We start from the raw sequence: 193,927 nt of genomic DNA on the forward strand, positions 1-193,927 counted from the left end.
TATGATAGAAATAATAATGATGATAAAGCTCAAGCAATCAAATATGCAACAATTGACTCAAACATCCAATTATCAATTGCATTTGTAATTAACTGCTTATTATTAACTTTGGGCGCTGCTTTATTCTTTGGCTCAAATGCAGATGAATTAGGTGGATTTTATGATTTATATCATGCATTAAAAACTCAACCATTACTTGGTGCAACATTAGGTGGTGTTATGAGCACATTATTCGCGGTAGCACTCCTTGCTTCAGGGCAAAATTCAACAATCACTGGTACTTTAGCAGGTCAAATAGTAATGGAAGGTTTCTTAAGATTCCGATTACCAAATTGGCTTCGTCGATTAATTACAAGATCACTAGCAATTATTCCAGTTATTATTTGCTTAATTATTTTTAATGGCAATGAAGCTAAAATTGAACAATTACTAGTATTTTCACAAGTATTCTTAAGTATTGCATTACCATTTACATTAATACCATTACAATTAGCGACAAGTAATGAAAAATTAATGGGTCCATTTATTAATAAAAGATGGGTAAATGTGATTTCTTGGTCACTTATTATTATCTTAAGTATTTTGAATGTTTATCTTATTATTCAAACATTCCAAGAATTGTAAATGAAGCTAACAATATTCACTGAGATTAAATATAAACAAAACAACCTTTTGAGATTATTTGAAAATCCCAAAAGGTTGTTTTACTTTACGATATTTTATGAAGTTGCTCCATATTTTAATTCATTCAATCAATAGTTATTACAATATATTTTGTCTAATAAGTATATGGTTTTTTGCTTTGTTGACGTTCTTTTAATTCTTCTTCTGGATTCCACTCTTGTCTCTTGGTTGAATCATCATAAGAATTATTATTTTGGAATTGATTAGTTGGTCCTTGTTTATCTGATTTCGCAAGTAGCATGATACCAGAAATTAACCATAATACCATCGCAATAATATTAGTTGCCATAATACCAACAATTGCAGCTGCAATTAATAAACTAGCGCCTAATTTACGTCTTCCTTTAACAGTTAGCGCACCAACAATTCCTAATATAGTAGAGAAAGCTAACACACCCATTGATAAAGCAATTGATGTTGCAAGCATGTCCATAGACATATCTTGATTACTTCCCATCATTTTGCTTACCATTTCTTCATTTTGAGATGCACCGCTTCCTGACTTCATAGCGAAATAACCTACGATTACTAATAATAAATATAAACTACTCAATCCATTAGCAATCCAAGCTAAAATAAGTTCTGTTTTTCTTTTCATTTCGGTACCTCCTTAAATCCTTACCTTAATAATACTAAAAACTGTCTTTTCTTGCTAATTAATACACTAAAATTTTAATACTCTAGAAAAAAAGACCAAAAATGAATACTAAACTTTCATTTTTGGTCTTTAAATTATTATTTAGAGTTGTTTTCTTCATCAATATTTTGATTATCTTGCTTAACGTTATCTCTCATTTTTTGTTCAGTTTCACCGAACATTTGACGACGTTCTTCGTAATTCATTCTACGTTGATTTACAGCACTTGGTTGATTTTTACGTTTTTCTTTCATGCGTTGATTATATGCTTTACGCTTTTCTTTTTTCTTAGCACGAATTTCTGCTTTTTCTCTCTTTTGTTGAGCTTTTAGTTCTTTTGGATCAATCTGAGGTTCATCATTATAATTATTTTGTGCTTCATCATATGCACTATCATTATAAGCCTCTGGATTAACTTGTGCTTCGTTATTAGAATTAGATTTCTTATTATACTTAGCTTGTCTAGATAATACTGTAGGTTCTTCTTCTTGTTCATCATCATCTGAACGATATTCACTTTCAACAGCACGCTTAGGAAATTGTTCATATTTATCATCATATGTTTCATTATTTTCTTCATTTTGTGCTGTAGCATCTTGAGTTGGTTCATATGCTTGTTCTTTACGTTCCATACTACGACGTGATGGTCGTCTACGTTGACTTGTTTTTTCAATTTTTTCTTCTTGTTCAGGTTCGTAATGGTGTGTATCTTGCTCTGGAACTTCATTATAAGGTTGATAACCATAACCATTATTATAATTTGGTACAACTTCTACCTTGTTCTTTCTGACAAACATCATTATTGCTATGATGAAGAATAAAATTGGAATAATTAAAGTTACAACAAGTAACACTAATGGTATCGTAATGATTGCTGATAATAAGAATAAAAATCCAGATAAAATTCTAATATTCATAGATATTAATGCTAAAAATGAAATCAGTAAACAAACAATGAAATACACTATAATAGCCCACACACCATTTTGTAACCAAATTACAAATTGTGTAGTACTTAAACTATTATTTGCCAACATTTGTTGAATAAGGTTATTATTATTTAATGTATTCTCTAAGTTAGCAATTGATGTATCATTACTAAATGACACTAAAGCTATAAACATCGTGACAATTGTCAACACTAGTAAGAATACCCAACTAAGCCAACCTAATACTTTTTCTGTTAGTCGACTGACTGGACGTTTGATTTGAGTATATTGCTCTCCTGTCATTCGTTACAACTCCTTACTTTACTTATCAAGTTATTATATCGAAAATAACAAAAAATAACTACCATTTTCATTCTACTTTAACGACATTTTAAAATTTAAAAAACTTTCGTTATATTCACTTAATGTATCTTGACCTAAATCTTGATAAACTTCTAAGCGTTGTTGTTCCTTTTTATTAGGGTAAAATCTATGATCATTTTTAATATCATTTGGTAACATATTTCTTGCAGCTTTATTTGGTGTCGCATAGCCTACCCATTCGGTATTTTGTTTGTTGTTTTTTGCATCTAATAAGAAGTTCATAAATTTATATGCGCCCTCTTTATTTTGCGCTGTTTTTGGTATAACCATATTATCAAACCATAAATTAGACCCTTCTTTAGGAATAACGTAATTATATTTGTCACTTTCTTGTACTAATGGAGCAGCAACCCCACTCCAAACAACGGCCACATTACCTTCATTCTGTTGAAGCATCATTGTAATTTCATCACCTACGACACCTCTTACTTGTGGTGCTAAATTCTGTAAATCTGATTCAGTTTTTTTAATATGTTGTGGATTTTTATCATTCAAACTATATCCCAATTTATTGAGACCCAAACCTATAATTTCTCGAGCACCATCTACTAAAAGTACTTCATTTTTATATTTTGGTTTATATAAATCTTCCCAACTATTAAAAGAATCATTTGGATACTTATCTTTATTATATAAAATGCCAACAGTACCAAAAAAATAAGGTAATGAATATTTATTATGGCGGTCATATGGCATGTTCATATAATCTGAATCTAAATTTTTAATATTAGGTATTTTTTTATGATCAAGTGGTTCTAAAAGATGTGCACGTTTTAATTTTTGTACTGTATATTCACTTGGAAATGCTACATCGTAATGCGTACCACCGTTACGAATTTTTGCTTCCATAGCTTCATTAGAATCAAATGTTTCATATACTACTTGTATACCTGTTTCTTTTTCAAACTTTTTAATTAAACTTGGGTCAATGTATTCTCCCCAGTTATATACATAAATTTTCTGATTGGTATCTGTATTCTCTTTTGATTTAAACCAATGACTGACTGCTAAACATAAAGCACCGATAATGATAGAGATTAAAATTAATTGTAAAAATCGCTTCATGTATTCACACCTCGTTTCGTATGTTTTTTACGTTGAACGATGTGCTGAATCGCGTAATAACCAATGACACCTATCATTATAACGACAAATAATATTGTTGATATAGCATTAATTTCCATACTTATACCTTTACGAGCCATGGCATAGACTTCTACAGAAAGCACACTAAATCCGTTACCAGTAACGAAAAAGCTCACTGTGAAATCATCTAAGGAATACGTTAATGCCATAAAAAAGCCACCGATGATTGCAGGCATTATATTAGGTATCACAATACTACTCAATAGTTGTGATTCTGTAGCTCCTAAATCTCTAGCAGCATTCAACATACTATCATTCATTTCATATAATTGAGGTAATACAACGATAACAACTATCGGTATACAGAATGCAATATGTGATGCTAAAACTGTCCAAAAACCAAGTCCTAATCCAGTAAAATGACCTATAGCAGTGAACATAATTAAAAAAGAAGCACCAATTACAACGTCAGATGATACCATCAATACATTGTTTAAAGTTAATAAGGTTACTTTAAATTGTTTATTTCTTAAATAATAAATAGCAATTGCACCTAAAGTACCTATTAAAGTTGAGACAGCAGCCGCAATTAATGCGACTGCGATCGTATTAAAAATGACAGACATTAATTTATCATTTTGGAACAAGGTTTGATAGTGTTCTAATGTGAAATGTTCAAAATGAATCATATTACCTGCTGAATTAAATGAATATACCATCAAAAACAAAATGGGTATATATAACACAGCAATTAAAATACTTATATAAAGCTTGCCATACCATTTCACATTTCTCACCCTTTCCTATGATTAGATTTAGATTTTGTCATAATTAATATAAATGCCATGAAGATGATTAAGAATAATGCAATCGTAGATCCCATTCCATAGTTTTGAATAGTTAAAAATTGTTCTTCAATTGCTGTACCAATATTAATAACTTTATTACCTGCGATAAGACGAGTAATCATAAATAATGATAATGCTGGTATAAAGGTAACTTGTACACCTGTCATTACACCTTCTCTTGTTAATGGTACAATCACTTTTCTAAATGTCGTTAATGGACTGGCACCTAAATCACTAGATGCTTGTAGTAAATTATTAGGTATAGCTTTCATACTATTAAATATAGGCAGTATCATAAATGGGATATAGATATAACTAGCCACCACAATAAACGCACCTGCTGTAAATAACATGTTTATTGGAGATAAATGAAATATATTTAATAATTGATTAATTAACCCATCATGACTTAATAAACCAATAAATGCATATGTTTTTAATAATAGGTTAATCCAAGTTGGTATAATCATAATCATTAATAGTAAATTTTGATATTTTGATTGTGCAATATAGTAAGCAGCTGGATAACTTATCACGAGCGTTACAATTGTTATAATAGCTGCAAAAAGGATTGAATCAGTAAACATTTTTAAATAACTAAATGTAAAGATATGTTCATAGTTAGTAAAGCTAAAATGTCCTTGATTATCGAGAAAAGAATAATAAACAAGAAGTACCACTGGGATGATAATAAAAAGAACCATCCAAATTAAATACGGGATGAGCAATAAACGATTTGTATTACGCATTATCAACTTCCTCATAACTTTCAATTCGTTTATCAAATTCTTCTTCCGTTTCTCCAGGTACCATAATATGAATAGCTTCTGGTTCAAAATATAAACCAACTTCACTACCAACTTCTGCTTTACGTGTCGACTGAATTACCCACTCATATCCTTTTCTATCAACTACACAAATTTCGTAATGTACCCCTCTAAAAAGCATTGAATCAACTTTTACTTGGAATAAGCCTTTATCTGCTTCGATTAAAGAAATATCTTCAGGACGAATCACTACATCTACATTTTTATTTTCAGGAATTCCCATATCTACACATTCAAAATCTTGACCATAAATATTAACAACGTAATCTTCGACCATTCTTCCTTTTACAATATTAGATTCACCAATAAAATCTGCCACAAATCGATTGACTGGCTCATCATATATATCATTAGGTGTACCAAATTGTTGAATTTTACCATCTTTCATTACAAATATGTAATCACTTAAAGCCAAAGCTTCTTCTTGATCATGGGTTACGAAAATAAATGTGATACCCAATCTTGATTGCAATTCACGTAGTTCATATTGCATTTCAGTTCGTAATTTTAAATCTAAAGCGGATAATGATTCATCTAATAAAAGTATTTCTGGTTCGTTAACAATCGCTCGTGCTATAGCAACACGTTGCTTTTGACCACCACTCATACCATTGATATTGCGTTCTTCATATCCTGAAAGTTTTACTAATCGTAAAGCTTCTTCTACTTTATCTTTTATTGCAGATTTACTCATTTTCTTAAGTCGTAATCCATATGCGATATTATCATATACATTTAAGTGTGGAAATAATGCATAATCTTGGAATACTGTATTCACTTTTCGCTTATTTGGAGGTAACTTACCGATTGGTTTATTTTGGTATACAACTTCACCTTTATCAGGATATTCGAATCCAGCTATTAATTTTAAAATCGTTGTTTTACCACATCCAGAAGGACCTAACAATGTATAAAAGTGTCCAGACTCTATATCAATATCAATTTCATTTAATATTTGAACGTCATCATATCCTTTACTTACTCCCTTAAATGATAATAATGGTGCCAATTTCTACAACTCCTTATAAATATGATGCTGTTGCAACAATTAATATTTTCACTTCTTCATGACTTTCATTAAATAGACGATGATCATCGTTCGCTTTAAAATAAAATACATCTTCTTTGTTAGCATGATAACAAGTATTACCTAATTGAAGTGTAACTTGACCTTGCAAGCAATAGATAAATGTATCAGATTCTGATGGATTAAATGTTTTATAAGACGCACCAGGTTTTAATGTTAATAAAAGTGGTTCCATTTCAAATTCATTAGATTTAGTTACTAACCAATTTAATATATAGCCCCTATCATATTCATCATAAATGACCTGATCTTCCTTTTTATAAATGACCTTTTGTTGTTCTGATTCCTTAAAGAAATCACTTGCTGAAGTACCCAAGACTTCTAAGATACTTAAAAATGTCTCCATACTTGGTGATGCATTTTGACTTTCTATTTGGGAAATATATCCTTTTGAAAGATCAGTTCTTTCTGCCAATTCTTCTTGAGTTAAATTTTTTATTTTCCTAAGATTCTTAAGTTTATAACCTATATCCATATTGAAACCACCTAAAAAAAGCTATATTAAGTTTACTTTTATCAAACATTTTGTTTAACGCTTAATAAAAATACCAAAATATAACTTTATAATCAATACTTTTTAAAATAAATGATTTGTATTATGGATTATGACTTTGCAGAAAAGACTTGTTGATCGGGATTTTTAGTCACTTCTTGAACAACTTTGTAGCTATTATATCCACTACTTTTTTCAAATTCTTTAAATATTTGTTTTTCTTCTGCTTTACCAGGGACTATTTGTTTAAAAGTTTTGTAAGCATTTTTGACATCTTCGCCTTTAACAGATGATTCGTAATAATTTTCAATTTGATTAAAGAAATGAATGACTGACATCATTTCCTCATTGTTCCAGTCTATATCTAAGGGATATTGATATTCCATGTTTTTTCACTCCAATATGTTTAATAGAATATATATTCAGTCTATCGAACAAGCATTTAACAAACAACTGATTTAATATTTTTAAACTAAGATTGTATATAGTTTTGACAACATAAAAAAACTGGCAACAATTATGTTGCCAGTCTCATTTAACTAATTCGTTAAATTACATTGTGTGGATTGGGTAACCAATCGCTTTTTCAGCTGCTTCCATTGACATTTCACCTAATGTTGGGTGAGCATGTACTGTTAAAGCAATATCTTCAGCGTTCATACCTGATTCAATTGCTAAACCTAATTCAGAAATAATATCTGATGCGCCAGTACCAACAACTTGAGCACCGATGATTGTGTCATCTTCTTTAAGTGTAATTAATTTAACAAAACCATTAGTATCATCTAAAGATAATGCACGGCCATTTGCAGCGTAAGGGAATTTAGAAGCTTTAATTGATAAACCTTCTTCTTTTGCTTGCGCTTCAGTATATCCAACTTGAGCTAATTCTGGCTCAGTGAAACATACTGCTGGCATACCAATGTAATCAACTTCTGCAGCTTGTCCATCAATAGCTTCTGCAGCAACTTTTGCTTCGTAGCTAGCTTTATGAGCAAGTGGTAAACCTGGAACGATATCTCCAATTGCGAAAATATTTTCGATTGAAGTACGGCTTTGTTTATCAACTTCTAATAAACCGCGTTCTCCGAATTTAAGACCTAATTCTTCTAAGCCTAATTCATCAGTGTTTGGACGACGTCCAACAGTTACTAATACATAATCAGCTTCGATTGTTTGTTCTTCACCTTTAGCTTCATAAGTAACTTTAACACCATTTTCAGTTTCTTCAGCTGATTTAGCCATAGCTTCAGTAACGATTTCGACACCTTTTTCTTTCATGCCTTTTTTAACTGGTTGTGTCATTTGTTTTTCAAAGCCGCCTAAAATATCTTTGGCACCTTCAAGAATTGTTACTTCTGAACCGAAGTTTGCAAATGCAGTACCAAGTTCTGAACCGATATAACCGCCACCAACTACAACTAATTTACCAGGTACTTCTTGTAAGTTTAACGCACCTGTTGAATCGATAACGCGTTTACCGAATTCAAAGTTAGGAATTTCAATTGGTCTAGAACCAGTTGCGATAATAGCATGTTTGAAATTGTAAGTTTGAGCACTTTTTTCATCCATAACACGTAAACTGTTATTATCTACAAAGTAAGCTTCGCCTTTAACGATTTCAACTTTATTACCTTTTAATAATCCTTCAACTCCACCAGTTAATTTGTTAACTACTGATGATTTGAATTCTTGAACTTTTTCATAGTTTAAAGAAACACTTTCAGCAATTACCCCTAAATTTTCTGAATGTTGTGCTTCAACAAAACGATGAGATGCGTGTAATAAAGCTTTAGAAGGAATACAACCAACGTTTAAGCAAACGCCGCCTAAATTACCTTTCTCAACGATTGTTACTTTTTGACCTAGTTGTGCTGCACGAATTGCTGCAACATAACCTCCGGGACCTGCTCCGATTACAATAGTATCTGTTTCAATTGGGAAATCTCCAACTACCATCTTTTTACCCCTCCATTAATAATAATTCTGGATTATTTAATAAACGTTTAATGTGATTCATAGCATTTTGTCCAGTTGCACCATCGATTTGTCTGTGGTCAAAGCTTAATGATAATGCAAGAACTGGAGCTGCTACAATTTCTCCATCTTTAACAATCGGTTTTTGAGCAATACGCCCAATTCCTAAGATAGCTACTTCTGGGTGATTAATAACTGGAGTGAACCATTGTCCACCAGCTGAACCGATATTACTGATTGTACATGTTGCACCTTTCATTTCATCAGAAGTTAATTTACCATCACGTGCTTTAACAGCTAGTTCATTAATTTCATCAGAAATTTGGAAAATAGATTTACGGTCAGCATGTTTAACAACAGGAACTAATAAACCTCTGTCTGTGTCTGCTGCAATACCAATATTCCAATAATGTTTGTGTACAATTTCGCCAGCTTCTTCATTAAATGAAGTATTAAGTGCTGGGTATTTTTTAAGTGCAGAAACAAGTGCTTTCACTACATATGGTAAGAAAGTAAGTTTTGTTCCTTGTTCAGCTGCAACTTCTTTGAATTTCTTACGGTGATCCCATAATTGTTGAACATCAATTTCATCCATTAATGTAACGTGTGGCGCTGTGTGTTTAGAATTAACCATAGCTTTGGCAATTGCTTTACGCATAGCTGGGATTTTTTCAGTTGTTTCTGGGAAATCGCCTTCTGGAACTGTTTGAGTTGCTGCAACATTACTATCTTCTGAAGTAGCATCTGATGCTGCACTTTCATTAGATGTAGTTTGAGTTGATCCACCATTTAAGTATGCATCAACATCTTCTTTTGTAATACGTCCATTTTTACCTGAACCTGCAACTGCTTTAATATTCACGCCATTTTCACGTGCATATTTACGTACTGAAGGCATTGCTTTAATAGTTCTATTTTCATCAACTTCAGCGTCTTGAGCATTAGTTGCTGCTGGTTGACTTTCTTGAGATGAAGCGTTGTCTTCTTGAGGAGCTTCTTCTTTAGGTGCATCACTTGATGATTCATCACTGTGATGACCTTTGAATGTCATTTCTTCAGCATCTGGTGCGTCAATTTTAACGATGATATCACCAACAACTGCTACTGTACCCTCATCAACTAATACTTCTTCAATTGTACCACTAACTGGTGATGGAATTTCTACAACAGATTTATCATTTTGAACTTCTGCTAAGACATCATCTTCTTCAATTGTATCTCCAGCTTTTACAAACCATTTTACAATTTCACCTTCGTGGATACCTTCCCCGATGTCGGGTAATCTAAATTCAAATGCCACGGTCTTTTTCCTCCTAAGATTTTATAATAAAAATCACTATTTAATATAAATTTTATTCAATTATTAAAATTCTAAAGTTGCTTTTGCTTTTTCAACAATATCATTTTTATTTGGTAACCAAACATTCTCAGCTTGAGTAAATGGATATACTGTGTCAGCTGCTGCAACACGAGCGATTGGAGCTTCTAATGATAAAATTGTACGTTCAGCTAATTCAGCTGCTACTTGTGCACCAACACCTGCTTGACGTTGTGCTTCTTGTACAACTACTGCTCTATTTGTTTTTTCAACTGAAGCTACTAAAGTATCAATATCAATTGGTTGTACTGTACGTAAATCAATTACTTCAACAGAATAACCTTCTTTTTCTAATTCTTCAGCTGCTTTTAATGATTCTTGAACCATTGCGCCATAAGCGATTAAAGTAATGTCGTTACCTTCTTTTTTAACATTAGCTTTTCCGATATCAATTGTATATTCTTCTTCAGGAACTTCTTCTCTGAATGAACGATATAATTTCATATGCTCTAAATATACTACTGGATCGTTACTTCTAATAGAAGAAAGTAATAAACCTTTAGCATCGTATGGACCTGAAGGGATAACAACTTTTAATCCAGGAGATTGAGCTAAAATACCTTCTAAGTTATCTGCGTGTAATTCAGGAGTATGCACACCGCCACCGAATGGGGTACGAATTGTTACAGGTGCAGTTTTAGAACCACCTGAACGGAAACGAGTACGTGCGATTTGTCCTGCTACAGAGTCAAATACTTCATATACGAATCCTAAGAATTGGATTTCCATTACTGGACGGAAACCTTCAATAGCTAAACCTAAAGCTAAACCGCCAATACCAGATTCTGCAAGTGGTGTATCGAATACACGATCTTCACCAAACTCTTTTTGTAAACCTTCAGTAACACGGAATACACCACCGTTAACACCAACGTCTTCACCGAAAACTAATACGTCTTCGTCTTTTTTAAGTTCAGTTTTAAGCGCATCATTAATCGCTTGAACCATTGTCATTTGTGCCATGGCTTACTTCGACTCCTTCTCTTTGTAAATTTCATATTGTTCTGCTAAGTTTTGAGGCATTTCTTCATACATGATTTCCATTAGAGAAGTAACAGTTTGTTTTTCTGTATTGTCAGCCTCTTTAATAGCTGCTTTGATGTCTGATTTAGCACGTTCAATAACTTCATTTTCTTTCTCTTCATTCCAAAGACCTTTGTTTTCCAAGAATTTTCTGAAACGTACTAATGGGTCTTTTTTCTCCCATTCTGCGTCTTCATCTGAAGTTCTGTAACGTGTAGGGTCGTCACCAGCCATAGTATGTGGACCATAACGATATGTCATAGTTTCGATTAATGTTGGACCTTCACCTGCAACTGCACGTTCACGAGCTTCTTTAGTAGCTTGATATACTGCTAACGCATCCATACCATCAACTTGGATACCAGGGATACCAACAGCAATAGCTTTTTGAGCTAATGAAGTTGCTGCAGTTTGTTTGCTACGTGGTGTTGAAATCGCGTAGTTATTGTTTTGAATAACAAAGATTGCTGGTGCTTTGTATGCTGAAGCAAAGTTAATACCTTCATAGAAGTCACCTTGAGATGAACCACCATCACCAGTATAAGTAATTGCAACTGCATTTTTTCCACGTTTTTTAAGACCGAATGCTACACCTGCTGTTTGAATATATTGAGCACCGATGATAATTTGTGGGCTTAATGCATTAACGCCTTCAGGGAATTGATTTCCTTTGAAGTGACCTCTTGAGAATAAGAAAGCTTCAGTTAAAGGTAAACCATGCCAAATAATTTGTGGCACATCACGATACCCTGGTAAAATAAAGTCTTCTTTTTCTAAAGCGTATTGAGAAGCTAATTGAGAAGCCTCTTGTCCTGCTGTAGGTGCATAGAAACCTAAACGACCTTGTCTATTTAAAGAAATAGAACGTTGGTCTAAAATACGTGTCCATACCATTCTTTCCATTAATTCTACTAATTCTTCGTCTGTTAAATCAGGTACTAAGTCTTCATTTACAACGTTACCATCTACGTCTAAAATTTGAACCATTTCAAATTTCGACTGTGTGTCATTTAGTACTTTTACCGCATCGAATTGGGCTTGTAACTTAGGAGCCATTCAATTCACCATACCTTTCCCATTTATAAATAGAAATTCATTTTATCCATAACAATTGTATCACAAATAAATAACCCTGTTAAACGATTTCATAAAGTTCTGTTTTATTATAAAAAGATACAGATGTGAGGACTGTACTAATACTTCCCCTACATCTGTATCAATCGTCAAATTATTTAAATTGATCTACGTCTTGTTTTTCCTTATTTACCTTGTTCATAGCTTTTGAATACGCTTTAAATTTCTTATTCATATCTTTGTAGGCTTTACTTAATTCTTTTGATTTTTCATCAACTTGTTCTTGTGTTGCACCATCTTTATTAATAAAACTAAACAGTGATTTTTCTTTACCTAAAGCTTTTTTGTAAGCCTTTGCATAGTCGCTATGTGTTTTATATTTATCTTTTATCGCTTTATCTAGTTCTTCAACTTCTTTTTTCTTATCTTTATTGTCTATATTATCAATGTGTGATTCTGCTTTTTTAAATTCTTTTTCAGACTCATTAAGCGCTTTTTCTTCTTTTTTAAATTCTTTTTCACGTTTTTCTGCATTTTCGACAATATCATCAGCAGCTTTCTCTCTAGTTTGCTGATCTTTATCATTAGCTTTTTTAAATAGCTTTTGTTTTTCTTCTTCTAACTTATTTATTTTTTTACTTACATCTGTAACTGGTTTTTCTTTATCAAAAGCATTTTGTACTTGATCGTCATATGCTTTAATTTCCTTTTTATCTGTAGTACATCCTGCTAACAAAACAGCCGATGTAGCTACTACTGCTATCGTTTTGTTAAATTTCATTTCTGTTTCCTCCTCAAAGTTGTACGCTTGTTATAATAAATAAATCTACATTATAAATCAACGAAATCGATATTATAAGCCGTCTAAACTATTCATGTATATAACGAGTATGCCTTTATTTATATTATAATATAAAATTATTATACTATATAGTATCAGTGAGTTTTGAATTTACACCTTCTACTTATAGAAGTTTGTCGACTATGATGTTATTCTAACTTTTATTTAGTATTTCTACTAATAATCTAATTTACATCAATGTACTTCTACCTATCTAATTTGGTATATTTATATTAAGGAAGGTGTCAAACATGTTAACAATGAAAGATATAATAAGAGATGGTCATCCTACACTACGTGAAAAAGCTCAAGAATTAAGTTTCCCTTTATCTAATGAAGATAAAGAAACATTAAAAGCTATGCGTGAGTTTTTAATTAATAGTCAAGATGATGACATCGCTAATAAATATGGTTTACGCTCAGGCGTTGGTTTAGCAGCACCACAAATTAATGTCTCAAAAAGAATGATTGCAGTTTATTTACCTGATGATGGTAATGGGAAATCTTATGATTATATGTTAGTGAATCCAAAGGTAATGAGTTATAGTGTCCAAGAAGCTTATTTACCAACTGGTGAAGGATGTTTAAGTGTTGACGAATCAATTCCTGGATTGGTACATCGTCATAATAGAGTAACAATAAAAGCTCAAGACATCGAAGGTAATGATATTAAATTACGTTTAAAAGGTTACCCTGCTATCGTTTTCCAACATGAAATTGATCATTTAAATGGTGTAATGTTTTACGATCATATCGACGAAGCTAATCCTTTAACACCACATAATGATGCAGTAGAAGTTTAATATGAAATTTTAAAACTCGTAAGTATTATTTACTTACGAGTTTTTATTTCTGAACTTCTGTAAATATTATTACGAGTCTTAACTCCACTACTCCTCATTTTATGTATTTCTTCATCGTATCTAAATACCTGTCTATTATAATTTAAACGAATATCTAATAGTAAAAGTGGAACAATTCCATTTGAAAACTAGTCATTATTTAAATATTCTCGCTTAAAACACTTCTTATCACTTTACTTAAAGATAAAACTGCTTTATTTCTTCTTATACATCATGTAAAATATATATTAACTGAAAACTTAGTGAACTAATGCTATTTTTCAAAATTTGAACGACAATATTTCCCTGGAAAACATACTCGGTAGTGAAATTAAATAGAATCATTGTATATCTATTTAGATTGAGCTGGTATGTATTTTATTTTAAATAAGGAAGCATGCTTTATTGAAGAGTTATATCAATTAGAATTTTATTGTTTCTATCTTTAATAACCCGAGTTGTAAACCAAGGGACTTGAATAAATATTTAAAACAACCCTTAGGAGGAATTATATCAATGTCAGTATTTAAAGTATTCTATCAACATAATAAAGATGAAGTAATCGTGCGTGAAAACACACAAACAATTTATGTTGAAGCACAAACTGAAGAACAAGTTAGACGTTATTTAAAAGACCGTAATTTTAATATCGAATTTATCACTAAATTAGAGGGCGCACATTTAGATTACGAAAAAGAAACTTCAGATCATTTCAGTGTGGAGAAAGCTGAATAATGAAACAATTACATCAAAATGAAGTAGGTGTATATGCACTTGGTGGCTTAGGTGAAGTTGGTAAAAACACTTATGCTATTGAGTACAAAAATGAAATCGTGATTATTGATGCTGGTATTAAATTTCCAGATGATAATCTTTTAGGAATTGACTATGTCATTCCTGATTACACTTACTTAGAACAGAACCAAGATAAAATTGTTGGTCTGTTCATAACACATGGACACGAAGATCATATAGGTGGTGTGCCCTTCCTATTAAAGCAAATTAATGTACCTATTTACGGTGGTCCATTAGCTTTAGGATTGATTAGAAACAAATTAGAAGAACATAACTTATTACGTACTGCTCAACTGAACGAAATTAATGAAGATAGTGTCATTAAATCAAAACACTTTGAAATTTCATTCTACCTTACTACTCATAGTATCCCAGAAGCATACGGTGTTGTTGTGGATACTCCAGAAGGTAAAATTGTTCATACTGGAGATTTTAAGTTTGATTTCACACCTGTTGGTGAACCAGCTAACATTGCAAAAATGGCTAAACTTGGTGAAGAAGGTGTGCTTTGTCTCCTATCTGACTCAACAAATGCTTTAGTACCAGATTTTACACTTAGTGAACGTGAAGTTGGTCAAAATGTCGATAAAATTTTCCGTAATTGCAAAGGTCGTATCATATTTGCTACCTTCGCTTCGAATATCTATCGTGTACAACAAGCAGTAGAAGCCGCTGTTAAACACAATAGAAAAATTGTCACATTCGGACGCTCAATGGAAAATAATATTAAAATTGGTATGGAATTAGGCTATATTAAAGCTCCACCTGAAACTTTTGTAGAACCAGGTAAAATTAATAGTATTCCTAAACATGAATTACTTATTTTATGTACAGGATCTCAAGGTGAACCAATGGCAGCATTATCTCGTATTGCTAATGGTACACACAAACAAATTAAAATTATCCCAGAAGATACAGTGGTATTTAGTTCATCACCTATTCCTGGTAATACAAAAAGTATTAACCGTACAATCAATGCACTTTACAAAGCTGGTGCAGATGTCATTCATAGTAAAATTTCTAATATTCATACATCTGGACACGGTTCACGTGGAGACCAGTCCCTTATGCTACGTTTAATTCAACCAAAATACTTCTTACCTATTCATGGTGAGTACCGTATGTTGAAAGCACATGGTGAAACTGGTGTTGATTGTGGTGTAGATGAAGATAATGTATTTATCTTTGATATAGGTGACGTACTTGCCTTAACATATGATTCGGCTCGTAAAGCAGGCAGAATCCCTTCAGGTAATGTCCTTGTCGATGGTAGCGGTATTGGTGATATAGGTAACGTTGTTATTAGAGATCGTAAATTATTATCTGAAGAAGGTTTAGTAATCGTTGTAGTTAGCATCGACTTTAATACTAACACGTTACTTTCAGGTCCAGATATCATATCAAGAGGTTTTGTTTATATGCGTGAATCTGGCCAATTAATATATGATGCACAACGTCGTATTAAAACAGATGTTATATCCAAATTAAATCAAAATAAAGATATACAGTGGCATCAAATTAAATCTTCAATTATTGAAACATTACAACCATATTTATTTGAAAAAACAGCTCGTAGACCAATGATTTTACCGGTTATTATGAAAGTTAATGAAAATAAAAATCAATAATTCTATAATAAACTCCCATAAGTAATAATTATCCTTCGATAATTTCACTTATGGGAGTTTTTGTATTGGAAAAATAAAATATTAGAACATAAAAATACACTCAGATGAATTGAAATTAATCTACTTCATCTGAGTGCTAGAATTGTAGGGTATATCCCTACTTATTACTAATATTATTTATTTAACGATATTCTTTTCAAAGCGACCTAAATCATTATCGTGTCCAATCATAATCAGTATATCCCCGATTTCAATACTTAAATATGGATCAGGTGAAACTATAAACTGCTTACCTCTTTTAATAGCAATAATATTAATTCCATATTGAGCACGGATATCTAAGTCTATGATAGTTTGTCCAGTCATTTTTTCTGTAGCTTTTAATTCAACGATTGAATGTTCATCTGCTAATTCTAAATAATCTAATACACTGGCACTTGCAACATTATGTGCAATACGTCTTCCCATATCACGTTCTGGATGTACAACAGTATCTGCCCCTATTTTATTTAATATTTTGGCATGATAATCATTTTGTGCTTTGGCTGTAACCTTTTTTACACCTAATTCTTTTAAAATAAGTGTTGTTAAAGTACTAGATTGAATATTTTCACCAATTGCCACAATAACATGATCAAAGTTTCTTATACCTAAACTTTTCATTACTGCTTCATCTGTTGTATCTGCAACAACTGCATGTGTTGCAATATCGCTATATTCATTGACTCTATTTTCATCACTATCAATAGCCATAACATCCATATCTAAGGCGTTAAGTTCACGAACAATACTGCCACCGAAACGACCTAAACCAATTACAACGTATTCCTTTTCCATAATTGTCCTCCGTAATATATACACATTTAAATAACAACGGCTAAATCAATCCTTACTAATGTAACACTTTAAAAATTGATTCAATACCGATGTTATATATTGATAAACTTTTATAAATTATTTTTTGCCCTCAACATAATCTTTATCGAAAACAAATAATCTCAATAATAATATTAACGATGGAACTAATAAAAGTAAACCTAAAATAAATGCTATTACAAGTGCTAGACCCATTTCATCATTGACATGGGAACTTGAAATTTTCACAAATGGTTGTAATAAATATGGCAATTTACTGATACCATATCCGAAAAAGGCAAATAACATCTGTAGAATAACCATAATAAATGCCAAGCCATGATTTTTCTTAAATATTGTTAATGCACCAGCAATTAAGAAAAATATAAAACTAATAACAAACATCCACCAATAGTTAAAGACAGCATTATTAAAATGATATGAATTTTGAACTCTTAGTGATAAAAAGACAAATAATGAAATAATCATCATTGGTGGTCCCCAAAATATATGCCAACGTCTCATTAAATCGTATGCTGGTTTATCATTCGCTTTATTAGCATAAAACGTTAGGAATCCTGAAGATATATAAAGTACAGATATAATGGCTAAAAATACTACGGACCATGCGAAAGGACTTAATAACAATTGAACCCATTCCAAATCAACATGATTACCAACTTCTTTTATATAGCCACCTTCTGAAATCGTTAATCCAGTCGCTAATGCAGCCGGAATCAACAAACCTGTTAAACCATATAAGACAATCCATGGTAATTTAGTATCTTGACCATAATTTTCAAATGCGTAAAAACTATTTCTAATTGAAATCAATATCGTTCCAAGTGAACCGGGAACAAGTAGCACTGTTCCTAAATACTTAACTGAATCCGGAAAGAAACCAACGAAACCGACAAAGAAAAATACAAAAAATACGTTGGTTACTTCCCAAACTGGACTTAAATATCTTTCAATAAGGTGATTAATTTTCTTTTCATCACCAGTAATTTTAGAGTGGAGTGCAAAGAATCCTGCACCAAAATCAATTGAGGCTACGATGATATAGCAAAATAAAAAAATCCATAACACTGTAATACCTATATATGAATACATCATTTGCTATCACCTCTTTCTTTAATTACTCGATCAACATCATTGATTGCCGGTTTATTTTTAAACATTCTTAGTAAAACATAAGCTGAAGTTACTAAAAGTACTAAATATAATAAACCAAATAGTATTGTTACTAACGTAATGCCTCCAGCTTGTGTTGCAGCTTGTGAAACTCTTAAATAACCTCTTACAATCCATGGTTGGCGTCCCATTTCAGTTAAGAACCAACCAAACTCTATAGCTAACATAGAAGCTGGTCCAGTTAATAAAATACCGTATAACATAGCTTTATGAGTTGTAAACTTACGTAATTTTTTAATGATTAAAAATAACATATATATTCCAGAAACAATAAAACAAAATACACCCATAGATACCATTAAATCAAAGAAATAATGAACGATTAATGGTGGTAATTCATTTTTAGGAAAATCATTAAGTCCTTTTACTGTTGTTTTCGTATTATTATCAGCTAAAAAACTTAACATTCCAGGTATTTCAATAGCACCAGATACTTCTTTTGTTTTGTCGTTTAATACACCAAAAAATACTAAATTGGCATGTGACTGCGTATCAAAATGCCATTCATAAGCTGCTAATTTTTCAGGTTGTACTTTGTGCAAGAATTTTGCAGACATGTCCCCTGCTAACATAGATAATAATGTTGATATAAAACCAACAATCATAGTCATTTTTAAAGATTTTAAATGATATGTTTTATCTTCTGGGTGACGATTTTTTAATAACTTAAACGCTGCAATTGCTGCAAGAACGAATGCCATTGTCATACCTGCTGTCGCAACGACGTGAAATGATCTTACAATAAATGATGAATTAAACATTGCTTCTAATGGTTGAACATTCACCATTCGACCATTCTTCATTTCAAAGCCAGCAGGTGTATTCATAAATGAGTTAACTGACGTTATAAAAAATGCTGAGAACGACCCACCGATAATCACAGGTAAACCAATGAAAAAGTGAATCCATTTATTTTTGAATCTATCCCATGTATAAAGATAAATACTTAGGAAAATTGCTTCAAAGAAGAAAGCAAATGTTTCCATAAATAATGGTAAGGCTATGACATGACCACCCATTTTCATAAATGTCGGCCAAACAAGCGACAGTTGTAAACCAATAATTGTACCCGTTACAACACCAACTGCAACAGTTATTGTATAACCTTTTGACCATCTTCTTGCTAATGCTATATAATTCGCATCATTATTACGTATACCAAGAAATTCTGCAATAACAAACATTAATGGCATACCAACACCGATTGTTGCAAATATGATATGTACTGCTAATGTCATACCTGTAAGCAATCGGCTTATTTCTACTGAATCCATATATAATCACCTTGTACTTATAATTTTAAATATTTTACAATGCTTAAAATTATAAATCTTCTGTATCACAAACAAAATACATCTGCTTACAATTTTGATATAAAATTTATTAAAAGACACACAATGTTCACACCATTGATATTTTAAGAATTTATCTATAAGATAAGTCTATACAAATTTAAGAGAAAGGAAATTTTCGATGTCACAGATAACATTATATACTCAAGACGATTGTCCACCTTGTACATTTGTTAAAAATCATCTAAAAGCAAATAATGTTGATTTTATAGAAAAAAACATTAAAAATAATCAATATCGTATTGAAATGATGGATTATGATGCGTTTGCTACCCCATTTATATTGTTAGATAACCAACCTATGTATCAAGTTGATATGGATAAAATTAATGATGCTTTTAATATTAAATAATCTTGAATGAACAAACAAAAAAGCAACTAGAGCAAAATTAATTGCCCTAGTTGCTTTTTAATATATATTATTTTGAAATGTTATTAACTAATTCGATAACTTCCTCTTGTGTAGCACAATCAATAGCACGATTTGCTAATTCTGACATTTCGTTTTGGCTTAAGCCATTAATTTGTCTTCTAGCTTTAAGAATAGATGTAGGACTCATTGAGAACTCGTCTAATCCTAAACCTAATAATAATGGCACTGCAGTTGCATCTCCTGCCATTTCACCACACATACCTGTCCATTTACCTTCTTTGTGAGAAGCTTCAATAACTTGTTTAACTAAACGTAAAATTGAAGGGTTGTATGGTTGGTATAAATAAGATACACGTTCTGACATACGGTCTGCAGCTAATGTGTATTGAATTAAATCATTTGTACCGATACTAAAGAAATCAACTTCTTTAGCAAATACATCAGCTAAAGCTGCAGTTGCTGGAATTTCAACCATGATACCAATTTCAATGTCATCAGATACATCATAACCTTCGTTTTGAAGATTTTCTTTTTCTTCTAATAACATAGCTTTAGCATCACGGAATTCTTTGATAGTTGCAACCATTGGGAACATAATATTTAATTTACCATAAACAGAGGCACGTAATAACGCGCGTAATTGTGGTCTGAAAATATCGGGTTGTGCTAAGCAAAGACGTATCGCTCTGTAACCTAAGAATGGATTCATTTCATCAGGTAAGTCTAAGTAAGGTAATTCTTTATCGCCACCAATATCTAATGTACGAACAACGACACGTTTACCTTCCATAGTTTCTAATACTTTTTTATAAGCTTCGAATTGTTCTTCTTCAGTAGGTAATTGATCTCTACCCATGTATAAGAACTCAGTACGATATAATCCAACACCTTGTGCACCATTTTCAATTACACCTGGTAAATCATTTGGTGTACCGATGTTAGCTGCTAATTCAGCATGAACACCATCTACAGATACAGTATCTGCATCACGTAATTTTTGTAATTCTTGTTTATCTTCAAAGAAACGTTCACGTTTATTTTGATAAGCAATTACTTCATCTTCTGTAGGGTCGATAATAACATCACCTGTTAAACCATCGACAATAATCATATCACCTTGTTTCACTTCTTTAGTGATTGATTTTGTACCTACAACAGCAGCGATTTCTAAAGAACGACTCATAATTGCTGAGTGGCTTGTTCTGCCACCAATATTCGTAACAAAACCTTGAACGAATTCTTTGTTTAATTGTGCTGTATCAGAAGGTGTTAAGTCATTACCAATAATAACAACACTTTCATCAATCATACTTGGGTTTGGTAATTCAACACCAAGAATATGTGCTAAAACACGTTTAGAAACGTCTCTAATATCAGCAGCACGTTCTTTCATATATTCATTATCCATAGATTCAAAAATAGTAATAAATTGAGTAGTAACCTCATTTAATGCTGTCGCAGCATTAACTTTATCATTTTTAATTTTATCTTGGATAGGTTGAATTAATTCTGGATCATCTAAAACAAGTAAATGTGCATCAAAAATAGCTGCTTTATCAGCGCCTAATTGAACTTCTGCATTATTTCTTATTTTAGTTAATTCAATTTTAGATGCTTCGATAGCGTTATTGAATTTGCTAGTTTCACCTTCAACATCAGTGATTGTTTCACTGCTGTCAAAAGTTAAGTCTGGCTCAACTATTAAGTATGCTTTAGCGATTGCTACACCGTCAGATGCCGCAATACCATTAATTAATTTAGACATATTACTTAGTTAAACCTTCTTTTGATAAGACATCACTGATTGATTCAATTGCTTCTGTTTCGTCGCTACCGTCAGCATAAATTGTAATTTCAGCATCTTTACCAACACCTAAACTCATAACACCCATAATTGATTTTAAGTTAACTTTTTTACCGTTGTATTCTAATTGAATATCTGAATCAAATTTTGAAGCTGTTTGTACCAACATTGTTGCTGGGCGAGCGTGAATTCCTGTTTCATCGATAATTACATATGATTTTTGTTCCATAAATTTATTTCTCCTTCTATAAGTTAGAATCTTCAATATACTTACAATCTAACATAATTTTTTATACTTTAACTTTACCAAAACCAATAGTTAAATTCAATTTCTTTAAAACCGGTTTCAGTATATTTCTACAAAATTATAACAATTTATAGTCTTTAAAGTAAATCTTTGACGACTTTTTCACATTTTTCAATGTGATCCTGGCCTAATTTTTTCATGAAATAATAACTAATTGATGCTGAAACTGCTTGTCCAACAAATGGGAACCATTTCGTTTGTTTAGCAGCTGTTCTTTTAGCAACATCTCTGATAACTACTTTCATCAAAGCATTTGTCAATTTTTTACCAATGAATTGACTACCTTGGATAGCTGCCGCTGACATAATACGTTCTCTAACATCATCACTTAATGAATTAACTTGTTTATGATCTAATCCATAGATTTTGTTTACATCGCTTATGATATCTCTCATTAATTTGATATCAACACCAAAATCTAAACCTGGAATAGGTACAACACTCATACCAGATGATAATATAGATTTCTTTTTAACGAGTTTTTCCGCTGATTCTCGTCTATCTTGTAATTCACTTTGAGTTACTGGTAAATTACTTTTTTCTTTAATTTCTTCAATATTTAAAACTCTGTTACCAACAGTATTAGTAACTTTGTTAGTCACTTTATTTCTAATACTCATCTTATTCCCCTTCCCAGATTCATATTTCATTAAGACTATATACCCAGTTTATAAATATTTAATGCTCAATATTAACGAAAATCGCTTTTAAATATTTTGAAGGTTTGTAGTGAGGATGTGTTTTAAAGTCTTTAGGTAATCCCATAACTTCTTTAATTTCATATTCAACTTCAGCATTATCTAAAGTCGTTTTAATTACATTTTTAAATGCTTTAAGTGAAAATACACTAGAATTCGTACATAACAATAATGTTCCCTTTTCAGATAAGATGTCTAAAGCACCGTCAATTAATTTATCGTAATCTTTTTGAACAGAAAATGTTTTTTTCTTGTTACGTGCAAAACTTGGTGGATCTATAACGATTGTGTCATATTGATGACCATGTCTTTTGGCATAATTGTAAAAATCAAATGTATCCATAACATAAATATATTCAGATTTAGGATCAATCGCATTTAGTCCAAAATTTTCCTCTGTTAATCCTCTTGAACGATTAGCTAAGTCTACACTTGTTGTTGATAAAGCATTTTGAGCAGCTACCACAGAAAATGCACCAGTGTAACTAAACACGTTTAAAATATGACGTCCCTCAGAAAATTGGTCACGTAATTTTTTCCTTACTTCTTTTTGATCTAGGAATATACCAGTCATTAATCCATCTTCTAAGTCAACATTATAAAATGTGAAATTTTCCTCTATAACAATTGGAAATGTCTGACGTTCCCCTTCAACAAATCCACCAGTATACTCTGTATCTTTGAAACGCATTTTTTCATAAATAGATTGATACTCAAATGTTGATTTTATTGCTTCTAAAATATAGTAACGATACTTATAAATTCCTTTTGAATACCATTGAATTAACAAGTTCCCATCATAATTATCAATTGTTAATCCTCCGACACCATCGCCTTCAGCATTAAATAATCTAAAAGCATTTGTTCCATCAATATGGTAATAATATTCTCTTTCAGTCAATGCCTGTTCGAATAGTCTTTTGAAAAAAGCAGTATTAATATCTTCAGAAGGATTATAACTTAACACCCATCCTAAACCTTTATGTTGTCGACCTACATAAGCGGTTGCGATATATTGCTCCCTACCATCTACTAATTTGAATAAATCCCCCTCTTTCAGGTGATCATGTGCATAAATATCATCTTCGTCTATTAGTGGATATTGATTATGGTATTTTGTTTCTTTTCCTCTATTTAAAGTTGCTATTTTCATATACTTAACTTACCTCTCTTTTAATATATTTCTACGGGAAATTAATTTAAATTCACAATTAAGCCTTATACTTTAATTTTTATAAGCTAACAAGTAAATATTTTAATTCAATCGCTATTTTAACAAATTTTTCATCTTACTCCTATTTTCTAACAAAAAAAGAGCGGTATCACAATTCAATCTTTAATAAGAAGGAACTGTAACCCGCTCAAAAATACGTATTATTATTGTTAACGATACATATCTATTTCATGCATAACTTCAATTGTATTATTTTGGTTTATCTCTTAATTGCAATGAGTATGCAATTATGATTGCAATTAACATTAGTAATAGCGTCGGTGTAATAAACACTGATAATAATAATCCATGAACCATAATATTCATAAATTCGGTTAATAATTTGAAGAATAAAATGCTTCCCATAAATAATTGAAGATAATAGAATTTACCTCTTAAGAAATAAGTTAATGTTGTCGCAATATATACAATGATAATAAATAACAGCAATAACAATGTTACCCATTCAATCACATATTGTGTTTGAGATAATTCCCATTCACCTGATAAGAATAAGGCGTTTCTGTTGTTAAATTCTAAAAATGTAAAGAAGAAAATAACTACACCGCAGAATATTTCAACATACATTGGTTTAATCCATTTAGGTTTTCTCATCCAATTTGGAATATCATCTTCCTGGATATCAACAATATTTTTAACTTTTTCTTTAAACTTATCTCTTTTAGTTCTAATTTTTTCTAAATCGACACTTCTTCTAGTATTACGTGCATATTCTGTTGTCTTATCTTGAAGTTGTTTTAAGTGAACTTTAGTTTGATTTGAAACGTTACCTTTACTTGTTCTTGATAATTCTGGTTCTTCTTCCCCTAATTCTTGTTTCGTTAGCGGTAAAGCTCGTCTTAAGAATAAGAAGTTCCAAATAGACATTTGTCCTAATAACCACATGATGATAAAGAATGTATTCACACTTAAAATATCAATAGATTCAATTTCATTAGAGTCAATACGACCATGCAATGCAATTTGTGTAATAAGATAGCTGATACCATATGATACGATTATCCACATATAGTGACTTTTTCGATTATTACTATTTAATTCATCTTTATAAACGATATAACCGATATGAATGATGAATGGAATAATAAATACGATACCGAAGAAACCATATACTTGCATCATTAGAATTAAAGTTATTAGGAAATACATAATCCCTATAACTAAGAAGAAAATAGAAATATCATAGTCATACTTAATTGTTCTAAATAATGTATGACCGAGTAACATAACTAAGATACCAAATAAAATAATGATAATGGCACTTATTATTGGGAAGCTCCCTATAAATCTACTCATCACTTTTATGATTTCAGCGAAAAATGCATTCAGGAATTCCCATATATTATGTACATGAGTATTTACCTTCTTATCACCATTTAATTGTTTAATAAGTGGTAAATTGATTAATATAATGAGTCCTGTGAAAAGTGAAACGATACCGATAATATAACTAAATATAATCTCGGTGTGTTTCTTAAGAAAAGACATACTATTCACCTCAAAAGTTATTATATATGAAGAACTTCTTCTTGTCTTTAATAAATCACTAAATACATCTATAGACCTAGAAAAGTTTAATATTAGCATAACTGGGTAAAAGTAGTATGTAAACAAATAAAACACAATTAGGGGTGGATTTATTATGAGTAACGAAGAATTAAATAAAAAATCAGCTGAAAAAGCAAAAGAAGCAGAAGAAAAATTAAAAGAGCAAAAAGAAAATAAATCTGATGATATTGAGCAAACTAAAAAAGATATCGACGATGCATTAAATTAATAGTTGACTAAATTTTAATTATACAGATAGGCACTTGTAATGAATTTAAGAATAAAGCTATGTAGATAGGTAATACTATTTACATAGCTTATTTGTATTTTGATAAATTAATTTGAGATACCCTTTCTTTTAAAATTATTGTTCTAAAATCTTCTTTTTCCATGAATTGTATTTGTTGTCTATAAGTATATTAAATTAACATCAATTTATACTTTTATATTCTATACCACCTTGACATTCTTCACGAAAAAACTTACATTAAAGACAAATTAAATTAATGAACGCACTAGGGGTGTTTTGAACTGAGATGAGGTTAACCCTCAAACCCTTTGAACCTGATCTAGCTAGATACTAGCGTAGGAAAGTGTAACTAACAGAAGATATAAACGTATGTTTAGACATATTCTTATGTTTTACGCACAACTTTCCTAGAGAAGGTTGTGCGTTTTTTAGGAGGATGTTTTTTATGTCAAAAGGTTTAAAACTTTCTGAGATACTAGTGACAGTGCTTATCTCTGTTATTTTTGCAATCATTTATAATTTATGGTGGTTGTTTTACAATGTTGCTCAAGTTGCTGGCTTACATCTTGAACAATTAACGTATGGCGTTTGGTTTATGGCTGCAGTAGTTTGTTATTTAATTATACCTAAACCAGGTATCGCCTTACTCGCTGAATTTGCAGCTGGTGCTGGTGAAACAATTGTTATGGGGAAATTTGATATTCCGACAATCGTATATGCACTTTTACAAGGTTTAGCATGCGAAATTGTATTCGCTATCTTTAAATATCAATCTCGTTCAGTTATGGTTGCTATTTTAGCTGGATTGGTTACAGCACTTATTTCATTCCCTGTCGATTACTATTACGGATATTTAAACGAAGTTGCCGGATGGAATTTAATTTTATTTATTGTTTTTCGTGCACTTAGTGGCATCATTATATCTGGTTTACTTTCTTACTTATTAGTAAAAGCATTGGATCAAACTGGTGTAACTAAATTATTTAGACCCGCATCTAAAGATGACTACGATTCATTATAAGGGGATTTTAAAGTGCTAAAAGTTACAAATTTACGTTTGAAGTACCCAAATGGTCACCGAAAAATATTCGATGATCTTAATTTAGAAATTAAAGACAAAGAAAAAGTATTATTGCTCGGCCCTTCTGGTTCTGGTAAAAGTACACTACTCCATGTATTAAGTGGCATCGTACCAAAATTAATTGAATTACCTATGAAATATGACACTTTAGAAATCAATGACCATAATGGCGTTATTTTTCAAGATCCAGATACACAATTTTGTATGCCTAAAGTTTATGAAGAATTAGCTTTTGTATTAGAGAATAGACAACTTCCTAGAAAAGATATGGATGAAGCTATTGAAAATGCATTAAACTCAGTAAACTTAAATGTAAATGAAACAACACAAATTAATCATCTAAGTGGCGGCATGAAACAAAAACTAGCAATTGTAGAAACAATTTTGCAACAAGCTGATACCCTATTTTTAGATGAACCTACTGCTATGTTAGATGTAGAAGCTACAGAAGATTTATGGCAGCGACTAATAGACCTATGGCAAGATCAAACGGTTCTGATTGTAGAACATAAAGTAGAACATATTTGGCAACATGTAGATAGAGTCCTATTGATGAACTATGAAGGTCAAATTATCGCTGATGGTAGTCCAGAACATATTTTACAACATTTTGAACATCTGCTAAGTGAATATGGAGTATGGCACCCTAAAGCATGGAATTATGCCCCAGAACCGAAAAAAATAACGCCATCTACACAACAACAATTATTTAAATTTAATGATGGAGAAATACTTCGTAGTAAGAAAACTTTATTTAAAGTAGACCAATTATCAATAAATTCTGGGGAATGGATTACAATTACTGGAAAAAATGGTACTGGTAAAACGTCTTTATTAGAGTCAATATTACAGTTAATTAAATACAAAGGTATAATGACATACCAAAATCAAGAATTACATAAAATCAAAGATGCATCCCAACATATGTATCTTGTATATCAAAATCCAGAACTACAATTTATTACTAATTCAGTATATGAAGAAATTTTTATTCATTATAATCATTTAGATTCAACTCATGCAGATGAGAAAACATTACAACTATTAGAATTGCTTAATTTAACTAATGTAAAAAATCAACACCCTTATGAAATTTCAATGGGACAAAAACGTCGATTAAGCGTTGCAACAGCGTTAAGTTCTGATGCAGACATCATCTTACTTGATGAGCCTACGTTTGGATTAGATAGCCATAATACTTTCCAATTAATCGAACTATTTCAAGAAAGAGTTTCTAAAGGACAAAGCATTATTATGGTAACGCACGACCCTGAAATCATTAAGCGCTATCCAACTAGGAGATGGGCGATTAATAATAAGCAATTAACAGAGATTGAAGGTGAACAACATGTTTGAACACTGGAAAATCCGACATACCTTCGTAGATGATGTTAATATTATTACCAAACTTATATTAGGTGTTCTGTTATTTTTCTTTATTATTTTTATTCATAACTTTGATTTCATGATATATATCGTAACACTTATGTTCATTTTTTTAATTATATTTAATGGAACTGAATTTAAAATAACTGGTACTTTTATATTAGTAACTACATTCTTTGCCTTACTATCATCATTATTTATGATTTTATACGGTGATGGAAATCACATATTGTTTAAATTTGGAATTATTCAAATTAGTACAGAAAGTATTGTTCGCGGTATTCATTTATCACTTCGTACGATTACAGTATCTATGTTTGGTATTCTAATTGCATTAACTTCACAAGTTGTTATGATTTTTTATAGTTTAATGCAACATTTAAAAGTCAAACCTAAAGTAGCATATGCATTTATGGCTGCAATAAGAATGATTCCATTAATTATTAGTTCATTAATTCAATTAAGACGTTCTTTAAAAATGAGATACCAAATTATCGATAAATCAAATTATCGAGGATTTAAACGATTAAAACATTTAATTATTCCATTATTAAGTCAGAATATTAGACGTGCCCATCAATTATCTGTTGCAATGGAATCTAAAGGATTTAAAGATGGGCCTAGAACATATTACTATAGAGCACCTTTCTCATATAAAGATCTTATATTTATATTGAGTTTATTAGTCATTATTGGGCTATCTTATTATTTATCTACTACATTTCCTATCACAGGCATTCATGATGTTCGTATAGGTAAATTAGAATAATTTATTTTATCCATTCAATTCACATAAAAAAGTAACTAGGCTGGGAAATAACTCCCAAAATAATAGCACTAAGGTGATCTATTTTAATCATCTTAGTGCTTTCTTTATATCCAATACTTCGTATTGTATGGCTACGCTATGCCCAACTTGCTTTGCTTGTAGAAACTGATTTAATCAGTTTCTCTGTGTTGGGTCCCTTCCGATGGTACAGTTTCAGCCAGAAATTCTACATAGATAAATCTGTGGGAATTTCTAAGGTCTTCAACTTGTACTGTTCCCTCAGGAGTCTTGCCATAAATACTACGTATTTATATGTAATTTTACGCTAATATACTCAAAAAAACTCTTTCGTATAATTTAGTAAACACAACTAAACTTAATTAACGAAGAGTCTTCTGTATAAAGACTAAAACAAGACTCAACTTACATTACCAATGGGAACTTCAATTATTATTCCCACACATGAGTCTAATTAATTGGTAATCATAGATGAATTTAATCAAACATCATTGATAACTTATGGCATGTTTATTAAAGGTAAAGCTAAAAATATAAAAGTTACATGTTTAATACTCAAAATTGGGACTATAACGAAAGTAATCTATAGTCAAAGGAAAATAGATGTAGAACCATTTTTTGGATTAATGTAGTAGCTCAACGAGCTGAAAATAATCAAAATAACAATGAAAAAGGTAATTTCTATATTATTTCAATAGAAATTACCTTTTTTCATTTGTCCAAGAACTTTATGTCCCGGACCTTTTTTGCATTTTATAAACTGTTAATCAGAGTACGGTGTCATTACTTTAGTGCTTTATTACCAATATCGTTTCTATAGAATAAATTATCACTATTAATTTTTTCAACATTTTTATAGGCTTCTTGTTGTGCTTTAGCTAAATTGTCTCCTTGTCCTATAGCTAATATGACACGACCTCCTGAATTAACGTATTGATTATTTTCTTTTTTCAAGCCACTTACATAATAGTTCTGATTCAATTCGAATCCACTTACTTTATGCCCTTTTTCATAATGACCTGGGTAGCCTTTAGAGGCTAACATCACACCAACTACAGATTCATCTTTCCATTCTAAATGAATCTCGTCACCTTTATCTAGAGCGATGATATGATCCATCAAATCACTTTTCATACGTGTTAATAATACTTGTGCTTCTGGATCGCCAAATCTTGCATTAAATTCAATGACTTTTGGTCCATCTTCGGTAAGAATAGCTCCGATATATAACAAACCGAAGAAATGATAACCTTCTTCAGCCATTGCATTAGCAATAGGTTGAGCTATTTCATCATTCGTTCTTTTTAGTATATCTTGGTTAATATGTGGTACTGGACAATATGCACCCATACCACCCGTATTAGGTCCTTCGTCATTATCATATGCACGCTTATGATCTTGCGCAATACAATCAAAAGGTATAGCTCTTTTACCATTAACAAAGGTCATGACTGAGAACTCTTCACCTTCTAAGAACTCCTCAAATACTACTGTACCAGAGTCCTCACTAAACATTTGATTCACAGCTTCTTTAGCATCATTTCGATTGGTAGCTATAACTACCCCTTTACCAGCTGCTAAACCATCTTTTTTTATCACAATTGGTAAATAGCAATGATTAACATATGTTAATGCCTCGTCTTTATTATCAATTTCTCTATATTGAGCTGTTGGAATATGATATTTATCCATAATTCTCTTTGCAAAAGACTTAGATCCTTCTATTTGAGCAGCATCACTATTAGGCCCAAATACTTTAATTTGATGTTCTCTTAATAAATCAGGCAGACCATCAATCAGTGGTTGTTCAGGCCCAATCACGACCCATTCAATTTGATGTTGAGTTACAAATTCTAAAATACCTTCATTATCATTTTCCTTAATATCTGTATGAATTTGTGCAACATTTACCATAGCTTCATTACCAGGTATAACATGCACCTGATCAACTAATGGAGATTGATTTAATTTATTTGCTAATACATGTTCACGACCACCAGCACCTATAACGAGTACGTTCATGAATTTACTCCCTTCATGTTTTAACTTTTAGTGTTTAAAATGACGCATACCTGTCATTACCATTGTAATTCCATATTTATTTGCCATATCAATCGACGCTTGATCTTTAATTGAACCACCAGGTTGAATAATCGCTTTAATGCCATTTTTAGCAGCTAATTCTACTGTATCGTCCATTGGGAAAAAGCCGTCAGATACTAAAGCTACATTATCATTAATTTCTATTGCTCTTTCTAATGCAATTTTAGCTGATCCAACTCGGTTCATTTGGCCTGCACCAATACCTACTGTTTGTTTTTCATTACTTAAGATGACAGCATTACTTTTAACAGCACTTACAACTTTCCAACCTAATAACATCGCATTCCATTGCTTTTCTGTAGGTTGAACTTCAGTTGCAACTGTCATTTCTTCACGACTAACTTCGTAATTATCTTTATCCTGTACTAAATATCCACCAGATACCGATACAAATTCTTCTTCTCTATTATCAATCGTAGTATCTATTTCTAATAATCGAATATTTTTCTTTTGAGTCAAAATTTCTAGCGCTTCATCTGTAAATTTTGGTGCGATAACTACTTCTAAAAAGATTGAATGTAACGTTTGAGCTAATTCTGCCGTTACTGCACGATTTAGCGCAATAATACCACCGAATATCGATTGATTGTCTGCATCAAATGCATTTTGAAAAGCAAATTCTATAGATTTTCCAATACCAACGCCACATGGATTCATATGTTTAACAGCTATTGTAGCTGGTTCTTCAAATTTCTTTACTAATGACAGTGCTGCATCTGCATCTTTAATATTGTTATAACTTAATTGCTTACCATGTAATTGTTTAGCACCTGCAATAGTATGTTTAGCATTAGATGTTCTTACAAAATAAGCTGATTGTTGTGGATTTTCTCCGTAACGTAATGTTTCTTTATTATCTTTGAAGAAATTAACAATTGCTTCATCATATTGAGTCGTATGTTCAAATACTTTAATCATTAGTGATTTACGGTATGCTTCATCCAATTGGTTGTTTTTTATTCTATTAATCACTTCATTATAGTCTGACGGATGAACAATTGTAGTGACATGTTTGAAATTCTTAGCTGCAGCTCTTAACATCGTCGGACCACCAATATCTATATTTTCGATTGCATCATCTTCCGTTACATCAGGATTTTCAACTGTTTTTTGAAATGGATAAAGATTAACAACAACTAAATCTATAAGATCAATATGTTGCTCTTTTAATTGATCTAAATGTTCTTGTTTATCTCTATCAGCTAATATGCCTCCGTGAACTGCAGGATGCAATGTTTTAACACGACCATCCATGATTTCAGGAAATTGTGTGAGTTCTGAAACAGATTTCACATCAACTTGAGCTTCTTCTAAAATTTGTTTTGTACCACCTGTTGAATAAAGTTCATAGCCTAAAGAGTGTAATGATTTTGCAAATTCAAAAATACCGCTTTTATTTGAAACACTTAAAATTGCTTTTTTCATTGTTTTGTAATACTCCTCTATTGAATGATTTTTGCAATAACGCTCGGATATAATTCGTATTCTAATTGTTTAACTCTTTCTTCCAAGTCTTCTTTAGTATCGTCTGTTTTAATATCACATTGTCTTTGTTCAATAATTTCTCCCGTGTCCATACCGCTATCAACATAATGTACTGTAGATCCTGTTACAATATCTCCACTACGATATGCCTGTCCTATTGCGTCAATCCCCTTAAATTTCGGCAATAATGAAGGATGGATATTTAAAATTTTATGTGGAAACGCATTTAATATATCTTGTCCTATTAATCTCATATAACCTGCTAATATTATCCATTGAACCCCTTCTTCGGATAATAATGTCAGTAAGTGTTTTTCATATTGTGATTTAGATTCAAAGTCTTTTGGTTCATTGATATGTACTTTGATGCCTAATGCTTTCGCACGATCGATGCAGTATGCGTCATTATGGTCTGTATATAGTGCTGAAATTTCAATATGCGATAAAATTCCATTTTGTACTTGTCGTACTATATTTTCAAAATTGCTACCAGAACCAGAAGCAAAAATCGCTACTTTAATCACATTTATACCCCCTGAATGTGAATTGGTTTACGGTCATCTTTGATAATACGACCAATCTCATACGCATCTATATTTTGTTCTTTTAACACTTTTAAAGCCTGCTCTTTGTCATTTTCATTCACAATGACAGTGTAGCCAATACCCATGTTAAAAATGTTATACATTTCATCTGTACTTATATTTCCTTCTTTTTGCAACCAGTCAAAAATAGCTGGCGTTGGAAAAGCATGACTATCTATGTCCGCTGCAAGTCCTTCAGGTAATGATCGTGGAATATTTTCATAGAATCCACCACCTGTAATATGATTCATGGCTTTAATTGAGACATGTTTCTTCAATTCAAGAATCGGTTTAACATATAATTGAGTAGGAGCTAAAAACGTTTCTAAATAGGTACTATCTCCAAACGAATCGTTTAAATTAATACCTGACTTTTTGATTAATTGTCTAACAAGACTATAACCATTTGAGTGTATACCATTCGAAGCTAACCCGATGATGACTTGTCCAGGTTTGACTGCTGATCCATCAATATAATCTTCTTTTTCAACTGCACCAACAGCAAATCCGGCTAAATCATATTCACCTTCGTGATACATTTCGCCCATTTCAGCTGTTTCTCCACCTATTAATGCTGTATTGGTTTCTTCACATCCATCGCTGATACCTTTTACTATTTGTTCAATAATTTCAGGCACGACTTTATGTGTTGCAATATAATCTAAGAAGTATAGTGGTTCGGCACCCGTTGTTAAGATATCATTGACACACATTGCAACTGCATCTATTCCAATAGTGTCATGTTTGTCGTTGTCGATTGCTAATTTTAATTTGGTACCAACACCATCTGTACCCGATACGAGTACAGGTGCTTTCATATTAAGTTGGGACAAATCAAATGTTGCACCGAAACCACCCAATCCTCCAATAACTTCTTTACGCAATGTTCGTTTAACATGACTAGACATTCTTTCTACCGCTTCATAACCTGCGTGAATATCAACACCTGATTGTTCGTATGCTTTAGACATTTATATTTCCCTCACTATCAAAATAATGTTTATTTTTAGTAATATATTCTTTTTGGCGTTTACTTAAATGCTTTTTATAATTTTCTTCATAATCAAACAATCCTGCTGGATAATCTCCGGTGAAACTTTCTACACATAAGCCATGATATGGTGCATCATAATCTAAACCAATAGATTCAATTAATCCATCTACGCTAAGATAAGCAAGTGAATCAGCACCAATATACTCACAAATTTCTTCAGGTGATTTACTAGCTGATATGAGTTCAGCAGTTGTTGACACATCAATGCCATAAAAACTTGGAAACATGAATTCAGGAGAAGCAATTCTGACATGGACTTCATTTGCACCTGAATCTTTTAACATTTTGACAATTCGTTTAGATGTAGTACCTCGTACGATTGAGTCATCGACTAATATAATATTTTGACCATCTACGATATCTTTAACTGCAGATAATTTAACTCTTACACCTTGCTCACGTAATTGTTGGGTAGGTTGTATAAATGTACGAGCAACATATTGATTTTTTACAAGCCCCATTTCATATGGAAGTCCAATTTCTTCTGCATAACCAGTAGCTGCTGACAATGAAGAATTAGGTACACCAATAACCATATCTGCTTTTACAGGACTTTCTTGTGCTAAACGCTTACCAGATGCTTTACGAACGGCATGAACATTTTTTCCTGCAATAGTAGAATCTGGTCTTGCAAAATAAATATATTCCATAGCTGAAATAGCCGTATTAGTCTGTCGTGTATAAGATTTAACATGAACCCCTTCATCGTTAATAATGACGTATTCTCCTGCATGTATATCTTGAACAAATTCAGCACCAAGTACATCAATGGCACATGTTTCGCTAGCTATAATATAAGTATTATCCTGCATTTTCCCAACTACTAACGGTCTAATTGCATTAGGATCAACAGCCCCATACAATGCATCTTTCGTAAGGATAGCAAAAGTGAATCCACCCTTAATTTGACGTAAGCTTTCTTTAAGTGCTTCTTCGAATGTTGGTGCTTTACTTCTTCGTATTAAATGCATGATTACCTCTGTATCAGAAGAAGAATGGAATATCGCACCATGTTTTTCTAAATTTTGTCTTAAAGATTTAGCATTAATCAGATTACCGTTATGACATATCGCAACACTCATATCATAAAAGTGATATAAAAATGGTTGTATATTTTCAATGCCTTTATTTCCAGAAGTTGCATATCTGACGTGACCTATGGCGTGATTATAGTCTTTTAATCTAGCTAATTGATTATCTTTAATTGCTTCCGTTAGTAAGCCAAGACCTCTTTCACCAACTAATTTTTCGTGATTAGAAGCTACAATACCGGCTCCTTCTTGTCCTCTATGTTGTAAACTATGCAGCCCCATATAAGTTAATTGTGCTGCATCAGGATGATTCCATATGCCAAAGACACCACATTCCTCATTTAATCCTGAGTAGTTAAACATTGGTGAATTGCTCCTTCCCAAACATGTTTAATATCCGTTACTTCTTTGGTAATTTTAGTTTGTTCATTTGATACGTTAAATTGATTTGTATGTGTTAACTGACCAATTTCAATAGCACCATCAATATTTAAAGATTGATTTGCTTTAACCGCTACAATATATCTACCTTGAGATTCACTAAATAATTGTGGATTAGATACATTTACATGAGCTTCAAGTCCTAAATCATAATAAGCACTCATTTTAGCTAATGTAATTAATAGGCCACCTTTACCTACTGTTTGCACATGTGATGCAATTCCATTTCTAATGGCTTCTTTAATGGCTTCTCCTTTTTCAACTTCTTTACTTAAATCGATAGATTCAAATTCGTGATTGACTGAACCATATATTAATTTTTCAAGTTGACTGCCACCAAAATCATTACGGGTTTCTCCAACTAAATAAAGTTTATCTCCAGCTTGAGGTTTAAAATCAGTTAAGTAATCAATATTTTCAATTAAACCAACCATACCTACTACAGGTGTTGGGAATATAGAGGTACCTCTAGTTTCGTTATAAAGAGAAACATTTCCTGATACAACTGGTGTATTTAATACGTCACATGCTTCTGCCATACCTTTAGTAGAATCAATTAATTGTTGATAAATTTCTTTTTTCTCTGGTGAACCATAATTCAAGCAATCTGTCATAGCTAATGGCGTCGCACCGACAGCAATTAAATTGCGATACGCTTCAGCAACCACCATTTTCCCGCCTTCATAAGGTTGATTGAATACATAGCGTGCTTCCCCGTCAATTGTTGAAGCAATGGCTTTATTCGTTCCTTCTACTCTAACAACTGAAGCTTGTAAACCTGGCTTAACAATCGTATTTGCACCGACTTGTTGATCGTATTGTTCATACAAATGTTTTTTTGAAGCAATTGTAGGATGATTTAATAATTGATTGAATGTAGATTCAACATCAATTTGACTGTAATCATTTTTAGAAGTGTTGTATTCCTTTTCTTCACCTTCAAGTACATAAACAGGAGCTTCATCAGATAATGGTTGAACAGGTATATCCGCAAATACTTCATCTTCATACGTTAATACAAAACGATCAGTGTCAGTTACTTCTCCAATAATTGCACTATCCAATTCATGTTTTTCAAATAAATCTAGGAATTTTTGTTCTGTTCCTTTTTCTACAACTAGTAACATTCTTTCTTGTGTTTCAGATAGCATCATTTCATATGGAGAAATACCTGGTTCTCTTGTGGGAACTTGATCCAATTTTAAATGAAGACCGCTTCCACCTTTAGCAGCCATTTCTGAAGATGATGAAGTTAATCCAGCTGCACCCATATCTTGTATACCAACTAATTCATCAAAAGTGATAGCTTCTAAAGTTGCTTCCATTAATTTTTTACCAACAAATGGATCGCCAATTTGTACAGATGGTCTTTTACTTTCACTTTCTTCTGTCAATTCTTCAGACGCAAATGTAGCACCGTGTATACCATCTCGTCCTGTTTTCAATCCTACATAAATAACAGAATTTCCTACACCTTTAGCTGTCCCTTTTTGCACCATGTCATGATCGATAATACCTACACACATCGCATTAACTAACGGGTTGCCATCATAGCGATCATCAAATTCAATTTCTCCGGCAGTCGTTGGTATCCCAATACAATTACCGTAACCACCAATACCACTAACGACACCTTTAAGTAACCTTTGATTTTGTTTATTTGATAATTCACCAAAACGTAAACTATTTAATAAATTAATTGGACGAGCGCCAATGGAAACAATGTCTCTGATGATGCCACCTACGCCAGTTGCTGCACCTTGATACGGCTCTATAGCAGATGGATGGTTATGAGATTCAACTTTAAATACTACTGCTTGTTTGTCACCAATATCTACAACCCCTGCACCTTCACCCGGTCCCATTAATACATGTTCACCTGATGTTGGGAATTGTTTTAAAAATGGCTTCGAATGTTTGTATGAGCAATGTTCACTCCACATAACTGAAAAGATACCTGTCTCAGTAAAATTAGGTTCTCTACCTAAAATCTCACAAACTTTATCATATTCTTTATCGCTTAATCCCATATCTTGGTATAACTTTTCTAACTTAATCTCTTCAATACTTGGTTCGATAAATTTAGACATTTTGTTCCCTCCAACTATTTACCATTGCTTCAAATAATTTGACGCCACTATCAGTACCTAATAATAATTCCATTGCTCTTTCTGGATGAGGCATCATACCACAAACATTTCCTGCTTTATTAACTATCCCTGCTATATCATCATATGACCCATTAGGATTATCTGTATATTTCAAAATAATCTGATTATTTTGGCTTAAATCCTTATAAATTTCTTCATTACAATAGTAATGTCCTTCTCCATGTGCCACAGGATAAACAACAATTTCGTCTTCGTTATATAAATTAGTGAAGGGTGTTTGATTATTAACTACACGTAGTGATTCATTTCTGCTAACAAACAAATGTGAATCATTATGAAGTAATGCACCAGGTAGTAAACCAATTTCAGTTAGAATTTGGAAACCATTACATACCCCGAGTACTGGTTTACCTTCATTTGCTAATCTTTTCACTTCATTGATGACTGGAGCTACACTTGCCATAGCACCTGATCTTAAATAATCTCCAAAAGAGAATCCACCAGGAATAAGTACACCATCGAACCCTTCTAAAGAGGTAGTTCTATAATCAACATATTCCGCTTCAACACCTGATTTAATTGCAGCATTATGCATATCTCTATCACAGTTTGACCCTGGAAATACAAGAACAGCAAATTTCATGTTATGCATTCTCCTTTTCATCAATCACTTTATAGCTATATTCTTCAATAACTGTATTAGCAAATAATTTTTCACTTAATGTTGTAATAATGTTATCAACAGCCTCATCAGTTGCTTCATCGACAGTCATATATAATAACTTTCCTACTCGAATATCATTCACTTGGTTATAACCTAAATCATGAACAGCTCTGTTTAATGCTTGTCCTTGTGTATCTAATACCTGTGGTTGTAACGTTACGTGTAATTCAATAGTTTTCATTATTTTAAATCCTCCAATTTATTTAAAAATGATTGATATGTTTCAATTAGTGATCCAGTGTCATTTCGATATACATCTTTGTCAAAATTTGTATCAGAATATTTGTCCCATATTCTGCATGTATCTGGGGAAATTTCATCAGCTAATAAAATATTTCCAGTTTCTGTAATGCCAAATTCAATCTTGAAATCAACAAGTCTTAATTCCATTTCATTCATTAATTTAGATAATATTGTATTAATATCTAATGCCATTGATTTTAAAGTGTCGATTTGTTCGTTATTAGCAATATGCATTAATTTAATGTGATCCTCAGTGATAAGCGGATCATTTAAATCATCATTTTTATAGAAGAATTCGACTAATGGCTCATCAAAAACGTAACCTTTTTCAAAACCTAATCTTTTAGTAATTGAACCTGCTGCTATATTTCTAACTACGACTTCTAATGGAATAATTTTTACTGATTCTACAAGTTGCTCTGTTTCTGATAATTGTTTTATAAAATGACTTTTCAATCCATTTTCGTTTAAATAATTAAATATAATAGAAGTAATTTGATTGTTTAATTTCCCTTTGCCTAGCATCGCATCTTTTTTAGCACCATTACCGGCAGTGACCTCGTCTTTATATTCCACTCTTAATTCATTAGGTTTATCAGTAGAATAAATTCGTTTTGCTTTACCTTCATATAGTAATGACATTAACCTTCTCTCCCCTCAAAACGCTTTAACATATCTTTTTCAGTTTCATCGATATCATTAGTTAGTATTGTCATATGGCCCATTTTTCTATTTGGCTTACGTTCAGATTTACCGTATATATGTACATGCCATTCTGGATGTTCTCCAAATTCATGTTCTAATAAATCTAAATCTTTACCTAATAAATTCATCATTACTGCTGGTTTTAAAACTTCAATTTGCTGGGGTAATGATTGTCCAGTTACTGCTAATATATGTGTATCAAATTGTGAATAATCACATGCTTCAATAGAATAATGTCCTGAATTATGTGGTCTAGGTGCAATTTCATTAACATATAAGTGATTGTTTTCATCAATGAAAAATTCAACAGTAAAAGTGCCGACAAAGTGAACTACGTTAGTTATCTTCTCTACTTCTCTCTTTGCACTTTCAGTTTTATCAGATCTTGCTGGAACAATTGTTTTAAATAAAATTTGATTTCTATGTTCATTTTCTTGTAGTGGGAAATAAGTGATTTGTTGATGATTACCGATTGTAACAGTAAGTGAAACTTCTTTATCAATTTCCAGAAATTTCTCAGCTACACATTCTTGTTTCGATATGATAGTTTCTGCTTCTTCTAAATCTTCTTCTGTCTTGACCAATACTTGTCCTTTTCCATCATATCCACCAAAACGCGTTTTAACTATAAATGGATAACCTAATTCTGATACGGCATTTGATAAATCATCTTTATTTTTTATAGAGGTATAAGGAACAATTTGTGTGCCCGCTTGCTCCAAAGTTTGCTTTTCAGTTAATCTATCTTGAAGTAATTCAATCGCTTGATAACCTTGAGGAATATTATATTTATCTGTTAGCGATTTAAGTTGGTTAGCTGATATGTTCTCAAATTCATAAGTGATGACATCTGCACTATCTCCAAGTTGTTGTAACGCTTTTTCGTCATCATACTCAGCATGTATAAATTCATGGGCAACATATCTACATGGACAATCAATATTAGGATCTAAAACAATAACTTTATATCCCATTTTTTGTGCTGATTGTGCCATCATTTTACCTAGTTGGCCGCCTCCGATGATGCCAATAGTAGCGCCAAATGATAATTTATTGAAGTTCATTTTGCATTTCCTCCACTTTTTGTACGAGAGATTTTTCATAATTTTCCAAATTTTTACGAACTGAAGAATGACTAATACCGAGAATTCTCGCTGCTAATATACCTGCGTTTTTAGCGCCAGATTTACCAATTGCTGTTGTCGCTACTGGAATTCCACCAGGCATTTGAACAATTGATAGTAAAGAATCTAAGCCCTTTAAACTTTTCGATTCTATAGGTACGCCTATAACTGGCAATGTAGTCATTGAAGCAACCATACCTGGTAGGTGTGCTGCTCCACCTGCACCAGCAATAATTAAGTCGTAGCCGTCATTAACAGCATGACTTGCAAAATCTACCATTAAATGTGGCGTACGATGTGCTGAAACTACTTTCTTTTCATACGGAATTCCAAATTCTTCAAGCATATTGCAACTTTCTTTCATAATTTCCCAATCGGAAGAACTACCCATAATGACTGCAACTTTCACAATGTACACCCTTTCAAAACTTTGGATTTATTTGTCTTTAAGTTGTATATTACAGATATAGCATAACAATCATTATATGCTTTTTCAATCAAAAATCGAACTTTGATTGAAAATTTTAATTAAATTTACGTCTTTTAGCTATTAAATGACGTATTATTAATGTTAAAGTTAAGTTATTAAATTATTAGGAGGAGATATTGTGGTAGCAAAGCTATTAGATGGTAAACAAATCGCAAAAGATTATAGACAAGGATTAAAAGAACAAGTGGAAGAGCTTAAAACAAAAGGTTATACACCAAAATTGTCTGTAATAATAGTTGGTAATGACGGTGCCAGCCTAAGCTATGTGAAATCAAAAAAGAAAGCCGCTGAAAAGATTGGTATGATTTCTGAAATTATTCATTTAGATGAAGATACATCTGAACAAGACGTGTTATCTGAATTAGAACGTTTGAATAATGATGATTCTGTCAGTGGCATTCTTGTTCAAGTCCCTCTTCCAGAGCAGGTAAGTGAACAAAAAGTATTAGAAGCTATTAATCCTGAAAAAGACGTAGACGGTTTCCACCCTAGTAATATTGGTAAGTTATATATTGATGAACAAACATTTGTACCATGTACACCACTTGGTATTATGGAAATTTTAAAACATGCAGATATTGATATTGAAGGCAAAAATGCAGTAGTAATCGGTAGAAGTCATATCGTTGGTCAACCTGTTTCTAAACTGTTATTACAACAAAATGCTACAGTGACTATTTTGCATTCTAGATCAAAAGATATGGCAAGTTTTGTTAAAGATGCAGATATTGTCGTAAGTGCAGTTGGTAAACCTGAATTAGTAACAAAAGATATGGTTAAAGAAGGTGCTGTCATCATCGATGTAGGTAATACACCTGATGAAAATGGAAAATTAAAAGGCGATGTCGATTTTGAAGAAGTTAAAGAAGTTGCTGGCGCTATTACTCCAGTTCCAGGAGGCGTTGGTCCATTAACAATCACTATGGTATTAAACAACACTTTATTAGCAGAAAAAATGCGCCGTGGTATTAAATAAGTTTTGACTTTTAACATATAAATAAAAGCCGAAGAAAATGTTTCTTCGGCTTTTTTAATGTTTTGTTTTTATTAATATTTTATACTTGGAAACTTAATTTAGGGATAAATGTTTCATAGTGAATTTTATTTGTGTCTATATCAAGTTCTTTTATAGATTTAATAATTGATTGAATGAATGATTTACCACCACATACATATATTTCTGTATTTTCATCGATCCATTCTTTTAAATCTTCGCTACCAATATATCCATTTTTAGTTTTATCATGTAGCATATATGTTGCATTGTCACTGCCATTAGCAATTGTTTTTAGTACAGAAGAGAATGGCGCATCATTAATATCATTTGTAACTTGTACAAAACGAGTAGTGCTATCATTATTAACTACTTCATTAAACATAGATACTAGTGGTGTTACACCAATTCCTGAACCTAAGAATAATTGTTTATTGTCTTTTTCAACTACGTGGAACGGACCAACTGGTGCAGATAAATTGATGTCGTCGCCTTCTTTAAATTCGTCATGTAATATAGTAGAAACTTCACCTTCATGTTCAGTAGTTACATCACGTTTAACTGCAAATGTTAAATAATTTTCGTCACCTTTAACTATTGAATAGTGTCTTTTTGCTCTATATGGCATTTTTTCACTACCTACATCAACAGTAATATATTGACCAGGTACAAATTGGCTTAAATCATAGTCTTTTGAAGATACTGTAAATGCTTTAATATCAGAAGAAACTTCTTCAATTGTTTCAACTTTAAATGGTTGGAATCCATCCCATAACATTTCTGCATAAATATCTTTTTCAACTGAAATAAACACATCTGCAATTTCTTGATATGCTTTTTTCCATGTTTTGATAATTTCATGATCATCATCTAAACCAACAACTTGTTTAATTGCTTCGATCAAATTTTCACCAACAATATCATATCCAGCTGGTGGTACTTGTAAGCCACAGTGTTTATAGGCAATTCCTTTAACTACAGGTAAAATAGCTCCAAGATTATCTATATTTACAGCTGCTGCTAATACAGATTGAGCTAATGCAGTAGATTGTAATCCTGTTTTTTGGTTTGTTTGGTTAAACATATTTCTTAATTCTGGATGTTGATTTAACATACGACCATAAAATTTCGAAGTAATTTCTGTACCTTTATCCTGCAATACAGGCACCGTTTCTTTGACGACTTCTTTTTCTCTTTCACTTAACATAATTTCCACTCCCACTAATCTAGAATTAAAATTAATTCAATTTGCATATTCATTCTAATCCTATGTTAATTGTATATGCAATATAATGTAGAAATGTTCACATATCGTTCAATTTACAAAAGCTTAATTAAATTTTTTCTTATTATATGTTTTAAATAATTAATCAATCAGGTATATTAAGACTATAGTATGATGTATTATTCTGAAAATTAAGGTATATTATAAATAAATCATAGTCGACTAATATTCGGAGGTTACTTTATGAACAAACTAATACAGTCATTATCAGCTATCGGAGTATCTGCTACTTTAGTCACACCGAATTTAAATGCCGAAGCTACAACTAATTCTGAACCTCAACTTAGAGGTGTTAATGATATGATTATTGAACAAGGCGAAGATTATAATTTATTAAAAGGAATTAGTGCTTATGACAAAGAAGATGGCGATTTAACTCATAAAATTAAAGTCGATGGCGATATTGATACTAATAAACCTGGTACATATAAAGTTAAATACAAAGTTACTGATTCAGATGGAGCACAAAATACAACAGTTAGAAATATCAAAGTTAAATAACAAGATACTTAAGTTGAGATTATTTCTCAACTTTTTTTATTTTTCTGAATTATTGTTTTTTTAGACTAAAAACGCTTTTATTTATTGTATTTTCACAAATTTGTCCTTTTTCACAAAATGTACACATAATTTTAACAAATCTTACAATCCCCGTCATATCTCAAACTTTTTAAAATTTTTGGCTTATATTAATAATTTTTTTCTTCTAGGTACTTGTAAATATTGTGTAATAACTTAAAATTAGTGGTAAGCCCTACATTTGTAGTATTAGGAGGTCAAAAAAAGTGTCAAAATTTAAGTCTTTGCTTCTAATGGTCGGAACCCTAATTTTACTTAGTGGTTGTTCGAACATTGAAGTTTTTAATGCAAAAGGGCCAGTAGCAAGTAGTCAGAAGTTCTTGATCATCTATTCAATTATCTTCATGCTTGTTATTGTTGTCGTTGTTCTTTCCATGTTTGCATTCTTCATCTTTAAGTACAGTTATAGTAAGAATGATGAATCTGGTAAGATGCACCACAATTCTTTAATTGAAACAATTTGGTTTGTGGTACCTATCATTATCGTTATTGCTTTAGCAATTCCAACTGTTAAAACATTATACGATTATGAAAAACCACCAGAGAAAGACAAGGACCCACTTGTGGTTTACGCAGTAAGCGCTGGTTACAAATGGTTCTTTGCCTACCCAGATCAACACATCGAAACTGTTAATACGTTAACAATTCCAAAAGATCGTCCAGTAGTATTCAAGTTACAATCTATGGATACTATGACAAGTTTCTGGATTCCACAATTAGGTGGTCAGAAATATGCCATGACTGGTATGACTATGAATTGGACATTAACAGCAGATCAAACAGGTACTTTCAGAGGTAGAAACTCTAACTTCAATGGTGAAGGTTTCTCACGTCAAACATTTGATGTAAACTCTGTAAGCCAAAGTGATTTCAACAAATGGGTGAAAAAAGCTCAAAGTAAGAAAACGTTAGATCAAGATACATTTGATAAACAAATCTTACCAAGCACACCTAACAAAGAATTAACGTTTAATGGTACGCATATGGCGTTCGTAGATCCTGCAGCTGATCCTGAGTATATCTTCTACGCATACAAACGTTACAATTACGTTCAAAAAGATCCTAACTTCGTTGATGAAAAAGATCTTTATAAAGACGTAAAAGATAAACCAGTCAAACCAGCTCGTAAGGTTACAATTTCAAATGCTAACTATAAACGTCACGGTATGACACCAATGATTCTTGGCAACAATGAAAAATACGACAATGAATTCAAGAAGAAAGAAAAACACAATTCTAAGGAAATGGAAAAAATTTCCAAAGAAGCTAAAGACGGTAATGCGTCTAAAAACAAAGAAAATGATGATCATGGAGGTGGACATTAATGAATTTTCCATGGGATCAATTACTAGTTAAAGGTAACTGGATGATTACGATGGCACAAATCGGTGCACCATTCTTAGTTATCGGCCTTATCGCAGTAATTACTTATTTCAAATTATGGAAATATCTTTATAGAGAATGGTTCACATCCGTAGACCATAAAAAAATCGGTGTTATGTATTTAATCTGTGCCGTATTAATGTTCGTCCGTGGTGGTATTGATGCGTTAATGCTTCGTACTCAATTAACTGTTCCAGATAACACATTCTTAGAATCTAACCACTACAATGAAGTATTTAGTACACACGGCGTTATCATGATTATTTTCATGGCTATGCCTTTCATCTTTGGTTTATGGAATATTGTTGTTCCATTACAAATCGGTGCACGTGATGTTGCCTTCCCTGTAATGAACAACGTAAGTTTCTGGCTATTCTTTGCTGGTATGATTTTATTCAACCTATCATTTATCGTAGGTGGATCTCCAGCTGCTGGTTGGACAAACTATGCACCACTTGCTGGTGAATTTAGTCCTGGACCAGGTGTCAACTACTATCTAGTTGCTATCCAAATTTCCGGTTTAGGTACGTTAATGACCGGTATTAACTTCTTTGTAACGATTTTAAGATGTAAAACACCTACAATGAAGTTTATGCAAATGCCAATGTTTACTGTAACTACATTCATCACTACATTAATCGTTATCTTAGCCTTCCCTGTTCTTACAGTGGCTTTAGCGTTAATGACAGTCGATAGAATATTCGGAACAGCGTTCTTTACAGTAGCTGATGGCGGTATGCCTATGTTATGGGCTAACTTCTTCTGGGTATGGGGGCACCCTGAAGTATATATCGTTATCTTACCTGCATTTGGTATTTACTCTGAAATTATTCCAACATTTGCGCGTAAACGCTTGTTCGGACATCAAAGCATGGTCTGGGCAACTGCTGGTATCGCGTTCTTAAGTTTCTTAGTTTGGGTTCACCATTTCTTCACAATGGGTAATGGTGCTTTAATTAACTCATTCTTCTCAATTTCTACAATGTTAATCGGTGTACCAACCGGAGTTAAGCTATTCAACTGGCTATTAACATTGTATAAAGGTAGAATTACTTTCGAGTCACCTATGTTATTCTCATTAGCATTTATCCCTAACTTCCTATTAGGTGGGGTTACAGGTGTAATGCTTGCGATGGCATCAGCTGACTATCAATATCACAACACTTATTTCTTAGTAGCTCACTTCCACTATACATTGGTTACTGGTGTAGTATTTGCCTGCTTAGCTGGTTTAATATTCTGGTATCCAAAAATGATGGGCTACAAATTAAACGAAACGTTAAACAAATGGTGCTTCTGGTTCTTCATGATCGGATTTAACGTTTGTTTCTTACCACAATTCATTCTTGGATTAGATGGTATGCCACGTCGTTTATACACTTATATGCCTTCTGATGGTTGGTTCTTATTAAATGTTATCTCAACTATCGGTGCTTTATTAATGGCAATTGGTTTCTTATTCTTAGTGGTAAGCATTGTTTACAGTCACATTAAAGCACCACGTGAAGCTACAGGCGATAACTGGGATGGACTTGGTCGTACTTTAGAGTGGACTACTGCATCAGCAATTCCACCTAAATACAACTTTGCTATCACTCCAGATTGGAATGACTATGACACATTCGTAGATATGAAGGAACATGGTCGTCATTATTTAGACAACCATAATTACAAAGATATTCACATGCCAAACGACACACCAGTTGGTTTCTGGATGGGAATATTCTTTACAATCGGTGGTTTCTTCTTAATCTTTGAAACAATCATTCCAGCCGCTATCTGTTTAGCAGGTATCTTCGGTACAATGATTTGGAGAAGTTTCCAAATTGACCATGGTTACCATATCCCTGCTTCTGAAGTAGCTGAAACTGAAGCACGTTTAAGAGAAGCACGTATTAAAGAAAGGGAGGCTGTAAGTCATGAGTCATGATACTAATACAATTGATTCACGTACGCATGAAGGCGAATTAAATAAACTTGGCTTTTGGATTTTCCTTACAGCCGAATTCGCGTTATTCGGTACCCTATTCGCAACGTTATTAACTTTGCAACATGGTGGCGATTACGCTGGCAAGATGACTACAGATTTATTTGAATTACCTTTAGTTTTAATAATGACATTCGCGTTATTATTAAGTTCATATACATGTGGTATTGCAATCTACTACATGCGTAAAGAAAAACAAAACTTAATGATGTTTTGGATGATTCTTACTGTACTACTAGGGCTTGTATTCGTAGGATTTGAAATCTACGAATTCGCACATTATGTTTCTGAAGGTGTCAACCCTACTATCGGTTCCTTCTGGTCTAGTTTCTTTATTCTATTAGGAACACACGGTTGTCACGTTTCAGTTGGTATTGTTTGGATTATTTGCTTATTAATTCAAATTGGAACTCGTGGTTTGGATTCATATAATGCTCCAAAATTATTTATAGTAAGTTTATACTGGCACTTCTTAGATGTTGTTTGGATCTTCATCTTCACTGCCGTATATATGATAGGGATGGTGTATAGCGGATGAATACAATCGTAAAACATACAGTCGGATTTATTGCTTCTATCGTATTGACGCTTTTAGCAGTTTTCGTAACACTATACACATCAATGAGTTTCCATGCTAAAGTAACAATTATTTTTGGATTCGCATTTATCCAAGCTGCACTTCAATTATTAATGTTCATGCATTTAACTGAAGGTAAAGATGGACGTGTCCAAATGTTTAAAGTTATCTTTGCAATTATCATAACTCTAATTACTGTTATCGGTACTTATTGGGTTATGCAAGGTGGTCACTCACACCACTTATAAAAAGTATAAAGTTCATACTTTTAGACCTACTAGCATTGCTAGTAGGTCTTTTTTACGTCAAAATAGAACTAATGATAAATGAGAGGAGTTGGTATCAGTGGTCATACCTATTATTATAGATACTGATCCAGGTATTGATGATGCAGCTGCCATCAGCTTGGCATTGAGTCATCCTAATATGGAAGTTAAAATGATTTCTACTGTTAATGGAAATGTGAATGTTGATAAAACAACGAACAATGCACTTAAATTAGTTCATTTTTTCGATAGTAAAGTCCCAGTTTATAAAGGTGCAGCTCGTCCTTTAATTTCCGATCCTGTTGATGCAGCCGAAGTACATGGCGAGTCAGGAATGGACGGCTATGATTTTGAATCATTTGAAAATCATCATATTCCACAAACAAATTCAATAGAAGCAATCAAAGATGAAATTATGAAGAGTTCTTATCCAATAACTATTGTTGCTATTGGACCATTAACAAATATTGCATTACTTTTAGCTACTTATCCTGAAGTAAAATCGAATATCAATCAAATTGTTATTATGGGTGGTAGTAGCGGTAGAGGCAATGTCACACCTTTAGCAGAATTTAATATATATTGTGATCCAGAAGCAGCAAACATTGTTTTTAATGCACAAATACCAGTTGTGATGATTGGATTAGATTTAGCAAGAAAAGCTATGTTCTCACATGATTTTATAAAAGAAATTAAACAAGTTAATCAAACAGGAAATATGTTATATCATTTATTACAACATTACAGAACTGAAAATGTTCACGAAGGTATAAAGTTATATGATGTATTTACAATTTTATATTTAATTAATCCAGATATATTTAACGTTTATGATGCCAATGTACAGATTGAGCTTCATGGTTTATTAACTAAGGGTGCCACTGTTGTTGATTTTGAGTCGCTAGAACCAAATTGTAAGGTAGTACATTCCCCTATTTCAACACACTATCAAGATTTATTTTTAAACGCCCTTTCATATTGTAAATAAAAATAGAACGCACATATTTAGTGTCTCAACAGACAATATATGTGCGTTCAGTTGTTTAATTTATTATTATTTTACTTTAACACCAGGAACGTTATATTCCTTTTTTTGATGAAGCATATTATAGAAAATATGTTTCATTTTGTTTTCATTCGCTTTTTCATTTTCTGTAATTAAATTACTTGCTAAAACAACAGTATATTTATCATTATAGTAAACAGTAAATATTTGTCCGAAGAACACGCCATTAATCCTATTCATTGTAGGAGTAACGTAGAAACCATATCTATATTCAATTGGATATTCTTTAGTACCAAATTCATGTAAAAATGGATTAGCTGTATCTGCATTAAATATCTTATACTGTTGCAGTGCATTGACTAATTTGCCCATATCATATGGAGCCATATATAAATTACCAGCGCCATAATATTGGTTTAATATTTTAGGATGCATCAAAGAAAATTTATTATGAGTCAATTTGTATCCATTTGCCATATTTTTACGATATAATTTTTCATCAAAGAAAGCTGTATGTTGTAATTGATATGGATTACCTAATCTATTGTAATAATTGGCAACATAAGGCTTATTTGTAACCTGCTCGATAACTTTGGCAAGCACTAAATAATTCCCATCATTGTAATGATCTTTATGGTAATAATTTTCATCTATACCTCTTTGTTGAATTGTTTTGACTGCTTGATCTAAATTTTTAATATTTGTTGATGCTTTATATTTGTATAACCCACTTCGATGTAACATCAAATCTTTTAATGTGATTTCTTTACTTGTTTTAAACCAAGGTAAATATTTGGTTACTGGATCATTGATATTCACTTTATTTTCTAATTCAAGTTGTTTTAACATTAATCCGGTAGTGAATTTTTGTGATGAACCGATAAGATACATTGTATTAGCTGTATTCTTTTTACCAGATTCAAAGTTTTGAAAGCCATAACCTTGATTCAACTTAATCTTACCATTTTCAAATATAGCAGCAGTACCATTGAAATTTGTATCTTTTAAATAGTTATCAATTTCTTTATATATAGGTTTTTTCTTATTAACAACCGTTTTTAGCTTTTTAGGTGCTTTCTCATGTTTATCTTTTTTAATAATATATGTAGCATTATCATTTTTTTGGAAGTACCGACTATCCATGTGCAGATATTCGTTCCATTTTTTTCCAAAAATTATCATTAATACGATTAGTATAATTAACACAATGATGAAAAACACAATCTTAATCTTGTTTAGTTTCATTTCGATATTTGCCTCACATAATAATATCAATATTTTTCTTAGAAATATAAACATTAGATATCAAGGTCTTACTTTTATATCCATAATACTCGCTGAAAAATATATCTATTTGTCTTTTATTTTGTCTTGAACGTATCTATCAATTTAATTTCTATTATCTTACTTTAAATTTAATCCTCCCTTTTTTTATTAATTACCTCTATAAAGATCTTAAAAAATTATAAAGCTATTGTGATTACTACGATGTTACTCAATAAATATGATATGCATAATTATAAATCATTTTATGCATAAAATCACTTTAATTATATAGTACACCTTTAACAGAAAGATTACATAGTACTTTAGTACCATAAATAATAATATCTTAAAAAATTTTATGAAACTGACAACACAGTATTTTAACGCCAGTCAATTTAATAAAAATGGAAATGAATTGTTTAGATAAGATCATAATAGCAAATAGTTTCAACATAAATTAGCATAAGTATAAATATGCATAATAATAATTGTTGAATTTGAATTGTTATATTGGTTATTAAAGTGTCACAATAAATGTAATCAAATACTCACATTTCTTACCATCAATCATTTATACTATAAGATATAAATAAAATTTTAGAATTCAATACTATTTATTGATATATGAGTTGTAATTTTTACTATAAAGTAATACAATTTAGGGCTATAGTGTGAAAAATTATAGACAACAATACGAAGAAACTACATAAATTTTAATCATATATTTAAAAATAAGTTAATAATGTTTAGGAGCAACAAATATGAATAAATTCTTTAAATACTTTTTAATTCTACTGACTTTCGCTCTTATTGCTATTCCTGTTGTTTTTGCTAGTAACCTATTCAAATCTTCAGAAAAAGCGTTTGAATCTTCTCAAGATAAAAGTAACGCAGATCGTCAATCAAATCTAAGAAGTTCAAAGGTCAACCCTGAAAAAGATCCAATTTCTATATTATTTTTAGGAATTGATGATAATGAAGGACGAGAAAAAAACGGACAAAGCTTGGAACATTCAAGATCTGACGCGATGATTTTATCTACTTTTAATCAAAAAAAACATCAAATTAGAATGTTGAGTATCCCACGTGATACGATAAGTTACATTCCTAAAGTAGGTTATTATGACAAAATCACTCATGCCCATGCATACGGTGGCCCAATTGCTGCAATGGATTCCGTTGAAGCAACAATGAATGTACCAGTTGATTACTATGCTCGTGTTAATATGAAAGCATTCGTTGAAGCTGTCGATGAACTTGGTGGCATTTACTATGATGTTCCATATAATTTAAACGAACCAAATAGTGATGATACTGGTAGAATTAAAATTAAAAAAGGCTATCAAAAATTAAATGGTGATGAAGCATTAGCAGTTGCTAGAACGCGCCACCATGACTCAGACTTAAAACGTGGACAACGTCAAATGGACTTAATTAAAATATTATTCAAAAAAGCACAAACACTTGATTCATTTGATAAATTAGATGAAGTTATTAATATTGTAGGTAAAAATGCTAAGCATAATTTAACTAAATCTGAGATTAAATCATTATCTAGAATGTACCTATCTGACAGTGTTAAAATGAAAAAATCACAACTAGAAGGTGATGATGATATGTTAGATGGCGTTTATTATTACAATCCTAGCATTAGTAGTATCCAGAAATATTCAAACATCTTGCGTACTGATTTAGGATTATCTAAAATTACTGATAAAGATGATTTCTTAAATCAAAGAGTTATTGATCATTATGGCTCTCTAGTACCATTAACTGAACTAGATGATTCTCTTTTAAGAAAAGGTCAAAATGATACAACTGATGACAAAAAAGATAAAGATTATAATGGTAGCAGTAATGACAGTAATAATGATGATCAACAAAGCAGTGGAACTAACGATCAAACTCAAAACAATCAACAAACGGATAATCAAAACAACGGTATGAACACGCAACAAGATAATACCGTTAATAATCAAAATTACCAACAACAACAACAAGATACTACTGCTTATTAATTTTAATATATTATTTAATGAGAGGAGCTGCTTAAATGTCACGAAAAACGTATGAAAAAATTGCTAATATAAATGGTATGTTTAACGTTTTAGAACAACAAATTATTCATAGTAAAGATATGGCTTTATTTAGAAATGAATTCTTTTATGTAAATCATGAACATAGAGAAAACTACGAGGCTTTACTCATTTATTATAAAGAAAGTGCAAATAATCCTGTTGTAGATGGAGCGTGTTATATTGTAGCCCTACCAGAAATATTTAATAAAGTAGATATTTTTGAATCTGATTTACCATTTACTTGGGTATATGATGAAAATGGTATTACTGAAGAAATGAAAAGTATTAGCGTACCGTTACAATATTTAATTGCTGCTGCACTTGAAGTAACTGATGTAAATCTATTTAAACCATCTGGTTATACAATGGGAATGAATAATTGGAATATCGCTCAAATGAGAATTTTTTGGCAATACACTGCAATTATAAGAAAAGAAGCATTATAAAATATTAAATATCACTTAAGGAAGAAGTCATCAAATAACCAGGCTTCTTCCTTTTTTTATAATAAAGGAGACTAAATATGTTCTATAAAGTTACGAATAAAGAAATGTTAGAAGCGTGTTTTGAAATTAGAAAAGAAGTGTTTGTTAAAGAGCAAAATGTGCCAGAAGATCATGAAATTGATGAATATGATGAGAATGCAATTCATGTCATTGGCTATGACAATGATAACCACCCTATTGCAACAGCACGAATACGCTTATTGAATGAAACTACTGGAAAAGTCGAACGCGTAGCAATTTTAAAAGATTATAGAGGTCGAGGCTTAGGATTAAAATTATTGAATTTTGTTGAACAAACAGCTAATGAAAATCAATTAACATTTTTAACAATGAATGCTCAACACTACGCAATCTCCTTTTATGAAAAATTAGGTTACAACGTTGTAGGCGAACCATTTGATGAAGAAAATATTAAGCATATCGTTATGGAAAAACATTTGTAACATATAGTATTCTCAAATTATTTTCTTTGTCATACTTTGTAATATTTCATTAACCACAAATTAATTTTTTATATGAAATTACTTGCGTACTATCAATGTTTAAACCCCTTACATCGTAATAAATTTAAAAAATTATAGGTTAAAGTTCTATTACAAATCTGTTAAAAACAATACACTTTTATTTTCGCATATTATAATTAATACAAATTCATAACATACAAGGAGTAATTATAATAATGGCGAAAAAATTCAATTACAAATTACCGTCAATGGTTGCACTAACTTTATTTGGAACAGCATTTACGGCTCACCATGCAGATGCAGCAGAAGCTACTCAAGACCAAACTAAAAACAAGAATGTACTGGATGACCAAACAACCTTAAAACAAGCTAACAATGCTAAAAAAGAAGTGAGTAACCCAACACAAAATATTTCTGGTACTCAAACTTATCAAGATCCAACTAAAGTAAAACCTGTACAGACTACTTCTACAGAAGATAATGATACATCTAAACAAAATGATACTGCAGATGTAACAAATATTACTAATACAACAAGTGATAGTACAAATTCTGATAAAGAATCTAAACAAAATGATACTGACAATCAAAAAGATGTGAGTACTGATGCTACTGATAATCAATTAACAACTAACGTTGACTCTGATAAATCAACTAACGAGAATAATGAAGCTGTTAAAGAACAAACTGACAATAACACTAATGCTCAAGCTCAACAGCAAACTCAAAATACAGATAATAATGTAAAAAATAAAACTAGCCAAGAAACTAGTCAAAATGAAAACACTGAATCTACTAACCAATCAACTAAGCAAACAGTTAAAAATAATGGTGGTTATAGTTTAATTGATGATGAAGATGATGTTGAGAGTGAAAATGTGTCAGATAACAATTCAAATGACACTACTAAACAAACAGTAACAACTGCACAATCTGAAAGTAATAAAACAGATAAATCAGCTATCTCTAATCAAACTACAAAATCAACAAACACTAATACTAATACAACAAACACTAAAAATGATACTAAGGAATCAGCTAAAGTTGAATCAGCACAAGTGAACGATTCATCAAATAATCAAGTGTCTACTTTTAGATCCGTAGCTAAACCAAGAATGATGTATGCAACTGCTAAAAAAGCAACATCTTCTTTACCAAAATACAAACCAGCAGTGAAATCTTCAATAAATGACTATATTCGTAAAAAGAATTTTAAAGCACCTCAGATTGAAGAAGATTATTCATCTTACTTCCCTAAATATGGATACAGAAATGGTGTAGGTAAACCTGAAGGAATTGTTGTCCATGATACAGCTAATGAAAATTCAACAATTACGGGCGAAATCAATTACATGAAGAACAATTACAACTCAGCTTTCGTACATGCGTTTGTAGACGGCAACAGAATCATCGAAACTGCCCCTACTGATTACTTATCATGGGGAGCTGGTCCATACGGTAATGAACGTTATATAAACGTTGAAATTGTTCATACACATGACTATGATTCATTTGCACGTTCAATGAACAACTATGCTGATTACGCTGCAACACAATTACAATATTATGGTTTAAAACCTAATAGCGCTGAAAACGATGGTAGCGGTACTGTTTGGACACATTCAGCAATTAGTAGATGGTTAGGTGGTACAGACCATGCTGACCCACATGGTTACTTTAAACAACATAATTATAGTTATAATGAATTATACGATTTAATCAATGAAAAATATCAAATTAAAATGGGACAAGTTGCACCTTGGGGTACTACTTCAACAAGTACAACTAAACCTTCTAGTGGAAGTACAACAACTAAACCTACTACTAAACCTTCAACTAGTAATAGTAAATTAACAGTTGCTGCAAATAGTGGTATGGCTCAAATTAACACAAAAAATAGTGGACTATACACAACTGTTTATGACAAAAAAGGTCACTCTACTAAAGAAGTACAAAAAGCATTATCAGTAACTAAAACTGCAACATTAGGTAATGATAAATTTTACCTTGTACAGGATTATAATACTGGGGAAAAATTTGGTTGGGTTAAACAAAATGAAGTAATTTATAATACAGCTAAATCACCAGTAAAAGTTAATCAATCTTATAATGTTAAATCTGGTACTAAAGCTTATACAGTACCTTGGGGTACTAGTAAACAAGTAGCTGGTACAGTTTCAGGAAAAGGAAATCAAACTTTTAAAGCTACTAAACAACAACAAATTGATAAATCAACATATTTATATGGTACAGTTAACGGTTTAACTGGATGGATTAGTAAAGCTTATTTAACTACACCTACTAACACTACTAAACCAGCTACAAAACCAACAACTAAGCCTACAACTACTAATAATAAATTAACAGTTGCAGCAAATAATGGCGTAGCTCAAATCAATTCTAAAAATAGTGGTTTATATACAACTGTTTACGATAAATCTGGTAAAACAACAAAAGAAGTACAAAAAACATTAGCAGTTTCTAAAACAGCTACATTAGGTAATGATAAATTTTACTTAGTTCAAGATTATAATACTGGCAAAACTTATGGTTGGGTTAAACAAGGAGATGTAGTCTATAATACGGCTAAATCACCTACTACTGTAAATCATTCATATAGCGTTAAACCTGGTACAAAAGCTTATACAGTTCCTTGGGGTACTTATAAACAAGAAGCAGGAACAGTTTCAGGTAACGGTAACCAAACATTTAAAGCTACTAAACAGCAACAAATTGATAAAGCTATTTATCTATATGGAACTGTAAATGGTATCACTGGTTGGATTAGTAAGTATTATTTATCTGAACCAACTTCAACTAAATCAACTGTTGCTAAACCTAAAATGGCTTTTAAATCATATGCTGTAACAAACGAAGAAACACCTAAAGCTCAAACTACGGCTAAAACTAACAGTACTCAAACTACTAAAAAAATTGGTCAAGTAAAACTTAACAACTCTGGTATTCGTAGTTCTGTATATGATAAAACAGCTAAAAGTGGTACTAAATACGCAAATCGTACTTTCACAATTTCTAAACAAAGAACTGAAGGTAATCAAACTTATGTGTTATTACAAAACACAGTATCAAACACACCATTAGGCTGGGTTAACATTAATGATATTAATGTTCAAAACCTAGGAAATGAAGCTAAAGAAACAGGTAAATATAAAGTGAATAGCAATAATAATGGGCTTTATTCAATTGCATGGGGAACTAAAAACCAACAATTATTACCTACAAGTCAATTAGTAAATCAAACTTTTAACGCTTCAAAAGCTGTATATGTAGGTAACGAAAAATATTTATATGGTACAGTTAACAATCGCACTGGTTGGATTGCAGCAAAAGACTTAGAACAATCTAATACTAATAATCCTGCAACGCCATATAATTATACTTTCGTTATCAAAAATAATAATGGTTATTATTATGATGATCCTGCTGCAAAGAACGGTTATTCATTAAAAACTTATTATGAAAAACCATTTGTAGTCATTAAACAAAAACAACAAAATGGTGTTACTTGGTATTACGGTAAATTAACTAATGGTAAATATGCTTGGGTTAAAGCAAACGATTTAACAAAAGAATTGGTTAAGTATTCAAATACAGGACGTACATTAAACCAAATGGCTTCTATTCAAAGTAATTTAAGCTATGGCCCACAAGTTCAAAGAACTCCTGGCGTATGGTCAAATGCAACTTACTATGAAACAAAAAATGCTATGGATTCTAATAAATTAGCTAAAAATCCTGTATCTAAATATCAATTTTTACGTTTAGATCAACCACAGTATTTATCTGAAGCTACTTTAAATAAATTACTTAAAGGTAAAGGCGTACTTGAAAACCAAGGTGCAGCATTTAGTCAAGCGGCTAAAAAATATGGCTTAAATGAAATTTACTTAATTTCACATGCTTTATTAGAAACTGGAAATGGACAATCTCAATTAGCTAAAGGTGCTAACATTACAAACGGTGTAGTAAATACTCGTTCTGCAACTAAATATCATAATGTATTTGGTATTGGTGCTTATGACTATAATGCTCTAGGCGAAGGATTAAACTTTGCTAAAGCGTCTGGTTGGAATTCAGTTTCAAAAGCGATTATCGGTGGAGCTAAATTCATAGGTAATTCATATGTGAAAGCTGGACAAAACACGTTATACAAAATGCGTTGGAATCCTGCACACCCAGGTACACATCAATATGCAACAGATATTAATTGGGCAGATTCAAATGCACAAGTATTAAAAGGATTATATGATCAAATCGGAGAAGTTGGTAAATTCTTTGATATTCCTACATTTAAATAATTCTTATTTCGACTAACAAGATAATTCTTGTTAGTCGATTTTTATTACGTCCCCCTTCTCTTTTCTATGATCCTATAACCTTTAAAAGGAAATTTTCTTGTTAATATTATTCCGATATAAATAAAGAAAGCAATTTCTATCTTATTTCAATAGAAATTGCTTTCTTTATATTTATTAAATCTATAAATCATTGACTCACGACATTTTTAATATCTTTATCATCCATTAATGAAAACTATGGCGACTATTTAACTTGTTTAATAATTGATTTAAACTTTCGATTTCGTTTTCTGATAAGCATTGACATCTAGCCTCTATTAATTCACATCGAGCAGTATTTATCTGCTTAATTAATGCTCGTGCTTCCTCTGTAAGAATTAATTCCTTACATCTTAAATCTTCATGTGACTGCTGACTTGTAATATACCCTTTCAATACAAGTTTTTTAATCCATCGTGACACAATCGATTGTTCTCGACTAATCTTCATTGTTAAATCATATTGTGATAAACGGTCGTAATTATACAGTATTCGTAATAACTCTAATTGTTCTGATGTAATGTCTGTTCTTTGTCCAAAGCGTCGGTTAACTATATTCAAATCGTTGTTAGTAAGTGTAATAAGTTTTTCAAGTTGTTTATACATGCTGTTTCTACTCCACTTTATTTAGTTGATAATATTATATGCTTTTTTTATAAGATATACAATAGAATTTTATATTGTAGTCAAAATCGTTGCATTATCGCCATAAAATATAATAAATTAAGTACAGTTAAACAATAAAAAGGAGACATATTTATGCCTTCCATTAAGGACAGGGATTATTTTTTTGATAATGCCCGAGCAATACTTATATTTTTAGTAGTGTTTGGACATCTATTACAGCCGTATACTTCAGAAGATAAAAATTTATCAGCACTATATCTAGTTATTTATAGTTTCCACATGCCAACATTTTTATTTATATCAGGTTACTTTGCTAAAAATTTAGACAAACCTTATTATTTAGAAAATATTGCTAAAAAATTATTATTACCGTATTTCATATTTTTCGCATTTTACTCGGTGTATTATTTTTTAACTGGAAAAAGTGATAGTTTACAATTAGATCCATTCAACCCTGTATTCGCATTATGGTTCTTATTAACTTTATTCTTCTTCCATGTCGTTTTAGTTATTGTAAGAAGATATAATCCATGGATTGTTCTTACTATTTCCATTGTTTTTTCAGTATTTGCCGGTTATTCGGCTAACATTGATGAATACATGAGTATTTCTCGTACCATTGTATTCTTTCCAATTTTCTATTTAGGACATTTATTTACTAAAAACCAAAGTATGGTGTTAAGAAGTAAAAAATGGGTGCCTATCTCCATTCTTGTATTTATCCTTTACTTTGTAGGTTATTATTTACATCCAATTAATTCTGATTGGTTATTGGGTAGCACACCTTACACTTCATTAGAACAAAATGCCGAAGACGTATATAGTCCACTGAAACGTTTACTATTGTATGTAGTTATATTAGTTTCGATGTTTGCATTCTTAAATTTAACATCTCAAAAATTACGTTTTTATACCTATATTGGTAGTAGGACAATATATGTCTATTTATTACATGGTTTAATTATTGGTATTATTCGTGGATTTGAACTCTATCCATTTAAATCGCCAATTTCTGTATTTACTTATCTATTTTTATTTATTACATCTGGTATTATAGTTTATATCTTATCGAACCGGTGGATATGTAAATGGACAAATCCAATCATAAACTTAAAATCCCCTTCTAAATTCAAAGGGTAATGTTTATTATAAAATTAATTCGTATACCAAAATGTAGTGCTTAAAATATGTTATGATTGTAATAATTTGAAAGAATTATACGACATTTCAAACATTAAAAGTACTATATTTTGGTATTTTTTAGAGGAGTAATGATTTATGAAATTACAATTAAATGAGCAGTCAAAATTTTTAAAAGCACCTAGTATTCGACAATTTTCAAACCGTATGAAAGATATTGATGATTGTATCAATTTAACAATTGGGCAGCCTGATTTTCATATGCCAGAAGTGGTAAAAGACGCTTACATCAAAGCCATTAAAAATGACCAAACAAGTTATTCTCACAATAAAGGGATCATAGAAGCTAGACAGGCTATAAGTAATTATTATCAAAATAAATATGGTTTCGAATATAGTGTTGATGAAATAATTATGACTAATGGTGCTAGTGAAGCTTTAGATACTACATTGCGTAGTATTATCAATCCAGGAGATGAAATTATCATTCCAAGTCCTACATATGCGGGCTATATCCCTTTAATTCAAACTTTAGGTGCTGTGCCAAAATTTATTGATACTACCGAAACATCTTTCAAAATCACACCAGAATTGTTGAATCAATATATCAATGAAAATACAAAAGCTGTTTTACTTAATTATCCTACAAATCCTACAGGCGTGACATTAAATCGTGAAGAAGTCAGCGATATTGTAAATACATTGTCTAAATATAATGTATTTATCATTAGTGATGAAATCTATGCAGAAAACACGTTTAATGGTGTTCATACTTCTTTCGCTGAATTCGATGAGATTAGAGATCAATTAATACTCATCAGTGGTTTAAGTAAATCACATTCAGCAACTGGTATCCGTGTTGGATTTTTAATTGGACCAGAATATTTAATTGAAAAATTAACTTTCATGCATGCATATAATTGCATTTGTACAAATGTTCCAGCTCAACATGCATGTATCGCTGCATTAAATGAAGGTTTAGAAGCGCCAAAATATATGAATAAAGCTTATATTGAGCGTCGTGACTATTTAATCGAAAAACTTCAAGACCTTGGTTTCGAATTAAATGCTGTACCTGAAGGCGCATTTTACATTTTCCCAAGTATAAAAAATTATACAGATGATGATTTTAATTTTTGTGTTGATGTGTTAGAAAAAGCTCACGTTGCTATGGTACCTGGTTCGTCCTTTACAGATATTGGGAAAGGCCATGTAAGAATTTCTTATGCTTATGATATGTCATTACTCAAAGAAGGTATGTCACGTTTAGAAGATTATTTAAAAGAGCAATATCCGGAACAATTTCCAACTAATAAATAAATCATAAACACAGTAAAAAACCCCTTAAAGTATGATGGCTTTAACACCATACTTTAAGGGGTTCGTTTATATCAAATCTTATGGGAATTTAGGGAATTGGTCAAAGTCAGGGTCACGTTTTTCTTTAAATGCGTCACGACCTTCTTTAGCTTCATCAGTTGTATAATAAAGTAAAGTTGCATCTCCAGCCATTTGTTGTAAACCTGCTAAGCCATCTGTATCTGCATTCATAGCTGCTTTTAAGAAACGTAGTGCTGTTGGTGAATGTTTCATGATATCTTGACACCAAGCAACTGTTTCGTCTTCTATTTGATCTAATGGAACGACAGTATTAACTAATCCCATGTCTAATGCTTCTTGTGCATTATATTGACGACATAAGTACCAAATTTCTCTTGCTTTCTTATGTCCAACAATTCTTGCTAAATAACCAGAACCATAGCCAGCATCAAATGAACCTACTTTAGGACCAGTTTGTCCGAAAATAGCATTGTCTGCTGCAATAGTTAAGTCACATACTACGTTTAATACGTTACCTCCACCAATAGCATAACCACGTACCATTGCGATAACTGGTTTTGGAATAACTCTGATTAAACGTTGTAAATCTAATACATTTAAACGAGGAATGTCATCTTCGCCAACATAACCACCGTGTCCACGTTTCTTCTGATCTCCACCAGAACAGAATGCTTTATCTCCTTCACCAGTTAAAATAATAACTGATATTTTTTGATCATCACGCGCACGTGAAAAGGCATCAATCATTTCAGCTACTGTCTTAGGTGTAAATGCATTACGTACTTCTGGACGATTAATTGTTACCTTTGCAATTCCATCGTAAAATTCATATTTAATTTCATCATATTCTCTAAGTGTTTCCCACTGTCTAGTCATTTTGCTCCTCCTTTAAAAAACCTAATATTATTGTATCAAATTCCGCGCTATCTTCCACGTGAATTGTATGACCTACTTCAGAAACTATTGTTTTTCTACTATTAATAATTTGTTCATTCATCTTTTGGGCAATATTTACAAATTTCTCATCTTTTTGACCAGCTAATATAATTGTCGGTATTTGAATGTTAATAAGTGATGGCCATAAATTTGGCATTTGCCCTGTACCATAATCTCTCAAAGCTTTTGCTAACTTACTAGGATCTTGATTCATTCTGTTTTGACGAATTTGTTTTTTAACTGATTTATCTAAATCATATTGGGATGCAAATAACGGTAATCTTTCCCAATCGTTAACAAATATTTCCAGTCCAGCAATTTCTAATACTTTCGCTCTAGCATTATCAACTTGTTGTCGTTCTATCTGATCTTCTTCTTTTTGTATACCGGGCGACGTGCTTTCTAATATTAAACCTGACAATTCATTAGTACCATGTAATGCATAGTAAAGTGATACTCTACCACCCATAGAATAACCTAATAAATATTGATGATATTGATGATATTCACTTAATATTTGGTCTAATTGTTGACTTATATATGAAAAGTTCCATTCTTGGTCCATAGGTGAATCATCATTACCATGTCCTGGCAAATCAACAGTCAATACATTAACTTGTTTAGTCAACGTATCTATATGACTATCAAATGTTGATCCATCACTAATAAAGCCATGTAACATAATCAACAATTGATTGGATGGTTTGTTGGATGAATAAAATTTATGATGTAGCATTAATTATTTCACTCAATTTCTTATATAAAATTTGATGTTGCTGTAAATTGTCTTCTCTATCAGTAATGATTTCATATACGATAGCGTCGGATTGTGAAAGCGTCATATCTTTAAATTCAGATAAAGTATTAAAACGTTTGAAATTAAATTCATATAATAATGCGGCATGTTCAAAATCCAACCCAGTTGGTGTACCAAATAAACGCTCAAAGTATTCTGATGCAGATGATTTTTGAGGTAAATATGAAAAGATACCTCCCCCATCATTATTCAATAAAATTACATTTAAGTGTATGTTATTTAATTTTGACATGAGTAGTCCATTCATATCGTGGTAAAAAGCTAAATCTCCAATTAATAAAGTAACATGTTTATGAACTGCCATACCTAATGCTGTAGATACAACACCATCAATACCATTGGCACCACGATTGGCATAGATTTCAGCTTCACTATTAAATAATAGATTATCAACATCTCTTACTGGCATACTATTACTTACAAATAATGCATCTTGTTTAGTTAGTTTTGAAATCAATTCTCCTACATAAGCCGCTTCATCAGTAGCATGTTGTAGATAATCATTTATTTCAATACGAGCTTGCTTTTCTAATGTTTGCCATTTCTCTATCCATGCTTTTCTATTAATAGGTTGGTTATTCTTTAAAGATCTGAAAAAGTCATTCGCAGATATTTCATAAGAAACATCAGGCGGTACTGGAAATACATCAATTTTATCATTATTTTGAACTAATATTTGAAACGCTGATGTATTCTTCAACCATTGATTTAACTTTTTAGATATAACAGGTTTACCAACTCTAATTACAAAATCGACTTCCCAATCCATACCAGCTCGATACAATAAATCATAAGTAGTAATAATATTAGGATGGTTATTACGTCTTAACTGACTTAGCGGATCGGCTAACACAGGTAAATCATTTTCAGTTGCATAAGATAATATTTGGTCAACTTCTTGGTGTTGCATATCACCTACTATGATTAAACCTTTATCTTTTTCTATTTTTTCTTTGATTGGCATAACATCAATCATTTTTTGATAATGTGGTAGTGTCTTAGATTCTGATTTTAATAATTCTGTTCTATCTAAATTAGGTGTTAAAGGTTCTCTAAATGGTAAATTAAAGTGAATTGGTCCTTTGTGTGGTCCAAATAAATACTGACTAGCAATTTGCATTTGATAATGAATAGTATCTAGCATATTTGTTGTTCCATCAGCAATTGGCATATCAAATTGGAAATTCACATAGTTACTAAACATATTCACTTGATTAATTGCTTGTGGCGCTCCTACACTTCTTAGTTCATGAGGACGATCACTAGTTAAGACAATAAGTGGTATACGACTAATCTGACTTTCAGCAATTGCTGGTGTATAATTAGCTGCTGCTGTACCAGAAGTACATAATATAGCTACAGGTCTCTCGCTACCTTTTATTAAACCTAATGCAAAAAAGGCAGCGCTTCGTTCATCTGGATGAATCCAAGTTTTAATGTTTGGATGCGCTTCTAATGCGATAGCTAATGGGGTCGAACGAGATCCCGGACTAATTACAACTTCTCTTACACCATAAGCATATAATTCTGATGCAAATGTAAATACTTGAGTTGTTAATGCTTCATTATAATTACTCATTTTCATCTACTCCTAATGCATTCATCATTGGTGAAAATTTTACTGCTGTTTCAGCAATTTCACTATCTGGATCAGAGTCTTTCACTATTCCACAACCTGCAAATAATGTTGCTTGATCGCCTTTAATTAACATCGAACGAATAGCTACTATAAATTCACAATCATCATATACATCAATAAAACCTACTGGTGACCCATATAAACCACGTGTTCCAAATTCTTTTTTCTCAATAAATTCTAATGCTTCATCTTTAGGGTATCCACCTAATGCAGGTGTAGGATGCAAACGATCGATTAAACTAATATATGAATGATCATTTAACTTACCTTCTATTTGTGTATATAAGTGATATAAATGGTCATTTTTTAAAATATTAGGTGTTTCATTGTAGTCTACATCTTCAACATAAGGTTGAATATCATTTAAGATACTTTCAACGACAAATTGATGTTCACCTAAATTCTTTTTGTCATTTAGAAAAGCATTTATATTCGCTTGATCTTCCTGTTCATCATGAGATCGTTTAATTGTTCCAGCAACAGCTTTAGTAGATAGAACTTGATTCTCAACTTTGATTAATTGTTCTGGTGTTTGTGAAAAGAAGACAGATTGATTTGATTCAAGTAAAAAGATATAACTATTTTTTTCATTTTTTAAAGCTTTAGATAAAACATATGGAATGCTGATTTCTTCATCAAATTTAATTAAACGTCTACGTGCTAAGACAATTTTCTTAGAATAATCTATACTTTCGATGGCTTCTTTAACCAAGTCACGCCATTCGTCTAAATAAATATCTTCCATTCTAGTCACATTACCTATATGCTCATCGTATGAATCTACATTGGCCTGCTCAAATTGACTAACTAATGTTTTAAAAGCATCTATATCAAATTTATCTCTTTCTTTTGTGTAAGTGATAAAATGACGTTGTCCCTCTGTTGAGATTAAAACTTCAGGTAATACAAAATGATTTAAACCGTATTCTCTCCACTCATCATCTGATTTATGTTTTGAAAATTGAAAACCACCACATAAACGTAAATGGTGTTTTTCACTATCTGGATGTATTAATTCTATATCTTTTTTTAAGGCTTCCCATTCTTTAAAGATAGACTGTTTATTTTCGAAATTATTTTTGAACTTTCGAATTGCATGATATCCGAAATATGAAGATTGATTATCGTTTAGACGTAAATAAAAACGATCACCTGCTTGTGATTCAGTTAAATGAAATAACGTACTTGGATCTATACTTTGGTTGATTTCAACTTCTACTGAGACCCAATCTTTAGAGCTTCCATATAACTTATTGACAATCTCATCTTCTTTAACGTTAACAGCCATTCATTTCACTTCTTTCTTCTATATTTACTCATTAGTATATTGTATCATTTTTCAAACTTAATTTTAGTGGAATTGCTTAATAAAGTAATGCAATTTTTCACGTGAATTGACCTTTATTAATAATTACTTTAAAATATTAATGTTAAAACTATAAAAAAATAAGAGGTTATAAATTATGGCAGATCAATATCAACAATATTCAACTGTGAAAAAATATTGGCAATTAATGAGACCTCATACTTTAACTGCTGCAGTTGTTCCCGTGTTAGTGGGTACTGCATCGGCTAAACTATATCTTCTAGGAAGCGAAGATCATCTAAAATTTAGTTTATTCTTAGCAATGTTACTTGCTTGTTTGTTAATTCAAGCAGCTACCAACATGTTTAATGAATATTACGATTTTAAAAAAGGTCTAGATGATCATACATCCGTAGGTATTGGTGGCGCTATTGTACGTAATGGTATGAGCCCTAAATTAGTTATGAACATCGCAATTGCCTTTTACATTATTGCCGCTTTACTAGGTATATTCCTCGCTTTCCAAAGTTCATTTTGGATTATTCCTATTGGGATTGTATGTATGGCGATTGGTTATTTATATACTGGCGGTCCAATTCCAATTTCTTGGACACCGTTTGGTGAATTATTCTCCGGCTTGTTTATGGGTATGATTATTATTCTTTTATCATTCTTTATTCAAACTGGAAATGTACAAGGATTAATTGTATGGTTAAGTATTCCTATCGTTATTACAATTGGTCTTATTAACATGGCTAACAACATTAGAGACCGTGTTAAAGATAAAGCAAGCGGACGTAAAACTTTACCAATTTTACTTGGTAAACGAGCATCTGTTATCTTTATGGCAACTATGTATATCGTTGCGTATTTAATTGTCATTTTCACTGCATTATTTAAATCTGGTGGATCACTCTTCTATTTATTAGTATTATTGTCATTCCCAATGCCAATTAAAGCTGTTAGAAGATTTAATAAAAACGACACACCAGAAACAATGATGCCAGCAATGGCTGCTACAGGAAAAACAAATACTATTTTCGGTATTTTATATGCATTAGGCATTTATATTAGTGCATTACTTGGCGCAATTTAATTAAATATATAGATAGTCGACAATGAACATGTTCATTGTCGATTTTTTTATTGTTTAATCATATGTTGATATATATGACCGTATAGATCAATATCACTAACTGTTTTAAAACCTAGTTTTTCGTATAATCTTTGTGCTCTAGTATTACCATAATCGCAATTTAAACTCCATTTTTTATCGGAATGACTTTCAATCACATACTTTAATAAACTTGTGGCTATTCCTTTACCTCTATATTCCGGGAAGGTAGCAACTGTTTCGATATACATTTCATCATCTTCTGCTTCTTTAATAGGTAATGGTGTACCAAATGCTCTGATATCTTCATCGAGTGGAAGTTCAAGCCATTTCTTTTCATATTCAAGTTCATTTTCACCATCATATGCAATTAAACAACCTGCTACTTCGCCATCTTCCTCATAAACCCAAACGTTCTCATAATAACTACGATATTTAACATTGACCACACTCAATTCTAAAATATGAATAATTCGTTCTTTACTTATTTGCTTCACCATATCTAATTCCATGTCTTCCCATATCATATAACATAATTCAGCTATTCTTTTATTATCACTAGGATGCGCTTGTCTAATCATCAAATACCCTTCCTTTATTAAGTGTCTTAATTTAATTATATAGAAACTACGCTACAATATAAACGAAAGTCATCATCTAATTTCCAATAGTTATCATGACTCATTTTAAAAATGTCTTTGTTGATATCATAATATATAACACATACCTATAATTACAGTTTAATTGAATAACTAACCCTTAATTGTTTAAAATAAAAATTAAGGAGGCAGTCAATCATGAAAGTGAACAAACTTATTTATATACTTGTAGCAATCTTTTTAGGCGGCGTGGGTGTCCATAAATTTTATGCCGATAAAGTTGGTCAAGGCGTACTACATCTCGTTTTCTTTTGGACAGGAATTCCTAGTATTGTAGCAATTGTACACGCTATTATCGTTGCATTTACTAAAAAAGCTGATAAAGATGGATATATTGTATTCGAAAGGTAAAAAATGATTATAATATTCATATAAAAATCATATCTTACATTTAAAATGTTGAAATTTGGGTATATATAACTTAAATAGAACAAAAATAAAGGGAGATTTTTTAATGATGAATATTATTAAACGCGCAATTAGAATAGTTATTACAGGTTACATTGTAAAAGCTATCCGCAATTTAATTTCAGGTAAATCAAACGGTGGAAAATAAATATTTGAGTTATGTGAAAAAGTCAGTCCTAAATGGGTTGACTTTTTGCTTTACTATAATTTTTTAAGTTCACGAGCTAAATCTTTATCATTTAATTGATCGCTTTGATTAAGATGTAAGATAATATTTTCCTTTTCAGATTGAGTTCTATTTTGACTCATTTTAAATGCTGCTTCAAGTTTGTTAATTTTAACTTTAAATCCAACAATACCTTTAATTTGTTGTTTTGATTCCTTAGATAAATTATTCCAAGTTGCACCATTAGGTCGATGATTTTCATACTTATCAAGCATTTTCATTAATTCACTTTCTAATTCTTCAGTTGTTAATAATTGTCCTGTTCCATATGCATGAACGCTTTGGTAATCCCAAGTCGGCACATCTTCAGTATCATACCAAGTTGAAGATATATATCCATGAGACCCTTGAAAAATGATTAATACTTGCTGATTCTGATCGATTGTTTTCCATTGTTCATTACCTTTAGCAAAGTGACCCGAAATGTATAATTCATTATGTTTTTCTTCAATATTTACTGGTAAATGAGTAGCAATTGGTGTCGTTCCATTATAAGTAACTATCGTGACAAAATTATGTTCATTCATAAATGATTTAATCATTTCATAATCATGGATTTGATATTGCTTTGGAATATACATATAATTCTCCTCCCTTTTATATAGCAATAGACATTATTTCATCAATTTGTTTATCTTTTCCCATATAAAAAGCATGTTCCCCTATTTTTTCAAAGCCAAGTTTTTTATAAAATTGAATTGCTTTTAGATTGTGTTCCCAAACGCCTAACCATATTTTGTTGTATCCATGTTCTCTTGCAACCTTTAAAGCATGATTATAAAGTTCTCTTCCAACACCCATTTTTTGAAAATGGTTAAGTACGTAAATTCGTTCAATTTCAATATATTCATTACCAAAATCTTCGGTTTGTGCCTTGTTAATATTGAGTTTTAAATACCCAGTCAATTGATCTTCAACATAAATAAAATATATAAATGAATCTTCATTTTGCAATTCTTTAAGCACATTATTATCAGTGAAAGTTTGTTTCAAATAATTATCAATATCTTCATCTTTATTTTGTGGTCTAAATGTTTCATTAAAAGTCTTATACTCAATATTTTTTAATTTTTCTAAGTCCTCTTCATTACATTGTCTTATTAACATAGTAATAACCCCTTTTTAATATATTCGCTTGTTACCATTTTTAACATTTTTCCAATCCTCAGATATATTATGTTTAACTCTATTCAACATTTTTGATAATTCATCAATTTCTTTATTATTGAATCCCTCTAATGCCACTTCATTGGAATGATTGTTTTCCCTTATAATAAATGGATATAAATTCTGCCCTTTTTCAGTAGGATATAACAATTTGTTCTTTTTATTATTTTCATTATAGGTTTTATATATAAAATTGTTCTTTTCCAAATTTTTAATTGATCTTGATGCTGTAGCTCTATCAATTTTCAACATATCTACAAGTTGCTCTTGTATCATACCTGGATTTTCACAAATTCTTACTAAATAGATAAATTGACCTTTTGAAAGTTTCAAATCTTTAAATTCAATATTACTGATTGAATCTAATGCTCTTGCTATTATTCCTATATCTCTTAAAATAACTTGCAAATTCTACACCTCTTTTCATTGCATTTGCAATAATTTTACAAACTAAGAATAACACATTTATGGTATATTTACGAATTTAATATGATTTTTAGTACATGTTTCTGCGTATCTCTGAATTATTTTAAACTACCTTACCAAATGAATACTAAGTGACAAGAAATAAAAATCAATATATAATAAAATAAATTTTATAAGTAATAATATTTATAACTATATCTAGAGTTTCCTTATTAATATACATGTTAGATTAGTAAACTTATAAAGTTTAATTTTAAATCTTTATTGTTGGAGGTCATGTATCAATGAGAATTGGCATATTATTAATTAGATGGATGTTGGCAGTGTCTTTCTTAGTACATGGAACACTAAAATTCCATGATTTAAATGGAACTATTCATTTCTTAGGTTCATTGGGGCTAACACCTACAATTGCTATTTTAATGTCTATTGGTGAAGTCATTGGTGGAGTTTTTTTAATATTTGGTATCTTAACGCCTTATGTTAATGTTTTTTATATTTCTGTCATGCTTGGACCAATATTCACTTTAAAGATTACACGAGGTTATGTAAGCGGTTATGAGTTTGAAGTTATACATATTGTGATGAATATAGCTGTAATGATGAGTTATAGTTGGAAAAAATGGGTTCAATTTTATTAAATAAATTAACTTGGCTGTTGTGATTTTAATATATCAAAACAAATTATTTAAGCAAAAGGAGAATTGATTTTGCAGACACCTGAAGATAAATTGATTGAAAAAGTAAAAGAGCTACGCAAAGAATATGAAGAAAATGAATTGATGACTGAACTCATTCTTGAGTTTTTAGTTAAACAATACGTTAAAGAAGAATATAGGAAGTAATATAACTTAGTAGTGTATTTTAAACGATTAAATTTAGAAACATTTTGATTAGAATCGAATTGAGTTGAAATAATTAACCAAATTTAATAGATTAAAGCCACGTATCAAAAGGATAACTAATAATTTTATAATTATTAAATAAATAAGATAGACTAACTGAATAGTCTATCTTATTTTTTTATTTTTTATCTTTTTTAGTTGGTGATAAAAAATATAATGGTATTAGTATAGCTAATGACAACATTAAATATCGTCTTATTATTTCATAGGTATCTGTCCAAGGAATACAAATTAGGGCAACCCCTACTAATATAATTAATATGAGATAAATATGTTTTTGTCCAATAATACCACCTCTTATAAGACTGCAATAACAAATACTTGGTCTAAAAAATAAATGTTCAATAAAACAATGCTAAATATAAAGTAAATCTTATGATTACTGAATTTCTATTTTTATTATAAAGGCTTATTTGTAAACAAAAAATAAACCTGGAATGGATTTAGACCATTCTAGGCTTTTGAAGTCTAAGCCGACAACCAAACCGACAATATTGAATGAAAATTTAAATGTTGTCGAATTCGTTGACATTTTAATTCAAAACAGATTGTAACAGATTTTCACCAAAATAAAAAAGAACGTTGATTTAACAACGTTCTTCGGAAATAGTGTTAATCAGATTTTCACTGATTTTTACTAAAATACGGAAACGGAGGGATTCGAACCCTCGCGCCGCTCTCGCGACCTACACCCTTAGCAGGGGCGCCTCTTCAGCCAACTTGAGTACGTTTCCATGGCTCCGCAGGTAGGACTCGAACCTACGACCGATCGGTTAACAGCCGATAGCTCTACCACTGAGCTACTGCGGATTAATTAAATTTTATTGATATCTCTATCAAGCACAAATATTATTATATCAATATTGTACAAATTTTCAAGAGATAACTTAAAAAAATATGCGGAACATTTACACTAAATTAATATAACGTTCCACATATTATAAACTTCAACATATTTTTATTTGTCTACAAATAGGGAATAACGTGAAAGTGCTTCAAAAATATTTAAAGAGAATTTTTCATAATCAATAGGTTTATCGGGGTCATTTGATTTCATGCGGGATTGTTTATCAACCATGTAATAAAAGATAATTGCATTGGTGTATTGATGCCATAAACTGTGAAATGATATGTTCAAAACAATCGTTTCATTATTAGCAAATGTGATTTTACATTTACGATGTTTTAATTCTTTAATTGATTCAACATAATGCATGTTAATCCATAAATTTTCTTCTTGCCTGTCAGAATGTGTTGGGAAAAAATAAGTAGGAAAAATGGGTGTTAATAAAATTGGGGGTTTACTAGAAATACCTGTAATACGATTAGTTTCTGCTTTTTTACTTAAATAATTATTACCGTAAAATTTGCATGATCTTTCAATAATCTTTTGAACCTTAAATGGACTCTGAATAATTGACTTATCATACCTTAATATTTCAGAACCATTTTGCTGATTATTTTCATCATAGTTAGGTCTGATAACCATATCTCCCTTTCTAATAACGTAAATACTCTGAGTTGTCATAGGGAAAACCTCACTTTATTTAGTTTTATTATTACCCTTAATTTTTTGAGTAATAATACATTTTTTATTTTATAACAAAATTGTGTAAAGTCAAGTTCTCCTTTCGGTGTAATAATATACATATTTCTTGATAAAAAGTCAGAAAATTCATTGATTTCAAAATTCAAAATATGTATAATATTTATATAATAAATACAATTGAAAGGTCGAGATCTTTATGAATCATAATACTCATGTGAAGCATACGACACTAGAACAATTTGTAACTACTGTTAATGATTTAGGCGTTGAACTTGTCATTGACGAAGCACTTAGAGAAGTAAGAAAAAAAGAACTGAGAACTTTAATCGATGAAGCATTAGTCAATAAAGACGAAAATGCATTCAACGAGTACATGGTAGAATATAAAAATTTGGAGGCATTACTCAGTGAATAATTTAGATTCGAGTCATTCAAAATAAGGTCTATTCCCTACTTAATTGAGCTAGAGAATAGACCTTTTAATTTATATTAATTAAGACATTAATCTTAATATTTCATTTCTATCTATATCACCAAAATAATGATATAAATCGTAATTTGCTAAAGCTTCTTCCAAGTGATTAAAGTCATGTAAACAACCTTCCAATGCATGTTCTAATTCGATAATATCCCCTTCCCCAAAGAAATCACCAAATATTTTAGCGTGTTCTATTTTTCCTTTTTTTACATCAAATTTAATTTGAATGAAACCTCTATCAAATTTCTCTTCACGTTCAAAATTATATTTAGGATTTTTACCATAATTCCAATCCCATGTGCGGTATTTCTCATTACTGAGTTTTTCGATATTTTTCCAGTCTTCATCTGTTAGAATATATTCTTCAACTTGTTGTTCACCAAATATCGTTTTCAATATAATTTGTTTAAATTGATCAATATTAATTGGCTCATTTAAAAATTCTTCAATGTTTGCAACACGTTTACGTACTGACTTAATACCTTTAGATTTAATTTTTGCTGGATTTACTTTTAATGCATTTTGAACTTCATCTAACTCACTATTTAACATCAAAGTACCATGACTAAACATTCTATCTTTCACTTTAACCATTGCATTACCAGAAATTTTTGCAGCTCCCACTTGAATATCATTACGGCCTGTCATTTCCGCATTGACGCCAAGTGATTGTAAAGCCTGCACAATAGGCTCTGTAAACTTTTTAAAGTTATGGAAACTATTACCGTCATCATCAGTGATAAAACTAAAATTCAAATTACCAGTATCATGGTAAACTGCACCACCACCAGAAATTCTTCGTACTACGTCAATTCCTTTTTCATCAACGTATGTTTTATTAACTTCTTCAATGGTATTTTGATTTTTACCTACGATTATTGATGGGCGATTAACATAAAATAAAAAATAGCTTTCTTCAGCTGGAAGGTTTTTTAAGACATATTCTTCCATAGCTAAATTCAATGTTGGATCAGTTATATTATTGTTACTTATAAATTTCATATAAAACTCTCCTTAATAGATTCTATATATGCCCTTACTTTATTTATGCCTTATTTACATTTAAAATTCCAATTATTTACTCAATAATGACAAATTTTTCATAATTTATGAATTAAATTGTAGGGTTTTTAGTGTTATTAGTTTATTTGTAGCGTAATTTTTAGTACAATATAGTCTAGCTATGAATTAAGGGAGGACTCGAAATGACTGTTGCAGAAGTAGGTAATATCGTAGAATTTTATGATGGTTTAAGAGGCCGTGTAGAAAAAATAAATGACAACTCAGTTATCGTTGACTTAACTATTATGGAAAACTTCAATTCACTTGATTTACCTGAAAAAACGGTTATTAACCATAAACGTTATAAAATTGTTGAACAAGAAGGTTAATTGAAATGAAAAAAGTTTCGAAAGCTTTGCTATGGTTTATAATTAGTTTCATAGTTTTTCATGCTATTTTACTTATCATGTGGGGCGAGCATCAAGAATACTGGTATTTATATACAGGAATTATGCTTATTGCTGGTATTAGTTATGTGTTTTATCAAAGAGATATCAAATCAAAGCGTTTATTAACCTCTATAGGCATTGGTATTATAGCCAGTATTATTTTAATTATTATTCAATTGGTTTTATCACTGATAACATCTGATTTAACCTATGCTTCATTGATTCGAGAATTAACTAAAACAGGCGTTCATTGGAAATGGCAAATGCTAATTACATTATTATTTGTTATACCATGTCATGAATTATATATGCGTACTGTTTTACAAAGTGAGTTAGATAAATACAATTTGCCTAACTGGTTATCTATTTTAATCACTGCAATTTGTTCAAGCTCTCTATTTATATATTTAGATAATTGGTCGATAGTGATATTTATTTTTATAACTCAATTATTATTATCAATCAGTTACGAATATTCTAGACGTATTGCTACAACATCAATTGCACAAATTGTTGCTATCATTTTATTATTAATTTTTCATGGATAGATTCTGATTTTATTTTTCAGAAATATTAAAACATAACATATTATAAAAGAGCTTCAAATCGGTTATAGTAACTCGATTTGGAGCTCTTTTATAATAAATAAAGTAATTTTCATTTTTACAACGTTATTATAAGTGAGAGGGTAAATATTAAAAATGTTATTTAAACACCTCAAAGTTTTGTTCTAAATTAATCTTATATTTTGAATCAGCTAAATTTTTAGCAATTAACATGCTCATAGTTTCTTCACTAGTATGATGAATCGTTGCATCTTTTAAATACGATTGATAGTTTCTGAAACAATAATCAGTCATTACTATTCTATATAAATTATTTGGATTAATATTATCCAACGTGACACGATTAAAAGGTTCTTTAGTCATATCTACTTTATAATCAAATCCCTGCCACAATGTGCATAGTGTTTCGTCAATAAGCGTAGATTTTAGTGTATCCGCTTCAAACTCAATATATGAATAAGAAAATTCTAATATATCTTTAATACATTGACCTTTTATTGTTAAATCTACAGGTTTATCTGGATATGGATAAGCCTCATAAATTTGACGATTAGATATAATACCATGCAGCCCTTCTTCGCCATTCTTAGGTACGTGAACGCAACTAATTGGGTAATCATAAGCTAATCTAATACTATCATGTAATAATTGAGCAAATGGATGTGGTTGACCTACTAACTCAGCTAAATCTTTAACAGGTAAATTAACATGTTCATCATTTATAACTTCATTTGCCCAATGTTCAACTGCTTTTCTATCATAATACGTTACTTTAAGTAGATCTTCATCTTCGTCATAATCATTTAAATCAATGACCTCTGGCGATATTTCTTCCACTTCATATGTATTCGTTCTTTTTTTAAATTTAATTTTCACATGAACAAGTTCTTCGGCATCTTGTCCGGCTTGAACGTAGACTGTATCATGGTCTTGTCCTACAAGTGTTTGATGTTGGTGTGCAGTTATAATTAAATCAATCACACCAATTTCTTTCATCAATATTTCAGCTTGGTTAACGTTATCTTCATTTTTCTTTTCTGAATTACTAAATTTATCTAACCCACCGTGATATATTACAATTAAAAAGTCAGGTTCTTCTATTTCATGAATATATCTAATCCATCTTTTAGCTGACAGTATTGTTTTTTCAATACTAACGTCTTGTTCCATTTCTGCATATTCATTTTTCATAAGTCCATCTGCAGTTAGTCCAACGATAGCTATTTTCAAATTATCAAAATTTTGAATTGAGTATGGTGTTGAAAAGTATGGTTCTTTAGTTTTGATATATTCTATATTAGCTGATAACCACGGAAATCTTGCTAAAGCAACTGAACGTGTTAAAAACGATAATCCAAATTTAAATTCATTTGGGCTAATACCACTTGCATTATATTGCATTGCATTCATTAATTTTATCATTGGATGACGTTTATATGGCGCAACAATTGCATAATAAAATGCCGCTAGTGAGCCGGCTAAACTACCACCGCTATCCAATAAAATAACTCTTTGATTATTCTCTCTTACTTTATTAACAAATGTTCCAGCACGATAGATATTTGATCCATAATCCCCATTTAAAAAATGACTATGCATATCCGAAGTTACGATTACATCTACGTTTATATTTTCGTTTCTCTCCATCTTAAAACACCTCTCATTATGCATAGTTTAACATGTAATCATATCTTTACAATAACACTTTTACTATACCTATAATTTTTAATTAAAAAAGACACTCCAAGTAAAAATAGCTTTTAATACTTGAAATGCCTTTAATATAGAATTTAACCAATTTGAATACGTTCTTTAGGATAATGATATTTTTTAGGTTCTTTTCGTCCCCCTATCATTATGATAAAGGAGATTAACCCTACACGTCCGATAAACATTAATATCATCAAAATAATTTTAGTTAAATTACTAATATCATCTGTAACACCTAATGTGAGTCCACACGTACCAAATGCTGACATCACTTCAAAGAACACTTGTAAGAAAGTTAGTTTACCTTGTTCTGCTGCGGATATAATTATCATACTCGTGAATGTTAAAATTGAAGCCATTGTAAACACCATAAATGAACGTTGAATATCCATTATATGAATTTCACGGTTAAACACTTTGATGGATGTTTTATCTGCCGAATTACTAAAATTAATAACAAATAGTATTAAAATAGCAAATGTAGTAGTACGTATACCACCACCTACCGAACTAGGAGATGACCCGATAAACATTAATAAACTCATAATAATATTTGTGGGGTCGCTAAATTGTGAAACGTCTATAGTTTGCAATCCTGCACTTCTCGTTGTAGCAGATTGAAACAGAGAGTAAAACAATGACTGGTGCCAACTCATGCCTTTAAATGCATGATTATGTTCTAAAAGAAATATTATTATCACACCAAATACAAATAAAAATAAATATGTTGAAGTAGTAATTTTCGTAAATAATGAGAATCTAAAGTTAGTTACTCTATTTTTTATATATGCTTTAACTTCAAGTAATACTGGGAATCCTATCGAACCTAAAACTATTAAAAACATTACTATCGTTTGTACAAAATAATCTTTTGCATAAGGCACTAACGAATCACCAGTAATATCAAGACCACCGTTTGTTGTTGCAGAAATAGAAACAAATATTCCTTGCATGATAGCATATTTTAAATCTGGATTGTCCCTGTAAAAATAAAATGCAAGCAATATTGCGCCGATAAATTCAATAACGATTATTGTTCTAACTATTTCAAGTATCAGCTTAACTGTTCCACTCATTGTATCTTTATTATTATCAAGCATAATGAGTTGACGTTCACGAATACCTATGTGCTTACCTAAAACAACCCACAACAAGGTTCCAATAGCCATAACACCAATGCCACCGATATTTAAAATTACTAATATAATAATTTGACCAAAAGTTGAATAAGTATCCACAATACTGATTGGTGTTAATCCAGTCACACTTATGCCTGATACAGCCACAAAAAGTGTATCTATTGGATTTACGTCAACGCCAGACTTATGCACATATGGTAAATTCAATAATAAAAATGCGACGATAATAGCTGCTAAATAATAAAGTACTATCCCTTGTTGAGGACTGGACCTTTTTAATAGTTGACCAAAAATCGACATTCATTTCACCTCAACATCATTTTAATTTAATATCTATACTTTTCTCTTTACCGTTTCGATATATTTTAGCTTTTAATGTATCTTTATCTTCCCTATGACTAAAAATAATTTGTCTATAACGTAAATTGTCTTCTAATCTTTTACCATCTAATTCTACTATTACATCATCTTTTTTCAACCCTGATTTATCTCCAAGTGAATTAGGTTTAACTTCACCTATTAAAACGCCATTTTTAATTTGATCAGGTAAATTGATGGATTGACGTTCACTATTGTCTATATCAGCAATATTTTTAATTTTAATACCAGTATTAGGATATTCAATTTTACCATCTTTTTCTAACTGTCTAGCCACTTTTTGAGCTTCATTAATAGGAATAGCAAATCCCATTCCTTCAACGTTATCCATATCTATTTTAAGCGATACAATACCTATAAGTTTACCATCTCTATCAACTACTGCACCACCTGAATTCCCTGGATTTACGGGCGCATTAATTTGAAATGCTTTCATTAATACATCATAGCTATCGTCTTTATCTATATCTACTGGTACATGTCTATTCAAACCAGAAATGATACCATCTGATACACTCTCTTTAAAATCTACACCTAAAGGATTACCTACTACTAATATAGGCTCTCCCAAAACTAAATGATTGGAATCTCCAGTTTTAATTGCTTTAACGGACTTATCTACACTTTTGGCTTTTACAACTGCAATATCAGACCATTTATCAGTTCCAACAACCTTACCTTCAACTGATTTATTATTTCCAAATGTAATTTTTTGTTTATCCTTATCACCCACTACGTGAGCGTTAGTCATAATAAAAAGAGAGTCGCCCACTTTTTTGTAGACGACACCTGAACCAATTTCATTATCTGCTTTAGAAGTATTATTAGGAACCGAAGTATCTTTTACTTCCTCATTTTCCACAGTAACAACAGATTTAACTGAACTATTGGCACTTTTCATTGTATCTGTATAATGTTTATTCGTTGGTGATAAAGCACTATCATTGGTGTGATCGTTTTTATTAACGTTAGTAAAAATAGCGTTAAGGATAATTATTAATAAAATAATACCAATAATAATAGCAATTTTAGGCCAATGTTCAATAAAGAATGATTTAATTATATCAATATAATCTTTATTCTTATTATTAGATTTATTTTCTGATGAAGATGCGCTCATATGTTTAGCTTTATTGTTGTGATCTTTATCGCGTTCTTTTTCATTTTGATGATGACTTCTCTCTTTACTTTCTGTTAAACCACTATTTTTAGCTGAACGTGTTTCGTTGTCATTTGTAGCATTTTCTTTTTCATTCTTTGAATTATGCTTACTATTAGATTCTATGTTATTTTCACTAGAATCTTTATCAGTATCTATTTTATTTTTTGACTTATTTTCATCCAAATCATTAAACTCTGAGCTAGTATTTATACTTTTATCAGCATTAATACCATTTTCGTCAGTTTGTTTTAAATCGTTCGTGTTATCTTTTGATTGATTTTTGGATCGCTTTAATTGATGTTCTTCAGGTAACGTTAAATTTGATTCATTATGTGATGATGAGTCTTGGTCGTTGTCCATTTTATTACTAGATTGTGAAGCGATATTTTGTTGTTGTTGAATTTCATCTTTAGTCAATTTTTCTATTCTTGCTTTTCTTAAATTGTCTTTGACTCTTTCTTCATTAACTTTAGATTGATATTCGTCTTTTTTTGCTTGAATTCTTTCTTCTTCCTTTTGTTGTTCTACTCTAGCTTCTCGTTCTTCATTATGGAAAAATTCACGACGTTCTCGTCGATAGTTTTTACGAGGGATGACTTGTTTTTTATTTTTATCCACTAGATAGTTCACTCCTATCATTTCACTCAATTATCTTTATTATGACATACTCAAATAATAATGAGGTAATATTTTCTAGAAAAGATTGTATATTCCTAAGAAAAAGTCCTATGTATACGTAAATTTTAATATTTTATAATTAAAACTGCAATGTTGTATAGTAACAAAAAAGACTTCGTTCTAATTTTAACGAAGTCAATTAATACTATTTCTTTTTCTTTTTATTATTCACTACTGATGTTAACCAACCGATAACAACAAGTAAAATAAGTACTGCCCAGAAGATTGATTGCCATAAAACAGTATGTGGGAATTCTTCAGGTAATATACCAACATCTTCATGTGCTAACACGAGTACTACTAATTTAATACCTACCCAGCCTACAATCGCAAATGCTGCGCCTTCTAAACCAGGATATTTGTTTAATAGTTCAACGAACCATGTAGCAGCAAAACGCATTAAAATAACACCAATCATTCCGCCAAGGAACATTACTGCAAATTGACCTAAATCCATACCTCCGAAATCAATATCAATTTCAGGTAAGGTAACTGCTATTGCTAATGCAGCTAACATTGAGTCAATTGCAAATGCGATATCTGCAAATTCAACTTTAAATACTGTAGCCCAAAATTCTTTCGGTCCAACAGCTTTCTCTTGGCCTTCTTCATCAAAATGATGGTCATCATTTTCATGTTTTTGATGGTCTTCTTCAGTCTTATGGAAGAAATCCCATAAGTTTTTAATAGACATGTAAATTAAGTAGATCGCACCAATTGCTTGAATAAACCAAAAATTAGCTATAATACTTATTAAGAATAATGCTATAAATCTAAATACAAATGCACCTAATAAACCATAAAATAATGCTTTTTTTCTTTGTTTAGGTGGCAAATGTTTTACCATAACCGCCATTACGATGGCATTATCAGCAGCTAGTAAACCCTCTAAAAATACTAGTACAATTAGAACCCATCCATAGGATAATAACATACTCGGTTCAAATTCCATTGTGGACAACTCCTTTGATTTAAATTACAAATAAAGAGACCTATGCTAAAAAATAGCAAAGGTCTCACTTAGCAAATATTATTGCCCACTTTACCGGAAGATAAGACTTCGTAATGACGATAAAGTGTAAAATCACTTAATTGTTAAAGTGACCATCAAGTTACTCCCCTCTGACATAAATGTCATAGGTATTTATTTGTGAATATGGTTATTATACAGACATATGTGCATAATGACAATTTATTTTTTTATAAAATTGTAATAACATACTGTTTAATACCCAAACCACTCAATATCAAACATCTTAAAGTAAACTATATAATTTAATTTCTGGGAATTTTTCTTCAAACCAACGTGTTGCAAATTCATTTTCAAATAAGAATACTTTATTATCATAACGATCATTTACAAGTATAGAACGAGATGTATTCATATTATCTTTAATATCATCTTCATTTTCTATCCATCTAGCAATTTTACGTCCTACTTGTTCCATGACAACATCTACATTGTATTCATTTTTCATACGATGTTCGAATACCTCGAATTGTAACTGACCAACAGCACCTAAAATAATTTGATTAGTGTGTAACGTTTTATAGTATTGAATGGCACCTTCTTGAACAAGTTGTTCTATACCTTTATGAAAATGCTTTTGTTTCATTACATTTTTAGCAGAGACTTTCATAAATATTTCTGGAGTAAACTGTGGTAAATCTTGGAAACTGAATTTTTGCTTACCGCCTACTAACGTATCTCCAATTTGGTAATTACCTGTGTCGTATAACCCAATAATATCTCCAGCTACAGCATGGTTAACAGTTTCTTTATCGTCTGCCATAAATGAAGTTGAACGTGTAATTTTTTGTTTCTTACTAGTACGTTGCAATGTAACATCCATACCACGTTCAAATGCACCACTAACAACTCTCATAAATGCAATTCTATCTCGGTGTTTAGGATCCATATTAGCTTGTATTTTAAAGATAAATCCAGAAAAGTCAGTATCAAATGGACTCACTTCGATTTCTTCTTTAGTCTGTCTTGCATTAGGCATTGGTGCATGATCAACGTATGCATTTAAGAAGTTTTGAACACCAAAGTTAGCTAAAGCAGAACCGAAAAATACTGGAGTCAATTCACCATTTAATAATGCATCATTATCAAAATCTTCCCCTGCTCCTTCTACTAACATTAACTCCTCGATAGCTTGTTCAAATGCACTATCATTTTTAATGGCATGATCTTCTTCTAATTCATAATCATCATTTAGATGTAAAATATTTTCTTCATCTCTAAAAGGTTCAATTGATTTACTTTTTCTATCGATAATACCGAAAAAGTTTTGTCCCATTCCTACAGGCCAATTCATTGGATAAGTATCAATATTTAACGTTTCTTCAATTTCTTCTAATAAGTCAAATGGTTCTTTACCCACACGGTCTAATTTATTAATGAAAGTAAAAATAGGTATACCTCTCATTTTACAAACTTTAAACAATTTAAGTGTTTGTGGTTCGATACCTTTTGCACAGTCGATAACCATTACTGCACTATCGACAGCCATTAATGTACGATACGTATCCTCTGAAAAGTCTTCGTGTCCAGGTGTATCTAATATATTAATTTTATAATCATCATAATCAAACTGCATGACTGAACTTGTTACTGAGATACCACGCTCTTGTTCAACTTTCATCCAGTCACTTGTAGCGAATTTCCCAGATTTTTTACCTTTAACTGTACCCGCTTCACGAATGGCTCCACTGAAATATAATAGTTTTTCAGTTAATGTTGTTTTACCAGCATCGGGATGGGAAATAATAGCAAAGGTCTTTCTTGACTCTACTTCTTCCTTTAAATTCATTAATCATTCTCCTTTAGTATTGTTTCAATCCAACTTGTTACTTTATTAGCAAGATTTTCTGCTTCATTTTCATCATTAAATGTAAAAAATTGCATTAATAATGTTTCATTAATTTCTTCTATACTTAAGTCATTTGAAATTTCAACTGACCAAAATTGATCAGGTATTGCTATCAATAGTGTTTGATTTAATTTTTGAAAATATACATAAAATTTGTTCGAATCATCTGTATATTCCCTAATCTTCAACTGGTCCACCACCAAATTTTTTATATGCTGCTTCTAGACCTATTAAATCATCTCGATGAGGAACTTTGATATGTCCCGGCATAATTTGGTAAGGTTCTCTACCTTTAGATGCGAGAACAACAGTATCACCTGGTTCAGCGATGTCAATTGCATGTTTAATTCCTTCTGCTCTATCCTCAAATTCTACATAATTTGAATGTGTAGCGCCTTTAGCTAACTCAGCTGTAAGCATTTTCGGATCATCATTAGCGGGATTGTCAGGCGTAAAAATAACATAATCTGCACGACAAGCGACACTACCCATTTCAGGAGTTTTTGTCATATCTCGCTCTCCGGCCATACCCACTAAAAATATTAATTTTTGTTTAACAAATGGTTTAACTGCATCAATTAACTTATTCATTCCATCTGCTGTATGTGCATAATCGATGATTAAATCAATTGGCAAACTAGGATCCAGTACTTCTAAACGTCCCTCAACTGGTTCAAGTGATTTAACTGCTTTAATAATTTCTTCAAATGAAATTCCTTTACTCCAAACCGCAATTATTGCTGCCATAATATTCGATATATTGAATTTGCCGACATATGGACTTTCAACATGATAACTTCCGAATGGCGTTTCAAATTCAAATTTCACGCCTTGCAATGATTCATTAATATTTGTCGCCATGAACTGTGCTTCATTATCAATACCATATGTAAATATTTCATAAGGTGTCACAGAAGCAAGATATTCTGAAAAAGAGTCATCGTTATTTATAACGGCGTATTTTTCTTTTTCTAAGTCTTCACCTAACTGACTAAATAACAATGATTTAGCATGTCCATATGCTTCCATTGTTCCATGAAAATCTAAATGGTCTTGCGTTAAATTGGAGAATATAGCAACATCAAATTCAACACCTCTTAAACGACCAAGTGATAAACCATGACTTGATAATTCTAATGTCATAGCTTCAGCATCTTCATCAGCAGCTTCTTTAATTTTTTTAGTTAAAGATACTGTCTCAGGAGTTGTATTTGCGCCTTTCGTTTTCTTTTCATTAATCTGGAAACCATTTGTACCTAAATAAGCACTATTTTTATTTAATTTTCTATATATTAGATGAATCATTGTAGCAATAGATGTCTTACCATTTGTACCTGTTACCCCATATGTAACTAGTTGATGGCTTGGAAAGTTAAATAACGTATGTGCTAATAGACTCGCTACTCTCAATGTATCTGGCACAATGACTTGTGTTACTTCACCATTTAATTCTTGTTCTCTATTAACTACAATTATTTTACATCCTTGATCAACTACATTTTGACAAAATTTATGACTATCTACTGTATAACCTTTTGATGCGACAAAAATACTGCCTTCTTTAGCTGTTCTTGAATCAGTAGTAATATCTTCTACTTTTCTTTCTAATGTTCCAATTACTTGTTTTACTCGAATTTTTTCGAACAATACACTCGCATTCAAAATGAATCGCTCCTTTTTTTACAATAAGTCTATTATACACGTTTTAATGGTTATGATAAATTTATTTTTCATATTTAAATGTAATCATTGTCATCGACTTTTTTATAGTAATGTTCTCAACAAAAATTAACATTATTCTATTATATATGTAGTAAATTGGTTGATTATACGATTTTAATCGCCATTTCTTTCAAAAAAGTTTCAACAATTAAATGTAAATTAAAAGCTCATTTATTAATCTAACATTAAAAATGGTTAAAAATACTGTTAGCTCTAGGAAATTAATGATACTTATTAATTGAATCATGCTAACATAAAGTATAGATAAACATTTTATTTGATGTAATTATAAAGAAAATACTTCATCACTATTAAGTATTTTCGAATTTTATTTTAAGATAGTTATGGTATAATGCATAAATACAAATTTTACATCTACATATAAAGTATTACTTGTAGTTTAATCACGAGAAAATTGCTTCAAGTCAATGGTAATGAAATTAACGGAAATCGTGATATTCCTTTTATAATGTATTAAAATACGTTACACTTATTATAAATTTTAAAAATTAACGGAGGGTGGCTTTTAATGGTTACTCAAAATAAAAAAATATTGATTATTACTGGTTCTTTCGGTAACGGTCATATGCAAGTTACTCAAAGTATCGTAAACCAATTAAATGAAATGAATTTGGACCATTTAAGTGTTATTCAACACGACTTATTTATGGAAGCACATCCGATTTTAACTTCTATATGTAAAAAATGGTATATCAATAGTTTTAAATATTTTAGAAACATGTATAAAAACTTTTATTATAGCCGCCCTGATCAACTAGATAAATGTTTTTATAAGTATTATGGTCTAAATAAATTAATAAATATACTGATTAATGAGAAACCAGATTTAATTTTGTTAACATTCCCAACACCAGTAATGTCTGTATTAACAGAACAATTCAATATTAATATTCCAATTGCGACGGTAATGACTGATTATCGAATGCAAAAAAATTGGATTACACCAAAATCAGAACGTTATTATGTTGCTACTGAAACAACTAAAGAAGATTTCATGGAAGTAGGCGTTCCTGCCTCTAACATTAAAGTCACTGGAATCCCTATTTCTAGTAAATTTGAAGAATATATTGATCAAAGAGCGTGGTTGAGTAAACATCATTTAGATCCAGATAGACCAACTATCTTAATGTCTGCAGGCGCATTTGGAGTTTCAAAAGGTTTTGACCAAATGATTAATGAAATCTTAGAGAAAAGTAAACATTCACAAGTTGTTATGATTTGTGGACGCAGTAAAGAATTAAAACGTTCATTACAAGCTAAATTTAAAAATAATCCTGATGTTTTAATATTAGGATTTACTAAACATATGAATGAATGGATGGCATCAAGCCAATTAATGGTTACTAAACCAGGTGGAATCACTATTTCAGAAGGATATACTCGCTGTATTCCGATGGTATTTTTAAATCCTGCTCCTGGTCAAGAATTAGAAAATGCGCATTATTTTGAAAAAATGAATATGGGTAAAATTGCTAATACGCCAGAAGAAGCTATTGATATCGTTACGCAGATTACAAATGATGAAACTTTATTAAATAAAATGACTTCTAATATGAAAGAATCTAGAATTGAATATTCTACTTTGAAATTATGTAAAGACTTATTAGAATTATTAGGCCACTCTTCACAACCTGAAGAGATATATGGAAAGGTACCTTTATATGCCAGATTCCTCGTTAAATAATTATTCTAATAATAAAAACTTTATTATTATGTTAGTCATTTTATTTTTAATGGAATTTGCTAGAGGTATGTATATTTTAAGTTATATTAATTACTTACCTACTGTTACATCAATTGCAGTTGCAGTGACATCACTTGCTTTTTCTATTCATTTTATTGCAGATGCTGCGACAAATTTTGTTATTGGCTTTTTATTAAAAAAATTCGGTGCGAGATTAGTGCTAACATCAGGCTTTTTAATGGCATTTCTAAGTTTATTCTTAGTCATCTGGTTTCCGTCATCATCAATTATCATCATTATTAGTGCAATTATGCTCGGTATTGCTGTTAGCCCCATTTGGGTGATTATGTTATCAAGTGTTCAAGAAGATAAACGAGGCAAACAAATGGGCTATGTTTATTTTGCTTGGTTATTAGGTTTATTGGTAGGTTGGGTAGTCATGAATTTTCTAATTAAAATTCATCCCCTACATTTTGTATTTATGATGTCACTAGTAGTTTTAATTGCATGGGTTTTATACTACTTTGTCAATATAAGACTCACAAACTACAATACTAAACCTGTAAAAGAGCAATTATTCCAAATTGTCGATGTAACTAAACGACATATGATTTTATTTCCAGGCATCTTATTACAAGGTGCAGCTATTTCAGCACTAGTTCCTATATTACCTACATACGCAACTAAAATCGTACATGTATCAACTGTTGAATATACACTAGCAATTATGATTGGTGGCATAGGTTGTGCTTTTTCTATGTTATTCCTTTCAAAAATTATAGATAAAAATAGCAAAGGCTTTATGTATAGTATTATATTTGGCGGTTTCATTTTATATACATTAATGATATTTGGATTATCTTTAATCACAAATATTTATATTGTATGGGGTATCGCTTTATTTATTGGATTAATGTATGGTATTTTACTTCCAGCTTGGAATACATTCATGGCAGGCCATATTAATCCTAAAGAACAAGAAGAAACTTGGGGCGTTTTTAATAGTGTACAAGGTTTCGGTTCTATGATTGGGCCATTATTAGGCGGTTTAATTACTCAATTCACAAATAACTTAAATAATACATTTTATTTTTCTGCATTTATTTTCTTAGTTTTAGCCCTATTTTACGGTTATTACTTTATAAATCGAAAACATGCAAAATAACAGAAAATGGAGTGAGATAGACATCTATTATAAAATAGATACCACTATCTCACTCCATTTTGTTTATGTTTTAACTATTAATAATTATTGGTTTTCAAAATCTAATTAATTTAATTTAAATGTATCGATAACGTTCCATTTGTCATCTTCTGAATGATATTGAAGTAACGATAATTCATCAATTACCTCTTTATGATCTACCCCTGCTAATTCTACTTGACCATAAATATCTTCAAATTCTTGACTTGAAAGACCTTGTGCAATTGTAAAATGAGGTACAAATTGATGTTCAGCCTTACCATAAAAATCATCTGTATCAAATCGATTAAAAATTTCTTCAAGTTCGTCGTTTTTAGCAACTTTAAAGTAAATAACATTATTTACTGGTTTGAAACTTGATGCTTTAGTAGCATGGATATCGATTGATGAGATACCTTTAATTCGAGTTTCAATTTCTTTTTTAACTGAATCTAAATCCGCATCATTAACTTCAAATTGAGATTTCACAGTAATATGTGGCATAATTTGTGCGTAATGAGTGTCATAACGCTTACGATATGCATTTACCTCTTCTTGAAATGACTTTGATGGGATTAACGCTAATCCTAAAATCATTTGAATTCCTCCTTTGTTTAACCTATTTCCATTATAGCAAAATTCCATGAAAACCGTTACTTTAAACTTAAAAATATTTTTTCTATTTTAAACTATATTCTTCAAAATTTTTATACGATGTATAGTTGATTATGATTTTTTAAACAGTATTATTTCAAATTATATCTTTAAAAAACATACCTATTTTTATACTCATTCATTAAGTTAGTCCGGAATTTCTTCATTTAAAAAGTATTTTAGTATATCGCCTAACATTGGTTTCCATGATTTCCAGTTATGGCCGCCATCGAATTCTTGGTACTCATACTTCACATGGTATTGTTTAATAAGTTGATTTAATTCTCGGTTTGGCGTTAAGAAATTCGCACGTTTCCCATTGGTTGGCAAGGTAAAATCTTCTTCTTCTAAACCAATAGCATGCCAAATTGAAAGTTGTTCTTTTGTTTCACAATCAATCAATTTCTCTTTAATGATATCGTCATATTGTGGACTAAGCATAGCTACTTGGCTAAATATAGTTGGATACGTTAATGAAGTAAGTAAAGCTATACTTCCAGCCAAACTATCACCCATTAATAATCGTGCATTACCTACTTTGTAAGTAGGGAAAGTAGCATCAATAAATGGTAACAACTCTTTGCCGATTGCTTTAACAGTTAAATGTGATCGACTACCTTGTGGGTGAAATTCTTCACGTCGTTTTTCAACACTCTCGTAATGAAATCCTACAATAATAGCTCGTTGTATTTCCTGATCTTTACGCAATCTTTCATATTCTCTTTGAATTCTTCCAAATCTTAAAAAATCTAATCCATCAAAACAAATAATCACTTGATGTTTAAATAAATCTGTATAATCTTCAGGTAAATAAATCGATATCGTAACTTCTCTTTCTAAAATATCGCTATAGAATTGATGTTTATTGATTTTACCTGGTTTAAATTCAGACATGTTAAAACGCCCCCTAGTAGTATTAATAACATTGTACCAAGAGACGTTATATTTTTAAATTATGTAGATTTTAAAGTTTTTAATAAATTAAGAAATTCAGTTGTTAATTGTAATTTTAATTCTTTAATAAACAACTATTTTCCGTAAATAAATTCATTAACGTTATATATATAACATCCTGTTTTATTTACTTACTTTTTTCAATCTTTCAGGATAGGTTTTCAACCAAAAGATAGCATTAGGTAGTTTTTTCGCATCAGGTTTATATAATGCATGATAACCTGAACCTAAACGTGACTTCTGTACTTCATAATCTTTTAATGCTTCTATAGCTGGTTTATGTAGTATCCATATCGCTATAATGTTTAACCACGCCATAAGACCTGCCCCTAAATCACCTAAAGCCCAAGCAACATCTGCAGTTTTAATACCACCATATAATGTTGCAATAATGATTCCTAATCTTATGAGAATAAATGCAATATTGGTTGTATGATTGTTTTGCTTTCTAGTTATATAAGCTACATTTGTTTCAGCAATATAGTAATAAGCTATTATTGTCGTAAAAGCAAAGAAGAATAACGCAATTGCTACAAAATAAGAACCTATTCCAGAAAAATGAGTATCAAAATGGTAACTACTACCATGAAATGCTTTATCTATACCTGCTTGTACATACATAGCTGTACCTGAATAATCTTTACTACCATCTGCATTTTCTGCAAATACACCACCATTTTTTATTAAATGTGGTGTGCCATTAGCATTATTTTGACCATCTGTAACGTTATATGTACCTGAAAGCAAAATAATTAACGCTGTCGCTGTACATACAAATAAAGTATCCACATAAACTGAAAATGATTGAACTAATCCTTGTTTTGCTGGATGAGATACTTCTGCAGCTGAAGCTGGATGCGGTCCAGTACCTTGCCCTGCTTCATTAGAAAACAATCCTCTTTTAACTCCAATTTCAATCATAGCGCCTACAATTCCACCAAATGCTGATTGTAATCCAAATGCAGATTTGAATATTTCTGCTAATAATGCTGGAACAGCTTGAATGTTAATCACAATAATGATGATTGCCATCAAAATATAAATTACAGCCATAAATGGTACGACAGCAGTAGCTACATTAGCAGTTGAACGTAATCCACCAAAAATGATTAACGCTAAAATAATTACGACGATCACAGCAACTACCCAATTAGGTATATTGAAAGCGTTATTCATAGAACTTGCGATTGCATTTGCTTGTACACCAGGCAATAATAATCCGGCAGATATAATCGTAACTATTGCAAATGCTAATCCGTAAATCTTACCCAACTTACCACCGATACCATATTCGATATAATATGCTGGACCACCACGATATTCACCGTTAACTTCACGTTTAAAGATCTGTCCTAATGTTGATTCAATAAATGCACTACTCGCTCCTAAAAAGGCACTCATCCACATCCAAAATACTGCACCAGGACCTCCAATAAAGATTGCTGTTGATACACCAACTATATTACCAGTACCAACACGCCCCGCTAATGACATGGCTATAGCTTGAAAACTAGAAATACCACTAGGTGATTTTTCTCCCTGAAACATTAAACGAATCATTTCTTTAAAATGTCTTACTTGGAAAAAGCGCATCATTAAACTAAAAAATATACCCGTAAATAATAATCCATATACTAATGGTTTACTCCAAACCAGTTCATTTAAAAATGCAACGATATTTTCAATCATCGTATACCTCCCTAATCAATAGATTAAAAAAATTATACGATGTATATTTACACTTATCAATATATTTTTAGAATTTTATATAAAATGTATTATATTATTATCTATTTGTGCGCTTTATTTAAACGATATGGCTCTTTTGTAGTATTGAATTTTGAGATATACTATATAAGACTATCAATAAATGAAAAATTTCAGGAGGACTATCATATATGTTAAATAAAGTTTGGTTCCGAACTGGCATAGCTTTAATTATGTTGTTCATACTCATCAAACTATTTATGCAAGTGCATGAAGTATTTACCCCTATTGTTACCATTATTGGATCTGTTTTCCTTCCATTTATTATTAGTGGTTTCTTATTTTATATATGTTTACCATTTCAAAATTTATTAGAAAAATGGGGATTTCCAAGATGGGCTAGTATTGTAACTATATTTGTCGTGTTAATAGCAATAATTGCTATAGTTGTAGCCTTTATTGCACCAATCTTAATTTCAAATATGAATAATTTGATTAAACAAACACCAGCATTACAAAGAGAAACTGAGCGTCTGGTTAATTTCGCACTAACTCAAATTGATAAATTACCAAATGATGTCACTCACCGTATTAATAATATGGTTAAATCAATGGGTGATGGCGTAACAGATGTCTTATCAAACTCACTTTCATATATCACATCATTAATTTCTACTATCTTCTTATTGATTATGGTACCGTTCTTCCTTATTTATATGTTAAAAGATCACGAAAAATTCATTCCAGCAGTTGGTAAATTTTTCAAAGGAGAACGTAAAGTATTTGTAGTAGATTTATTGAAAGATTTAAACTACACGTTGAAGTCATATATCCAAGGACAAGTAACAGTTAGTGTTATTTTAGGTATTATCTTATATATTGGTTATACAATTATTGGATTACCTTATACACCATTATTAGTATTATTTGCTGGTGTAGCTAATTTAATACCATTCTTAGGTCCATGGCTTTCATTCACGCCAGCAGCTATTTTAGGTATTATCGATGGTCCGACGACTTTTGTTTGGGTGTGTGTTATCACTTTAATTGCACAACAATTAGAAGGAAATGTCATTACACCAAATGTTATGGGTAAATCACTAAGCATGCATCCATTAACAATCATTGTGGTTATTTTAGCAGCTGGAGATTTAGGTGGTTTTACACTAATATTAATCGCTGTACCTTTATATGCAGTATTAAAAACAATAATTAGCAATATCTTTAAATATCGTCAACGAATTATCGATAAAGCGAATAATAACGTTAAAGATTAGATATTCTTTCACATAACATAAAATTATAACTAAAAAAGCTGTGAAGATGCCTATAGCCTTCTTCACAGTTTTTTATTGTTTTCCAATACTTCTTCAACTAATCACATAAAACAAAAACCAAGTGGGTCGTAAAGACATCTCACTTGGTCATTTGATTTATTTTGTAGCTTTCGTTTTAAAATTCCTAGCTTTATTATTTAATTGCGTGGTATCCACCATCAACATGGATGTTTTCACCTGTAACACCGCTAGAAAAATCACTTAATAAGTAAGCCGCTGTTTTACCTACTTCTTCTTGGTCAACGTTACGTTTTAATGGTGCACGTTCTTCAATTTCTTTAAGAATTGTGTTAAATCCACCTACACCTTTAGCACTTAAAGTACGAATAGGACCAGCTGAGATTGCATTTACACGGATGTTATCTTCACCTAAGTCTAGTGCTAAATATTTAACATTTGCTTCTAAACTTGCTTTAGCTACGCCCATAACATTATAGTTTTGTACAGCAAATTCTCCACCTAAATAAGTTGTAGCAACAATGCTTCCACCTTCAGGCATTAATTTTTTAGCTTCATTTGCAACAATAGTTAGTGAATATGAACTAATATCTTGCGCTAATAAGAAACCTTCTCTTGATGTTTCAGAGAAACGTCCTCTTAAATCTTCCATGTTGGCAAAAGCAATTGAATGATAAACGCCATCAATATTGCCTACATCTTCACCGATTTTAGCAAAGCCATTAACAACATCTTCATCACTTTGAACATCGATTTGATATAAACGTTGTTCTGATTGATTAAGTTGATCTAATAATTTTTCTAATTCTTTACGGCTACGATCTTTACGATATGTAAATACTAATTTAGCACCTAGTTGATCTAGTACTTTGGCAACGCCAAAACCAATACTACGTTTATTGGCAATTCCCATAATGACATAAGTTTTATTTTCAAGATTTAACATGCAAATAACTCCTTTTAATAAGATATATAATAAATCATTTCAAACGTTTCTAAATTTTTCACTCAATATATTTTAACATTTTTAGTACCTGATAATAAAGCATTTTAGATTTACTCTATAGTTCACACTATACTTATATTAAATTTCATATTATTTATATAATTAAAAAGATCTGTAAGTATGATGTATACTTACAGACCCATAATCCTTTATTAATAATAGAATTCTAATTCTTGTTTTAACTCATCTACATATTCTTTTGAACCTGTCACAATAAGTCTATCTTTATAACGTAATTGCGTATCACCATGAGGAACAATGGAATCATTATTGCGCACAATTCTTACAAAAATAATATCTCCACCGAATGGGAAATTTCGTAATTGGATGTTCTCATATTTATAATTCAACATTTGAATTTCATATAGAGATGTTTCTACATTACTTAATAAGTTAAGCATATTCGGCGTTTCTATTAATCCTTTAAGTAATATTTTATTACTTAGATAATTACTAAATATTTCTATGCCTAACGATTTCATTTCTAAGTCTTCATTTGTACTTTCAAGTCTACATATCACTCGTTCTACGCCATGTTCTTTAGCCATCAAAGCGACTTTTCGGTTGATTTCATCATCATTAGTCGCACATACAACGATGTCACGATCGAATAACCCTAATCTTTCAAGTATTCCTTGTTCATAATCAGCGATTTCGACCATAGTAATTTCATCGGATAATTTACGACTATCACTTAAATCTTTACGATAATAAAGTGAAATGTCATACAATTGGGAAGTTAAATTCTGTACGATAGGAATAGTCAGTTGGTTTTTACCTATCAAGCTTACCTCAATACGACGATTCATTTCATTAGGTACTGGGAATAGCTTTTTAAAAATAACAGGCACAAAGACACAAGTAATGACTGCACTTAAAATAAGTAACCCTGATGTTTCTGCTGAAATTGTCTTTAATTGTTCAGCGATTTTAGCTGCAGCAATAACTAATGATAGCGTTGACGTTAATAAGAATGCTGAAGCAACAGTCGTCTTCATATCAAACCATCGTTTTATAAGAAATACTGGAATTAGCTTAGATACTATAAAAGCCAAAATTAAAATAGGTATAATGATTAATAATGATGGTTCTTTCACTAATGATGGAATGTCTAAATCTACACCCACCATAATAAAGAATATAGGAATGAAAAATCCGTATCCAAATGAGTCTAATTTCTCAACCATTTCTTCATCAGGATTTAATAATGATACAACTACGCCAGCTAAGAATGCACCAAGTATGTATTCAGCACCAACACTTTCTGCTAATGCAACAAGTAATATAATCAATGCAAATACGGCACGTATACCAATTTGTGTAGTACCACCCATTAATTTTTGTAAAAATGACATTCGTTTAAATAGTACTCCAATCACGTAGAAAATAATTGTAAATACTACCAAAATGCCTGTAAGCCAGATGGTACTACCACCGTGACCGTTAACCGCACCATAAATTGTTAGTAATATCATTGTTACTAAATCGGCTAATACCGCAACTAACAAGATAAATTGTCCAATAGTCGTTCTCATTATATTCATTTCTTTTAATGTCGGAACTACCACACCTAATGAAATAGTAGATATGATAATTATCATTAATAATACATCATCTATTAAACCAAACCATTTTAATGCGTATGCTAAAATAATTGAAACAATCATGATTAATGCAAATACTGTCATTGCGAGGTTTAAATGACCTGGTAATTTCTTCTCTTCTTTTCTTTCACCTTGTCGAGGACGAGAATCTTTTTTAAAGGCGTTAAAATCAATTTCTAATCCACTTAAAAACATTAAAAAGATAAAGCCTAATGTTGATAAAATACTAAGCATAGAATCTTTGGTTACTAAGTTTAAAAATGAATTACCTATAATTATCCCCATTAATATTTCAGCAACTACGACAGGTAAAAAATTAATATTCAACCTATTTATTATAATAGGTGTTAAGAATGCAGCTACAACTACAATCACAAGTGATAAGAACTCCATTAGTTCCTCCTTAAGTTAAATATGACATAAATGATGTTGCTAAGCCGAAATAAATTAACATACTTACAATGTCGTTAATTGTTGTAATAAATGGACCACTTGCAACTGCTGGGTCAATTTTTAATTTATTCATTAATAATGGAATCATTGATCCAACTAATGTACCAACTGTCATAGCACACGTTAAACTGCCACCAACAATGACTGCTAATAAGGGTTGTCTATAAATAGCAATAATTATAATGATTAAAATGATGGAACAAACAATTCCTGATAAAAAGCCACTTCCCGCTTCTCTTAAAGCAACTTTAAATTTACTTTGTTCGTCGATATCACCAGTTGAAATATTACGTACAGATACGGCTAAAGATTGCGTACCAGAATTACCTGACATCCCACTAATAATTGGTATAAAGGCTGCTAATAAAGCGACTTTTGCTAAAGTGTCTTCAAAGCTACCTAAAATTGTTGCAGTAATCATACCTAAAAACGTTAAAATGATTAGCCAAGGTAAACGTTTTGTTGCCGTTTTGATTACTGAATCATTAGTAGAATCAATATCAGAGACACCGGCTAAACGAGAGTAGTCTTCACTTGCCTCTTCATCCATAACATCTAAAATATCATCAATTGTAATAATACCTAATAGATGATTTTGGTAATCAACAACAGGTACTGCAATGAAATCATAGTCTCTCATTGTTTGTGCAACGTCTTCTTGGTCAGTTGCGACATCTACACTAATAACACGTTCACTCATCACATCTTCAATATAAGCATCGTTCTCAGCTGTGATTAAATCTCTTAAAGATAAAACCCCAACTAATTGATCATCTTCATTGATAGCAAAAATCACGTAAATTGTTTCAGCATTTGGCGCTTGTTCTTTAACATGCATTAATGCTTCTTTAACAGGAGTAGTAGATTTTAATGAAAGATATTCTGTTGTCATAATACCGCCGGCGGTATCTTCTTCATAATGTAGTAATGCCTTTATTTCATTGGCATCTTCTTTATTCATTAATGTAAGTAAACTAGCGACTTTAGGTTTAGTTAATTCGTTTAAAATGTCTACTGCATTATCGTATGACATTTCTTCTAAAATATGACTTGCGTAGTTTGCATTAATTTTTTCAAATAATTCTTCGTAATCCTCATCGTCTATATCCAAGTGATCAAAGAAATCAGCAACTTCTTGTGGTGATAAGAATTGGAATATTTTTTGTCTATTCTCATCATCAGTGTCTTCAAAGTATTCACTTTGTTCGTAATTATGCATTGATAAAAATTCTTCTCTAAATGCATCTATATCTTCATTTTGTAATAATTGATCTAATAAGTCTTTATCGTACACATCTTCGCTAGCGTATTCTTTCTCTTTCATTTCTGTGTCGTTAGACAATTTAAACACCTCCAAAATGCTTTTTATATCATGTCATACCATTGATTTAGTTGTTTATAATCAGTTGTTATTTCAATTGTATTTTTACTTACTGGGTGTTCAAATGTTAGTTTGTAACACTGTAAACATTGCCCCTCTATTTTATCATGTTTACCACCGTATAATGTATCACCAATTAAAGGATGACCTAAATGTTGAAAATGCACCCTTATTTGATGAGTCCGACCAGTACATAATTGGACTTCACATAAACTTACATGACTCTTTTGTTTAATCGTCTGATATATGGTTTTAGCATACTTACCATTTTCTGATACTTGTCTTTCAATAATACTATGACTAGTTCTTGAAATGGGCGCTTCAATCACATCACTTGATTTTGTTAAACCATGGGCTAAACATATATATTTTTTATTCATATTAATTTTTGAAAATAAGTAATGAATATATCCATATTTTGCAAATAAAACAATACCAGTCGTATTACGATCTAATCGTGTAACAATATGTGGGTTAGTATTTTCACCTTTGTCTTGTAAATAACCTAAAACTTGTTCAACTAAGCTCTCATGTGGATGTTCACGAGAAGGTGCACAATTTTGTCCATTAGGTTTGAAGACAATAATAATATAGTCATCTTCAAATAAAATATCTAATGGTTTCAAATATGGAACTAAGTTAGCGCTCGGAACTTCCTTTGGTAAACGCACTTCTAATTTGTCATTGATATCAAGTTCAAACCTTACTGTTACAGGTTTATTATTTACAAGTAAAGCGCCATTAGTTTTAATGGCGCTAATCGTTTTCTTAGAAAAATCATGTCGTTTTAAAAATGTTTTAAGCGTTTCTTTTTGCGTAATTGTATAACGGAATATCATATTTCATCATCACTTGAAATAAAGGAATCGTGTACCCTTTTCCAAAATGGGAATGGTCTAAAGCGTGCAAACCTTACTTTTTCATTTGCTACTCTATATTGAATCGCATTCACATTTTTATGTTTAATGCTGACATGGTCAATAGTCGTACGTATCGTATCATGATTCACTGGGGTAATAAGACAAGTATGATGTTTAGGTAACACAAGTGGTGACCCTACCGTTCTAAACACGCGATTGTTAATTGACGCAATCTCAGCAATTTGCATTGCTTCAAGAGAAGGATGAATTAACGCTCCACCTAATGCTTTGTTATAGGCTGTAGAACCTGATGGTGTAGATATACACAAACCATCACCTCTAAAACGCTCAAAATGTTTTCCACGAATATTAACATCCACAACTAATGTTGATCCATTTTCAGTTTTCATGGTTGCTTCATTCAAAGCTAAGTACCTTGTTTCATAACCATTATTATTATATCGGACTATGATTTCTAATAATGGATATTCAATGACTTGAAATTCTGAATTGTTAATTTCAATAATCAATTTTTCGACTTCATGAGGTAACCAATCAGCATAAAATCCTAAATGGCCAGTATGAACACCGACAAATGCTACTTTCGATAACATATGACTATACTGATGAAAGGCTTGAAGTAAAGTACCATCGCCACCAACTGATATGACTATTTCTGGATTTTCTTTATCTTCAATCATTTGAAAGTCTTTCATATGGCTAATCATTTTATGCTTTAACGCATTGGATTTTGAATCACCTTTAGTTAGGATTGTATAACGCATCTTTACACCTCATTAGTCATTTTCATGCTTTTTTGCACGCTTTTGTGTATAGTATTTTTGTGCTTCTTGAATTTCATCTTTGATTTCAGACATTTCTTCATCTAATAAGTATGCCGCTTCAGCTGCTCTTTCTAAACGATGTTGTATCTCACTTGGATAATCCCCATCATATTTATAACGCAATGTATGCTCAATCGTTGACCAAAAGTTCATTGCCAATGTTCTAATTTGAATTTCAGCTAATATCGACTTTTGTCCACTCAATGTTTCAATTGGATATTCAATGATGACATGATAAGAACGGTAACCACTTTCTTTAGTATTACGAATATAGTCTCTTTCTTCAACGACGCTAAAGTCTTTACGTTGACGTAAAATATTGACAACTACATCGATGTCATCAACAAATTGACACATAATTCGTAACCCAGCTATGTCATACATTTCTTCTCTTAATCTATCAAATTGAATTCCACGTTTATTGGCTTTATCAATTATACTTGAAATAGGTTTTACGCGGCCTGTTACGAATTCAATGGGAGAACTATGTTCACTAATTTCATATTGTCTACGTAATCCTTTTAATTTTACTTTTAATTCATTAACGGCCTGTTTATAAGGTGTTAAAAATTGATCCCACTGGTTCATATTCATTCACTCCGCTTCATTCTAGTTCAAAAGTTTTTTCAACAGCAGAAACAAACTCCTTACCATAGTTATTATTACCTTCTATATTATCCAATATGTAATCTAATTCTTCTTGGAAATGTTTAAGTTCTAACGTTTCATTTACGACTAGTTTTTTACCTTTATTTTCATGTAGCATTGACCATGTTTCTTCAACAAAGATCAAATACGAATAGGATTGTCCATCATCTAATATGTATGCAAATCCGTAGTTATCACTGTCAACAAGCATTTGTCCTACTTCTTCTAATCCTTCAATAGAATCTTCTGAATAACAATAAATTGTATCATCTTTCACTTTTATCTCATTTATATATATACGCATGCTTGCCCCTCCTTATTCCATATTAGTTTAACATAATTTGGCCATTCAACACACATATCTATGCCATTATTCTTACATTATTATTAGGTTTATGATTGTTCAGATTAAAACCAAAAGTATATGTCTGATATTATTAAAATATATGTAAAATTGTACATCGTCAAAATGATCAAAATTACTTTAAATCATGGATGATTTACGTCATAATATTAATAAATTTAAAATAAACATAAAGAAAAGTATCGGGGTGTATCTCTATCATGGCAACTAATAATGAAATTGAATTTAAACAAATACTAAATGAAAATGTATATAATGACATTAAACACAAATACTTTAAGGACGATACTCCTTTTAAACAAATTAACTATTATATTGACACTGAGGATTTTAAATTAAAATCAAATCAATCGGCTTTAAGAATACGTGTGAAAGACGATACTTATGAAATGACGCTTAAAGTTCCAGCAGAAGTCGGTTTAACAGAATATAATTTTGATGTATCTATAGAACCTAAAATTAATAAAGTAATTAGCCACGATCAATTACCATCAGACATTAGACATATTATATCTGAAAAATACGGCATTCAAGATGGTAGTTTATCTATTTTAGGTGCATTAACAACATATCGAATGGAAACCAATTATAAAAATGAATTACTTGTACTGGATAAAAGTGAATATCTGGGCACTGAGGATTATGAACTTGAATTTGAAGTTAACCAATATGAAGAAGGTTTAACAAAATTCAATGAGTTACTTCAGTCATTTAATCTGGCTCACCAAAAACCATTGAATAAAGTTCAACGATTCTTTGAACGAAAAAAAGAATTATCTTAAATTAGCAAAAAATAGCTATAATGCAAATTACTTTCATATGTAAAAATTCATGTTATATTAGATATATATTAATGGAACACGGTGATAATATGCCTAGAACACCTTATGACATCATCGGGCAAGACGCACTATATCAAATGATTGATCATTTTTACTCGTTAGTTGAACAAGACGATAGAATTAATCATTTATTCCCTGGTGATTTTAAAGAAACGAGTCGAAAGCAAAAACAATTTTTAACTCAGTTTTTAGGTGGCCCTGATTTATATACTCAAGAACATGGACACCCCATGTTAAAAAGACGACATATGGAATTTACAATTACTGAATTTGAACGCGATGCTTGGTTAGAAAATATGTCTATTGCGATTACCCACGCTAATTTTCCCGCTGGGGTTGGAGACTATTTATATGAAAGATTGCGACTAACAGCTAATCACATGGTAAATTCCGAAAATTAATTGTAGGTGAAATGACATGGCTGAAGAGTTAAGAGTAATGGAGAATAAGAGTTGTGAAGATGCAAATACTGATCTATCACCTGTATGCAAAATAGAAATTTACTCTTTTTTCGATCCCTTTAGTAAAGATTGCTTTAAATTATCCGCAATTTTATCTAAATTAAGAATTGAATATAATCAATATATACGTGTTAGACATATTCTTAATCCTTCATTAAAAGTTTTAACAAAATGCCAAGCACAAAGCACCTCTGATTTTGATAATATTGCCCTTGCTTATAAAGCGGCTGAATTACAAGGTCGTTTAAGAGCTGAGCGTTTTATTCATTTAATGCAAAATGAAATTATTCCAAAGCGTGATATTATCACTGAAGAAATGATATGTGATTGTGTAAAAAATGCTGGAATAGATTATGAAGTGTTTAAAGAAGACTTACAAAAAAGTAAACTTACTGAAAGTTTAAAAGTTGACTTGCATATAGCACGTGAAATGGAAATTGAACAATCCCCTTCTCTCGTCTTTTTCAATGAAGATGTGCACGAAGAAGGTTTAAAAGTTGAAGGATTATATCCTTACCATATATACACATATATTATTAACGAACTTATGGGTAGTCCTATTGAAAAGAACTTACCACCAAAATTAGAGACATACATTCAACAAAAGCAACTTGTTACAATGGAAGAATTGCTTACTATATATGAATGGCCTGAGAAATTACTTAATAAAGAACTAAAAAAATTAATGCTTCAGCAAAAAGTTGAAAAACTTAATTATCCTGAAGGTAAATTTTGGAAATCAAAAATGCCCAAACCTAATTGTTAAATATAAATATTAATAAAGCCAACACAAAATGATTTTAAATAATCTTTTGTGCTGGCTTTTTGTTTATTCATTAATTGTATAATTTATGTATATTGTTCAACGTATAATTTTATAATAAATTAAAAAAACGCCGTGTCTGATTACACGACGCTAAACAAAGGGGATGGGAGAAATTTTTCACTTCAAACAAAGGGGTATGTTTGTTATGTGATTAATTTCATGTTCATAATATAACACGACACATACCCCATTTCAACCATTCAGTTTATTAAATTTTAAATTGTCACAATCTGTTCATAATGTAAGCGAATTCAATCATATTAAGCTTTCATTAGCTTTTCAAAAGCATCTAATTTTTGTTCAAAGACTTCACATGCTTGTTCAATTGGTTCTGGTGTTGTCATATCTACACCCGCATTTTTTAGTATTTCAATTGGATAATTTGAACTACCTTTTTTCAAGAATTCATTAATATATCTTTCAACAGCTGGTTGCCCTTCTGTCAAAATTTGATGACTTAAACTTTGTGCAGCACTATAGCCTGTTGCGTATTGATATACATAATAATTCATATAGAAGTGTGGAATTCGAGAGCATTCTTTACTGATATCTTCATCAGTTTCGACAGCATCTCCAAAATATTGTTTATTCAATTTGGCATATTCTTCATTCATACGATTAGGTGTTAATGGTTCACCCGCTTCTTCAATTTGATGAATTTTATGTTCAAATTCAGCAAACATAGTTTGACGGAATAGAGTTGCTCTAAATCGTTCTAATTCTTGGTTTAGAAGTAATAAGCGTCTTTCATCGTCAAGATGTTTATCCATATAGTCACTTAGTAATGCTTCATTACAAGTTGAAGCAACTTCTGCTACAAATATAGTATAATCACTTAAGTTTGAAGGTTGGTTTTGACGACTGAAATAACTATGAGCTGAATGACCAAATTCATGAACTAATGTATATAAATCAGATACTGTATCTGACCAATTTAATAAGATGAACGGATTTGTTAAATGCGCACCTGATGAGTAGCCGCCTGAACGTTTACCTTTATTTTCATATACATCTACCCAGCGATTTTCTAGTCCTTCTTTAACTACATTTAAATATTCTTCACCCATAGGTTCAAGTGCTTTTAACATCCATGATTTAGCTTCTTCATAAGGCATTTCAAATTTAACGTCTTTTACTAATGGTGTATATAAGTCATACATTTTCAAATCATCAATACCTAATAACTCTTGACGCAATTTAGTATATCTATGTAGTAAAGGTAAGTATTTATGAACTGTTTTCACTAAGTTATCATAAACTTCTTCCGGAATATGATTATTACTTAAAGCTTTTTCACGTGCAGAATTGTAATGGTGTGTACGAGCGTTAAAGACATTTTTCTTAACTTCACCTGCTAATGTTGCACCTAAAGTATTATTATGTGCTCCATAAGCTTTATAAACATTTCTGAAAGCAGATTCTCTTAATACTCTATCATCTGATTCTAGATATTTAATAAAAGTACCTTGTGTAAGTGGATGTGCTTCTCCATCTTTATCTATAGCATCTTCAAATTCTAGATCAGCATTACTGAACATTCCATATACATTTGATGGTGTAGATAAAGCATCTTGAGCTTCAGTAAGTAATTTTTCAGTATCAGCATCTAAAATATGTGGACGTTTTTCATTAATAAGTTGTAAATCGAACTCATATTGTTTCAATTTATCGTTAGATTGAATAAACGATTGAATTGTCGCTTCATCAATTTGTAAAATCTCTGGCACTAAGAAACTCCATGCTGAACTGTATTTAATAATTAATTGGTGTGCACGTGATTCCATACCAGTATATTGATCATTAGCAGTATCTTGGTCTCGTTTAAGATGAGCATAAACATACACCTTCTCTAATTTAGTACCTATTTCATCTTCTAATGCTAATGCTTCATATAAAGTTTCGGCACTGTCACCTAAGTGCCCTTTAAATTGCTCTTCTTTACCGATATCATTTTCAACTTCTTTAAATGCTTCTTCAAATGCTTCATTGTTTGGGAAAATCGTTGTTAGATCCCATGTATATTCAGGATATTTAAGTTCCTGTTCTTCTCTAGTTAATTGTTGATTCATAAATAAACCTCCTCGAAATTCTCAATAACTTAATTTTCTCATTTTAGTAGATAATTTGCACGTCTTTACTGTTAAGATTTATAGCATATTGATATTCCATTATTATCGCCTTAATAATCTCAATTTTAGCTTTTGTAGGATTTGAAAATTGTCTGAAATCAAGGCATTTTTCAAAGTATTGATAATTCAATCGTTTTTCTTTCTCTAATAACAATAATTGAAGTTGCCATTCGATAGGATGGGTTTTGATATATATTTGATGAGGTACGATAAATCCCACTTTATACGCCACCTTATCCTCAAACAATTGTAATTGATACATCGCACTTAAAGTAGGCTCTAATACTGAATTCTTCCAACGACATCGTTGTATATATTTTAAAATCTTTTGATTACTCAGTTTATAAATTGTATTTGAACTATGACTAAGTTTATTAGCCTTATCTAAATAGTTTATCAATGTTTGTCTTCTTGCTTTAAACGTCTTACCACCAATATGTTGTATATCTGAATAAACTATAGGTGACTTATCTTGTTCATTCCAAGTTAAAAGTCTCTTAGTTTCACAATCAATAGTACTTGCTTGAAAGTCACTTAGACTTAGCATCATTTTGCTTTTATCATATTTAATATCTTTAACAATCCATATGGGATGTAATCCAATACTATTCAGACCGTCACTACGTAGTCGTATCTTGGATAAACTAATCATAGAAAACTGTAATTCTAACGCTATTTTATCGTTAACTACTATATCTGGTAATTGATTAATCAATTTGTAAAATGGCTCAATTCGGACAGTATATCCTAATCGTTTTAACATAGTTGCTAATTGGTATTTTGCGTGATAGTGAAGTTCTGATTCACCTTTTGCACACCATCTTTGACTCTGGCTTTCATGTGCAAAATGAGGCATAACTTTTATTCCTTTTTTCAAAATTAATTTTGAATGGCAATGAGGACAATAATAATCCACATTTTTAATGGCATTTTTAGCTAAGATATGTTCATTGTTATGATTTAAAGCTACTAACATACGTTCACCTCATAAATATTAACGAAGCAAACACTATTTTTACTTTTGACAACATATAAGTTTAAAGAAGTCCATAAAAAAACGAGACATTTTCATGTCTCGTCTAAAATACTATTTTTATTCAGTTGCGTCAGTAAAATAACGACGCATTTGAGAAGTGACATTGTGACTCATAATGATTTTACCGTAGTCATTCAAGTACACTTCAGTTTTATCTGTTGGATAAGCAAATTCTAACAATTGACTATAACTATCATTAATTGTCTCTTGATCTACATTTTCATCAAAATGGATAGCATAATAATATTGTGAATCAATCATGTAAAGTAAATCTTCAAACTCTACTGTACTTTGATTGTTGTGATAAGCATAATTTATTACTTGCTCTAGATCTTCAAATTTAACTATGACAGTACGCATACTTGCTTGTTTACGCTGTCTTTGAGGTTGTTCTTGTTGTGCTTTCTTTTGTTGATCGCGTTGTTCAAATATATTTTCTACATTATCTTCACTTTCAAGTGTTTGAGCTAGAAGTTCATTTACTTGGTCATCAAATTGATCAAAATGATTATCATCAGCCATATTCATAGCTTCTTCATTTTTAGACTTAGAAATAGTCACTTCCACACCCTTTTCAAAGGCATGTACTTGAATCCATAATGGACCTTCAACAACAAAATCTTCTTCTTCATTGATTTCATCCATCATAGACCAAAAGAATTCTTCTCCACGTTTGCGGTTTGTCCATAAATCTTCACGACTAAAGCCACGCGCTTCTATATCGCTATATGTTATAAACAATTTAACTGTTGTATCATCTACGCGTTCTATTCTCATATCATCTCACTCCTTACAGTCGATGAATAGTAACCATATTGTATTAGAACGTGACTTAAATTACAATCTATTTGTTTGATTAAATTTAACTATATTTTTATGGGGTTCTTATAGTGTTATATTCCCCATTTTCATAGGTAAAAAACAACCATCTATGACTCAATTCAACTTCTATAATATACAAAAAACAACACCATTTCAAAAATAGTGTTGTTGTAATATCTTTTAGTAAAGTGATTAAATCACATTGTTATTAAAGTTATTAGTCAACCAAACGTTGAGCTTCTTGTAATTGGAACGTACGGACTTTTCTTGGTAAGAAACGTCTAATTTCATCTTCGTTATAACCAACTTGTAAACGTTTATCGTCTAAAATAATTGGACGACGTAGTAAACCAGGATTATCTTGAATAATTGAGTATAAATCTTGTAATGGTAAAGAATCAATATCAACATTCAATTTTTGGTATGTTTTAGAACGAGTTGAAATAATCTCATCAGTTCCGTCTTCAGTCATTTTTAAAATTAATTTAATTTCATCAATTGTTAAATGTTCAGAAAAAATGTTACGCTCCGTATATGGAATGTCATGTTCTTGTAACCATGCTTTCGCTTTACGGCAAGATGTGCAACTTGGTGAAGTAAATAATGTTACCATACATCTCACTCTCCTATAATTGGATTCATTCGTTATTTTTAAATATGTTATAGATTAAAGAAATTTATGTTTCTTTTGCTTTCTTAACCTTACATTTTACATTATACCCATCTAACATTAAAATTAAATGAGAAAATCCTAATTTTTCTGAGAAATTTTGAAATAATTCAAAATAGTCTCTCAAAATATTTCAATGCTTAAATATACATTCATCTTAACACAACTTACATTTTAAAGAAATACTGTTATAATGATATGTAAATATTATTTGAGAAAGTAGGCATCTTATATGGAAACATTATTTTCAGGCATTCAACCAAGTGGTATACCTACAATTGGTAATTATATAGGTGCATTAAAACAATTCGAAGAAATTCAAAATGACTATGAATGTTTCTTTTGTATTGTTGACCAACATGCTATCACAGTACCACAAGACCGCTTGAAGTTACGTAAACAAATCAGACAATTAGCTGCGATTTATTTAGCATCAGGCATTGATTCTGATAAATCAACACTATTTATTCAGTCAGAAGTACCAGCACATGTCCAAGCTGGATGGATGCTCACTACAATCGCTTCAATCGGTGAATTAGAACGTATGACACAATTTAAAGACAAAGCGCAAAAACGAACTGACGGAGTACCAGCAGGATTACTTACATATCCACCTTTAATGGCAGCTGATATCGTTATTTATAATACAAATATTGTTCCTGTTGGAGAAGATCAAAAGCAACATATGGAATTAACTCGTAACTTAGTAGATAGATTCAATAGTAAATATAACGACGTATTGACTAAACCAGAAATTCGTATGCCTAAAGTCGGTGGACGTGTTATGAGTTTACAAGACCCTACTAAAAAAATGAGTAAAAGTGACGATAACCAAAAGAACTTTATCTCATTATTAGATGAACCAAATGTTGCAGCTAAAAAAATTAAAAGTGCTGTCACAGATTCCGATGGTGTTATTAAGTTTGATCGTGACAATAAACCAGGCGTTTCTAATTTATTATCTATTTATTCAGGACTAACTAATGAAACAATTAAAGATATTGAAGCGAAATACGTTGGAGAGGGTTATGGTAAATTCAAAGGTGATTTAGCAGAAATTGTAAAATCATTCTTAATCGATTTCCAAGAAAAATATGAATCTTATTATAATTCTGATGAACTAGATGATATCTTAGATAAAGGTAGAGACAAAGCTCAAAAAGCCTCATTTAAAACGTTGAAAAAAATGGAAAAAGCTATGGGCTTAGGACGTAAAAGATAAATTATTATCGAAAATTAATTTTCCATTCAAAGTGTTAGCACTTTGAATGGTTTCTTTTATATCAAAATTTCATAAAGTATTTTAGGGGGAAGCTATTTTGTATCAATTTAGAAATGCCAAAATAGAAGATTTAGAAGAAATCTTAATTATTGAAAACCAAGGTTTTACACCAGAAGAAGCAGCAACAAAATCAGCTTTAATAAAAAGAATTGAAATGATTAATGATACATTTATTATCGCTGAATTGAATGAAAAGGTTGTTGGTTATATTAATGGACCGGTAATTAATCAACCATTCATTACCGATGATTTATTTGAAAGTATAGATGAGAATCCAACAACTGGAGGTTATGTAGCTATATTAGGATTAGTCGTTGATCAATCACAAAGAAATCAAGGTCTTGCTGGTAAATTACTAAATGAAATAGAACAACGAGCTAAAACACACCATCGTTTAGGTATAACGTTAACCTGTAAAGAAGAACTGATACCATTTTATGAAAAATATGGTTACGTTAATAAAGGGGTTTCTAGTTCCCAACATGGTGGTATAAAATGGTTTAATTTAATGAAGGAATTTAAACATTAGTTAATCATAAATGATATAAATTAAATGGCGAAGAAAAAACGTATCGATACGCTTTTCTCCGCCATTTTTAATTTAATTATTTTTTCTTTTTACCAGTTTCTCTATCGATTGATTTATCGATATAAACATCTTTTAATGTCGTATCAGGACCTACTTTATGGTAAACCAAACCTTTGACTTGAGGGTTTGTTAAATGTGCTTCCCCTTTTTGATAAATTGGTGTAACCGGAGCATTTTCTAATAGAATTTTTTCAGCTTGTTGTAAAGCTTCATTTCTCTTTTCTGGTTCTTGTAATAATTTTCCATTAGCATCTTTGATTAATTGGTCATATTCTTTATTACCCCAATCAGTATTATTTTGAGGATTACCAGTTTTCATAATTTCTAAAAATGCCATTGGATCAGGATAGTCAGGTGACCATCCAGCATAAGATGCTTGATAGTTATTAGATAATTCAAGATTTATTTTTTGTTTGAATGGTAATTGCTTCACTTTCACTTCTACACCAGGTAAATTAGTCTCTAATTGAGATTTAATAAACTCAGCTGAAATCTTTTGAACAGGAGTATCTTGAACATTTAAAGTAAAGGTTACATTTTTCTTACCTAATTCTTTTTGAGCTTTCTTCCAATTATCTGCAGCTTCATGTTTGTTATATTTCAATGGTGATTTAATTGTACTAGCAAAATCTTTACCACTTGGAGTTGTAGCAGTTCCATAACCAGTAAAATTACTTGAAGGTAATGAACCATCATTAAATACAGAATCAACATATTCTTTTCTATTAATCGCTTGTGCAATTGCTAATCTCAAATGCTTATTTTTAAATTCTGGCACTTCTTTTTCATTTAATTTAATGTAAAAAGTTGCAGCTGTTAATCTTTTTCTTAAGGCAGGTGACTTTTTATATTTGTCTACTTGCTCAGATGAAATAATTGCGTCATCAACTGAGTTGGTATCATACAGTGCTGCACCAGCTTGATTATCTTTAAGAATTTTATAATTGACTCTATCAAGTTTCACATGTTTTTTATCCCAATATTGATTATTTTTTTCTAATTGAATTTTATCTTCAACTTTCCAGTTTACTACTTTGAATGGACCATTATATACTGCTTTATCAGCAGTAGTACCGTATGCTTTACCATATTTTTTGGCTACTTTTTCATTCTGAGGATCAAATGTATTTAATGCTAATAATTCATTTATATATGGGACAGGTCTTTCTAAATTAATTTGTAATTTATATTTATTTAATGCTTTGATTCCAAGGTCTTTAACTGGTTTCTTTCCAGCATTAATGTCATCAGCATTTTTTATATCACTCATAATATATGCAAATTCTGAAGCTGTTTTAGGATTAGCAACTTTTCTCCATGCAAATACAAAGTCATCAGCTGTTACCGGGTCCCCATTACTCCATTTAGCATCTTTTCGTAAGTCTACTGTTAATGTTTTACCATCTTTACTTTTCTTAGGTAAGCTCGTAGCAATAGCAGGTTCTGCCTTATCATGTTTATTCATTGAATATAAACCTTCAAATGACTGTCCCGCTATATCACCAGATACTGCATCTGAAATCATTGTAGTATCTAAAGTTGTCATATCTTGTGGTATTACTTTTCTAAATACTTGTCCTTCATCTGAGTATAAACTTTTACTATTACTACAACCTGACAGTATCGATGATGTAATGATTAAAGTTACTATCAGTGTTATCCACTTTTTCATATGTATCCCCCTCCCTTTTATTATCCTGCAGTATTAATTTGTTGTTTTAATTTTTCTGCTTCAGTCTCTGTGACTAAGACAAAGTGTTCTGGTCTTATTTCATACAATTGTTTATTTTCAATATCGTTATCATCAGGTTGATATGTAATACGTTTTCTTTGTCTTTCAACGTCAGGATCAGGTTGAGGAATAGCTGATAGTAATGATTTTGTATAGTCATGTAATGGGTGGTTATATATATCATCTGCTGGTCCTAATTCGACAATTTTACCAAAATGCATAACTGCTATTCGGTTAGAAATATATTTCACCATAGATAAGTCATGAGCGATAAATAAGAAAGTGATTCCTCTTTCTCTTTGTAATTTCAACATGATATTTACAACTTGTGCTTGGATAGATACATCTAATGCAGAAATCGGTTCATCCGCAATAATAAATTCAGGTTCTACAGCTAATGCTCTTGCAATACCTATACGCTGGCGTTGTCCTCCAGAGAATTCATGCGGGTATCTATTGGCATGTTCTTTACTTAAACCTACTGTTTCCAAAGCATCATATACACGCTTTTTTCGATTGCGTTTATCAGTCGCTAAATGATGAATATCAATACCTTCGCCAACGATATCCATCACTTTTAGACGAGGGTTTAATGAAGCATATGGGTCTTGGAATATCATTTGAATTTTCTTGTTAAATTTCAACATATCTTTTCGTTTATTAATTTTATGAATATCTATACCGTCATATATTATTTCACCACTAGTGATATCATTTAATTTAATAATGGCTTTACCAGTTGTTGATTTACCACAACCAGATTCACCAACTAAACCTAATGTTTCACCTTTATAAATGTCGAAAGAAATATCTTCAATTGCTCTGACTTCATTCTTTTTCCCTTGATTGAAATATTGTTTTAAATGTTTCACTTCTAAAAGTTTAGTTTTGTTATTATTCATTAAACGCCACCCTCTCTACTTTGATGGGTTTTTCATAACGATTCGGTAAATCTTTAAATCGCTTTTGTACTGCCAATGGCGGTTCTACTTTAGGTGCACGTTCATCTAATAACCATGATTTCACAAAATGTGTTGGAGATACCTGAAACCATGGTGCCTCTTCTTTAAAATCAATATCTAAAGCATATTGGCTACGTCGTGCAAATGCATCACCTATTGGAGGATGTAATAAATCTGGTGGTGTTCCTGGAATCGCTATTAAATCAGTTTCATTGCTTGTAGTTAAATCAGGCATTGATGACAATAACCCCCATGTATATGGATGTTTAGGTCCATAAAATATTTCATCCACATTACCTGTTTCAATCATTTGCCCACCATACATAACAGCAACTCTATCAGCAATATTGGCTACTACTCCTAAATCATGGGTGATAAAAATGATAGATGTATTAATTTTTTGTTGTAGTTCTTTCATTAAATCTAATATTTGAGCTTGCATGGTTACATCTAATGCAGTTGTAGGTTCATCAGCAATAAGTACTTTTGGCTCACAAGCAAGCGCTGTAGCAATTACAATTCTTTGTCTTTGGCCACCAGAGAATTGATGTGGATATGCATTAAATCTTTTTTCAGCATTTGGCAACCCTACCAAATTTAAAATTTCTAATGCTCTACGTTTTGCCTCTGATTTACTCATTTTTTTGTGCTTAATTAGAGGTTCCATGACCTGTTTTCCTATTTTCATTGTGGGGTTAAGCGATGTCATTGGATCTTGGAATATCATTGAGATATCTCTACCACGTAATTTGATTAATTCTTTTTCACTTTTTTTCGCAAGATCTTCTCCCAAAAAGTTTATTTCTCCCTCTTTAATACGACCAGAATCACCTTGGAAAAGTTTAGTAATTGCTTTAGTTGTTACAGATTTACCAGAACCTGATTCCCCTACAATTGCTAAAGTTTCTCCTTTGTTGAGATAAAAATCCACACCCCTCACAGCTTGTACTTCTCCAGCTGTAATATCAAAAGATACATGTAAATTATTAACTTCTAAAATTCTTTCTGACATAAACTGCACTCCCCCCTTTTATTTACGCATTTTCGGATCAAATGCATCGCGTAATCCATCACTAAATAGATAGAAGAATAATATTAATAAACTTAAAATAATCGCTGGTATAAATAATTCATGTGGATGAATTAATAACATTGCACGCCCATCATTTACCAGTGAACCTAATGAAGTTTGAGGTGCTGGCACACCGATTCCGATAAAGCTTAAAAATGCTTCAAAGAAAATCGCACTTGGTACAGTAAACATTGAAGTAACAACAATAGCACCTAACGTGTTAGGTAAAATATGTTTGAATATAAGTTTGAATTTTGATGCACCTAGTGTTTGAGAAGCTAATACAAATTCTTGATTTTTGAGTTTTAAAAATTCACCTCTAACCACACGACTCATGCCTAACCAACCAGTAATAGACATAGCTAAAATAATTGTCCAAATTGAAGGTTCAAAAATTAACACAAAAAGAATAACGACAATTAAGTTAGGAATTGAGGCAATAACCTCTAAAATTCTCTGCATCACATTATCAATACGACCGCCAAAGAACCCTGATATTGCACCATAAGTAACCCCAATAAAAATATCAAGAAGTGCTGCCACGATACCTATGAATAACGATACTTGAGTGCCTTTCCAAGTTCTTGTCCATAAATCTCTACCAAGTTGGTCTGTACCAAACCAATAATTATCTTTGGCATGCGCTTCTTTGTATGCATCTTTACCATCTGTCCCTTTTCCATCAAAAGGCAAGAATGGTACTTTATCTAAAACTGCTATTTTAGCAGGTAAATTTCTATGCTCTACGTTTTGAGCTGCATAATCTCTGTTGTTCATTAGAGGTCCAATAAATGCAAATAATACAATGATAATCAGACCTATCATACCTACTACTGCTAATTTATTGCTTCTTAATTGCGCCCAAGCATCTTGCCAGAAATTTTTACTTTCGCGTTGTAATTCTGGTTCTTGATTTAAATCTAATTCTCTAATAACAAAATCAGTAGAAACTGCCCCTTCAGAGGTATGTGACATTGCTGCATTTGAATAATCTTTATCCATTCGTTTTTCTGTCATTACTTTTTACCTCCTTGAACACGAATTCTAGGATCAATTACGCCATATAAAATGTCTACTATAAAAATAGAAACAATGAATAATGTGCTAAACAGAATTGTTGTTGCCATAATAACAGGGAAATCATTAGTAGTTATTGAACGTACGAATTGGTCCCCTAAGCCCGGTACACCAAAGATATTTTCAATTGTTAATGTCCCCGTTAAAATTCCTGCTAACATCGGTACCAAAATCGTGATAATTGGAATTAATGCATTACGTAACGCATGACCAAATAACACTCTCATTGTTGAATTACCTTTAGCACGTGCTAATAGAATATAATCAGAGCTAAGTACCTCAATCATTTCTGCTCGGATATACCTTGCTACTGTAGCTAGTACGACTGCGGATAAAGCAAGTGACGGTAATACTGCTGTAGAAAAACCTTCCCATCCAGCTACTGGAAACCATCTCAAACGAACTGCAAAAACGTATTGTAATAATACTGCTAATACAAATGATGGTACTGAAACTGCTATAACTGAAATTACTGTTGTCGTATAATCAACCCATGTATTTTGTTTTGTTGCTGCCGCAACCCCTAATACCAAGCCAAAAATAATTCCAATAATCATTGCTGTAATACCCATCTCAAATGATGGTAATAATCTAGGTTTAATAAGTTCCCAAACTGGTTGATTATGATATTGGAATGAATAACCAAAGTCCCCAGTTACTACATTTTTTAAATAATGTACGTATTGTACAGCTACCGGATCATTTAATCCATATTTTTCATTTAAAATTGCTTTTTGATCAGCATTTAACTTAGCATCATTAAACGGTGATCCCGGCATCATTTTCATTAAGAAAAAAGTAATTGTAATAATAATAAACAACGATAAAAACATATATCCTAATCGTTTAAATATGTATTTTCCCATCTAATTCCTCCCGATTATTTTCAAAATTGACATTCCCTTCAAAATTTTCTGAATACTTAACTAGTATTATATATTTACAATGCATATAAAATCAATATAGTTTTGCGTTAATGCAATAAAGCAATCATTTTATAAAAATATATTTTTTTGTTTTCAGAATAATTTGGTTGAGTTAAACTATAGACAATACTTAATCGGAGTGGTTTTATTGAAATCGATAAAAAATTATTTATTACCGTTAATCATAACAGTCATCATATCTTTTCTATTTTGGATTTGGACTTCTCATACATGGACTGATTATATTAACGTCTTATTTTATGTATCTTTAATTTCTTTCATACTATTGTTTATTATTCTTTTAGTACAGGAAGGCATATTCGATGTCACTAGTTATGGTTTTCGACGTTTAACATACCAACTTTCATCTAATTCGAAAAAGAAAAGTATGAAAGATGATGCGTTTTTTAATCCTAAAAACGCAAAAAAGGAACACTACATGATTTCCTCATGGGTGCTCCCTAGTCTTTGTATTAATATATTGTTAGTTATCGTCACTATTATTGTTTCTTTCACTATTTAAAAACGCAAGTGTCACATTAAGCCGACACTTGCGTTTTGTATATTTTAGTCTTCGAATTTTTTGAAAATCAATACTGCGTTATGTCCACCAAAACCTAAACTATTACTCATTGCATGTGTAATTTCTAAGTCTTGAGCTTCATTAGGCACATAATCTATATCACATTCTGGGTCAGGTGTTTCTGCATGGATTGTTGGAGCAATTTTTGAATCTCTAATAGATAAAGCAGAGAAAATTGCTTCAATACCACCAGTTGCGCCAAGTAAATGACCTGTCATAGATTTTGTTGAGCTAACTTTTAATGTATTAACTGCATCACCAAAAGTATTCTTGATAGCTTGTACTTCGTATAAGTCACCCACTGGAGTACTTGTACCATGCGCATTTAAATATTGAATATCTTTTGCTTCAATGCCCGCATCATCAAGTGCTGCTTGCATTGCTCTAGAACCGCCTTCACCTTCTGGCGCTGGTGCAGTAATATGGTAAGCATCACCTGTTGTACCATAGCCCACAATTTCTGCATAAATTTTAGCACCACGTGCTTTTGCAGATTCAAGAGATTCTATAACTACAATCCCTGCACCTTCACCCATAACAAAGCCATCTCTGCCTTCTTGGAATGGACGGCAAGCCGTTTCTTTATCATCATTTGTAGATAATGCACGACTCGCACTGAAACCAGCAATAGCCATATGTGAAATAGGAGCTTCCGTACCACCAGTTATCATTGCGTCCGCATCACCACGTTGAATGATTTTAAATGCTTCACCAATTGAGTTAGTTCCTGTTGCACAAGCAGTTACAGTTGAGCCACTTGGACCTTTAGCACCTAAATCAATAGATACTTGTCCTGTCGCCATATCTGGAATTAACATTGGCACGAAGAATGGACTTACACGTCTTGGTCCGCGTTCAACTAATTGAGTATGGGCTTTTTCGAATGTTTCCATTCCTCCGATACCTGAACCAATCCACACACCAATACGATTTGCATTCGCTTTAACGTCTAATTGGGAATCTTGTACTGCTTCTCTAGCAGCAACAACTGCATATTGCGTAAATCTATCCATACGACGTGCTTCTTTTTTATCAATAAAATCTTCTACATTAAAATCTTTTAATTCGCCTGCTAGATGCACATTATAATTTTCAGTATCAATTCTTGTAATAGTATCGATACCATTAACTCCTTTTAGTGCATTCTGCCATGTTGTTTCAGCATCGTTACCGATTGGAGATAAGGCTCCGATACCAGTAATAACAACTCTATTATTTTCACTCATTAGTTATCCTCCTATTTTCCCCATTTAATAACCATTGCACCCCAAGTAAGTCCGCCACCGAAACCTACTAAAACTAGCGTATCGTCATCTTTAATTTTACCATTTTGTAACTCTTGATTAATACTTAACGGTATTGAAGCAGCAGATGTATTACCGTATTTATTAACAGATACACTCATTTTTTCAGGTTCAATACCTAATCTTAAACGAGCTGATTCCATAATTCTTATATTTGCTTGATGAGGTACAAATAAATCGATATCTTCTGAAGTTAAACCTGCTTTTTCAACAACACGTGTTGACGCATCGCCCATTATTCTTACAGCAAATTTAAATACTTCACGACCATTCATTTTTAATTTCTTAGTTTCTTTATCTAAATATAAGTATTTTCCGCCACTACCATCAGATCCCATTTCGTAACTAATAATACCACGACCTTCTGATACTTCGCCAATAACAACTGCACCAGCGCCATCGCCAAATAAGACAGCTGTAGAACGGTCAGTTAAATCAGTAATTTTAGATAATTTATCTGCGCCTACTACTAGTATATTTTTATAATCACCTGATTGAATATATTGTTTAGCAGTAATCATTGAATACATAAAACCAGAACAAGCTGCTAACTGATCCATTGTAGGTACCTTTCCTGTACCTAAACGTTCTTGTAAAATATTAGCAACACTTGGGAATGGCATGTCACCTGTCGCAGTCGCTACTATAATCATATCTATATCTTCTGGTTGAATACCAGCATCTTTAATTGCTTTTACACTAGCTTCGTAAGCTAAATCTGATGTATCTTGATCTTCATTAGCCCAATGTCTTTCTTTGATTCCAGTCATTTTAGAAATCCATTCATCTGATGTTTCTAAAAATTGTTCAAAATAGGCATTGTCTACAATATTTTCTGGAGCGTATGCCCCGAAACCTTTAATACCCACATCCATGGTTGTACACCTTCTTAATAAATTTTTAATACCAGGTATTAATTTAACATATTTTTCATTTTAAACTCAAGTATATAGAAATCTAATTGAATAGCTGCTATCTCTACACATACTTATATGATTAGCTATACAATCATATAATACCGTCATTTAAATAGCTTTTTAATTTAAACTAATACAAAAATGCTTTAATTAAATCATATCATATATAAGTTTGATACCACTGTTTCAAACTCATTTGGATTCACTCTATACAAACAATCTTTTTTCCATTAAAATATATGTATATATACTATATTGGAGGTTGCATGCAATGAAATACCTCATGACATTCTTTTGGGCATTCGTTTTATTACAAATGGTCAATTTCGTATTGAACAGTTTAAATGGTGAAGGTAACAGCTTAAATGTTGTTTCACCTATCATTATGGCAGTTATATTTACAATAACAACTGCTATTTTAGGTGCAATAATTAGTCCTAAAAATAAATCTGAACAATACGAATAAGTAAAAACTGGTAGCAGACTTTTATACAGTTGCTACCAGTTTTTTTATAATTTATATCATAAATTTACTATTTTTAAATTTTTCTCCCCGTCAATTGTACACTTGTTTCGTCAATTTTATGTTTGTTTACTTGTTTTAAAAAGTCATTCAAATAAAATCCATTATCTAAATCTAATTTTTCTTTTAATGCATAAACTGTTAATTCATATTGATGATCTTTGTCAGGAGGTGTGGGTCCTACATAATACTTATCAATTGCTGAGAAATCTTCTCCTAATAAGCCACTTGTAAAACTATTCTTTCCTTGAATACCGTCAGTCGTAATTCTAGAGAAATCTTCTTTTACAGAAATATTTGAATTTGAAACTTTAAGATTTGCTACACTCCAATGAATCCAGGCAAATCCACAAACTGGAATAGCATCATAGTCTATTAATGACCAAGCAAGATATTGAGTATCTTTAGGAAGTTCAGTCACTTCAAATGGAAATGATTTGATTGGATTGCCATTGATTAAGTCACTTTCATTTGCGCCAGCTGCATAGGCATATGGGATAAAATTGTTTTTAAATTCTGTGTTGATTTTCATGATGTTCACTCCTCGAATAATTACTATTATTTCTTATTATATTATAAATTAACTAATTAAAGTATATGCATCATTTGTTTAGTTCATTATGTGAATCAATCCATACTTTTAAATACTGAAATCAACCATTTACATCACAAATAAAAAACCAAGAAGATGAATTTTCATTCAAATTCTTGGTTTTAGTTATTTATTATTCAGGTTTGTTAACATCAAATGTTAATTCACTGTTGTCATCTAAATCTACATCTATTTTAGTACCTTCTGGTAAGTTTTCTTTAATCATCATACGTGCTAATGGTGTTTCAATTTGTCTTTGTACAAATCGTTTCAATGGTCTTGCACCAAATTGAGGTTCATAAGCTTCTTCACCTAACCATTTTTTCGCTTTTTCAGTTACTTCAATAGTTATTCTTTGATCTACTAATCTCATATTCAAGTTACCAATAATTTTATCGACAATCATACTCATATCGTCAACTGATAATGGTCTGAATAATACGATGTCATCCATACGGTTTAAAATTTCTGGTTTGAAGTATGCATGTAAGCTATCCATAACAGCTTTTTCAGTAGATTCACTAATATCACCTGTTTCAGATACTTGATCTAACAATACTTGTGAGCCAATATTACTTGTCATAATAATAATTGTATTTTTAAAATCAACGCTTCTACCTTTAGAATCAGTTAATCGACCTTCATCTAAAATTTGAAGTAATACGTTAAATACATCACTGTGGGCTTTTTCCACTTCATCAAGTAAGATAACTGAGTATGGGTTACGTCTTACCGCTTCAGTTAATTGACCACCTTCATCATGACCTACATAGCCTGGAGGGGCACCAATTAATCTAGACACAGCATGTTTTTCCATATACTCACTCATGTCGATTCTGATCATGTGTTTTTCAGAATCAAATAATGACGCTGCTAATGATTTAGCTAATTCAGTTTTACCTACACCAGTTGGTCCTAAGAATAAGAAACTACCAATTGGTCTATTAGGGTCTTTGATACCTGCTCTGGCACGTACTACAGCATCAGAAACTAAACCTACTGCTTTATCTTGACCTACTACACGTTTATGCAAAATATCACCTAAGTGCAGTAATTTATCTCTTTCAGTTTCTACTAGTTTTGATACTGGGATACCAGTCCATTGACTTACAATATCTCCAATTTCCTCGTCAGAAACGATTTCACGAATCATTCTATCGTTATCTTCACCTTGTTCATCTTGGAAGACATCTTCTAATTCTTTTAATTCTTTTTCCAATTGTGGTATTTTACCATATTGTAATTCTGCTGCTTTTTCAAGATTGTTATTAGTTTGCGCATCTTCTAAAGCTTTTCTACTTTCATCCAATTCAGCACGTTTTTCTTGTAATTTAGCAATTTTTTCTTTTTCTTGTTCAACACGAGATTGTAATGAGGCTTGTTTTTCTTTTTCGTTAGATAATTCTTCTTGAAGTTCTTCAAGACGTTGTTTACTAGCATTATCAGATTCATTTTTCAATGCACTTTCTTCGATTTCTAATTGCATTACACGTCTATTAACTTGATCTAATTCAGTAGGATTTGAGCCCATTTCAGTACGAATAGTTGCACAAGCTTGGTCAACTAAATCAATCGCTTTATCTGGTAAAAATCTGTCAGTAATATATCTATCAGATAATTCTGCTGCTGCAACTAAAGCACGGTCTTGAATACGTACACCATGATATACTTCGTAACGTTCTTTTAAACCACGTAGGATTGAAATTGTATCTTCAACATCTGGTTCGCTTACGCCTACTTTTTGGAAACGACGTTCTAAGGCAGAATCTTTTTCAATATACTCTCTATATTCATTTAATGTTGTAGCACCAATACAATGTAATTCACCACGTGCTAACATAGGTTTTAACATGTTGCCAGCATCCATAGCACCATCTGTTTTACCTGCGCCTACTAACATATGAATTTCATCAATAAATAGGATTATTCTACCATCAGATTCTTTAACTTCTTTAAGTACTGCTTTCAAACGTTCTTCGAATTCTCCTCGGAATTTTGCACCTGCAACTAAGGCACTTAAATCAAGTTCGAAAATGGTTTTGTCTAATAATGATTCAGGCACGTCTTTTTTAACAATTCGTTGAGCTAAACCTTCAACAATTGCTGTTTTACCAACACCTGGTTCACCAATAAGTACTGGATTATTTTTTGTTTTACGACTTAAAATACGGATCGTATTGCGTATTTCCTCGTCACGGCCAATGACAGGATCCATTTTACCTTGGCGTACTTCCTCTACTAAGTCACGACCATATTTCTCTAATGCTTCATAATTTACTTCTGGGTTCTGGCTAGTCACATGATTTCCCCCTCTAATTTTATTTATAATTTCTTTGATAACTTCAGATTTATTGCCTATGAATTCTTTAGTTGTTTGATCAATGTCCATAGCTGCTCTTAAAACATGTTCCATAGAAATGAATTCATCATCATAATCATTCATGTAAGTTTCAGATTTGTTCATTAATTCGTTTGCTTTAGAACTGATATATTGTCCATATTGAACATTATCACCTTGAACAGTTGGATAAGATTTCAACTTCTTATCATAAGCTTTTTCTAATTGGTCTACGTCAATATTTGCACGTTCTAACACACTTTTAAATAAACTTTCACTTTCGTTTAACGTTGCTTTTAGTATTGCTTCTATTTCTATATTTTGTAATTCAAATTCTTTACTATATTCAATTGCTCTTTGTAATGAGCCTTGAATAGCATATGTCATTTTATTTATATCCAATTGTTTTCACCTCTATTTATTTAGAGTCAGTCATTCATTCATCAAAGTTTATTTTTGACTTTGACTTTCTTTGACCTTAACTATATTATAGTCCCTTTTTTAAAATTAATCAACAACTTGAACCTAAAATTTTTATTAATTTTAATCAATTAAATTTTGAATGGATAATACCGAAAAACTCAAACTAAAACCTCTTTAAGTATTGAATTGACATATTTTCAAATAATAAACAAAGAAGTAGTATTGAGTACGTTTAGTTTAATAAACATCTTTCAATACTACTCCATTATTTGATTAGATTATTTCTTTTTAATATGTTTTAAAATTTCGTCAGTAAGTGCTTTTACGCCACTATTTTCTAAATGAATTCCATCAGGAGCAAAGTATTCTGTATGACCCTCTGATCTTTTATACCAATCAATTAAAGTCACATTTCTCTTATCTTTTGCTGCATCAGCCATTAGCTTATTAACATGATTTTCATAACCTCTTGGTACTCGTGTATTTACTAAATAAATTTGAGCTTTACCAAATTTACTAATTAAATCATCAAGCTGTTCTTTATTAAAATCACCATTAGTACCTAATTCTAATACAACTTGATCAGATTTTTTATTATAATGAGAATAATTTTGTTCTGCTAATGGAATTGCTTGATATAAATTTCTACCAACCTTACCATCAATTTTAGCTTTTGGCACACTGTCTTTAAAAGTTTCCCCTATGTCTACCATTACTGAGTCACCTATTAATAATGGACTAATATCTGTATCTACATCTGTATCATTTTTTCCATTTTGACCAATTTTATCAATAGGAATCATTCTAATTAAATACTTATCTTCAAAATCTGTGTTAAATGAAATGGACTTATGATTAATTTTATCTTTACCTAGTCCATCAAATGAACCAATCATAATAAAAGCAAATGGAATAATTAAAATAATAATCGTAATCGTTCTAATAAGTGCAGGTTTATACTTACGTTTCAAAGTAAATGCCTTTAATCCTTGTTTTCTGAAAGGTGTTTCTACATAACGATATGACAACTCAGCGCAAACAAATGTTAAAACAATATCTATAATGTAGACATATAAAGGAATTTGTCCATCAATATAATAGCTATGAATAAAACTAATAATCGGAAAGTGCCATAAATATAAACTATAAGACCGTTTACCTATGTATACAAACAAAGTATTACCTAATAGTTTAGACACAAATGTTGCTGGATGCACCACACTAGCAATGATAAATAAAGTCATAGCAGAAATAATATAAAATCCACCATTATAAATCCAGTCACTTTCGTCTTGAACAGTTACAAATAATAGAATTAAAAATGCTAATCCTAATATGCCTACTATATCTATTGCACGCTGTAACGCTTTAGGAGGTTGTGCTTTTAATTTGAATGGTGGCCATAAAAATGCCAATATGACACCTAATAATAATGTTTGTAAACGCGTATCAGTACCAAAATATACTCTTGAATGGTTCAAATGTGGCTCTGAAATGATAATCATTAACATAAGTGATAATAATGATATGATCCAAAAAATGAGCGTCACATTACGGTATTTCTTTAAAGTTAGTAATAAAGTAATTAAAACTATTGGAAAAACTAAATAAAACTGTTCTTCAATAGCTAATGACCATAAGTGTTTAAGTGGCATAAAAGAGAATTGTTCAAAGTAGTTAACATCCTTAGCGATATACCACCAATTTGAAACATAAAATATTGCAGCAATAATATCATGTTTTACTCTAACTATCTCTTCTGATTTAAAAAGTAATGTGGCTATACCAACTACTAATAATAGCGCTAATACAGCTGGAACTAACCTTTTCAAACGACGTAACCAAAAATTCTTTAAATTGATTATGCCATTTTCTTCGTATTCTTTTAATAATAAGCTCGTTATTAAATAACCTGAAATAACAAAAAATGTATCTACACCTAAAAATCCGCCTGTTAACCATTGTTTATTTAAATGGTAAATAATAATGCCGATAACAGCAATTGCTCTTAAACCATCTAAACCAGGCATATATCTTAATTTCTTTCCCCTATTTCTAGTGCTTTTATATTCCTTATTCATATTTCACTTTCTTCCCATCAAATCATTTTCGAATATTCATAGTAGTTTAAGTTTTATATTAAAATAGTCATGTATCTTGTATTTAATCTAAGTTTCATTACTTATTGAGAAATAATTAAAACAACTTGATAAATCTTATGACTAATAATGATTTGGTTAAAATAAACTTGCAACAACTTATTTATTACTTAAATTTATTGTATTCAAGTTACAATTAGTCTTAATTATTGTAATACAACCGTAATATAAATTCAATTTAAATAGCAATTGAATATTATTTATTTAATGACGATTGTATTTTTTTAAAATTTATTAATAAATACATTTTTATTTTCAGAATATTGGTTTCTTATCGTTTAGATAGCGTAAATTTTTAAATTTAATTCATCTTAATTTGCCATCTCTAATTTAGACCACATAAAAAAGAATTAGATTAACCAACACCTAGAGCAATTTTCGCGTATCTAGACATCATATCTTTATTCCAAGGTGGATTCCATACGATATTAACTTCAGTATCTTGAATTTCTGGAATCTCTGCTAATACAGTTTTAATTTGATCAATAATTTGCGGTCCTAAAGGACAACCCATAGAAGTTAATGTCATCTCAACAGTACAAAGTCCTTCGTCATCTACATCAACTTTATATACTAATCCTAAATTAACAATATCAATACCTAATTCAGGGTCGATTACCATTTCTAGAGCTCCTAGGATACTATCTTTTAATGCCTCTTCCATTAGTATCACCTCTCTATATTTTCTTTATACTAATATATCAAATATCCGACAAAACGCCAATAAAATGCTATGATACAACTACAATATATTATTACGACATAAGGAGAACGTTATGCAGCCTCATTTAATTTGCTTAGACTTAGATGGAACATTATTAAATGATAATAAAGAAATTTCTAATTATACAAAACAAGTTTTAACAGAATTACAACAACGTGGTCATTCAATCATGATTGCTACAGGCCGTCCATATCGTGCCAGTCAAATGTATTATCATGAATTAAATATGGATACGCCGGTCGTAAACTTTAATGGTGCGTATGTACATCATCCTAAATCAAACGATTTTAATACAATACATGAAGTTTTAGATGTTGATATTTCTAAAAATATTATCGAAAAATTACAGCAATTTCATGTAACTAATATTATTGCTGAAGTAAAAGATTATGTGTTTATTAACAACCATGATCCTCGTTTATTTGAAGGTTTCTCAATGGGAAATCCTAGAATACAAACTGGTAATTTATTAGAACAACTTAACGAAGCACCAACATCTCTATTAGTAGAAGCAGAAGAAAGCAAAATTCCAGAAATCAAAGATAAATTAACACAGTTTTATGCTGAAAATATTGAACACCGTCGTTGGGGTGCACCATTTCCTGTTATTGAAATTGTTAAACGCGGTATTAATAAAGCTCGTGGTATTGACCAAGTTAGACAATTTTTAAATATTGAACCAGAACATATTATTGCTTTTGGTGATGAAGATAATGACATCGAAATGATTAAATACGCACAATATGGTATTGCTATGGACAATGGTCTTCAAGAACTTAAGGATATTGCTGATGAAACTACATTTAGTAATAATGAAGATGGTATTGGAAGATATTTAAATAATTTCTTTGATTTGAATATACGTTATTATTCATAAGAATAGCGTTTCAACACATCTGAGATAGATATACTATGCTGTCTCAGAATTTTATTATATCAGGGGGGATAACCGCATGAGTAAAATAGTTGTCGTCGGTGCAGTTGCAGGTGGTGCAACTTGTGCAAGTCAAATTAGACGTTTAGACTCTGAAAGCGAGATTATAATTTTTGAAAAAGATAGAGATATGAGCTTTGCCAACTGCGCATTGCCTTACTATTTGAGTAATACAATTACTGAAAGAGAAAAAGTGTTAGCTTATACTCCGGATAAGTTTTTCGATAAAAAACAAATATCAGTTAAAACGTATCATGAAGTCATTGCAATTAACGATACCAAACAAACTGTAACCGTTAAAAATAAAAATACAAATGAATCGTTTGAAGAATCATATGATTACTTAATTTTAAGCCCTGGTTGTAGTGCAAACCGACTTAATTTTGATACAGACTTAGCTTTTACATTAAGAAACCTAGAAGATACAGACGCTATCAATTCATTTATTGATAAAAATAATGCTCAAAAAGCATTAATTGTAGGTGCTGGGTATATTTCATTAGAAGTATTAGAAAATTTATATCATAGAGGATTAGATATCACACTTATTCATCGTTCTGAACAGGTAAATAAATTAATGGATCAAGATATGAATCAACCTATCTTTGATGAATTAAAAGATAAACATATTCAATATCGTTTAAATGAAGAAATTGCTGATATAAATGGTAATGAAATTACATTCAAATCAGGAATAAAAGAAGACTACGATATCATTATTGAAGGTATAGGTACTAAACCTAACTCTGAGTTTGTAAAAAGTTCTAACGTTCAACTTGATGAAAAAGGATTTATTCCAGTGAATGATGCTTTCCAAACAAATATAAATAACATTTATGCTCTTGGAGATGTCATTACATCACATTACAGACATGTTGATTTAAAAGCAAATGTTCCTCTAGCCTGGGGCGCACATCGTGCTGCGAGTATTATTTCTGAACAATTAGTAGGAAATGATAATATTAAATTTAAAGGATATCTAGGATCTAATATTGTTAAATTTTTCAATTATACGTTTGCTAGCGTTGGTGTTAAACCAGAAGAATTATCTCAATTCAATTATAAAATGGTAGAAACTAAACAAGGCGCACATGCAGGTTATTACCCAGGAAATACACCATTACATCTGAGAGTATACTTTGATCAAGATACTAGAAAAATTATACGTGCAGCTGCAGTTGGGCAAGAAGGTGCTGATAAACGTATTGATGTATTATCTATGGCAATGCAAAATAATATGACTGTTGATGAATTAACAGAGTTTGAAGTTGCGTATGCCCCACCTTATAGTCATCCTAAAGATCTTATTAATATGATTGGATATAAAGCACAATAAAAAACATGCAAAACGGTTAATTAAAATCGTTTTGCATGTTTTTAAGTTTATAAATGATTTAATGACCTATCCTAAACCTAACATTTTTGAGATAGGACCCCAAGGAAGAATAACACCAATTGCCATTGTTATAATAATTAAGACAATTGTACTCCAAAATAATTTTGTAGAATCTTCGTGTTTCTTTCTTTTAGTAATAGAAATTTCCATTAATGCAATAACACCTAAACCACACAACATTTTCAATGTTAAAAGCATATGATTGCCGCCTTCACCATTACTGGCTGCAGCAAATTCTTTAATTAATTCCCAAAAACCAGAAATTAATGTTAATAGCATAAACAATCTTAATGCCATCTGTAATGGTTTAAAATATGGTGTAGCTCCTTGTGCTTTAGAAATGTTTAAGTATGCAGCAATAAAAAGAATAATTGCTAATACCCAACTTAAAATATGAACATGTAACAAATCAATGTTCCCCCCCACTTAATATTTTACTTAACTAATGATACCACAAAACGAACAATTTATTTTAAATGATATAAGTATATAATTTATTACCCTTTTTTAAAGAGATTGTTCGTCATAGTAATAAACAAAAATATAAAACTCTAACCCTAAGCCCAAACATAATTATAGCCTGAGACATTTACTTATGTCCCAGGCCTTTAACTATATTATCTAATTAATTATAACTAGTTTAATCTTATTCAGAAATGTAAGTAGTTAACGTACCAATATTATCGATAGTTACTTTAACTTCATCACCAGGTTGTAAGAATTTTGGAGGTTGCATACCAGCACCAACACCAGCTGGCGTACCAGTAGCAATAATATCTCCAGGATGTAAAGCAACGTATTTAGAAATTTCTTCGATTAATTCGTCAATTTTTAAAATCATTTCACCTGAGTTACCATCTTGACGAATTTCATTGTTTACTTTAGTAACAATATTAACGTTTTCAGGTGTAGGTAGTTCATCCTTAGTTACGATGTATGGTCCCATTGGGCAACCACCTGTTAAACTTTTAGATAAGAATGCTTGGTCGTGGTTATTTTGGGCATTACGGTCAGTAATATCATTGATAATTGTATATCCATAAATATAGTCTAACGCTAATGCTTTAGGAATTTTCTCTCCTGATTTACCAATTACAATACCTAACTCGCCTTCATAATCTAATTGATCAGTAATATCTTTGTGATTTGGAATTGTTGCTAAATCACCTGTTAATGATGATGCTGCTTTAGTGAAAACATATAATCGTTGTACTTCATGGTTTAATTCACTTGCATGATCTTCATAGTTACGACCAAATGCGATAACGTTATTTGGTGGAGTAACCGGTGGTAAAAATTCAATATCATTAAATGAAATTTTATAATCTTCAGCTTTACCGCTATCTTCAGCAGCTACAACTGCTTTACGTACTTGTTCTTGGAAATCTAACGTTTGGTTTTGTTGTAATCCTGCTAATAATGTTTTCGGATGAAAATCACTTTCTGCAAAATCTGCAAATACTAATGTTAAATCCCAAACAGCATCTTCACGTTTAACTTTAACACCATATGAAGTTCTGTCATTATGCTTGAATGATAAAAATTTCATTCATAATCAACTCCTCATCTATATCTTAATACATATTATAACTGTTATGACCATGAAATAACAAATATATAAGTAAGAAAATTAAGAAAGTTTCTACATATTCGTTTTTTCAAATTATCCGTAAGTAAGAGTATCTTAATTGTCATCAATTTCTAACATGCCAAATTTAAAGAAATATAAATAACCTTTGACCTTAGTTTGAAGTATCGTTTCTAAAGTATTGCGGTAATACTTCATCTGTATGCGATACTTATCCTTCAATTGTTGACCGATTTCTTCATCTGTTAATCCTCTTCGACGGTTAAAAGCGTCTGTCTTATAATCTACAAAATAATATTCTTTATCTTTAACATAGATTAAATCAATCATCCCTTGAATAATTGAAACGTCTTCATCTTTCAGTTCTAATTGATCAACTTTAGATTGATTCACTACAAAAGGTAATTCTCTATAAACTTGATCAGCGTTTGCTATTTCTAAATACAAATTACTATTTATAAAACGCATAATTTCTTTATATCTAATATCTTCTTTTGCATCAGATTCAATGATATATTTATCTATAAGCTGATTGATATATTGATCTAAATCATCTTCAGTCATTCTTTCTTGGTTAAATGGTAAATGTTGCATTACTGTATGCATCAATGTACCCACTTCATTCGCTTTGCGTTTTCCTTGTTGACTTAAAAATTTAGGACGTTCATATGTTGAGACACCTATTCTATACTGTCGCACTCTGTCATAGTTAGTCCCACTTTCTTCCGTTTCAAGTTGACGTTTTAATTCTGATACAGATTGTTTTGACGGTTTTTCAGTGTCGACTAAATAAGGATATTCGAAAGTTAACTTGTCTTTTATTTTAGCTTTAACATCTTCGTTTCCACTTTGATACATTTCAATATCTTCTATACTTCTATGTTCTTGATCAGTAGTTGCAATCTCTGTAGAAATATCTTCGAAATGATCAATAAATAATGTCACTCTTGGTTTTACATTACTATCCAATTGTTCAACATCTTTTTCAAATTTTTGATCATTTGTAATACTAGACGATTGATATTTTGATAATATGCTATAAATCATTGTAAATGGATTAGATGCAGTTAAACGTTCATTAACAGCGATATGATTTCCCGAAATAGGCAATCTTTCTAGTTTATCTAATTCCTTTTCATCTTTAATTCTACCTATTAATATCAATTGTTCCTTGGCTCTTGTTAATGCTACATAGATTAAACGCATTTCTTCAGAAATCATTTCTTTTTCATTAATTGCAGAATAAGCGACTGAAGACAACGATGGATAAGCAATATCTTTTTCTACATCAAAGTAATCCATCCCTAATCCATATTTCTGATTCAAAACTACTTGTCCTCTTAAATCTGTTTTATTAAATTTCTTAGATAAACCAGAATATATGACAAATGGAAACTCTAAACCTTTACTACTATGAATTGTCATCATACGTACTACGTTATCGTTTGGCCCTACAATATTTTCTTCACCAAAGTCTTTACCTCTATCAATTAGCTCATCTATAAATCTAATAAATTGATACAATCCACGGAAACTGGAGTTTTCAAATTCAATAGCCTTATTAAATAGTCCATATAAATTTGCTCTACGTCCTCTACCACCTATTAAGCCACTAAAATATTGAATAACAAAATGATCGTTATAAAATTTATCAATTAATTGATAAACCGGATAACGTTGGCTATATTCTTGATAGTGTTGAATATCATCTAAAAAGTGTTTTAACTTTTTAACTAACTTTTTATTAGCAACATCATTATTAATATATTGGTGAATTGATTGATAAAAATAATCATCATTAGGACTAAATACACGAATATTTGCTAATTCATCTTCTGTAAATTGATAAATAACTGAGCGCATTAATCCAACCAAATAGATATCTTGTAACGGATTATCAACTGTACGTAAAAACGATAATATAAGTCGTACTTCTGTCTGTTCGAAATAACCTTCTCTACTGTTCACGTGAAATGGAATATCATTATCTTTAAAAGCTTGCTGTAAATTACGCGCTTGACCATAACTGCGTTCTAATATAACGATATCTTTATATGTCGCAGGTCGATATGAATTAGATTTCATATCATATACTTTTTTATGGTCTAAAATGTCTTTAACTTGCTCAACTATATAATTAGCCTCTTGTTCAGTACCAGTTAAATCACTATCTTCAGAACTCGCTTCAACCATTGTACGTAATTCTACATTATGATTAACATCGTCAAATGGCGCACCATAATATAATTGTGCCGCTTCATCATAAGTAATTTCTCCTACTTCTTCATCCATCATGTGTTTAAATAGATAGTTTGTCGTTGATAATACTTCTTTTCGAGATCGGAAGTTTTGAGACAAATCTATACGCATACCTGCTCCTTGTCCTTCGGTATTAAAACGGTTATATTTTTCGATAAATAAACTTGGATCGGCCTGTCTGAATTTATAAATCGATTGTTTAACGTCACCAACCATAAATAAATTCCCATTAGATTCTTCACCTGTTTTGATACAAGATAAAATCTTCTCTTGAACACGGTTAGTATCTTGGTATTCATCAACCAATATTTCAGAAAAATGTTGACGATACATTTCAGCAATTTGTGAAGGTGAACCATCTTCATTAGTTAAAATTTGTAAAGCAAAATGTTCATAATCCGCAAAGTCTAATACATTTCTTTGGCGTTTGTGTTTCCCAAATTCATTGATGACATCTTTCACAATATCTGATAAATATGAAACTCTTGGCGCTAACAATTGCATATCATGTTTCAAATCTTCTGCAGTTCTTGAGAAATAATCACTTTTAACTTTAGTAATCATATCTTTATATTTAGTGTACGCAGCTTTCGCATCTTCTAATGCATCTACCATCATGGCATTTTCTTCTTTGATTTTTGCTGTTATAGCTGGCAATCTACTTGCAAATTGATGATTCACAAGCGTTTCAATTTGTAATGTATCATTTTCAAATAATTGACTCATAAATCGTCGTTCTGATTCTATGATTTCTAACTGCTTATCTACACTTTCCATCATTGAAAATAACTCATAACTTTTATCAAGTGATTCTTGTGCAGCATTTATAAAAATCATTGCCAAATCATTTAATAATTTTAATAACTCATCTTGTTGTGATTCATCCATATATGGTGTTGAAAGTTGATTTAACCATTCTTGAGGATTCGGGTTAGCAATACTAAAGAAATAAAGTTGTTTAATAATACTTCTAAATTGTGTATCACTACGGTCATTAGATAATTGTTCAGTTAAATCAATAAATTCTGGTTTCAAATAATCATAATGTCGCTCTAACACTTCATCAATCGTTTGTTCTAAAAGTAAGATATTTTCTGCTTCACTACTCGTTCTAAAATTAGGATCAATATCTAGTACGTCATAATGTTGTTGAATTAATTTCAAACAAAAACTGTGTAAAGTGGAAATCTGAGCTTGATGTATTTTGATACGCTGATTTTTCAAGTGTTCATTATTTGGATCTTCAATCGAAGCTTGTTGAATACGTTGGTCAACTCGATGTTTCATTTCTCTTGCACTTAAATTAGTAAATGTCACTACTAGTAAATGGTCTACATCAATTTCATCTCTTAAAATACGTTGAATAATTCTTTCAACCAGTACAGCTGTTTTACCAGAACCAGCAGCTGCAGCTACTAAAATATCTTGACCTTTGGCATAAATACTGCGCCATTGTGCATCTGTCCAAATAACATCTTGTGGTTTCGTAGGTATCATTCAGTTCCACCTCCATTTTCTTCCATTTGTTGAATCGCTTCTATTGGATTAATGGACTCATCAACAGTGCGATATCTTTTACTATCTATCATGCCATCTACATGACAAACAGATTGGTAACTACAATATTGGCATGGCAATGTTTGTTTATATTTGAGTGGTGCTACTTCTGTATGTCCATCCATAATATGACTTGCCGTTTCAATAAAATTCTTTTTATTATGTTCTATAAATTTGTAAATAGTGTTTTCATCTGCAACCTGACTACTAGCTTTATTTATTGTTCCTTTAGCAGTTAAACCAACTGGCACAATATCAGATTTGAATTTAGGTTCTAATCTAATATCTAAAGCATCTAACACATTTTCATCACTATTAACTAATCCACTCATCTTAAATTTATTAATGTGCTCTTTTTCTAATTTTTCTTGATCAATTTCTAACCAATTTTTCAATTTGAGTCTTGGTTCATGAACATGGAAGTATAGTAAGCCACCTGGTTTAACGATATCTGTTAAGCCTAATCTTTCTTGGTTTTGTAATACGATGTCCATATAAGTCATCATTTGCATTTGTAAACCATAGTAAACTTTTGTTAAATCAAGTGTTGCACTATTTTTTGATGATTTATAGTCAATAATATTAACGTAACTTTGATTTTCTTTTGTATAAGTATCTATTCGGTCAATTTGACCACGTATATTAATAGGAACACCTTGTGTAGTTGTTAATGATTTAGCCATCAATTCTTCATCAGATTTAGGTGATTTACGGAAGCCCGTTTCAAATTGTTGTGGTTTGAATTTCGTATAGTCTCCTTGATATTTCAAAGCACTTAAAGTTGTTTCAACAATTGCGCCTATTCTTCTGGATAAATAACGATAATAAGCTGATGAATTTAATAGATTAAATTGAACTTTAGGTAAAATTTGTTCAAGCGCTTCTGATGTTAATGTTTTGATTTTTTTCTGATCAAGATGTTTAAAGTCTCCATCTATACGATCAGATATATATTTCAATACAGAATGGAAAATATCACCTAAATCAAAGTTTTGTAGTTCATATTTTGTTCGCTCATTTAATCTTAAACCATGTGAAGCAAAATGTTTAAATGGACATTGTTGATACCCTTCGAATCTAGATACACTCGCATTAATCGTTTTACCGTATAAATCCTGTGCCAGTGTTTCACTAAGCTGCTTCGTCTCATTATCGTAAGTTAACGAAGTGATTAAATAATCCAATCCCTCATTAAGACGCTCATCGTCTCTCATTACTTGATATGCATCAAGCCATGTATCTGCTACAATTTCTTCATCTAACCAAGCTCTTAGTGACTCAAACAAATTAATTTTTGTTTGATGAACATGCTCAATTAATGAAATAGGATGTTCTTGATGCATTTGATGAATATTTATTACATCTAAATTGTCATAAATATCTTTTATTTGTGCTAAAAATGGACTCATTTCTTTTTCATCACCTGATGACCCCATCAAGCTATATGAAAATGTAACTCTATTTGTTGCACGAGTCATAGCAATATAGCATACAAATGCTTCATCCATTTGTAAGATATCTGACGTTGGGCTTAATTCTATTTGTGCATTTTGTTCGAATAATTTTTTCTCATCATCACTAATTAAGCTTGAAGAAGAAATAGGTTGAGGCATAGAACCATCATTCATACCGACAAGATAGATATGCTTTTTATTATCTACTTTAGCTAAATCCATCGTACCAATGCTTATTTGATCAAGTGTTTGAGGAATCATCACAAATTCTAATTGTTCTAATCCAATATCAAATACTTCTAAAAAGCGAGTTAATGTCATGCTTTCATGTTCAAACACAGTTACCAAATCATCTAGTATTTGAATTAAACCATTCCAAATTTGATCAATTTCTTCAGCTTGTTCATGGTAACCATCATTATCTAAAATATCTCGTTGTGTCATTAATTGATTGGGTAATTCAAAATATTCCATACTTTCATAAAATGCAGTAGCAAACTCACGAACTGTGTTACCTTCATTCATTGCTTGTTCAAAATGAAGAATTTTATCAATCACATCATTTTTTAATTTAACAACTTGTTCGAATGTCTCTCTTTCTTCTTGTGTAAGTTGATGTTCTTTACGACCCATTTTTCTAAAATTATCTACATTAAATAAATCGTCATCTAACCATCTTTTTCCATAAATACCACGTTCTATAGCAAAATTTTCTAATAAATCTATTAGGTGTGTACTATTTTTATATTGGTTAGTCAGCACATCTGTTTTCAATAAACGCATCATTGCATTGATATGCCAATTAGTTTGGATTACTTCGATTAGTGAACGAATCATTTCCATAATAGGATGATGTGTCATTGAACGTTTTGTATCTATGTTAAAAGGAATTTGATATAGCGGTAAAATAGATTCAAATAAATCGGCATATGATACGTCTCGATATAAGATTGCAATATCTTGAAATCTCAATTGGTTATCACGTGTATCTTTAAGAATTTGTCTTGCAATTTCATTAATTTCTTCTCTCATACTAGAAGATTCAAGAATATCGATATGCCCCTGATTTTGTTGAGGCGTTAGTTGTAATGCGTCGAATTGGGATTCTAAAGCTTTTAGATCATTGTGATTAAATCGATAGACTTCATTGAAAAGACGCTTTTGAAGTTGGATATGTAAATCTTGAGCAATCTCTTCTAAATGATTTAAAACTTCAGATGGCTTTCTAAATAAACTGAAAGCATCTTGATTACCATCAGTAGTTAATAATACCGTTACTTTTTTAGCATTTCTTACTAATGCTTGAATCATTTCGTATTCAAGAGTTGAAAAGTTATGGAAACCGTCTATGTATATTTCTGAGCGTTTTAGCCATTCAGATTTATCCATTTGTTCGATAAATTTTCGTAACGAATCTTCAACTGTAATAAAATTGCCGTGAGTTCGAGACTCAAATTGTTTGTATATTAAAGAAATATCTTCTAATTTATGTTTAGTTCTGGTTTGAATATCGTGTGTATTTAGAAATTCATCAATATGTTCAGGTAAGACAGAATATTTTTTAAAATCTTGAATTTGTTCGGCTAATTTCTCACTAAATCCAAAGTATTTGGCTTGTGATTTATATAATTTCATATCTGATTGATATTGTTGTACTAAATGATAAATCATCATTTCAGTTGCCGCTTTAGATAATCGTTGTTCCGTAAATCCCCCAACTTCTTGGAACACTCTATGGCTTAATCTTTCAAAGTGAAGTACCTCTGTTCTTAAACTTCCATTTAATGTTGAATCATTAACAAATGCTTGTTCCAATTGAAAAGTACTTTGAGTTGGAGCGATTAAAATAATTGGATCACCAAGTGGGTCAGTTTTCATTTTATCTTTAATTTCATTAACCATAGCTGTAGACTTCCCTGTCCCAGCTCTCCCTATATATGCATTTAATTCCATAACAACCCTCACTCCTTTGACAACATTTTAACATAAAGCAACACTTCATTTTCACAGAATTACATTATTGAACCTAATAGCTATCACTATTAGGTAAGTCATACTAATTTGTTTTACAAAAAGTATGACTTTCCGTTATACATATTTATTCATTAATATATCTACACAATTTTACACACAAAAAGCGATAGACTTAGCGTCTATCGCTTTCAAAATTAATTTTTAGTATTATCAGGATTAAAGTTAGCTTTAAATTCATTTAATGGCCAGAATCTGAACGAAACTTTACCAACAATTTGATCTTTATTAATCAAACCAAATGAACGACTATCTTTACTTACTTCACGATTGTCCCCTAATACTAAGTATTTACCTTTAGGGATGACATTTGATTTAGGGTTAGCATTAGGTAAATCTTTCACTTGGAAAGTACCAGTAATATATTCAATCTGTTTTCGTTTCTCATTATAATTTAAATAAGGTTCATCCTGTTTCTTACCATTTATATATAATTGGTCTTTTTTATATTCTACCTTATCTCCTGGAGTACCAATAACACGTTTAACGTAGTCATCTTTTTTATTAGCATGGAAAACAATGACGTTACCTTTTTTCACATCGCCAATTTTATAACCCATAATGTTTACGCCAACACGTTCCCCATCTTTTAATGTTGGATCCATTGAGTCACCTTTAATTGTATAAGGTTGACCAACAAAATCCTTTATAAACCATACAAGCAAAACTGCTATTGCGATGGCGACAATCCATTCTATAATTTCCTTTTTCAAATTACACACCTCTTATATTCATTTAAAGTCTGTCGTAAATGCATCAAACGGATAATATTTTACACTTACATCACCAATAATATTACTTTTATCAATTAGACCATAACGTCTTGAGTCTGATTTTACACTATCGTTATCATTTAATACAAAATAGTGTTTGGGTGAAATGATATCTCCATCTGAATGTTTCATATTTCTTAATGAAACATTATTCAAATCTCTATTTTTAGCGTACTTATCTTGAACTACTCTATCGTCTCGATAAAGCTTGTTATTTCTAATTTCAATAGATTGTCCTGGTTTCCCAATTATTCTACTAAAATGTATTCGTCCATTATCTTTATACATCACTATATCACCAGTATCTAATAAATTAAATGTGACTTTAATTTTATTAACAATCAATCGGTCACCTTCATTTAATGTAGGTGCCATACTTTGATCCTGTACAACAGCACCTCTGATGATAAATGTTTGAATGAACATTACAATAATAATCGCAAATATTAAGGAAATCAAATATTTAATAACAGTTTTCAACTTTTCACTCCTTAGTAGAGCCCATAAAATGTTTTTCTACCTTTTTACTTACAAACCAAAGTAAGACAAATAATAATAACGTCACAATAGCTCTTATCGGATTAGTGAAAATCGTCGTTACCTCTCGACCCATTATCTCTAATACAGTTATGGAAATCAATTTAGATAATGTTAAAACGATAAAATAATACTTTGTTTTAATATGTGAAAGACTTGCTACCACATTAATCAATGTATTTGGCGTAAATGGAAAACATAATAAAATAAATAGTGGTATTAAGCCTTGTCTATCTATAAAACTAATTAATCTTTGTACTGACTTTTTAGTTTTGAATTGTTTCATTTTTTTAGTATTGACTAACCTTTTAAAGATTAAAAACATTGTAAATGTACCTGCTACAATGCCTAGCCAACAAATTATAATGCCTACGACCGCATCATATGTATGCATAATTAAAATGACATAAAGCGTTAAGGGTAAAATGGGGATGATTGCTCTAAAATATATTAGCACAAACCCAGGAATATATCCGAATTGCCGAAATAAATCAAACCATTCTTCTAATTGTTCAAACGACAAAACATCAAATCCTTTCTTGGTAAACATTACCTTATTTATTATAGTTGTAATTATAGTATTTTGAAATAGCAATCTTCTTTTAAAGCAATAAATACATCTGAAGTTTGAGAAAACAAAACCACTTTACAACATGAAAGGCTAGGACAAGTTAGTCCTAGCCTTATAATTATAACATTTATTTGTTATAAAATATATTTTTTATAGATTATAGACGTGCTTCAAGATCTTTTTTCATTTCTTCAAATCCTGGTTTACCTAATAATGCAAACATATTTTGTTTATATGCTTCAACACCAGGTTGATTAAATGGATTTACGCCTAATTGATATCCACTCATAGCACAAGCTAATTCGAAGAAGTAAACAACATATCCAAATGTTTCTTCATCTAATCGAGGAATATTAACAACGATATTAGGAACTCCACCATCAGTATGTGCTAATAATGTACCTTCAAATGCTTTAGTATTTACCTCATCAATTGTTTTACCAGCAAGATAATTTAATCCATCTAAATCATCACTATCTTCTTCAATTGTAAGATCATGTTTAGGATTATTAACTTTAACAACTGTTTCAAATAAGAAGCGACGGCCTTCTTGAACATATTGTCCTAATGAATGTAAATCTGTAGTATAGTTCGCGCTTGAAGGATAAATGCCTTTAAAGTCTTTACCTTCAGATTCACCGAATAATTGTTTCCACCATTCATTGAAATATTGCATAGAAGGTTCATAGTTAATTAACATTTCAGTAGTGTAGCCTTTGCTATATAAAAGGTTACGGATTGTAGCATATTGATAAGCAATATTCTCTTCTAATTTATCTGAAGATAATTCTTCACGTGCTTTTGCTGCACCAATCATCATTGCCTCAATATTAATACCTGCAGCTGCAATTGGTAATAAACCAACGGCTGTTAATACTGAATAACGTCCACCAACATCGTCTGGTACTACAAATGTTTCATAACCTTCATTTGTAGCTAATTGTTTTAAAGCGCCTTTTTTCTTATCAGTAGTAGCGAAAATACGTTTTTTAGCTTCTTCTTTACCATATTTATTTTCTACTAATTGTTTAAATAAACGGAAAGCAACTGCTGGTTCAGTTGTTGTTCCTGATTTTGAAATGACGTTTACAGAAAAATCTTTATCTGCTAAATAATCAACTAATTCTTTTGTATAACTAGAAGATAAGTGATTACCTACAAATACAATTTCAGGATAGTCATTATTTGTTCTGAATGAAGAAGTAAGCATTTCAATAGCGGCACGTGCACCTAAATAAGAACCACCGATACCAATAACAACTAATACATCAGAATTGGCTTTAATACGTTTAGAAGCTTCTACAATTCTTGAAAACTCTTCTTTATCATAATCAACAGGAAGATCAACCCAACCAAGGAAATCTTTTCCAGCGCCAGTACCTTCATGTATCGTTTTGTGTAATGTTTTCACGATATCTTTTTGTTGTTCTAATTCATGTTCTCCAAAAAATTCTAAAGTCTTACCATAATCTAATTGAATATGAGTCATCTAAAAAGCCTCCTATGTTTTTACTACTTTAATTCTACTAAGTTTATATTTGCTATTCAATTCACAAGTCTCCTTTTTACTATTAAAAATGAACTTTCAGTGTCATTTTAGTTTCCAAATGTAATCTCTTATCAATACAATATGCATTTTTCTAAAAATTTAATAACTTTAGAAATTCTTTTATATCAGCATATATTAAAGATAATATTGAAAACATCTCATCTATCAAATGTATATTTATGTAGTATTATGGTTTATTTTTCATTAGCAGTCTGTTATGATGAATTTATATTAAAATTCTGAAAATAATTTGAGGTGTAAATATGAAAGAGAAAATTGTTTTAGCATATTCTGGAGGATTAGACACAAGCGTAGCAGTACAATGGTTAATAGATAAGGGTTACGATGTTGTAGCATGTTGTTTAGATGTTGGAGAAGGAAAAGACTTAGATGTTGTACATGAAAAAGCGTTAAAAATGGGCGCAGTAGAATGTCATATTATTGATGCTACAAAGGAATTTAGTGATGATTATGTAAGTTATGCTATTAAAGGTAATTTAATGTATGAAAATGCATATCCATTAGTATCAGCATTATCACGTCCACTAATTTCTAAAAAGTTAGTAGAAATTGCTGAAAAAACAAATTCAGTCGGTATTGCTCATGGATGTACTGGTAAAGGTAATGACCAAGTACGTTTCGAAGTCGCAATTAAAGCACTTAATCCAAAACTAAAAGCATTTGCACCTGTAAGAGAATGGGCATGGAGTCGTGAAGAAGAAATTGATTATGCAATCAAACATAATATTCCAGTATCAATTAATCATGATTCTCCTTACTCAATTGATCAAAATTTATGGGGTAGAGCTAACGAGTGCGGTATCTTAGAAGATCCTTATGCTGCCCCACCTGAAGATGCATTTGATTTAACGAATGCACTTGAAAATACACCTGATGAATCCGACGAAATTATTCTTTCATTTAAAAATGGTATACCTGTTCAAATAGATGGCAAAGATTATGATTTAGACGATTTAATCCTTTATTTAAATCAATTAGCTGGTAAACATGGTATTGGTAGAATTGACCATGTTGAAAATAGATTAGTCGGCATAAAATCAAGAGAGATTTATGAAACACCTGGTGCAGAAGTGATTTTAAAAGCTCATAAAGCACTTGAAACAATTACTTTAACTAAAGACGTTGCACACTTTAAACCAGTGATTGAAAAGCAATTTTCTGAACAAGTATATAATGGTTTATGGTTCTCACCTTTAACTGATAGCCTAAAACAATTTATTGACAGTACACAACAATATGTCGAAGGAGATGTAAGAGTTAAATTATTCAAAGGCAATGCTATCGTAAATGGTAGACAATCACCTTATACTTTATACGATGAAAAGTTAGCTACTTATACAAAAGAAGATGCGTTTAATCAAGAAGCAGCTGTCGGATTTATCGATATTTATGGTTTACCAACGCAAGTTAATTCTATGTTACATGGAGGCTACAGTAATGAGTAAAAAAGCTTGGGGAGGAAGATTCGAAGCACAACCAGAAGATTGGGTTGATGACTTTAATGCATCAATTGATTTCGACAAAAATTTAATAGACCAAGATATTCAAGGTAGCATTGCACATGCAACAATGCTCGCTAATCAACATATTATTAGTCAAGATGATGCCAAAACCATTATAGAAGGCTTAAAAGAAATCCAAGTAGATGCGCATCAAAATAAAATTGAATTTAAAGCATCGCTAGAAGACATTCATTTAAACATTGAACATGAGCTAATTCAACGTGTAGGAGAAGTTGGCGGTAAACTTCATACTGGTAGAAGCAGAAATGATCAAGTCGCTACTGATATGCATTTATACACTAAAGAAGAAGTTCTAGAAATTATTGAATTAATTAAATCATTGCAGCAAACGATATTAAAAATTGCTAATACCCATATAGACACAATTATGCCAGGTTATACGCACTTACAACGTGCTCAGCCGATATCTTTCGCGCATCATATTATGACTTATTTTTGGATGTTAGAGCGTGATAAATCTCGATTCCAAGATAGCATCAAAAGAATCGACATCTCCCCTCTTGGTGCTGCAGCATTAAGCGGAACAACACATCCTATTGATCGTCACGAAACACAATCACTGCTTAATTTTAGTGCTATATATGAAAATAGTTTAGATGCTGTCAGTGATCGTGACTATATTGTTGAAACACTGCATAATATTTCATTAACTATGGTTCATTTATCAAGATTTTCTGAAGAAATTATTTTCTGGTCCACTGATGAAGCAAAATTCATTACGTTATCAGACGCTTTTTCTACTGGTTCGTCTATTATGCCTCAAAAGAAAAATCCAGATATGGCAGAATTAATTAGAGGTAAGGTGGGTCGTACAACAGGTCATTTAATGAGTATGTTAGTTACACTTAAAGGCCTACCATTAGCTTATAATAAGGATATGCAAGAAGATAAAGAAGGTTTATTCGATGCTATCCATACAATTAAAGGTTCACTCAAAATTTTCGATGGCATGTTAGACACGATGACTGTTAATACTGATCGTCTTAATGAAACAGTTACAAAAGACTTTTCAAATGCAACAGAATTAGCTGATTATCTTGTAAGTAAAAATGTACCATTTAGAACTGCACATGAGATTGTTGGAAAAATTGTATTAGATTGTATTAATAACGGTATTTATTTACTCGATGTGCCTTTAACAGATTATCAATCCTATCACCAGAGTATAGAATCTGATATTTATGATTATCTAAAACCAGAAAATTGTTTAAAACGACGTAAAAGTTATGGTTCGCCTGGTCAAGATGCAGTTAAACATCAACTATCAGTTGCTGAAAAATTATTAAAAGCATAAGTTATTTTGTAGGAAGTCGTTCAGAATTATAGAGTTGTAGCCTGAGACATTGATTTGTCCCAGGCTTTTTCATTTTGCGTAGAAACCACTTTTTTTATATTTATACTTAATAGTTTACCAACTTTTAAAAATAAACATTATATTGTTATACAACTTATAGTATAATTGATAAGTATTTTAAAATTATTGGAAAGGTCATATTATGTATAAATTTCTAAAAGCTGTCTTATTATTTATTTTAGTATCTACAATTTGTGTATTTATTTATTCAAAGTTTCAACCAACAATTGATGCAAAAAGTTCTAAAAAACATTGGTTATCCAACCCTACAAACGAAAAATTTGTAACTATCGCTCATAGAGGTGCAAGTGGTTATGCACCTGAACATACTTTTAATTCTTACGATAAAAGCCATAAAGAAATTGGTGCTTCATATATCGAAATTGATTTACAAAGAACGAAAGATGGACAACTTATAGCTATGCATGATGACTCAGTAGATCGTACAACCAATGGGTATGGTAAAGTAAAAAATTTAAACTTATCTCAAATAAAGCAATTAGATGCTGGAAGTTGGTTTAATAAAGCAAATCCTAAATTAGCTAAATCAGAATATATAAATGCCAAAGTCCCTACTTTAGATGAGATACTTACTCGCTATGGTAACAAAGCAAATTATTACATCGAAACAAAATCTCCTGATGTTTATCCTGGAATGGAATCTCAACTATTACAAACACTTAAACAGCATGGTTTATTATCCAAGACATCTTTAAAAAACGGTCACGTTATGATTCAATCATTTTCTGAAGAAAGTTTGACAAAAATACACAAGTCTAATCAAAATGTTCCCCTAGTTAGATTAATCAAAAAGCATCAGCTACAACATTTAACAGATAAAGATCTTAAACATATTAAAAGTTATGCAACTGTAATTAGTCCTGAATTCAGTGACTTAACTCGTTCTAATACTTCTCACATCAAAGATTTAGGATTTCTTATCCACCCATTTACTGTTAATGAAACTGCAGATATGAAAAGATTAAATGGCTATGGTATTGACGGTGTTTTCACCAATTATCCAGATAAATACAAAAAGGTATCACATTAATTTATTACAAAGGGAGCGGGACAGAAATAATATTTTCTCAAAATTTATTTCGTTGTCCCACCCCGGCAAGGTTGACTAGAGTTGAAAAAAGCTTGATACAAGTGCATTTTCAATTCAGTCAACTACTGCCTATATATAATTGTAGCCTGAGACATTGATTTATGTCCCAGGCTGTTTTTATGTAAAATTACAGTTAAACTTTAATGATATTTTGAAGAATGTATTAATTTTTTTAGAGTTAATTAATTATTCAGTAAATTCTATTTCTAGTATTTGGAAATATTGTCATGATAGTGATAACACACTTATTGAAAGGATGTTATTACGATGAAAATAAACAAATGGGTTTTCGCAAGTGTTGCAACTGTATCTTTATTAGGTATAGCTAATCCTGTATATGCAAGCGGTAATGGACAAACTAATAATGGTCAATATGATCAGCAATCCACACAGTCCTCTTCAAATCAAAATCAATCAACAAATTGGCAAAAAAACCTAACCGGAGAAGCACATACTACAATTGCGCATAGAGGTGCAAGCGGATATGCACCCGAACATACATTCAATTCATATGATAAAAGTCATAGAGAATTAGGTGCTTCATACATAGAAATTGATTTACAAAGAACGAAAGATGGGCATCTTGTAGCTATGCATGATGAAACTGTTGATCGTACTACAAATGGACATGGTCGTGTTGAAGATTATACTTTAGACGAATTAAAGAAACTTGATGCTGGTAGTTGGTTCAATAAACAACACCCTAATTTAGCTAAATCAGAGTATAAAAATGCTAAAGTTCCTACTTTAGATGAAATTTTAAGTCGCTATGGTAAAAATGCTAATTATTATATAGAAACAAAATCACCAGATGTCTATCCAGGTATGGAAAATCAATTAATTCAATCATTAAATAAACATGGTATGCTGACAAATCAATCCCTTAAAAATGGTCACGTCATAGTTCAATCATTTTCTGAACCGAGTTTACAAAAAATGAAACAATTAAGTCCTAATATCCCATTAATTCGTTTATTAGATAAAGGAGAACTAACATCTCAAACTGAATCAGACTTAAAACGAATCAAATCATATGCTATTGGTGTAGGACCAGAATATACAGATTTAAACGAAAACAATACAAAACATTTAAAAGATTTAGGTTTCCTCATTCATCCATTTACTGTTAATAACGAAACAGATATGCAACGTCTAAATGATTATGGTGTTGATGGTGTGTTTACCAACTATGCTGATAAATATAAAAATATAAGTCACGAATGAAATATATGAAGAATATAGGGTATATATTAATAATATTCATATATTAAAAAGGCAGTGAAAAAATGGCAAGCGAAGAAACATTAAATCAATTTTTGGATCATTTAAAAGACGATCATATTACTACTCGTAAAATGATGGGAGAATATATTATATATTATGATAAGGCAGTCGTTGGCGGTTTGTATGACAATCGTTTACTAGTTAAAGCTACAAATTCTTCACTAAGTACATTACCTAATTATGAATTAGTAGAGCCTTATCCTAATGCCAAAAAAATGATACATTATCCTTTTACGGAAGATAGCGATATGATTTTAAAAGTTTTATCCCAAATTAAAAAGGATTTAACATAATTAATCAAAAAAACATTCACTCAATTGTCTTTGAGTGAATGTTTTAATTTAATTTAAAATTATAACAATTTGTGTTTATGCCCAACCACGGTAACGTGCAGCTTCAGCAGTACGTTTAATACCAACGATATAGGCTGCTAAACGCATATCAATTTTTCTATTTTGTGATAATTCATAAATAGTATCAAATGCTGTGATTAATTTTTCACGTAATTTTTCATTAACTTCTTCTTCTGTCCAGTAATAACCTTGATTATTTTGAACCCATTCGAAGTAAGAAACTGTTACACCACCAGCACTTGCTAACACGTCTGGTACTAATAATACACCACGTTCAGTTAAAATACGTGTTGCTTCTGGAGTAGTTGGACCATTTGCTGCTTCAACTACGATACTTGCTTTAATGTCATTAGCATTATCTTCAGTAATTTGGTTTGAAATTGCAGCTGGAACTAAAATATCGCAATCTAATTCAAATAATTCTTTATTTGAGATTGTTTCTTCAAATAGATTAGTAACAGTACCGAAACTATCTCTTCTATCTAATAGATAATCTATATCTAAACCATTAGGGTCATGTAGCGCGCCATAAGCATCTGAAATACCTACTACTTTAGCACCTAAATCATATAAGAATTTTGCTAAGAAACTACCAGCATTACCAAAACCTTGGATAACAACTTTAGCATCTTTAATATCCATACCTTTACGTTTAGCTGCTTGTTCGATAGCTATAACTACGCCTAATGCAGTTGAGCGGTCACGACCTTCAGAGCCACCTAATACAATTGGTTTACCAGTGATAAATCCAGGTGAATTGAATTTATCTAACGCACTATATTCATCCATCATCCAAGCCATAATTTGTGAGTTTGTAAATACGTCTGGTGCTGGAATATCTTTGTTCGGCCCTACAAATTGTGAGATAGCTCTAACATAGCCGCGTGATAAGCGTTCTACTTCGTGAATACTCATTTGACGAGGGTCACAAACGATTCCGCCTTTACCACCGCCGTATGGTAAATTAACAATACCGCATTTTAATGTCATCCACATTGATAAAGCTTTAACTTCTTCTTCATCAACATCTGGGTGGAAACGTACGCCCCCTTTAGTTGGACCTACAGCATCATTGTGTTGTGCACGATATCCAGTAAATGTTTGAACAGTTCCATCGTCCATACGAACTGGTATACGTACTTGTAACATTCTTAGTGGTTCTTTGATAAGGTCGTACATACCCTCATCAAAACCTAATTTATGCAAAGCTTCTTTAATAATTCCTTGAGTAGAAGTCACTAAATTATTATTCTCAGTCATGATCCTTTTCGCCTCTTTTTTAACTAATGATTTCGCTTTCATTCATTATTGTAACACAACTTTATCCTTTTTAAAGGGGTTACAAAATGATTGTTACAACTTTTTGAACTTATTGAAATACTTGTTTAATTTTTTCAATAGCAATGTCTAATTCTTCTTTAGTAATCACAAGTGGTGGTGCAAATCGAATAACTGTTTCATGTGTTTCTTTACATAATAAACCTAATTCTTTCAATGATTCACAGTATGGTCTTGCATTTTCAGTTAACTCGATTCCGATAAATAATCCACGTCCGCGTACTTCTTTAATAGATGGATGTTCAATTTTTTGTAATTCTGATTTAAAGTATTCACCTAGTTCTAATGAACGACCAGGTAAGTCTTCATCTACAATGACATCTAAAGCTGCTAATGACACAGCACATGCTAATGGATTACCACCGAATGTTGATCCGTGAGAACCTGGTGTAAATACATCTAACACTTCTTTGTCAGCTAATACAACAGAGATTGGTAATACACCGCCGCCTAATGCTTTCCCTAAAATATAAACATCTGGTTTAACATTATCCCAATCAGTAGCAAATAGTTTACCAGAACGACCTAAGCCAGCTTGAATTTCGTCGGCAATAAATAAAATATTGTGTTCATCACAAAGTTCTCTTATAGCTTTTAAATAACCTTCTGGAGGAACATTAATACCAGCTTCACCTTGAATAGGTTCAACTAAAATAGCTGCAGTATTGTCAGTAATAGCTGCTTTTAATTTTTCAACATCACCAAAATCAACTTTGCGGAAACCATCAAGTAATGGACCATATCCTCTTTGATATTCTGCTTCAGATGATAATGATACTGGAGCCATTGTACGACCATGGAAATTACCATTAAATGCAATAATTTCAGCTTGGTTTGGTTCAATACCTTTTACATCGTAAGCCCAACGACGTGCTGCTTTTAATGCTGTTTCAACAGCTTCAGCACCTGTGTTCATTGGTAATGCTTTTTCTTTACCTGATAATTCACAAATTTTCTTATACCATTCGCCTAAATTATCACTGTGGAAAGCACGTGATACTAAAGTGACCTTTTCAGCTTGATCTTTAAGTGCTTGAATAATTTTAGGATGTCTATGACCTTGGTTTACTGCTGAATAAGCAGATAACATGTCCATATATTTATTACCTTCAGGATCTGTCACCCATACACCTTCCGCTTCTGAAATTACAATCGGTAGTGGCACATAGTTGTGAGCTCCATAATGATTTGTTAATTCAATGATTTCTTCTGACTTAGTCATAATATCTCCCCTTTGTTTAATAAATATTAAAGCTAATTACCAATATCATAACTGATTTTTACCGGCTCTCAAACTGTTTATACAAATATATTTCAAAATTTTCTAATTATAAAGATTAGTTGAGATTTTCTATTAAAATGCTCAAGAAAATAGGATCAACTTTTAGTTTTGAAAGCCCTTACAAATATAATGACACAAGCCTACTATGTTGTACAAGTAAAAGTTTAAAAATTCATCATTATATATAATTTTAAGTTTTAAAAACATTGTGATATCAGTATTATTAATACATTTTTCATCTGAAAAATTATGATAATTTTCTTTTTGTTTCTATATAAAAAACTAGGATGATATCAATTGGTTTTTGATATCATCCTAGTCATTTAAATATTATTTATCTTTTCTTGGTAATGGATAAAAGCCTTTATTAAATTGTTCCCATAAATTTGGTGGTAATTCATGATTATCTTCACGTTCAGGATCAAAGTTATTAATAATTTCTGATTCTCGACCTTCTTCAATTTTACTTACAAAGTTATAATCTAGAAGTATCTCACGACCTAGTGCAACTAATTCTACACCTACATCTTCAATAGCATTTAAAGCATCATCTGCTGTAAATACTGAACCTATTCCTATTAAAGGCATACGTCCATTAATCCATTTATGAATTAATTTAAGTCTATTTTGTCCTTCGTATTGACCTTCACGTGTTTTAGAATAAACGTCCATAAGAGATACATGTATATAATCAATATCTTTTTTAGTAATTGAATTAATTAATTCTTCTGTGATATCCATTGTAATACCAGGAGATTCTGCTTCTTCTGGTGATAAGCGATAACCTACGATAAAGTCATCTGAAGCATGTTCTTTTTTAGCTTTTAAAACTTCATCAATAACAGCATTAGGGAATTTTAAGTTTTCTGCCCAAACATCGTTTCTTCTATTATAGTAAGGAGAAACGAATTGATGAATTAAATAGTGGTTAGCACCATGTATTTCCACACCATCAAATCCTGCTTCAATAACACGTCTTGTTGCTTCACCGAAATCCTTAATAGTTTGTTCAATTTCCTCAGCGCTCATTTCTCTCGCGTCATGTTCTTCTTGTTGTCCAAAACTTTTTAATGAGATTGGGCTTGGTGCAACGACATCACCATTAGGTGTTAAATTAGGCAAAGCTTGTGCACCACCATGATGTATTTGAACTAATGCTTTTGCACCATTCTTTTTCATTGCTTGTGCTAATTGTTTTAGTCCTTCTATATCAGAGTCATGTGCTACTGAAGGTTGTCCAGGGAATGCTTTACCCACATCATTTACATTACTAGCTGCATTAATTGCAAGTCCTACATCTTTAGAACGTTTTTCAATATAAGGTAATTCAACATCAGAAATGGTTCCATCATCGTTTGAAGAAACATGTGTTAATGGCGCTAAAACAAAACGATTTTTTAGTTCTACACCATTACGTAATGTTACACTCTCAAACAATCGATTATATTTACTGTTCATATATTTAACCTCCACATTTAATAATACATGCGACTATATCACGAAATATATGTACGCTCTATTTTTTTGCTTACAGTCACACACAAAACTTTTCAGTTTATTCATACTATGATTTTTAAGTTGTACTATTTATCAAATACAAAATAAAAACGATAACTTCCAATATTTATTGGAAATTATCGTTTCTACAAGTTCTCTATACTTTTGAAATATAAAGAATTTAAATTACGTCAATTTAATCTTGACGTATAGTACGTTTAGACCGTTTGATCCAGACCGGTAAGCGTTCTTCAAGTGTTTGAAACCCATACTTTTCTGTTTCTTTTATCTCATCTAGCACCGACTGTTTTTCTTTCTTACGTTCATAATTTTTAAAGTAATCGTTATCTTTAAGTGACAAGTTAAGTTTGCCTTCATTATCAATAGATAAAATCTTTGCTTTTACTACTTGTCCCTCAGATAGAAATTTCTTCAAGTTATGGACATAATCATCCATGATTTCTGAAATATGGATAAGTCCTTCAGTATGGTCAGGGGCCTCAACGAATGCGCCATACGGTTGAATACCAGTCACACGTACCTTAATATGTTGACCTTCTTTATAGTGATTATTCAACTTGATAACCCCTTATTTCGTTTTCTTAACACTATTATCATAGCATAAAACAAATTAAGGGACTAACTATAACGTTGAATTTTTTGAATTATTTTGCTATAAATATAACAAAATATAAATCAATAGCTTTTCACATAGTAAAACAAATTATCCCTCAGAATTTTTAATATCGTTTAACTCCTAAGAATAACTATTAAAAAATCACGATAACAGGTAATCAACCTACTATCGTGATTTTTAATTTATATTTAATTCTCACGCGATACTTTTTGACTTTTTCAAAAAAACAATAAGAAGTATCTCGTATTAATTTTTATTCTTCAACGTCTATAGATTCAATAACTACATCGTGAACTGGTTTATCTTGTGGACCTACTTTAGTGTTAGCAATATCTTCTAACGTAGATTCCCCTTCAATAATTTGTCCGAATACTGTATGTTTTTGGTCCAACCATGGTGTTCCACCATTTTCACCATATGCTTTAACGATAGGTTCTGGCCAACCACCATCAGCTAGTTGACTTAACATATTTTGAGGAACTTCTTTCATTTGAACAATGAAAAATTGTGATCCATTTGTATTTGGACCAGCATTTGCCATTGATAAAGCACCATAAAGGTTAAATGCTTCTAATGAAAACTCGTCTTCGAATGCACCGCCATAAATACTTTCTCCACCCATACCAGTTGCTGTTGGGTCACCGCCTTGTACCATAAAGTCATTGATGACACGGTGGAAAGTCACACCATTGTAGTAACCATTTTTAGCATGTGTAACAAAGTTTTCAACTGTTTTAGGTGCAATGTTAGGGAATAACTTAAATGTCATATCACCTTTATTAGTATGCATTACAATTTTAATTTCATCTTTTTGAATCTCTTTATTTAACTGAGGATAGTTCGTCATTAAAATTCTCCATTCATGTTATGATATATGTATATATTAACATATTTGAAAGGAAGTAATATAGAATGTTATATCGATTTTCTCACAAGACTGGAAGTTATGGCGTTTCCATAAAAGAGGAAGATGATGATCAAGTCTTAGTTCAAGTCGAACAAGTGATCAAACATCCTAAACAGGGTGATTTACATTCACCAAATGAATCAGAAGATGTATTCTTTCATGAACGTAGAGCATTAAGTCACTTTGAAAAGAGATATGCTAAGCGTTCACAATTACGTGACTTTAATGTTGAAAAAATGTCATATGAGGAATCATTACAACAAGCCATTTCCAATTTAGAAGAACAACTTAAAGAAAAGAATGATGCCCACGCGAAACGTTCATTGCAAAATTTAGAGCAACTTAAACATGATTATTCAATTCAATACAAACAAAAATTTTATTAAAAATGACGTGTTTCTTCATATTTAAAAGCGATTGAAATACAGTGATTTCAAGCAGTATCACGTTTTTCAGAATGATATGATTCATGTATAATAAATATCATAAACATTTTTAAAGGAGGACAATTTAGTGAGTTTGTTACATATTGCGGTACTATTACCGTTAATATTTGCACTCATTATCCCAATCTTATATAGATTCTTTAAAAGAATTCACATAGGTTGGTTCGTGTTACCTGTCCCCGTCGTCTTATTTATATATTTCTTAACTTTTATTACGACTACTATGTCAGGTAATACCGTAATGAAAATTTTTAAGTGGATGCCACATGTCGGTATGAATTTTAACCTTTATGTAGATGGATTAGGATTATTATTTAGTTTACTGATAACAGGTGTCGGCAGTTTAGTTGTCTTATACTCCATTGGTTATTTAAGCCAATCAGAACAATTAGGGAATTTTTACTGTTATTTATTACTTTTCATGGGTGCAATGTTAGGCGTTGTACTTTCAGATAACCTTATCGTTTTATATTTATTCTGGGAGTTAACTTCGTTTTCAAGTTTTTTACTTATTTCATTTTGGAGAGACAAGCAAGCTTCCATTTATGGCGCTCAAAAGTCTTTAATCATTACTGTTTTTGGAGGACTAAGTTTACTAGGCGGTATTATTTTACTTTCTATTTCTGCAGATTCGCTAAGTATTCGTTATATTATTCAGCATGTAGCTGATATACAAAGTAGTCCTTTCTTTATCTTAGCAATGATTTTTGTACTAATTGGTGCGTTTACTAAATCAGCACAAGTTCCCTTTTACATATGGTTACCAGATGCAATGGAAGCACCTACACCTGTAAGTGCTTATTTACATTCTGCAACGATGGTAAAAGCTGGTTTATATTTAATAGCTAGAATGACTCCTATTTTCGCAGTGTCACAAGGATGGATTTGGACAGTTACTCTAGTTGGATTAATTACCTTGTTTTGGGCATCATTAAACGCTACGAAACAGCAAGATCTCAAAGGGATTTTAGCATTTTCTACTGTGTCACAACTGGGAATGATTATGTCTATGCTAGGTATTGGTGCTGTTAGCTATCACTTTGAAGGTCAGGATAGTCAATTATATATCGCGGCTTTCACAGCAGCTGCATTTCACTTAATTAACCATGCGACGTTTAAAGGTGCATTGTTTATGATAACTGGTGCAGTCGACCATAGTACGGGTACTCGTGATGTTAGAAAATTAGGCGGTTTATTAACGATTATGCCAATTTCATTCACAATTACAGTGATTACTTCTTTAAGTATGGCTGGCATACCCCCATTCAATGGCTTTTTATCAAAAGAAAAATTCATTGAATCCGTTATTGAATTAACGCATGCAAATACCATGAGTTTAAATACAATAGGTATTATCTTTCCAATATTAGCTATTGTTGGTAGTATCTTTACTTTTGTATATTCAATTAAATTTATTATGCATATATTCTTTGGACAATATAAACCAAATCAATTACCTCATAAAGCTCATGAAGCATCGATATTAATGCTTATTTCGCCTGCTATATTAGCAATATTAGTTATTGTATTTGGTTTATTCCCAGGAATTTTAACACAATCAATCATAGAACCAGCAACAGCTTCAATGAGTCAAACTTCTCAAGTGAGTGCTGAGTTCCATTTATTCCATGGTATAACTCCAGCATTTATCACTACAATTTGTATTTATATCGTAGGAATTTTATTAATTTTAACGTTTGCTTATTGGATTAAATTATTACAGGCACAACCTAAACAAATTACTTTTAATTATTGGTACGACGGTTTAGGAAAATATATCCCAACTTATTCTAAAAATATGACTAATAGTTATGTGACTGGCTCTGCTAGAAATAATCTGGTCATTATCTTTGGCTTATTAATATTATTAACAACTGTTGTATTACTTAGCGTGCCATTTACTATTAATTTCAAAAATGTTAGTCATATTAGAATTTTTGAAGTTGGAATTATCGCTTTACTTGTTATAGCAGCATTTTTAATTATATTTGCTAAATCTCGTTTGTTTAGCATTATTATGTTAAGTGCAGTGGGTTATTCAGTATCTGTGCTATTCATATTCTTTAAAGCACCTGACTTAGCCCTTACACAATTTGTCGTAGAATCAATTTCTACTGCATTATTTTTACTATGTTTTTATTTCTTACCTAATCTTAACCGTTACAACGAAACACGTTCATTTAAAGTAACAAATGCATTAATCTCAGCAGGAACTGGACTTGTCGTGATTATTTTAGGATTAATTGCATATGGTAACCGACACTTTGAATCTATTACTCATTACTATCAAGACCATGTCTATGATCTTGCTTCTGGTAAGAATATGGTCAATGTCATATTAGTCGATTTCCGTGGTATGGATACGTTATTTGAATCATCAGTATTAGGTATTGCAGGATTAGGCATTTATACAATGATTAAACTGCGCAAAAAGCATCAACGTCATACAGAAACGAGTGAGGTGAAACGTCATGAACAGACAGAAAAATGATTTAATGTTTCAATATACAGCTGTCATTATTTTCTTCATGATTATGATGTTTGGTTTTTCTTTATTCCTTGCAGGTCATTATACTCCTGGTGGCGGCTTTGTCGGTGGTTTATTATTTTCTAGTGCCTTAGTTATCATTACTATCGCATTTGATATTAAAACGATGCGAAAAATTTTCCCTATAGATTTTAAAATACTTATAGGTATTGGGTTATTATTTTGTGTTGGTACACCAATGGCTAGTTGGTTTATGTCTAATAACTTTTTCACACATGTTACTTTTGATATTCCGCTTCCATTGTTACAACCAATGCATATGACAACCGCTGTATTCTTTGACTTTGGTGTTTTATGTGCAGTCGTAGGAACTGTAATGACTATTATTTTATCGATTGGAGAGAACGAATAGTGGAGATTATTATGATATTTGTTAGTGGCATACTTACAGCAATCAGCGTCTATCTCGTTTTATCTAAAAGTTTGATACGAATCATTATGGGAACTACGCTACTAACACACGCAGCAAATTTATTTCTAATTACTATGGGTGGATTAAAACATGGCGCATCACCTATCCACGAAAAAGGAATTCATAGCTATGTTGATCCAATCCCTCAAGCACTTATATTAACAGCTATCGTTATCGCATTTGCTACTACGGCTTTCTTTTTAGTACTAGCCTTTAGAACATACAAAGAGTTAGGTACTGATAACGTGGAAAGTATGAAAGGAGTTCCAGAAGATGTCAGAGAGTAATATGCTAGCCCTTACTTTAGTTGTACCTATTCTAACGGCAATATTACTCGTCTTTATTGGAAAACGACCATATATAAAACGTTATGTCGCTTTAGCAGGTACAATGATTACTTTAGTTATATCTATTATTAATTTGTATAATGTATTTAAAAATGGACCTATTAAATTGGAATTAGGCTCATGGAAAGCACCTTACAGTATTGTATTTGTATTAGATACTTTTAGTGCATTACTAATCATTACAAGTATTATTATTACTGCACTCATCATTCTATATTCTTATAATTCGATTGGTGTTGACCGAGAAAGATTCTATTATTATTTCTCTGTAATGTTCATGCTTATAGGTATTATTGGTGCCTTTACAACAGGAGATATATTTAACTTATTTGTATTTTTTGAAGTATTCTTAATGTCTTCATATTGCCTTTTAGTTATTGGCACTACAAAAATACAACTACAAGAAACGATTAAATATGTATTAGTTAATGTTGTTTCTTCATCATTCTTTGTTATGGGTGTCGCTATTTTATATTCCGTTGTCGGAACTTTAAACTTGGCACACATCAGTCAACGTTTGAATGAATTATCAGCACATGAAAGTGGCTTAATAAATATTGTATTTATACTATTCATTTTCGTCTTTGCTACTAAAGCTGGCGTCTTCCCAATGTATGTATGGTTACCTGGTGCTTACTATGCACCACCGTTTGCTATTATGGCATTCTTTGGTGCTTTACTTACAAAAGTAGGCGTATATGCCATTGCCAGAACATTAAGTTTATTCTTTAATAGTTCAGTAGGTTTTTCTAACTATGTCATATTATTCTTAGCGTTATTAACAATTATTTTTGGTTGTGTTGGCTCAGTATCCTACTATGATACGAAAAAAATCATTTTATATAATATCATGATTGCAGTAGGCGTTATTTTAGTCGGTGTTGCTATGATGAATGAAACGGGCATGATTGGTGCTATTTACTACACTATTCATGATATGTTAGTTAAAACATCCCTTTTCTTCTTAATAGGTGTCATGTATAAAATTACAAAAACTACGGATTTACGTCAATTTGGTGGACTAATTAAACGATATCCTGTTCTTGGGTGGACATTCTTTATAGCTTCGTTAAGTTTGGCAGGTATACCGCCACTTAGTGGTTTTTACGGTAAATTGTATATCGTAAAAGCTACATTTGAAAAAGGATTTTATTTAACAGGTATCATAGTATTAATCTCTAGTTTAGTGGTTTTATATTCTGTTATAAGAATCTTCTTAAAAGGATTCTTCGGAACACCTAAAGGATATGATATATCAACTAAAGTAAATAGTTATGGTTTAATTACTGTTTCAGTGATTGCTGTTGCCATTACTGTATTATTTGGATTATCAGCGGATGTCCTATACCCAATTATTAAAGATGGCGCAGAAACATTCTATGATCCAAGCGTATATATTAATAGTGTATTGGGAGGTAAATAATGATGGCAGTCCAAATTGTTGTTAATTTATTAGTTTCAATTGTGTGGTTACTCATTTCAGATAGCTATACATTAAACAATTTCGTATTAGGTTATTTATTTGGTCTCATATTGGTTTATCTCCTTCATCGCGTAATGCCAGGAAAGTTTTACTTAATTCGTATATATAGAATGATTCGATTAGTCTTTATTTTCTTATTAGAATTAATAAAAGCTAATCTAGATGTCTTAAAAATCATCTTAAAGCCACAAATCACTAATAAGCCGGGATTCTTTGTATATCCAACAGATTTGAAGACAGACTGGCAAATAGTGTTACTTTCCAATTTAATTACATTAACACCCGGGACTGTAGTTCTTGGTATTAGTGATGATCGTACCAAAATCTATATACATGCTATTGACTTTAGTACAACCGAAGAAGAAGTTGAAGGAATAAAATCTTCTTTAGAAAAAGTTGTTAGAGAGGTGGGCGAAGAATAATGACAATTAAAACAATAATTATTATTGCATTAGTCATAGTCGTTTTATCAATGTTGGCTATGCTAGTTAGAGTTATTTTAGGACCCTCTCTAGCAGATAGAGTAGTTGCATTAGATGCCTTGGGTCTACAACTAATGGCCGTTATTGCACTCTTTAGTATTTTAATGAATATTAAATATATGATTGTAGTTATTTTATTAGTAGGTATTTTAGCCTTCTTAGGTACAGCCGTTTTCTCAAAATTCATGGATAAAGGTAAGGTGATAGAACATGATAGAAACGATAGTCATTAGTATTTCTCTTATCTTAATCATTATTGGAGCAATCATCAGTGCTGTAGCTGCTATTGGTTTATTAAGACTTGAAGATATCTATTCTCGTGCACACGCTGCTGGTAAAGCCGCTACATTGGGAGCAATGAGTTTATTAATGGGAGCATTTTTATATTTTATTGGTACTGAAGGTTATACAAACATGCAATTAATCATTGGTATTATCTTCGTCTTAATTACTGGCCCCCTATCAAGTCACATGATAATGAAAGCAGCTTATAATACAAATACACCTTATAGTAAAAATACTAAAGTTGACGAAATTAAAGAAGATTTAAAAGATAAAAAATTATAAATATTATTTGAAAAGGACCAATCGATAAAATCATACTTCGATTGGTCTTTTTAATAATCATTGATACTATTCTAGATTTGGGTAACTTTATCATTCACTACATCTATATCGAATCCTAAATCCTTTAACATATCATAATCTAATTGATTAGGTTGACCACCTGTTATTAAGTAATCACCTACAAATATAGAATTAGCAGCTTGTAACGCTAATGGCTGTAATGAACGTAAGTTAACTTCTCTTCCACCTGCAATTCGTATTTCTTTAGTTGGATTAATTAATCTAAACATTGAAATGATACGCAAACATTTCATTGGTGTTAATTCGTCCATATTTCCAAATTTAGTTCCCTTTATTGGATGTAAAAAATTTATGGGAATACTATCTGCATCAATCGCTTTGAGTGCTAAAGCCATATCTATAATATCCTCATTCGTTTCACCCATACCGCATATAACTCCAGAACAAGGTGAAATCTGGTTTGCTTTCATAACCTCAATAGTATTAACTCGATCTTCATATGTATGTGTAGTTACCACGTTATCATGATAACGTTCACTTGTATTAATATTGTGATTATAGCGGTCTACGCCTGCTTCTTTTAATTGTGAAGCTTGCTCTTCATTGGTTAAACCTAAGCATGCACATATTTTAAGTTGTGGATGTATAGTTTTAATTTCTTGTACGGTATCACAAATATGTTTAACTTCTTTATCACTAGGACCTCTACCACTCATAACAATACAATACGTTCCTATCTGATTTTCATAAGCCACTTTTGCCCCTGCTTTTATTTTCTCCTTATCAACTAAACCATATCTTTGCTTTTGTTTCATTTCTCTAGATTGCCCACAATAACCACAATCTTCAGGACATATACCACTTTTAGCATTAAGTATCATATTTAATTTTACTTTTTTACCATAGTAATGTTTTCTAACGATATATGCTTCATGTAATAACTCCAATGTATCTATTCTGTCGCTTTCGAAGATACTTAGCCATTCTTTTTTAGTAAAATTGTCTTCTTTCATAACTCTTTCTGATAATTTCATTCAATTTTCCCCCTATTATCATAAAATAAATCTTCTTTATGTATATATGAGAATCTAAATACTATTCTATTATAATGTAAACTAATTTATTTTAAAAGTTTACATTATAGCTATGGGTTATTATTTTCATGAAATTGTATTAGAAGTAGAAATGTGCTATAATTTTTAAATCGTAATAATTACGTTTTATATAGTAAATTAGAAAGCGAGTTGATAACATGCACTGGACAATTATTGGTGGTGGCATTCAAGGTACAACAATAGCTTTAAAACTAAGACAAGCCGGCTTATCATCTAACGAATTGACAATAATAGACCCTTATCCTTCATTATGTGAACAATTTAATACTTATACTCAACGTATTAGTATGCCATTTTTAAGATCTCCATTTGTACATCATATTCACCCTGAGCCATTTCATTTAAAACAATATGCTAAATTTAATCAATATACAGGTGCTACATACGGTCCTTATAAACGACCACAGCGTGATATGTTTATGCATCATACTCATGAACTTATCCATCAATATCATTTAAATGAGAGTCACATACAAGGATTTGTTAAACATATAAATCGAAAGCAACATCAATGGCAGTTAGAATTGGCAAACGGTCAAACCATTCAAACAGAATTTTTAATTATTGCACATGGTTGTAACCATCGCGCGAATATTCCACCTATGTTTCAGCAACAACCCGATGTCCAGCATATTTTCAACGAAGCGGAATCGCAAATAAATATTAATCAAACTTCTCATGTCGTGGGAAGCGGAATATCAGCCGCACATTTGACACTTAAATTAATTAATACTAATCATCAAAGAACAATTCATTTATGGTTAAATAAAGATATTGAAATTCATGATTTTGACGCCGACCCAGGTTGGCTTGGTCCTAAGAATATGAAACATTTCTTAAATATCGAATCTTCACAGGAACGAATGAGAATTATTAAGGCAGAACGTCATAAAGGATCAATGCCTCACGAACTATATCTTCGTATTAAAAAACATGTAAATAATGGTCGTTTAGTTCTTCATAAAAATGAAATTAAAGATATTAAAGATCATCATATCATTACAACTCACAAATCGATTTATTATGACCATATTTTATTAGCTACTGGATTTGAAAATACTGTCATGAATCAACCTATTATCCAAGATTTAATTACTCAATTGAACGCTCCATTAACAAAATGTGGTTTTCCTAACATATCATATGAGTTAGAATGGTTACCTAATTTATTTGTAGCTGGTGGACTAGCAGATTTAGAACTTGGTCCCTTTGGTAGAAATATTATGGGCGGTCGAGAAGCTTCTGAAAGAATCTGTCATGCATATAATCGCATACTAAAAGAAAAAGTATCTTAATAAACAACAAATTACCCCTATAATTGAAATTATATTTCAACTATAGGGGTATATATTATTTATAAATTTATGAGATATATTTTACTTCAAAGCTTTAATTGCCATTGTCCCTCTCATAATACTAATTAGGTTATCGTTTTCATCTTTAATTTCAATATTCCAAACTTGTGTTGATTTACCTTGGTGGATAATAGTAGCTATTGCAATAACCTTTCCTTCTTTTACTGAATGGACATGGTTAGCATTCATTTCTAAACCTAATGGAATATACTGAGTCGTATCTATTAAATTCGCTGCTCCAAGTGAACAGGCAGTTTCTCCTAAGGCCAAACTCGCACCGCCATGTAAATATCCAAATGGTTGTTTCACTTTATCTGTAACTGGCATTGAAATAACTACTTTGCCTTCTTCTTCAATTTCAACATTCATTTCAAAAGTTTCTAACAAATTGGTCAACTTAGAACACCTCTTTTTATACTATAATACCATGGCTGCTATCGTACCAAAAATAATCAATGGTATATTATAGAATAAAAAGTTTGGAATACATGTATCTCTAATATGGTCATGTTGTCCATCCATATTAAGTCCTGCTGTTGGACCTAAAGTTGAATCACTAGCTGGTGAACCTGAATCACCTAATGCACTAGCTGTACCTATCAATGCAATTAAAGCCATTGTATCTAAACCAATTGAAGAACCAAATGGAATAAATAATGAAGCAATAATTGGTATCGTCGCAAATGATGAACCGATACCTAGCGTAACGATTAAGCCTATAATATACATAATTACTATACTTAGTAATTTATGATCTCCTGTAATACTTGTTAAACTTTTTACTAAGTTATCTATATCTCCAGTAGCATTCATGACACCAGCAAAACCATTAGCCGTCAATATTACAACACCAATATATGCCATAATTTTGATACCATCTACAAATTGTTCGTCTAATTCGTGCCAACTATATGCACGTGAAATGAAGAATACAAGAACACCTGCTAAAGCACCAAAAATCATTGAATCTGTTAATGTTTGAACAATAAAAGTTGCTAAAATCGCAATGATAGTAACAACTAAAATATATGGTTTTACTTCAGTTACGGTTGCTCTATCATTAATATTTCGCTCTTCATATTTTCTTGGTTTGCGGTAAACAATTAAACCTAAAATTAAACCAACGATATAGCCCATTGAAGGAATTATCATCGCTTTCCAAATCATATTAAACTCGATAGGATGGTGTGCTTTTTGAAAACCACTTTGAATAATTTGATGATATATTTGACCAAAACCATAAGGTATTAAAACATAAGGCCAACATAATCCAAATCCAATGACTAAACCAATGACTCTTCTATCAATATTTAAATCATTGAATAAACTTAATAATGGTGGGATAACAATTGGAATAAATGCAATATGTACAGGTATTAAATTCTGACTCATAATACTCATTGCTAGTAACGCAACGATAATAATTATTTTTACTTTAATTCTTGAAAGTCGACTATTTTCAGAGTGAATTGCATTAATTATTTTTCCAACTAAATAGTCTGTAATACCACTATAGGAAATTAATGCAGCAAATCCTCCTAATAATGAGTAGCTCAATGCGACTTCAGCACCGTCAACAATATTCTTCCCAAATATACTTATAACTTTTTCAACACTCATACCAGACAGTATGCCGCCAACAAGTGCACTAATAAATAAACTTATAACGACATTCAATCTACACAAGCATAAGATAATCATTAATATAACAGCTATAACTACTGCATTTACCATAAGCAAAACCATCCTTTATCACTCTATCGAACTAAAGCGTTTATGGATAATATCATAGCAATTCAATAATATAAAGTCAATATAAAAATAAAACCAATTGCATATTATAATTAACAACAAGAAAGGAGGTTCAAACCTCCTCCCTTAATAAACTAATTCATTGTTTTCAACCATTCTATAATCGTTGGAATCATATAACCGGTTGGTCCCTTTGGTCCTTTATAAGACATTTTATTTATAGTAGCTGGTCCTGCGATATCAAAATGCATATGCGGAATTGATCCACTAAAGTGACTAATAAAGGATGCTGCAAATAAAGCTTTTCCTTGTCCATTCGTATGATTAACTAAATCAGCTACGTCGCTATTTTTTATTAATTGTCTTTCAGTTTGAGAAATAGGCAGCTCAAATACTTGTTCATCAACATTTTTAGCCAATTTTAAAATTTCTTGTAGCTGATTAGAAGCATGTGATTCAAATGCAGCAGCTTTATCTTCACCTAAGGCTACAATAGCTGCACCTGTTAATGTTGCAAAATCTAATATAACTTGTGGCTTAAATTGGGTAGCAAAGGCTACAGCATCACCTAATACTAGTCGCCCTTCTGCATCGGTATTTAGAACTTCAACGGTTTCACCATTAAACGCTGTGTATACATCATCAGGTTTCATAGCTTTTTCATTTATCATGTTTTCAGCTGAAGCAATTACACCAATAATATTGATAGGAAGTGCTAATTGATGAGCAACCTTTATCATTGCAACAACATTAGCTGCACCACACATATCGTATTTCATTGTTTGCATGCCTGTTTTACTTTTAATGCTATAACCACCGGAATCATAAGTAATTCCTTTACCAACTAATGCGATTGGATCTGCATCATCTTGACGACCTTGATAACTTAACGTAATGAGTCTTGGACTATGAATAGAACCTTTTCCTACTGCATGTAATAATCCAAATCCTTCATCTTGTATAGTTTGTCCATCTTTAATCTCAACACTAACTGACGTATCTTTAAATAGCTTATCTACACTTTCGGCAAAATATTGTGGAGTTAAAATATTAGGTGGTATTTGGCTAAAGCCACGTGCTATATTAATTGATTCACCTAAAATTTTCCCTTCTTGTATCATTGATTCTATATCTTCATATCTTTGATTTACGTTTATATATAAATTAGGTTGATATGGTGAGCGTTTATCTGATCTGTAATTATCGAATTGATATATAGATTGTTCACTTTGTAACCCTAGCGTTTTCGCTATAATACTGTCATTAATATACTTATTTAAAAATGATGATAATATTAACTCCGTTTCAGTAATAAATTCTTGTTTTAAATATTGAAATAAATTTCCCCATATTTTTAATAAATCCGCGTAATTCAATTGTTTGATGTTACCTAATCCTACTGTTATTAATCTTTTAGGTTGTTCTTGAATATATATTATTGAAGTCGCAATTTTTCCAATGCCACCTTGGATAATATGATTTTGCTTTAATGTTTGTAAATCTTCAATTAATGATTGATCATTATAATTTATATTTTCTAATTGATTTATATGTTCAGGTATACCAACGATAATATTATGTATATCGTTGTGAGTTGTCGAATTAACGTAAATTTTCATAAGCGCTTTCTCCTTTTTATTTTGATTCATTTGTAAATCATTTTATATCATTTCAAAATAGAAAAATGACTATTACTGAAATAATTATTTAGTATTTTATTTACAAATCATCTTTTCTTAATAAGCATACAAAAAAGCCTCCAAACTATTAAGTAAGGAGGCTTACATTATTATAAAAAGTTAGAATTTACCTTTTTTGAATGCTAGACCTATGCCACCGATTTTGAATACGGCACGAGTGTCGATAACTTTTTTCATGAACGCTGCTTTTTTACCAGTAATATCTTTACCGTAAACAATACCTACACCGTCATGTGAACCTAATGAACATACTGTACCACGGTCAACATATTCAAATTCTTCTTTAGCTTCACCATTTAAGATATGTTTGATGTTTTTAGCAACATGTTCACCTTGTTGCATTGCAATTTGTGCTGTTGTTGGTAATGGACGTTCTTCACCAGCAGGAACGAATGCAGAACAGTCACCAATAACAAAGATATCGTCATGACCTGCAATTGTAAGATCTTGGTTAGTAACAATACGACCACGTTTAACGCCTTCGAAAGATTCTTCCATTAAGTGGCTTCCACGTACACCTGCAGCCCAAACTGAAGTGCCTGCTTCTAATTGTTGTTTTTCACCATTGATTTCAACAACAAATCCTTTTTCATTACATGCAACGATTGGTGTAGCGATTTTGAATTCAACGCCACGGTTTTCTAAGTAGTTTACTGCATGATTAACTAAGTCATCTGAGAACATTGGTAACATTTTAGGTGCCGCTTCAACACAAGTTACTTTAACTTTGCTTTGATCGATACCATATTTGCTACATAATTCAGGGATTCTGTCAGTTAATTCACCTAAGAATTCTATTCCAGTGAATCCTGCACCACCAACTAAGATGGATAAATCATTTTCATCTTTCTCTTTAGAAGCTGCATAATTAGCAAATTTATCTTCAATATGACGAGATAATTGCCGTGTAGTTAAAACGTTTTCGATTTGGAAAGCGTAATCTTTCATACCATCAATACCAAATGTTTCACTAACAAATCCTAATGCTACAACTAAAATGTCGAAGTCATAGATACCTTTGTCAGTTTCTACTTTTTTAGCATTACGGTCAATTTTAGTAACTTCTGCTTTTACAAAGTTAACTTTGTCTTTTTTCAATACACTTTCAACTGGGTATAATAAATCTTCATAATTAATTGTACCTGCTGAAGCTTCATGTAACCAAGTTGCTTCATAGTGATAATCATTTTTGTTGATTAAAGTAATTTCTGCTTCTTCTGCAGAAACTTCTTTTTGTAATTTAGTAACAGCTTGTAAACCTGCATAACCTGCACCTAAAACTAATACTTTTTTACGTTCTTGAGCCATTATTTTCACCTAAGCTTTCATAATATTTTAACTCTAGTGTAGCATAACTAAAAATGATTAAACTTAAATAAGTAACACATTTTAAAACTACGACACACAATAATTATTACGTCTTTTTCATCAAGCTATTTCTCGTGAAGTTCACAGAAAAGACAATATTAAATCCAAGTTTAATTCTATAGCTTTTGTACAATATTTTCAAGCGACAATAGTGCACTTTGTGAAAAATTTAATTTATTAAATTAATTGCTGTATATCGCTTTAACAATCTTCCGGGTTTCCTGCAACTTTAGCTGTTCTAAATGAACTACCACAACCACATGAAGCAATAGCGTTTGGATTATCAATTTGGAAACCGCCGCCCATTAATGATTGCTTAAAATCGATTGTCGTACCATTTAATACTGGGGCATCATGTTTATCTACTAACACTTTTAAACCAAAGAATTCTAATATTTCATCATTTTCGCCTGGTTCAGCTTCTGCTGACATGCCATATGTTAAACCCGTACATCCGCCACCATTAACTTTAATTTTTAAATAGCCATCGGGCATATCATTACTTTGTAACATATCTTTAACTTCATAAGCTGCTGCTTCAGTTAATATAACTGTTTGCATAATCATAACCTCCTATAATAAGTTCGTGAAATCATTTTCTTCTATATGTTTATATATATTATTTAACAAATCGTCCGGTGTATCTCCTTCAACAATATCACCATCGACAAGTGCGTACAAGCCGTCGGAACATATACCGCAGTTTTGTAAACATCCATATTCTAAAACATCTATATCAGGATCATTTTCTAATTTTTCATAAACTACATCCCCACCTTTAGCCATATTGGAAATGCAGAATTCAACTAACGGAAACATACGACACCCTCTCTAAAATAATAGTTATAATATTATAACAAACTACCAGTTGTTATGACTATCTTTGAGCTTAAAATGTTAAAAATAGAAATTTTTACAAATAAAACAATATATTCAATTTCATTCGATATATGTTTGTAGTCAATTTGAAAAACCGATATAATAATCATATAAATACATAGTCTATAAAATAAGATGTTAAGGGGTTATTCTTTTCATCATTTTAAGGGGCATAATTGCATAAAATGACATTAAATAAGTGTCTTTCTAAATCAATTGCACACTTATTTATAACAAGATTTTTAGGATAAAGGGGTATACTAAAATGAAAAATATTGTTTTATTAGGCGGGGGTTACGGTAATATGCGCATCATGTCTCGTATATTGCCTAATTCATTACCAGATGGTTATAGGTTAACATTAATCGATCGTATGCCATTTCATGGCTTAAAACCTGAATTTTATGCACTAGCTGCTGGAACAAAATCTGACAAAGATGTTCGTATGGAATTTCCTGGAGATTCTAAAATGAATACTGTCTATGGGGAAATTAATGAGATTAATTTAGATGAACAAATTATTTCAGTAGGTAATTCAAAAGTCGATTATGATGAGTTAGTGATTGGTTTAGGTTGTGAAGATAAATATCACAACGTTCCAGGTGCTGATACATACACACATAGTATTCAGACACTATCAAAGGCTCGCGAAACATTCCATAGTATTAGTGAATTACCTAATGGGGCTAAAGTTGCTATTGTCGGTGCTGGTTTAAGCGGCATTGAGTTAGCAAGTGAGCTAAGGGAAAGCCGTGTTGATTTGGAAATTTTATTATACGATAGAGGGTCTCGAATCCTAAGAAACTTCCCAGAAAAATTAAGTAATTATATTGCAAAATGGTTCTCTAAACATAATGTAACAGTTGTACCTAACTCAGTTATTGATAAAGTTGAACCAGGTAAAATATATAATAATGGTGTTCCTGAAGATGTAGATTTAGTTGTGTGGACAGCAGGTATTCAACCAGTTGAAGTTGTTAGAAATTTACCAATTGATATTAACATTAATGGTCGTGTTATTTTAAATCAGTATCATCAAATTCCAACATACAAAAACGTTTATGTAGTTGGGGATTGTGCAGATTTACCGCATGCACCAAGTGCTCAATTAGCAGAGTTACAAGGTGAACAAATTGCTGATGTCATGAAAAAACAATGGAATAATGAGCCATTACCTGAAAAAATGCCAGAACTTAAAGTTCAAGGCTTCTTAGGTTCACTTGGTGATAAACAAGGATTCGCTTATATCATGGATCGTACCGTTACAGGTAGACTTGCTTCCATCCTTAAATCAGGCGTACTTTGGTTATATAAATATCATAATGGTTAAAAATATAAATTAAGACAGCCTGGGACATAAATCAATGTCTCAGGCTAAAATTTTATATTGGCAGTAGTTGACTGATTTGAAAATGCACTTGTATCAAGCTTTTTTCAATTCTAGTCAACCTTGCCGGGGTGGGACAACGAAATAAATTTTGGAAAAATGTTATTTCTGTCCCACTCCCTCTTTTTCTATAGATAAAAATTAGACATTTTAATATTTAAAAATGTTGCTCCACAAATTGTGTTATTTGTTTCGTTTGAATATATCCATCTGCCACATACTCATCGTTCATAGTAATTAATGGATAAAATAATTCATCTTCTTGAATACGTTCAATAAATTGTTGATCATGATCTGTTAAATTTTCTGTATCTTTTTCAATATCGATATATGTAAATTCAAATTGATGTTGTGGAAATTTTCGCTTAAGTAATGGTTGTAACCAATCGAATGTATCTTTTGATGTCGGTGCATTAACACAACTCGCACATACAATATCTGCCCCATAAACAACAACACTTATTTTAGTCATTGAAATCCCTCGTTTTGATTTATAGATTTTTCGTTCTTAATCTATTATAATGTACTAATAATGATAATGAAATAATATACTTGAAAGGAGACATATCTCATGCCTACTGAGAATGCGACAATGTTTGATCAAGTAGCTGAAGTTATAGAACGTTTACGTCCATTTTTATTACGTGATGGCGGCGACTGTACATTAGTTGACGTTGAAGACGGAATTGTTAAATTACAACTACATGGTGCTTGTGGTACATGCCCAAGTTCTACAATTACTTTAAAAGCTGGTATTGAACGTGCTTTACACGAAGAAGTACCTGGTGTTATCGAAGTTGAACAAGTATTCTAATTTGTTTACAAGTAATTATTTACTTTGTTTTACAAATTATGAAAATCTTCATATATTATAGATATTTAAGACATAGTAACCACTCAGATGGATTGAATTCAATCATTTGAGTGGTATTTTTATGTCTCTGAAATTTTGGATTTGTTTTATTTTTATTAAAGTTAATAAAATCATTCTTTTTTCGTTTCATCATTATAATATTGGCATTCGAATAGATCTATGATGGCTTTTAAATTATTGTCCACGTATTTATCTTTGTGCTTAGTAAGGTAGAAATTACGAAACACGTCTAACTCGATAGAAGCAAGCACTTCTTTTGGTTCTTTTTCTAATACTGATTTAGAAATTACTGTAAATCCCTTACCTGCTTTTACCATATCTACTATCACTTGATTTGAATTAATTTCCACCAAATAAGGATGCAATTCTAATCTAGTTAATCCAATTTCCTGATACACCCTTGTTCCAGATCCTTGTTCTCTCACATAACATACTTGATTCTTATCAAAGCCTATTTGCCTATTATAAATTAAAACCATTTCATCTTGGGAAATACATGCTAAATCAAGTGTGTTATCTTGAATTTCACGTTCAATAATGCCAATATCAACAATATTATGTTTTACATTATCTATGACCGTATCTGAATTCATTAAATAAGCATTAACATGTAAGTCTGGATATTCATTAGCAACTTTAATTAATTTTTCAGATAAATATTGTTCGCCGTATGTGTAACTACTACCTATCGATATTGATCCAGCAATAATATTAAGGTCATTTTTTAGATCATGCCATAACTCTTGTTCAATATTTTCACGTTGCAACGCATAACGTAGAATCTTTTCTCCATCTGATGTTAAACATATTGTTGGCCGAGTAAACTCAAAAATTTTAACATTATATCTTGCTTCTAATCTTTTAATATCTCGACTAATCGATGGTTGAGATGTATATAGATTCTCGGCTGCTTTAGTAAAATTAGCTGTTTTGACCACTTCTATTAATACTTTGTAAGGATCCATGTACTTTCTCCTTGTTCTATACTCATTTATATTATTAATATGATTATAACAAATTTGATATAGATAGTATGTTAAATATTTATTTAACGATATAATTATGTAATGCTAAACTTTTCGTAAAGGAGGAACATGTCATGAATAAAATTAAGGATAAGCACTTTATTATAGGTATCTTATTTACATTTATCATCGCAATCATAAGTCTTGTATTATCTAAATTACCTGTCCTTAGTCAAATTGGTGGTTTATCAATCGCAATTCTTATTGCTATACTTTATCGACATTTCAAAGGATATCCAGAAGATTATAAAAGTGGAATAACATTTTCATCTAAATACTTATTAAAAATTGCGATTGTCTTTTATGGTCTCAAATTAAATATTGATGAAATATTAGGACATGGTGGTCAATTATTATTAATGGATGCGTGCGTTATTGTTTTCAGTATCCTATTCACCTATTTTATTAGTCGCATAGTAAAAGCAGATACTTCAATAACAACATTATTAGGCGTTGGTACTGGTATCTGTGGTGCAGCCGCTATCGCAGCAATAGCACCAATTATAAAATCAAGAGACAAAGATACAGCTATTAGTGTCGGCATCATTGCATTAGTAGGGACTGTCTTCTCATTAATTTATACATTTATTTATTCAATCATTCATATCTCCCCTGTACATTTTGGTATTTGGTCTGGAACTAGCCTTCATGAAATTGCACAAGTTGTTTTGGCTGGTAATTATGCTGGGGTAGAATCTCTTAAAATAGCTTTATTAGCAAAATTAGGACGTGTATTTTTATTAATTCCAGTTATATTAATATTTATTTTTATTGTGAAATTTAAGAATAAAAATGATAAACAAGCACACCATATTGATTTTCCGTATTTTTTAATTGGATTTATATTAATGGCATTAATCAATACATATATTCCTATCCCTCACGCATTATTAAAAATAATAGAGGTAGTAACTAATATTTTCTTATTAATGGCAATGGTTGCATTAGGATTAAATGTATCATTCAAAGATTTAAAATCAAAAGCTTTAAAACCGTTATTCATAATTATTTTTGTATCTATTTGTTTATCAATTATAAGCTATTTTATTTCTACTTCTTTATTCTAAAAAATACGCCTTTCAAGTATACTTCGATGAACTATTTGTCATCTTAGATTCTTGAAAGGCGTTAATTATTAATTTGATTCTTTTTGTTTGTGTTTGTCTTTATCAACTTGAGGTTGTTTTTTGTCATTCATATGTTTGGCAATTTGTTGATCTACATAGACCCAACCTTTCCAACCAATATGAACCGCGTCACTAATGACATATTTTTCATAATCTTTATCAGTCATATCGTATATTTTACCGCCATTATCAACGACAGTTGAATGAATTTTTTTGTACACTGCTTGGCGTCTATCACTATCGATACCAATATGATCATACCATTTACCATTTGATGGGATACTTACATATTGTACATCTGCGCCAGCTTTATTCATTGTTTGAACAAGTAATTTTAAATCTTGGAACTCTGGAGAATTAACGTTAAATTCATAATCACGATTTATTTTACGTTTATTTTCTTTGATCAGTTTCCAATATGGGTCTCTAATATGATAATCATTAGTTTTGGTATTATTTTTACCAATTACTTCTGCTTTGTCTTTCATTTGGCCCCATGATGCTTTTTCATCAGTTGCAGGTTTAACATGAGATAAAGGTGGTTTAGTGATAGAGAATAATGATTTAATTGCTTCAATCTTAATTAATTGATTTTCTTTAAATGCTGAAATATAGTGACCTGATACATTATGTGGATCTTTAGCAACTTTTCTTAAATACGCTTTGTTATGTACATGCGGGAATTGCAATAAACGTTTGGCATAACGTTGTTTCAATTCAGCAGGCATATTTTTTTGATTAAACATCGTGTTAATTTGATTTTGAGACATACGAGCATCAAAGTTTTGGTTTGTTAATCCATGATTAGTAAACCATTGTGGTGAGATAATAAAAGTTAATTTTTTACCTTTTAAATTATCATACTGAGATGCAAGTTCTACTGCATTAATTAAATCTGTTGACCCACCAGTGCCTAGTAAAAATACTGGTTTATCTGAATTGTGCTTATTTAACGCAATTGCTGGATTAAATGGATCATCTTTACCTAATTCACTTGAACCATAAACTGGATAATATTTATCCGACTTATATAGTTGATTTTGAATGAGCGTGCCTTTTAATACTTGATCTGTTAATGAAATTCTATTATTAGCAAGCGTTTTATCATTAATTAGCCCTGTAAATAATTGTGCGGGTAACAGAACAAATATAATAAATATAATGCCACTAATTAGAATGGGTAAAAAAGGTTTTAATTTCATCGTAGTTCTTCTAATGCTTCCACAATTTTATTTGGTGTAGCCCACTCATCACGATCAAAGTCCATAATAGAAACTTCGATATCTAATTTATTTTGAATTTCTAATAATAAACCTACTGTTTGGAAAGAATCAATAATACCTTCTTCGAAAATTTCTACATCTGGATTTTCTTTTACAATATCGTTTTCTGCAACCTCTGCTAATAAGTCTAATACTTGTTCTCTAAATTCCATAATTAATTACTCCTTTATTAAATAAATTTACCTGAGAAAATTAAAAAGCCGAACGTTACAAAATGGAATGTGATGACAACACTTAACGCGTTAGTCCATTTATTTTGCCAACGTGGAGGATGATTTTTTCTCCATTTTTCATAATAACCATAACCTATAAATAATGCTGCATGGTATAAGCCATAAATAATATAATAAACTTCTAATCCGTGCCAAACTCCCATGATAAAGAAATTAAGGAAGAAAGCCATGTTTGACATAGCCAATTGACTCTTAAACATCTTCTTACGAGACATATAAAATAATGATCTCATATAAATACAGTCTCTAAACCAAAATGATAAAGTCATATGCCATCTATTCCAGAAATCTTTAATATTTTTAGATTGGAAAGGTTTATTAAAGTTTGGTGGTGTTTTAATACCATATAAATAACTGAGTGCTATGGCAAATAAACTATAACCTGCAAAATCAAAGAATAGATAGAAACTGTATGCATACATATATAACCACATATGAGTAAATCCATGTAAATTCATTTGTAGTGGATTGATCGCATATACTTGAATGAAGTAAGCAATGATATATTTATACAAGAAACCTAACATAATCATGTGAATTGCTTTTAAAACTAATTCTCTATATTCCCCACCAGTTGGTACCTTTTTGTCATCTTTAACAAAACGTTTATATCTATCAATTGGCCCAGATGAGATAGTTGGGAAGAATGAGATAAATTGAATTAATTTGCCAATTTTAATTTCTTTAATTGAACCGTCTCTGATTTCCATAATTAATTGAACACTCTTGAAAGTAACGTATGAAATACCTAAGAAACCAACAAATTCAATTAATTTACTTTCATGGAAATGAATTTGATGCCCACCTAACCATGTACTTTGTAATACTTTAACTAGTGCTAATGGCAATATTGACAGAACCATGATAATCACAAATTTTGAAAAAGTATTATTCTTTTGTCTAGATTTATAATAAAACATGATTAAGCCAACTTGCCAAATAACATATATGATAAAACTGATTAATTGAACACTTAAATACTTTTGACCAAACAAATTATGTTTATCTGATGAAAATATCAGTATAACCATTATTGCTGTCGTAATACCGTTATATATATAGCTTCGCTTACCTAAAAAGCCAAGAATTATAACAGGAATTAGTACAATGAATGAAATTAAGAAGAATGTAAACGTGCCATAAGGTATCATCCGTTAACAACCTCTGCAATCTTCTTACGATCTAGTTTACCATTAGATGTAAGTGGTAATTGCTCCATCCAAACAAACTTTTGAGGAATCATATATTCTGGTAAGCGCGTTTTAAGTTCATCTTTGATGTTCTTTGTCATTTGTCTGTAATCTTCTACTTTTTCAGTTGCAACAACAGCTCCTATAAGATGAGTTACTTTGTCATTTTTATAAACAGGAACTACAATAGCTTCTCTAATTAGTTCAGAATCTCGTAATTGTGATTCTATCTCTTCCAATTCCATACGGTAACCATTCAATTTGATTTGGAAGTCTATACGACCTTGAATAAACCATAAACCATCTTCTTCTTTAGCTTTATCTCCTGTGTGATATGTTCTCACTCTATCTTCAAAGTTAAACACGGCAGCTGTTTTTTCTTCATTTTTTAGGTAACCAACACTTACACTTTGACCTTGAATGACTAATTCACCTTCATCAGTTGTCGTTAATTTAGTGCCAGGTCTTGAAACGCCTACTGGAAGTGGATTATATTGCTTAAGAATCTCTGGCGTAATTTGTATACTAGTCACCGCTACAGTAGCTTCCGTAGGACCATAAGTATTGTATATAACACCATTAGGGAATCTATCAACTAATGCTTTAGCTGTTCTGTGTCCAAAAATTTCTCCACAGAAGAAGAAATGATTTAAACTACCATATTGTTCTTCATTTAATGTTGGTAGTAATAAGCACATTTCAATAAATGATGGCGTAGAAACCCATATGTTAATCGGCGTAGCTAATAACATATCATTTAATAGTTTTGGTTTTTTAATCATGTCTTTATCAACAAGATTTAAAGTGCCACCAGAAACTAAACATGGGTAAATTGCCATAACTGATAAATCAAATGAAAATGGCGCTTGGTTCAACCATTCTTTCCCATTACCTAATTGATTCAATGAATTCATCCATTCAGCAAATTCAACAAGACTAGCGTATTCGATCTGAACACCTTTTGGCTCACCTGTAGAACCTGATGTGAAAATAGTATATACAACATCATTATCCTTCATTTGACTATCAAAAATAATTGAGTCTTGTGAATTAACAACATCTTCAATCGTAATCATCTGTACATGTTGATGATCTAATTCATAATCGGTTGTGTTAAAAATATATTCTGGTTGAACTTTATCGATTATCATCTTCACTCGCTCTTCTGGTACAGATGTATCGATAGGCACATAGCCGCAACCTGCTTTAATCGCACCAATCATACCTACAATCATATAAGGCGACATATGACCAAATAAAATCATAGGTTGTTGACTGCCTTGTAATTGATGTGCAAGCTTACTAGAAACTTCATCTAATTGCTTATATGTTATTTCATCAGTCGTATGTCTAACTGCTACTACATCTGGTTGTTCTTTACTCAGTTGACTGAGAATATTAATAATATCTGTCATAGTTTTCTCCCTCATTAAAATTCATTATAAATGAAGTTATTATGTGTATCTCCACTACCATATATTAAATATAAAGCGATAAATATTGCTAAATATAATAAAGTTAAAAGATACGGCTTCATTGCTAGGTAATATTTATTCGTAGGTTCCTTACCTTTAGTTTTCATTGGGCAACTCTCCTAAAATTTACTTATCATAAACCAAAGTTCTTAATCGTCTGTATTCAATGTAAATAATTTTAATATATAATAGCTGTTTTATATTTTGTTTTTACAATTCATTATACTCATGTTTCGAATAAAATTCAAAATTATTTTTAGCATAAAAATTTAAGTTAATTACTCCAAGTTGCGTAAGCTATAAATATAGTATGAGCATATTACTTATTGAATAATATTATTTTAAATCTTACGTTGTAATTAAACAATTACAGACGGTATAACAAAATTGTTAGATTGAGCTATTTTAAACATAATAAAAAGCCTATCTATTTAATTAAACTAAATAGATAAGCTTAAATTATAATTAAAACTATGAATTTACTGGGGTAATTGCAGATTTATTATTTAATACTGCTTTAATATTATCCACGCATAATTGAATCATATTATTCCGTGTATTTTCAGATGCACTACCAATGTGTGGAAGAATCACAGCATTAGGCATTTTTAATAGTGGATGATCCATAGCAATTGGTTCTTGTTCTAACACGTCTAAACCGCATGCTAATAACTGTCCTTTGTTTAAAGCATTTACTAAATCTTCTTCATTTACAATGGCACCTCTACCAATATTGATAAATATTGAATCAGATTTCATTTTTTCAAATGCGGATGCATTAAATTTATGTTTGGTTTCATCTGTTAAAGGTGCAGTACATACCACAAAGTCACTTTCTTCAAGTAATTCATCAAATGAAACCCATGTAGCACCCAATTCGTTTTCAGTCGCTTCTTGTCTTGAACGATTATGATATAAAATCTTAGTATTAAAGCCTTTCAAACGTTTAGCAAAAGCCTTACCAATATCTCCCATACCAAAAATACCAACAGTTGAACCATATACGTCTTTACCAGATAATAAATATGGCCCCCAACTTTTCCATTGTCCTTCTTGAATATATTGTTCAGCTTCTACAATGCGACGAGCAGTTGCTAACATAAGTGTAAAACCTAATTCCGCAGTCGTTTCAGTTAAAACTTCTGGTGTATTAGTCACAGTGACACCTTTTTGTTTGGCAACATCAATATCTATATTATCGAAACCAACAGCCATATTGGCTACTATCTTTAAATTTGGTGCTTCATTTAAGCACGTTTCATCAATTTTTTCACTTAAAGTAACAAAACAAGCTGTTGCATCTTTGATAGATAATAAGAATTTTTCTCTAGGCATGGGTATAAATTTTTCATTCCATACTTCGACTTCTGCAATTTCTTCTAACTGTGCTATAAACTTTTGAGGAATTTGACGTGTTACAACAATTTTGTTCAATCTTTGAGCCCCTCTCACCAAGTTAATTTGTTAATTCAACAATTGTTTCATTTAAATCTTTAAAAGAATATGTTGGTGGAATATCTTTTGTCTGAATTTCTTCTAGTGTAGTCACACCTGTTTGAACATGAACAGTATCGATACCAACGTTTATACCAGACATAATATCTGTATCATACAAGTCTCCAACCATGGCCACTTCTTCTTTATTAAGTTGCAATAGTTCTAAAGATTTATTCATAATTATCGTTTCTGGTTTACCAATAAACTGTGGTTGTACTCCTGTAGATACTGATACCACACTTGTAATTGCACCATTACCTGGTAAGAAACCTCTTTCTTTTGGTATAGAAACATCAGGATTTGTTGAAATAAATGTTGCTCCTTTTCTGACAGCAAGTGTTGCTATAGCAAGCTTTTCATAAGTAACATTTTCATCAAGTCCGATAACAACATAATCAACATTTTCATCATTTTTAACTACTAGACCCGCTTCAGTCAATGCAGAATGTAGACCTTCACCGCCTAACATATAGACAGATGCACCTGGAGATTGTTCAGAAATATAATCTGCTGTTGCTAAAGCTGATGTAACAATTTCATCAGGTGTTGCGTCGATATTCATTTCATGCAATTTATCTGCAACTTGATCTGGCGTCTTGGTAGAATTATTTGTTACATATAGATGTGGAATTTGATGTTCATTTAAATAATCGATAAATTGACTTGCACCATCAATTTCATCAGTTCCTTTATACATCGTCCCATCTAAATCTATTAAATATGCCTTGTATTGCTTCACTATTTGTTCTCTCCTTTGCCAAATGCAGTAATTGGAACATTTTCATTATTTAAAAATTGAATAACTTCATCAATAAATTGTTTGTAGTAAGGTATTGCTTGATCAAATAACGGTTCAATTTCATTAGTATCAAGTTGAATATAGTTATGTGCAAATTGCTTTCTTACATCTACAGTTTTATTAATATTTTCTTGAGTTTCTTTAGAAATAACATTTTCTAATTCTAAAATATCAATCACGTCTTTATAGTTACCTGGATCTCTTAGAATAAATCCATCAATAATCATATTTCCAATATCTACTGATGATTCAATTAACATTTGTGCGATTCTTTCAAAAGCATAATGATTATCTTTGTTTTGAGTATAATCCTCTGTTAATTGTCTTAAGTAATTTAGTTTTTCTGAAAGTTTATCTTTATCTACAAAATACATTTCCTAATCACCTCTTATTAACTTTATAATATCATAATTTTGCAGTACACTTCATTTGTCGTTATACTTAGGCGTAGTATATTTCGTTTAAAGGGGTTCTACAAATGATTGATATGTATTTATATGATGATGAAGAACAAAGCCAAGTTCAATTTGTTGGATTTGTTGGTGAACATAGTCGATATGACTTAATGCTCGTTCAAACCGATCGACATTATGGTAAAACTTTGGTATTAAATATGCAAACTAATAAATTTGGTATTATTGGATCTGATGATATTGAAGAAGAAGGTTATATCGCTCATATATTAGGTGTATCTGAAGAAGAAGGCGATGAAATCATTGAATACCTTAATGAAGTGATTCAATAATAATTTTGATATAAATTAAAAGTAAATCTCCCTCCAAGTACGTTAATGTATTTGAAGGGAGATTTTTTATATTTGTTATTATTAATTAAAATTGATAAATCACTTTTCAGTATCTTGGATAGTTGGTTGTATTTTGACATCATGTAATTTATCATCTTGATCAATAACAGTTAAGTCTTCTGCTTGTTGTTTCACTTCATTTTCTGATAAATGTTTAACTACAAAATAGGGACATCCAAAATTACAATATTCTAATAAATAATCTTGTATACTAGAGAATCTTTTACTAATTTCTGCTTTTTTATTAGTATCCTTAAAGAAACCTTTTAATCTTAATTGGTCATAACCAAAATCTCCTACTACATAGTCATATTTATCTAAAATATCAGAGTATCTATTTGCGAATATTTCTTCATCAAAACAATCTCTATAATCTTCTATTAATTCAAAATACTGTTGCTCTACTTTTATCATAATTTCACCTAATCTATTTCACGATATATTATATCGCTATTTTAACAACACTATATATTTTCATTCAAATCTTTAAACTATTTAGTAAAAACAAGAACCACTTTATTTATTTTCATAAAAAAGTGGCTCTACAGATTGTATATTATTAACTATTTAATTGCTCTTCACCTTGACGTTGTCTTTCTTTGGCAGCTTCGTTAACTTGTTCATCTGCGTGGTAAGAACTACGTACTAACGGTCCAGCTTGACAATGTTTGAAGCCTTTATCCATAGCTACTTTTCTCATTTTACCGAATTCTAATGGTGTGTAGTATTTTTCAACTTTTAAATGTTTACGAGATGGTTGTAAATATTGACCAATTGTTAAAATATCTACATCATTGGCACGTAAATCATCCATTGTTTCATAAATTTCTTCCATTGTTTCCCCTAAGCCTACCATTAAACTTGATTTTGTAGGAATATCTGGCTGTAATTCTTTAGAACGACGTAAGAATTCTAATGTTCTATCATAAGTTGCACGAGCACGAACTCTTGGTGTCAAACGACGAACTGTTTCAATATTATGATTTAAGATATCAGGTTTAGAAGCCATTAATGTTTCTAATGCTTCATAATCTCCACCCATGTCTGAAGGTAAAATTTCAATTGTAGTGAATGGGTTTCTTGCTCTAACTTTTCTAACTGTTTCAGCATAAACGTTTGAACCTGCATCACGTAAATCATCACGTGCAACTGCTGTAATAACAACGTGTTTTAAATTCATTAATTCAACTGATTCTGCTACACGTTCTGGTTCATTTAAATCTAATTCATTAGGTAAACCAGTTTTAACTGCACAGAAACGACATGCACGTGTACATACAGCACCTAAAATCATAAATGTAGCTGTACGTCTTTCTCCCCAACACTCATGTATATTTGGACACTTTGCTTCTTCGCAAACAGTGTGTAAATTCTTTTCACGCATCATTTTCTTAAGGCCAGTATAATTCTCGTTCGTGTTCAGCTTAATTTTCAACCAATCCGGTTTTCGTAGTATTTCCTCATTTTTAGTAGCCATAACAACGCATACCCTCCTGTTTAATCTCTCTTTATGTTATTATAACGAAATTAATCATAAAATAAAATCTAATCTACAGTTATTTTAAAATTGTAGTAACTTTTGTTCGAATATATCTCTTAAAAATTCTGGCATAATATATTCTGTTGGAAGTCCTTTTAACATTGGAAAATATCTACCAAACGTGTACATATCAACTGTACCTAATACGTATGATTGATTATCTTGAATTTCTTTTCCATTTATAAAGTAGCGATCTTCTGATTCAATAAAACCTATATTATATAATACATATCCTCCAAAGATATCCCCTCGGAATCCAAGTCCCTGTGCATGTTCATGCATGTATTCTTGTTTCTGACTTTTAATAATTACTTTTTTTAATTCTTCACCTGTTAATTTAACTCTAACCACATTAATAGGATGAGGTAACATTTGATGAATATCAAATTCGGTAATTTCATCAGAATCTAGTCCTTTAACTATTAAACCAGCATTTATAATTGTACAATCTGCATTCGTAAATTCATAGACACTTTCAGCTAATAAATAAGACGTTTTTGTGATAACATCTGTTTTATTTTCTAATTTGATAGGATGGTTGACTACTAGTTTACTCATTAATGCTTTGCCTTCACTATCAAAATCTGTTTCAACTTGAGGCAATTGTTCTAATGGATGCAAACAAGCCGTCTTACTAGTTACCTTTTTATCTTCAATATCTAAATTTACTTCACCTAAAAAATGTCCATATTTACCTGCTGCAGCCATTAATACTCCATTATTCATTTCTCCATGTTCAAAGTAGTGATGCGTGTGACTTCCAAGTATTAAATCTATTTCAGGTATTTCCTGACATAATTTTTCATCAAAGAACACACCAACATGGCTCATCACTATCAAAATATCATATTGATCTTTATGATCATTAATTTCATCTTTAATAGCTTCTAATGGATCAGTTACTACCCAATCTAATGCTCTATAAAACGGCGTAAATGGAGCTGTAGCAGCAACAAATAAAATTCGTACTCCGTTGATTTCCTTTATATAAGATGAAGACATGTGGTTAGGTAAATGTCCTTCTTCATCAAATAAATTTGCACAAATTACTTTAAATTGAGCATCGGTATATAAATTTTGTAAGGCTTCATGCGAAATGGTCATGCCTTCGTTGTTTCCAATTGTCGTAATATCACATTGCGCCTCATTAAGAAGTTCTATATTCTTTTTACCTAATGTAGCTTGGGTAATCGGTGCTGATAAATCAACATGATCACCTATATCTAAATATAGTGAGGGATGTTGAAGTTGGGAACGATGTTCTGCAATATAAGATTGGATACGTGCATATTCATTAAGATGACTATGAATATCATTTGTATGATAAATAGTTAACTTCACAGTACTTCCCCCTTTTCTATTTGTTTTGATAAGTCTATACGTAATCTATCGAGTAATAACTTTTATAGTAGATTATGCTATTAACAATTAATTTAAATAATTGATTTGATGATTAAGTAAGCACCTATTAATAACATCACTGTACGTAATAATGTTACCACTGTATCAGACTTGATTGAATGATTTACCTTAACACCTATTTTAGCACCTATATAACTTGAAATAATTAATACTATTGAATAATCCCAAGCAACATGTCCTTGTATAATATGTCCGATTGAACTCATGACACTTGAGAAAAATATCATCATCATACTTGTACCAACAGCAACATGTGGTGGAAATCTAAAAACAATTAACATTAACGGAGTCATTAATGCACCACCACCAATACCAAATAGTCCAGTAAGGATACCTATGAATAAAGTTGCGACAAATGCTATTAAAGGTGGAACACTATAATGATAGGTTTTACCTTCTGCATCAATATAGGTCTTTTCATATTGTGGCTTATTAAAAACTTTAAAAGGTTTAATTTTGTTTCTTACTATTAATAAAATAGCAACCAAAATCATAAATATCCCAAAATAAAGGTTAAATGATTTTAATGTTAAAAACTGACTCAAAAAAGAACCTAATAATGAACCTGGTAATAAACCAAATAAAAAAATAGAGCCATTTTTAATATCTACTTGTTTAGTTTTTAAATAGCCTAAAGAAGATGATAAACCTGTAACAATAAGTATAACCGAAGAAGTACCTATTGCTATTTGAGTAGTAATACCGTGTAAAATATTATGATCTACTCCTAAATAGACAAGTGTAGGAACAATAATGATTCCGCCACCAATACCTACAATTGAACCAATAATAGCAGATAGACCACCAATAATAATTAATAAAATAATTGTCAATAACATACTTGTTTCGCCTCTTAAAATAGTTTTAATTGTTGTGGTGCTAAACCTTCATAGTCAATGCCAAGCATATCTTGATATGTTTTTGCATTTTGTGCGGCATGACCACCTGAATTGTTATTAAAAACAACATAAACCTTTTTAGCTTTTTGTTCTAAAATTTTAACCTTTTGTGCTAAGTCATATAATTCTTGGTCATTATAATTATATAAGTATCTTACATCTCGCCATTCTTGATCTGTCATATCTTTTTTAGTCCAACCATGTACGTTCCTACCATGATATCTTACAAAAGCAATATCGCTAGTTATTCTATTTACTAATGGGATACTTCCATCTTTGACTTGTGGTTCATCAACAACAGCATGAATAATTTGATGTTCAGTCAAAAATGTTAATGTCTCTTCTTTAAATCTTTCATTAAACCAAGATTGATGTCTAAATTCAACACATATAGGAAAATCTTTTAATTGTTGTTTCACATATAAAATATATTTAATGTTTTGACTTGAACAATCGAACCAAGGTGGAAATTGCACCAAAACCATAGCTAATTTTTCATTTTCTTGTAATGGCTTTAACATTTCTTTAAACTTATCAAACAATTCTTGACGTGTTTCTGCAAAATTTCTAAAATCTGCATGCAATGTTAATGCTTGATGAATTTTAACTACAAATTGAAATCGTTTTGGTGTTTCATTTATCCATTTTTGAATATTTCTTTCTGGTTGAATTGCATAATAAGATGCATCTAGTTCAACTATTGGAAAGTGACTTGCATATGTTTTAAGTTTATCGGTTTTTCTCTCTAAATCTTCGTATAACGTATCATGATCTCCCCAACCAGTTAGACCTATATTTATCATTTATATCACCAAACTTATGATACCACAGAATAAATTCGCAATTCACTTTATCAATACGAAATTTACAGATTCTTATTAATTGGTGTACCATAATAAAATTACAATCGAAAATTAAATAGCCTGCGACAATGATGTATGTCTCAGGCTATAATCGGTAGAACAACCTAGCTTAACTTAACGTGTATATGTCACTAGACTTATAAAATCGTAGTGATATTTTATTTTAAGTTCTTTGCTATTAGGTTTATTTGATTAATTATACGATCCATTAATTCTTCTGCTTTTTGTTTTTTAGCTAGACGTGGTGATTGTCCACTCCATATATGAGTTAATTCACTTTCGCCTTGCTGTACTGCAGTTTTACGAATTTGATTTGTCAGTTGATTTTGTATTGGATATTCAGGTATTTCACCTTGATATTGACTCATTTCTTTAACGAATTGATTATTAATACCACGTGCATTTTTACCGCTAAACACATTGGTTACGATGGTATCTGTTTCTTTACTATTTAATATGGCTTCCTTTAGTAAATCATTAGCTCCGCTTTCATTAGAAGTTAAGAAGGCCGTACCCATTTGTGCACCTTGAGCACCTAACATAATACTTGCTAATAGACCTCTTTCATCCATTATACCTCCTGCAGCAACTACAGGTATCGACACGTGATCAACAACTTGAGGTACCAATGACATCGTTCCAATCATTGGCTCTTCACTATCCCCTAAACGTAAAAATGATCCTCGATGTCCTCCCGCTTCACTACCTTGGGCTATAACAATATCCATACCAGCTTTTTCATTTTCTATAGCTTCTTCTACTGTTGTAGCTGTACCAATTAATATTACATTATTTTCTTTTAGTTTCTCGATAATTTGATGATCAGGAATTCCAAAGGTAAAGCTACATACTGGAACTTTATATTCAATAACTTTATTTACAGCATCTTTAAATTTTTGGCTTTCCTCAATATTAACCACAGGTTCTTCTAAATGAAACGCTCTTCTATATGGTTTCAACCATGCATTCATATGTTCAATTTGGTCTGGGTTGACACCTGTGTTTTCTTTAGGTACAAATAGATTCACACCAAATGGTTGTTTTGTTAATGATTTAACTGTTTGAATTTCACTTTCTAACTTTTCAATACTAAAATAACCCGCACCAATCGTTCCTAATCCACCTTTTTCACTAACAGTTGCTACTAAAGATGGGGTCGTACTACCTGCCATACCAGCTTGAATAATAGGATATTGAACCTGTAATGTTCTCGTTAATTGATTATTATTCCACATTTGATTCACCAACTCTTACTAATTATTTTCTATTTCTATTTGGAAATGTTTGTTTCTTTAACTTTTCTTCTTCCTCTTTATCTAACTCATCTTCTATTTCCATACCTAGCAATGTCTCTATTAAATCTTCATGAGATACTATGCCATCAGTACCACCAAATTCATCTAATACTATAGCTAAATGCTTTCTTGATACTGTCATTTTTCTAAGTACCCATTCAGCTTTATTATGTTCATTCACGAATAATGGTTTTGATGAAAATTTTGTGATTGATTCATATTTTTTCTTACTCCATGCTAATAAGTACTTAGAATGGAATACGCCTACAATATCATCTATATCTTCATCATATATTGGATACCTTGTATATGGTTCATTCATTACCGTTTCATATGCCTCATCAAATGACGTAGTTTTGGGAAATGCAACGACATTCACTCTAGGTGTCGTATCAACATCTTTGACCTTTAAGTTTTCAAAATCTAGTACACCTTTGAGTCGATTTTGTTCTGTTTCATTGAATGCACCCTCACGTCCTGCAATCATTAACATTGTTCTTATTTCTTCTTTAGAATACTTACTTTGTTCCTTTTGTCCTTTTGACAATAATTTATTAATACTATCTGTAATAGCATTTAATATTTTAGTTATTGGTTTAAGTATAATAACTAAAATATTAATAACTGGATAAACCAATCTTGTTATTTTATTTGGAAATGTTGCTGCGATTGATTTAGGAATAACTTCAGATACCAAAATAATGACAACAGTAATTACAGCAGATGCTATACCCACATTGACGCCAATGTTAATTGCTAAAATCGTTACTAATGTAGGTAAAATGATATTTGCAACATTATTACCTATCAATATAGTAGTAATAAATTCAGTTGGTTTATCTAATAATCGGGATAATCCCTGTGATTTTTTATCTCCATTTTTGGCTTCAGCTTGAAATTTCGTTCTATTTGCTGCAGTTAATGCAGTTTCACTTCCTGAAAAGAAAAATGATAATAAAATTAAAAATATGATAGCTATAATCATGAAGCATGCTCCCCGTTCATAATAGTTATATAAATATTGAATTATAAATTTATTCCCCTGAACAAACTTTTGTAAACTATTACAATATGCTGCTTTAATTAATATAATATTCAACTTCTGTGAGTAACCATGAATCATAAAAAGTGGACAATAAATAGAGTTTAGTCAATTTATTATCCACTTCTATTTGCTATTTAATTTCATACTAAATTTAAACAAATCATAAATTAGTAACTAAAAAAACACCAAGCTATTATACCTATACGTAAAATAGCTTGATGTTAGTAGAGGAAGTTAGCCGATACTGCCTTCCATTTCGAATTTAATTAATCTATTCATTTCTACCGCATATTCCATTGGTAGTTCTTTAGTGAATGGTTCAATGAATCCCATAACAATCATTTCAGTCGCTTCTTCTTCTGAGATACCACGACTCATTAAGTAGAATAATTGTTCTTCTGAAACTTTAGATACTTTAGCTTCGTGCTCTAATGAAATATTGTCGTTAAATACTTCATTATAAGGGATTGTATCTGAAGTTGATTCATTATCTAAAATTAATGTGTCACATTCAATGTTTGAACGTGCACCTTTAGCTTTACGTCCAAAATGAACAATACCACGATAGATTACTTTACCACCGTTTTTAGAAATAGATTTAGAAACAATTGTTGAAGACGTATTTGGTGCTTTATGAATCATTTTAGCTCCAGCGTCTTGTACTTGTCCTTTACCAGCAAATGCGATAGATAATGTACTACCTTTTGCACCTTCACCTAATAATACACAGTTAGGGTATTTCATAGTTAATTTAGAACCTAAGTTACCATCAACCCATTCCATATTACCATTCTCATGAACAAATGTACGTTTAGTAACTAAGTTATAAACATTGTTTGCCCAGTTTTGAATTGTAGTATAACGGACGTGTGCATCTTTATGGACAATAATTTCAACTACAGCTGAGTGTAATGAACTTGTTGTATAAACTGGTGCAGTACAACCTTCAACGTAGTTTACTGAAGCACCTTCATCAGCAATGATTAAAGTACGTTCGAATTGACCCATATTTTCAGAGTTAATACGGAAGTATGCTTGTAATGGTGTATCTAATTTAACGTTTTTAGGAACATAAATGAATGATCCACCTGACCATACAGCTGAGTTTAATGCCGCAAATTTATTATCTGCAGCTGGAATAACAGAAGCAAAATATTCACGGAATAAATCTTCGTTCTCACGTAATGCACTGTCAGTATCTTTGAAGATAATTCCTTTTTCTTCTAATTCTTTTTCCATATTATGGTAAACAACTTCTGATTCATATTGTGCAGAAACACCTGCTAAATATTTTTGCTCAGCTTCAGGAATACCTAATTTATCAAATGTACGTTTGATTTCTTCAGGTACTTCATCCCATGAACGCTCAGTGTGTTCCGATGGTTTTACATAATAAGTAATATCATCAAAGTTTAATTCTGATAAGTCACCACCCCATTGAGGCATTGGCATTTTATAGAATAATTTTAAAGCTTTCAGACGGAAATCTAACATCCATTCTGGTTCATCTTTCATTTTAGAAATTTCTCTAACTATATTTTCAGTTAGACCTCGTTCTGATCTGAAAATGGAAACATCTTCGTCGTGGAAACCATATTTATAATCCCCAACATCAGGTGCTTTTTTAGCCATTTCAATCACTCCTTATATATATTTAAACGTCATGCGCGAGATTTTTAATTACAAGTATAAAATTGTCATCATATTATAACAATGATTATCGAAAGTAAAAAGCCAACATCATTGATATCTAGTTATTGTTTACCCGTTATGTCATTAAGAAACATAACTATTAATCTTCTGTTGTCCCTTCTGTCTTACCTTCTTTTTCGACTGTTCCTTTTTCGAGTGCTTTCCAAGCTAAAGTGGCACATTTTATTCTTGCAGGGAATTGAGAAACACCTTGTAATGCTTCAATGTCTCCCATTTCTTCAGTAATTTCGTAATCTTCACCTAGCATCATCTTAGTAAATTCTTGACTCATTTGCATAGCTTCAGCTAACGTATGACCTTTTACTGCTTCAGTCATCATAGAAGCACTAGACATAGAAATTGAACAACCTTCGCCTTCAAATTTAGCATCATTTATAACGCCATCTTCTATATCAAATGTAAGTCGAATACGATCACCACAAGTAGGGTTATTCATATCAACAGTCATCGAGCCATTATCTAATACGCCTTTGTTTCTAGGATTTTTATAATGATCCATAATTACAGATCGATAAAGTTGATCTAAATTATTAAAATTCATATGAGAAAAACTCCTTCGTTTGTTTCAATGCATATACTAATTGGTCGATGTCTTGCTTATTATTATAAATATAAAAACTTGCTCTAGCTGTAGAAGAAACGCCTAACCATTTCATTAATGGTTGTGCACAATGATGTCCAGCTCTCACTGCTACACCTTCAGTATCAACTGCTGTTGCTACATCGTGTGGGTGAATGTCTGTTAGATTAAACGTAATGACACCTGCACGTCGATCTTTAGGTGGCCCATAAATATCTAAGCCTTCAATATTAGACATTTGTTCGTAGGCGTATTCTGTTAATTCTTTTTCATGTTGATGAATTGCTTCGAATCCTAATTGTTGAATATAACGAATTGCTTCAGCTAAACCAATTGCTTGTGCAATTAATGGTGTACCAGCTTCAAATTTTGTTGGTAAATCAGCCCAAGTAGCATCATATTTACTTACAAAATCAATCATATCTCCACCAAACTCGACGGGTTCCATATCTTTTAATAAATCACGTTTGCCATATAAAACACCGATACCTGTAGGCCCTAACATTTTATGCCCACTAAAGCTATAAAAGTCAGCGTCAATATCTTGCATATCTAGAGCCATGTGAGGAGCTGCTTGAGCACCATCTACACTAATCACCGCACCATGTTGGTGAGCAATTTCGGCTATGGTTTTTACATCATTGATTGTACCTAGAACGTTAGATACATGGGCAATAGCTACAATTTTAGTTTTGTCGTTAATTGTGGCTTTAATGTCCTCGATATTTAATTCACCTTGTTCTGTCATAGGGATGAATTTTAATGATGCGTTTTTACGTTTAGCTAACTGTTGCCATGGAACAATATTAGCGTGATGTTCCATCTCAGTAACAACAATTTCATCGCCTTCATCGACATTAGCATCACCATAACTATGTGCAACAATATTAATAGAAGCCGTAGTTCCTCTTGTAAAAATGATTTCCTCAAAATATTTAGCATTAATAAAACGTCTAACTGTTTCACGTGCACTTTCATATCCGTCAGTTGCTAATGAACCCAACGTATGAACACCTCTATGAACGTTAGAGTTATAGCGTTTATAGTAATCATCTAACACATTTAAAACTTGTACTGGTGTTTGGCTTGTCGCTGTTGAATCAAGATATGCTAAACGTTTGCCATTAACTTGTTGTTCTAAAATCGGAAAATCTTTGATTATTTCATTAACGTCAAATGAATGTTCGGCCACTTTATTCACGACCCTTCTTTAATTAAAAATCTCTTACTTTAAATCTATTTAGAAACTTTAAGTTCGATAACTTCTCTTAATTGACGTTTTACGTCTTCAATTGGTAATTCTCTTACTACTGGATCTAAGAAACCATGTATAACTAAACGTTCAGCTTCTCTTCTAGAAATACCACGGCTCATTAAATAGTAAAGTTGTTCTGGATCAACACGTCCAACAGATGCTGCGTGACCTGCTTCTACGTCGTCTTCATCGATTAGTAAAATAGGGTTCGCATCTCCACGAGCATTTTCTGATAACATTAATACACGAGACTCTTGGTTAGCAATTGATTTAGTACCACCATGTTTGATATGACCGATACCATTAAATACTGATGATGCATTTTCTTTCATTACACCATGTTTTAAAATATAACCATCTGTTTCTTTACCATATTGAACAATTTTAGAAGTTAAGTTGATTTTTTGATCACCTGTACCGACTACAACTGATTTTAATTCACTTGTAGAACGATCACCTATTAAGTTAGTTGTATTATCAATAATTTGGCTACCTTCGTTCATTAAACCTAATGCCCAATTGATGGCAGCGTCTGCTTCAGTAGTACCTCTTCTAATGATATGTCCAGTGAAACCTTTATCTAAATAATCTACAGAACCATATGTGATATTAGAATTTGCCCCAGCAATTACTTCTGAAACAATATTAATTTGATTTCCTTCACCACTTGCATTAGATAAATAGTTTTCTACATAAGTTACTTCAGCACTTTGTTCAGTGGCAATAATAACATGATTATAAAAACTTGCATTTTCATCGTCATGTAAAACAACATATTGAACTGGATGTTCAACTACGACATTTTTAGGAACGTATACAAATACGCCACCATTCATTAATGCAGTGTGTAATGCTGTAATACGATGTTCATCTACATTTACAGCATCTTTCATATAATATTTTTGTACTAATTCACTATGATTAACAAGTGCTTCTGATAAACCTTCAATGATGACACCATCATTTTTGGCTTGTTCAGAAACTTGTGTGTATGCTAAATCATTATTATGTTGAATAATTAAATTCTCAGTGTTTTCAACATCGATAATTTTTTTAACTGATTCTGGTAATTCTGATAAACTTTGATAAACATTACCTTCTGTGTGATGTTGTTTAAACGTATCAAAGTCCCATTTTCTTAATTTAGTTTTGTCAGGTTTTGGCATTTCTAAAGTTTCTGTTAATTTCAACGCTTCTTTACGTAGTTCAGTCATCCAAGAAGGTTCATTGTGCGCTTTTGAATAATCAACAAGTTGTTCTTCAGAAATGTTCAAAGTTTCAGTTGTCATAACTCTTATCCTCCCACTTGATGAAATAGTATTAATAATTCAATGTTCAGTTTCATCATTTATACGAACATCTCAACGAGCTTTAAATCGATAGATTAATCTCGACTATTCAGTAGCACCAAATTCTTCTTTAACCCATTCATAACCTTCTTCTTCAAGGCGTTTTGCTAATTCTGGTCCACCAGATTTAACAACTTTACCACCATACATAACATGTACTTTGTCAGGTGTGATGTAGTTTAATAAACGTTGATAGTGCGTAATCATTAATGCACCGAAGTCTTCTCCGCGCATTTGATTGATACCTTTAGACACTACTTTTAAAGCGTCAATATCTAAACCTGAGTCAATTTCATCTAAAATAGCAAATTTAGGTTCTAACATCATTAATTGTAAGATTTCATTACGTTTTTTCTCTCCGCCTGAGAAACCTTCATTTAAGTAACGTTGAGCCATGTCTTGATCAATGTCTAAGAAATCCATTTCTTTATCTAATTTTTTGATGAATTGCATTAAGTTAATTTCTTGACCTTCTTCACGTTTTGCATTAATTGCTGAACGCATGAAATCGGCGTTTGTTACACCAGTGATTTCTGAAGGATATTGCATTGCTAGGAATAATCCAGCTTTTGCTCTTTCATCAACTTCAAGTTCTAAAATATTAACACCATCAAGTAACACTTCACCTTTTGTTACTTCATAGCTTGGATGACCCATAATTGCTGATGATAATGTTGATTTACCTGTACCATTTGGTCCCATAATGGCATGAATTTCCCCAGTATTAATTGTTAAATTAACGCCTTTTAAAATTTCTTTATCTTCAATAGACACGTGTAGGTCTTTAATTTCTAATGTTGATGACATTTATATTCCCTCCATAAAATATAAAGTTTTCTTAACTAGTTTATAATAATTTTAATCTATAGTCAAAAAGCCTTTGGAATTTTCAATCTACTATATTATAACGTACTTACAGGTTAATATAAACTTTTTAAACCGATAAATTAGAGTAATTCTTTTTAAAAAATTATTTTTATCTATAGTTTAATGTTATTTCAAATGATAACGAAAACCGTTACTTTCTCAATAGCCATTTTTTAGACAAATAGTCGGTTTATTTAACTTTAAATCAATAATTATGATATGATTCATTTTAACCTTATAGGTTAAGAAAGGAGTCATTAATGAAAAACTTCAAATGGATAAATTTGATTAAAGGATTTGGCATGGGTACAAGTGATTTAGTGCCAGGAGTCAGTGGTGGAACAATTGCACTTTTGCTAGGTATTTATGATGGCTTTATCAGTTCAATAAGTGGTTTATTTTCGAAAAGATTTTGGCCTAGCTTTAAATTTTTATTACCTATTGTAATTGGTATGCTATTAGCTATAGGTATTTTAAGTAATTTATTCAACTACCTTTTAAGTGCGCACGAAGTTCCTACTATGTTCTTTTTTACTGGTTTAATTATTGGCATCATTCCCTACCTTCTTAAAGTGTCACATTTCAAAACTACTTTTAAAACGAAACATTATATTGTCGTTTTAATAGGCATCGCATTACTAGTCATCATGACCTTATTAAATAGTGGAGACAAACACGCAGGAGAGACATTATCTTTAACTACTAGTCTTATTATTAAATATTATATTGCAGGTATATGTGCTTCTAGTGCAATGCTTCTTCCAGGTATATCAGGGTCATTTATGTTACTTATTTTCGGAGCATACGGGACGGTTATGTTTGCTATATCAGAACTAGTAAAATTTAATTTCGATGCTTTACCAATACTTTTAATAGTAGGTTTAGGTATATTGTCTGGATTTTTAATTTCTAGTAAACTCATCCAGTATTTATTACATCATCATACAACCGTAACATTCGCATTAATTATTGGATTTGTTATCGGATCTATTTATGCTGTATTTCCTGGAATACCAACTTCATTGGTAACATGGATAATCTCTATACTAACGTTAATTATAGGTTTTATCGTTAGTTACATTCTTGGTCAGATAACTGTTAAAAACGAAGAAAGTATATAGGCAAAAAAGTATTAAAACAAAAAAGGCTCTCAAACACATCATGTGTAAGAGAGCCTTAATATTATCTATTTATCTTCTTTATTACCTTTAACTTTATCAATAACGTTGTTAACTGTTTCTTTCACTTTACCAGAAGCTTTATCTTCTTTACCTTCTTTTTCAAGGTTTTCATTGTCAGTAACGTTACCTACAGTTTCTTTTACATTACCTTTTGCTTGTTCGAATTTATCTTCAGCCATTTTGAATTCCTCCTTGAAATATTTATCAATTGTTATGATTATTAAATACCACGACCTATAAAAATTAAACATACTTTTATTTTTTATCAACTTATTATATGAGTATATTAAATATATAGTTATGTTACGCTATTGGCGAGGAGGTATCTGTAGTGTTTTCTATTTTCATTTATGGTATTAGTGCTATTTTAATTTTGATCGCTATTATTTTAATTATTAGAGCCCAACTATCTCGCCACTCCAAAAACAAAAGTACATTCGTACCTTCTATTTTATTATTAATTGCTTCATTAATTCTGCTTATCAATGGCTTAATGCGTTTATAGTAAATAAGAGTTTAGGTCTATCTTTAAATTCTTATTCACACAAAAATCCTCAAGTCAAAGTGACTTGAGGATTTATTATTATGCTAATTATTTTGCTGGTACAACCGCACCATCGTACTCTTTATTAATGTAATCTCTAATTTCTTTAGATTGTAATACTTCCATTAAAGCTTTGATTTTCTTATCGTCTTTATGTCCATCTTTAACTGCAATTAAGTTAGCATATGGATTGTCTTTAGCTTTTTCGTATGCGATTGAATCTTTTTTAGGATTTAATTTTTGATCAAGTGCATAGTTTGAATTGATGATAACAGCGTCAGCATCTTGTTTTTGATAAATTTTAGGTAAAAATTCTGCTGATTGTTTGTTATTAAATTTAATATCTTTTTTATTTTCAGTTATGTCACTAAATTTAGCATCTTCAATTTTAACGCCTTTTTTAATTTTGATTAAACCTTCATCTACGAAGAATTTTAAGAAACGTCCTTGTTCTGCTGGGTTGTTAGAAACGTAAACTGTTGCCCCTTTTGGTAAATCTTTTAAGCTTTTATATTTTTTAGAATAAACAGCCATTGGTTCTAACTCAACGTTACCTGCTGATTCAATTTTATAGCCTTTTTCTTTACTTTCAGTTTTAAGGTAAGGTGTATGTTGGAAGAAGTTGGCATCTAATTCGCCTTTATCTAATAATTTGTTTGGTGTTGTATAATCATTAATTGTTTTGATATCTAATTTATACCCTTTTTTCTCTAATAATGGTTTAGCTTTTTCTAGAATCTCAGCATGTGGTGCTGGTGAAGCTCCAACTTTAATTGTTTTATCGCTTCCTTTTCCACCACAAGCTGCAAGTGCTACAGTCAACGTTAATAATAATAAAATACCTAAGATTTTCTTCATTGATTTCTCCCCTTTTTTAGCGTTTATCTATTTTATTTGTAATCCAATCACCAATAAATTGAATGATGAATACAATAATTAAAATGAATACTGTTGAAACTAAAATGACATCATTTTGATTTCGAGTAAAACCAGTTAAATAAGCTAAGTTACCTAAACCACCGGCTCCAATAACACCTGCAATTGCAGTAGATCCTACTAAAGCAATCGCTGTTACTGTAATTCCAGATACTAATGCTGGCATCGCTTCTGGAAGTAATACCTTTCTAACTACAGTCCAAGTATTTGCCCCCATTGACCAAGCCGCTTCAATAACCCCTTTGTCTATTTCTTTGAAAGCTATTTCTACTAATCTTGCATAGAATGGTGCTGAACCAATTATTAATGCAGGTAATGCACCCGTTGGTCCACTAATAGTTCCTAGTACTACACTTGTAAATGGTATTAATAACAAGATTAAGATGATAAATGGAATTGCTCTAAATAAGTTCACTATGAATGAAACAATTGAATAAAAGACTCTTGCTATTTTAGATTCGCTCTTAGCTGATAAAAATAGTAATACACCTAAAATTAATCCAAAAATAAATGCGAAAATAGTTGATACTACAGTCATATAAAGTGTTTCAACTATGGCTTGCCAAACATCTGGCCATTGCACATTAGGCATTGTGACCATTTCTTTTAAAATATCACTAAATGAATTATCCATGTCTTAACACCTCCACATTTACATGTTGTTCACCAAGATTAGATTTAAAATCTTCGAAATTTTCAGAACTTATATGCGGTATGTGGACGACTAAGAAACCTAAAGTACCATTTCTTGTGTTTTTGATATCAGCTTCTAAAATATTCAAATCAACATTATGTTTTTTAGTAATATATGAAACAATCGGTTGTGTTGTATTCTCGCCATTGAAGTTTAATCTAACTATGTAAGAATCTTCACTAAGTGGTTCTAAATCATCCAATGATTCTTCAAAATCATCGTTTAAATCATCTTTAACAAAACGTTTAGTAACTTCATGTTGTGGGTTTTCAAACACTTGACTTACTTGGCCTTGCTCGATAACACGTCCGTTTTCCATTACTGCAACTTCATCACAAATACGTCGTATTACATGCATTTCATGTGTGATTAAGACGATAGTTAAATTTTGTCGTTCTCGTATTTTGAATAATAAATCAAGTATCTCATCTGTTGTTTGAGGGTCCAATGCACTTGTAGCCTCATCACAAAGTAAAACAGTTGGATCGTTTGCTAATGCTCTAGCGATACCTACTCTTTGCTTTTGACCTCCAGATAATTCAGAAGGATATGCATTTTCTCGGCCTTTTAAACCTACAAGTTCAATAAGTTCGTTAGCCTTCCTTTTTGCTTCGCCTTTTGAAACGCCAGCAATTTCTAAAGGAAATGTGATATTTTTTAGTACGGTTCTTGACCATAATAAATTAAAGTGTTGGAAAATCATGCTCACTTTTTGACGCTTTTTACGTAAATCTGATTTAGTTAATTTACTAATACTGTCGCCATCGATAATAACATCACCTGAGGTTGGAGTTTCTAAATTATTAAACATTCTAATCAATGTACTTTTTCCTGCTCCAGAAAAACCGACAACGCCAAATATCGAACCAGATTCAATATTTAAATCAACGTGATCTACAGCAAGTACGTCTTTGTTTTTCGTATGATATTGTTTAACTAATTGTTTTAACTCAATCACGTTAATGCCTCCTTGTTTAACTTCTACCAATTAAAAAATGCTTTCTCTAAACTTTAAGGTGTTAGAGAAAGCATTGAAAAATATCTTTCTCTCATCTTCTAAAGTTTGACTTTATGTGAATTGGCACCATTTCTATATTAGACGGTTGCCGGGCTTCGTAGGGCACATCCCTCCACCTCTCTCGATAAGAGTGTAAGCATTATTTAATTTGATTTAATCCTACCATCCAGGTAGAAATTCGTCAATCATTATTTTAAATTTTCTAACAAATAAGGAACTGATCTAAAAGCATATATTCTTTTCGATTCTTTATCCTTATTCATTAACATTAATACTGGTACTGACATAATTTGGTGGTCTTCACTAAATTTCGGATGAAAATTCAAATCGATTTTTTTAACTGGAAGATTTAATATTTCATTAGCGATATCCAGCATTCTTTCTGATACTTTACAAGTTCCACAAGTTGGAGTATACCCAAATATCAAATGTTTTTCCTCACCAAAATTTTCAGTTACATCATCTACTTCTATTGTTTTATTCATTTACTAAAACTAACCTTTCAGTTTTTAAATTAGACATGAGGGGCTTTTCTTTTTTACAGTTAAAACCATGTTTAGTAAGTACATTTGCTAAATAATTTTTAGGACAATTAGCTACTTCACAATAGGTTTTATCTACAAATATATGTTCACACTCACTCAAGTATCGCTTAAACCATTTTCTAATACGATCACCTTCATCATCGGAATCGGCTAAAACGAAAACTTGCTTGCCATAAAGTGACTCTATCATATCATCAATTTTATCAATACTCATAGTACCATGCGTACAAATAATGTTAACTGGTTCTGCAATGACTTGTTGTAATCTTTTCTTATCTGATTTACCTTCAACAATAATTACCTTATTCACAATAGTCATAATGATTCACCCTTTGAAAAATCAATAATTAGCTATCACTATATATTTCCACTGTAGTGTTATTTATCAAACATATATCATTAAACTTTAATTTCTCTTAATATTTTCCTTACATAATTAAAACTAACTTTATGTATTACTGTGTTATTAGTTTTTAATTAAGTAACACTTTTACTTTATTTCAAGTTTTAATTTATAGGCATAGATACCAATCATTATTGGGTAGCACTAGTTTTCTCTAGTGCATAAGTGCTTCTAAAATCTAAAGATTTTTCTTTTTTCGGTTCGCACTAGCTTTTGCTAGTGCATAAGTTCCACTAATCTAATTGAAAATTAGAAGTGGATTGCGGATCGCCCTAGCTTTCACTAGTGCATAAGTGCTTCTAAAATCTAAAGATTTTTCTTTTTTCGGTTCGCAC

The 193,927-nt window shown here is 31.1% G+C and carries 186 protein-coding genes, 2 tRNA genes, 2 pseudogenes and 2 riboswitches (1 of these 192 running past the window's edge); of the genes and pseudogenes, 63 read left to right on the forward strand and 127 right to left on the reverse strand.

Annotation, left to right across the window (positions count from 1 at the left end; genetic code table 11):
- On the forward strand, positions 1 to 624 hold the 3' end of the coding sequence (locus tag Q4528_RS07920) for an Nramp family divalent metal transporter (protein ID WP_017637684.1). 723 nt of this gene lie to the left of the window's left edge; only the last 624 of its 1,347 coding nucleotides appear in the window; its start codon lies beyond the left edge, outside the window; it ends in the stop codon at positions 622 to 624.
- Positions 625 to 778: 154 nt separating this feature from the next.
- Here the strand turns inward: Q4528_RS07920 and Q4528_RS07925 are convergent, their stop codons facing one another.
- The 13 genes from Q4528_RS07925 to Q4528_RS07985 form a co-directional block, all read right to left on the reverse strand.
- Positions 779 to 1,282, reverse strand: a complete 504-nt coding sequence (locus tag Q4528_RS07925) for a DUF4064 domain-containing protein (RefSeq protein ID WP_017637685.1) — start codon at positions 1,280 to 1,282, stop codon at positions 779 to 781.
- Positions 1,283 to 1,419: 137 nt separating this feature from the next.
- Positions 1,420 to 2,553, reverse strand: a complete 1,134-nt coding sequence (auxB, locus tag Q4528_RS07930) for a lipoteichoic acid stability factor AuxB (protein WP_046466555.1) — start codon at positions 2,551 to 2,553, stop codon at positions 1,420 to 1,422.
- Positions 2,554 to 2,625: 72 nt separating this feature from the next.
- On the reverse strand, positions 2,626 to 3,699 hold the full coding sequence (locus tag Q4528_RS07935; protein WP_046466554.1) for an ABC transporter substrate-binding protein: 1,074 nt from the start codon (positions 3,697 to 3,699) through the stop codon (positions 2,626 to 2,628).
- A complete protein-coding gene (locus tag Q4528_RS07940; protein WP_017637688.1) occupies positions 3,696 to 4,508 on the reverse strand; it encodes an ABC transporter permease in 813 nt (270 codons plus the stop codon). The genes Q4528_RS07935 and Q4528_RS07940 overlap by 4 nt, the downstream gene beginning before the upstream one ends.
- A 5-nt stretch (positions 4,509 to 4,513) precedes the next feature.
- Positions 4,514 to 5,317 (reverse strand): ABC transporter permease, encoded by an 804-nt coding sequence (locus Q4528_RS07945; RefSeq protein ID WP_017637689.1) that lies wholly within the window; start codon positions 5,315 to 5,317, stop codon positions 4,514 to 4,516.
- Positions 5,310 to 6,404, reverse strand: a complete 1,095-nt coding sequence (locus Q4528_RS07950; protein ID WP_046466553.1) for an ABC transporter ATP-binding protein — start codon at positions 6,402 to 6,404, stop codon at positions 5,310 to 5,312. Before Q4528_RS07950 ends, Q4528_RS07945 begins: the two co-directional genes overlap by 8 nt.
- 13 nt (positions 6,405 to 6,417) lie before the next feature.
- The gene (locus Q4528_RS07955) at positions 6,418 to 6,957 is read right to left on the reverse strand and encodes a helix-turn-helix domain-containing protein (protein ID WP_046466552.1); all 540 of its coding nucleotides are present in this window, start codon (positions 6,955 to 6,957) and stop codon (positions 6,418 to 6,420) included.
- A 128-nt stretch (positions 6,958 to 7,085) separates the two neighbouring features.
- Positions 7,086 to 7,361, reverse strand: coding sequence for a UPF0223 family protein (locus Q4528_RS07960; RefSeq protein ID WP_017637692.1), 276 nt, complete (start codon positions 7,359 to 7,361; stop codon positions 7,086 to 7,088).
- A 166-nt stretch (positions 7,362 to 7,527) separates the two neighbouring features.
- Positions 7,528 to 8,934 (reverse strand): dihydrolipoyl dehydrogenase, encoded by a 1,407-nt coding sequence (lpdA, locus tag Q4528_RS07965; RefSeq protein WP_017637693.1) that lies wholly within the window; start codon positions 8,932 to 8,934, stop codon positions 7,528 to 7,530.
- A 4-nt stretch (positions 8,935 to 8,938) separates the two neighbouring features.
- On the reverse strand, positions 8,939 to 10,252 hold the full coding sequence (locus Q4528_RS07970) for a dihydrolipoamide acetyltransferase family protein (RefSeq protein WP_046466551.1): 1,314 nt from the start codon (positions 10,250 to 10,252) through the stop codon (positions 8,939 to 8,941).
- A gap of 63 nt (positions 10,253 to 10,315) precedes the next feature.
- Positions 10,316 to 11,293, reverse strand: coding sequence for an alpha-ketoacid dehydrogenase subunit beta (locus tag Q4528_RS07975; protein WP_017637695.1), 978 nt, complete (start codon positions 11,291 to 11,293; stop codon positions 10,316 to 10,318).
- Between the two features lie 3 nt (positions 11,294 to 11,296).
- The gene (gene pdhA / locus Q4528_RS07980) at positions 11,297 to 12,409 is read right to left on the reverse strand and encodes a pyruvate dehydrogenase (acetyl-transferring) E1 component subunit alpha (RefSeq protein ID WP_017637696.1); all 1,113 of its coding nucleotides are present in this window, start codon (positions 12,407 to 12,409) and stop codon (positions 11,297 to 11,299) included.
- 172 nt (positions 12,410 to 12,581) lie between these two features.
- Complete coding sequence (locus tag Q4528_RS07985) at positions 12,582 to 13,208, reverse strand: YkyA family protein (RefSeq protein WP_029055529.1); 627 nt, start codon at positions 13,206 to 13,208, stop codon at positions 12,582 to 12,584.
- A 311-nt stretch (positions 13,209 to 13,519) separates the two neighbouring features.
- Between Q4528_RS07985 and def the strand changes: the two genes are divergently transcribed.
- The 3 genes from def to rnjA all read left to right on the forward strand — a co-directional run bounded on the left by def (position 13,520) and on the right by rnjA (position 16,533).
- The gene (def, locus tag Q4528_RS07990) at positions 13,520 to 14,071 is read left to right on the forward strand and encodes a peptide deformylase (protein WP_017637698.1); all 552 of its coding nucleotides are present in this window, start codon (positions 13,520 to 13,522) and stop codon (positions 14,069 to 14,071) included.
- 555 nt (positions 14,072 to 14,626) lie between these two features.
- Positions 14,627 to 14,845, forward strand: a complete 219-nt coding sequence (locus Q4528_RS07995) for a DNA-dependent RNA polymerase subunit epsilon (protein ID WP_017637699.1) — start codon at positions 14,627 to 14,629, stop codon at positions 14,843 to 14,845.
- Positions 14,845 to 16,533: a ribonuclease J1 gene (gene rnjA / locus Q4528_RS08000; protein WP_046466550.1), complete on the forward strand. Its 1,689-nt coding sequence runs from the start codon at positions 14,845 to 14,847 to the stop codon at positions 16,531 to 16,533. Before Q4528_RS07995 ends, rnjA begins: the two co-directional genes overlap by 1 nt.
- Before the next feature lie 177 nt (positions 16,534 to 16,710).
- Here the strand turns inward: rnjA and Q4528_RS08005 are convergent, their stop codons facing one another.
- The 3 genes from Q4528_RS08005 to Q4528_RS08015 all read right to left on the reverse strand — a co-directional run bounded on the left by Q4528_RS08005 (position 16,711) and on the right by Q4528_RS08015 (position 19,856).
- Positions 16,711 to 17,370 carry a potassium channel family protein gene (locus tag Q4528_RS08005; protein ID WP_017637701.1) on the reverse strand — a complete coding sequence of 220 codons (660 nt, stop codon included), beginning with the start codon at positions 17,368 to 17,370 and terminating at the stop codon, positions 16,711 to 16,713.
- A gap of 117 nt (positions 17,371 to 17,487) precedes the next feature.
- Complete coding sequence (locus Q4528_RS08010; protein ID WP_017637702.1) at positions 17,488 to 18,504, reverse strand: cytochrome d ubiquinol oxidase subunit II; 1,017 nt, start codon at positions 18,502 to 18,504, stop codon at positions 17,488 to 17,490.
- Positions 18,501 to 19,856 (reverse strand): cytochrome ubiquinol oxidase subunit I, encoded by a 1,356-nt coding sequence (locus tag Q4528_RS08015; protein ID WP_029055531.1) that lies wholly within the window; start codon positions 19,854 to 19,856, stop codon positions 18,501 to 18,503. The genes Q4528_RS08010 and Q4528_RS08015 overlap by 4 nt, the downstream gene beginning before the upstream one ends.
- Before the next feature lie 199 nt (positions 19,857 to 20,055).
- On the opposite strand from Q4528_RS08015, the gene Q4528_RS08020 reads away from it, so the two are divergent.
- Positions 20,056 to 20,286 (forward strand): glutaredoxin family protein, encoded by a 231-nt coding sequence (locus Q4528_RS08020; RefSeq protein ID WP_017637704.1) that lies wholly within the window; start codon positions 20,056 to 20,058, stop codon positions 20,284 to 20,286.
- Between the two features lie 67 nt (positions 20,287 to 20,353).
- Here Q4528_RS08020 and ptsP read toward each other — a convergent pair whose 3' ends face one another.
- From ptsP to auxA, 5 genes are all read right to left on the reverse strand, one after another.
- Entirely contained in the window at positions 20,354 to 22,072 is a 1,719-nt protein-coding gene (gene ptsP, locus Q4528_RS08025; protein ID WP_017637705.1) for a phosphoenolpyruvate--protein phosphotransferase, read from the reverse strand.
- Position 22,073: 1 nt separating this feature from the next.
- Positions 22,074 to 22,340 carry a phosphocarrier protein HPr gene (locus Q4528_RS08030; protein WP_017637706.1) on the reverse strand — a complete coding sequence of 89 codons (267 nt, stop codon included), beginning with the start codon at positions 22,338 to 22,340 and terminating at the stop codon, positions 22,074 to 22,076.
- A gap of 155 nt (positions 22,341 to 22,495) precedes the next feature.
- A complete protein-coding gene (locus tag Q4528_RS08035) occupies positions 22,496 to 23,038 on the reverse strand; it encodes a hypothetical protein (protein ID WP_046466549.1) in 543 nt (180 codons plus the stop codon).
- Between the two features lie 58 nt (positions 23,039 to 23,096).
- A complete protein-coding gene (locus tag Q4528_RS08040) occupies positions 23,097 to 24,269 on the reverse strand; it encodes a class I SAM-dependent rRNA methyltransferase (RefSeq protein ID WP_046466548.1) in 1,173 nt (390 codons plus the stop codon).
- Between the two features lie 270 nt (positions 24,270 to 24,539).
- Positions 24,540 to 25,838, reverse strand: a complete 1,299-nt coding sequence (auxA, locus tag Q4528_RS08045) for a lipoteichoic acid stability factor AuxA (RefSeq protein WP_029055534.1) — start codon at positions 25,836 to 25,838, stop codon at positions 24,540 to 24,542.
- A gap of 154 nt (positions 25,839 to 25,992) precedes the next feature.
- Between auxA and graF the strand changes: the two genes are divergently transcribed.
- From graF to Q4528_RS08070, 5 genes and pseudogenes are all read left to right on the forward strand, one after another.
- The gene (gene graF / locus Q4528_RS08050; RefSeq protein WP_017637048.1) at positions 25,993 to 26,127 is read left to right on the forward strand and encodes a glycopeptide resistance-associated protein GraF; all 135 of its coding nucleotides are present in this window, start codon (positions 25,993 to 25,995) and stop codon (positions 26,125 to 26,127) included.
- 278 nt (positions 26,128 to 26,405) lie between these two features.
- Positions 26,406 to 26,507: riboswitch (TPP riboswitch) on the forward strand.
- Positions 26,508 to 26,593: 86 nt separating this feature from the next.
- A complete protein-coding gene (locus tag Q4528_RS08055; protein WP_017637047.1) occupies positions 26,594 to 27,169 on the forward strand; it encodes an ECF transporter S component in 576 nt (191 codons plus the stop codon).
- 12 nt (positions 27,170 to 27,181) lie between these two features.
- Positions 27,182 to 28,585, forward strand: a complete 1,404-nt coding sequence (locus Q4528_RS08060) for an ABC transporter ATP-binding protein (RefSeq protein ID WP_046466547.1) — start codon at positions 27,182 to 27,184, stop codon at positions 28,583 to 28,585.
- The gene (locus Q4528_RS08065) at positions 28,578 to 29,384 is read left to right on the forward strand and encodes an energy-coupling factor transporter transmembrane component T family protein (protein WP_017637045.1); all 807 of its coding nucleotides are present in this window, start codon (positions 28,578 to 28,580) and stop codon (positions 29,382 to 29,384) included. Before Q4528_RS08060 ends, Q4528_RS08065 begins: the two co-directional genes overlap by 8 nt.
- A 476-nt stretch (positions 29,385 to 29,860) precedes the next feature.
- Positions 29,861 to 30,222 (forward strand): annotated as a pseudogene (locus tag Q4528_RS08070) (hypothetical protein); the annotation flags it as partial.
- Here Q4528_RS08070 and purD read toward each other — a convergent pair.
- The 11 genes from purD to purE are packed head-to-tail and all read right to left on the reverse strand — an operon-like array spanning position 30,186 to position 41,416.
- Positions 30,186 to 31,424 (reverse strand): phosphoribosylamine--glycine ligase, encoded by a 1,239-nt coding sequence (gene purD, locus Q4528_RS08075; RefSeq protein WP_303521188.1) that lies wholly within the window; start codon positions 31,422 to 31,424, stop codon positions 30,186 to 30,188. The pseudogene Q4528_RS08070 and the gene purD overlap by 37 nt on opposite strands.
- 27 nt (positions 31,425 to 31,451) lie before the next feature.
- Positions 31,452 to 32,930 carry a bifunctional phosphoribosylaminoimidazolecarboxamide formyltransferase/IMP cyclohydrolase gene (purH, locus tag Q4528_RS08080; protein WP_303521190.1) on the reverse strand — a complete coding sequence of 493 codons (1,479 nt, stop codon included), beginning with the start codon at positions 32,928 to 32,930 and terminating at the stop codon, positions 31,452 to 31,454.
- A 17-nt stretch (positions 32,931 to 32,947) separates the two neighbouring features.
- Positions 32,948 to 33,514, reverse strand: a complete 567-nt coding sequence (gene purN, locus Q4528_RS08085; protein WP_046466545.1) for a phosphoribosylglycinamide formyltransferase — start codon at positions 33,512 to 33,514, stop codon at positions 32,948 to 32,950.
- Between the two features lie 2 nt (positions 33,515 to 33,516).
- Positions 33,517 to 34,545, reverse strand: coding sequence for a phosphoribosylformylglycinamidine cyclo-ligase (purM, locus tag Q4528_RS08090; RefSeq protein WP_029055540.1), 1,029 nt, complete (start codon positions 34,543 to 34,545; stop codon positions 33,517 to 33,519).
- Positions 34,538 to 36,022, reverse strand: a complete 1,485-nt coding sequence (purF, locus tag Q4528_RS08095; RefSeq protein ID WP_046466544.1) for an amidophosphoribosyltransferase — start codon at positions 36,020 to 36,022, stop codon at positions 34,538 to 34,540. The genes purM and purF overlap by 8 nt, the downstream gene beginning before the upstream one ends.
- A complete protein-coding gene (gene purL / locus Q4528_RS08100; RefSeq protein WP_017637039.1) occupies positions 36,001 to 38,190 on the reverse strand; it encodes a phosphoribosylformylglycinamidine synthase subunit PurL in 2,190 nt (729 codons plus the stop codon). The genes purF and purL overlap by 22 nt, the downstream gene beginning before the upstream one ends.
- Positions 38,183 to 38,854, reverse strand: coding sequence for a phosphoribosylformylglycinamidine synthase I (purQ, locus tag Q4528_RS08105; protein ID WP_303521198.1), 672 nt, complete (start codon positions 38,852 to 38,854; stop codon positions 38,183 to 38,185). The genes purL and purQ overlap by 8 nt, the downstream gene beginning before the upstream one ends.
- A 1-nt stretch (position 38,855) precedes the next feature.
- Complete coding sequence (gene purS / locus Q4528_RS08110) at positions 38,856 to 39,116, reverse strand: phosphoribosylformylglycinamidine synthase subunit PurS (protein ID WP_017637037.1); 261 nt, start codon at positions 39,114 to 39,116, stop codon at positions 38,856 to 38,858.
- Positions 39,116 to 39,820 (reverse strand): phosphoribosylaminoimidazolesuccinocarboxamide synthase, encoded by a 705-nt coding sequence (purC, locus tag Q4528_RS08115; RefSeq protein ID WP_017637036.1) that lies wholly within the window; start codon positions 39,818 to 39,820, stop codon positions 39,116 to 39,118. The genes purS and purC overlap by 1 nt, the downstream gene beginning before the upstream one ends.
- Positions 39,820 to 40,947 (reverse strand): 5-(carboxyamino)imidazole ribonucleotide synthase, encoded by a 1,128-nt coding sequence (gene purK / locus Q4528_RS08120; protein WP_017637035.1) that lies wholly within the window; start codon positions 40,945 to 40,947, stop codon positions 39,820 to 39,822. Before purK ends, purC begins: the two co-directional genes overlap by 1 nt.
- Positions 40,934 to 41,416 carry a 5-(carboxyamino)imidazole ribonucleotide mutase gene (purE, locus tag Q4528_RS08125; protein WP_017637034.1) on the reverse strand — a complete coding sequence of 161 codons (483 nt, stop codon included), beginning with the start codon at positions 41,414 to 41,416 and terminating at the stop codon, positions 40,934 to 40,936. The genes purK and purE overlap by 14 nt, the downstream gene beginning before the upstream one ends.
- A 199-nt stretch (positions 41,417 to 41,615) precedes the next feature.
- Here purE and folD point away from each other — a divergent pair, with 199 nt between their 5' ends.
- Positions 41,616 to 42,473 (forward strand): bifunctional methylenetetrahydrofolate dehydrogenase/methenyltetrahydrofolate cyclohydrolase FolD, encoded by an 858-nt coding sequence (folD, locus tag Q4528_RS08130; protein WP_029055544.1) that lies wholly within the window; start codon positions 41,616 to 41,618, stop codon positions 42,471 to 42,473.
- 79 nt (positions 42,474 to 42,552) lie between these two features.
- On the opposite strand, the gene Q4528_RS08135 is transcribed toward folD, so the two are convergent.
- On the reverse strand, positions 42,553 to 43,698 hold the full coding sequence (locus Q4528_RS08135; RefSeq protein ID WP_017637032.1) for a globin domain-containing protein: 1,146 nt from the start codon (positions 43,696 to 43,698) through the stop codon (positions 42,553 to 42,555).
- A gap of 261 nt (positions 43,699 to 43,959) precedes the next feature.
- Between Q4528_RS08135 and Q4528_RS08140 the strand changes: the two genes are divergently transcribed.
- The 6 genes from Q4528_RS08140 to rihC all read left to right on the forward strand — a co-directional run bounded on the left by Q4528_RS08140 (position 43,960) and on the right by rihC (position 49,556).
- Positions 43,960 to 44,277, forward strand: coding sequence for a DUF5011 domain-containing protein (locus tag Q4528_RS08140; RefSeq protein WP_029055545.1), 318 nt, complete (start codon positions 43,960 to 43,962; stop codon positions 44,275 to 44,277).
- A 284-nt stretch (positions 44,278 to 44,561) separates the two neighbouring features.
- On the forward strand, positions 44,562 to 45,680 hold the full coding sequence (gene qoxA / locus Q4528_RS08145) for a cytochrome aa3 quinol oxidase subunit II (protein WP_017637030.1): 1,119 nt from the start codon (positions 44,562 to 44,564) through the stop codon (positions 45,678 to 45,680).
- Positions 45,680 to 47,668, forward strand: a complete 1,989-nt coding sequence (qoxB, locus tag Q4528_RS08150; RefSeq protein WP_017637029.1) for a cytochrome aa3 quinol oxidase subunit I — start codon at positions 45,680 to 45,682, stop codon at positions 47,666 to 47,668. Before qoxA ends, qoxB begins: the two co-directional genes overlap by 1 nt.
- The gene (qoxC, locus tag Q4528_RS08155; RefSeq protein ID WP_046466541.1) at positions 47,658 to 48,263 is read left to right on the forward strand and encodes a cytochrome aa3 quinol oxidase subunit III; all 606 of its coding nucleotides are present in this window, start codon (positions 47,658 to 47,660) and stop codon (positions 48,261 to 48,263) included. The genes qoxB and qoxC overlap by 11 nt, the downstream gene beginning before the upstream one ends.
- Complete coding sequence (qoxD, locus tag Q4528_RS08160) at positions 48,260 to 48,550, forward strand: cytochrome aa3 quinol oxidase subunit IV (RefSeq protein WP_017637027.1); 291 nt, start codon at positions 48,260 to 48,262, stop codon at positions 48,548 to 48,550. Before qoxC ends, qoxD begins: the two co-directional genes overlap by 4 nt.
- 97 nt (positions 48,551 to 48,647) lie before the next feature.
- Entirely contained in the window at positions 48,648 to 49,556 is a 909-nt protein-coding gene (gene rihC / locus Q4528_RS08165; RefSeq protein WP_303521208.1) for a ribonucleoside hydrolase RihC, read from the forward strand.
- Positions 49,557 to 49,622: 66 nt separating this feature from the next.
- Here the strand turns inward: rihC and Q4528_RS08170 are convergent, their stop codons facing one another.
- The gene (locus Q4528_RS08170) at positions 49,623 to 50,819 is read right to left on the reverse strand and encodes a serine hydrolase domain-containing protein (RefSeq protein WP_046466539.1); all 1,197 of its coding nucleotides are present in this window, start codon (positions 50,817 to 50,819) and stop codon (positions 49,623 to 49,625) included.
- 782 nt (positions 50,820 to 51,601) lie between these two features.
- Here Q4528_RS08170 and Q4528_RS08175 point away from each other — a divergent pair.
- From Q4528_RS08175 to Q4528_RS08190, 4 genes are all read left to right on the forward strand, one after another.
- A complete protein-coding gene (locus tag Q4528_RS08175) occupies positions 51,602 to 52,858 on the forward strand; it encodes an LCP family protein (RefSeq protein ID WP_046466538.1) in 1,257 nt (418 codons plus the stop codon).
- 35 nt (positions 52,859 to 52,893) lie between these two features.
- Entirely contained in the window at positions 52,894 to 53,364 is a 471-nt protein-coding gene (locus tag Q4528_RS08180) for a DUF2538 family protein (protein ID WP_017638081.1), read from the forward strand.
- A gap of 77 nt (positions 53,365 to 53,441) precedes the next feature.
- The gene (locus tag Q4528_RS08185; protein WP_017638080.1) at positions 53,442 to 53,867 is read left to right on the forward strand and encodes a GNAT family N-acetyltransferase; all 426 of its coding nucleotides are present in this window, start codon (positions 53,442 to 53,444) and stop codon (positions 53,865 to 53,867) included.
- A gap of 236 nt (positions 53,868 to 54,103) precedes the next feature.
- Complete coding sequence (locus Q4528_RS08190) at positions 54,104 to 58,207, forward strand: glucosaminidase domain-containing protein (protein WP_096807818.1); 4,104 nt, start codon at positions 54,104 to 54,106, stop codon at positions 58,205 to 58,207.
- Between the two features lie 225 nt (positions 58,208 to 58,432).
- On the opposite strand, the gene Q4528_RS08195 is transcribed toward Q4528_RS08190, so the two are convergent.
- Entirely contained in the window at positions 58,433 to 58,852 is a 420-nt protein-coding gene (locus tag Q4528_RS08195; protein WP_029055549.1) for a MarR family transcriptional regulator, read from the reverse strand.
- Positions 58,853 to 59,005: 153 nt separating this feature from the next.
- Between Q4528_RS08195 and Q4528_RS08200 the strand changes: the two genes are divergently transcribed.
- The gene (locus Q4528_RS08200) at positions 59,006 to 60,013 is read left to right on the forward strand and encodes an acyltransferase family protein (protein ID WP_046466536.1); all 1,008 of its coding nucleotides are present in this window, start codon (positions 59,006 to 59,008) and stop codon (positions 60,011 to 60,013) included.
- A gap of 138 nt (positions 60,014 to 60,151) precedes the next feature.
- A complete protein-coding gene (locus Q4528_RS08205) occupies positions 60,152 to 61,333 on the forward strand; it encodes an aminotransferase class I/II-fold pyridoxal phosphate-dependent enzyme (protein ID WP_017638076.1) in 1,182 nt (393 codons plus the stop codon).
- A gap of 78 nt (positions 61,334 to 61,411) precedes the next feature.
- On the opposite strand, the gene menB is transcribed toward Q4528_RS08205, so the two are convergent.
- From menB to Q4528_RS08225, 4 genes are read right to left on the reverse strand one after another with little or no spacing between them, the layout of a single operon-like run.
- Positions 61,412 to 62,230 (reverse strand): 1,4-dihydroxy-2-naphthoyl-CoA synthase, encoded by an 819-nt coding sequence (gene menB, locus Q4528_RS08210; protein WP_017638075.1) that lies wholly within the window; start codon positions 62,228 to 62,230, stop codon positions 61,412 to 61,414.
- Positions 62,223 to 63,026, reverse strand: coding sequence for a 2-succinyl-6-hydroxy-2,4-cyclohexadiene-1-carboxylate synthase (menH, locus tag Q4528_RS08215; protein WP_017638074.1), 804 nt, complete (start codon positions 63,024 to 63,026; stop codon positions 62,223 to 62,225). Before menH ends, menB begins: the two co-directional genes overlap by 8 nt.
- The gene (gene menD / locus Q4528_RS08220) at positions 63,013 to 64,686 is read right to left on the reverse strand and encodes a 2-succinyl-5-enolpyruvyl-6-hydroxy-3-cyclohexene-1-carboxylic-acid synthase (RefSeq protein WP_303521211.1); all 1,674 of its coding nucleotides are present in this window, start codon (positions 64,684 to 64,686) and stop codon (positions 63,013 to 63,015) included. Before menD ends, menH begins: the two co-directional genes overlap by 14 nt.
- Positions 64,679 to 66,034: an isochorismate synthase gene (locus Q4528_RS08225; protein ID WP_303521212.1), complete on the reverse strand. Its 1,356-nt coding sequence runs from the start codon at positions 66,032 to 66,034 to the stop codon at positions 64,679 to 64,681. Before Q4528_RS08225 ends, menD begins: the two co-directional genes overlap by 8 nt.
- Before the next feature lie 175 nt (positions 66,035 to 66,209).
- Between Q4528_RS08225 and Q4528_RS08230 the strand changes: the two genes are divergently transcribed.
- Complete coding sequence (locus Q4528_RS08230) at positions 66,210 to 67,148, forward strand: 1,4-dihydroxy-2-naphthoate polyprenyltransferase (RefSeq protein WP_017638071.1); 939 nt, start codon at positions 66,210 to 66,212, stop codon at positions 67,146 to 67,148.
- Between the two features lie 47 nt (positions 67,149 to 67,195).
- Here the strand turns inward: Q4528_RS08230 and Q4528_RS08235 are convergent, their stop codons facing one another.
- Complete coding sequence (locus tag Q4528_RS08235) at positions 67,196 to 67,747, reverse strand: GNAT family N-acetyltransferase (RefSeq protein WP_303521213.1); 552 nt, start codon at positions 67,745 to 67,747, stop codon at positions 67,196 to 67,198.
- A 216-nt stretch (positions 67,748 to 67,963) separates the two neighbouring features.
- Between Q4528_RS08235 and Q4528_RS08240 the strand changes: the two genes are divergently transcribed.
- A complete protein-coding gene (locus Q4528_RS08240; protein WP_017638069.1) occupies positions 67,964 to 68,176 on the forward strand; it encodes a TM2 domain-containing protein in 213 nt (70 codons plus the stop codon).
- Between the two features lie 103 nt (positions 68,177 to 68,279).
- Positions 68,280 to 68,381: an SAR1012 family small protein gene (locus Q4528_RS08245; protein ID WP_017638068.1), complete on the forward strand. Its 102-nt coding sequence runs from the start codon at positions 68,280 to 68,282 to the stop codon at positions 68,379 to 68,381.
- A 53-nt stretch (positions 68,382 to 68,434) separates the two neighbouring features.
- On the opposite strand, the gene Q4528_RS08250 is transcribed toward Q4528_RS08245, so the two are convergent.
- Genes Q4528_RS08250 through Q4528_RS08260 form a run of 3 tightly spaced genes read right to left on the reverse strand, consistent with a single transcriptional unit; the run spans position 68,435 to position 70,034 of the window.
- Positions 68,435 to 69,040: an FMN-binding negative transcriptional regulator gene (locus tag Q4528_RS08250; protein WP_046466534.1), complete on the reverse strand. Its 606-nt coding sequence runs from the start codon at positions 69,038 to 69,040 to the stop codon at positions 68,435 to 68,437.
- Positions 69,041 to 69,056: 16 nt separating this feature from the next.
- Positions 69,057 to 69,566 (reverse strand): GNAT family N-acetyltransferase, encoded by a 510-nt coding sequence (locus tag Q4528_RS08255; RefSeq protein WP_303521214.1) that lies wholly within the window; start codon positions 69,564 to 69,566, stop codon positions 69,057 to 69,059.
- A 15-nt stretch (positions 69,567 to 69,581) separates the two neighbouring features.
- Positions 69,582 to 70,034 carry a MarR family winged helix-turn-helix transcriptional regulator gene (locus Q4528_RS08260; protein WP_046466532.1) on the reverse strand — a complete coding sequence of 151 codons (453 nt, stop codon included), beginning with the start codon at positions 70,032 to 70,034 and terminating at the stop codon, positions 69,582 to 69,584.
- A 302-nt stretch (positions 70,035 to 70,336) separates the two neighbouring features.
- Between Q4528_RS08260 and Q4528_RS08265 the strand changes: the two genes are divergently transcribed.
- Entirely contained in the window at positions 70,337 to 70,693 is a 357-nt protein-coding gene (locus Q4528_RS08265) for a DoxX family protein (RefSeq protein ID WP_303521216.1), read from the forward strand.
- A gap of 69 nt (positions 70,694 to 70,762) precedes the next feature.
- Entirely contained in the window at positions 70,763 to 70,897 is a 135-nt protein-coding gene (locus Q4528_RS08270) for a hypothetical protein (RefSeq protein WP_256219674.1), read from the forward strand.
- A gap of 705 nt (positions 70,898 to 71,602) precedes the next feature.
- Here Q4528_RS08270 and Q4528_RS08275 read toward each other — a convergent pair.
- From Q4528_RS08275 to Q4528_RS08285, 3 genes are all read right to left on the reverse strand, one after another.
- Positions 71,603 to 71,691, reverse strand: a tRNA-Ser gene (locus Q4528_RS08275).
- Position 71,692: 1 nt separating this feature from the next.
- Positions 71,693 to 71,767 (reverse strand) — tRNA-Asn (locus Q4528_RS08280).
- Between the two features lie 148 nt (positions 71,768 to 71,915).
- Entirely contained in the window at positions 71,916 to 72,485 is a 570-nt protein-coding gene (locus Q4528_RS08285) for a competence protein ComK (protein ID WP_046466530.1), read from the reverse strand.
- A gap of 217 nt (positions 72,486 to 72,702) precedes the next feature.
- Between Q4528_RS08285 and Q4528_RS08290 the strand changes: the two genes are divergently transcribed.
- A complete protein-coding gene (locus Q4528_RS08290; RefSeq protein WP_017637367.1) occupies positions 72,703 to 72,921 on the forward strand; it encodes an IDEAL domain-containing protein in 219 nt (72 codons plus the stop codon).
- Between the two features lie 78 nt (positions 72,922 to 72,999).
- On the opposite strand, the gene lplA is transcribed toward Q4528_RS08290, so the two are convergent.
- Positions 73,000 to 73,986 carry a lipoate--protein ligase gene (lplA, locus tag Q4528_RS08295; RefSeq protein ID WP_046466529.1) on the reverse strand — a complete coding sequence of 329 codons (987 nt, stop codon included), beginning with the start codon at positions 73,984 to 73,986 and terminating at the stop codon, positions 73,000 to 73,002.
- Positions 73,987 to 74,189: 203 nt separating this feature from the next.
- Between lplA and Q4528_RS08300 the strand changes: the two genes are divergently transcribed.
- Together Q4528_RS08300 and Q4528_RS08305 are read left to right on the forward strand one after the other, a co-directional pair.
- Positions 74,190 to 74,375 carry a YkvS family protein gene (locus tag Q4528_RS08300; protein ID WP_002450747.1) on the forward strand — a complete coding sequence of 62 codons (186 nt, stop codon included), beginning with the start codon at positions 74,190 to 74,192 and terminating at the stop codon, positions 74,373 to 74,375.
- Positions 74,376 to 74,380: 5 nt separating this feature from the next.
- Positions 74,381 to 74,983 (forward strand): CPBP family glutamic-type intramembrane protease, encoded by a 603-nt coding sequence (locus tag Q4528_RS08305; protein ID WP_017637369.1) that lies wholly within the window; start codon positions 74,381 to 74,383, stop codon positions 74,981 to 74,983.
- 156 nt (positions 74,984 to 75,139) lie between these two features.
- Here Q4528_RS08305 and Q4528_RS08310 read toward each other — a convergent pair whose 3' ends face one another.
- The 7 genes from Q4528_RS08310 to Q4528_RS08340 all read right to left on the reverse strand — a co-directional run bounded on the left by Q4528_RS08310 (position 75,140) and on the right by Q4528_RS08340 (position 84,609).
- A complete protein-coding gene (locus tag Q4528_RS08310) occupies positions 75,140 to 76,648 on the reverse strand; it encodes a bifunctional metallophosphatase/5'-nucleotidase (RefSeq protein ID WP_017637370.1) in 1,509 nt (502 codons plus the stop codon).
- A 143-nt stretch (positions 76,649 to 76,791) separates the two neighbouring features.
- Positions 76,792 to 78,150 (reverse strand): TrkH family potassium uptake protein, encoded by a 1,359-nt coding sequence (locus Q4528_RS08315; RefSeq protein ID WP_017637371.1) that lies wholly within the window; start codon positions 78,148 to 78,150, stop codon positions 76,792 to 76,794.
- A 16-nt stretch (positions 78,151 to 78,166) separates the two neighbouring features.
- Positions 78,167 to 80,008, reverse strand: a complete 1,842-nt coding sequence (locus Q4528_RS08320; RefSeq protein ID WP_046466528.1) for a S1C family serine protease — start codon at positions 80,006 to 80,008, stop codon at positions 78,167 to 78,169.
- 205 nt (positions 80,009 to 80,213) lie between these two features.
- Positions 80,214 to 81,020, reverse strand: coding sequence for a MeeY/MeeF family manganese export membrane protein (locus Q4528_RS08325; protein WP_046466527.1), 807 nt, complete (start codon positions 81,018 to 81,020; stop codon positions 80,214 to 80,216).
- Positions 81,021 to 81,324: 304 nt separating this feature from the next.
- Complete coding sequence (locus Q4528_RS08330) at positions 81,325 to 82,887, reverse strand: peptide chain release factor 3 (protein WP_017637374.1); 1,563 nt, start codon at positions 82,885 to 82,887, stop codon at positions 81,325 to 81,327.
- Positions 82,887 to 83,144, reverse strand: a complete 258-nt coding sequence (locus Q4528_RS08335) for a YueH family protein (RefSeq protein ID WP_231577495.1) — start codon at positions 83,142 to 83,144, stop codon at positions 82,887 to 82,889. The genes Q4528_RS08330 and Q4528_RS08335 overlap by 1 nt, the downstream gene beginning before the upstream one ends.
- The gene (locus Q4528_RS08340) at positions 83,125 to 84,609 is read right to left on the reverse strand and encodes a UDP-N-acetylmuramoyl-L-alanyl-D-glutamate--L-lysine ligase (protein ID WP_303521227.1); all 1,485 of its coding nucleotides are present in this window, start codon (positions 84,607 to 84,609) and stop codon (positions 83,125 to 83,127) included. Before Q4528_RS08340 ends, Q4528_RS08335 begins: the two co-directional genes overlap by 20 nt.
- 589 nt (positions 84,610 to 85,198) lie before the next feature.
- On the opposite strand from Q4528_RS08340, the gene Q4528_RS08345 reads away from it, so the two are divergent.
- Entirely contained in the window at positions 85,199 to 86,374 is a 1,176-nt protein-coding gene (locus tag Q4528_RS08345) for a diglucosyl diacylglycerol synthase (protein ID WP_046466525.1), read from the forward strand.
- Positions 86,352 to 87,539: a lipoteichoic acid biosynthesis MFS flippase LtaA gene (gene ltaA / locus Q4528_RS08350; protein WP_017637378.1), complete on the forward strand. Its 1,188-nt coding sequence runs from the start codon at positions 86,352 to 86,354 to the stop codon at positions 87,537 to 87,539. Before Q4528_RS08345 ends, ltaA begins: the two co-directional genes overlap by 23 nt.
- Positions 87,540 to 87,644: 105 nt before the next feature.
- On the opposite strand, the gene Q4528_RS08355 is transcribed toward ltaA, so the two are convergent.
- The 3 genes from Q4528_RS08355 to Q4528_RS08365 form a co-directional block, all read right to left on the reverse strand.
- Positions 87,645 to 88,154 carry a YjcG family protein gene (locus Q4528_RS08355; RefSeq protein WP_017637379.1) on the reverse strand — a complete coding sequence of 170 codons (510 nt, stop codon included), beginning with the start codon at positions 88,152 to 88,154 and terminating at the stop codon, positions 87,645 to 87,647.
- A gap of 204 nt (positions 88,155 to 88,358) precedes the next feature.
- The gene (locus tag Q4528_RS08360; protein ID WP_029055560.1) at positions 88,359 to 89,105 is read right to left on the reverse strand and encodes an esterase family protein; all 747 of its coding nucleotides are present in this window, start codon (positions 89,103 to 89,105) and stop codon (positions 88,359 to 88,361) included.
- 183 nt (positions 89,106 to 89,288) lie between these two features.
- Positions 89,289 to 90,854, reverse strand: a complete 1,566-nt coding sequence (locus Q4528_RS08365) for an alanine/glycine:cation symporter family protein (RefSeq protein WP_303521232.1) — start codon at positions 90,852 to 90,854, stop codon at positions 89,289 to 89,291.
- 209 nt (positions 90,855 to 91,063) lie between these two features.
- Between Q4528_RS08365 and cozEa the strand changes: the two genes are divergently transcribed.
- A complete protein-coding gene (gene cozEa / locus Q4528_RS08370; RefSeq protein ID WP_046466523.1) occupies positions 91,064 to 92,149 on the forward strand; it encodes a lipoteichoic acid biosynthesis protein CozEa in 1,086 nt (361 codons plus the stop codon).
- Positions 92,150 to 92,342: 193 nt separating this feature from the next.
- Here the strand turns inward: cozEa and fabI are convergent, their stop codons facing one another.
- From fabI to Q4528_RS08405, 7 genes are all read right to left on the reverse strand, one after another.
- Positions 92,343 to 93,113 (reverse strand): enoyl-ACP reductase FabI, encoded by a 771-nt coding sequence (fabI, locus tag Q4528_RS08375; RefSeq protein ID WP_017637383.1) that lies wholly within the window; start codon positions 93,111 to 93,113, stop codon positions 92,343 to 92,345.
- Positions 93,114 to 93,325: 212 nt separating this feature from the next.
- Positions 93,326 to 95,170: a monovalent cation:proton antiporter family protein gene (locus Q4528_RS08380; RefSeq protein ID WP_303521235.1), complete on the reverse strand. Its 1,845-nt coding sequence runs from the start codon at positions 95,168 to 95,170 to the stop codon at positions 93,326 to 93,328.
- A gap of 10 nt (positions 95,171 to 95,180) precedes the next feature.
- On the reverse strand, positions 95,181 to 96,554 hold the full coding sequence (gene mgtE, locus Q4528_RS08385) for a magnesium transporter (protein WP_371106437.1): 1,374 nt from the start codon (positions 96,552 to 96,554) through the stop codon (positions 95,181 to 95,183).
- Positions 96,555 to 96,595: 41 nt separating this feature from the next.
- Positions 96,596 to 97,450, reverse strand: a complete 855-nt coding sequence (locus Q4528_RS08390; RefSeq protein ID WP_046466522.1) for an RluA family pseudouridine synthase — start codon at positions 97,448 to 97,450, stop codon at positions 96,596 to 96,598.
- Positions 97,447 to 98,256: an NAD kinase gene (locus tag Q4528_RS08395; protein ID WP_017637387.1), complete on the reverse strand. Its 810-nt coding sequence runs from the start codon at positions 98,254 to 98,256 to the stop codon at positions 97,447 to 97,449. The genes Q4528_RS08390 and Q4528_RS08395 overlap by 4 nt, the downstream gene beginning before the upstream one ends.
- A 12-nt stretch (positions 98,257 to 98,268) precedes the next feature.
- Positions 98,269 to 98,904 carry a GTP diphosphokinase gene (gene yjbM / locus Q4528_RS08400; protein ID WP_017637388.1) on the reverse strand — a complete coding sequence of 212 codons (636 nt, stop codon included), beginning with the start codon at positions 98,902 to 98,904 and terminating at the stop codon, positions 98,269 to 98,271.
- 16 nt (positions 98,905 to 98,920) lie between these two features.
- On the reverse strand, positions 98,921 to 99,268 hold the full coding sequence (locus Q4528_RS08405; protein WP_017637389.1) for a UPF0738 family protein: 348 nt from the start codon (positions 99,266 to 99,268) through the stop codon (positions 98,921 to 98,923).
- A 260-nt stretch (positions 99,269 to 99,528) separates the two neighbouring features.
- On the opposite strand from Q4528_RS08405, the gene Q4528_RS08410 reads away from it, so the two are divergent.
- From Q4528_RS08410 to yjbH, 3 genes are all read left to right on the forward strand, one after another.
- Complete coding sequence (locus Q4528_RS08410) at positions 99,529 to 100,110, forward strand: CYTH domain-containing protein (protein ID WP_017637390.1); 582 nt, start codon at positions 99,529 to 99,531, stop codon at positions 100,108 to 100,110.
- 89 nt (positions 100,111 to 100,199) lie between these two features.
- Positions 100,200 to 100,571 carry a truncated hemoglobin YjbI gene (locus Q4528_RS08415; protein ID WP_029055566.1) on the forward strand — a complete coding sequence of 124 codons (372 nt, stop codon included), beginning with the start codon at positions 100,200 to 100,202 and terminating at the stop codon, positions 100,569 to 100,571.
- Between the two features lie 16 nt (positions 100,572 to 100,587).
- Positions 100,588 to 101,397: a protease adaptor protein YjbH gene (yjbH, locus tag Q4528_RS08420; protein WP_017637392.1), complete on the forward strand. Its 810-nt coding sequence runs from the start codon at positions 100,588 to 100,590 to the stop codon at positions 101,395 to 101,397.
- 320 nt (positions 101,398 to 101,717) lie between these two features.
- Here yjbH and pepF read toward each other — a convergent pair whose 3' ends face one another.
- The 4 genes from pepF to spxA form a co-directional block, all read right to left on the reverse strand.
- Positions 101,718 to 103,526, reverse strand: a complete 1,809-nt coding sequence (gene pepF / locus Q4528_RS08425) for an oligoendopeptidase F (RefSeq protein WP_303521240.1) — start codon at positions 103,524 to 103,526, stop codon at positions 101,718 to 101,720.
- 43 nt (positions 103,527 to 103,569) lie between these two features.
- Positions 103,570 to 104,562, reverse strand: a complete 993-nt coding sequence (locus tag Q4528_RS08430) for a competence protein CoiA (protein WP_029055568.1) — start codon at positions 104,560 to 104,562, stop codon at positions 103,570 to 103,572.
- A gap of 117 nt (positions 104,563 to 104,679) precedes the next feature.
- Positions 104,680 to 105,399, reverse strand: coding sequence for an adaptor protein MecA (gene mecA, locus Q4528_RS08435; RefSeq protein ID WP_029055569.1), 720 nt, complete (start codon positions 105,397 to 105,399; stop codon positions 104,680 to 104,682).
- 262 nt (positions 105,400 to 105,661) lie between these two features.
- On the reverse strand, positions 105,662 to 106,057 hold the full coding sequence (gene spxA, locus Q4528_RS08440; protein ID WP_002450775.1) for a transcriptional regulator SpxA: 396 nt from the start codon (positions 106,055 to 106,057) through the stop codon (positions 105,662 to 105,664).
- Positions 106,058 to 106,346: 289 nt separating this feature from the next.
- On the opposite strand from spxA, the gene trpS reads away from it, so the two are divergent.
- Together trpS and Q4528_RS08450 are read left to right on the forward strand one after the other, a co-directional pair.
- On the forward strand, positions 106,347 to 107,336 hold the full coding sequence (trpS, locus tag Q4528_RS08445; protein ID WP_017637396.1) for a tryptophan--tRNA ligase: 990 nt from the start codon (positions 106,347 to 106,349) through the stop codon (positions 107,334 to 107,336).
- Between the two features lie 97 nt (positions 107,337 to 107,433).
- Complete coding sequence (locus Q4528_RS08450) at positions 107,434 to 107,925, forward strand: GNAT family N-acetyltransferase (RefSeq protein ID WP_017637397.1); 492 nt, start codon at positions 107,434 to 107,436, stop codon at positions 107,923 to 107,925.
- A gap of 76 nt (positions 107,926 to 108,001) precedes the next feature.
- Here Q4528_RS08450 and Q4528_RS08455 read toward each other — a convergent pair whose 3' ends face one another.
- The 5 genes and pseudogenes from Q4528_RS08455 to opp3b all read right to left on the reverse strand — a co-directional run bounded on the left by Q4528_RS08455 (position 108,002) and on the right by opp3b (position 113,694).
- Positions 108,002 to 109,657 (reverse strand): peptide ABC transporter substrate-binding protein, encoded by a 1,656-nt coding sequence (locus Q4528_RS08455; RefSeq protein WP_046466520.1) that lies wholly within the window; start codon positions 109,655 to 109,657, stop codon positions 108,002 to 108,004.
- Positions 109,658 to 109,679: 22 nt separating this feature from the next.
- A pseudogene (locus Q4528_RS08460) lies at positions 109,680 to 110,619 on the reverse strand (ABC transporter ATP-binding protein); the annotation flags it as partial.
- Positions 110,612 to 111,691: an ABC transporter ATP-binding protein gene (locus Q4528_RS08465; RefSeq protein ID WP_046466519.1), complete on the reverse strand. Its 1,080-nt coding sequence runs from the start codon at positions 111,689 to 111,691 to the stop codon at positions 110,612 to 110,614. The gene Q4528_RS08465 and the pseudogene Q4528_RS08460, both read right to left, overlap by 8 nt.
- Before the next feature lie 18 nt (positions 111,692 to 111,709).
- Positions 111,710 to 112,768, reverse strand: a complete 1,059-nt coding sequence (gene opp3C / locus Q4528_RS08470) for an oligopeptide ABC transporter permease (RefSeq protein WP_046466518.1) — start codon at positions 112,766 to 112,768, stop codon at positions 111,710 to 111,712.
- The gene (gene opp3b / locus Q4528_RS08475; RefSeq protein WP_046466517.1) at positions 112,768 to 113,694 is read right to left on the reverse strand and encodes an oligopeptide ABC transporter permease; all 927 of its coding nucleotides are present in this window, start codon (positions 113,692 to 113,694) and stop codon (positions 112,768 to 112,770) included. The genes opp3C and opp3b overlap by 1 nt, the downstream gene beginning before the upstream one ends.
- Positions 113,695 to 113,902: 208 nt before the next feature.
- On the opposite strand from opp3b, the gene Q4528_RS08480 reads away from it, so the two are divergent.
- Positions 113,903 to 114,277: a DUF3899 domain-containing protein gene (locus tag Q4528_RS08480; protein WP_072291799.1), complete on the forward strand. Its 375-nt coding sequence runs from the start codon at positions 113,903 to 113,905 to the stop codon at positions 114,275 to 114,277.
- A 44-nt stretch (positions 114,278 to 114,321) separates the two neighbouring features.
- Here Q4528_RS08480 and fabF read toward each other — a convergent pair whose 3' ends face one another.
- Together fabF and Q4528_RS08490 are read right to left on the reverse strand one after the other, a co-directional pair.
- Positions 114,322 to 115,563, reverse strand: coding sequence for a beta-ketoacyl-ACP synthase II (gene fabF, locus Q4528_RS08485; protein WP_017637403.1), 1,242 nt, complete (start codon positions 115,561 to 115,563; stop codon positions 114,322 to 114,324).
- Between the two features lie 11 nt (positions 115,564 to 115,574).
- Positions 115,575 to 116,516, reverse strand: a complete 942-nt coding sequence (locus Q4528_RS08490; RefSeq protein WP_017637404.1) for a beta-ketoacyl-ACP synthase III — start codon at positions 116,514 to 116,516, stop codon at positions 115,575 to 115,577.
- 313 nt (positions 116,517 to 116,829) lie between these two features.
- Between Q4528_RS08490 and Q4528_RS08495 the strand changes: the two genes are divergently transcribed.
- The gene (locus Q4528_RS08495) at positions 116,830 to 117,024 is read left to right on the forward strand and encodes a YjzD family protein (protein WP_017637405.1); all 195 of its coding nucleotides are present in this window, start codon (positions 116,830 to 116,832) and stop codon (positions 117,022 to 117,024) included.
- A 73-nt stretch (positions 117,025 to 117,097) separates the two neighbouring features.
- On the opposite strand, the gene Q4528_RS08500 is transcribed toward Q4528_RS08495, so the two are convergent.
- From Q4528_RS08500 to Q4528_RS08515, 4 genes are all read right to left on the reverse strand, one after another.
- A complete protein-coding gene (locus tag Q4528_RS08500) occupies positions 117,098 to 117,613 on the reverse strand; it encodes a YbhB/YbcL family Raf kinase inhibitor-like protein (RefSeq protein ID WP_046466516.1) in 516 nt (171 codons plus the stop codon).
- A 193-nt stretch (positions 117,614 to 117,806) separates the two neighbouring features.
- Complete coding sequence (gene clpB, locus Q4528_RS08505; protein ID WP_046466515.1) at positions 117,807 to 120,413, reverse strand: ATP-dependent chaperone ClpB; 2,607 nt, start codon at positions 120,411 to 120,413, stop codon at positions 117,807 to 117,809.
- A 299-nt stretch (positions 120,414 to 120,712) separates the two neighbouring features.
- Complete coding sequence (locus tag Q4528_RS08510; RefSeq protein ID WP_046466514.1) at positions 120,713 to 122,515, reverse strand: acyltransferase family protein; 1,803 nt, start codon at positions 122,513 to 122,515, stop codon at positions 120,713 to 120,715.
- Between the two features lie 433 nt (positions 122,516 to 122,948).
- Positions 122,949 to 123,257 carry a metal-sulfur cluster assembly factor gene (locus Q4528_RS08515; RefSeq protein ID WP_017637409.1) on the reverse strand — a complete coding sequence of 103 codons (309 nt, stop codon included), beginning with the start codon at positions 123,255 to 123,257 and terminating at the stop codon, positions 122,949 to 122,951.
- Between the two features lie 112 nt (positions 123,258 to 123,369).
- Between Q4528_RS08515 and Q4528_RS08520 the strand changes: the two genes are divergently transcribed.
- On the forward strand, positions 123,370 to 124,194 hold the full coding sequence (locus Q4528_RS08520; protein ID WP_017637410.1) for a Cof-type HAD-IIB family hydrolase: 825 nt from the start codon (positions 123,370 to 123,372) through the stop codon (positions 124,192 to 124,194).
- Positions 124,195 to 124,270: 76 nt separating this feature from the next.
- Entirely contained in the window at positions 124,271 to 125,587 is a 1,317-nt protein-coding gene (locus Q4528_RS08525) for a CoA-disulfide reductase (RefSeq protein ID WP_046466513.1), read from the forward strand.
- Positions 125,588 to 125,653: 66 nt separating this feature from the next.
- Here the strand turns inward: Q4528_RS08525 and Q4528_RS08530 are convergent, their stop codons facing one another.
- From Q4528_RS08530 to Q4528_RS08565, 8 genes are all read right to left on the reverse strand, one after another.
- On the reverse strand, positions 125,654 to 126,055 hold the full coding sequence (locus Q4528_RS08530) for a YisL family protein (protein WP_029055580.1): 402 nt from the start codon (positions 126,053 to 126,055) through the stop codon (positions 125,654 to 125,656).
- Positions 126,056 to 126,293: 238 nt separating this feature from the next.
- On the reverse strand, positions 126,294 to 127,196 hold the full coding sequence (locus tag Q4528_RS08535) for a fumarylacetoacetate hydrolase family protein (RefSeq protein WP_017637413.1): 903 nt from the start codon (positions 127,194 to 127,196) through the stop codon (positions 126,294 to 126,296).
- Between the two features lie 135 nt (positions 127,197 to 127,331).
- Positions 127,332 to 130,991, reverse strand: coding sequence for a helicase-exonuclease AddAB subunit AddA (gene addA, locus Q4528_RS08540; RefSeq protein WP_303521249.1), 3,660 nt, complete (start codon positions 130,989 to 130,991; stop codon positions 127,332 to 127,334).
- Positions 130,988 to 134,458, reverse strand: coding sequence for a helicase-exonuclease AddAB subunit AddB (addB, locus tag Q4528_RS08545; protein WP_303521251.1), 3,471 nt, complete (start codon positions 134,456 to 134,458; stop codon positions 130,988 to 130,990). The genes addA and addB overlap by 4 nt, the downstream gene beginning before the upstream one ends.
- 215 nt (positions 134,459 to 134,673) lie before the next feature.
- Positions 134,674 to 135,249: a signal peptidase I gene (gene lepB / locus Q4528_RS08550; RefSeq protein WP_017637416.1), complete on the reverse strand. Its 576-nt coding sequence runs from the start codon at positions 135,247 to 135,249 to the stop codon at positions 134,674 to 134,676.
- Between the two features lie 18 nt (positions 135,250 to 135,267).
- On the reverse strand, positions 135,268 to 135,789 hold the full coding sequence (lepB, locus tag Q4528_RS08555; RefSeq protein ID WP_017637417.1) for a signal peptidase I: 522 nt from the start codon (positions 135,787 to 135,789) through the stop codon (positions 135,268 to 135,270).
- 4 nt (positions 135,790 to 135,793) lie between these two features.
- Positions 135,794 to 136,369 (reverse strand): TVP38/TMEM64 family protein, encoded by a 576-nt coding sequence (locus Q4528_RS08560; RefSeq protein WP_303521281.1) that lies wholly within the window; start codon positions 136,367 to 136,369, stop codon positions 135,794 to 135,796.
- A gap of 205 nt (positions 136,370 to 136,574) precedes the next feature.
- Positions 136,575 to 137,906 (reverse strand): glucose-6-phosphate isomerase, encoded by a 1,332-nt coding sequence (locus tag Q4528_RS08565; protein ID WP_029055583.1) that lies wholly within the window; start codon positions 137,904 to 137,906, stop codon positions 136,575 to 136,577.
- 323 nt (positions 137,907 to 138,229) lie between these two features.
- Here Q4528_RS08565 and Q4528_RS08570 point away from each other — a divergent pair, with 323 nt between their 5' ends.
- The 5 genes from Q4528_RS08570 (at position 138,230) to Q4528_RS08590 (ending at position 143,552) form a co-directional block, all read left to right on the forward strand.
- A complete protein-coding gene (locus Q4528_RS08570) occupies positions 138,230 to 139,432 on the forward strand; it encodes an argininosuccinate synthase (protein WP_046466509.1) in 1,203 nt (400 codons plus the stop codon).
- Positions 139,425 to 140,804, forward strand: coding sequence for an argininosuccinate lyase (gene argH, locus Q4528_RS08575; protein ID WP_046466508.1), 1,380 nt, complete (start codon positions 139,425 to 139,427; stop codon positions 140,802 to 140,804). Before Q4528_RS08570 ends, argH begins: the two co-directional genes overlap by 8 nt.
- Positions 140,805 to 141,006: 202 nt before the next feature.
- Entirely contained in the window at positions 141,007 to 141,915 is a 909-nt protein-coding gene (locus Q4528_RS08580) for a glycerophosphodiester phosphodiesterase (RefSeq protein ID WP_046466507.1), read from the forward strand.
- A gap of 381 nt (positions 141,916 to 142,296) precedes the next feature.
- Complete coding sequence (locus Q4528_RS08585; RefSeq protein WP_427704023.1) at positions 142,297 to 143,199, forward strand: glycerophosphodiester phosphodiesterase; 903 nt, start codon at positions 142,297 to 142,299, stop codon at positions 143,197 to 143,199.
- A gap of 62 nt (positions 143,200 to 143,261) precedes the next feature.
- The gene (locus Q4528_RS08590; protein ID WP_303521254.1) at positions 143,262 to 143,552 is read left to right on the forward strand and encodes a TfoX/Sxy family protein; all 291 of its coding nucleotides are present in this window, start codon (positions 143,262 to 143,264) and stop codon (positions 143,550 to 143,552) included.
- A 75-nt stretch (positions 143,553 to 143,627) separates the two neighbouring features.
- Here the strand turns inward: Q4528_RS08590 and Q4528_RS08595 are convergent, their stop codons facing one another.
- The 5 genes from Q4528_RS08595 to Q4528_RS08615 all read right to left on the reverse strand — a co-directional run bounded on the left by Q4528_RS08595 (position 143,628) and on the right by Q4528_RS08615 (position 149,213).
- Complete coding sequence (locus Q4528_RS08595; RefSeq protein WP_029055589.1) at positions 143,628 to 144,872, reverse strand: Glu/Leu/Phe/Val family dehydrogenase; 1,245 nt, start codon at positions 144,870 to 144,872, stop codon at positions 143,628 to 143,630.
- A gap of 109 nt (positions 144,873 to 144,981) precedes the next feature.
- On the reverse strand, positions 144,982 to 146,172 hold the full coding sequence (locus tag Q4528_RS08600; protein ID WP_017637427.1) for an ornithine--oxo-acid transaminase: 1,191 nt from the start codon (positions 146,170 to 146,172) through the stop codon (positions 144,982 to 144,984).
- A 390-nt stretch (positions 146,173 to 146,562) separates the two neighbouring features.
- Entirely contained in the window at positions 146,563 to 147,690 is a 1,128-nt protein-coding gene (locus tag Q4528_RS08605; protein WP_017637428.1) for an NADH-dependent flavin oxidoreductase, read from the reverse strand.
- Positions 147,691 to 147,925: 235 nt separating this feature from the next.
- Positions 147,926 to 148,306, reverse strand: coding sequence for a S1 domain-containing post-transcriptional regulator Ygs (gene ygs, locus Q4528_RS08610; protein ID WP_017637429.1), 381 nt, complete (start codon positions 148,304 to 148,306; stop codon positions 147,926 to 147,928).
- Between the two features lie 313 nt (positions 148,307 to 148,619).
- Positions 148,620 to 149,213 (reverse strand): peptidylprolyl isomerase, encoded by a 594-nt coding sequence (locus Q4528_RS08615; RefSeq protein WP_046466504.1) that lies wholly within the window; start codon positions 149,211 to 149,213, stop codon positions 148,620 to 148,622.
- Between the two features lie 65 nt (positions 149,214 to 149,278).
- On the opposite strand from Q4528_RS08615, the gene kapB reads away from it, so the two are divergent.
- From kapB to mnhG1, 8 genes are all read left to right on the forward strand, one after another.
- Positions 149,279 to 149,659 carry a sporulation phosphorelay system protein KapB gene (kapB, locus tag Q4528_RS08620; protein WP_029055592.1) on the forward strand — a complete coding sequence of 127 codons (381 nt, stop codon included), beginning with the start codon at positions 149,279 to 149,281 and terminating at the stop codon, positions 149,657 to 149,659.
- Between the two features lie 127 nt (positions 149,660 to 149,786).
- Positions 149,787 to 152,210 carry a Na+/H+ antiporter subunit A gene (locus Q4528_RS08625; RefSeq protein ID WP_303521259.1) on the forward strand — a complete coding sequence of 808 codons (2,424 nt, stop codon included), beginning with the start codon at positions 149,787 to 149,789 and terminating at the stop codon, positions 152,208 to 152,210.
- Positions 152,191 to 152,619 (forward strand): Na+/H+ antiporter Mnh1 subunit B, encoded by a 429-nt coding sequence (mnhB1, locus tag Q4528_RS08630; RefSeq protein WP_017637433.1) that lies wholly within the window; start codon positions 152,191 to 152,193, stop codon positions 152,617 to 152,619. Before Q4528_RS08625 ends, mnhB1 begins: the two co-directional genes overlap by 20 nt.
- Positions 152,619 to 152,966, forward strand: a complete 348-nt coding sequence (mnhC1, locus tag Q4528_RS08635; RefSeq protein WP_017637434.1) for a Na+/H+ antiporter Mnh1 subunit C — start codon at positions 152,619 to 152,621, stop codon at positions 152,964 to 152,966. Before mnhB1 ends, mnhC1 begins: the two co-directional genes overlap by 1 nt.
- Positions 152,953 to 154,449 carry a Na+/H+ antiporter Mnh1 subunit D gene (gene mnhD1, locus Q4528_RS08640; protein WP_303521260.1) on the forward strand — a complete coding sequence of 499 codons (1,497 nt, stop codon included), beginning with the start codon at positions 152,953 to 152,955 and terminating at the stop codon, positions 154,447 to 154,449. Before mnhC1 ends, mnhD1 begins: the two co-directional genes overlap by 14 nt.
- 2 nt (positions 154,450 to 154,451) lie before the next feature.
- Positions 154,452 to 154,931 (forward strand): Na+/H+ antiporter Mnh1 subunit E, encoded by a 480-nt coding sequence (gene mnhE1 / locus Q4528_RS08645; protein ID WP_026083494.1) that lies wholly within the window; start codon positions 154,452 to 154,454, stop codon positions 154,929 to 154,931.
- Positions 154,931 to 155,224: a Na+/H+ antiporter Mnh1 subunit F gene (mnhF1, locus tag Q4528_RS08650; RefSeq protein WP_017637437.1), complete on the forward strand. Its 294-nt coding sequence runs from the start codon at positions 154,931 to 154,933 to the stop codon at positions 155,222 to 155,224. Before mnhE1 ends, mnhF1 begins: the two co-directional genes overlap by 1 nt.
- Positions 155,202 to 155,558: a Na+/H+ antiporter Mnh1 subunit G gene (gene mnhG1, locus Q4528_RS08655; RefSeq protein ID WP_017637438.1), complete on the forward strand. Its 357-nt coding sequence runs from the start codon at positions 155,202 to 155,204 to the stop codon at positions 155,556 to 155,558. The genes mnhF1 and mnhG1 overlap by 23 nt, the downstream gene beginning before the upstream one ends.
- Before the next feature lie 71 nt (positions 155,559 to 155,629).
- On the opposite strand, the gene bioB is transcribed toward mnhG1, so the two are convergent.
- Positions 155,630 to 156,613: a biotin synthase BioB gene (gene bioB, locus Q4528_RS08660; protein WP_017637439.1), complete on the reverse strand. Its 984-nt coding sequence runs from the start codon at positions 156,611 to 156,613 to the stop codon at positions 155,630 to 155,632.
- Positions 156,614 to 156,831: 218 nt separating this feature from the next.
- Between bioB and Q4528_RS08665 the strand changes: the two genes are divergently transcribed.
- Entirely contained in the window at positions 156,832 to 157,989 is a 1,158-nt protein-coding gene (locus tag Q4528_RS08665) for an NAD(P)-binding domain-containing protein (RefSeq protein WP_029055596.1), read from the forward strand.
- Positions 157,990 to 158,070: 81 nt separating this feature from the next.
- Here Q4528_RS08665 and Q4528_RS08670 read toward each other — a convergent pair whose 3' ends face one another.
- The 6 genes from Q4528_RS08670 to Q4528_RS08695 all read right to left on the reverse strand — a co-directional run bounded on the left by Q4528_RS08670 (position 158,071) and on the right by Q4528_RS08695 (position 163,688).
- On the reverse strand, positions 158,071 to 158,445 hold the full coding sequence (locus tag Q4528_RS08670; protein ID WP_017637441.1) for a PaaI family thioesterase: 375 nt from the start codon (positions 158,443 to 158,445) through the stop codon (positions 158,071 to 158,073).
- A gap of 21 nt (positions 158,446 to 158,466) precedes the next feature.
- Complete coding sequence (locus Q4528_RS08675; RefSeq protein ID WP_029055597.1) at positions 158,467 to 159,783, reverse strand: Na+/H+ antiporter family protein; 1,317 nt, start codon at positions 159,781 to 159,783, stop codon at positions 158,467 to 158,469.
- A gap of 152 nt (positions 159,784 to 159,935) precedes the next feature.
- A complete protein-coding gene (locus Q4528_RS08680; RefSeq protein WP_303521263.1) occupies positions 159,936 to 161,420 on the reverse strand; it encodes a M17 family metallopeptidase in 1,485 nt (494 codons plus the stop codon).
- 180 nt (positions 161,421 to 161,600) lie between these two features.
- Positions 161,601 to 162,809: an NAD(P)/FAD-dependent oxidoreductase gene (locus Q4528_RS08685; RefSeq protein ID WP_017637444.1), complete on the reverse strand. Its 1,209-nt coding sequence runs from the start codon at positions 162,807 to 162,809 to the stop codon at positions 161,601 to 161,603.
- Positions 162,810 to 163,070: 261 nt separating this feature from the next.
- Positions 163,071 to 163,430: a HesB/IscA family protein gene (locus Q4528_RS08690; RefSeq protein WP_017637445.1), complete on the reverse strand. Its 360-nt coding sequence runs from the start codon at positions 163,428 to 163,430 to the stop codon at positions 163,071 to 163,073.
- Between the two features lie 12 nt (positions 163,431 to 163,442).
- Entirely contained in the window at positions 163,443 to 163,688 is a 246-nt protein-coding gene (locus tag Q4528_RS08695) for a YuzB family protein (RefSeq protein WP_017637446.1), read from the reverse strand.
- A gap of 325 nt (positions 163,689 to 164,013) precedes the next feature.
- Between Q4528_RS08695 and Q4528_RS08700 the strand changes: the two genes are divergently transcribed.
- Positions 164,014 to 165,078 (forward strand): NAD(P)/FAD-dependent oxidoreductase, encoded by a 1,065-nt coding sequence (locus tag Q4528_RS08700; protein WP_046466501.1) that lies wholly within the window; start codon positions 164,014 to 164,016, stop codon positions 165,076 to 165,078.
- A gap of 214 nt (positions 165,079 to 165,292) precedes the next feature.
- Here Q4528_RS08700 and Q4528_RS08705 read toward each other — a convergent pair whose 3' ends face one another.
- A complete protein-coding gene (locus Q4528_RS08705; RefSeq protein ID WP_046466500.1) occupies positions 165,293 to 165,607 on the reverse strand; it encodes a YuzD family protein in 315 nt (104 codons plus the stop codon).
- A 99-nt stretch (positions 165,608 to 165,706) separates the two neighbouring features.
- Here Q4528_RS08705 and Q4528_RS08710 point away from each other — a divergent pair, with 99 nt between their 5' ends.
- Entirely contained in the window at positions 165,707 to 165,949 is a 243-nt protein-coding gene (locus Q4528_RS08710; protein ID WP_002433501.1) for a NifU family protein, read from the forward strand.
- Positions 165,950 to 166,119: 170 nt separating this feature from the next.
- Here the strand turns inward: Q4528_RS08710 and Q4528_RS08715 are convergent, their stop codons facing one another.
- The gene (locus Q4528_RS08715; protein WP_046466499.1) at positions 166,120 to 166,974 is read right to left on the reverse strand and encodes a LysR substrate-binding domain-containing protein; all 855 of its coding nucleotides are present in this window, start codon (positions 166,972 to 166,974) and stop codon (positions 166,120 to 166,122) included.
- 134 nt (positions 166,975 to 167,108) lie between these two features.
- Here Q4528_RS08715 and Q4528_RS08720 point away from each other — a divergent pair, with 134 nt between their 5' ends.
- Positions 167,109 to 168,101 carry a YeiH family protein gene (locus tag Q4528_RS08720; RefSeq protein WP_017637450.1) on the forward strand — a complete coding sequence of 331 codons (993 nt, stop codon included), beginning with the start codon at positions 167,109 to 167,111 and terminating at the stop codon, positions 168,099 to 168,101.
- A gap of 68 nt (positions 168,102 to 168,169) precedes the next feature.
- Here Q4528_RS08720 and dltD read toward each other — a convergent pair whose 3' ends face one another.
- The 8 genes from dltD to Q4528_RS08760 all read right to left on the reverse strand — a co-directional run bounded on the left by dltD (position 168,170) and on the right by Q4528_RS08760 (position 175,012).
- The gene (gene dltD, locus Q4528_RS08725) at positions 168,170 to 169,363 is read right to left on the reverse strand and encodes a D-alanyl-lipoteichoic acid biosynthesis protein DltD (protein ID WP_046466498.1); all 1,194 of its coding nucleotides are present in this window, start codon (positions 169,361 to 169,363) and stop codon (positions 168,170 to 168,172) included.
- Positions 169,360 to 169,596: a D-alanine--poly(phosphoribitol) ligase subunit 2 gene (dltC, locus tag Q4528_RS08730; RefSeq protein WP_017637452.1), complete on the reverse strand. Its 237-nt coding sequence runs from the start codon at positions 169,594 to 169,596 to the stop codon at positions 169,360 to 169,362. The genes dltD and dltC overlap by 4 nt, the downstream gene beginning before the upstream one ends.
- A 17-nt stretch (positions 169,597 to 169,613) precedes the next feature.
- Positions 169,614 to 170,828 (reverse strand): D-alanyl-lipoteichoic acid biosynthesis protein DltB, encoded by a 1,215-nt coding sequence (dltB, locus tag Q4528_RS08735; RefSeq protein WP_046466497.1) that lies wholly within the window; start codon positions 170,826 to 170,828, stop codon positions 169,614 to 169,616.
- Complete coding sequence (gene dltA, locus Q4528_RS08740; RefSeq protein ID WP_046466496.1) at positions 170,825 to 172,282, reverse strand: D-alanine--poly(phosphoribitol) ligase subunit DltA; 1,458 nt, start codon at positions 172,280 to 172,282, stop codon at positions 170,825 to 170,827. Before dltA ends, dltB begins: the two co-directional genes overlap by 4 nt.
- Before the next feature lie 14 nt (positions 172,283 to 172,296).
- Entirely contained in the window at positions 172,297 to 172,449 is a 153-nt protein-coding gene (locus Q4528_RS08745; RefSeq protein WP_017637455.1) for a teichoic acid D-Ala incorporation-associated protein DltX, read from the reverse strand.
- Between the two features lie 364 nt (positions 172,450 to 172,813).
- On the reverse strand, positions 172,814 to 173,776 hold the full coding sequence (locus Q4528_RS08750) for a 2-hydroxyacid dehydrogenase (RefSeq protein ID WP_046466495.1): 963 nt from the start codon (positions 173,774 to 173,776) through the stop codon (positions 172,814 to 172,816).
- A 22-nt stretch (positions 173,777 to 173,798) separates the two neighbouring features.
- Entirely contained in the window at positions 173,799 to 174,578 is a 780-nt protein-coding gene (gene nucF, locus Q4528_RS08755) for a 5' nucleotidase NucF (protein WP_046466494.1), read from the reverse strand.
- A complete protein-coding gene (locus Q4528_RS08760) occupies positions 174,578 to 175,012 on the reverse strand; it encodes a DUF86 domain-containing protein (RefSeq protein ID WP_017637458.1) in 435 nt (144 codons plus the stop codon). Before Q4528_RS08760 ends, nucF begins: the two co-directional genes overlap by 1 nt.
- A gap of 104 nt (positions 175,013 to 175,116) precedes the next feature.
- On the opposite strand from Q4528_RS08760, the gene Q4528_RS08765 reads away from it, so the two are divergent.
- A complete protein-coding gene (locus Q4528_RS08765; protein WP_017637459.1) occupies positions 175,117 to 175,383 on the forward strand; it encodes a DUF3055 domain-containing protein in 267 nt (88 codons plus the stop codon).
- 99 nt (positions 175,384 to 175,482) lie between these two features.
- On the opposite strand, the gene Q4528_RS08770 is transcribed toward Q4528_RS08765, so the two are convergent.
- The 12 genes from Q4528_RS08770 to sufC form a co-directional block, all read right to left on the reverse strand.
- A complete protein-coding gene (locus Q4528_RS08770) occupies positions 175,483 to 175,857 on the reverse strand; it encodes a YutD family protein (protein ID WP_017637460.1) in 375 nt (124 codons plus the stop codon).
- A 145-nt stretch (positions 175,858 to 176,002) separates the two neighbouring features.
- Positions 176,003 to 176,920 carry a lipoyl synthase gene (lipA, locus tag Q4528_RS08775; protein WP_017637461.1) on the reverse strand — a complete coding sequence of 306 codons (918 nt, stop codon included), beginning with the start codon at positions 176,918 to 176,920 and terminating at the stop codon, positions 176,003 to 176,005.
- A gap of 84 nt (positions 176,921 to 177,004) precedes the next feature.
- Positions 177,005 to 178,324 (reverse strand): bifunctional metallophosphatase/5'-nucleotidase, encoded by a 1,320-nt coding sequence (locus Q4528_RS08780; RefSeq protein ID WP_303521269.1) that lies wholly within the window; start codon positions 178,322 to 178,324, stop codon positions 177,005 to 177,007.
- A gap of 92 nt (positions 178,325 to 178,416) precedes the next feature.
- A complete protein-coding gene (locus Q4528_RS08785; RefSeq protein ID WP_017637462.1) occupies positions 178,417 to 179,244 on the reverse strand; it encodes a sulfite exporter TauE/SafE family protein in 828 nt (275 codons plus the stop codon).
- Between the two features lie 14 nt (positions 179,245 to 179,258).
- Entirely contained in the window at positions 179,259 to 180,107 is an 849-nt protein-coding gene (locus Q4528_RS08790) for a DUF72 domain-containing protein (protein ID WP_046466491.1), read from the reverse strand.
- Between the two features lie 218 nt (positions 180,108 to 180,325).
- A complete protein-coding gene (locus Q4528_RS08795) occupies positions 180,326 to 181,402 on the reverse strand; it encodes an NAD(P)H-dependent flavin oxidoreductase (RefSeq protein ID WP_017637464.1) in 1,077 nt (358 codons plus the stop codon).
- A 22-nt stretch (positions 181,403 to 181,424) separates the two neighbouring features.
- Entirely contained in the window at positions 181,425 to 182,447 is a 1,023-nt protein-coding gene (locus tag Q4528_RS08800; protein WP_046466490.1) for a hemolysin family protein, read from the reverse strand.
- A 294-nt stretch (positions 182,448 to 182,741) separates the two neighbouring features.
- Complete coding sequence (sufB, locus tag Q4528_RS08805) at positions 182,742 to 184,139, reverse strand: Fe-S cluster assembly protein SufB (RefSeq protein ID WP_017637466.1); 1,398 nt, start codon at positions 184,137 to 184,139, stop codon at positions 182,742 to 182,744.
- A 160-nt stretch (positions 184,140 to 184,299) separates the two neighbouring features.
- Complete coding sequence (gene sufU, locus Q4528_RS08810; RefSeq protein ID WP_017637467.1) at positions 184,300 to 184,761, reverse strand: Fe-S cluster assembly sulfur transfer protein SufU; 462 nt, start codon at positions 184,759 to 184,761, stop codon at positions 184,300 to 184,302.
- Positions 184,751 to 186,001: a cysteine desulfurase gene (locus Q4528_RS08815; protein ID WP_176745282.1), complete on the reverse strand. Its 1,251-nt coding sequence runs from the start codon at positions 185,999 to 186,001 to the stop codon at positions 184,751 to 184,753. The genes sufU and Q4528_RS08815 overlap by 11 nt, the downstream gene beginning before the upstream one ends.
- Before the next feature lie 35 nt (positions 186,002 to 186,036).
- On the reverse strand, positions 186,037 to 187,344 hold the full coding sequence (gene sufD / locus Q4528_RS08820) for a Fe-S cluster assembly protein SufD (protein ID WP_017637469.1): 1,308 nt from the start codon (positions 187,342 to 187,344) through the stop codon (positions 186,037 to 186,039).
- 105 nt (positions 187,345 to 187,449) lie between these two features.
- On the reverse strand, positions 187,450 to 188,211 hold the full coding sequence (sufC, locus tag Q4528_RS08825; protein ID WP_017637470.1) for a Fe-S cluster assembly ATPase SufC: 762 nt from the start codon (positions 188,209 to 188,211) through the stop codon (positions 187,450 to 187,452).
- Positions 188,212 to 188,531: 320 nt separating this feature from the next.
- Here sufC and popT point away from each other — a divergent pair, with 320 nt between their 5' ends.
- Complete coding sequence (popT, locus tag Q4528_RS08830) at positions 188,532 to 189,392, forward strand: polyprenyl-phosphate transporter PopT (protein ID WP_303521273.1); 861 nt, start codon at positions 188,532 to 188,534, stop codon at positions 189,390 to 189,392.
- A 65-nt stretch (positions 189,393 to 189,457) separates the two neighbouring features.
- Here popT and Q4528_RS08835 read toward each other — a convergent pair whose 3' ends face one another.
- Positions 189,458 to 189,631, reverse strand: coding sequence for a CsbD family protein (locus tag Q4528_RS08835; RefSeq protein ID WP_017637472.1), 174 nt, complete (start codon positions 189,629 to 189,631; stop codon positions 189,458 to 189,460).
- 152 nt (positions 189,632 to 189,783) lie between these two features.
- On the opposite strand from Q4528_RS08835, the gene Q4528_RS08840 reads away from it, so the two are divergent.
- A complete protein-coding gene (locus Q4528_RS08840; protein WP_156156324.1) occupies positions 189,784 to 189,957 on the forward strand; it encodes a hypothetical protein in 174 nt (57 codons plus the stop codon).
- Between the two features lie 87 nt (positions 189,958 to 190,044).
- On the opposite strand, the gene Q4528_RS08845 is transcribed toward Q4528_RS08840, so the two are convergent.
- From Q4528_RS08845 to Q4528_RS08865, 5 genes are all read right to left on the reverse strand, one after another.
- Positions 190,045 to 190,854 (reverse strand): MetQ/NlpA family ABC transporter substrate-binding protein, encoded by an 810-nt coding sequence (locus Q4528_RS08845; RefSeq protein ID WP_029055610.1) that lies wholly within the window; start codon positions 190,852 to 190,854, stop codon positions 190,045 to 190,047.
- Between the two features lie 16 nt (positions 190,855 to 190,870).
- Complete coding sequence (locus Q4528_RS08850) at positions 190,871 to 191,566, reverse strand: methionine ABC transporter permease (RefSeq protein ID WP_046466488.1); 696 nt, start codon at positions 191,564 to 191,566, stop codon at positions 190,871 to 190,873.
- Positions 191,559 to 192,584 carry a methionine ABC transporter ATP-binding protein gene (locus Q4528_RS08855; RefSeq protein ID WP_303521277.1) on the reverse strand — a complete coding sequence of 342 codons (1,026 nt, stop codon included), beginning with the start codon at positions 192,582 to 192,584 and terminating at the stop codon, positions 191,559 to 191,561. Before Q4528_RS08855 ends, Q4528_RS08850 begins: the two co-directional genes overlap by 8 nt.
- A gap of 88 nt (positions 192,585 to 192,672) precedes the next feature.
- Positions 192,673 to 192,775, reverse strand: a riboswitch (SAM riboswitch).
- A gap of 57 nt (positions 192,776 to 192,832) precedes the next feature.
- Positions 192,833 to 193,129, reverse strand: a complete 297-nt coding sequence (locus tag Q4528_RS08860) for a thioredoxin family protein (RefSeq protein WP_046466487.1) — start codon at positions 193,127 to 193,129, stop codon at positions 192,833 to 192,835.
- Positions 193,122 to 193,508: a toprim domain-containing protein gene (locus tag Q4528_RS08865; RefSeq protein WP_017637478.1), complete on the reverse strand. Its 387-nt coding sequence runs from the start codon at positions 193,506 to 193,508 to the stop codon at positions 193,122 to 193,124. The genes Q4528_RS08860 and Q4528_RS08865 overlap by 8 nt, the downstream gene beginning before the upstream one ends.
- Positions 193,509 to 193,927: the final 419 nt, after the last annotated feature.

Source organism: Staphylococcus pasteuri (assembly GCF_030547725.1).
In the GTDB taxonomy this organism is placed as follows: domain Bacteria; phylum Bacillota; class Bacilli; order Staphylococcales; family Staphylococcaceae; genus Staphylococcus; species Staphylococcus pasteuri.

Coding starts and splice junctions, on each gene's coding strand:
- Q4528_RS07925 (WP_017637685.1), bottom strand. CDS start 1,282: ATGAAAAGAAAAACAGAACTTATTTTAGCTTGGATTGCTAATGGATTG.
- auxB (WP_046466555.1), bottom strand. CDS start 2,553: ATGACAGGAGAGCAATATACTCAAATCAAACGTCCAGTCAGTCGACTA.
- Q4528_RS07935 (WP_046466554.1), bottom strand. CDS start 3,699: ATGAAGCGATTTTTACAATTAATTTTAATCTCTATCATTATCGGTGCT.
- Q4528_RS07945 (WP_017637689.1), bottom strand. CDS start 5,317: ATGCGTAATACAAATCGTTTATTGCTCATCCCGTATTTAATTTGGATG.
- Q4528_RS07955 (WP_046466552.1), bottom strand. CDS start 6,957: ATGGATATAGGTTATAAACTTAAGAATCTTAGGAAAATAAAAAATTTA.
- Q4528_RS07960 (WP_017637692.1), bottom strand. CDS start 7,361: ATGGAATATCAATATCCCTTAGATATAGACTGGAACAATGAGGAAATG.
- lpdA (WP_017637693.1), bottom strand. CDS start 8,934: ATGGTAGTTGGAGATTTCCCAATTGAAACAGATACTATTGTAATCGGA.
- Q4528_RS07975 (WP_017637695.1), bottom strand. CDS start 11,293: ATGGCACAAATGACAATGGTTCAAGCGATTAATGATGCGCTTAAAACT.
- pdhA (WP_017637696.1), bottom strand. CDS start 12,409: ATGGCTCCTAAGTTACAAGCCCAATTCGATGCGGTAAAAGTACTAAAT.
- Q4528_RS07985 (WP_029055529.1), bottom strand. CDS start 13,208: ATGAAATTTAACAAAACGATAGCAGTAGTAGCTACATCGGCTGTTTTG.
- def (WP_017637698.1), top strand. CDS start 13,520: ATGTTAACAATGAAAGATATAATAAGAGATGGTCATCCTACACTACGT.
- Q4528_RS07995 (WP_017637699.1), top strand. CDS start 14,627: ATGTCAGTATTTAAAGTATTCTATCAACATAATAAAGATGAAGTAATC.
- rnjA (WP_046466550.1), top strand. CDS start 14,845: ATGAAACAATTACATCAAAATGAAGTAGGTGTATATGCACTTGGTGGC.
- Q4528_RS08005 (WP_017637701.1), bottom strand. CDS start 17,370: ATGGAAAAGGAATACGTTGTAATTGGTTTAGGTCGTTTCGGTGGCAGT.
- Q4528_RS08010 (WP_017637702.1), bottom strand. CDS start 18,504: ATGATGTATTCATATATAGGTATTACAGTGTTATGGATTTTTTTATTT.
- Q4528_RS08015 (WP_029055531.1), bottom strand. CDS start 19,856: ATGGATTCAGTAGAAATAAGCCGATTGCTTACAGGTATGACATTAGCA.
- Q4528_RS08020 (WP_017637704.1), top strand. CDS start 20,056: ATGTCACAGATAACATTATATACTCAAGACGATTGTCCACCTTGTACA.
- ptsP (WP_017637705.1), bottom strand. CDS start 22,072: ATGTCTAAATTAATTAATGGTATTGCGGCATCTGACGGTGTAGCAATC.
- Q4528_RS08030 (WP_017637706.1), bottom strand. CDS start 22,340: ATGGAACAAAAATCATATGTAATTATCGATGAAACAGGAATTCACGCT.
- Q4528_RS08035 (WP_046466549.1), bottom strand. CDS start 23,038: ATGAGTATTAGAAATAAAGTGACTAACAAAGTTACTAATACTGTTGGT.
- Q4528_RS08040 (WP_046466548.1), bottom strand. CDS start 24,269: ATGAAAATAGCAACTTTAAATAGAGGAAAAGAAACAAAATACCATAAT.
- auxA (WP_029055534.1), bottom strand. CDS start 25,838: ATGTCTTTTCTTAAGAAACACACCGAGATTATATTTAGTTATATTATC.
- graF (WP_017637048.1), top strand. CDS start 25,993: ATGAGTAACGAAGAATTAAATAAAAAATCAGCTGAAAAAGCAAAAGAA.
- Q4528_RS08055 (WP_017637047.1), top strand. CDS start 26,594: ATGTCAAAAGGTTTAAAACTTTCTGAGATACTAGTGACAGTGCTTATC.
- Q4528_RS08065 (WP_017637045.1), top strand. CDS start 28,578: ATGTTTGAACACTGGAAAATCCGACATACCTTCGTAGATGATGTTAAT.
- purD (WP_303521188.1), bottom strand. CDS start 31,424: ATGAACGTACTCGTTATAGGTGCTGGTGGTCGTGAACATGTATTAGCA.
- purH (WP_303521190.1), bottom strand. CDS start 32,930: ATGAAAAAAGCAATTTTAAGTGTTTCAAATAAAAGCGGTATTTTTGAA.
- purM (WP_029055540.1), bottom strand. CDS start 34,545: ATGTCTAAAGCATACGAACAATCAGGTGTTGATATTCACGCAGGTTAT.
- purF (WP_046466544.1), bottom strand. CDS start 36,022: ATGTTTAACTACTCAGGATTAAATGAGGAATGTGGTGTCTTTGGCATA.
- purL (WP_017637039.1), bottom strand. CDS start 38,190: ATGTCTAAATTTATCGAACCAAGTATTGAAGAGATTAAGTTAGAAAAG.
- purQ (WP_303521198.1), bottom strand. CDS start 38,854: ATGAAATTTGCTGTTCTTGTATTTCCAGGGTCAAACTGTGATAGAGAT.
- purS (WP_017637037.1), bottom strand. CDS start 39,116: ATGAAAACTATTGAATTACACGTAACGTTACAACCACAGGTATTAGAT.
- purC (WP_017637036.1), bottom strand. CDS start 39,820: ATGTCATTACTATATGAAGGTAAAGCAAAACGAATTTATTCTACTGAT.
- purK (WP_017637035.1), bottom strand. CDS start 40,947: ATGAACTTCAATAAATTATCATTTGGCGCTACTATTGGCATCATCGGA.
- Q4528_RS08135 (WP_017637032.1), bottom strand. CDS start 43,698: ATGTTAAGTGAAAGAGAAAAAGAAGTCGTCAAAGAAACGGTGCCTGTA.
- Q4528_RS08140 (WP_029055545.1), top strand. CDS start 43,960: ATGAACAAACTAATACAGTCATTATCAGCTATCGGAGTATCTGCTACT.
- qoxB (WP_017637029.1), top strand. CDS start 45,680: ATGAATTTTCCATGGGATCAATTACTAGTTAAAGGTAACTGGATGATT.
- qoxC (WP_046466541.1), top strand. CDS start 47,658: ATGAGTCATGATACTAATACAATTGATTCACGTACGCATGAAGGCGAA.
- qoxD (WP_017637027.1), top strand. CDS start 48,260: ATGAATACAATCGTAAAACATACAGTCGGATTTATTGCTTCTATCGTA.
- Q4528_RS08170 (WP_046466539.1), bottom strand. CDS start 50,819: ATGAAACTAAACAAGATTAAGATTGTGTTTTTCATCATTGTGTTAATT.
- Q4528_RS08175 (WP_046466538.1), top strand. CDS start 51,602: ATGAATAAATTCTTTAAATACTTTTTAATTCTACTGACTTTCGCTCTT.
- Q4528_RS08180 (WP_017638081.1), top strand. CDS start 52,894: ATGTCACGAAAAACGTATGAAAAAATTGCTAATATAAATGGTATGTTT.
- Q4528_RS08185 (WP_017638080.1), top strand. CDS start 53,442: ATGTTCTATAAAGTTACGAATAAAGAAATGTTAGAAGCGTGTTTTGAA.
- Q4528_RS08190 (WP_096807818.1), top strand. CDS start 54,104: ATGGCGAAAAAATTCAATTACAAATTACCGTCAATGGTTGCACTAACT.
- Q4528_RS08195 (WP_029055549.1), bottom strand. CDS start 58,852: ATGTATAAACAACTTGAAAAACTTATTACACTTACTAACAACGATTTG.
- Q4528_RS08200 (WP_046466536.1), top strand. CDS start 59,006: ATGCCTTCCATTAAGGACAGGGATTATTTTTTTGATAATGCCCGAGCA.
- Q4528_RS08205 (WP_017638076.1), top strand. CDS start 60,152: ATGAAATTACAATTAAATGAGCAGTCAAAATTTTTAAAAGCACCTAGT.
- menB (WP_017638075.1), bottom strand. CDS start 62,230: ATGACTAGACAGTGGGAAACACTTAGAGAATATGATGAAATTAAATAT.
- menH (WP_017638074.1), bottom strand. CDS start 63,026: ATGCTACATCATAAATTTTATTCATCCAACAAACCATCCAATCAATTG.
- menD (WP_303521211.1), bottom strand. CDS start 64,686: ATGAGTAATTATAATGAAGCATTAACAACTCAAGTATTTACATTTGCA.
- Q4528_RS08225 (WP_303521212.1), bottom strand. CDS start 66,034: ATGGCTGTTAACGTTAAAGAAGATGAGATTGTCAATAAGTTATATGGA.
- Q4528_RS08230 (WP_017638071.1), top strand. CDS start 66,210: ATGGCAGATCAATATCAACAATATTCAACTGTGAAAAAATATTGGCAA.
- Q4528_RS08235 (WP_303521213.1), bottom strand. CDS start 67,747: ATGATTAGACAAGCGCATCCTAGTGATAATAAAAGAATAGCTGAATTA.
- Q4528_RS08240 (WP_017638069.1), top strand. CDS start 67,964: ATGAAAGTGAACAAACTTATTTATATACTTGTAGCAATCTTTTTAGGC.
- Q4528_RS08245 (WP_017638068.1), top strand. CDS start 68,280: ATGATGAATATTATTAAACGCGCAATTAGAATAGTTATTACAGGTTAC.
- Q4528_RS08250 (WP_046466534.1), bottom strand. CDS start 69,040: ATGTATATTCCAAAGCAATATCAAATCCATGATTATGAAATGATTAAA.
- Q4528_RS08255 (WP_303521214.1), bottom strand. CDS start 69,566: ATGTTAATAAGACAATGTAATGAAGAGGACTTAGAAAAATTAAAAAAT.
- Q4528_RS08265 (WP_303521216.1), top strand. CDS start 70,337: ATGAGAATTGGCATATTATTAATTAGATGGATGTTGGCAGTGTCTTTC.
- Q4528_RS08285 (WP_046466530.1), bottom strand. CDS start 72,485: ATGACAACTCAGAGTATTTACGTTATTAGAAAGGGAGATATGGTTATC.
- Q4528_RS08290 (WP_017637367.1), top strand. CDS start 72,703: ATGAATCATAATACTCATGTGAAGCATACGACACTAGAACAATTTGTA.
- lplA (WP_046466529.1), bottom strand. CDS start 73,986: ATGAAATTTATAAGTAACAATAATATAACTGATCCAACATTGAATTTA.
- Q4528_RS08300 (WP_002450747.1), top strand. CDS start 74,190: ATGACTGTTGCAGAAGTAGGTAATATCGTAGAATTTTATGATGGTTTA.
- Q4528_RS08305 (WP_017637369.1), top strand. CDS start 74,381: ATGAAAAAAGTTTCGAAAGCTTTGCTATGGTTTATAATTAGTTTCATA.
- Q4528_RS08310 (WP_017637370.1), bottom strand. CDS start 76,648: ATGGAGAGAAACGAAAATATAAACGTAGATGTAATCGTAACTTCGGAT.
- Q4528_RS08315 (WP_017637371.1), bottom strand. CDS start 78,150: ATGTCGATTTTTGGTCAACTATTAAAAAGGTCCAGTCCTCAACAAGGG.
- Q4528_RS08325 (WP_046466527.1), bottom strand. CDS start 81,020: ATGGAATTTGAACCGAGTATGTTATTATCCTATGGATGGGTTCTAATT.
- Q4528_RS08330 (WP_017637374.1), bottom strand. CDS start 82,887: ATGAATTTAAAGGAAGAAGTAGAGTCAAGAAAGACCTTTGCTATTATT.
- Q4528_RS08345 (WP_046466525.1), top strand. CDS start 85,199: ATGGTTACTCAAAATAAAAAAATATTGATTATTACTGGTTCTTTCGGT.
- ltaA (WP_017637378.1), top strand. CDS start 86,352: ATGCCAGATTCCTCGTTAAATAATTATTCTAATAATAAAAACTTTATT.
- Q4528_RS08355 (WP_017637379.1), bottom strand. CDS start 88,154: ATGATTTTAGGATTAGCGTTAATCCCATCAAAGTCATTTCAAGAAGAG.
- Q4528_RS08360 (WP_029055560.1), bottom strand. CDS start 89,105: ATGTCTGAATTTAAACCAGGTAAAATCAATAAACATCAATTCTATAGC.
- Q4528_RS08365 (WP_303521232.1), bottom strand. CDS start 90,854: ATGATTGAAAATATCGTTGCATTTTTAAATGAACTGGTTTGGAGTAAA.
- cozEa (WP_046466523.1), top strand. CDS start 91,064: ATGTTAAATAAAGTTTGGTTCCGAACTGGCATAGCTTTAATTATGTTG.
- fabI (WP_017637383.1), bottom strand. CDS start 93,113: ATGTTAAATCTTGAAAATAAAACTTATGTCATTATGGGAATTGCCAAT.
- Q4528_RS08380 (WP_303521235.1), bottom strand. CDS start 95,170: ATGGAGTTCTTATCACTTGTGATTGTAGTTGTAGCTGCATTCTTAACA.
- mgtE (WP_371106437.1), bottom strand. CDS start 96,554: ATGAAAGAGAAAGAATACGCTAGCGAAGATGTGTACGATAAAGACTTA.
- Q4528_RS08390 (WP_046466522.1), bottom strand. CDS start 97,450: ATGATATTCCGTTATACAATTACGCAAAAAGAAACGCTTAAAACATTT.
- Q4528_RS08395 (WP_017637387.1), bottom strand. CDS start 98,256: ATGCGTTATACAATCCTAACTAAAGGTGATTCAAAATCCAATGCGTTA.
- yjbM (WP_017637388.1), bottom strand. CDS start 98,904: ATGAACCAGTGGGATCAATTTTTAACACCTTATAAACAGGCCGTTAAT.
- Q4528_RS08405 (WP_017637389.1), bottom strand. CDS start 99,268: ATGCGTATATATATAAATGAGATAAAAGTGAAAGATGATACAATTTAT.
- Q4528_RS08410 (WP_017637390.1), top strand. CDS start 99,529: ATGGCAACTAATAATGAAATTGAATTTAAACAAATACTAAATGAAAAT.
- Q4528_RS08415 (WP_029055566.1), top strand. CDS start 100,200: ATGCCTAGAACACCTTATGACATCATCGGGCAAGACGCACTATATCAA.
- yjbH (WP_017637392.1), top strand. CDS start 100,588: ATGGCTGAAGAGTTAAGAGTAATGGAGAATAAGAGTTGTGAAGATGCA.
- pepF (WP_303521240.1), bottom strand. CDS start 103,526: ATGAATCAACAATTAACTAGAGAAGAACAGGAACTTAAATATCCTGAA.
- Q4528_RS08430 (WP_029055568.1), bottom strand. CDS start 104,562: ATGTTAGTAGCTTTAAATCATAACAATGAACATATCTTAGCTAAAAAT.
- mecA (WP_029055569.1), bottom strand. CDS start 105,399: ATGAGAATAGAACGCGTAGATGATACAACAGTTAAATTGTTTATAACA.
- spxA (WP_002450775.1), bottom strand. CDS start 106,057: ATGGTAACATTATTTACTTCACCAAGTTGCACATCTTGCCGTAAAGCG.
- trpS (WP_017637396.1), top strand. CDS start 106,347: ATGGAAACATTATTTTCAGGCATTCAACCAAGTGGTATACCTACAATT.
- Q4528_RS08455 (WP_046466520.1), bottom strand. CDS start 109,657: ATGAAAAAGTGGATAACACTGATAGTAACTTTAATCATTACATCATCG.
- Q4528_RS08465 (WP_046466519.1), bottom strand. CDS start 111,691: ATGTCAGAAAGAATTTTAGAAGTTAATAATTTACATGTATCTTTTGAT.
- opp3C (WP_046466518.1), bottom strand. CDS start 112,768: ATGACAGAAAAACGAATGGATAAAGATTATTCAAATGCAGCAATGTCA.
- opp3b (WP_046466517.1), bottom strand. CDS start 113,694: ATGGGAAAATACATATTTAAACGATTAGGATATATGTTTTTATCGTTG.
- fabF (WP_017637403.1), bottom strand. CDS start 115,563: ATGAGTGAAAATAATAGAGTTGTTATTACTGGTATCGGAGCCTTATCT.
- Q4528_RS08490 (WP_017637404.1), bottom strand. CDS start 116,516: ATGGATGTGGGTATTAAAGGTTTCGGGGCATACGCTCCAGAAAATATT.
- Q4528_RS08495 (WP_017637405.1), top strand. CDS start 116,830: ATGAAATACCTCATGACATTCTTTTGGGCATTCGTTTTATTACAAATG.
- Q4528_RS08500 (WP_046466516.1), bottom strand. CDS start 117,613: ATGAAAATCAACACAGAATTTAAAAACAATTTTATCCCATATGCCTAT.
- Q4528_RS08510 (WP_046466514.1), bottom strand. CDS start 122,515: ATGAATAAGGAATATAAAAGCACTAGAAATAGGGGAAAGAAATTAAGA.
- Q4528_RS08515 (WP_017637409.1), bottom strand. CDS start 123,257: ATGGAAGAGGCATTAAAAGATAGTATCCTAGGAGCTCTAGAAATGGTA.
- Q4528_RS08520 (WP_017637410.1), top strand. CDS start 123,370: ATGCAGCCTCATTTAATTTGCTTAGACTTAGATGGAACATTATTAAAT.
- Q4528_RS08525 (WP_046466513.1), top strand. CDS start 124,271: ATGAGTAAAATAGTTGTCGTCGGTGCAGTTGCAGGTGGTGCAACTTGT.
- Q4528_RS08535 (WP_017637413.1), bottom strand. CDS start 127,196: ATGAAATTTTTATCATTCAAGCATAATGACAGAACTTCATATGGTGTT.
- addA (WP_303521249.1), bottom strand. CDS start 130,991: ATGATACCTACGAAACCACAAGATGTTATTTGGACAGATGCACAATGG.
- addB (WP_303521251.1), bottom strand. CDS start 134,458: ATGGAATTAAATGCATATATAGGGAGAGCTGGGACAGGGAAGTCTACA.
- Q4528_RS08565 (WP_029055583.1), bottom strand. CDS start 137,906: ATGACTCATATTCAATTAGATTATGGTAAGACTTTAGAATTTTTTGGA.
- Q4528_RS08570 (WP_046466509.1), top strand. CDS start 138,230: ATGAAAGAGAAAATTGTTTTAGCATATTCTGGAGGATTAGACACAAGC.
- argH (WP_046466508.1), top strand. CDS start 139,425: ATGAGTAAAAAAGCTTGGGGAGGAAGATTCGAAGCACAACCAGAAGAT.
- Q4528_RS08580 (WP_046466507.1), top strand. CDS start 141,007: ATGTATAAATTTCTAAAAGCTGTCTTATTATTTATTTTAGTATCTACA.
- Q4528_RS08590 (WP_303521254.1), top strand. CDS start 143,262: ATGGCAAGCGAAGAAACATTAAATCAATTTTTGGATCATTTAAAAGAC.
- Q4528_RS08595 (WP_029055589.1), bottom strand. CDS start 144,872: ATGACTGAGAATAATAATTTAGTGACTTCTACTCAAGGAATTATTAAA.
- Q4528_RS08600 (WP_017637427.1), bottom strand. CDS start 146,172: ATGACTAAGTCAGAAGAAATCATTGAATTAACAAATCATTATGGAGCT.
- Q4528_RS08605 (WP_017637428.1), bottom strand. CDS start 147,690: ATGAACAGTAAATATAATCGATTGTTTGAGAGTGTAACATTACGTAAT.
- Q4528_RS08615 (WP_046466504.1), bottom strand. CDS start 149,213: ATGACGAACTATCCTCAGTTAAATAAAGAGATTCAAAAAGATGAAATT.
- kapB (WP_029055592.1), top strand. CDS start 149,279: ATGTTATATCGATTTTCTCACAAGACTGGAAGTTATGGCGTTTCCATA.
- mnhB1 (WP_017637433.1), top strand. CDS start 152,191: ATGAACAGACAGAAAAATGATTTAATGTTTCAATATACAGCTGTCATT.
- mnhD1 (WP_303521260.1), top strand. CDS start 152,953: ATGTCAGAGAGTAATATGCTAGCCCTTACTTTAGTTGTACCTATTCTA.
- mnhE1 (WP_026083494.1), top strand. CDS start 154,452: ATGGCAGTCCAAATTGTTGTTAATTTATTAGTTTCAATTGTGTGGTTA.
- mnhF1 (WP_017637437.1), top strand. CDS start 154,931: ATGACAATTAAAACAATAATTATTATTGCATTAGTCATAGTCGTTTTA.
- mnhG1 (WP_017637438.1), top strand. CDS start 155,202: ATGATAGAAACGATAGTCATTAGTATTTCTCTTATCTTAATCATTATT.
- bioB (WP_017637439.1), bottom strand. CDS start 156,613: ATGAAATTATCAGAAAGAGTTATGAAAGAAGACAATTTTACTAAAAAA.
- Q4528_RS08665 (WP_029055596.1), top strand. CDS start 156,832: ATGCACTGGACAATTATTGGTGGTGGCATTCAAGGTACAACAATAGCT.
- Q4528_RS08675 (WP_029055597.1), bottom strand. CDS start 159,783: ATGGTAAATGCAGTAGTTATAGCTGTTATATTAATGATTATCTTATGC.
- Q4528_RS08680 (WP_303521263.1), bottom strand. CDS start 161,420: ATGAAAATTTACGTTAATTCGACAACTCACAACGATATACATAATATT.
- Q4528_RS08685 (WP_017637444.1), bottom strand. CDS start 162,809: ATGGCTCAAGAACGTAAAAAAGTATTAGTTTTAGGTGCAGGTTATGCA.
- Q4528_RS08690 (WP_017637445.1), bottom strand. CDS start 163,430: ATGCAAACAGTTATATTAACTGAAGCAGCAGCTTATGAAGTTAAAGAT.
- Q4528_RS08695 (WP_017637446.1), bottom strand. CDS start 163,688: ATGTTTCCGTTAGTTGAATTCTGCATTTCCAATATGGCTAAAGGTGGG.
- Q4528_RS08700 (WP_046466501.1), top strand. CDS start 164,014: ATGAAAAATATTGTTTTATTAGGCGGGGGTTACGGTAATATGCGCATC.
- Q4528_RS08705 (WP_046466500.1), bottom strand. CDS start 165,607: ATGACTAAAATAAGTGTTGTTGTTTATGGGGCAGATATTGTATGTGCG.
- Q4528_RS08710 (WP_002433501.1), top strand. CDS start 165,707: ATGCCTACTGAGAATGCGACAATGTTTGATCAAGTAGCTGAAGTTATA.
- Q4528_RS08715 (WP_046466499.1), bottom strand. CDS start 166,974: ATGGATCCTTACAAAGTATTAATAGAAGTGGTCAAAACAGCTAATTTT.
- Q4528_RS08720 (WP_017637450.1), top strand. CDS start 167,109: ATGAATAAAATTAAGGATAAGCACTTTATTATAGGTATCTTATTTACA.
- dltD (WP_046466498.1), bottom strand. CDS start 169,363: ATGAAATTAAAACCTTTTTTACCCATTCTAATTAGTGGCATTATATTT.
- dltC (WP_017637452.1), bottom strand. CDS start 169,596: ATGGAATTTAGAGAACAAGTATTAGACTTATTAGCAGAGGTTGCAGAA.
- dltB (WP_046466497.1), bottom strand. CDS start 170,828: ATGATACCTTATGGCACGTTTACATTCTTCTTAATTTCATTCATTGTA.
- dltA (WP_046466496.1), bottom strand. CDS start 172,282: ATGACAGATATTATTAATATTCTCAGTCAACTGAGTAAAGAACAACCA.
- Q4528_RS08745 (WP_017637455.1), bottom strand. CDS start 172,449: ATGAAAACTAAAGGTAAGGAACCTACGAATAAATATTACCTAGCAATG.
- Q4528_RS08760 (WP_017637458.1), bottom strand. CDS start 175,012: ATGTATTTTGTAGATAAAGATAAACTTTCAGAAAAACTAAATTACTTA.
- Q4528_RS08765 (WP_017637459.1), top strand. CDS start 175,117: ATGATTGATATGTATTTATATGATGATGAAGAACAAAGCCAAGTTCAA.
- Q4528_RS08770 (WP_017637460.1), bottom strand. CDS start 175,857: ATGATAAAAGTAGAGCAACAGTATTTTGAATTAATAGAAGATTATAGA.
- lipA (WP_017637461.1), bottom strand. CDS start 176,920: ATGGCTACTAAAAATGAGGAAATACTACGAAAACCGGATTGGTTGAAA.
- Q4528_RS08785 (WP_017637462.1), bottom strand. CDS start 179,244: ATGTTATTGACAATTATTTTATTAATTATTATTGGTGGTCTATCTGCT.
- Q4528_RS08790 (WP_046466491.1), bottom strand. CDS start 180,107: ATGATAAATATAGGTCTAACTGGTTGGGGAGATCATGATACGTTATAC.
- Q4528_RS08795 (WP_017637464.1), bottom strand. CDS start 181,402: ATGTGGAATAATAATCAATTAACGAGAACATTACAGGTTCAATATCCT.
- Q4528_RS08800 (WP_046466490.1), bottom strand. CDS start 182,447: ATGATTATAGCTATCATATTTTTAATTTTATTATCATTTTTCTTTTCA.
- sufB (WP_017637466.1), bottom strand. CDS start 184,139: ATGGCTAAAAAAGCACCTGATGTTGGGGATTATAAATATGGTTTCCAC.
- sufU (WP_017637467.1), bottom strand. CDS start 184,761: ATGAATTTTAATAATTTAGATCAACTTTATCGATCTGTAATTATGGAT.
- sufD (WP_017637469.1), bottom strand. CDS start 187,344: ATGACAACTGAAACTTTGAACATTTCTGAAGAACAACTTGTTGATTAT.
- sufC (WP_017637470.1), bottom strand. CDS start 188,211: ATGTCATCAACATTAGAAATTAAAGACCTACACGTGTCTATTGAAGAT.
- popT (WP_303521273.1), top strand. CDS start 188,532: ATGAAAAACTTCAAATGGATAAATTTGATTAAAGGATTTGGCATGGGT.
- Q4528_RS08835 (WP_017637472.1), bottom strand. CDS start 189,631: ATGGCTGAAGATAAATTCGAACAAGCAAAAGGTAATGTAAAAGAAACT.
- Q4528_RS08845 (WP_029055610.1), bottom strand. CDS start 190,854: ATGAAGAAAATCTTAGGTATTTTATTATTATTAACGTTGACTGTAGCA.
- Q4528_RS08850 (WP_046466488.1), bottom strand. CDS start 191,566: ATGGATAATTCATTTAGTGATATTTTAAAAGAAATGGTCACAATGCCT.
- Q4528_RS08860 (WP_046466487.1), bottom strand. CDS start 193,129: ATGAATAAAACAATAGAAGTAGATGATGTAACTGAAAATTTTGGTGAG.
- Q4528_RS08865 (WP_017637478.1), bottom strand. CDS start 193,508: ATGACTATTGTGAATAAGGTAATTATTGTTGAAGGTAAATCAGATAAG.